Source organism: Streptomyces sp. NPDC021224 (genome assembly GCF_044332905.1).
Classification (GTDB): domain Bacteria; phylum Actinomycetota; class Actinomycetes; order Streptomycetales; family Streptomycetaceae; genus Actinacidiphila.
The window spans coordinates 115344-346029 of record NZ_JBIRPW010000001.1; the positions used below are offsets into that span (position 1 = coordinate 115344).

190 protein-coding genes and 4 pseudogenes (2 of these 194 only partly in view) are annotated in these 230686 nt (G+C 74.1%); 80 read left to right on the forward strand and 114 right to left on the reverse strand.

From position 1 onward, the window contains the following. The 5 genes from ACH4PY_RS00470 to ACH4PY_RS00490 all read right to left on the reverse strand — a co-directional run. Window positions 1–1538: the 5' portion of an FMN-binding glutamate synthase family protein gene (locus tag ACH4PY_RS00470; RefSeq protein WP_398173967.1), read on the reverse strand. The gene continues 46 nt to the left of window position 1, outside the view; 1538 of the gene's 1584 nt are visible here — the first part of the coding sequence; it begins with the start codon at window positions 1536–1538; its stop codon lies beyond the left edge, outside the window. 90 nt (window positions 1539–1628) lie between these two features. Next, a complete protein-coding gene (locus tag ACH4PY_RS00475) occupies window positions 1629–2531 on the reverse strand; it encodes a TIGR03619 family F420-dependent LLM class oxidoreductase (protein ID WP_398173970.1) in 903 nt (300 codons plus the stop codon). A 148-nt stretch (window positions 2532–2679) separates the two neighbouring features. Beyond that, on the reverse strand, window positions 2680–2871 hold the full coding sequence (locus tag ACH4PY_RS00480) for a CsbD family protein (RefSeq protein WP_398173973.1): 192 nt from the start codon (window positions 2869–2871) through the stop codon (window positions 2680–2682). 264 nt (window positions 2872–3135) lie between these two features. Then, entirely contained in the window at window positions 3136–3306 is a 171-nt protein-coding gene (locus ACH4PY_RS00485; protein ID WP_398173976.1) for a hydrophobic protein, read from the reverse strand. Between the two features lie 134 nt (window positions 3307–3440). Next, window positions 3441–3938, reverse strand: a complete 498-nt coding sequence (locus tag ACH4PY_RS00490) for a hypothetical protein (protein WP_398173979.1) — start codon at window positions 3936–3938, stop codon at window positions 3441–3443. A 90-nt stretch (window positions 3939–4028) separates the two neighbouring features. Between ACH4PY_RS00490 and ACH4PY_RS00495 the strand changes: the two genes are divergently transcribed. Beyond that, window positions 4029–6965, forward strand: a complete 2937-nt coding sequence (locus ACH4PY_RS00495; protein ID WP_398173982.1) for a hypothetical protein — start codon at window positions 4029–4031, stop codon at window positions 6963–6965. Window positions 6966–7116: 151 nt separating this feature from the next. Next, window positions 7117–8169: a hypothetical protein gene (locus ACH4PY_RS00500; protein WP_398173985.1), complete on the forward strand. Its 1053-nt coding sequence runs from the start codon at window positions 7117–7119 to the stop codon at window positions 8167–8169. Window positions 8170–8234: 65 nt separating this feature from the next. On the opposite strand, the gene ACH4PY_RS00505 is transcribed toward ACH4PY_RS00500, so the two are convergent. The 3 genes from ACH4PY_RS00505 to ACH4PY_RS00515 form a co-directional block, all read right to left on the reverse strand. Next, the gene (locus ACH4PY_RS00505; RefSeq protein WP_398173988.1) at window positions 8235–10496 is read right to left on the reverse strand and encodes a LamG domain-containing protein; all 2262 of its coding nucleotides are present in this window, start codon (window positions 10494–10496) and stop codon (window positions 8235–8237) included. Window positions 10497–10606: 110 nt separating this feature from the next. Next, the gene (locus tag ACH4PY_RS00510; protein WP_398173991.1) at window positions 10607–11887 is read right to left on the reverse strand and encodes an MFS transporter; all 1281 of its coding nucleotides are present in this window, start codon (window positions 11885–11887) and stop codon (window positions 10607–10609) included. A gap of 51 nt (window positions 11888–11938) precedes the next feature. Then, window positions 11939–12817 carry an MBL fold metallo-hydrolase gene (locus ACH4PY_RS00515; protein WP_398173994.1) on the reverse strand — a complete coding sequence of 293 codons (879 nt, stop codon included), beginning with the start codon at window positions 12815–12817 and terminating at the stop codon, window positions 11939–11941. A gap of 149 nt (window positions 12818–12966) precedes the next feature. Between ACH4PY_RS00515 and ACH4PY_RS00520 the strand changes: the two genes are divergently transcribed. Both ACH4PY_RS00520 and ACH4PY_RS00525 read left to right on the forward strand, forming a co-directional pair. Continuing rightward, window positions 12967–13395 carry a MarR family winged helix-turn-helix transcriptional regulator gene (locus ACH4PY_RS00520; RefSeq protein WP_398173997.1) on the forward strand — a complete coding sequence of 143 codons (429 nt, stop codon included), beginning with the start codon at window positions 12967–12969 and terminating at the stop codon, window positions 13393–13395. Window positions 13396–13499: 104 nt separating this feature from the next. Beyond that, entirely contained in the window at window positions 13500–14063 is a 564-nt protein-coding gene (locus ACH4PY_RS00525; RefSeq protein WP_398174000.1) for a cysteine hydrolase family protein, read from the forward strand. Window positions 14064–14123: 60 nt separating this feature from the next. On the opposite strand, the gene ACH4PY_RS00530 is transcribed toward ACH4PY_RS00525, so the two are convergent. Together ACH4PY_RS00530 and ACH4PY_RS00535 are read right to left on the reverse strand one after the other, a co-directional pair. Continuing rightward, window positions 14124–15326, reverse strand: coding sequence for a peptidase S8 (locus tag ACH4PY_RS00530; protein WP_398174003.1), 1203 nt, complete (start codon window positions 15324–15326; stop codon window positions 14124–14126). Between the two features lie 174 nt (window positions 15327–15500). Continuing rightward, window positions 15501–16343, reverse strand: a complete 843-nt coding sequence (locus ACH4PY_RS00535) for a Gfo/Idh/MocA family oxidoreductase (RefSeq protein ID WP_398174006.1) — start codon at window positions 16341–16343, stop codon at window positions 15501–15503. 272 nt (window positions 16344–16615) lie between these two features. On the opposite strand from ACH4PY_RS00535, the gene ACH4PY_RS00540 reads away from it, so the two are divergent. Both ACH4PY_RS00540 and ACH4PY_RS00545 read left to right on the forward strand, forming a co-directional pair. After that, entirely contained in the window at window positions 16616–18466 is a 1851-nt protein-coding gene (locus ACH4PY_RS00540; protein ID WP_398174009.1) for an ABC transporter ATP-binding protein, read from the forward strand. 109 nt (window positions 18467–18575) lie between these two features. Next, window positions 18576–20096 carry an FMN-binding glutamate synthase family protein gene (locus tag ACH4PY_RS00545; RefSeq protein WP_398174012.1) on the forward strand — a complete coding sequence of 507 codons (1521 nt, stop codon included), beginning with the start codon at window positions 18576–18578 and terminating at the stop codon, window positions 20094–20096. A gap of 10 nt (window positions 20097–20106) precedes the next feature. Here ACH4PY_RS00545 and ACH4PY_RS00550 read toward each other — a convergent pair whose 3' ends face one another. The 3 genes from ACH4PY_RS00550 to ACH4PY_RS00560 all read right to left on the reverse strand — a co-directional run bounded on the left by ACH4PY_RS00550 (window position 20107) and on the right by ACH4PY_RS00560 (window position 23124). Then, the gene (locus tag ACH4PY_RS00550) at window positions 20107–21498 is read right to left on the reverse strand and encodes a GDSL-type esterase/lipase family protein (protein ID WP_398174015.1); all 1392 of its coding nucleotides are present in this window, start codon (window positions 21496–21498) and stop codon (window positions 20107–20109) included. 253 nt (window positions 21499–21751) lie between these two features. Beyond that, window positions 21752–22870, reverse strand: coding sequence for a response regulator (locus tag ACH4PY_RS00555; protein ID WP_398174018.1), 1119 nt, complete (start codon window positions 22868–22870; stop codon window positions 21752–21754). A gap of 77 nt (window positions 22871–22947) precedes the next feature. Continuing rightward, window positions 22948–23124, reverse strand: coding sequence for a hypothetical protein (locus ACH4PY_RS00560; protein WP_398174021.1), 177 nt, complete (start codon window positions 23122–23124; stop codon window positions 22948–22950). Window positions 23125–23785: 661 nt separating this feature from the next. Between ACH4PY_RS00560 and ACH4PY_RS00565 the strand changes: the two genes are divergently transcribed. Next, window positions 23786–24718: an LAETG motif-containing sortase-dependent surface protein gene (locus ACH4PY_RS00565; RefSeq protein ID WP_398174024.1), complete on the forward strand. Its 933-nt coding sequence runs from the start codon at window positions 23786–23788 to the stop codon at window positions 24716–24718. 210 nt (window positions 24719–24928) lie between these two features. Here ACH4PY_RS00565 and ACH4PY_RS00570 read toward each other — a convergent pair whose 3' ends face one another. The 3 genes from ACH4PY_RS00570 to ACH4PY_RS00580 all read right to left on the reverse strand — a co-directional run bounded on the left by ACH4PY_RS00570 (window position 24929) and on the right by ACH4PY_RS00580 (window position 26935). Continuing rightward, window positions 24929–25921: a CU044_5270 family protein gene (locus tag ACH4PY_RS00570; protein ID WP_398174027.1), complete on the reverse strand. Its 993-nt coding sequence runs from the start codon at window positions 25919–25921 to the stop codon at window positions 24929–24931. Window positions 25922–25980: 59 nt separating this feature from the next. Beyond that, on the reverse strand, window positions 25981–26601 hold the full coding sequence (locus tag ACH4PY_RS00575; RefSeq protein ID WP_398175994.1) for an RNA polymerase sigma factor: 621 nt from the start codon (window positions 26599–26601) through the stop codon (window positions 25981–25983). A 139-nt stretch (window positions 26602–26740) separates the two neighbouring features. Further along, complete coding sequence (locus ACH4PY_RS00580) at window positions 26741–26935, reverse strand: DUF6126 family protein (protein ID WP_398174030.1); 195 nt, start codon at window positions 26933–26935, stop codon at window positions 26741–26743. A gap of 289 nt (window positions 26936–27224) precedes the next feature. Here ACH4PY_RS00580 and ACH4PY_RS00585 point away from each other — a divergent pair, with 289 nt between their 5' ends. Next, the gene (locus ACH4PY_RS00585; protein WP_398174034.1) at window positions 27225–27614 is read left to right on the forward strand and encodes an ArsR/SmtB family transcription factor; all 390 of its coding nucleotides are present in this window, start codon (window positions 27225–27227) and stop codon (window positions 27612–27614) included. Between the two features lie 38 nt (window positions 27615–27652). Then, window positions 27653–28300 (forward strand): dihydrofolate reductase family protein, encoded by a 648-nt coding sequence (locus tag ACH4PY_RS00590; protein ID WP_398174037.1) that lies wholly within the window; start codon window positions 27653–27655, stop codon window positions 28298–28300. Window positions 28301–28391: 91 nt separating this feature from the next. On the opposite strand, the gene ACH4PY_RS00595 is transcribed toward ACH4PY_RS00590, so the two are convergent. Together ACH4PY_RS00595 and ACH4PY_RS00600 are read right to left on the reverse strand one after the other, a co-directional pair. Further along, window positions 28392–29231 carry a hypothetical protein gene (locus ACH4PY_RS00595; RefSeq protein ID WP_398174040.1) on the reverse strand — a complete coding sequence of 280 codons (840 nt, stop codon included), beginning with the start codon at window positions 29229–29231 and terminating at the stop codon, window positions 28392–28394. A gap of 82 nt (window positions 29232–29313) precedes the next feature. After that, the gene (locus tag ACH4PY_RS00600; RefSeq protein WP_398174044.1) at window positions 29314–30927 is read right to left on the reverse strand and encodes an alpha/beta fold hydrolase; all 1614 of its coding nucleotides are present in this window, start codon (window positions 30925–30927) and stop codon (window positions 29314–29316) included. 110 nt (window positions 30928–31037) lie between these two features. Here ACH4PY_RS00600 and ACH4PY_RS00605 point away from each other — a divergent pair, with 110 nt between their 5' ends. Both ACH4PY_RS00605 and ACH4PY_RS00610 read left to right on the forward strand, forming a co-directional pair. Beyond that, a complete protein-coding gene (locus ACH4PY_RS00605) occupies window positions 31038–32000 on the forward strand; it encodes a MerR family transcriptional regulator (protein WP_398174047.1) in 963 nt (320 codons plus the stop codon). 259 nt (window positions 32001–32259) lie between these two features. Next, window positions 32260–32901, forward strand: a complete 642-nt coding sequence (locus tag ACH4PY_RS00610; protein WP_398174050.1) for a GDSL-type esterase/lipase family protein — start codon at window positions 32260–32262, stop codon at window positions 32899–32901. Window positions 32902–33105: 204 nt separating this feature from the next. Here ACH4PY_RS00610 and ACH4PY_RS00615 read toward each other — a convergent pair whose 3' ends face one another. Then, window positions 33106–33921 (reverse strand): ribonuclease activity regulator RraA, encoded by an 816-nt coding sequence (locus ACH4PY_RS00615; protein WP_398174053.1) that lies wholly within the window; start codon window positions 33919–33921, stop codon window positions 33106–33108. Between the two features lie 113 nt (window positions 33922–34034). Here ACH4PY_RS00615 and ACH4PY_RS00620 point away from each other — a divergent pair, with 113 nt between their 5' ends. The 6 genes from ACH4PY_RS00620 (at window position 34035) to ACH4PY_RS00645 (ending at window position 42838) form a co-directional block, all read left to right on the forward strand. Further along, window positions 34035–35357 (forward strand): alpha-L-fucosidase, encoded by a 1323-nt coding sequence (locus ACH4PY_RS00620; RefSeq protein WP_398174056.1) that lies wholly within the window; start codon window positions 34035–34037, stop codon window positions 35355–35357. Window positions 35358–35362: 5 nt separating this feature from the next. Continuing rightward, the gene (locus ACH4PY_RS00625; protein WP_398174059.1) at window positions 35363–37309 is read left to right on the forward strand and encodes a heparinase; all 1947 of its coding nucleotides are present in this window, start codon (window positions 35363–35365) and stop codon (window positions 37307–37309) included. Window positions 37310–37654: 345 nt separating this feature from the next. Then, window positions 37655–38908, forward strand: a complete 1254-nt coding sequence (locus ACH4PY_RS00630) for an ABC transporter substrate-binding protein (protein WP_398175996.1) — start codon at window positions 37655–37657, stop codon at window positions 38906–38908. After that, the gene (locus tag ACH4PY_RS00635) at window positions 38887–39849 is read left to right on the forward strand and encodes a carbohydrate ABC transporter permease (RefSeq protein WP_398174062.1); all 963 of its coding nucleotides are present in this window, start codon (window positions 38887–38889) and stop codon (window positions 39847–39849) included. The genes ACH4PY_RS00630 and ACH4PY_RS00635 overlap by 22 nt, the downstream gene beginning before the upstream one ends. 9 nt (window positions 39850–39858) lie before the next feature. Continuing rightward, the gene (locus ACH4PY_RS00640) at window positions 39859–40770 is read left to right on the forward strand and encodes a carbohydrate ABC transporter permease (RefSeq protein WP_398174065.1); all 912 of its coding nucleotides are present in this window, start codon (window positions 39859–39861) and stop codon (window positions 40768–40770) included. A gap of 61 nt (window positions 40771–40831) precedes the next feature. Then, complete coding sequence (locus ACH4PY_RS00645; protein ID WP_398174068.1) at window positions 40832–42838, forward strand: right-handed parallel beta-helix repeat-containing protein; 2007 nt, start codon at window positions 40832–40834, stop codon at window positions 42836–42838. 72 nt (window positions 42839–42910) lie between these two features. On the opposite strand, the gene ACH4PY_RS00650 is transcribed toward ACH4PY_RS00645, so the two are convergent. Further along, window positions 42911–43624, reverse strand: a complete 714-nt coding sequence (locus ACH4PY_RS00650; protein WP_398174071.1) for a GntR family transcriptional regulator — start codon at window positions 43622–43624, stop codon at window positions 42911–42913. A gap of 99 nt (window positions 43625–43723) precedes the next feature. Further along, the gene (locus ACH4PY_RS00655) at window positions 43724–44548 is read right to left on the reverse strand and encodes an amidohydrolase family protein (RefSeq protein WP_398174074.1); all 825 of its coding nucleotides are present in this window, start codon (window positions 44546–44548) and stop codon (window positions 43724–43726) included. A 188-nt stretch (window positions 44549–44736) separates the two neighbouring features. On the opposite strand from ACH4PY_RS00655, the gene ACH4PY_RS00660 reads away from it, so the two are divergent. From ACH4PY_RS00660 to ACH4PY_RS00670, 3 genes are all read left to right on the forward strand, one after another. After that, entirely contained in the window at window positions 44737–46662 is a 1926-nt protein-coding gene (locus ACH4PY_RS00660) for a hypothetical protein (RefSeq protein ID WP_398174077.1), read from the forward strand. Next, complete coding sequence (locus tag ACH4PY_RS00665; protein WP_398174080.1) at window positions 46659–47621, forward strand: aldo/keto reductase; 963 nt, start codon at window positions 46659–46661, stop codon at window positions 47619–47621. The genes ACH4PY_RS00660 and ACH4PY_RS00665 overlap by 4 nt, the downstream gene beginning before the upstream one ends. 98 nt (window positions 47622–47719) lie before the next feature. Next, on the forward strand, window positions 47720–48520 hold the full coding sequence (locus tag ACH4PY_RS00670) for an IclR family transcriptional regulator (RefSeq protein ID WP_398174083.1): 801 nt from the start codon (window positions 47720–47722) through the stop codon (window positions 48518–48520). A 15-nt stretch (window positions 48521–48535) separates the two neighbouring features. Here the strand turns inward: ACH4PY_RS00670 and ACH4PY_RS00675 are convergent, their stop codons facing one another. The 4 genes from ACH4PY_RS00675 to ACH4PY_RS00690 all read right to left on the reverse strand — a co-directional run bounded on the left by ACH4PY_RS00675 (window position 48536) and on the right by ACH4PY_RS00690 (window position 52019). Beyond that, window positions 48536–49108 carry a Uma2 family endonuclease gene (locus ACH4PY_RS00675; protein ID WP_398174086.1) on the reverse strand — a complete coding sequence of 191 codons (573 nt, stop codon included), beginning with the start codon at window positions 49106–49108 and terminating at the stop codon, window positions 48536–48538. A gap of 69 nt (window positions 49109–49177) precedes the next feature. Further along, window positions 49178–49933, reverse strand: a complete 756-nt coding sequence (locus ACH4PY_RS00680; protein ID WP_398174089.1) for an SDR family NAD(P)-dependent oxidoreductase — start codon at window positions 49931–49933, stop codon at window positions 49178–49180. Beyond that, window positions 49930–50844 (reverse strand): dihydrodipicolinate synthase family protein, encoded by a 915-nt coding sequence (locus ACH4PY_RS00685; RefSeq protein ID WP_398174092.1) that lies wholly within the window; start codon window positions 50842–50844, stop codon window positions 49930–49932. The genes ACH4PY_RS00680 and ACH4PY_RS00685 overlap by 4 nt, the downstream gene beginning before the upstream one ends. Further along, complete coding sequence (locus ACH4PY_RS00690) at window positions 50844–52019, reverse strand: mandelate racemase/muconate lactonizing enzyme family protein (protein ID WP_398174095.1); 1176 nt, start codon at window positions 52017–52019, stop codon at window positions 50844–50846. The genes ACH4PY_RS00685 and ACH4PY_RS00690 overlap by 1 nt, the downstream gene beginning before the upstream one ends. Before the next feature lie 253 nt (window positions 52020–52272). Here ACH4PY_RS00690 and ACH4PY_RS00695 point away from each other — a divergent pair, with 253 nt between their 5' ends. Then, window positions 52273–53010, forward strand: a complete 738-nt coding sequence (locus ACH4PY_RS00695; RefSeq protein WP_398174098.1) for a bifunctional 4-hydroxy-2-oxoglutarate aldolase/2-dehydro-3-deoxy-phosphogluconate aldolase — start codon at window positions 52273–52275, stop codon at window positions 53008–53010. A gap of 38 nt (window positions 53011–53048) precedes the next feature. After that, window positions 53049–53984, forward strand: a complete 936-nt coding sequence (locus ACH4PY_RS00700; RefSeq protein ID WP_398174101.1) for a sugar kinase — start codon at window positions 53049–53051, stop codon at window positions 53982–53984. A gap of 14 nt (window positions 53985–53998) precedes the next feature. Here ACH4PY_RS00700 and ACH4PY_RS00705 read toward each other — a convergent pair whose 3' ends face one another. Both ACH4PY_RS00705 and ACH4PY_RS00710 read right to left on the reverse strand, forming a co-directional pair. Further along, on the reverse strand, window positions 53999–55150 hold the full coding sequence (locus ACH4PY_RS00705; protein WP_398174104.1) for a lactonase family protein: 1152 nt from the start codon (window positions 55148–55150) through the stop codon (window positions 53999–54001). 367 nt (window positions 55151–55517) lie between these two features. Beyond that, window positions 55518–56474, reverse strand: coding sequence for an NADP-dependent oxidoreductase (locus ACH4PY_RS00710; RefSeq protein ID WP_398174107.1), 957 nt, complete (start codon window positions 56472–56474; stop codon window positions 55518–55520). 58 nt (window positions 56475–56532) lie between these two features. On the opposite strand from ACH4PY_RS00710, the gene ACH4PY_RS00715 reads away from it, so the two are divergent. After that, entirely contained in the window at window positions 56533–57144 is a 612-nt protein-coding gene (locus tag ACH4PY_RS00715) for a TetR/AcrR family transcriptional regulator (RefSeq protein WP_398174110.1), read from the forward strand. A gap of 93 nt (window positions 57145–57237) precedes the next feature. On the opposite strand, the gene ACH4PY_RS00720 is transcribed toward ACH4PY_RS00715, so the two are convergent. Further along, window positions 57238–57993 carry an SDR family NAD(P)-dependent oxidoreductase gene (locus ACH4PY_RS00720; protein WP_398174113.1) on the reverse strand — a complete coding sequence of 252 codons (756 nt, stop codon included), beginning with the start codon at window positions 57991–57993 and terminating at the stop codon, window positions 57238–57240. 102 nt (window positions 57994–58095) lie between these two features. Between ACH4PY_RS00720 and ACH4PY_RS00725 the strand changes: the two genes are divergently transcribed. Continuing rightward, the gene (locus ACH4PY_RS00725; RefSeq protein ID WP_398174117.1) at window positions 58096–58521 is read left to right on the forward strand and encodes a winged helix-turn-helix transcriptional regulator; all 426 of its coding nucleotides are present in this window, start codon (window positions 58096–58098) and stop codon (window positions 58519–58521) included. Between the two features lie 10 nt (window positions 58522–58531). Here the strand turns inward: ACH4PY_RS00725 and ACH4PY_RS00730 are convergent, their stop codons facing one another. Both ACH4PY_RS00730 and ACH4PY_RS00735 read right to left on the reverse strand, forming a co-directional pair. Beyond that, complete coding sequence (locus tag ACH4PY_RS00730; protein ID WP_398174120.1) at window positions 58532–60049, reverse strand: serine/threonine-protein kinase; 1518 nt, start codon at window positions 60047–60049, stop codon at window positions 58532–58534. Between the two features lie 147 nt (window positions 60050–60196). Beyond that, window positions 60197–61120 carry an SDR family NAD(P)-dependent oxidoreductase gene (locus ACH4PY_RS00735; protein ID WP_398174123.1) on the reverse strand — a complete coding sequence of 308 codons (924 nt, stop codon included), beginning with the start codon at window positions 61118–61120 and terminating at the stop codon, window positions 60197–60199. A 70-nt stretch (window positions 61121–61190) separates the two neighbouring features. On the opposite strand from ACH4PY_RS00735, the gene ACH4PY_RS00740 reads away from it, so the two are divergent. Then, window positions 61191–62138, forward strand: coding sequence for a LysR family transcriptional regulator (locus tag ACH4PY_RS00740; RefSeq protein WP_398174126.1), 948 nt, complete (start codon window positions 61191–61193; stop codon window positions 62136–62138). A gap of 86 nt (window positions 62139–62224) precedes the next feature. Then, complete coding sequence (locus ACH4PY_RS00745; protein ID WP_398174129.1) at window positions 62225–62689, forward strand: NUDIX domain-containing protein; 465 nt, start codon at window positions 62225–62227, stop codon at window positions 62687–62689. 7 nt (window positions 62690–62696) lie between these two features. On the opposite strand, the gene ACH4PY_RS00750 is transcribed toward ACH4PY_RS00745, so the two are convergent. Continuing rightward, on the reverse strand, window positions 62697–63650 hold the full coding sequence (locus tag ACH4PY_RS00750; RefSeq protein WP_398174132.1) for an alpha/beta hydrolase: 954 nt from the start codon (window positions 63648–63650) through the stop codon (window positions 62697–62699). Window positions 63651–63832: 182 nt separating this feature from the next. Here ACH4PY_RS00750 and ACH4PY_RS00755 point away from each other — a divergent pair, with 182 nt between their 5' ends. Continuing rightward, window positions 63833–64489, forward strand: coding sequence for a TetR/AcrR family transcriptional regulator (locus ACH4PY_RS00755; RefSeq protein ID WP_398174135.1), 657 nt, complete (start codon window positions 63833–63835; stop codon window positions 64487–64489). A 112-nt stretch (window positions 64490–64601) separates the two neighbouring features. Here the strand turns inward: ACH4PY_RS00755 and ACH4PY_RS00760 are convergent, their stop codons facing one another. Together ACH4PY_RS00760 and ACH4PY_RS00765 are read right to left on the reverse strand one after the other, a co-directional pair. Next, window positions 64602–68624, reverse strand: coding sequence for a glycoside hydrolase family 3 C-terminal domain-containing protein (locus ACH4PY_RS00760; protein ID WP_398174138.1), 4023 nt, complete (start codon window positions 68622–68624; stop codon window positions 64602–64604). 231 nt (window positions 68625–68855) lie between these two features. Continuing rightward, entirely contained in the window at window positions 68856–69797 is a 942-nt protein-coding gene (locus tag ACH4PY_RS00765; RefSeq protein ID WP_398175998.1) for an NADP-dependent oxidoreductase, read from the reverse strand. 126 nt (window positions 69798–69923) lie between these two features. Here ACH4PY_RS00765 and ACH4PY_RS00770 point away from each other — a divergent pair, with 126 nt between their 5' ends. Beyond that, a complete protein-coding gene (locus ACH4PY_RS00770; RefSeq protein ID WP_398174141.1) occupies window positions 69924–70337 on the forward strand; it encodes a winged helix-turn-helix transcriptional regulator in 414 nt (137 codons plus the stop codon). Between the two features lie 81 nt (window positions 70338–70418). On the opposite strand, the gene ACH4PY_RS00775 is transcribed toward ACH4PY_RS00770, so the two are convergent. Then, window positions 70419–70904 (reverse strand): hypothetical protein, encoded by a 486-nt coding sequence (locus ACH4PY_RS00775; RefSeq protein WP_398174144.1) that lies wholly within the window; start codon window positions 70902–70904, stop codon window positions 70419–70421. A gap of 337 nt (window positions 70905–71241) precedes the next feature. On the opposite strand from ACH4PY_RS00775, the gene ACH4PY_RS00780 reads away from it, so the two are divergent. From ACH4PY_RS00780 to ACH4PY_RS00805, 6 genes are all read left to right on the forward strand, one after another. Beyond that, window positions 71242–72105, forward strand: a complete 864-nt coding sequence (locus ACH4PY_RS00780; RefSeq protein ID WP_398174147.1) for a sterol desaturase family protein — start codon at window positions 71242–71244, stop codon at window positions 72103–72105. Window positions 72106–72176: 71 nt separating this feature from the next. Next, window positions 72177–81542, forward strand: a complete 9366-nt coding sequence (locus tag ACH4PY_RS00785; protein WP_398174150.1) for an amino acid adenylation domain-containing protein — start codon at window positions 72177–72179, stop codon at window positions 81540–81542. Then, the gene (locus ACH4PY_RS00790; protein WP_398174153.1) at window positions 81535–83178 is read left to right on the forward strand and encodes a phytoene desaturase family protein; all 1644 of its coding nucleotides are present in this window, start codon (window positions 81535–81537) and stop codon (window positions 83176–83178) included. Before ACH4PY_RS00785 ends, ACH4PY_RS00790 begins: the two co-directional genes overlap by 8 nt. A gap of 8 nt (window positions 83179–83186) precedes the next feature. After that, window positions 83187–84824, forward strand: coding sequence for a phytoene desaturase family protein (locus tag ACH4PY_RS00795; RefSeq protein WP_398176000.1), 1638 nt, complete (start codon window positions 83187–83189; stop codon window positions 84822–84824). Between the two features lie 41 nt (window positions 84825–84865). Next, window positions 84866–85918, forward strand: coding sequence for an MDR family NADP-dependent oxidoreductase (locus ACH4PY_RS00800; protein ID WP_398176002.1), 1053 nt, complete (start codon window positions 84866–84868; stop codon window positions 85916–85918). Next, the gene (locus ACH4PY_RS00805) at window positions 85915–86988 is read left to right on the forward strand and encodes a Rieske 2Fe-2S domain-containing protein (protein WP_398174156.1); all 1074 of its coding nucleotides are present in this window, start codon (window positions 85915–85917) and stop codon (window positions 86986–86988) included. The genes ACH4PY_RS00800 and ACH4PY_RS00805 overlap by 4 nt, the downstream gene beginning before the upstream one ends. Window positions 86989–86994: 6 nt before the next feature. Here the strand turns inward: ACH4PY_RS00805 and ACH4PY_RS00810 are convergent, their stop codons facing one another. The 3 genes from ACH4PY_RS00810 to ACH4PY_RS00820 form a co-directional block, all read right to left on the reverse strand. Further along, window positions 86995–87654, reverse strand: a complete 660-nt coding sequence (locus ACH4PY_RS00810; RefSeq protein ID WP_398174159.1) for a hypothetical protein — start codon at window positions 87652–87654, stop codon at window positions 86995–86997. 74 nt (window positions 87655–87728) lie between these two features. Then, the gene (locus ACH4PY_RS00815; protein WP_398174162.1) at window positions 87729–87938 is read right to left on the reverse strand and encodes a DUF397 domain-containing protein; all 210 of its coding nucleotides are present in this window, start codon (window positions 87936–87938) and stop codon (window positions 87729–87731) included. Beyond that, window positions 87935–88762 (reverse strand): Scr1 family TA system antitoxin-like transcriptional regulator, encoded by an 828-nt coding sequence (locus tag ACH4PY_RS00820; RefSeq protein ID WP_398174165.1) that lies wholly within the window; start codon window positions 88760–88762, stop codon window positions 87935–87937. Before ACH4PY_RS00820 ends, ACH4PY_RS00815 begins: the two co-directional genes overlap by 4 nt. A gap of 106 nt (window positions 88763–88868) precedes the next feature. On the opposite strand from ACH4PY_RS00820, the gene ACH4PY_RS00825 reads away from it, so the two are divergent. Both ACH4PY_RS00825 and ACH4PY_RS00830 read left to right on the forward strand, forming a co-directional pair. Next, the gene (locus tag ACH4PY_RS00825) at window positions 88869–89174 is read left to right on the forward strand and encodes a hypothetical protein (RefSeq protein ID WP_398174168.1); all 306 of its coding nucleotides are present in this window, start codon (window positions 88869–88871) and stop codon (window positions 89172–89174) included. After that, window positions 89171–89806, forward strand: coding sequence for an NUDIX domain-containing protein (locus ACH4PY_RS00830; protein ID WP_398174171.1), 636 nt, complete (start codon window positions 89171–89173; stop codon window positions 89804–89806). The genes ACH4PY_RS00825 and ACH4PY_RS00830 overlap by 4 nt, the downstream gene beginning before the upstream one ends. On the opposite strand, the gene ACH4PY_RS00835 is transcribed toward ACH4PY_RS00830, so the two are convergent. Next, the gene (locus ACH4PY_RS00835) at window positions 89784–90587 is read right to left on the reverse strand and encodes a hypothetical protein (RefSeq protein ID WP_398174174.1); all 804 of its coding nucleotides are present in this window, start codon (window positions 90585–90587) and stop codon (window positions 89784–89786) included. The two genes, ACH4PY_RS00830 and ACH4PY_RS00835, sit on opposite strands and share 23 nt — an antisense overlap. A 154-nt stretch (window positions 90588–90741) precedes the next feature. On the opposite strand from ACH4PY_RS00835, the gene ACH4PY_RS00840 reads away from it, so the two are divergent. Beyond that, on the forward strand, window positions 90742–91158 hold the full coding sequence (locus ACH4PY_RS00840; protein WP_398174177.1) for a hypothetical protein: 417 nt from the start codon (window positions 90742–90744) through the stop codon (window positions 91156–91158). Here ACH4PY_RS00840 and ACH4PY_RS00845 read toward each other — a convergent pair. The 22 genes and pseudogenes from ACH4PY_RS00845 to ACH4PY_RS00950 form a co-directional block, all read right to left on the reverse strand. Further along, entirely contained in the window at window positions 91135–91797 is a 663-nt protein-coding gene (locus tag ACH4PY_RS00845; protein WP_398174180.1) for a class I SAM-dependent methyltransferase, read from the reverse strand. The two genes, ACH4PY_RS00840 and ACH4PY_RS00845, sit on opposite strands and share 24 nt — an antisense overlap. A gap of 124 nt (window positions 91798–91921) precedes the next feature. Then, window positions 91922–92548, reverse strand: a complete 627-nt coding sequence (locus ACH4PY_RS00850) for a sugar O-acetyltransferase (protein WP_398174183.1) — start codon at window positions 92546–92548, stop codon at window positions 91922–91924. Between the two features lie 36 nt (window positions 92549–92584). After that, a complete protein-coding gene (locus ACH4PY_RS00855) occupies window positions 92585–94075 on the reverse strand; it encodes an FAD-dependent oxidoreductase (RefSeq protein ID WP_398174186.1) in 1491 nt (496 codons plus the stop codon). Between the two features lie 118 nt (window positions 94076–94193). Beyond that, on the reverse strand, window positions 94194–94568 hold the full coding sequence (gene crcB / locus ACH4PY_RS00860; protein ID WP_398174189.1) for a fluoride efflux transporter CrcB: 375 nt from the start codon (window positions 94566–94568) through the stop codon (window positions 94194–94196). Beyond that, window positions 94565–95119, reverse strand: a complete 555-nt coding sequence (crcB, locus tag ACH4PY_RS00865; RefSeq protein WP_398174192.1) for a fluoride efflux transporter CrcB — start codon at window positions 95117–95119, stop codon at window positions 94565–94567. Before crcB (ACH4PY_RS00865) ends, crcB (ACH4PY_RS00860) begins: the two co-directional genes overlap by 4 nt. Before the next feature lie 223 nt (window positions 95120–95342). Then, window positions 95343–95834: a hypothetical protein gene (locus tag ACH4PY_RS00870; RefSeq protein ID WP_398174195.1), complete on the reverse strand. Its 492-nt coding sequence runs from the start codon at window positions 95832–95834 to the stop codon at window positions 95343–95345. Beyond that, window positions 95818–96324, reverse strand: coding sequence for an RNA polymerase sigma factor (locus ACH4PY_RS00875; RefSeq protein WP_398174198.1), 507 nt, complete (start codon window positions 96322–96324; stop codon window positions 95818–95820). The genes ACH4PY_RS00870 and ACH4PY_RS00875 overlap by 17 nt, the downstream gene beginning before the upstream one ends. Before the next feature lie 31 nt (window positions 96325–96355). After that, window positions 96356–97006, reverse strand: a complete 651-nt coding sequence (locus ACH4PY_RS00880) for a class F sortase (protein ID WP_398176004.1) — start codon at window positions 97004–97006, stop codon at window positions 96356–96358. Further along, window positions 97003–97356, reverse strand: a complete 354-nt coding sequence (locus ACH4PY_RS00885; protein WP_398174201.1) for a sortase-dependent protein — start codon at window positions 97354–97356, stop codon at window positions 97003–97005. The genes ACH4PY_RS00880 and ACH4PY_RS00885 overlap by 4 nt, the downstream gene beginning before the upstream one ends. Before the next feature lie 647 nt (window positions 97357–98003). Further along, the gene (locus ACH4PY_RS00890) at window positions 98004–98996 is read right to left on the reverse strand and encodes an acyltransferase domain-containing protein (protein ID WP_398174204.1); all 993 of its coding nucleotides are present in this window, start codon (window positions 98994–98996) and stop codon (window positions 98004–98006) included. A gap of 11 nt (window positions 98997–99007) precedes the next feature. Next, window positions 99008–99946 carry an AfsA-related hotdog domain-containing protein gene (locus ACH4PY_RS00895; protein ID WP_398174207.1) on the reverse strand — a complete coding sequence of 313 codons (939 nt, stop codon included), beginning with the start codon at window positions 99944–99946 and terminating at the stop codon, window positions 99008–99010. A gap of 47 nt (window positions 99947–99993) precedes the next feature. Further along, a pseudogene (locus ACH4PY_RS00900) lies at window positions 99994–102180 on the reverse strand (beta-ketoacyl synthase N-terminal-like domain-containing protein); the annotation flags it as partial. Between the two features lie 151 nt (window positions 102181–102331). Beyond that, window positions 102332–115582 (reverse strand): annotated as a pseudogene (locus tag ACH4PY_RS00905) (SDR family NAD(P)-dependent oxidoreductase); the annotation flags it as partial. 191 nt (window positions 115583–115773) lie between these two features. Then, the gene (locus ACH4PY_RS00910; RefSeq protein ID WP_398174210.1) at window positions 115774–116220 is read right to left on the reverse strand and encodes an ester cyclase; all 447 of its coding nucleotides are present in this window, start codon (window positions 116218–116220) and stop codon (window positions 115774–115776) included. Next, window positions 116183–117115 (reverse strand): MBL fold metallo-hydrolase, encoded by a 933-nt coding sequence (locus tag ACH4PY_RS00915; protein WP_398174213.1) that lies wholly within the window; start codon window positions 117113–117115, stop codon window positions 116183–116185. Before ACH4PY_RS00915 ends, ACH4PY_RS00910 begins: the two co-directional genes overlap by 38 nt. After that, window positions 117112–117573 carry an ester cyclase gene (locus tag ACH4PY_RS00920; RefSeq protein ID WP_398174216.1) on the reverse strand — a complete coding sequence of 154 codons (462 nt, stop codon included), beginning with the start codon at window positions 117571–117573 and terminating at the stop codon, window positions 117112–117114. The genes ACH4PY_RS00915 and ACH4PY_RS00920 overlap by 4 nt, the downstream gene beginning before the upstream one ends. Continuing rightward, on the reverse strand, window positions 117570–117902 hold the full coding sequence (locus ACH4PY_RS00925; protein ID WP_398174219.1) for an antibiotic biosynthesis monooxygenase family protein: 333 nt from the start codon (window positions 117900–117902) through the stop codon (window positions 117570–117572). The genes ACH4PY_RS00920 and ACH4PY_RS00925 overlap by 4 nt, the downstream gene beginning before the upstream one ends. Beyond that, the gene (locus tag ACH4PY_RS00930) at window positions 117899–118525 is read right to left on the reverse strand and encodes an antibiotic biosynthesis monooxygenase (RefSeq protein ID WP_398174222.1); all 627 of its coding nucleotides are present in this window, start codon (window positions 118523–118525) and stop codon (window positions 117899–117901) included. Before ACH4PY_RS00930 ends, ACH4PY_RS00925 begins: the two co-directional genes overlap by 4 nt. Before the next feature lie 350 nt (window positions 118526–118875). Continuing rightward, the gene (locus ACH4PY_RS00935) at window positions 118876–119496 is read right to left on the reverse strand and encodes a LuxR C-terminal-related transcriptional regulator (protein WP_398174225.1); all 621 of its coding nucleotides are present in this window, start codon (window positions 119494–119496) and stop codon (window positions 118876–118878) included. Between the two features lie 250 nt (window positions 119497–119746). Beyond that, window positions 119747–121003 carry a beta-ketoacyl synthase N-terminal-like domain-containing protein gene (locus ACH4PY_RS00940; protein ID WP_398174228.1) on the reverse strand — a complete coding sequence of 419 codons (1257 nt, stop codon included), beginning with the start codon at window positions 121001–121003 and terminating at the stop codon, window positions 119747–119749. Continuing rightward, window positions 121000–122316: a beta-ketoacyl-[acyl-carrier-protein] synthase family protein gene (locus tag ACH4PY_RS00945; protein ID WP_398174231.1), complete on the reverse strand. Its 1317-nt coding sequence runs from the start codon at window positions 122314–122316 to the stop codon at window positions 121000–121002. The genes ACH4PY_RS00940 and ACH4PY_RS00945 overlap by 4 nt, the downstream gene beginning before the upstream one ends. After that, entirely contained in the window at window positions 122313–122561 is a 249-nt protein-coding gene (locus ACH4PY_RS00950) for an acyl carrier protein (protein ID WP_159011933.1), read from the reverse strand. Before ACH4PY_RS00950 ends, ACH4PY_RS00945 begins: the two co-directional genes overlap by 4 nt. Window positions 122562–122784: 223 nt before the next feature. Between ACH4PY_RS00950 and ACH4PY_RS00955 the strand changes: the two genes are divergently transcribed. From ACH4PY_RS00955 to ACH4PY_RS00980, 6 genes are read left to right on the forward strand one after another with little or no spacing between them, the layout of a single operon-like run. Further along, window positions 122785–123636: an SAM-dependent methyltransferase gene (locus ACH4PY_RS00955; RefSeq protein ID WP_398174235.1), complete on the forward strand. Its 852-nt coding sequence runs from the start codon at window positions 122785–122787 to the stop codon at window positions 123634–123636. Window positions 123637–123696: 60 nt separating this feature from the next. Next, entirely contained in the window at window positions 123697–124398 is a 702-nt protein-coding gene (locus ACH4PY_RS00960) for a class I SAM-dependent methyltransferase (RefSeq protein ID WP_398174238.1), read from the forward strand. Continuing rightward, window positions 124398–125084, forward strand: coding sequence for a sensor histidine kinase (locus tag ACH4PY_RS00965; RefSeq protein ID WP_398174241.1), 687 nt, complete (start codon window positions 124398–124400; stop codon window positions 125082–125084). Before ACH4PY_RS00960 ends, ACH4PY_RS00965 begins: the two co-directional genes overlap by 1 nt. Beyond that, the gene (locus ACH4PY_RS00970; RefSeq protein WP_398174244.1) at window positions 125081–125728 is read left to right on the forward strand and encodes a response regulator; all 648 of its coding nucleotides are present in this window, start codon (window positions 125081–125083) and stop codon (window positions 125726–125728) included. The genes ACH4PY_RS00965 and ACH4PY_RS00970 overlap by 4 nt, the downstream gene beginning before the upstream one ends. Continuing rightward, window positions 125728–126576 (forward strand): class I SAM-dependent methyltransferase, encoded by an 849-nt coding sequence (locus ACH4PY_RS00975; RefSeq protein WP_398174247.1) that lies wholly within the window; start codon window positions 125728–125730, stop codon window positions 126574–126576. The genes ACH4PY_RS00970 and ACH4PY_RS00975 overlap by 1 nt, the downstream gene beginning before the upstream one ends. Then, window positions 126576–127643, forward strand: a complete 1068-nt coding sequence (locus tag ACH4PY_RS00980) for an FAD-dependent monooxygenase (RefSeq protein WP_398174250.1) — start codon at window positions 126576–126578, stop codon at window positions 127641–127643. Before ACH4PY_RS00975 ends, ACH4PY_RS00980 begins: the two co-directional genes overlap by 1 nt. Window positions 127644–127715: 72 nt before the next feature. Here ACH4PY_RS00980 and ACH4PY_RS00985 read toward each other — a convergent pair whose 3' ends face one another. From ACH4PY_RS00985 to ACH4PY_RS00995, 3 genes are all read right to left on the reverse strand, one after another. Continuing rightward, on the reverse strand, window positions 127716–128723 hold the full coding sequence (locus ACH4PY_RS00985; RefSeq protein WP_398174253.1) for a tyrosine-protein phosphatase: 1008 nt from the start codon (window positions 128721–128723) through the stop codon (window positions 127716–127718). 83 nt (window positions 128724–128806) lie between these two features. Then, window positions 128807–129382 carry a PadR family transcriptional regulator gene (locus ACH4PY_RS00990; RefSeq protein WP_398174256.1) on the reverse strand — a complete coding sequence of 192 codons (576 nt, stop codon included), beginning with the start codon at window positions 129380–129382 and terminating at the stop codon, window positions 128807–128809. Window positions 129383–129663: 281 nt separating this feature from the next. After that, the gene (locus tag ACH4PY_RS00995; RefSeq protein WP_398174259.1) at window positions 129664–131685 is read right to left on the reverse strand and encodes an ATP-binding cassette domain-containing protein; all 2022 of its coding nucleotides are present in this window, start codon (window positions 131683–131685) and stop codon (window positions 129664–129666) included. 356 nt (window positions 131686–132041) lie between these two features. Between ACH4PY_RS00995 and ACH4PY_RS01000 the strand changes: the two genes are divergently transcribed. The 7 genes from ACH4PY_RS01000 to ACH4PY_RS01030 all read left to right on the forward strand — a co-directional run bounded on the left by ACH4PY_RS01000 (window position 132042) and on the right by ACH4PY_RS01030 (window position 137703). Beyond that, window positions 132042–132887: a lysozyme gene (locus tag ACH4PY_RS01000; protein ID WP_398174262.1), complete on the forward strand. Its 846-nt coding sequence runs from the start codon at window positions 132042–132044 to the stop codon at window positions 132885–132887. A 366-nt stretch (window positions 132888–133253) separates the two neighbouring features. Continuing rightward, entirely contained in the window at window positions 133254–134540 is a 1287-nt protein-coding gene (locus ACH4PY_RS01005; RefSeq protein WP_398176006.1) for a phosphatase PAP2 family protein, read from the forward strand. Window positions 134541–134703: 163 nt separating this feature from the next. After that, a complete protein-coding gene (locus tag ACH4PY_RS01010; RefSeq protein ID WP_398174265.1) occupies window positions 134704–134910 on the forward strand; it encodes a hypothetical protein in 207 nt (68 codons plus the stop codon). Then, window positions 134894–135418, forward strand: a complete 525-nt coding sequence (locus ACH4PY_RS01015; protein WP_398174268.1) for a DUF6879 family protein — start codon at window positions 134894–134896, stop codon at window positions 135416–135418. Before ACH4PY_RS01010 ends, ACH4PY_RS01015 begins: the two co-directional genes overlap by 17 nt. Then, window positions 135408–136250 carry a helix-turn-helix domain-containing protein gene (locus ACH4PY_RS01020; protein ID WP_398174271.1) on the forward strand — a complete coding sequence of 281 codons (843 nt, stop codon included), beginning with the start codon at window positions 135408–135410 and terminating at the stop codon, window positions 136248–136250. The genes ACH4PY_RS01015 and ACH4PY_RS01020 overlap by 11 nt, the downstream gene beginning before the upstream one ends. A 71-nt stretch (window positions 136251–136321) precedes the next feature. Continuing rightward, complete coding sequence (locus ACH4PY_RS01025; RefSeq protein WP_398174274.1) at window positions 136322–136786, forward strand: hypothetical protein; 465 nt, start codon at window positions 136322–136324, stop codon at window positions 136784–136786. 68 nt (window positions 136787–136854) lie between these two features. Beyond that, window positions 136855–137703 carry a phosphotransferase gene (locus ACH4PY_RS01030; RefSeq protein WP_398174277.1) on the forward strand — a complete coding sequence of 283 codons (849 nt, stop codon included), beginning with the start codon at window positions 136855–136857 and terminating at the stop codon, window positions 137701–137703. 273 nt (window positions 137704–137976) lie between these two features. Here the strand turns inward: ACH4PY_RS01030 and ACH4PY_RS01035 are convergent, their stop codons facing one another. The 8 genes from ACH4PY_RS01035 to ACH4PY_RS01070 all read right to left on the reverse strand — a co-directional run bounded on the left by ACH4PY_RS01035 (window position 137977) and on the right by ACH4PY_RS01070 (window position 143649). Continuing rightward, window positions 137977–138240: a hypothetical protein gene (locus tag ACH4PY_RS01035; protein WP_398174280.1), complete on the reverse strand. Its 264-nt coding sequence runs from the start codon at window positions 138238–138240 to the stop codon at window positions 137977–137979. A 304-nt stretch (window positions 138241–138544) separates the two neighbouring features. After that, window positions 138545–139219, reverse strand: a complete 675-nt coding sequence (locus ACH4PY_RS01040; protein WP_398174283.1) for a flavin reductase family protein — start codon at window positions 139217–139219, stop codon at window positions 138545–138547. A gap of 309 nt (window positions 139220–139528) precedes the next feature. Further along, on the reverse strand, window positions 139529–140002 hold the full coding sequence (locus tag ACH4PY_RS01045) for a hypothetical protein (RefSeq protein WP_398174286.1): 474 nt from the start codon (window positions 140000–140002) through the stop codon (window positions 139529–139531). 128 nt (window positions 140003–140130) lie between these two features. Beyond that, window positions 140131–140490, reverse strand: a complete 360-nt coding sequence (locus ACH4PY_RS01050; protein ID WP_398174289.1) for a RidA family protein — start codon at window positions 140488–140490, stop codon at window positions 140131–140133. 228 nt (window positions 140491–140718) lie between these two features. Beyond that, the gene (locus ACH4PY_RS01055; protein WP_398174292.1) at window positions 140719–140976 is read right to left on the reverse strand and encodes a DUF397 domain-containing protein; all 258 of its coding nucleotides are present in this window, start codon (window positions 140974–140976) and stop codon (window positions 140719–140721) included. Next, window positions 140973–141812: a Scr1 family TA system antitoxin-like transcriptional regulator gene (locus ACH4PY_RS01060; protein WP_398174295.1), complete on the reverse strand. Its 840-nt coding sequence runs from the start codon at window positions 141810–141812 to the stop codon at window positions 140973–140975. The genes ACH4PY_RS01055 and ACH4PY_RS01060 overlap by 4 nt, the downstream gene beginning before the upstream one ends. 236 nt (window positions 141813–142048) lie before the next feature. Beyond that, window positions 142049–142630, reverse strand: coding sequence for an HD family hydrolase (locus ACH4PY_RS01065; RefSeq protein ID WP_398174298.1), 582 nt, complete (start codon window positions 142628–142630; stop codon window positions 142049–142051). A gap of 20 nt (window positions 142631–142650) precedes the next feature. Beyond that, window positions 142651–143649 carry an XRE family transcriptional regulator gene (locus ACH4PY_RS01070; RefSeq protein WP_398174301.1) on the reverse strand — a complete coding sequence of 333 codons (999 nt, stop codon included), beginning with the start codon at window positions 143647–143649 and terminating at the stop codon, window positions 142651–142653. Between the two features lie 217 nt (window positions 143650–143866). Between ACH4PY_RS01070 and tgmA the strand changes: the two genes are divergently transcribed. The 3 genes and pseudogenes from tgmA to tgmC all read left to right on the forward strand — a co-directional run bounded on the left by tgmA (window position 143867) and on the right by tgmC (window position 146254). Beyond that, a complete protein-coding gene (gene tgmA / locus ACH4PY_RS01075) occupies window positions 143867–144121 on the forward strand; it encodes a putative ATP-grasp-modified RiPP (protein WP_398174304.1) in 255 nt (84 codons plus the stop codon). 3 nt (window positions 144122–144124) lie between these two features. Beyond that, window positions 144125–145079: pseudogene (tgmB, locus tag ACH4PY_RS01080) on the forward strand (ATP-grasp ribosomal peptide maturase). Continuing rightward, a complete protein-coding gene (gene tgmC / locus ACH4PY_RS01085) occupies window positions 145076–146254 on the forward strand; it encodes an ATP-grasp peptide maturase system methyltransferase (RefSeq protein WP_398174307.1) in 1179 nt (392 codons plus the stop codon). The pseudogene tgmB and the gene tgmC overlap by 4 nt, the downstream one beginning before the upstream one ends. Window positions 146255–146337: 83 nt before the next feature. Here tgmC and ACH4PY_RS01090 read toward each other — a convergent pair whose 3' ends face one another. Next, complete coding sequence (locus ACH4PY_RS01090) at window positions 146338–147678, reverse strand: cation:proton antiporter (protein WP_398174310.1); 1341 nt, start codon at window positions 147676–147678, stop codon at window positions 146338–146340. 457 nt (window positions 147679–148135) lie between these two features. On the opposite strand from ACH4PY_RS01090, the gene ACH4PY_RS01095 reads away from it, so the two are divergent. Further along, window positions 148136–148819 carry a pentapeptide repeat-containing protein gene (locus tag ACH4PY_RS01095; protein ID WP_398174313.1) on the forward strand — a complete coding sequence of 228 codons (684 nt, stop codon included), beginning with the start codon at window positions 148136–148138 and terminating at the stop codon, window positions 148817–148819. Window positions 148820–148832: 13 nt separating this feature from the next. Here ACH4PY_RS01095 and ACH4PY_RS01100 read toward each other — a convergent pair whose 3' ends face one another. After that, a complete protein-coding gene (locus ACH4PY_RS01100) occupies window positions 148833–149549 on the reverse strand; it encodes a DUF6215 domain-containing protein (RefSeq protein ID WP_398174316.1) in 717 nt (238 codons plus the stop codon). A gap of 145 nt (window positions 149550–149694) precedes the next feature. Between ACH4PY_RS01100 and ACH4PY_RS01105 the strand changes: the two genes are divergently transcribed. Next, window positions 149695–150351 (forward strand): phosphotransferase, encoded by a 657-nt coding sequence (locus ACH4PY_RS01105; RefSeq protein ID WP_398174319.1) that lies wholly within the window; start codon window positions 149695–149697, stop codon window positions 150349–150351. Window positions 150352–150388: 37 nt separating this feature from the next. On the opposite strand, the gene ACH4PY_RS01110 is transcribed toward ACH4PY_RS01105, so the two are convergent. From ACH4PY_RS01110 to ACH4PY_RS01120, 3 genes are all read right to left on the reverse strand, one after another. Next, on the reverse strand, window positions 150389–151432 hold the full coding sequence (locus ACH4PY_RS01110) for a hypothetical protein (RefSeq protein ID WP_398174322.1): 1044 nt from the start codon (window positions 151430–151432) through the stop codon (window positions 150389–150391). A gap of 148 nt (window positions 151433–151580) precedes the next feature. Continuing rightward, complete coding sequence (locus ACH4PY_RS01115) at window positions 151581–152291, reverse strand: class F sortase (protein WP_398174325.1); 711 nt, start codon at window positions 152289–152291, stop codon at window positions 151581–151583. Between the two features lie 231 nt (window positions 152292–152522). Next, on the reverse strand, window positions 152523–153542 hold the full coding sequence (locus ACH4PY_RS01120) for a hypothetical protein (RefSeq protein WP_398174328.1): 1020 nt from the start codon (window positions 153540–153542) through the stop codon (window positions 152523–152525). Window positions 153543–153955: 413 nt separating this feature from the next. Between ACH4PY_RS01120 and ACH4PY_RS01125 the strand changes: the two genes are divergently transcribed. The 3 genes and pseudogenes from ACH4PY_RS01125 (at window position 153956) to ACH4PY_RS01135 (ending at window position 157139) form a co-directional block, all read left to right on the forward strand. Continuing rightward, window positions 153956–155635, forward strand: a complete 1680-nt coding sequence (locus ACH4PY_RS01125; protein WP_398174331.1) for an esterase-like activity of phytase family protein — start codon at window positions 153956–153958, stop codon at window positions 155633–155635. A gap of 699 nt (window positions 155636–156334) precedes the next feature. After that, window positions 156335–156385, forward strand: a pseudogene (locus ACH4PY_RS01130) (hypothetical protein); the annotation flags it as partial. An 82-nt stretch (window positions 156386–156467) separates the two neighbouring features. Beyond that, window positions 156468–157139: a substrate-binding domain-containing protein gene (locus tag ACH4PY_RS01135; RefSeq protein WP_398174334.1), complete on the forward strand. Its 672-nt coding sequence runs from the start codon at window positions 156468–156470 to the stop codon at window positions 157137–157139. Window positions 157140–157152: 13 nt separating this feature from the next. On the opposite strand, the gene ACH4PY_RS01140 is transcribed toward ACH4PY_RS01135, so the two are convergent. The 11 genes from ACH4PY_RS01140 to ACH4PY_RS01190 form a co-directional block, all read right to left on the reverse strand. Next, complete coding sequence (locus tag ACH4PY_RS01140; RefSeq protein WP_398174337.1) at window positions 157153–157938, reverse strand: DUF6928 family protein; 786 nt, start codon at window positions 157936–157938, stop codon at window positions 157153–157155. Window positions 157939–158100: 162 nt separating this feature from the next. After that, entirely contained in the window at window positions 158101–159666 is a 1566-nt protein-coding gene (locus ACH4PY_RS01145; RefSeq protein WP_398174340.1) for a Na+/H+ antiporter, read from the reverse strand. A 361-nt stretch (window positions 159667–160027) separates the two neighbouring features. Beyond that, window positions 160028–160990 carry a bile acid:sodium symporter family protein gene (locus ACH4PY_RS01150; RefSeq protein WP_398176008.1) on the reverse strand — a complete coding sequence of 321 codons (963 nt, stop codon included), beginning with the start codon at window positions 160988–160990 and terminating at the stop codon, window positions 160028–160030. A gap of 316 nt (window positions 160991–161306) precedes the next feature. Further along, on the reverse strand, window positions 161307–161747 hold the full coding sequence (locus ACH4PY_RS01155; RefSeq protein ID WP_398174343.1) for a hypothetical protein: 441 nt from the start codon (window positions 161745–161747) through the stop codon (window positions 161307–161309). 14 nt (window positions 161748–161761) lie between these two features. Then, the gene (locus ACH4PY_RS01160) at window positions 161762–162655 is read right to left on the reverse strand and encodes an oxaloacetate decarboxylase (RefSeq protein ID WP_398174346.1); all 894 of its coding nucleotides are present in this window, start codon (window positions 162653–162655) and stop codon (window positions 161762–161764) included. 220 nt (window positions 162656–162875) lie between these two features. Continuing rightward, a complete protein-coding gene (locus tag ACH4PY_RS01165; protein ID WP_398174349.1) occupies window positions 162876–163931 on the reverse strand; it encodes a serine hydrolase domain-containing protein in 1056 nt (351 codons plus the stop codon). Next, the gene (locus tag ACH4PY_RS01170) at window positions 163928–164857 is read right to left on the reverse strand and encodes a DUF6895 family protein (protein WP_398174352.1); all 930 of its coding nucleotides are present in this window, start codon (window positions 164855–164857) and stop codon (window positions 163928–163930) included. The genes ACH4PY_RS01165 and ACH4PY_RS01170 overlap by 4 nt, the downstream gene beginning before the upstream one ends. Then, window positions 164854–165786 carry a DUF6895 family protein gene (locus ACH4PY_RS01175; RefSeq protein ID WP_398174356.1) on the reverse strand — a complete coding sequence of 311 codons (933 nt, stop codon included), beginning with the start codon at window positions 165784–165786 and terminating at the stop codon, window positions 164854–164856. Before ACH4PY_RS01175 ends, ACH4PY_RS01170 begins: the two co-directional genes overlap by 4 nt. Then, complete coding sequence (locus ACH4PY_RS01180) at window positions 165783–166496, reverse strand: hypothetical protein (protein ID WP_398174359.1); 714 nt, start codon at window positions 166494–166496, stop codon at window positions 165783–165785. Before ACH4PY_RS01180 ends, ACH4PY_RS01175 begins: the two co-directional genes overlap by 4 nt. Before the next feature lie 16 nt (window positions 166497–166512). Continuing rightward, a complete protein-coding gene (locus ACH4PY_RS01185) occupies window positions 166513–166701 on the reverse strand; it encodes a hypothetical protein (protein ID WP_398174362.1) in 189 nt (62 codons plus the stop codon). A 171-nt stretch (window positions 166702–166872) separates the two neighbouring features. Next, window positions 166873–169260 (reverse strand): ATP-binding protein, encoded by a 2388-nt coding sequence (locus ACH4PY_RS01190; RefSeq protein ID WP_398174365.1) that lies wholly within the window; start codon window positions 169258–169260, stop codon window positions 166873–166875. 221 nt (window positions 169261–169481) lie between these two features. Between ACH4PY_RS01190 and ACH4PY_RS01195 the strand changes: the two genes are divergently transcribed. Beyond that, entirely contained in the window at window positions 169482–170741 is a 1260-nt protein-coding gene (locus ACH4PY_RS01195) for a methyltransferase (protein WP_398174368.1), read from the forward strand. 146 nt (window positions 170742–170887) lie between these two features. On the opposite strand, the gene ACH4PY_RS01200 is transcribed toward ACH4PY_RS01195, so the two are convergent. The 4 genes from ACH4PY_RS01200 to ACH4PY_RS01215 all read right to left on the reverse strand — a co-directional run bounded on the left by ACH4PY_RS01200 (window position 170888) and on the right by ACH4PY_RS01215 (window position 175713). Next, window positions 170888–171436, reverse strand: coding sequence for a hypothetical protein (locus ACH4PY_RS01200; protein WP_398174372.1), 549 nt, complete (start codon window positions 171434–171436; stop codon window positions 170888–170890). A 368-nt stretch (window positions 171437–171804) separates the two neighbouring features. Continuing rightward, window positions 171805–173256, reverse strand: a complete 1452-nt coding sequence (locus ACH4PY_RS01205) for a hypothetical protein (RefSeq protein WP_398174375.1) — start codon at window positions 173254–173256, stop codon at window positions 171805–171807. A gap of 55 nt (window positions 173257–173311) precedes the next feature. Beyond that, a complete protein-coding gene (locus ACH4PY_RS01210) occupies window positions 173312–174262 on the reverse strand; it encodes an oxygenase MpaB family protein (protein ID WP_398174378.1) in 951 nt (316 codons plus the stop codon). A 35-nt stretch (window positions 174263–174297) separates the two neighbouring features. Next, on the reverse strand, window positions 174298–175713 hold the full coding sequence (locus tag ACH4PY_RS01215; RefSeq protein ID WP_398174381.1) for an FAD-dependent oxidoreductase: 1416 nt from the start codon (window positions 175711–175713) through the stop codon (window positions 174298–174300). Window positions 175714–176103: 390 nt separating this feature from the next. Here ACH4PY_RS01215 and ACH4PY_RS01220 point away from each other — a divergent pair, with 390 nt between their 5' ends. Beyond that, window positions 176104–177288 (forward strand): alpha/beta fold hydrolase, encoded by a 1185-nt coding sequence (locus tag ACH4PY_RS01220; protein ID WP_398174384.1) that lies wholly within the window; start codon window positions 176104–176106, stop codon window positions 177286–177288. Here the strand turns inward: ACH4PY_RS01220 and ACH4PY_RS01225 are convergent. Further along, window positions 177243–177926, reverse strand: a complete 684-nt coding sequence (locus ACH4PY_RS01225; RefSeq protein WP_398174387.1) for a lysophospholipid acyltransferase family protein — start codon at window positions 177924–177926, stop codon at window positions 177243–177245. The genes ACH4PY_RS01220 and ACH4PY_RS01225 overlap by 46 nt on opposite strands. Window positions 177927–178108: 182 nt before the next feature. On the opposite strand from ACH4PY_RS01225, the gene ACH4PY_RS01230 reads away from it, so the two are divergent. The 3 genes from ACH4PY_RS01230 to ACH4PY_RS01240 all read left to right on the forward strand — a co-directional run bounded on the left by ACH4PY_RS01230 (window position 178109) and on the right by ACH4PY_RS01240 (window position 183130). After that, window positions 178109–179368, forward strand: a complete 1260-nt coding sequence (locus ACH4PY_RS01230; protein WP_398174390.1) for a beta-ketoacyl-[acyl-carrier-protein] synthase family protein — start codon at window positions 178109–178111, stop codon at window positions 179366–179368. A 547-nt stretch (window positions 179369–179915) separates the two neighbouring features. Next, window positions 179916–182144, forward strand: a complete 2229-nt coding sequence (locus ACH4PY_RS01235; RefSeq protein WP_398174393.1) for an MMPL family transporter — start codon at window positions 179916–179918, stop codon at window positions 182142–182144. A gap of 47 nt (window positions 182145–182191) precedes the next feature. Beyond that, window positions 182192–183130: an acyl-ACP desaturase gene (locus tag ACH4PY_RS01240; protein WP_398174396.1), complete on the forward strand. Its 939-nt coding sequence runs from the start codon at window positions 182192–182194 to the stop codon at window positions 183128–183130. A gap of 24 nt (window positions 183131–183154) precedes the next feature. Here ACH4PY_RS01240 and ACH4PY_RS01245 read toward each other — a convergent pair whose 3' ends face one another. Beyond that, the gene (locus ACH4PY_RS01245; RefSeq protein WP_398174399.1) at window positions 183155–185623 is read right to left on the reverse strand and encodes a beta-L-arabinofuranosidase domain-containing protein; all 2469 of its coding nucleotides are present in this window, start codon (window positions 185621–185623) and stop codon (window positions 183155–183157) included. Window positions 185624–185895: 272 nt separating this feature from the next. Between ACH4PY_RS01245 and ACH4PY_RS01250 the strand changes: the two genes are divergently transcribed. The 3 genes from ACH4PY_RS01250 to ACH4PY_RS01260 all read left to right on the forward strand — a co-directional run bounded on the left by ACH4PY_RS01250 (window position 185896) and on the right by ACH4PY_RS01260 (window position 189804). Beyond that, on the forward strand, window positions 185896–186459 hold the full coding sequence (locus tag ACH4PY_RS01250; RefSeq protein ID WP_398174402.1) for a TetR/AcrR family transcriptional regulator: 564 nt from the start codon (window positions 185896–185898) through the stop codon (window positions 186457–186459). Beyond that, window positions 186456–187010, forward strand: a complete 555-nt coding sequence (locus ACH4PY_RS01255; protein WP_398174405.1) for a hypothetical protein — start codon at window positions 186456–186458, stop codon at window positions 187008–187010. The genes ACH4PY_RS01250 and ACH4PY_RS01255 overlap by 4 nt, the downstream gene beginning before the upstream one ends. 880 nt (window positions 187011–187890) lie before the next feature. After that, window positions 187891–189804 carry a serine/threonine-protein kinase gene (locus ACH4PY_RS01260; protein WP_398174408.1) on the forward strand — a complete coding sequence of 638 codons (1914 nt, stop codon included), beginning with the start codon at window positions 187891–187893 and terminating at the stop codon, window positions 189802–189804. On the opposite strand, the gene ACH4PY_RS01265 is transcribed toward ACH4PY_RS01260, so the two are convergent. Then, entirely contained in the window at window positions 189805–191340 is a 1536-nt protein-coding gene (locus tag ACH4PY_RS01265) for an isocitrate lyase/phosphoenolpyruvate mutase family protein (RefSeq protein WP_398174411.1), read from the reverse strand. It lies immediately after the preceding gene. Between the two features lie 621 nt (window positions 191341–191961). On the opposite strand from ACH4PY_RS01265, the gene ACH4PY_RS01270 reads away from it, so the two are divergent. Beyond that, a complete protein-coding gene (locus ACH4PY_RS01270) occupies window positions 191962–192582 on the forward strand; it encodes a DUF998 domain-containing protein (RefSeq protein ID WP_398174415.1) in 621 nt (206 codons plus the stop codon). A gap of 130 nt (window positions 192583–192712) precedes the next feature. On the opposite strand, the gene ACH4PY_RS01275 is transcribed toward ACH4PY_RS01270, so the two are convergent. The 3 genes from ACH4PY_RS01275 to ACH4PY_RS01285 all read right to left on the reverse strand — a co-directional run bounded on the left by ACH4PY_RS01275 (window position 192713) and on the right by ACH4PY_RS01285 (window position 195251). After that, a complete protein-coding gene (locus ACH4PY_RS01275; protein ID WP_398174418.1) occupies window positions 192713–193384 on the reverse strand; it encodes a hypothetical protein in 672 nt (223 codons plus the stop codon). Between the two features lie 35 nt (window positions 193385–193419). Then, window positions 193420–193641, reverse strand: a complete 222-nt coding sequence (locus tag ACH4PY_RS01280) for a DUF4287 domain-containing protein (protein WP_398174421.1) — start codon at window positions 193639–193641, stop codon at window positions 193420–193422. 95 nt (window positions 193642–193736) lie between these two features. Next, window positions 193737–195251, reverse strand: a complete 1515-nt coding sequence (locus ACH4PY_RS01285) for a hypothetical protein (RefSeq protein ID WP_398174424.1) — start codon at window positions 195249–195251, stop codon at window positions 193737–193739. 257 nt (window positions 195252–195508) lie between these two features. On the opposite strand from ACH4PY_RS01285, the gene ACH4PY_RS01290 reads away from it, so the two are divergent. Together ACH4PY_RS01290 and ACH4PY_RS01295 are read left to right on the forward strand one after the other, a co-directional pair. Beyond that, window positions 195509–196528 carry an ATP-binding cassette domain-containing protein gene (locus ACH4PY_RS01290; protein WP_398174427.1) on the forward strand — a complete coding sequence of 340 codons (1020 nt, stop codon included), beginning with the start codon at window positions 195509–195511 and terminating at the stop codon, window positions 196526–196528. Beyond that, window positions 196525–197319 (forward strand): ABC transporter permease, encoded by a 795-nt coding sequence (locus ACH4PY_RS01295; RefSeq protein ID WP_398174430.1) that lies wholly within the window; start codon window positions 196525–196527, stop codon window positions 197317–197319. Before ACH4PY_RS01290 ends, ACH4PY_RS01295 begins: the two co-directional genes overlap by 4 nt. Here ACH4PY_RS01295 and ACH4PY_RS01300 read toward each other — a convergent pair. After that, window positions 197255–200446, reverse strand: a complete 3192-nt coding sequence (locus ACH4PY_RS01300; RefSeq protein ID WP_398174433.1) for an ATP-binding protein — start codon at window positions 200444–200446, stop codon at window positions 197255–197257. The two genes, ACH4PY_RS01295 and ACH4PY_RS01300, sit on opposite strands and share 65 nt — an antisense overlap. A 797-nt stretch (window positions 200447–201243) precedes the next feature. After that, entirely contained in the window at window positions 201244–202188 is a 945-nt protein-coding gene (gene bla, locus ACH4PY_RS01305) for a class A beta-lactamase (protein ID WP_398174436.1), read from the reverse strand. A gap of 160 nt (window positions 202189–202348) precedes the next feature. Here bla and ACH4PY_RS01310 point away from each other — a divergent pair, with 160 nt between their 5' ends. Beyond that, window positions 202349–203014: a nitroreductase gene (locus tag ACH4PY_RS01310; RefSeq protein WP_398176010.1), complete on the forward strand. Its 666-nt coding sequence runs from the start codon at window positions 202349–202351 to the stop codon at window positions 203012–203014. A 36-nt stretch (window positions 203015–203050) separates the two neighbouring features. Here the strand turns inward: ACH4PY_RS01310 and ACH4PY_RS01315 are convergent, their stop codons facing one another. The 3 genes from ACH4PY_RS01315 to ACH4PY_RS01325 form a co-directional block, all read right to left on the reverse strand. Beyond that, window positions 203051–203575 (reverse strand): pyridoxamine 5'-phosphate oxidase family protein, encoded by a 525-nt coding sequence (locus ACH4PY_RS01315; RefSeq protein ID WP_398174439.1) that lies wholly within the window; start codon window positions 203573–203575, stop codon window positions 203051–203053. 82 nt (window positions 203576–203657) lie between these two features. Next, on the reverse strand, window positions 203658–204098 hold the full coding sequence (locus tag ACH4PY_RS01320) for a hypothetical protein (protein ID WP_398174442.1): 441 nt from the start codon (window positions 204096–204098) through the stop codon (window positions 203658–203660). 83 nt (window positions 204099–204181) lie between these two features. Then, window positions 204182–205117 carry an NAD-dependent epimerase/dehydratase family protein gene (locus ACH4PY_RS01325; RefSeq protein ID WP_398174445.1) on the reverse strand — a complete coding sequence of 312 codons (936 nt, stop codon included), beginning with the start codon at window positions 205115–205117 and terminating at the stop codon, window positions 204182–204184. A 155-nt stretch (window positions 205118–205272) separates the two neighbouring features. Here ACH4PY_RS01325 and ACH4PY_RS01330 point away from each other — a divergent pair, with 155 nt between their 5' ends. Then, a complete protein-coding gene (locus tag ACH4PY_RS01330; protein ID WP_398174448.1) occupies window positions 205273–206199 on the forward strand; it encodes an AraC family transcriptional regulator in 927 nt (308 codons plus the stop codon). A gap of 7 nt (window positions 206200–206206) precedes the next feature. Here the strand turns inward: ACH4PY_RS01330 and ACH4PY_RS01335 are convergent, their stop codons facing one another. Continuing rightward, window positions 206207–206644 carry a glutaredoxin domain-containing protein gene (locus ACH4PY_RS01335; protein ID WP_398174451.1) on the reverse strand — a complete coding sequence of 146 codons (438 nt, stop codon included), beginning with the start codon at window positions 206642–206644 and terminating at the stop codon, window positions 206207–206209. Window positions 206645–206733: 89 nt separating this feature from the next. Between ACH4PY_RS01335 and ACH4PY_RS01340 the strand changes: the two genes are divergently transcribed. After that, the gene (locus ACH4PY_RS01340) at window positions 206734–207348 is read left to right on the forward strand and encodes a histidine phosphatase family protein (RefSeq protein ID WP_398174454.1); all 615 of its coding nucleotides are present in this window, start codon (window positions 206734–206736) and stop codon (window positions 207346–207348) included. Between the two features lie 103 nt (window positions 207349–207451). Here the strand turns inward: ACH4PY_RS01340 and ACH4PY_RS01345 are convergent, their stop codons facing one another. Next, window positions 207452–209161: a cellulose binding domain-containing protein gene (locus tag ACH4PY_RS01345; RefSeq protein ID WP_398174457.1), complete on the reverse strand. Its 1710-nt coding sequence runs from the start codon at window positions 209159–209161 to the stop codon at window positions 207452–207454. A 485-nt stretch (window positions 209162–209646) separates the two neighbouring features. On the opposite strand from ACH4PY_RS01345, the gene ACH4PY_RS01350 reads away from it, so the two are divergent. After that, window positions 209647–210228, forward strand: coding sequence for a DUF4396 domain-containing protein (locus ACH4PY_RS01350; RefSeq protein ID WP_398174460.1), 582 nt, complete (start codon window positions 209647–209649; stop codon window positions 210226–210228). A 30-nt stretch (window positions 210229–210258) separates the two neighbouring features. Here the strand turns inward: ACH4PY_RS01350 and ACH4PY_RS01355 are convergent, their stop codons facing one another. The 6 genes from ACH4PY_RS01355 to ACH4PY_RS01380 form a co-directional block, all read right to left on the reverse strand. Continuing rightward, window positions 210259–211173: a hypothetical protein gene (locus tag ACH4PY_RS01355; protein ID WP_398174463.1), complete on the reverse strand. Its 915-nt coding sequence runs from the start codon at window positions 211171–211173 to the stop codon at window positions 210259–210261. Between the two features lie 103 nt (window positions 211174–211276). Further along, complete coding sequence (locus ACH4PY_RS01360) at window positions 211277–211831, reverse strand: Uma2 family endonuclease (protein WP_398174466.1); 555 nt, start codon at window positions 211829–211831, stop codon at window positions 211277–211279. Window positions 211832–211891: 60 nt separating this feature from the next. After that, a complete protein-coding gene (locus ACH4PY_RS01365) occupies window positions 211892–212839 on the reverse strand; it encodes a DUF4232 domain-containing protein (RefSeq protein ID WP_398174469.1) in 948 nt (315 codons plus the stop codon). Window positions 212840–212942: 103 nt separating this feature from the next. Beyond that, a complete protein-coding gene (locus ACH4PY_RS01370; protein ID WP_398174472.1) occupies window positions 212943–213605 on the reverse strand; it encodes a hypothetical protein in 663 nt (220 codons plus the stop codon). Window positions 213606–213816: 211 nt separating this feature from the next. Then, window positions 213817–214209: a nuclear transport factor 2 family protein gene (locus tag ACH4PY_RS01375; RefSeq protein ID WP_398174475.1), complete on the reverse strand. Its 393-nt coding sequence runs from the start codon at window positions 214207–214209 to the stop codon at window positions 213817–213819. A 114-nt stretch (window positions 214210–214323) separates the two neighbouring features. Further along, window positions 214324–217473 carry a glycoside hydrolase family 2 TIM barrel-domain containing protein gene (locus tag ACH4PY_RS01380; protein ID WP_398174478.1) on the reverse strand — a complete coding sequence of 1050 codons (3150 nt, stop codon included), beginning with the start codon at window positions 217471–217473 and terminating at the stop codon, window positions 214324–214326. A gap of 336 nt (window positions 217474–217809) precedes the next feature. Between ACH4PY_RS01380 and ACH4PY_RS01385 the strand changes: the two genes are divergently transcribed. Then, window positions 217810–218838, forward strand: a complete 1029-nt coding sequence (locus tag ACH4PY_RS01385; RefSeq protein WP_398174481.1) for an alcohol dehydrogenase — start codon at window positions 217810–217812, stop codon at window positions 218836–218838. A gap of 133 nt (window positions 218839–218971) precedes the next feature. On the opposite strand, the gene ACH4PY_RS01390 is transcribed toward ACH4PY_RS01385, so the two are convergent. Next, entirely contained in the window at window positions 218972–219379 is a 408-nt protein-coding gene (locus ACH4PY_RS01390) for a hypothetical protein (protein WP_398174484.1), read from the reverse strand. Window positions 219380–219590: 211 nt separating this feature from the next. Between ACH4PY_RS01390 and ACH4PY_RS01395 the strand changes: the two genes are divergently transcribed. Next, a complete protein-coding gene (locus ACH4PY_RS01395) occupies window positions 219591–219749 on the forward strand; it encodes a hypothetical protein (protein WP_398174487.1) in 159 nt (52 codons plus the stop codon). Here the strand turns inward: ACH4PY_RS01395 and ACH4PY_RS01400 are convergent. Both ACH4PY_RS01400 and ACH4PY_RS01405 read right to left on the reverse strand, forming a co-directional pair. After that, window positions 219733–220383, reverse strand: coding sequence for an NAD(P)-dependent oxidoreductase (locus ACH4PY_RS01400; RefSeq protein ID WP_398174490.1), 651 nt, complete (start codon window positions 220381–220383; stop codon window positions 219733–219735). The genes ACH4PY_RS01395 and ACH4PY_RS01400 overlap by 17 nt on opposite strands. A gap of 240 nt (window positions 220384–220623) precedes the next feature. Continuing rightward, the gene (locus tag ACH4PY_RS01405) at window positions 220624–221298 is read right to left on the reverse strand and encodes a hypothetical protein (RefSeq protein WP_398174493.1); all 675 of its coding nucleotides are present in this window, start codon (window positions 221296–221298) and stop codon (window positions 220624–220626) included. Between the two features lie 292 nt (window positions 221299–221590). Between ACH4PY_RS01405 and ACH4PY_RS01410 the strand changes: the two genes are divergently transcribed. Both ACH4PY_RS01410 and ACH4PY_RS01415 read left to right on the forward strand, forming a co-directional pair. Further along, the gene (locus tag ACH4PY_RS01410) at window positions 221591–223702 is read left to right on the forward strand and encodes a restriction endonuclease (protein ID WP_398174496.1); all 2112 of its coding nucleotides are present in this window, start codon (window positions 221591–221593) and stop codon (window positions 223700–223702) included. 160 nt (window positions 223703–223862) lie between these two features. Continuing rightward, window positions 223863–227348 carry a phosphodiester glycosidase family protein gene (locus ACH4PY_RS01415; RefSeq protein ID WP_398174499.1) on the forward strand — a complete coding sequence of 1162 codons (3486 nt, stop codon included), beginning with the start codon at window positions 223863–223865 and terminating at the stop codon, window positions 227346–227348. A 60-nt stretch (window positions 227349–227408) separates the two neighbouring features. Here the strand turns inward: ACH4PY_RS01415 and ACH4PY_RS01420 are convergent, their stop codons facing one another. Further along, window positions 227409–227822, reverse strand: coding sequence for an ASCH domain-containing protein (locus ACH4PY_RS01420; protein WP_398174502.1), 414 nt, complete (start codon window positions 227820–227822; stop codon window positions 227409–227411). A gap of 212 nt (window positions 227823–228034) precedes the next feature. Here ACH4PY_RS01420 and ACH4PY_RS01425 point away from each other — a divergent pair, with 212 nt between their 5' ends. The 3 genes from ACH4PY_RS01425 to hemC form a co-directional block, all read left to right on the forward strand. Further along, complete coding sequence (locus ACH4PY_RS01425; RefSeq protein WP_398174505.1) at window positions 228035–229009, forward strand: alpha/beta fold hydrolase; 975 nt, start codon at window positions 228035–228037, stop codon at window positions 229007–229009. Between the two features lie 22 nt (window positions 229010–229031). Continuing rightward, window positions 229032–229595 carry a DUF1707 domain-containing protein gene (locus ACH4PY_RS01430; RefSeq protein WP_398174508.1) on the forward strand — a complete coding sequence of 188 codons (564 nt, stop codon included), beginning with the start codon at window positions 229032–229034 and terminating at the stop codon, window positions 229593–229595. Between the two features lie 215 nt (window positions 229596–229810). Next, a protein-coding gene (gene hemC, locus ACH4PY_RS01435) for a hydroxymethylbilane synthase (protein WP_398174511.1) crosses the window boundary here: on the forward strand, window positions 229811–230686 show its 5' portion. 60 nt of this gene lie beyond the right edge of the window; 876 of the gene's 936 nt are visible here — the first part of the coding sequence; its start codon is at window positions 229811–229813; its stop codon lies off the right edge, out of view.

Here is a 230686-nt window from a genome sequence, read left to right on the forward strand (position 1 = left end):
CACGAGGCGGGCGGCTCGGCCCGCAACTGGCCCGGCGACAGCCACTCGTACAGTTCGTCGTAGGAGCGGACCGTGTACGGGTCGATCCGCCGCCGCAGCATGTGCGGGCGCAACTGCGCCGGGTCGGTGACGCCCATGGACGCCATGATCTGGAGGGCGCTGGCCACCGTCGCCTCCTGGAGCCGCTGCACCCGGGCGGACTTGTCGCCGACGTCGAGGGCTCGGGCGCGGCGCGGATCCTGGGTGGTGACACCCGTCGGGCACGTGTTGGTGTGGCACCGCTGCGCCTGGATGCAGCCGACGGCGAACATCATGGCGCGCGCGGCGTTCCCGTAGTCCGCGCCCTGGACCATGCGCTTGACGAGGTCGCTGCCGGTGGCGATCTTGCCGCTCGCGCCGATCCGGACGCGGTCGCGCAGGCCCGCGCCGACGAGGGCGTTGTGCACGGTGATCAGGCCCTCGGTGAGGGGCGTGCCGACATGGTCGGCGAACTCCAGCGGCGCCGCGCCCGTACCGCCCTCGGCGCCGTCGACGATGATGAAGTCGGGTGTGGTGTCCTCCTCGATCATCGCCTTGCACACCGCCAGGAACTGGCTGCGCGAGCCGACGCACAGCTTGAAGCCGGCCGGCTTCCCGCCCGCCAGCTCCCGCATCCGGGCGATGAAGCGCACCAGTTCGCGGGGTGTGCCGAACACCCGGTGGTAGGGCGGCGACACGACGGTCCGCCCCTGCGGGACGTCCCGTACGCGGGCGATCTCCGCGTTCACCTTCGGGCCGGGCAGCACGCCGCCGATACCGGGCTTGGCGCCCTGCGACAGCTTCAGCGAGACGCATTTGACGCTGTCGTGCGCGGCCTTGTCCGCGAACTCGCCGGGGTCGAAGTCCCCGTCACGGGTACGGCAGCCGAAGTAGCCGGTGCCGATCTCCCAGACGATGTCGCCGCCGTGCCGCAGGTGGTACTCCGACAGGCCGCCCTCCCCGGTGTCGTGCGCGAAACCGCCACCCGCGGCGCCCTTGTTCAGGGCCAGCACCGCCTGCGCGGACAGCGAGCCGAAGCTCATCGCGGACACGTTGAGCAGCGCCATGTCGTACGGCTGGGTGCACTCCGCGCCGCCGATGCGCACCCGTGGCGGCGTGTCGGGCACCGGCCGCGGCGCCATCGACGGCACGAGGAACTCGTGGCCCGGGCGGTAGACGTCGCGTTCGGTGCCGTAGGGCTCCTCGGCGTCGGTGCCCTTGGCTCGCTCGTAGACGATGCTCCGGGTGTCGCGGTCGAACGGCCGGCCGTCGAAGTTGCGCTCCACGAAGTACTGCTGAAGCTCCGGACGGATCTTCTCCAGCAGGAAGCGGGCGTGGCCGATCACCGGGTAGTTGCGCAGCACCGAGTGGCGCCGTTGGAGCAGGTCGTACGTGCCCAGCAGCCCGAGGAGGGCGAGCGGCACCGCGGCCGCCCACCACCAGGCCGAGGTGCCCAGGGCCGCGACGACCGCCGTCGCAGCCAGGAGAAGGGTCAGGATCACCGCACCGAATCTCGTCACCTCAGGCGCCTATCCGCGGAACGCGCCCGCACGCCCGCCCGCTGCGTCAAGCTCTGGTCATGGCCGGGGGCGCAGACGTGGCCGTGGCCGTCAGCTCTCGTGGAAGCCGTCGAGGATCTCGGACGCGCGCCGGAGCGCCTGGTCCACGCTCTCGTCGCTGTAGGTCGTGTCGACCATCACGTGGTCGATGCCGGTCCCCTCCCGCACGCTCTTGATGGCCGTGGACACCTCGTCCGAGGACGTGCCGGCGGCGATGTTGACGCGCAGGATGCTGTCGACGGCCGCGGGGGCGCGCCCCGCCTCGCGTGCCGCTGCGTCGACCACGGCCCGCTGACGGTTGAGGCCGTCGATGTCGAGCCAGCTCGGGACGACGCAGAAGGGCAGCCATCCGTCGGCGCGTTCGCCGACGCGCCGCAGCGCACGCTCCGAACTGCCGCCCAGGTAGAGGGGCGGGCGGGGCGCGCGGGCGGGCTTGAGCGGCGCATGGTGCAGGGGGACGGACAGCAGGGTTCCCTCGTAGGCGGCGGGGTCCTTCGTCCAGATCGCTTCGAGGGCGTCGAGGAGTTCGTCCAGCCGGGCACCGCGCCGGGTGAAGTCCAGCCCGGCGGCCTCGTACTCCTCCGGTGACCAGCCCACGCCGAAGCCCGGCAGCAGGCGGCCGCCGCTGATCAGGTCGACCGTCGTCAGCGAACGGGCCAGCTGGACCGGAGGGTAGAGCGGAGCCACCAGCACATGTGTGCCGAGGGCGACTTGGCGGGTGGCGCTCGCCGCCACGCCCAGCAGCACGAAGGGGTCGGCCGCCGGGTTCAGCTCCGCGGGAATGGTGTTGCCCCGGCCTCCGTAGCCGATCCGCGGATGGACCGCGGCGAGGTTGCGGTCGCCCACCCACAGGCTGGCGCCGCCCCTCGACTCGATCTCCCGCGCGAACTGCGCCACCCGCGCGACCTCGAAGGCCTGCCGGTGGAACTGCGGCAGTGCGAATCCGATCTTCACCGTGTCCTCCGCCTCCCCGTCTCCCGCACGTCGCGCCCGGGCGGCGGTCCCGCCGCCCGAGGGTGCGGGGCCCGGGACCGTACGGTCCCGGGCCCCGCGGCCACACGGCCCCACGGCCACCTGGCCGCACGGCCCCACGGTGCCGCAGTCAGTGCTTGCGGTGGAAGACGTCCTTCACGGCGTCCTTGATCTTCTCCACGCCCTCACGCGCGTCACCCTTGGCCTGGTCGCCACGGCCTTCGGCTTCCAGGCTCTCGTTGCCGACCGCCCTGCCGACGGTTTCCTTGACCTCACCCTTGGCCTGGTCGGTCCTGGCTTCGAACTTGTCGCCGGCGTCCATCGAAGGCTCCTTGACTCGATTCGATTCTCCGGCCGTTTCGGGGGCCGACCGTGCGGAAAAGCGGCCGGATTCCGCGGAAACAGCTGGTGATTCCGGTCGCCGGGAGGAAACCTCCCGGCAGTGAACTCCTGTCCCGGAAATGCCCCGTCATCCCTCTTCGGCCGGACCGGTTTCGGTACACCGGACGGGCTCGGGTACGCACGCGGGCGGGCGCCACCCGTCATCGGATGGCGCCCGCGCCCGTAGTGCGACCTGCGGCTTCGCCTACCAGCGGTACCAGCGGTTCCGGCCTCCGCCGGAGTGCGTGCCCCGCATGACAAAACCGAGCGCCCACACGACGAGGACGACCACCGCGACCCACCACAGAAGATGCAGGGCGAATCCCCCACCGAACAGAAGAAGTGCCAGCAGAAGAACAACGAGCAACGGTCCCATGATTATCAACCTCCAAGGGACCGGCTTCCCCGCTTTGCACATGCCATGCATCGCCCCGCACGAATCCGTTCCGGAAAGGGGTGTCCGGGTGCCGGGCCCCTCCGGTCGCGGGTTCGCGGGTCACCGCCCGCCGGTCACCAGGTGGGGACGAAGCCGCCGTCGATCGTGAGGTCGCTGCCGGTGATGTTCCGTGCCTGGTCCTGCGGCCTGCCGAGGTCGGCCGTGAGCGTCCGCTCCCAGTCCGCGTCCGTCACGGCCAGGAAGCCGTCGGTCCGCCAGGCCGACACCCCGGCCGGCGCCGGTGACCACGGCCCGCTGACCGGCCACGCCGTGGTCGAAGGCGGGCCCGGTCGTCGCGACGCCCCGAGGTCCTGCCGCCGCGGCCAGGCCAGCGTTTCGTCCGCGACCTCGCACCGGCCGCCGTCGGTCGTCAGCGAGTGCCCGCGCCCGGGGAAGGACGGGAAGTCGGTGACGGCCTCGGAGTGCCGGTAGTGCTTGAGCGTGGCGAGGGTGACGGCCTCGGGGACGGTCCACCGCTCGTACAGCGCGTCCGACTCCTCCTCGGGACCCGCCCGCTCGGACCGTGGAAAGACCCGGGTCCCGCAGGCCGGGGAGCGTACAGAAGACGTCAAGCTTCGCCCATGAAAAGGGTGCTCGAGGGGGGTGGGCGCAAGAGTGGGCGTGGGCGCCGACCGGCGGCCGAGGAGGTTCGGGGGGACGTCATGGGGGATTTCTCGGGTATCGACCCGGCCGCGCTGAAGAAGATGATCGCCTCCTTCGACGGCGACCGGACGCATTTACGGGACCGCGTCTCGTACTGGAAGGGGCAGTTCGCCCAGTGGGGGATGGACACCCAGCCGTTCGGCGAACTGCTGGGCATCTGCGGGTGGCTGGACGACGAGTCGCCCAAGCTCAAGCGGCGGGAGAACCTGGCGGCCGCGATGGACGCCGGGGCAGGGCCGGGGACGCACATGGTGCAGATCCCCGAACCGGTCGCCGAGACGTCCGCGCAGGCCCAGGCGGACGGCAAGAAGCTGGCCCTGGAGTTCAACGCGAACCACGGCGGCGACAGCAAGGCGGGCGACCAGTACCACGCCCTCGCCCAGGAGTTGCTGGCGCACCAGGACGACCCGGACTTCTGCTCGGCCTTCTACGCCAACCTCACCCCGTCCGAGGCCTCGACGCTCCCCTCGCTGCTCGCCGCGACCAACAGCAGCACCGCGGGCAGCGACCTGGTGGTCTTCAGCCACGCGCTCGCCACCGCGACCGACGCCACCTACCCCGCGCCGGGCTTCGACAAGGTCGTCTCGTACTACACCGAGCCCCAGCCGAACGCCCCCGACGGCGCCGCCTGGAACCGGGCCGCGATGCTCCAGTACGGCACCTTCCCGTCGGACTTCCTGGCCAAGGCGACCAAGGCCAACGGCCTCGACCGCTTCGCCGAGAACCCGCAGCGGCCGCCGCTCGGCGACTCCTTCACCGCCCAGGCCCTCGGACTGCCGCAGGACACCGTGACCCTCGACCTCCAGGCGCTGGGCTCCAACGAGGACGCCACCCAGCAGGCCTTCGCGACCATGGGCCAGGGCCCCGGCAAGACCGACCTGAACGGCAACCTCAAAACCCTCGCCGGCTACGCCGCCGACCGGCACGACCCGCGGCTGACCGCCGCCTTCCAGACCACCCTCAACGCCGGTGCGGGCAACCGCTCCACGCAGGGCCCCTACGGCTCGTACTACGCCCCCGTCCTGCACACCGGCGCCGAGACCACCTTCGCCACCGCCGCGATGAGCGCCCTCACCGGCGCCCACGCCAAGCAGAGCGACTACCAGGACTTCATCACCACCACCTTCACCACCTTCGGCGCCCCCGCCGGCGCCACCCCGCAGCAGACCGGCGACCAGGCCGCCTCGCTGCTGCGGCTCGCCGAGAGCGCCGACCCCTCGTGGCCCGCCACCCGCCCCGCCATCGCCTCCGTCGCCGACCAGGCCGAGGCGGGCAAGAACGACACCGGCTTCATGCAGGGCTACTACGGCAACGGCGGCGCCGACCTCGAAGCGCAGCTCGCCCTGGAGCTGCACGCCATGGACGGCACCCACGGCGGCACCGTCCTCAGCCCCGACTCCACCAGGATCCTCGGCAAGTTCGGCGACAACCTCGCGGCGGCGACCACCCTCAACGCCAAGGGCGACCTCCCGCAGTTCGGCGCCACCGCCTTCACCTCCCCCCAGGACATGTGGGCGGCGAGCATGCTCCTCAAGTACGGCCCGCCCGGCAGCCAGTGGGACCACACGTTCCTGACGTCCATGGGCGACGCCGCCCTGCACTGGCGGGCCGCGCAGAAGGACAACCTGCGGCCGGGCTTCTCCTCGGGGGACATGAGCCTCGGCCTCGTCGACAGCTGGGTCGACCCGAAGGACCCCTGGTACGGGGAACTCGGCCTGAGCGAGCACAACGCCAACCAGAACATCGACCAGCAGACGGCCATCGCGCAGGGCATCGCCGCCAACGACCCCAGCCTCGCGGTGCTGTCCAGGCTCTCGGACAACCAGCAGGCCAGCCGCGACCTGCTCGCCGGCCCGGACGCGAAGGAGAACCGGTTCGTCGCCGAGCAGCTCGTCAACAGCAACTGGACGACGCCCGGCATCGGCGACGACTCGATGTTCCCCAGCCGGGTCATCCTGCAGGCCACCCAGCGCGGCAGCGGCGACAAGGCCGTCGACACGGCCGCCGCGACAGCCGCGTCGAACGTCTTCCAGGCGGGTGCCAACGAGTACGCGCACGGCAAGAAGCCGCTGCCGAAGACGCTCGGGGTCGCCCTCGCCGACGTCGCCGGCGCCTATGTGCCGGATTTCGCGGACTCGGCCCCCAACGGCTCGACGACGACCGACCCGGGGTTCAACGTCTTCGTCAACCACGACGGGCAGCCGGAGATCGAGACCGACCCGTCGGCGATGAACCAGCTCTTCCACAGCTTCATGAACGACAACCCCGAGGCGGCGGGCAGCTTCAAGGCGGCCGTCCACGCCAACATGACCAACGTCGTGCGCATCTACCACGGCGCCGGGCCCGACGCCATCGACGACCCCCGGGCCAGGGCCTATCTGACGAACCTCGGCTGGCTCGACGGCGCCATCGACAACACCACGAGCGACCTGAAGTACAAGCCGGCGCAGAAGGCCGACGAGCAGGCCAACCACGACGCCATGTACGCGTGGATCGCGGGCGGCGTGATGAGCCCGTTCATCGCCGCACCGGACGGGGCGGGGGCCCTGGTGACGGGCGTCTACAAGGGCCTCAGCGTGGTCAACGGCGGTGGCAGCGCCTGGCTCTCGTACCAGTTCTCGACCACTCACGCCTCGGACGTCGCGGACGCGACGCAGAAACGGGACCTCGCCGAGGACAAGTACCTGTCGGTGCCCGTGGTCAACGGGCTGCTGGCGTCCGGGCAGATCAAGGAGAAGCCGGAAGGCTACTCCTGGTACCACGACGGCAAGGTGACCCTGCGGACCAGCGAGGACTGGACCCAGTTCGACATGTGGACCAAGAGCAAACTCACCGACCAGCAGCGCTCCCTCCTGCGGAACCTCACGTCCGATTCGAGCGCGGGCTACGACGACGGGACCATGTGGCGGACGCCGAGCACGGCCGCCGTCGAATGACACCGGACCGCGGGACGCCGTCGGCGACGCCCGGAGGCGAGCAGAGGCGAAGGGCTGGTCGGACATGACCGCAGGACATGGACCCGGAGGCGGGCGAGGACGCGGGCGAGGACGCGGACGCGGGCACCGGCGCGGGTGGGCGGCCTGCTGCGTGCTGCTCGCGCTGGCCGCGCCGGCCGCGTGCGGCGGCCACGGGGCCCCGGCCGCCCCGAAGGCCGGGCAGGCCGCCGCCTTCGGCGACTTCACCGGCGGCGCCCCGGCGCAGCGGGCGCTGCGCGAGGGCGTCGGCGGACCCGTGGGCTTCGCGACCGGACCCGACGGCTCCGGCTACGTACTCGAACACCCCACGCTGGCGCGGGTGACGACCGCGGGGAAGGTCTCGGAGATCGCCGCCGCCGCGGCCGACTTCGAGGGAGCCGAGCCCGCAGGCGTCGCCGTGGGTCCGGACGGCTCGGTGTACTGGGGCCACGACGGCGCGATCAAGCGCTACGACGACCGGCGCGGAACGGTGGTCGTGGCGGGACGCGGCGGCGCCGGGCGCGCGGACGGCGCGCCCACCGACGCCGCCGAGCCCGCCGCCACCGCGCGGCTGACGCAGCAGGCGGGACCGGTCGGGGTGACCCGCGCGGGCGCGGTGGTGATCGCGGACGGCCGGACGCTGTGGTCGCTGTCCGGGGGCCGGCTGACCCGGCTCTTCCAGCGCCCGGCCGCCGCCGCAGGACGGCAGGTCACCCTCTCCGCCGCCGGGGCGGCGGTGGCGCCGGACGGCACGGTGTACCTGCTGCCCCCCAGCGGCAGCACGGGCTTCGACCTGGCCCACGTCCAGGTGGTGTCGCCGTCGGGCAGCGCGACGACGCTGAGACTCCCGGCGACACTGCCCGGCGTGACGGGCCCCTTGGCCACCCTGTCCCCCGCGTGGACGGCGTCCGACACCACGGGAGGCGTCTACGTGCACGCGCTGCGCGTGACCCCCGGCTCACCGGTCGGCGACTACGTCCTCCACCTGCACGGTGGAAAGGCCGAACTGATCGCCTCCGGCGCGACCGAGGAGGACTCCGGCCCCACGGGCTGCAAGGCCACGACGCCGACCGACGCCACGCACTTCCCCTGCCCGCTCCCCACGGCGATCGGCTACCACGACGGCACCCTCGTCCTGACGGGCGAACGCGCCTACGCCGTGCGGATCACGGTGAGCACGAGCTGACGGGGCGGCCCGCCGCGGGTGACGGGCGGCCCGGTGCTCCGGGCCGCCCGTGCCGGTGCGGTCGGTCAGCCTGCGGTCACGGTGCCGAGCTGGGGTCCGATCACGGCGCCCGCCCACATGCTCAGCGAGGTGACGCGGCCCGGGAAGCAGTCGGTCCACCCGCCGTCGGCCCAGGCCCTGCCGACCGTCAGCTCACCGGCTCCGGAGGCGGGGGTGAAGGGGGCGGTCCCCTCCTCGGTCGAGCCGAGGAAGAGCGTGGCGGTGCCGCTCTGCGCGTCGACGACACCGGTCACCCGGACGGGGTCGTTCGCGGTCCCGGGCAGCCACTCCGTGATGTCCGCGGCAACCACACCGGTGAACGTCCCGTCGGCGGCGAAGCGCCCGAAGGTCCACTGGGTGACGGGCACGGGGAGATAGCCGTCGGAGTCCGGGTCGGGGATCTCGTCGTACCCGACGAGGGTGTACGCGATGCCCCACGCCGAGCCGTCCGCCGCGCGCCTCCCGACGACCTGGCCCGTCCACCCGGCGGGCTTGCCGCTGATCACCGACATGTCGGGCTGGACCACCGCGCTGACGGTGAAGGACCCGTTCTCGTCGACGACGGGGCCGGGCGTGGTGGCCGCGTCGTCGACGCCGTCGAGGACGAGCGCGGTGCCGTCCAGCTGGGCGCCGTTCTCGGTGGTGAGGGTGCGTCCGTAGCCGGTCGTGGTGTCGGTCAGGGCTGTGCCGCTCGCGCCGGACGCGTTCCACGCGGCGACCTCCGCGAGGGCGGGCCACCCGTTCTGGTCCGTCAGCTCGGCTTCCGGCGCCGCGTCGCCGGCCGACAGCTTCCGCGGCCAGGCCTGCGCCTCGTCCAGGAAGCCGTCCCAGTAGGCGCCGTAGCTCCCGGGTGCGCCTGCGACCGCGTCCCGGCCGAACTCCAGGTCACCGGAGGCGGCTGCGGCGGACGCCGTGGCGGGGAGGGTGACGGGCGCGCCCTGCTGACGGCCGTCGACGTACAGCGTCAGGGTGTGGGCGGCGGCGTCGTAGGATCCGGCGAGCTGCGTCCACACCCGTTCCGCGCCCGCGGGCGCCTCGGCGTAGGCGACGTGCCGCGAGCCGCCGTCGTTCCAGGCGTAGGAGAACTGCCACGCCTCGTCCCCGGCGTCGTACCGCAGGGCGAAGCCCGACCCGTCGGCGCCGGTCTGGGACAAGGCGGTGCGGTCCTGGGCCAGGTCGGCGGCGAAGACGTGCGCGGACACGGCGAAGGAGGAGGCCGGGTCGAGGACCTGGCCGCCGGTGGCGGCGTAGCCCGTGACGCCGTCCAGGGCGAGGGCGCCGTCGCCCGCGCCGCGGCGGCCCGTCGCCGCCCGGTCCGCGCCCGTCGCGGACAGCGCCGCCGGGTGCCGGTCGCCCGCGCCCGTGGCCGTGTCGGCGGCGGGCGCCGTGGTGTCGCCGGGCGGTGCGTCGTCGAAGTGCCACCGGCCGACCGAGGCGGCGGGCGGCGCGACGTTGTACAGCACCTGGGTCGCCGAGCCCCAGCGGCCCGCCCGGTCCTGCGCCCGTACCGTGAGCACGGCCGTGCCGGACCGCTGCGTCGTGAGCGTCACGGTCGCGGGCGAGCCCTGGACGACGGCCCAGGTGCTGTCGGTGAGCTGGTACTCGTACGCCACCACGCCCGTGTCGCCCGCGCCGGGGGCGAAGGTGAAGGTGCCGGGGACGTCGGGACCGCCGTGCGGAGCGCAGTCGTTGGGCAGGCACTCGGTGTACGGGCCGCCGAAGGTCACCGTCGGCGCGAGCGGGGCCGTCGGGTCGATCGTGAAGTAGCACCAGGCGGTGCGGGGCGAGGCGAGGTACTGGGTGTCGTCACCGGTGTACGACCAGGTGGAGGCGGCCATGCGGTAGAGGGTGCCCACGGACAGCGGTTCCTTGACCGACGTCGTCACCGGTGTGCCGTCCCGCACCGTGCTGGAGGCGGAGGGGGCCGACTCGCTCGCCGCCTCCGTCCACGTCCGCGGGGCCTGGCGTGCCTGGATGTCGAAGTGCCCGCGCAGGTAGTCGGGTCGGGTGCTCCCCGCGGCGACGTGCACCACCGCGGTGAGCTGCGGTGTGGTGTCGCCGAGCAGGGTCGGCGCGGCCCTGTCCGTCGAGCAGGCCGGGGTCGGCGACGACGCGAAGCCCTGCGCGGTCGGCACCGTCGGTTTCGGGACGTCCGGCTTCCCCGCGGCCTGCGCGCTCGCCGCCGTCATCGGCAGCGCCGCGAGCAGCAGGCCCGCGGCCACCGCGGCGGGCCACGCCCTGAACCGCGCTCCGGGTCTGCCGCACGGCCGCACATGTCTGAGCTTCACGATCCCCACCCCCAGGTCTTCGAACCTCTGTGCGGTCGACGCTAACAGCCCGCACCGACGGTCGCAGGGCATCCGCCGCCCCGTACCGCCCCCCCCCGGCCGGGGCGGTGTCAGGGGGGCGGGCGCAGGGACGACGCGGGCACCGTGCGGAGGAAGAGGAAGGGGGTCGCGGCGGTGGCGAGGGCGAATGCCGCGAAGGCGAGGCGCATGCCGCACAGTTCGGCGAGCAGGCCCACCAGGGCCGCGCCCAGGGGCATGGCGCCGAAGGTGAACAGGCGGGCCGCGGCGCCGTAGCGGCCGAGCATCTCGTCCGGGACCAGGTGCTGGGTGAGGGTGCGGGCGTTGACCGACCAGAGGGTGCCGCCCATGCCGCCGAGGAAGGCGCCCGCCGCCACCGCGTGGACGCTGGTGGTCAGGGCGGGGAGGGCCACCATCGCTCCGGTGCCGATGAGGTCGGCGAGCATCGCCCGGCGCGCGCCGAGCACGCGGTTGACCCAGGTCACGGCGACCGCGCCGACCAGGCCCCCGATGCCGAGGGCGCTGAGTACGATGCCGTACCGACGCGGCCCCAGCCGCATGACCTGCTCGGCGTAGAGCGGCATCAGGGCCAGCCAGGCGCCCCATGCGGCGGAGAGCACGGCGACCACCACCGACAGGGTCCGCAGCACCCGTTCGTGCCAGAGGAAGCGCACTCCCTCGGCGATCCGGCTGTTGACGGAGACGGGCGGGGCGGCCGCGGCGCCGGGGGCGGGCCGCTCGGCGCGGAAGCGGCCCACCAGCACCAGCAGGACGAGCGCCGCGGCCGCGTAGGAGGCGCCGACGACGCCGAGCGCGAACGCCGTCCCGGCGGCCAGCAGCAGGCCGCCGACGAAGGGGCCGGCGAACTCCTGGCCCACGGTCTCGGCCCCCACCATCCAGGTGTTCACCCTCTCCCGCCCCGCGGGCGGCACCGCGGCCGGGACCAGCGCGGACGCGGAGGTGGACGCGAGGACGTCGGCGACACCGAGGACCGCGCCGGTCGCACAGAGCAGGCCGAGGCCGAGGCCGCCGGTCGCGGCGGAGACGGTGAGTACGCCCATGGCCGGAAGCCGTGCCCCGTTGGCGGCCCACAGCAGCCGCCGGCGGTCGAAGCGGTCGACGAGCACGCCGACGTGCAGGGCGACGAGCAGCCAGGGCAGCGTGAGGGTCAGGGACACCGCGGTGACCTGGACCGGTGAGCCGGTGAGCCGGGCGGCGAGGACCGGGAGCGCCATCTTCGTCACGCCGTCGGCGAGGTTGGTCGCGGCGGTGAAGCCGACCAGGACCACGGCGTTGCGGCGGCCGGTGCGGGGCGCGGGGCGGGATACGGGCGGCGCAGGCAGCGCGGGTGACGGGAGTGAAGCGATGTCCATGGGTTCGTTCCCCCTTTTCGGTGGAGCCGCCGCTCCGGCGGTACCGCGGTGTCAGGCGGCCGTCGGGCGCCAGGTGAGGTGGTCGCCGTCGGGCACGGCGCGGCCGAACACCGCGTCGGCGAAGTGGATGCCGAAACCGACCGTGCCGGGCTCCGCGAGTTCGGCGACGAGACGGCGGCGGTGGTCGGCCGCACGCACTGGGTCGTGGTCGAAGGCCGAGGACCATTCCGGGTGGGCGACCTGGATCGGCGAGTGCAGCGCGTCGCCGAAGGCGATCAGCCGCCTGCCGCCCGCGCTGACGACGAACTCGGTGTGCCCGAGCGTGTGTCCGGCGGCGACCCGTACCCGGACGCCGGGGAAGATCTCCTGCCCGTCGGTGACGGTGCGCACGCGCGGCGCCGGGCCCGCGGTCTCGGGCGGCTCCGTCTGCGTGCGGTGCGCGGCCCATTCCGGCTCGGACACGAGGTGGTCGGCGTGTGCGAACGCGGGGCGGCCGAGGCCCGGGGCCGGGTGCCAGGCCCAGCCGGTGTGGTCGGGGTGCAGGTGGGTGACGGCCACCGCCTCGATGTCCTCGGGCCTGCGGCCGAGCCGGGCGAGGTGGTCGAGGAGGGCGCCGCCGTGGATCGCGCCGCGGGGTCCGTCCGGGGCGGGCGGCAGCGACCGCGGCCCGAAGCCCGCGTCGATCAGCAGCGCGCGGCCGTCCTTCTCCACCAGCAGGCCGCCGATGCTCGCCACCAGGCTGCCGGAGGCGTCCAGGAGCCCGGGGTGGGCGGCCCATGCCGCGTCGGTGGCGTCGGGGAACATCTCGCGCGGCCTGAGCCGTACCTCCCCGTCCGGTACGTAGGACACCTTCGTGTCGCCCAGCAGCAGCGAGCGCACGCCGGTCGGCCGGGGCGGCTGTTCGGTGGTGGGGTACGCCATGGTCCTCATCGCCTTCCTGCGGGCCGCTCGTGGTCACCGGGCGGGCCGGGGTCGCCGTCGCCGCGCGGTTCGGCGGCGACGGCGCCACAATATGAGTCAAGTTAGAATCATGCAAGCTTGAAATATTCTCACTTGATGGACTTGCTAGGATGGGACCCATGACGACGTCCTCGCAGCCGCACGCCATCGCCGAGCGGGAGTTGTGCGGTCTGCTCAACGGCATGGCGCAGCAGATCGCCCAGCACGTGCGCGAGCGCGCCGTCCCGCTGGGCCTCACGGCCGCCCAGGCGACGGCGCTGCGCGAGATGACGGGGCCGATGACGATGCGCGAGCTCGCCGAGCGCATGAGCTGCGAGCCGTCCAACGCCACCTTCGTCATCGACAAGCTGGAGAAGCAGGGCCTGGTGGAGCGCCGCCCGCACCCCACCGACCGCCGCGCCAAGCTGCTGGTCCTCACCCCCGAGGGCACCGGCCTGCGCGAGCGGCTGCTCGATCTCCTCGTCCAGGACTCGCCGCTCGCCGGACTCAGCCCCGAGCAGCAGCGGACCCTGCAGGGCCTGCTGGAACAGGCGATGGTCCGCCCGTAGGCGGCACGAAACGCCCGCGCGGGCACGCGGGCGCCGGTCCATACTGGGCAACGAATCGCAGGACGCGAGGACTTCGGGGCTTCCCCGGGGGAGGGGTCTCGGACATGGCCGGCAGCGCGCTGCTCGTGATGGACGTCCAGCGGGACGTCGTGGACATCGCCGACGACGGATCGGGGTACCTCGGGCGGCTGCGGCGGGCGATCGAGGGTGCCCGCGCGGCGGGCGTCCCGGTGATCTACGTGGTCATGCGGCTGCCCGCGGACGAACCGCGGGCGAGCGGCCGCAGCAAGGTGATGGCCACCGTGCTGCGGGCCGGGCTGTTCGCCGAGGGGGCCCGCGGTACGGAGATCCACCCCGACGTGGCGCCCGGACCGGACGACGTCGTGGTGGCCAAGCGCCGGGCGAGCGCGTTCTCGGGCAGCGACCTGGATCTGGTGCTGCGGGCCCGCGACATCGACAGCCTCGTCCTGGCCGGCATCGCCACCAGCGCCGTCGTGCTGTCCACCGCGTGCCGCGCCATCGACCTCGACCTCGGCCTCACCGTCCTGTCGGACGCCTGCCTCGACACCGACCCGGAACTGCACCGCGTCCTCACCGGGAACCTCTTCCCGCTGTGGGGCGACGTCCTCACCGTCGAGGAGTGGCTCGGCGCGATCGCACGCCCGTAGCCCCGGCGGCCCGCGGGCCGGGAGGGGGAGAGCCCCTCCCGGCCCGCGGGCCCTGTCGGGTCAGAAGGCGCCGATGCCGTTCGGCGTGCCGAGCCCGGTGGGGCCGTCCCAGCCGGTGCGGGCCTTGCACCACTGCGACGTGGAGCAGCTGCCGTTGCTGCCGGACGTGACGTCGTTCAGCGACGAGGCGTGCGCGTACGGGTAGTTGTTGTCGATCGAGCCGGTGTTGCCGGCCAGCCCGTAGACCGACGCGATGATCGGGGAGGACACGCTGGTGCCCCCGAAGACCATCCAGCCGGAGGAGCCCTGGTAGGCGGTGCTGTCGTAGACCGCGACACCGGTGGAGGGGTTGGCGACCGCGGAGACGTCGGCCTCGGCCCGCTTGGAGCAGCCGGTGGCGAAGGACGCGGCGCCGCTGAGCGCGGTGTTGTACGCGGAGCAGCCGCTGCCGGCGCCGCTCCACGCGGTCTCGCTCCAGCCGCGGCTGTTGGACGCGGTGCTCAGCGAGGTGCCGCCGACGGCAGTGACGTAGTGCGAGGACGCCGGGTAGCTCGCGCCGTAGCCGGAGTCGCCGGAGCTGGCGGTCACCGCGATGCCCGGGTGGTTGTAGTACGAGCCGTAGCTGGCGTCGGAGGCGTCGGAGCCGCCGTAGCTGTTGCTGATCGCGACGACGCCGGCGGTGGCCGCGGCGCGGTTCACCGCGGCGCCGAGGTTGGCGAAGCTGGAGGTCTTCGCCTCGACCAGCAGGATGTGGCAGTTGGGACATATGGCCGAGACCATGTCGATGTCGAGCGAGATCTCCTGCGCCCAGCCGCCGTCCTTGCTCGGGTAGCTGGTGCCGCCGTTCTGGTCGATCTTCTTGAAGCAGCCGTTGGCCGTCGTGCAGGCGGGAAGCCCGAACTGGGCGCGGTAGACGCCGAGATCGGCCTCGGCCGTCGGGTCGTCGTACGCGTCGACGATCGCGACGGTGCGGCCGGAACCCGCCGTCGCCGACGGCAGGTTGTACGCGGACTGGAGGCTCGACGGGCCGAAGCCGGACGGCGTGGCGTCGGGTGCGACGCGCTGCGCGGCGACCATGTCGGTGCGGACGAGGGCCTGGCACGAGGCGTGCCCCGCCACGGCGGTGGCGCAGGAGCGCGCCGTCGCGTGGGCGGAGCCGGATGCCGCGTCCGAGGCCACGGCGGGGCCGAGGACGGTGAGCGGGATCGCCGCCAGGGCCGCGATGCCCGTACGCAGCAGCCGTGCGCGTGAGCGCAGTTGCATAGGACTCTCCTTGGGTAGTGGTCGATCGGGGGTTTCGACCCCGGCGGGCGCCGGCCCGTCGCCGCCGGTTGTTCCTGACGCGTGCATGTCACATCAGCAACAGACCCGAAGTGTGCGGCCAGGTGGCCGTGTTGCGCAAGAGGCTCCCGTGCGGGACGAGCCGCCGGGCCGGATTCAGCCGCGCAGCGCCGCGTCGATCTCCTGGAGCAGGCGCACCGGACGGAGCAGGTCCTCGTACGGCACGGGCGGGCGGCCGGTGCGGGCCATGGCGAGGAAGGCGGTGAGGGCCGGGAGGAGGTAGTCCGCGCCGAGATCCAGGGTGCGCTGCGCGACGCCCTCCCGGGCGACGACCAGGACGTGGAAGGGGACCTGCGCCGTCGCGGTGGGCCGCACCAGGTTGACCACCACGCGGGTGGCGCCCGCCACGGCCGTCGCCGTGACGGTGTCGGCGCAGCGCTCCACCCGGACGTCGCCGAGCGGGCCCGGCGCCAGCCGCAGGGCCACGTCCACCGGGTGGATGCCGTAGAAGAAGACCCCGCCGTACGGGCCTTCGGGATCGGCCGGACCCGAGGCGACGACGACCTGGGCCGCGCCGAGACCCGCCGCCTCGGCCACGAGGGCGTCGGTGGCCGGCAGCAGGCGCAGAGCCGAGTACGAGGTGAGCGGGGCGCCGTACGCGCGGGCGGCCGCGACGATCGCCTCGGCGTCCGCGACCGTGCGGGCCAGCGGCTTGTCCACCAGCACCGGCAGCCCCGCCGCGAGGAACGGCACGGCGTGCTCGCGGTGCAGCCCCCCGTCCCGGTCGGCGACGACCACCGCGTCGACCAGCCCCACCATCTCGCCGGGCCCGCCCACGACGTGCTCCACCGCCCCCCTGGCACGCAGCACTTCGTTGCGCTCCGAGGCCCCACCGCTCAGCGCCACCACCCGGGCGCCCCCGCCCGCGCCCTTGATGTTGAGGAGGTCGACGAACTGGTCGACGTGACTGCTCTCGGTGCCGACGATGCCGATACGCATGGCTTTCCTTACCGTGACCGTGCTCGTACGGACACCTCCCGGCAGTCTGCCAGCAGCCGCGCGGGAGCCGGGGGCCGCCGTGTCCGGATCCTTTCGGCGGGGGGCGCGGCGGGCGGAAAACGCTTGGACTGCGGGGAACGGGACTCGGCAGACTGCCGGTTCGGGCCGTCGGCGGTCCGGCTCTCCGGCGGTCTGCCGGGAGGAACGGCCGCGGCCGGGCAGGTGGGCTGCCGGGGCGGCCGGTCGGCGCAGGACGACGACGCGGGGCGGTCATGGAAACGCCTGACACACGTGAGGACGGCACGCCGGGGCGGGGCTCGGTGCGGCTGGCGCTGCGGTACTACGGGCGGGAGCTGGTGCGGCTGCGGTGGCTGACCGTGCCGGCGATGCTGCTGCCCGCGGTGGGGAACATCGGGATCAACTACGTGGCGCCGCTGGTCGTGGCCGTGCTGGTGGGGAACATCTCCGCCGACGCGGGCGGGGCGGTCGGGCCCGCGGTGCCGTACGTGCTGGCGTTCGCCGGGGTGCTGCTGGCCTCGGAGGGGTGCTGGCGCATCGGGGTGCACTGCCTCAACCGGCTGGACGCGGGCGGCATCGAGCACCTGTACGTCACGGGCATGGACGAGCTGTTCGCGAAGGACGCGGTCTTCTTCCACGACAACTTCGCCGGCGCGCTGACCAAGCGCGTCCTCAGTTTCGCCGCCCGCTTCGAGGAGTTCGCGGACACGCTGACGTTCTCGGTCGTGGGCAGCTTCGTACCGCTGCTGTTCGGCTCGGTCGTGCTGTGGCGGTACGAGCCGCTGCTCGTCGTCGCGCTGCTGTCGCTCATCGTGCTGACGGCGGTGGCCGTGGCGCCGCTCATCCGGCACCGGCAAAGACTCGTCGACGAGCGGGAGGCGGCCATCGCGCGGGTGTCGGGGCATGTCTCCGACGTCCTGATGAACATGGACACCGTCCGGGCGTTCGGCGCCGAGGAGCGCGAGGCGGCCGAGCACCGGTCGCGCGTGGCGTACTCGCGGCGGCTGTCACTGCGCTCGTGGGACTACGGCAACCTGCGCATCGACACGGTCGTCGCGCCGCTGTCGGTGCTCACCAACGCGCTCGGCCTGCTGCTCGCCGTGACGCTCGGCGGCGGGCGGCACGGCGTGGAGGCGGTCGTGGTGGCGTTCACGTACTTCAGCAACGCCACCCGGATCATGTTCGAGTTCAACCAGATCTACCGGCGGCTGGAGAGCTCGATGACGGAGGCCGCGCAGTTCACCGAGCTGCTGCTCGCCGACCCCACCGTGCTCGACCCGGCCGAGCCTGAGCCGCTGGCCAACCGCGGCGCCGCCGTCCGCTTCGAGCACGTGACCTTCACGCACGGCGGGCCCCGCGGGGGCGCGGCGCCGCTGTTCGAGAAGCTCGACCTGGCCGTGCCCGGCGGTGCTCGGGTCGGGCTGGTCGGACGGTCGGGCGGCGGGAAGACGACGCTGGCCCGGCTGCTGCTGCGGATGACGGACATCGACGGCGGGCGGATCACCGTCGGCGGCCAGGACATCAGCCGGATCGGGCAGCGCGACCTGCGCGGCCTGATCTCGTACGTGCCGCAGGACCCGGCGATGTTCCACCGCACGCTGCGCGACAACATCGCCTTCGCGCGGCCGGACGCCACCGACGCGGAGATCCGGCGGGCCGCCGAGGCCGCGCACGTCACGGAGTTCGCCGACGCGCTGCCGGACGGCTTCGGCACGATGGTCGGCGAGCGCGGGGTGAAGCTGTCCGGCGGGCAGCGGCAGCGGGTCGCGCTGGCCCGGGCGATCCTGCGGGACGCCCCGATCCTGCTGCTGGACGAGGCGACCAGCGCGCTGGACTCGGAGAGCGAGATCCTCGTCCAGGAGGCGCTGTGGCGGCTGATGGAGGGCCGCACCGCGCTGGTGGTGGCGCACCGGCTGAGCACGGTGGCCGGCATGGACCGGCTCGTCGTCCTCGACCGCGGCCGGATCGTCGAGCAGGGCACCCACCAGGAGCTGCTGGACCGCGAGGGCGCCTACGCGAAGCTGTGGCACCACCAGTCGGGCGGCTTCCTCGACGACGACGGTCCCGGCCCGCCGAACAGCGCCGCCGCGCCCGTACTGCCGTGACCGCGCCGCCCGCGAGGGCGCCGCGGGGGGCGGGCGGGGCGCGGGGGGCCGTCCTCTAGGGTCGGATCCGGGCCGGCGACGGAGCCGGCCCGCGAGGAGAGGAACGTTCATGCGCGCCCGGACAGCCGGCGCGGCCACCGCAGCAGCACTGGCGCTGGTGGCCGCGCGAGACCTCGTGCAGAAGAAGCACGCCCTGCTGCGGAACTACCCGGTGGTCGGGCACGCGCGGTATCTGCTGGAGCGGCTCGGGCCGGAGCTGCGGCAGTACATCGTGACCTCCAACGAGGAGGAGCGGCCCTTCACGCGCGACCAGCGCACCTGGGTCTACGCCTCGTCGAAGGGCGAGAACAACTACTTCGGCTTCGGCACCGACGCCGACGTCGAGCACATGCAGGGGCACGCCTACCTCAAGCAGCGCACCTTCGCCCCCGGGCTGCCCGCCTCGCAGGACCCGCAGGCGCCGCTGCCCTCGGCCAAGGTGCTGGGCGGGCCGCGCGGGCGGGCGAAGGCCTTCCGCCCGGCGAGCGTGGTGAACATATCGGCGATGAGCTTCGGGTCGCTGTCCGGCGCGGCCGTCACCGCGCTCAACAAGGGCGCCGCGCTCGCGGGCGCGATGCACAACACGGGCGAGGGCGGCCTCTCCCCGTACCACCGCGGCGGCGGTGACCTGGTGCTCCAGATCGGCACCGCCTACTTCGGCTGCCGCGACGCCGAGGGCCGCTTCGACCTCGCCCGGCTCAAGGACGTCGTCGCCTCCGGGCCGGTCCGGGCGATCGAGATCAAGCTCTCGCAGGGCGCGAAGCCGGGGCTGGGCGGGATGCTGCCGGGCGCCAAGGTGACCCCGGAGATCGCGGAGATCCGCGGTATCCCGGTCGGCCGGGACTGCGCCTCGCCCTCCCGGCACAGCGCCTTCGGGGACGTCGACTCGATGCTGGACTTCGTCGAACTGGTCGCCGCCGAGACCGGTCTTCCGGTCGGCATCAAGAGCGCGGTGGGCGAGCGGGACTTCTGGCAGGAGCTGGCCGCGCTCATGGCGCGCGGCGACCGCGGGGTCGACTTCGTGACCGTGGACGGCGGCGAGGGCGGCACCGGCGCGGCGCCGCTGACCTTCACCGACTCGGTGTCGCTGCCCTTCCGGATGGGCTTCTCCCGGGTCTACGGCACCTTCGCCGAGCAGGGTCTGACCGACGAGCTGACCTTCATCGGCTCCGGCAAGCTGGGCCTGCCGGAGAACGCCGCGGTGGCCTTCGCGCTCGGCGCGGACATGGTCAACGTGGCGCGTGAGGCGATGCTGTCGATCGGCTGCATCCAGTCGCAGAAGTGCCACACCGACCGCTGCCCCACCGGTATCGCCACCCAGAACCCGTGGCTGTCGCGCGGTGTGGACCCCGCCTCGAAGGCGGAGCGCGCGGCCGCGTACCTGCGCACCCTGCGCAAGGAGCTGACGAAGATCTCCGGGGCGCTCGGCGTCGCGCACCCGGGCCTCATCTCCGCCACCGACATCGAGATCATGAACGGCGACTACGACGCCCGCACCCTGGCCGGGGTCTACGGCTACAAGGACGGCTGGGGCGAACTGGGCCCGGACCTTGCCGCCGGGATCACCGCGGTGATGCGCGGGCAGGCCTGACCGGCGCCCGTCAGGGGGTCGGGGTCGCGCGCTGGAGCGTGGTCAGGGCCTGCTGGTCGGCGAGTGCGACGGCCAGCTCGCCGGCCGCCGTCGGGTGCAGCGGGGCCTTGTCCGCGGTGCCCTGGACGAAGGGCTGGTCGGTGCACAGCGTGTGGCCGGAGAAGTCCGGTCGCACGCTGGTGAAGTGCAGGGTCTGCGCGCCGCTCTCCAGCACGTCGTTGATGTCGGCCAGGCGGGAGTCCAGGACCTGGATCTTCTGCGCGGTCAGGCCGTCCTTCTCCAGGCACGTGGTGTCGGGCCCGAAGGGGTCGTAGTACGCGTTGATCAACACGTGCGGGTGGTGCGGCAGGGCGGCGAGCTGCTGGAGCAGGTCGAGGTAGTTCTGCGTGAAGGCGGCGAGCCGCTCGGTGAAGTACGCGGTGGAGGCCTTGTCGTCGCACACCGGTGACTTGGCGCACAGCGCGGTCAGCGCGGACCAGTTCATGTCGTTGGCGCCGATGCTGACGATGACGGTGGACGCGCTGGTGGCCCGCTGGGCGACGGCCAGCTGGGGCGGGACGACGACGTCGCCGCGGGTCTGCACGCCGAGGACGCCGTCGGTGACGGTGGCGCCCTGGCAGGCGAGGTTGAGCACGTTCCAGCCGTTGGCGGAGGCGAGGTCGGCGGCGAAGGAGTCGGCGCTGCGGCCGCACGCCTTGTCGGCGGCGCTGGGGTTGTCGACCAGCCGGTTGCCGATGCCCGCCGCCGTGGAGTCGCCGAGCACGACGGCGTTGACGTCCGGCAGCGCGGGGCCCTTGGCCGCGGGCACCGGCTGCGCGGGCGTACGGCCCACCAGGTCGTCCAGCGAGCGGACCTCGCGCAGCACGCGGGGCGTGCCGGACGCCAGCAGGTAGATCCCCACCGCGTTGACCGCGCACACGGACACCACGCCCGCCGCCACCATCGTGAGCATGGTCCGCCGCGACGCCCGCCGGACCCCCGCGACGGCCACCGCGATGACCGCGGCGCACCCGGCGGCGACGAGCGACTCCCACAGGCAGTACCGCAGCCACCCCGAGCCCAGCTCGCGGCTCAGGTCGGGCAGCAGCGTGCCCGCGTCGCCGACCTCCGAGCCCAGGTCGATGTGGGTGAGCTTCAGACGCGGCCGGATCGGCCCGTCGAAGTGCGGCCGGGTGGCGATGGCCTCGCCGAACAGATCCAGCTCCCCCGGCCCCGACATGCTCCGGCCCGGCTGCGCGGCGCCCACCGACACCGTCTGCCCGGCCGCCGACACCGACTGCATGGGGGTGAGCTGGACGGCGAGCCAGATCGACACACCGCTGAGGAGGACGAGCGCGACGACGGCCACCAACGCCCGGCGGGCGCGGCGCAGCCACGTGCGGGCGCGGTCGCTGACTCGCACGCTTGACGTCACCTCCGTCGCGCCACCGACGCGGGTGACTGCCGTTCCGATCCGTGCCCGCGCTCCTGCCCGCGCGCGGGCGTCCCAACCGCCGCGGGGCCCCGGCCGCCGCCGGGGCCGGGCCCGACCGCAAACGGGACGAAGGAGCACGAAGCAGCTCCCATGAGCGTACTCCCCCCATGTCGGTCATGCCCCTGTCACCGCCCGGCTGTCACTGCCCGGCTGTCACCGCCCGGCTGTCACTGTCCGATCGTCACTGCCCGGCGCGTGCCTCCAGGTGCATCTGCACGAAGGCCTCGACCTTGGCCCGGATGATCCACGGGTCGTACGGCTTGACCAGGTAGTCGACCGCGCCCGCGGTGTAGCCGCGGAACATGTGCGAGGGGTCGTGGTCCATCGCCGTGAGGAAGATGATCGGGATGTTGCGGGTACGGGCGCGCCGCTTGATGTGCAGGGCGGTCTCGTAGCCGTCCATGTCCGGCATCTGCACGTCGAGCAGGATGACGGCGAAACCCGTGCCGTCCAGCAGCGCCTTGAGGGCGGCCTGCCCCGAGTCGGCCGTGACGACCTCGTGGCCGAGACCCGCCAGGACCGCCGTCAGCGCGAGCAGGTTGGGCTGCTTGTCGTCGACGGCCAGGATGCGCGCCGGACCGCACAGCGCCGTCCCCGCGGCGGGTTCCGGGCCGGGCGGCTGGAGGGCGGGCAGCGGGCCCTCCGCGATGGCGAGCTGCCGCTCCAGCACCTCGCACCGGGATTCGGCGAGCATCACCCGTAACCGGGTCTCCTCCAGCTCCGCCTCCAGCGCCTTGACCTGGTCCTCCAGCCGGCCGCGCTCGGCGAGCAGGTCACCGGCCCCGGCCGGCGCGTCCGGCGGCACACCGGTGGTGGCGGCCGCGGTGGCGGCGCGCTCGGCCGTCCAGCGGGCCTCCAGCAGGCCGAAGCGCACTTCCAGGTCGGCCAGCCGGTGCTGCCGGTCCAGCAGCGCGTCGCCGATCAGATCCTCCTGGGCGGTGGCGCGGCGCGCCTCGCGGTCGGCGTCGGCCAGCTGCTGCTGGAGCAGGTGCACCCCGTCCGCCGTGGGGGCGGCGGCCTGGAGCGCCCGGCGGTGCAGCTCGCGCACGTGGTCCAGGGCCAGCGGGGTGGCCGCCGCGCCGTGGTCGGCGGCGAGGTCCGCGAAGAGGTCGACGACGAACTCCCACGGCGGCACCCGGGTGCCGCCGAGGTAGCGGGAGACCGTCCCGGCGTCCCGGTAGCGCCGGGCCGCGTACCGGCGCACCGACACACCGAGCCCTCCGAAGAGGGTGCGCAGCGCCTGCGCGAACGCCCGGCAGTCGTCGTTCAACTCGTCGGCCAGCGGCCGCAATTCGCCCATCGGGCTGTGTCCTCCGGTCGGTCGGGGCGCTCGCCGGTACGGCCCGCGCCCGGGGTCAAGCATGGGGCTGCCGGAACTCACCCGGACCCGCTTCCGCCGATGAGCCGGTCGAAGAACGGCACCGCCAGCCCGAAGGCCCCGGCCCCGCACAGGACGCACTGCGGAGCCGCGGTCCCGCCCACCGCCGACACCACCGCGGCGCCCAGCCCCGTGAGCAGCGCCAGCGTGAGAACGAGCGCCGCCCTGACGGACAACAACGGAGTACGCACTGCCGACCTCTTCCCGCGACAGCGGGCCGCGCCCCGAGACACCCGCGCCGACCCCCACCGCAACGACCGCCGCGCCGACCGGCCCGACCCCCCAAGCCTGTCCCCCCGCAACACCGTTGCCGCCCGCAACACCTCCCCCGGCACCACTCGGGCAACACCCCGCGGGACGCCCGGCCGACGGGATCGCGACCGAGCGCGCGTACCAGGGATCGGCTCGCGGCCGCGGACGTCGATCCCGCGTGACGGCCTGATGCCGCGCTCGCGCGCTGCTCGACGGGGGCGCGGCGGACCCGGATCCGTATGTGGTGGCAGCCGCCGCGGGCAATCCCGTGCTGGTGGGGGAGGTGGCGGGCGGGCCGGGCGGGGCTTGCTGACGGTCTGTGTATTACGGGTGAATGAGGCGGTGCCCAGGTCATTCACGGCGTAAACATCCACAGCGTGCACAGTGGACTTTTGCGACTGTACAGAAAGCGGGTTTGCGGGGCATAATCGGCCGCCTGAGCCAACTGGCTACAGATCAGAAGACTTTCGGCGGCGAGACGCCTCGCAGGCCATCGGGTTCGTCTCCCGCCGTTTTGGTGTCGAGCAGCGGCCCCTGTCTGCCTGCACCTGGCTGCCCGACCAGCATTCAGGGAGCATCCTCACAGTGCATGCGATATCCAGACGAGCCGTTGCCGCTGTCGCCGGGGCGACGATCGCCCTGACGGTCGGCGGGATCGGTACCGCCTCCGCCAACGGCGGCCACAACGGCGGCGGCAACAACGGCGGGAACAACGGCGGCGGGCACAGCAACTGCGCCCCGCTCGGCGTGACGTACAAGGTGGACGGCGGCCGCTGGACGACGGCCGGGCGGATCGACGGGGACACCGCCCCGGGGAAGATCACCGTCAAGCTGACGTCCACCCCGGGCAAGAACTGCTCCTACACGGTGTCGCTGGCCTCCTACAGCGCTGAGGGCCCGGCCTGGGAGAACTCCGGCCACCAGGACTTCCTCGGCTGGGACACCGCCACCCTGGACAGCAAGCACGACTCCGCGACGCTCGACATCAGCGGGCACGTCCCGGACTGCTTCGGCCAGGTCGACCTCTACGGCAACGGCACCCAGTACGACGGCGGTACGGGTGAGGGCCACGGTGCCCTGCCGCACTTCCCGGACTCGGCCACCCCGACCGACCTGATCACGGCGTGGAACGGCGGGCACAAGTGCGAGACGTCGCCGTCGCCGTCCCCGAGCGAGACCACGGACTCCCCGAGCCCGTCGCCGAGCGAGACCACCGACTCGCCGAGCCCCTCGCCGAGCGAGACCACGGACAGCCCGAGCCCGTCGCCGAGCGTGAGTGACACCTCCTCGCCCTCCCCGACCGCGACCGGCCCGACCAGCACCGCCGCGCCGACCGGCACCCCCTCGGTGCCCCCGGCCACCGGCAGCAGCAACGGCACCGGCACCGGCAACCTCGCCGAGACCGGCAGCAACAGCTCCCAGAACACCGCCCTCATCGGCGGAGCCGCCGCCCTCCTCGTCGTCGGCGGAGCAGCGGTCTACTTCACCCGCCGCCGCCGCACCGGCAACCACAGCTGACACGCGGCTGATCACAGCTGATCACGGCTGACTCAGCGCGAACCGACGGCCGCCCGGCCCGGGACACCCCGGACCGGGCGGCCGTCGCCGTACCCGGTCCGGTGCGCGGCGGCTGCTTCCCCGAGCGGCAACGGGCTCCCGTCGACCGTCCACGCCTTCAACCGCACCGGCGCCCGCCCGCCGCGGACCCTCTCCCACCGACCCCCCGGGTCACGGGCGGCGGCCGATGCTGTCGACCACGCCCACCTCCACCTGGGCCGTCATCTCTGTGTACTTGTCGCCGTCCACCCACTCCCCCTTCACGCGCTTGGGGGTGGTGCCGGTCTGGCGCAGGCCCAGGTAGTCGTACGTCGTGCGGTCGAAGACGACGCTGAAGGACGTACCGGGGTAGGAGACGGCGATGCCGTGGCGGCCGAGCGCGTCCACCCCGTCGTCGTCGATCCTGATCTTCGGGAGTTTCGCGAGCACCTCGAAGGTGGCCGCCTGGAGGCCCGGGGGCATGACGCGCGGGCCCTTGATGAGCAGGCAGGCCTGCGTGTAGACCTCCCGGCCGGGGTCGAGGGCGGCCTGCGCGCCGCCGTTCACCGCCGTGACCGCCGAGTTGTCCTGGTCGCCGCCGAGCCACGTGAACAGCGTGGCGGGGTCGGTCGGCCACTTCTGCAGCGCCGCGTACTGGGTGGGCGGGGTGACCACCTGGTTCTTCTCCAGCGGCGGGTCGTTGTGGACGGTGCCCAGCTCCTGGCGCCGGGAGGGCCGGGAGCCGTCCACCGAGAGCCAGCTCTCGTCGGTCCAGGCGCGGGTCTTCCCGCCGCCGACGGGTGTGTGGGTGGTGCGCGTCCTGACGTAGAAGTACTGGTCGTCGCGCGGGATCGGCAGCGGGGCGCCCGCGAGGGTGCGGCCCGCGGCCTGGTGCAGCACCTGCGCGGCGCTGACGTTCGCCATCCGGGAGGTGCCGGGCGAGCCGGGCGACGACCCGCCGCCGGACGTGACGACGGCGGTGCCCGCCACCGCGGCGGCCACGGTCGCCGCGACCGCGAGGCGGAAGGCCGTCCGCCGGGTCGTCGCGCGCAGGAAGGCGCCGGCACCGGCGCGGCTCTCGCCCTCGACGGCCTCCTGCAGCCGCTCGCGGGCGGCCGCGCGGGCGGCCGCGGTCAGCGGGGGCGGGTCGGCGGCCAGTTCCTGCAGGGCACGGAGATCGTCCACGATGGAACTCCTCGTCGTCTTCTGGCGGTCGGGGGGCGTCGGCCGTCGCCGTCCGGCGGTCATCGGCCGTCGCCCTCGCGCACGGTTGTCGGGTCCGACCCGCCCAGGGCGTCGCGCAGCCTGGTGCGCGCCCGGTGCAGCCGTGAGCGCACGGTGCCCACCGGTATGCCGAGCGCGTCGGCGGCCTCCGCGTAGTCGAGGTCGCCCCAGGCGACGACCAGGAGCACGTCCCGGTAGCGCGCGGGCAGCTTCGCCAGCGCGCCCGCGAGCGCGGCCCGGGTGCTCTGCGCGGCGACCCGGGCGGCCACCCGTTCGGCGAGCGGCTCGGCGTCGCCGGTCCGCTCGTCGGGTACGGTCCCGGCGGCCCGCGCCATCGCGCGCAGCCGGCGCACCTCGCCGCGCCGGTGGGCGCCGACGAGGTTGGTGGCGATGCCGTACAGCCACGGGCGGGCGTGCGGCTTCGACACGTCGTAGCGGCGGCGGCGCTGGAAGGCGACGACGAAGGCGTCGGCCACCAGGTCGTCGGCGGCCTCGGTACCGATGCGGCGGGCCGCGTACCGGTGGATGTCGGCGGCGTAGCGGTCGAACAGCACGGCGAAGGCCTCGGGTTCGGTCCAGGAGCTCTCGATGACCGTCGCGTCGGACACGGGCTGCTCGTCCGGTGCCGGGACGCGGCGCAGGTCGCCGGTCCACGGGGTGGCCGTCACTTCTCGCCTCGGACAGAACTCATGGGCTTCCCTCGGACGTCGGGCAGGGTCACCTGCTGTCCGCCGATGCCCGCGTTCGGGTTCCGGCGTCCGCCGGGTGGAGAGGCCGAGGCTACTTGTGGGAGTGCGCGCCCACGTAGAAGAGCAGCCACAGGAAGGCCGCGAAGGCGTGCCCGGCGATCACGTACACGAAGACCCGCAGGGCGACACCGCGGGCCTTGTACCGCTCGCTGCCCGCGCCGGGGTCCCGCGGCAGCGGGCTCTCCCCGGGGGCCGGCGGGGGCGCGGGGGACGGTGCGTCGGGCATGGCGGGCTTCCGTTCGGGGCGCTGCGGCGTGTCCGGATACGACCAATGCATCATCTGAGCAATTGACGAATTACGCAACTGCGCAGGTGGCGTGCCTGCTGACCGGCCCGTGGGGTCACCGGGCACCCCCGCCGGGGCGCGGGCGTGAGAAATTACCCGCACGGGAAAGCCCTGCGGCCGCCGGTCCCCCGCGGGACGCGAGGATGGCGGCGTGCCGACGGAAAATGGTGACGGGAGTGCTGACGGAAGCTGTGCGCATGCGACGACTGGCGGGCAGGGGGGCGGTGCGGTGAGCACGCCGCTCTACCAGCTCAAGGCGGAGTTCTTCAAAACCCTCGGGCACCCGGTGCGCATCCGGGTGCTGGAACTGCTGAGCGAGCGGGAGCACTCGGTGGCGGAGATGCTGCCCGAGGTCGGCATCGAGCCGTCCCACCTCTCCCAGCAGCTCGCGGTGCTGCGGCGGGCGAACCTCGTCGTCACCCGCAAGGAGGGCTCGAACGTCCACTACTCGCTCACCAGCCCGCATGTCGCGGAGCTGCTGCGGGTGGCCCGGACGATCCTGTCCGGCGTCCTGGCCGGACAGGCCGAGCTGCTCGCCGACCTGCGGGCGGCCGGGCCCGAGGGCGGTCCGCGGGCGGCGACCGATGAGTTCCGGGGACGGCCCCGGTCTACCCCCTGAACCGGAGATCCACGAAACCACCGTCAGGGGAGCACGCCATGGGCCGCGTCCAGATCGAACTGTTCACCACCCTCGACCTCGTCGCGCAGGCGCCCGGCGGTCCCGAGGAGGACCTCTCCGGGCGGTTCGCGTACGGCGGCTGGCAGGCGCCGCTGATCGACGAGGAGATGGGGGCGCAGATCGGCGCCGCCTACGAGGGGACGGACGCGCTGCTGCTCGGGCGGCGCACGTACGACATCTTCGCCGCCTACTGGCCGCACCAGGAGGACGGACCGGACGCCGGTTTCGCCGCGCTCTTCAACAGCATCCCGAAGTACGTGGCCTCGCGCGGCACGCCCGACCTGTCGTGGGAGGGGTCCACGCAGCTCGGCCCCGACCTGCCCGCCGCGGTGCGGGAGATCCGCGAGCGGCACGAGCACGTCACCGTCGTCGGCAGTGTGGACCTGGTGCAGACGCTGCTGCGGGAGAAGCTCTTCGACCGCCTCGACCTGTGGGTGCACCCGCTCGTGCTCGGCGCGGGCAAGAAGGTCTTCGACGCGGGCACCGTGCCCACCAACCTCACGCTCCTCGAAGCGCCCGCCACGAGCCCCAAGGGCACGGTCTTCCTCCAGTACGGGGTCGGCGAGGGTGTGCCGCGCACCGGGGACATGTCCAAGCCCGACCTCGGTCTCGGCGAGGACGCCTGAGGTCCTGGCCCTGGCCCTGGCCCTGGCCCTGACCCCGGCCCTGACCCCGGCTCCGGCTCCGGCTCCGGCCCCGCGGAGCCTCCCGGCCGCGTCAGGCGCCGCGGGCCGCCCGGTACGCCAGCCCCTGCCGGAGGGCGTCGCGCACACCGCCCGGGAGGTGCCGGCCCCAGGGCGGCACGCCTGCCTCGCCGCGCAGCAGCGCCCAGCAGGCGAGGGCGTAGCCGTATTCGGCGGGGCCCAGATAGCCCATCTGGTGCATCTCGAAGCGGCGGGCGGTCAGCATCCGGTCGGTGAGGTCGCCGACCGCGGTGACGGAAAAGCCGGCGGCGCGGTCGTAGTCCTCGGCGGCGCGGGCCGTCAGCACGCCCATGCCGAGGTGGACGGTCACCAGGTCGGTGAGCCGCTCCTCCTCGGCGGAGGCCAGCCGCAGCGCGGCGACGCGCCCCTCGCCGATCAGCCGGGCGTGCGCCAGCTCGTGCGCGACGAGCCCGGCGAAGGAGTCCGGCCGGTCGGCGACCCGGGTGTCCAGCTCGATCACCGCCCGGCCCAGCACCTTGCGGTACTGCCCGACCCGATGGCGCCGGTGCTGCTCGCGCTCCGGGGACTCCACCAGCAGGACGTGGATGCCGGAGACGTCCGCGCCCATCACCGCGCCGACCAGCCGCACCAGTTCCTCGGCCTCCTCCTGCGTGCCGGTGAAGCCCGCGGGCGCGAACCCCGGCGCGGCGACCTCGCGGCGCGGCACCGCGGGCCCGAACTCCCCCTCGCACCAGTCCAGCCAGCGCTCGGTCCAGGCCCGCTGCCGCTCCGGCACCGGGCAGGTACCGGGCGGCTGCGTCCGTACCCACGGCTTCGGCCCGTCCGGGCTGATCCCGCGCGGCCGCCGGTCCTCCCCACGCAGCCACCGCTCCAGCGGACCCCGCTCCCCCACGGCCCCACCCCCGTACGTCCCCCCGTTTCGCGGGAGGACGCACGGGGGCGGCGCGGCAGTTGCACGCCGGAGAGCGCGGCGGTCAGGCGAGGTGGGTGAGGCGCGTGAGGCGGGCGAGGACGGCCCGGGTGGCAGCGCGTACCGCGGCGCGGGCCTCGCCGGAGTGGTCGGGGGTCTCGAAACCGTGCACGGCGGACGGGACGTCGATCAGGTGGACGTCCGCCCCGGCGGCGCGGGCCGCGGCGCGGAAGTCCTCGACCGTCGCGGCGAACTCGGGGCGCTCACGGCCCACCCGGGTGAGCACGACGGGCAGCCGGCCCGCCGCCCGTACGGCCTCGGCGGGCCGGAAGCGCGGGGCGGGCAGGCCCCAGGCGGGGGGCGGGGCGAGCAGCGGGTAGGTCAGCGCGACGCAGCGCAGCCACGGCGGCGGGGCGGCGAGCCACTCCGCCGACAGCAGACCGCCGACGGAGAAGAACCACAGCGCCACCCGGTCGGCGTCCACCCGGGGGTGGGCGCGTACCGCCTCGACCGCCTCCGCGACGTCACCGGCCGCACGCGCGAAGTCCCCCAGCCCGTGCAGCCGGTGGTCCACGACGGCGCCGACCGCGCCCCCGCCCGCGAGGAGCCGGGCGTAGCCGACGAAGCCCGGCCACTCCCGCGGGGTCGGCTCCGCGCCCTGCGGGACGGGGCCGCCGTGCACGAGGACCACCGCGGGGTGCGGCCCGTCGCCGTCCGGCAGGTGCAGATCCACCCGGCCGTGCCGCGCGCGCGGCCGCTCGGCCACGTCCAGCAGGAACGGCCGCAGATGGGAGGGGCGTTCGGCCGTCTCCGCCCGCCGCGGGACGACACCCTCGCCCGCGGCCGCGCGCAGCAGCACCTCGGCGGTGGCGTCCGGGTCGGCGAGCATCGGCCAGTGACCGGTGGGCATCTCCAGGTAGCTCAGGTGCGGCGCGGCCAGGTACGCGAACCGGGGGCCGCCGAGCGCGAGCGCCCCCTCGACCATCGCGAGGCTCGACCCGTTCCCCGCGCACAGCACGCCGGTCACCGGCACGGTGCCGGTCGCCCCGGCGTTGCCGCCCAGCCGCAGCGGCCGCGCGAGCGTGCCCCACGGCTGCGCGACCGCCCGCCGGTGCAGCTCCTCCCGCTGCTCCGCCCCGACCCCGGCCGGACTCCCGAGCGCACTCCACGCCGCCACGGACGGGGGCGGCGGTACGGGGGCGGCCTCCTCCGCGGGTCCGGTCGCCGCTGCTCCGTCCGCCGCGCCCGGCCCGGCGCCGGCCTCCGCCGGTGTGCCCTCCGCCGACTGCGCGATCCGGCGCAGCAGCCGGTCGCGCAGGCCCTGGTCGGGGACGAGGGCCGCCGGGGGGTCGCCGTCCTGGGGCATCGGGGTGTCGAGGAGGACGACACGGGTGACGCGGGCGGGGAGGCGGTCCGCCGCGGCGATCACCGGGTGGACGCCGTAGCCGTGGCCGACCAGCACGACGTGTTCGGCGTCCGCCGCCTCCACCGCGCGCAGCACGTCCGCGACATGGGTGTCGAGGTCGGCGTCCTGCCCTGTCCCGTTCCCGTCCATGCCGGTCAGCGTCAGCGGCAGCGCCCACGCGCCCGCCTCCCGCAGCCGTCGTGCCACGTCCTGCCAGATCCAGCCGCCGGTGTGCAGTCCCGGCACCAGGACGAACGCGGTCGTCGCCGCCATCGCCGTCTCCTCCCGCCTCGGGTACGCCTCGCGCGTACGTCGTCCGGCCCCGCGGTCGGCCGCCGGGCCCGCCGGTACCGTAGGAACTCCCCCTGAGGGAGGTTCAAGCGATGGCGGCCGGGCAGTTGTGGACCATCGGCGAGCTGGCGGCGCGGGCCGGTGTCACCGTCAAGGCGGTGCGGTTCTACTCGGACGGCGGGCTGCTGCCCGAAGCGGCGCGCAGCGCGGGCGGGCACCGGCGCTACGGGCCGGACGCCTTGGAGCGGCTGCGCACGATCCGCTCGCTGCGGGCGCTGGGCATGGGCGTGCCGGAGGTCGCCCGCGTGCTGCGCGACGAGGGAGAGGACGGCGGCGGGGACGGCGGCGCGATACGGACCGGAGGCGCGCTGGAGGACGCGGTCGCCGGGCGGCTGCGTGACCTGGGCCCGCGGCTGGCCGCGCTGCGCTGGCAGGAGACCGCGCTGCGGCTGCTGCACGACTGCGGGCCCGAGGAGCGGGCCGAACGGCTGCGGCTGCTGGGCGCGGTGTGCGCGAGCGCGGCGCCGCCCAGCACCGCGGCGATGGCCCGCTTCTGGCGGCGCTGGCTGCCGCCGCGGATGCCGGCCCGTACCGTCGCGCGCGTCCTCGACCTGTCCGTGCCGCAGCCGCCGGACGACCCGACGCCCGAGCAGGCGCTGGCCTTCGCGCGACTGCACGCCTTCGTGTCCGGCGACTGCTCGGGCCGCAGCGGCAGCGGCCAGCCCGCCGCGCACCGCGCGGACGCGGGGCACCGGCCCGCCGTCCTCTACCAGGGCCTCGACGAGGCCTACGCGCTGGCGGCCCCGCACCTGCGCGCCGGGCGGGCACCGTACGCGGGTGAGGCGCTGGACTGCTTCGTCGCCGCGTACGCGACCTCGCAACAGGTGCCGGACACGTCCGCCTTCCGGCGCCGGCTCGGCGCCGTCCTCGCCTCCGACCCGCGGATCGACCACTACTGGGAGCTGGTCGCCCGCATCACCGGCCCGGACCGGCCCACCCCGGGGGCCGCCCACGCCTGGCTCACCACCGCGCTCTCCCGACGGCCCGCACCGTAATACCGGCACGCCGAAATCAGCCCCGGTCGGAAATGGCCCGCGGCATTCCGAGAGGTCTCGAACTCGCTTTCCGGGGAAGGGAATTACTGTTCGCCCGACCGTGGCCGGTGTAGCATCAATCCGGCCTCCCGTGCATTCCGCGCCGGGCGGGGGAATTCGGTGCAGGACACGGCGCCGCCGTATCCGTACCACCCCTGACCTGCCTGGAAGGCGCAGCGGGCGGGCCCGTTCGGTGTGAGAGACCTCCCGAGGAGAGACGATGTCCGTAACGCTTGGCAATTCCGTCCGCGTGCTGTTCCAGGGCGACAGCATCACGGACGCGGGCCGGGACCGCGACGACGATTCCAGCCTGGGCAACGGCTATGTGAGCCTGATCGCCGAAAGCCTGGCGGCTGCGAATCCCGCCCGCCGCGTCCTCAACCGGGGGATCGCCGGAAACCGCGTCGCCGACCTGCGGGCCCGCTGGCAGCAGGACACCCTCGACCTCGCGCCCGACCTGCTGTCCGTCATGGTCGGCATCAACGACACCTGGCGCCGCTACGACGCGGGCGACGTCACGACGGTCGAGGAGTACGCGCAGGACTACCGCGTCATCCTCGGCCAGGCCCGGGACGCCGGTGCCCGGCTGGTGCTCGTCGAACCCTTCCTCGTACCGGTCGACGACACGCAGTGGGCGTGGCGCGAGGACCTGGACCCGCGGATCCACGCCGTGCGCCGCCTCGCCGCCGACTTCGACGCGGCGCTGCTCGCGGCCGACGGGCTGCTCAACCAGGCGGCGCGGGAAGCCGGGAGCGCCGCCGCGATCGCCCGGGACGGCGTGCACCTGACGCCCGCGGGGCACGCGTGCCTGGCCGCGGCCTGGCTGGAGCTGGTCGGCGCGCCCGCCGCCGTCACCCCCTGAGATCGCCGGGCCCGCCGACCTCACCCCTGAGGTCCGCCCGGCCCGCTGCGCGTCCCCGCCCCGGCGCCGTGCTGCGCCGCCGGGGCAGGACGCGGCCGGACGGGCCGGGGAGCCGACGCCCCGGCCCGTCCGAGGGCGCCCACCGGCAGGCACCCCGTCCTGAAGGGGGCGGCGCGCGGACCTCCGCGAGCCGCCCCGTGCGGCTCAGCCCGCCGCCTGCTCCTGCGCCGCCAGGTACTCCGCCATCCCGGCGCCGGTGAGCGGGTAGTAGTCGGACAGCCGCCCGCCCTCGTCGAGCCGGCGGCGCGCGAAGGCCTCGCGGTCCTGGTGGGCCAGCGAGTCCTCGCTCAGCGGGACGGCCTGGTCCTGGGGGACGACCACGGCGCCGTCCTCGTCGGCGACGATCAGATCCCCCGGCGTGACGAGGACACCGCCGACGCCCACCGGCACGTTGAACGCCGACGGGAACAGCTCCGTCTGCGAGGCGTAGTGCGGGGTCACACCCGTGCACCACACGGGCACGCCGAGCGCGCGGATGCGCGCCGCGTCCCGCACCCGGCCGTCGACGACGATGCCCGCGCCGCCGCGCAGCTTGAAGTAGCGCACCAGCATGTCGCCGAGGCAGCCGGTGAAGTGGCTGCCGAACGCGGACACGACCAGCACGTCACCGGGGCGGATGGACTCCAGCACACCCCACAGCGCGGTCTTGCGCTCGGCGTCCTCCTGCGCGGCGCCGGAGAAGACGTCCTCGCGCTGCGGCAGGAACTGGAGCGTCACCGCGCCGCCGACGACCGAGACGTCCGGCTCGCGGTGCAGCGGCACGGGGCCGTCGATGAACGTCCGGGTGATGCCCGTCTGGTGCAGCTTGGCGCAGGCGGTCGCGGCGCTCACCCCCTGAAGCGCCGTCAGCATGCGCTCGGTCGGCCGGACGTAGGAAGCGGTGTGGACCGGCGCCCGCATCGACTCGTACGTGTGCATGTCCCCCGCCGCCGGCGCTCCCTGATCCCCTGTCGGGCTCATCCGCCACGCCTTTCCGCGCACACCTCGGCACGCAACCATCAGTGACATTATCGCCTATCGATGGTAGATAACAGCCGACCGGCAACAGCTGTCAACCACGGCAGGAGACTTCAGTGCCCACGGCGCCCACCGAACGCACGGAACCCACGGCACCCATCGAGTGGTTCAGGGCCGCACGCTTTGGGCTGTTCGTCCACTTCGGCCTCTACAGCCTCGCGGCGCGGCACGAGTGGGTGCGCAGCCGGGAGGCCATGTCCGCGCAGGACTACGACCGCTACCTGGAGCGCTTCGACCCCGACCTCTTCGACGCGCGCGAACTCGCACGGGCCGCGCGCGCGGCCGGGATGCGCTACGCCGTCCTGACCACCAAGCACCACGACGGCTTCTGCCTCTTCGACTCCGCGCTCACCGACTACACCTCCGTCAAGGCCGCCGGACGCGACCTGGTGGCCGAATTCGCCGACGCCATGCGCGCGGAGGGCCTGCGGGTCGGCCTCTACTACTCACTGCTCGACTGGCACCACCCCGACTTCCCCGTCGACCGCCACCACCCGCTGCGCGGCACCGACGCCGAACGCGAGCCCCGCGACCTGGCCCGCTACCGCGCCTATCTGCACGCACAGGTACGCGAACTGCTCACCGGCTACGGGCGCATCGACGACCTCTTCTTCGACTTCAGCTACCCCGGCATGGGCCCGGAGCAGTGGGGCGCCGACGAACTGCTGCGGACCGTGCGCGAACTGCAGCCGGACATCGTCGTCAACGACCGGCTCGGCGTCCCCGGCGACTACGTGACGCCCGAGCAGTACCAGCCGGACGAGCCGCTGGAGCGCGACGGCGTGCCGGTGATGTGGGAGGCCTGCCACACCCTCAACGGCTCCTGGGGCTACGACCGCGACAACCACGACTACAAGGACCCCGGCCTGCTGGTGCGGATGCTCGTCCAGTCGGTGGCCTGCGGCGGGAACATGCTGCTCAACGTCGGCCCGACCGGGCGCGGCGCGCTCGACCCGCGGGCCCGCGCGACGCTCGCGGCGATCGGCGGGTGGACGGCGCCGCACGCCCGCTCCGTGCACGGCGCCGGGCCGAGCGCCCACCGCGCCCCCGCCAACGCCCTCTACACGCAGGCCGGAAACAGGCTCTACCTGCACCTGCTCGCCTGGCCGCTCAAGCACATCCACCTGCCCGGCCTCGCCGGGAAGGTGCGCTACGCGCAGTTCCTGCACGACGGATCCGAGATCCGCTTCCGGCAGCTCGACGGCACCCAGCACGAGCACAACAACCTCGCGCCCCCCGGCCGCAGCGCCGGCACCCTCACCCTGACGGTGCCGGTCGCCCGCCCCGACGTGCTGCTCCCGGTGATCGAACTGTTCCTCGACGAGCCCGCGGGCGCATCCGCCGCCGAGCCCGCGGGTGAGCCCGCCGGGGAGGCCTGACCGCCGTGGCCGGTCCCCTGACCGCGCGTCTGGCCCCCGCCCTGGACGCGCTCACGACGCTGCCGCCGGGCACCCGGCGCGGTGTCCCCGACGTCACCGCGCGGGACGTGTGGGACGCGGTGCCCGAACCCATACGCACCGACGTCCTCGACCGCGCCGCCGCCGAACTCACCCGCCCCGCACCCCCGCTGCTCGCCTCCGACTGGGCCAGGACCTTCCGCGACGGCGAACGCGGCAGCCACGAGGGGCGGGTGCGCGCCCTGCGCGAGCGCGTCACGCTGCTGGTGCTGGCCGCCGTGCTCACCGGCGAGGTCGCCGCCGCGGACGAACCCGGCGGCTGCCCGCACCTGGACGCCGCCGCCGACGGGCTGGTCGCCCTCGCCGAGGCCAGCACCTGGTGCTGGGCCCCGCACGACCGCCACACCGCCGGGCGCGGCGACCTGCTGCCCGACCCGGACGACCCCTTCCTCGACCTGGGCGCCGCCGAGGCGGCCTCGCTCTTCGCGTGGGCCGACCGCGCGCTCGGCCCGCACCTGGACGTACGGGTGCCGGGCCTGCGCCGCAGGCTGCGCCGCGAGGTGGAGCTGCGGGTGCTCACCCCGTACGAGCGGGTCCGCGACTGGCACTGGATCGGCGCGGACGGCACCGCCAACAACTGGAACCCGTGGATCACCAGCGCCGTCGTCACCTGCGCGCTGCTGCTGTGCGACGGCAGCGACAGGGAGGACCAGGGCGAGCGGCGGGCCCGGCTGGTCGTCCGGGCCGTGCGCGACCTCGACCACTACCTCGCCGTGCTGCCCGACGACGGCGGCATCGACGAGGGCATCGCCTACTGGTTCGCCGGGGCGGGCCGCGTGCTGGAACTGCTGGACCTGCTCGCCGACGCCGGGGGCCCCGCGCTCGACGCCCGCGACCTGCCCGTGCTCGCCGAACTGCTGCGCTACCCGCAGCGCATGCACCTGGGCGGCGACACCTACGTCAACGTCGGTGACGCGCCCGCCCGGCTGGGCGGCGGGCGGCCCTGGCAGGTGGTCTTCCGCTGGGCCGGGCTGCTCGGGCAGCCCGAGACCGCCGCGCACGCGGTGGCCGCGGCCCGCGCGGCGGGCGGGATCGCGGACGCCGGGGGCCTCGGCCGCTCGCTGGCCGCGCTCGCGGACGCAGCGTGGTGCCGGGCCGTCACCGCGCCCCCGCCGGTTCCGTTGGAAACGCCGTGGCTGGCCCGGGAGAGCTGGCTGCCGCGGCTGCAGATCCTGGTGGCGCGCGAGGCGGCGGGCAGCGCGGCGGGTCTGACGCTCGCGGTGAAGGCCGGGCACAACGGCGAGCACCACAACCACCTGGACGTCGGCTCGTATTGGGTCGCGGTGGACGGCCGCCCGCTCGTCGTCGACGCCGGGCGGCCCGCGTACACCGCGCGGACCTTCGGCCCCGACCGGTACGCCGCCTGGCCCTTCCGCAGCGACTGGCACAACGTGCCCGAGCCCGGCGCCGGGCAGCAGCCGGGCGCCGCGCACGGGGCCCGCGCGGTGGAGGTGACGCTCGGCGGGCGGGTCGGCGCGCTGCGCGCCGACCTCGCGGGCGCCTACCCGCCGGGGGCGGTGGCCCGCTGGGAGCGGGAGGTGCGGCTGGAGCGCGCGGGCGGGGCGGGGGACGCGGCCGCGGTGGTCGTCGAGGACCGCTGGGCGGGGCGGCGCGGCGGGCCGGTGCTGCTGCGTCATGTGCTGGCCGGGCACGTCACGTCGGGGCCGGGGTGGGCGGCGGTGACGGTGCCGGGCGGGGCGGGGCTGCGGGCGGAGTGGGACCCGCGGACCGCGCGGGCGGTGGTCGAGGTGCGCGAGCTGGACGACGCGCTGCTGCGGGAGAGCTGGGGCGGGCGGCTGACCCGGCTGACGCTGGAGGCCGTGGAGCCCGCCGACTCCGGCCGCGTCGCGGTGCGTTGGAAGCGCGCGCACTGAACGCAAGGGCTTGGCGCACGGCTCTTGAACATGCGCGGCAGCACACCTAGCATCATTAATCGATAGACGATAATTCTTGGAGGTGAACGGTACGTGACACCCGTGGGACAGCGCACCGTCACCCCGCGGCCCACCACGGCCCGGTTAGCGCAGGCGGTCCTCCCCCCGTCGCGGTGACCCCGCACCACTCGCCACCGCCCCGCAGCAGCGCGGGGCGGTGGCTCCACGGGAGCCGTACAGCAAGCGGTTTCCACAGCTGGCTCGACCTTCGAGCACACCGAACCCATGCAGTCGGGTCGACCTCGGCCGTCTGTGTTCACGACTACGCAACGGAGCGTGTCCCGAATGAGAAAGACCTGGCGCCGCACCTGCGCTCTTGCCGCGGCCCCCCTGGTAATGGCAACGGCCGCGGCGTGCGGCGGCGACGACTCCGGGAGTTCCGCCGGGGGCGGCAGCACGACCCTGCGCGTCATCGTCAACATCACGCCGAACCTGACCGAGCAGTACTGGAACACCCTCTTCGACCGGTACGAGAAGGCCCACCCGGGTACGACGGTCAAGCTGGAGCTGACCGGCACGATCTCCGCGAACGCCAAGCTCACCCAGGACCTGGCCGCGGGCGACCCGCCGGACGTCGCGCAGCAGATCACCCCCACCGCGGACACCGTGGACCTCTTCACCGACCTCACCGACCAGGCGTGGACGGCCAAGACGCCGCTCGCCGACCAGTACGCGATCGACGGCAAGCGCTATCTGGTGGGTGTCGGCGAGCAGATCCAGTCGCTCGTCTTCTACGACAAGGCCGCCTTCACCAAGGCCGGGCTCGACGCCTCGGCCATCACGACGATGGCGCAGTTCACCGACGCCATGGGCAAGCTCAAGGACGCGGGCTACACCCCGCTCCAGACGGCCGGCCAGTGGGTGACCGGCGGTCAGTTCTCGATGATGGCCGACGCCGGCGTGATGACCGCCGACCCGGACTGGACGATCAAGCGCAAGGACGGCAAGGTCTCCTTCGCCGACAGCGGCTACGCGGCCTACCTGCAGCACTACAAGGACTGGATCGACAAGGGCTACCTGAAGAAGAGCGCGCTCGGCCTGACGTACGCGGACGGCCAGACGGACTTCCTCAACGGCAAGTCGGCGATGTACATCATGGGTTCCTTCTTCGTGCCCTCCGCCGACCAGGCCAAGAAGAGCGACGGCATCGGCGTCTTCTCGATGCCGACCGACGGCGCCTACCCGTCCGGCCAGTTCGGCAACATCGCCGACCCGTACGTCGTCGTCAACCGCTCCAAGCACAAGGCCGCGGCCATCGACTTCGTGAAGTGGCTGGTCACCGACCCCGAGGCGGTCAAGAGCCAGCTCGCCGCCGACGGCAACCTGCGGCAGGGCTTCAGCTACCCGATGTCGAGCCTGGGCACGCAGGTCCAGCAGATCCTCGACAAGGCCCCCTCGGTGATCGTCAAGGCCGGTCCGCGGCAGCCGATCGCCGGCTACAGCGACCAGCTCAACACGACGGTCCAGTCGCTGTACTCGGGCACGTCCGCCAAGAGCGCGGCGTCCGGATTGGACAAGTGGTGGAACTCGCAGAGCTGACACGGCGGGGGCCGCGCTCCGGCGCGGCCCCCGGCCCGGCGGCCCGGCCCGCGCCGAGCCGGCGGGCGATCCGGATCCGCGAGGCCGCGGTCTCGCTGGCCATGATGGGCCCGGCCCTGATCCTGTACACGGTGCTGACCGTCGTTCCCGTCGGTGTCGCCGTCTACCTGAGCCTCACGGACTGGAACGGCTTCTCGTCGGTCCACTTCATCGGCCTGGACAACTACCGGCACCTGTTCGACGACCCCAGCTCGACCGACTCGTGGTACGTGACGGCCCTCATCGCCGTCCTCGGCACGGTCTTCGAGGTCGGGCTCGGCCTGGTGTACGCGCTGATCCTCAAGGGGCGTTCGCGCGGCAACTCCTTCTTCCGGGCCGTCGCCTACTTCCCGCACGTCATCAGCGCGCTGGTGCTCGGCTACCTGTGGGCGGCGATCCTCGGCACCAACGGCGCGATCAACAACACCCTCGCGAAGTTCGGCGTCGAGCCGATCGGCTTCCTCTTCGACGAGAACATGGCGCTCTACTCGCTGATCGCCGTCATCGTGTGGGCCGGGTTCGGCTTCAACGTGGTGCTGTTCGTCGCCGCCCTGCAGACGGTGCCCGCCGAGCTGCTGGAGGCCGCCGCGATCGACGGCGCCAGCAGGCGGCAGACCAACCTCAAGGTCGTCATCCCGATGATCGCGCCGGTGGTGACCATCGCGACGGTGCTGAACCTCGTCGGGCTGATCCGCGCCTACGACATCATCGTGAGCCTCACCGGCGGCGGTCCCGCCGGATCCACGCAGACCTTCTCGTACCTCATCCTGGCCCGCTCCTTCGAGGGCACCAAGGTCGGCTACGCCACCGCGCAGGCGGTGTTCCTGATGGTCGTGTCCGCCGTCCTGGCACTCGCGGTGACCGCACTGCGCAACCGCCAGGACCAAGCAGCGACGAGTTAGGAGGCGGTGATGGCCGTACTCGCGGCGGAGCCGCAGAAGAAGACCAGGAAACCGGCCGCCGGGAGCGGCGGCCCCGCGCCCGGGAAGCGGCGCGAGTCGGGCGGGCCGGTGCGCTGGCTGCTGCTCGGCGTGCTGTTCGTGGTGATGGTCGTACCGATGTACCTGCTGCTGGTCAACAGCTTCAAGTCGCAGGAGGACATCTCGAACAACCCGTTCTCGCTGGTGCCCGGGCGGCTGACGTTCGCGCACCTGTCGGCGGCGATCCACAGCCCGCAGTACAACGTCATCGGCGGCTACGGCTTCACGTTCTTCCTCGTCGTGGCCGTGGACGTGCTGTGCATCGCCTTCGCCGGACCGGCGGCGTACGTGATCGCGCGCGGCATGAAGCGACGCAACCAGCTGGTGATGCTGTACTTCCTCGCGGGCACCTTCATCCCCGGCGCGGCGGTGATCATCCCGGTGATCTACGTGCTGCGCGACCTCGGGCTCGCGAACACCGTGACCGGCCTGGTCGCGCACGACGTGGCCTCGACCCTGCCGGTGAGCATCTTCCTGTTCGTCGGCTTCATCCGCACGATCCCGGTCGACATCGACCACGCGGCGACCATCGACGGAGCGGGCCGCTACCGCACGTTCTGGACGATCATCTTCCCGCTGATGCGCCCCGCGGTCGTGACCGTGCTGATCCTCAACTCGATCGGCATCTGGAACGACTTCATCAGCCCGCAGATCCTGCTCAGCCCGTCCTCCGGGCACTACACGGTGACGACGGCGATCTACGCCGGCATCAGCCAGTACTCCACCGACCTCACGAAGGTCTTCCCGAACCTGCTGCTGGCCGTGGCGCCCGTCGTCATCTTCTTCATCTACATGCAGCGCCACATCATCAGCGGTCTCACCGTCGGCGCGGTCAAGGGATGACCCCGCGCCGGCGGTTCTCATTTCCCCTGGTCAGGAAAGAGGGAACGTGAAAATGCCCCGCATGTCGAACAGACCGCAGGTGCGCAGGCCGAGGGGGCTGCTGACCGCGGCCACCGCCGCGGTCGCGGTCCTGTCCCTTGTCGCGGCCGCGCCCGCGAGCGCCGCGTGCGGCAAGAAGCACGGGCGCCAGGCGGAGGGCGCGACGACGTACTACGTGTCGCCCACCGGCAAGGACACCTTCGACGGTCTCAGCACCGGCAAGCCCTTCCAGCACATACAGAAGTGCGCGGACGTCATGGTCGCGGGCGACACCTGCGAGATCATGTCGGGCACCTACCCCGAGACGGTCGTCCCGGCGCACTCGGGCAGCTCGGGCCTGCCCATCACCTACCGGGCGGCCCCCGGGGCGCAGGTGACGGTCAGCGGGACCTCGCCCGTCACGGGCTGGTCGCAGGTGACGGGCGCGGACGTGACGGCGATCGGCGCGAGCGACCCGTACGCGGTGGACTCGCTCTTCAGCGACGCGGTGGCCGCCGGCCATGTGTGGAGCACCAGCGTGGACCTGGGCAGCGACCCGGGCACGGTGCAGGTCTTCACCGACAAGGCCATGGACATCGAGGCGCAGTGGCCCTACCCGGGCCTGGACCTGCTGAACCCGGCGATCGAGCACGCCGGTGCGGGCAGCGCCGACGCGGTGATCGCCGACGCCTCGCTGACCCGGCCCGCGGGCTACTGGGACGGCGCCCGCGCGCTGACCGGCTACTGGTACGTGTCGGCCACGACGACGGTCGCCTCCTCGGCGCCCGGTTCGGTGACGCTGGCGGTGGCCCCGCCGTGCGTGCACAAGGTCGTGCCCACCGACACCCGCTACGCGCTGTCCGGCAAGATCGGCGAACTCGCCAACCCCGGTGAGTGGTTCTACGACCCGGCCGCGCACAAGCTGTACGTCTACAGCACCGACAGCCCGGCGCAGCACACGGTCGAGGCCAAGCAGCGGCAGCTGGCGTTCGACCTGACGAACACCTCCTGGACCTCGGTCGTCGGGCTCGACCTCTTCGCCTCGACGATCACCATGGGCTCGTCCAGCACCCACAACACCCTGGACACGCTCACCGGCACCTACCTGTCGCACTACAGCGACATCACGCGCGGCGCCACCGACTGCGGCTCCAGCGTGACGCGCGGGGTCTCCGACACCGGCATCGTGGTCAACGGGACGTACAACACCGTCGTCAACAGCGACCTGTCGCTGAGCGCGGGCAACGGCATCGCGCTGGCCGGGCAGAACAACACGGCCACCGACAACATCATCCACGATGTGGATTACCTGGGCACGTACGCGGCGGGCATCGCCGTCATGGGCAACTCCCAGACGGTCATGAACAACACGATCTACCGCGTCGGCCGCAGCGGCATCAACCTCCAGTGGGGGACGACCACGGGCCTGACGGCGGGCCCGGACAAGATCGCGTACAACGACATCTCGCAGTACGCGCGCCTGAGCCTGGACACCGCGGGCATCTACACCTGCTGCAGCGCGGACATGATGGGCTCCTCCGTCGACCACAACCTGCTGCACGACGGCACGCCGACACCGGGGGTCACGCCCTTCGCGGTGGCGGGTGTCTACGCCGACAACGGGCAGAGCGACCTGGTCATCGCGAACAACGTGGGCTGGAACAACCTCCAGGGCACGGTCATGCTCAACGGCCTGGGGACGGGCTCGCACAACAACGGTGTCTACAACAACACCGGCGGGCTGACGCTCTTCTACGTCAAGGGCGCCGACCAGTCGACGGGCACGAAGATCTACAACAACATCGGCCAGATCGTGGGCGCGGACGGGGCCACCGACGGCGGCCTGGTGATGTCCGACAACCTGGACCCGGCCGTGGACCCGCTGTTCGTGGACGCCGCCCACCACGACTACCGGCTGACCGCCGCCTCGCCCGCCCGCAACGCGGCGATCCCGCTCGCGGGCGTCAACGACGGCTCGACGGACACGGTGCCGAGCCTGGGCGCCTACCAGTACGGGGCACCGCAGTGGACGGCCGGCGCCCGCCGGTGATCCATGGGGGCTGAACCGCGTGTACCCGGGCCGGATCTCCGGCCCGGGTACACGGTGCGTGCGGCGCCCGCGTCAGCCGCGCTTGTTCTTCGCCGCGCGGGCGTCGGGCACCGGGCCGCGGCCCGCGGCGTGGTCGGCGAAGGCGTCGGCGGCCTGCTCGGCGTCACCGGAGCGCAGCAGGCTCACCAGGCGGCCGTGCTCGTCGGCCATCGCGTGCCAGTCGCCCTGGAAGAGCGGGTCGGAGATGGCCCGCAGGGTGCGCAGGGAGGGCTCGATGACCTCCCACATGCGCTCCAGGAACGGGTTGCCGGCGCTCTGGCTGATGAGCGTGTGGAATTCGATGTCGGCGTCCCGGAAGCGGCTGACGTCGTTGGTGGCGACGGCGTCGTGCATGTGCGCGACCAGGTGGTCGAGCATCTCCAGCTGCTCCTCGGTGATGTGCTCGGTGGCGAGCCGGGCGGCGAGCCGCTCCAGCGGTTCGCGGACCTGGCGGGCGTACTCGGCGTCCTGGGAGGAGATCTCGACGACGAAGTGGCCGCGCCGCGGGATGTGCATGAGCAGGCCCTCACGGGCGAGCTGCTTGACCGCTTCGCGCACGGGGGCCTGGCTGACGCCCAGTCGGCGGGCGATCTCCGACTCGACCACCCGGTCGTTGGGACCGAGCTCACCGTCGACGATCGATTGGCGGAGGAGCCCGTAGACCTGGTCCGAGATCAGGGTCTTGCGGAACCGGTCCTTGTTGGTGGCCAGCGTGGAGACGAACTCGGCCGACGGGTTGGTTGCCATGACTCCCAATCCTGCTGTGTGGGGTGGTTCCGCTCCATGGTACGCACTTTTATCGTCTATCGATAGCTGACCGACTCCTTTCGGACATCGCCGGCCCGCTCAGCGGCCCCGCAACCGGTAGACGCGCACGGCCGTGCCGGACGTGACCTGCCGCCGCTGCGCCGCCGGGAGGTGGTCGGCCCCGCGGGCCGCGACCGCCAGCGCGCGGGCGCGGGAGCCGCGCGGCAGGCAGATCGGCCAGTCCGAGCCGAGCAGGCAGCGGTCCGGCCCGAAGGCGTCCAGCACCTCCCGTACCAGCGCCGCGACCCGGTCGTCCGGGACGCCGTGCTGCTGGGTGAGCAGACCGGAGATTTTCATGTTCACGTTCGGCAGTGTGGCGGCAGATTCCATGTCGGCGCGCCAGTTCCCGAGGTTTTCCCCGAGGTTCGGCGGGTTGCCGAGGTGGTCGACGACGACGGTGAGACCGGGGTGGCGGGCGGCGGTGTCGGCCGCGGCCCGCAAGGCGCCACGGTACAGGTTGAGTTCGAGCGCGGTGCCGGTCCGCGCGAGCACGGGGATCAGCGCGCGGGCCGCCTCGGGGGTGTCCGCCCAGGTCGCGCCGCCCAGCCGCATGCCGTTGGGCGCGGTGTCGCCGAAGGCGTCCAGCAGCGCGGCGAAGGGGCCGGGGCCCGCGTCCCCGTGGACGTGGAGGTTGCCGACGTATCCGGCGACGACATCGGGTCTTTGCCGCCGCAGCTCACGCAGGGCCGCGGTCTCCCCCGCGTCGCCCCGGGATGCCTCGACCAGGACGGTGCCGGTCACGCCCGTGCCCTCGCCCGCGGCCGCGAGGTCGTCGGCGGTGAAGGCGCGGTGGTGCGGGGAGTCCGGCCGTATCCAGGGGAAACCCGTACGCGGATCCCACAGGTGGGCATGGCAGTCGATCACGGCGGACTCCCCTTCTCCCGGCCGCCCCGCGCGCTTTCCGGGGTGCGGGCGGCTCTTGACACGGCTGTCGGCGCACTGAAGGCTAGCAATCGATTATCAATGGGCGATGAAGAAGGGTCGGGTGTGTTCCCGATGCTCGGGGTGGAACGAATCGACGACAGACCCGCGGCGGCGAGCGGGGCCGCCCGGTGACGGCCGCCGGACCCGCACCCGCCGGGACCGCCGGGACCGCTGAACCCGCGGCGGCGCTGACCGCCACCCGCCGCTTCACCGAGGCGCCGCGGTGGGCCGCGCTGGAGCGCGAGCTGTTCGCCCGCCAGGACGCGGCCTGGCGGACCTTCGCCGACCGCTACACCGAGGGCGACGGCCGCCTGGTCTTCCGCGACTCCCTCGGCCAGGGCCTGGACGACCGCGACGGCGTGGACGACTTCTACGAGCCGTTCTTCAACTGGCCCACCCTCTACCTGCTCGGCGGCAGCACCGACCTGCTCGCCGCCGCCCGCCGCCACTGGCGCGGGGTGACCGCCCAGCTCACCGAGATGGGCCTGGTCGTGGACGGCCTGGAGCGCGGCTACGACTGGTTCCACCAGGGCGAGGGCATGCTGCTCTTCTACGGCCTGTGCCTGGCCGACCCCGGCGACCCCGAACTGCGGCGGCTCGCCGCCCGCTTCGCCGACGTCTACCTGCCCGGCGGCCCCAACTACGACCCCGCGCACCGCGTCCTCACCGCCCCCCACAACGGCTCGGGCGGCCCCCGCCCCGGCTTCAGCGACCACGACACGTACTTCCCGTGGAGCCTGGCCCTGCGCCCCTACGGCCTCCCGCTCGACTGGGGCACCGGCGTCAGCTCCTTCGACGAGCTGGCCGCCGACCCGGCGAAGGCGCGGGCCTACGGCCAGGTCATGTGGCAGCGGATGGGCCGCGGCGACACCCTGGTCAACCTCGCCTCCACCACGCTGGCCACCAACGCGTGGCTGCTCGGCGGCGAGCAGCGGTACGCCGACTGGGTCGCGGAGTACACCGGCGCCTGGCAGGAGCGGCTCGCGGGCCGCGAGGTGCTGCCCGACAACGCCGGGCTCGGCGGCGGGGTCGGCGAGTACCTGGAGGGCCGCTGGTACGGCGGCCACTACGGCTGGTCCTGGCCGCACGGGCTGTCGTCGGTGGCGTCGGCCGCGCTCGTCGGCGCCGTCAACGCGAGCCTGGTGACCGGCGACCGGGGCTTCCTGGACCTGGCCCGCAACCCGCTGGACGCCGTCCTCGCGCACGCCGAGCAGCGCACCGCCGACGAGATGGGGACCCTCGGCAAGCGGTGGCGCCCGCACCTGGCCACGATCCCGGGGCAGCGCACGCTCATGGTGCCGCAGCGGCACAACGACTCCGGCTGGTTCGACTTCACCGTCATGCCGACGCAACTGCCCCTGTCCCTGTGGCACTTCAGCCGGGAGGCGGCCGACGCCGAGCGCGTCGAGCGGCTGCGCGCGGGCTCGCGCTGGGACTGGACGGACGTGCACACCCAGCGCACCAAGGACGAGTGCGGCCACGAGGAGCCCTGGCACGAGTTCCTGCACGGCCGCAACGACGGCTTCCCCGAGCGCATGCTCACCAGCGCCCTGGACGTCTGCGCCGAGCGCCTCGCGGCGATCGAGGCCGACGACACCGACCCGGCCACCGGCCCCGACGCGCTCGGCATCCACCACTGGCAGAACCTCAACCCGGTCGTCACCGAGGCGCTGCTCCAGCTCACCACCGGCTCCCCGCAGGTCCTCTACAACGGCGGCCTGGCGCAGCTGCACGTCCGCTACCACGACGCCGAGGCGCGGCGGCCCGGACTGCCCGCGGACGTCGCGGCGCTGGTCAGCGACATCCGCCCCGAGCACACCGTGGTGGAGCTGGTGAACCTCGGCGGCGAACCGCGCACGGTCGTCGTCCAGGCGGGCTCGTTCGCCGAGCACGTCCTGCACACCGTCAGCGCCGACGACGGCGCCCCGCGGCCGGTCGAGGGCCGCTGGTGCACGGTCGCCCTGCCCGGCGGCACGCGCGTGCGGCTGACCCTGACGATGACGCTGCGCGGCGCCGAACCCGCCCGCACCACCCCCTGGGAGGCCGCCCGATGACCCTCGCCCTGCACGGCCGGACCCCGTCCCGGCTGTCCTTCGACCTCCCCCCGGTGGGGCTCGGCACCGCGCCGCTCGGCGGGCTCTTCACCGAGGTCACCGAGCAGGACGCGGCCGCGACGCTGCGGGCCGCGGCCCGCGAGGGCGTCCGCTACTTCGACACCGCGCCGCGCTACGGCCACGGCCAGGCCGAGGAGCGGCTCGGCCGCCTGCTGGAACCCGCCGGGGTGGCCGACGCGGTGATCTCGACGAAGACCGGGTGGCTGCTGCGGCCCCGGGCGGACGGCTCCGGCACCGACGTCGTCACCGACTGGACCGAGCGCGGCATCCGCGCGTCGCTGGAATCCAGCCTGGAGCGGCTCGGCCGCTCGTCCGTCGACATCCTCTACCTGCACGACGCCGACGAGTACGCCGAGGAAGTGCGGGCCACGGCCTACGACGCGGTGCGGCGGCTGCGGGACGAGGGCCTGGTCAAGGCGATCGGCTTCGGCATGAACCACAGCGCGCCGCTGGCCGCGTACGTCGCGGCGTACGAGGTGGACGTCGTGCTGATCGCGGGCCGCTTCTCGCTGCTGGACCACGACGCGATGACGAGGCTGCTGCCGCTGTGCGCGGAGCGCGGCACGGCCGTGGTGGTGGGCGGGGTCTTCAACACCGGGCTGCTGGCCGACCCGTCGGACGGCGCGATGTTCCACTACCGCCCCGTCCCGGCGGGGGAGCTGGCGCGGGCCCGGCGGTGCCAGGAGCTGTGCGCGCAGTACGAGGTGCCGCTCACGGCGGCGGCGGCGCAGTTCCCGTTCCTGCACCCGGCCGTCACGTCCGTGGTGCTCGGCTGCCGGTCGGCGCAGGAGGTGACGGCGAACGCGGAGGCGCTGCGCCGCCCGGTCCCGGCCGAGCTGTGGCGGCGGCTCGCGGCGGAGGGCTTCGTCCCGGAGGAGCTGCTGGGGGCGGTCGGCTGAGCCGGCCCCCGGGATGCGCTACCGTCTACCAGGATGTGCAAGAGCCTTGCACATCCTGGATGACGGATAGGGCGGCCCCCGGGCCGGACGGGAGAAGCATGGCAGCCGAATCCGGCGCGGGCACGCAGGCCGTCGAGCGCGCCCTGTCCCTGCTCACGTGCTTCACCGACGAGCACAGCGAGCTGCGCGTCAGCGAACTGTGCGCGCACACGGGCCTCGGGCAGTCCACCGTCTCCCGGATGATGTCGACGCTCGACCGCCTCGGCTTCGTCGTCCCCGACGCCCGCACCGGCCTCTACCGCCTCGGCCCGGCGGCCGTCACCCTCGGCTCGGTGGCGCTAAACAGCTCCCCCCTCTTCCGCGCCGCCCGCCCCGTCGCCCAGAGCCTCGCCCACGCGACCGGCCTCGGCGTCAACCTCGCCGAATTCCGCGACGACCGGCTCTTCTACCTCTGCAACTTCGAGGGCCCGCGCTCCGCCAAGTCCTTCACCATGGCCGGCCGCGCCGCCCCGCTGCACGCCACCGGCATGGGCAAGGCCGTCCTCGCCGCCCAGCCCGCCGAATACCTCTACGCCTACTTCTCCGCGGGCCTCGGCCACGCCTACACCCCGCACACCCTCACCACCCCCGCCGCCATGGAACCGGCCCTCGCCGAGATCCGCAGCCGCGGCTACGCCACCGAGGTCGAGGAACTCGCCTTCGGCCGCGCGTGCGTCGCCGCCCCCCTCCGCACCCGCGGCGGCACGGTGGTCGCCGCCCTCTCCCTGAGCGGCCCCCTCTCCGACCTCGACCTCCCCACCCGCGAGCAGGAACTGGCCCTCACGGTGATCGAGGCCGCCGACGAACTCTCCGCCTCCCTCGGCTACACCGTCCCGGTGATGGCCCAGCCACGGAGATGACCGGCCCCGGCGCCCTCAGGGCACGAGGCCGCCGAGGTCGATGTCGACCGTGAACGGGACCGCGAGCTTCAGCCGCTCGCGGTGGATACCGGTGGCCACGTAGGCGCCGGTCATGACGTCGAGTTCGTAGGTGTGGACAACCGGCAGCCCGCCCTCGTCCTCGATGCGCCAGAAGTGCGGAATCCTGGCCTGCGCGTACTTGAAGGGCTTGAGCGACCTGTCCCGGTCCGCCGACTCCTCCGACACGACCTCGACGACCAGAGCCACGTCCTGCGGCGCGTACCGGGTCCGGTCGGGATCGTACGGCGCGGCGGCCACCAGGATGTCCGGCTCGGGACGGCTCTTCCTGTCGAGCCGGACGGTCATCTCCCGCTCGGCCTCGAACCCGGCGGGAGCCCCCTGGCGCAGGGCGAAGGTCAGGTTCTCCACGAGCCGGGAGCGCCAGGAGCGCTGCGGCGACATCATGAAGATCAGTGCTCCGTCGATGAGTTCGGTGTGCCGCGGCGCCTGCGGGAGGTGGTCGAGGTCGTCCGCCTCCCAGCCGCTGGGCCTGGGCGGGATCATCCAGTCGGGCAGGTCGGCGGTCACGGCTTCCTCCGGGCACCTCACCGGTGCGGTCAGGGGCCTCGAACCCGGGTCACGGACGCGGGGTGCGGGTCATGCCAGCGTAGTTGATGCCGCCCCCGGATCCGGCTCGTCGTCGTAGAGCCTCGCCCGCAGGTCGGGGCGGAGGAAGGCGGCGGGGGAGGCGATGGACAGGCCGCCGTCGACGGGGAGGACGGTGCCGGTGACGAAGGGGGCCGAGGCGAGGAAGAGGACGGCTCCGGCGACGTCGGCGGGGGTGCCGACGCGGCCGAGGGGGTAGCCCTCGGTGACCTGCGGGAGGTCGGCGTTGCCGATCATGCCGGGGGCGACGGCGTTGGCCCGGATGCCGCGCGGGCCGTAGTCGAGGGCGAGCTGCCGGATCAGGCCCTCCACGCCGGACTTGGCCGCGGAGTAGCCGGGCAGCCACGGGGCCGCGAGGGTGGCGTTGACGGAGCTGACGGCCACGATGCTGCCGCCGCGGGGCAGCGCCGGGAGGGCGGCGCGGGCCGGGAAGTAGGCGGTGTGCAGGGTGTTGGTGATCGCGCGGTGCCAGTCGTCGGGGGTCGCCCGGTGGGCCGGGGCGGGGGCCATCACGGCGGCCGCGAGGACCAGGACGTCGATGCCGCCGAGCCGCTCCACCGTACGGGCGACGGCCTCGTCCGCGCCCGCCGCCGTACTCGCGTCGAGCGCGAGGTCGGCGGTCAGGGCGCGGTGGGCGGCGCCGCCCGCGGAGACGCCCATGACGCGGTCGCCCGCGTCGGCGAAGGCCTCGGTGATCGCGTGGCCGATCGGTGAGGTGCTGCCGATCAGCAGGACGGCGCGGCTCATGCCGGGACCTTCGCGCCGAGCGGCAGCTCGGTGAGGATCTCGTCCAGCGCCTTCGCCGTCAGCGGGTCCAGCTCCTGCGCGGGCAGCCGGACGGCGCCGGACGCGATGACACCGCGCCTGCGCAGCACCTCCTTGTGCACCGCCCACGCCTGCCCCGGCCGCATGCCGATCTGGACGAGCGGCAGCAGCCGCCCGAACGCCTCCCGGGCCTGCGCCCGGCGCCCCGCCGCGAGGTCGTCCAGCACGCCCCGCAGCAGGTCGGCGAACTCGCACGCGGGCATCGTGCCGACCGCCCCGTTGTCGTACTCCTCGACGACGGCCACCGCGTTCTGCCCGCCGAGCACCGCGAAGGAGGCGGGGACGGCGGCGGTCACCGCCGCGACCTTCAGCGGGGTCGGCGGCGCCTCCACCTTGACGGACGTGATGCCGGGGGCCTGCGCCGCGAGCGTCGCGACCGCCGCCGGGTCGATGGCGACGCCGGTCGCGCCGGGCGCGTCCTGGATCATGACGGTCGCCTCGCTGCACGCCGCGACCTCGGCGTAGAAGTCGATCGTCTGCTGCCGGTTCGGCTTGGCCAGGAACGGCGGCAGCACCATGAGCTGGTCGGCGCCGCCCGCCGCCGCCTGCCGGGCCTGCTCGACGGCCAGCACGGTGCTGGTGCCGTTGACACCCGCGACGACGGGGAGGTCCGCGCCCGCGACGTCCCGCACCGCGCGCAGGATCGCGGCGCGCTCGTCGGCCGTCAGCGCGAAGCCCTCGCCGGCCATGCCGAAGACGGCGACGCCGTCCACGCCGCAGCCGAGCTGGAATTCCACCAGGGAGCGCAGCGACGGGACGTCGAGGCGGCCGTCGTCGGTGAAGGGCGTGGCGAGGATGGGGATCAGGCCGGTGGGTGCGGTGTTGCGGGACATCAGCTCTCCTTGGCGAGGGCGGCGAGGGCTTCTACGGTGTCGCGGTCGATCTCGATGCCCAGGCCCGGGCCCTCGGGCAGCGTGAAGCCGTCCGGCCCGGCGGCCAGCGGCGTACGCAGGACGCGCTGGGCGACGGGCACGGTCGTGGGCTGGAACTCGAAGAAGGGGCTGTCCCGGACCGCCGCCGACACGTGCAGGCCCGCCGCCATCGCCACGCCGAGCCCCACCGAGTGGTGGCAGGCCACCGGCACGTGGTGGGCGTCGGCGAGCGCCGCGATCGTCATGGCCTCGGTGACGCCGGTACGGGCGACGTCCGGCTGCGCCAGGCCCAGGGCGCGGCGGGCCAGCCAATCGCGGAACTCGTAGCGGTTGCGCATGGCCTCGCCCGCCGCGACCGGCGTGGTGATGCGCGAGGCCAGGTCGCGGTGCCCCTCGGTGTCCTCGGGGGCGAGCGGCGCCTCGAGGAACAGCGCCCGGCGGCGGTCGAGTTCGCGCCCCAGCTCCAGCGCCTCGGCCAGCCCGTACGCCCAGTGCGCGTCCAGCGCGATCCGCACGCCGGGCGCGGCCGCGGCCACCGCGTCGTACGTCGCGAGGTCCGCCGCCACACCCTTACCGGCCGCGAGCTTGACCATCGTCGCGCCCTTGGCGGCCCACTCGGCGGCGAGCCGCGCGCGGCCCTCGTCGGTCGGCTCGGGCAGGCCGGAGACGTACACCGGGATGTGCGTGCGGTACGCGCCGCCGAGCAGCTGGGCGACGGGCAGGCCCGCGATCCGCCCGGCCAGGTCCCACAGCGCGGTGTCGAGGGCGGCGAGCGCGTCGGCCTGATGCCCCACCAGGTGGCCGCGCTCGCGCATGAGGTCGCGCATGCCGTCCCACAGCGGGCGTACGGCACGCGGGTCGCGGCCCAGCAGCCAGGGGCCGAGCATGCGGTCGACGATGGCCGCGACCACCTCGGGCCCGACCGGCGCCAGGGCCTCGCCCCAGCCCTCCGCACCGTCGTCGGTGACGACGCGGACGAGCAGGGTCTCCATGCGGGCGGAGTAGAGGCTGCGCCAGGGGGGACGGACGAAGTAGCCGTCCTCGGGGCGGGGGGCGGTGCCGTCGTCGAGCTTGCCGAGGTAGGCCGACTCGGCCGACTGCTTGATGACGTAGGTCGTCACCTGGGTGATCCGCACGCGCGCTCTCTTCTCGGTTGGTCGGGTTGATCGGGCTTCTCGGGCCGGTCGGCTGCCTTGGGCGGGGAGTTCGGGTCCGGGGCTCCAGACTCCGGACCCGGGGCCCCGGGCCCCGGGCCGCAGGATCAGTCATTCGCATCATGAGATGCCGTTTGCGCATTCTGCAAGCACCATCCACACTAGCGGATGCCCCTCGCGCGGCTCTCCGGACCCTCCGGCCCGGCGCCCCCGCCCCTCACCACGGAGGATTTCCGTGAACGTGCTGGAAGAACTGACCCGGCGCAGGCTGCTCGCCATCGTCCGCGCCGACGGCCCCGAGCACGCGCTCGCCTGCGTCCACGCGCTGATCGGCGCCGGGGTCACCGCACTTGAGGTCTCGCTGACGACGCCGGGCGCGCTCGTCGCGGTTGCCCGGGCCCGCGCGGAGTTCCCCGCCCCGGTGCTGGTGGGAGCCGGGACCGTGCGTACGGCCGCGGACGCGGAAGCCGCCGCCGAGGCGGGCGCGGACTTCGTCGTCACCCCGGCGCTCACCCCCGGCGCCCGGCGCGCCGTCGCGCTCGGGGTGCCGCTGCTGTGCGGGGCGCTCACCCCCACGGAGGTCGCCGGCGCGCTCGACCTCGGCGCGACCGCGGTCAAGGTCTTCCCCGCCGACGTCCACGGCCCCGGCTACCTGCGGGCCCTGCGCGCCCCCCTGCCGGACGTGCCGCTCGTCGCGGTGGGCGGCATCGGCGCACGGAGCGCGGCGGCGTACCTGGCGGCGGGCGCGCTCGCGGTGGGCGTCGGCTCGCCGCTGCTGGGCGACGCGGGTACGGGGGGTTCGCTCGGCGCGCTGGCCGCGCGGGCGGCGGAGTTGCTGGCGGCGGTGGCCCCGCCGGGGCGCGAGCACGAGCGGGTGCCCGCACCCGTGCCCGTGCCCGCACCCGCACCCGTTTCCGTGCCGGCAGTTGGCGACCGCCACGCGCCGGTGTCGCACGACCGGCCCACCCCGTAACGTCCCCTCCCCACCGCCTTCGGCAGGAGCAGCCCCCCATGACCGACGTCCTGACGATCGGCGAGACGATGGCCGCGCTCCGCACCCCCGGCCCGCTGCGGCTCGGCGGTGCGGCGCAGCTGTCGGTCGCGGGGTCGGAGAGCAACGTGGCGATCGGCCTGGCGCGCCTCGGCCACGACGTCGCGTGGGCCGGGGTGGTGGGCGACGACGAGCCCGGCGCCCTCGTCCGCAGAACGCTGCGCGCGGAGGGCGTGGGCACGCGCTTCGTCCGCACCGACCCGGACCGCTTCACCGGCTTCATCGCGTTCGACAGCCCCGCCCACGACATCACCCGGGTCAGTTACCACCGCACCGGGTCGGCCGGGTCGGCCCTCACCCCGGCCGAGTGCGAGGCCGCGCTCGCCGCCGCCTCCCCCGTGCTGCTGCACCTCACCGGGATCACCCCCGCCCTGTCCCGTACCGCCCGCGCGGCCACCCTCGCCGCGGCGCGGTCCGCCCACGCGGCGGGCGTCCGTGTGACGTTCGACGTCAACCACCGCGCCCGCCTGTGGTCCCGTGCGGAGGCCGCCCCGGTGCTGCGCGAGCTGCTCCCGTTCGTCCACACCGTCTTCGCGTCCGAGGACGAACTCCCCCTCCTCACCCCGGCGGAGGACCCGGTGCCCGACCTCCTCGCCCGCGGTGTCGCCGAGGTCGTGGTGACGGCGGGCGCGGACGGCGCCCACGCCCACACCCCCGAGGGCAGCCACTTCCGCCCCGCCCACCCCGTCACGGTGGTGGACAGCATCGGCGCGGGCGACGCCTTCGTCTCCGGCTACCTCTCCGCCGCCCTCGACGCCCTCCCCCCGAAGGACCGCCTGGCCCGCGCCACGACCTCCGGCGCCTTCTGCGTCGGCGGCCGCGGCGACTGGGAATCCCTCCCCTCCCGGGAGGACCTGGCCCTGCTGGACCGGGGGGCGGGGCACGCGGTGCGGTAGTCCGGGCCACGGTGTCAGAGAGCCACGATGCCCTCGCCGCCGACCGCGTCGGGCACGGTCACCGAACCCAGCGGGGCAAGGCTGCCGTCCCGCCCGACCCGGAAAGCGTCGACCCCGCCGGTGGCGCCCGTCTGGACGTAGAGGAAGCGCTCGTCGGGTGTGACGGCCGAGTCGGTGGTGCCCGCGCCGGTCGCGGTGGTGCCGAGCGGTGCGAGGCCGGCGAGGCCGGTGCGGCGGAAACCGGAGAGGGTGCCGCTGCCCGCGTTGGAGGCGTAGAAACGGTCACCCGCGCGGACGATCCAGCAGGTGGCCATCTGGCCGGTCCGCGCACCGCCGAGCGGGACGGCGTGTCCGTCGTGGCGGATCGCGAAGGTCAGTACGGAGTTGCTGCCGGCGTCCGTGACGACCAGCAACCCCCGCTCGTCGAAGGTGAAGCCGAACGGCACCGCCCCGTCCATCGCGGTGACGGCGGGCCCGCCGACGAGGGCCCCGGAGCGACGTACCCGGAAGACCTCGATGCTGCTCCCGCCCGCCTTCGTCGTGACGACCAGCCGGGAGCCGTCCGGGGTGAACGACACCTGCCCGGGGGTGTGCGTGAACTCCGGCGCCGCCGCGGTGTCGAGCCCGAGTTCCCGGTGCCCGCCCACGACGGGCTCCAGCGTCCCGCCGCCGGTGATCCGGTAGCCCTGGACGGAACCGCCGTCACGGGCGTTGAGCACGTAGACCGTGTCCCGACGGACGGTGACACTGACGGGGAAGTCCCCGCCGGACGGCACGACCTGCTCCCGCTCCAGCCACTCACCGTGCACCGAGAAGACGGTGACGGTGTCGCTTCCGGCGTTCACCGCGAACAGCAGCCGGTGGACGCGGTCGTAGGCGAGCGACCCCTGCGAGGCGAGGTGATCGACGACCGAGCCGCCGAGCACGCCGCCCCTGCCGCCGGTGGCGAAGGTGCCCCGCCGGTGGAGCGAACCGTCCGGGGCCCGCCGGTAGGCGACCACCGCGTTGGCGTCGGGGGCGTCGGTCTGCACGAAGACGGCGCCGCCGGAATCCCCCGGCCACGAGGCGGGCGTCACCGCGGCGGCAGTGACGGCGGACGGGAGCAGGGCCGCCGCGGCGAGGGCCAGAGCGGCTGCCGCGGTACGGACGGGTGGGCGCAGCTTCATCGTTCTCCTCCGGGCTACGGGCGCCGGGCCCCGCCCGCCACCACCGGCGGCCCCGTCCCGCCACCAGGATCGGTTGCCCCCGCCCCGGCCCCCGCGCCCGACGGGCCCCCTGTCGCCCGTTGGCAGGAGCCCTACTGCCCCGATGGCCCCGTCCGCACGGGCGGATCCGTGTCGCCGGGCGGCCCCGTCAGCCCCGTGTCGCGGAGGATCCGGTCGACCGTCGCGCTCAGCGCGCTGCCGGCGCCGACGACGGTCTCGACACCGGACGGCAGCAGGCCGTGCTCGACGTACCACTCGCGCTCCCGGTGGTCACGCGGGGCACGTTGCGGGCACCACGCCCGCGCCGGGAGGGCGCCGGGGACGACGTCTAGAGGTCGATGACGATCTTGCCCTTCACATGCCGGCCTGCCTGGAGTTCGGCCGCCGCGCGGATCTGCTCGATCGGGAAGGTCGCCGCGATGGGGACCCGGATGCGGCCCGCCGCGGCCAGGCGGGCGATCTCCTCCAGGGCGCCGGGCGCCGCGTCCGCGCCGTTGGCCGGCCGCACACCGTCGACCTGCGCGGCGATGGTGCGGATACGGTCGTCCGGGACGCCGAGTTCCCTGGCGGCGTGCACCGTCTCCGTCCCGTACAGGTCGATGGCGGCGGTGACGCCGCCGGGCGCGAGGGCCCGCACCCGGTCGGCCAGGCCGTCGCCGTACGTCACCGGCTCGGCTCCGAGGGCGCGCAGGTGGTCGGCCGACGCCGCCGACCCCGTTCCGATCACGCGCGCTCCCGCGATCCGGGCCAGCTGGACGGCGAACACCCCGACCCCGCCCGCCGCGCCGCCGATCAGCACGGTGCTGTCCGGGCCGAGGTCGACGGCCGCGAGGGCGGCGGCCGCCGTACGGCCGCCGATCGAGAGGGTGGCGGCGGTGCGGTCGTCGACGCCGTCGGGGGTGTGATGGGCTTCGTTCGCCGCGGCTCCCCCGGTCGTGTCGATCACGACGAAGTCGGCGACCGCGCAGGACAGGGCGCCGCCGAACACCCGGTCACCGGGCGCGAAGTCGCTCACGCCGGCACCGGCCTGGTCGACCACTCCCGCGTAGTCGGTCCCGAACCCGGTCGGCAGGCTGAGGCCGAACCGGGCGGCGGTGTCCGCGTCGGCGGTGATGATCCAGTCCATCGGGTTCAGACCGGCCGCCGTGACCCGCACCCGGATCTGCCCCGGCCCGGCCTGCGGAGCGGGAACCTCGCGGACGTCCAGGACCTCGGGGCCGCCGAACGCGTCGAGCCGGACCGCCCTGCTGCCGCCCGCGGGCGAGGAATTGCTCTGCGCCGTCATGTGCGTCTGTCTCCTTCGGGCCGAGGGAACGCATGGAAACGGACTACGCTCCGTTTCCATGGACGACCGTAACACAAACGGAGCGCGATCCGTTTCTGCCGGAGAGGGCAATCGCGTGACACGCGCCGACGCGGCCCGCAACCGCGACCAGCTGCTCGCGGTGGCCACCCGCGTGTTCATATCGGCTGACGCCGAACCCTCGATGCGCGCGATCGCCCGCGAGGCCGGGGTCGGGATCGCCACCCTCTACCGGCACTTCCCGACCCGCGAATCGCTGGTCGACGCGGTCTACCAGGACCAGGTCGTACGGCTCACGACCGGCGCCCACGAACTGCTCACCCGGCTCCCCCCGGCCGAGGCGATGCGCCGCTGGGCGGACCTCTTCGGCGACTGGATCGCCACCAAGAGCGGCATGCTCGACACGCTGCTCGCGATGGTCGAATCCGGCGAGATCTCCCACGCCCGGACCCGCACCGAACTCCTGACGGCCATCACCACGATCCTCGAAGCGGGCCGCGCGACGGGCGACCTCCGCACCGACGTCACCGCCGAGGACATCGCCGCGTCCCTCATCGGCATCTTCACCGTGGCCCCGCGCCCCACCCGCGCCCCCCAGGCCGCCCGCCTCCTGGACCTCCTGCTGGACGGCCTCACCCCGCGCCCCACGTGAGCGGCCCCGACCGTGACCCGTGGAGTCCTTCGAACGCGCCCGCCCGCACGGTGGCCGCGGGCAGGTGAGGGGGCGTCCGCGAAGCGGGAGCGCTCAGCGCAGGCCGCCCGAGGCGAGGATGACGTCGCCGGTGATCCAGCGGGCGTCGTCGGAGGTCAGGAAGGTGACGAGGGGGGCGTAGTCGGCGGGGAGGCCGGTGCGGCCGAGGGGGGTGGCGGCGATGGAGGCGGTTTCCTGGGCGGAGCCGGGGAAGCCGAGTGCGCGGGCGCCCTCGGTGTCGGTCGGGCCGGGGGCTATCGCGTTGACGCGGATGCCGCGCGGGCCCAGTTCCTTGGCGGCGGTGACGGTGAAGGCGTTCACGGCGGCCTTGGAGGCGATGTAGAGGGCGCCGTAGGGCGGCAGGGTGAGGGTCCCGGCGGTCGAGATGTTGACGACGGAGGCGCCGTCGAGGTCGTCCTGCGCGGCCAGGGCCTGGGTGGTGAGGACGGTGCCCAGCAGGTTGGTGTCGAGTTCGCGGCGGAACTGCTCCTCGGTGACGTCCGCGAGGGGGCCGAACGTCGCCACGCCCGCGTTGTTGACCAGGATGCTGACGGGCCGCCCGTAGGCCTCGCGCGCCCGCGCGAACAGCCACCGTACGTCGGGCCCCGAGGCGACGTCCGCCTGGACGGCGAGGGCCTGGCCGCCCCCGGCGGTGATGTCGGCGGCGACGCGCTCGGCGCCTTCCGCGTCCTCCCGGTAGTTGACGACGACCGACGCGCCGCTCCCGGCCAGCGCCCGCGCCATAGCGGCACCCAGGCCCTTCGACGCGCCCGTGACGATCGCCGTACGTCCGCTGTTGCTGCTGCTCACCGTGGCTCCTCCGACGGGAAGTGCGGGGGCGTTCCCCGCACCACTCACCGTAGGAAACCCACTCACCCAAGGGAAGTACGTACCTTTTTGTAAGCTGCTCCCATGACCGAAACGCCTGCCGCCACGCTCCAGGACGACGCCACCGCGACGGCCACCCGGCTGCTCGCCCATGACACCTTCGACGCCAAGTGCCTGCTCCGGCCGGTCATGGACCAGACCACCAGCCGCTGGGCGACGCTCATCATCTCCGCGCTCATCACCGGGCCGCACCGCTTCGCGCAGCTGCACACCCGGGTCGGTGGCATCAGCCAGAAGATGCTCGCCCAGAACCTCAAGGCGCTGGTCCGCACCGGGCTGGTGCACCGCGAGGTCGCCCCGACCACGCCGCCCCAGGTGACGTACAGCCTCACCGCGCTGGGGACGAGCCTGGCCGGGCCGCTCACCGAGCTGATCGGCTGGTACGGGCGGCACGGCGACGAACTCCTCGCCGCCCAGGCGGACTACGACCGGGGGCAGCGGGGCGCCTGAACCGCCGCCGTCAGGACGCGCTGTCCTTGCAGGCGGTGCTCAGGTCGTCCATGTCGGAGGTCATCTCGTTCTTGGCGGCGTCGAAGCTGCCGTTGCCCGAGTCGCGCAGGCTGGCGCCCATCGTCGTGGCGTCGGCGGCGAGGGCGCTGATGGCGGTCTCCACGTCCGGGTCGTCCGCGTCGGAGGCGGTGCCGTCCAGGTGGGTCGCCAGGTCGTCGTAGGTGGCCACGGCCGAGTCGACGTTGTCGTCGGTGACGGGGTTGGGGATCAGGTCGAGGTGGGCCTGGAGGGTGTCGATCGCCGTGTGGCAGGCGGGGTCCGGGGTCGGGTCGGGCTCCTCGGTGTCGGTGTCCTCCCCGGCCGGGTCGTCGGTGGCCGGGTCGTCGGTGGCCGGGTCCGAGCCGCCCGACACGTCGCCGACCAGCGGGTCGTAGGTGGTGGAGGAGGACGTCGAGGGCGTGTCGTCGCCCGACGCGTGGTCCTTCTTGGCGGCGTCGACGAGCTTGGGCCCGAAGACGAGCGCGAGGACCACCAAGAGGGCCAGGCCCACCCAGATCCCGCTGCGGTCGGCGGCCTTCTGCCGGGACGGCCCGGGACCGGACGACGACCCGGGACCGGACGACGGCCCGGCGCCCCCGCCGGAGGTCCCCGACGCCCCGCTCCCGCCCGCCATCACCTTCGTCCGCGCCGTCCCGCCCGCCGCCTTCGGCGGGGCGTCGAGGAGTGCGAGCGCCTGCTCGGCGGTGGGCCGCGCGTCGGGGTCCTTCTCCAGCAGCGCGGTGATGAGGGGTTCCAGCGCGCCCGCGCGCCGGGGCGGTTCCGGCTGCTCGATCAGGACGGCGGTGAGCGTCGCGGTCTGGCTGTCCCGGCGGAAGGGGGAGACGCCCTCGACGGCCTGGTAGAGCGTGGCGCCCAGCGAGAACAGGTCGCTGACCGGGCGGTCGTCGATGCCGTTGGCGCGTTCGGGGGCGACGTATTCGAGGGAGCCGACGAAGCCGCCGGTGGTGGTGAGCGAGGTGTCACTGGCGTGGATCGCGATGCCGAAGTCGGTGAGGAGGTAGTCGCCGTTCTCGGCCACCATCACGTTGGCGGGCTTCACGTCCCGGTGGACGACCTCCTCGCGGTGTGCGGCCAGCAGGGCCGCGAGCAGGTTGCGGGCGGCGCGGGTGGCCTCGGCCTCGGAGAGCGGGCCGTGCTCCGCCAGGTGTTCCAGCAGCGAGTGCCCGCTGACCAGGCGCATGATCATCCAGGGCTTGTCGTCGTCGAAGACGACGTCGTGCACGGCGACGATGTTGGGGTGGTCGCGCAGCCTGGCGGCGTTGCGCGGCTCGCGCTCGGCGCGGGCGAGGCGGTCGGCGTGCTCCTTGGGCGAGGTCGCCGGGGGCAGGTACAGCTCCTTGACGGCGACGTCGAGGCCGAGGTGCAGGTCGCGCGCCCGCCACACGATCCCGAACCCGCCCCGGGCGAGCGCCTCGTCGAGCCGGAAGCGGCCCCCGACCACCGTGCCGGGCTGCGTCTCCTGTGCCATGACCCGCCCCACCCCACCCGTCCCGTACGACGCCTGACGCTGCGTCATTACCGTACTGAACGGCGCCGGTGGCCGCCCGGCCCGCGGGGCGGGCTGTGACGGGACTGTTTCCGCACCGGAACACCCGTCACGTACCGGCGGGCGCGGTCACGGGCGGACGATCGCGTCCTGTTCCAGCAGCGGGGCGCCCGCGTGCCAGTCCAGCGGCTTGCCGAAGCGGACCAGTTCGCCGTAGTGCGCCGGGTCGACACCCTCGGCGAGGACGAGGGCGAGGACGGCCTCGGCGGCGGCCGCCGGGGTCTGGGCGTGGCTGTAGTCGGTGAACCACGGGCGCGAGGTCGCGGTGTCGACCATGCCGGGGCACACCGAGGCGACCAGCGTGCCGGTGGCGAGGTCGCGTTCGCGCCGCTCGGCGGCGACCGCCCGGACGGCGGCGACCTGGGCGACCTTCGAGGGGACGTTCAGCCAGACGGGCCAGCCGGCCTCGCGCGCGGTGCCGTCGTGGATCGCGGTGCGCCAGGACTCCACGGCGTATTCGACCTGCTCCAGGGTCGCGCCGTCGAAGAGGTGGTGCAGCCGCGGGTCGAGGTGGCCGAGGGTGCCCAGGCTGCTGGCGACCACGAGCAGCCGGCCGCCGGGGCGCAGGACGGCGCCGAAGGAGCGCAGGACCGCGTGCGTGGCGGTGTTGGAGACGTCGATGACCTCGTCCGCCCGCTCGGCCTGCGAGTCCTCGGGCAGCATGCGGGTGACCGCGTTGGAGAGGACGACGTCCACGCCGCCGTGCTCGGCCCGCAGTTCCTCGGCGAGGCGGGCGATGGCGTCGGCGTCGCTGACGTCCAGGACCCGGCCCTCGACGCGGGCACGGCTGGCGGGCAGTGCGCCGACCTCGCGGGCCGCGGTCTCGACGCGGGTGCGGTCGCGACCGGTGAGGAGGACGAGGTCGCCGGGCGCCCACCCGGCCGCGAGCCCTTCGGCGAGGGCGCGGCCGAGTCCCTGGTTGGCGCCCGTGACGAGGGCGACGCGCGAGGTGCTGGGTGAGGTGCCGTGCGGGGTGTTCTCAGGAGTGCTCATGCCTCCACGCTAGGAACCCCGTCGCCATGCGTCCAACGAGACTTCGGCACGGCTAGTATGCGTGATCGTCATGGACTTCAGGGATGTCTCACTCACCGCGCTACGCGTCCTGCGGGCCGTCGCCGAGCAGGGCACCTTCACCGCGGCCGCGGCCTCGCTCGGCTACACCCAGTCGGCGGTCTCCCGGCAGATCGCCGCGATCGAGCGGGCCGCGGGCGCCGAGCTGCTGGAGCGGCGGCGCGACGGCGTACGGCTCACCGCCGCCGGGCGGGTCGTGCTGCGCCGGGCCACGACCGTCCTGGACGAGATCGACGCGGCGGCCCGCGAGCTGTCCGGGCTGGACGAACGGGCCGGGACCGTACGGCTGGGCTGGTACCCGAGCGCGGGCGCCGTGCTCGTGCCGCGCGCGCTCGCCGCGCTGCGCCGCACCGACCCCGGGCTGCGCGTCGTCGGCCGGGAGGGCGCCAGCACCCCCGCGCTGGTCCGCGCGCTGCGGGCGGGCAGCCTCGACCTCGCGGTGCTCGCCTCGGCCCCGCCCTTCCGGCCGCCGGACGCGGAATCGCCGCCGCTGGTGCTGCGCACGCTCGCCGAGCGGGCGCTGTGCCTGGCCGTGCCCGCCGTCCACCCGCTGGCCCGCGGCGACTTCGTCGACGTCGCCGATCTGCGCGGGCAGCGCTGGATCGCCGGGTCGTCCGCGGGCGAGGACCACCTGATGGGCGTGTGGCCCGGCCTGGACGAGCGGCCCGACATCGCCCATGTGGCCCGCGACTGGCTCGCCAAACTGCACCTCGTCGCGGCGGGCTGCGGCCTGACCACGGCGCCGGCCGCGTTCGCCGCCGCCGCGCCCCCCGGTGTGCGGATCCTGCCGGTCCGCGGCGGCCCGCAGGAGCAGCGCCGGGTGCTGCTGGCCCGCCTGCCGCACCCGCCGCCGAGCGCCGCGGTCGCCCGGGTGGGCGCCGCGCTGCGGGCCGCGGCCGTCGAGGACGCGGACCGCCCGCCGCCGGGCGCCGCGGGCTGACGGCGGGGCGGCCCCGCCCGGACGCGCCGGTACGGCCCCGCCCCGTACACCGCCCGTACATCGCCCCGGGCGGTCACACTGGCTCCATGGCCGACATCAGACGCAGCGCCGGGCTGCTCCTCTTCCGCCGCACCCCCGGCGGGGTGGAGGTGCTGCTCGGGCACATGGGCGGACCGTTCTGGGCGCGCAGGGACGCCGGGGCGTGGAGCGTGCCGAAGGGTGAGTACGGCGCGGGCGAGCAGCCCTGGGACGCCGCCCGGCGGGAGTTCCGGGAGGAGTTGGGGCTGCCCGCCCCGGAGGGTGAGCCGCTGCCGCTGGGCGAGGTGGTGCAGTCGGGTGGCAAGCACGTGACGGTGTGGGCGGTGGAGGGCGACCTCGACCCGGCCGACGTGGTGCCCGGCACCTTCACGATGGAGTGGCCGCGCGGCTCGGGCCGTACCGCGGAGTTTCCCGAGCTGGACCGGGTCGCGTGGTTCGCGCTGGACGCGGCCCGGGAGCTGGTCGTCACGGCCCAGGCGGCCTTCCTGGACCGGCTGGCGGAGCGGATCTGAGGGGCGTTCAGGCCGCGAGCGCGGTGCGGAGGTAGCCGGTGATCTCGGCGCGGGCGGTGTACGCCTGGGGGAAGGTGGCGGGGAGCGTCAGGAAGGCGTGGAGTGCGCCGGGGTGTTCGTTGAGGCGGGCGGGGGTGCCGGCGGCGCGCAGGCGGGTGGCGTAGGCGCGACCGTGGTCGGCGAGCGGGTCGTCGGTGGGGATGACCAGGAGCGCCGGGGGGAGGCCGCCGAGGTCGGCGGTGTGGAGCGGGGAGAGGGTGCGCGGGTCCGCGCCCCGCGGGGTGGCGAGGCGGCGGACGAGGCGCAGCAGGTCGGTGGTCAGGGTCGGGGTGCGGGCGTGCTCGGTGGCCGAGGGGTGGTCGAGCATCGTCGCGCTGACGTCCAGGGCGGGGTTGACCAGTACCTGGGCGGCGAGCGGCAGTCCGGCGTCGCGGGCGCGCAGCGCCACCAGGGCGCTGACGAGGCCGCCGTAGCTCTCGCCGAAGACGGCGGTGCGGGCGGGATCGACGCCCCACCAGGACGCGTCGCCGAGGATGTGCCGCAGGACGTCCCAGGCGTCGTCGACGGCGTGCGCGAGCGGGGTGTCGGACGCGAGCAGGCGGTGTTCGACGGAGACGACGAGCGCGGGCAGCCGGGCCGCCAGGTGGCTGCCGGTCCAGTCGCACTGGACGGCGGTGCCGACGAACCCGCCGCCGTGGACGTGCAGGATCAGCGGCAGCGGGCCGGGCGCCGGGGCGGCCGGGCGGTGGACGCGTACGGGCAGGCCGCGGCCGGGCAGCGTGACGTCCTGCCAGCCGGTCAGCGCGCCGGGGTCCGGCTCGCCGGTCGTCGCGCGTGCGGCGGGCGCGGCGCGGAAGCGGTTCTCGGCGGCGGCGTAGTCGCGCAGTTCGGCGTCGGTGACCGTGGTCCAGTCCGGCTCGGCCGGGCGTGACAGGGCGGTGCCGGTGGTGGTCTCGCTCATGGTCGGGTCCCTCTCCCTCGTCCGGAGCGCCGGGCGGCACGCGGGATCGCGGAACTCACGGCCTCGCCGCAGCCTGGCGCAACAGCAGCGCCCTCATTATGCACGCACCGCGTGCAACGCCAAGTGCAATGACAGGTGCAACGGCGGACGCACGCTCGCGCGCATGCGTTACGCTGGCCGTCATGACGACAGGCAGACGGCGCTGGTCCACCGACGAGATCCTGGACGCGGCCGCCGAGCTGCTGCGCGGCGGCGACGCCGAGTCGTTCAGCGTCCGCAAGCTCGCCGCGACGCTCGGCACCGACTCCTCCAGCCTCTACCGGCACTTCCGCAGCAAGACCGAGCTGCTGCGGGCGGTCGCCGACCGGGTCCTGCTGGCCGCGATGGACGGCTACCGGCCCGAGGGCGACTGGCGCGCGCGGATCACCGCCGTGGCGCTGCGGCTGCGGGCGGCGTTCGGCGGCCAGGTGCAGCTCGCGGCGGTCTGGGGGCGCTACGCCTCCAGCGGCGAGGGCGCCCGGCTGGTGATGGAGGAGGTGCTGTCCGCGCTGGACGAGGCGGGCCTGCCCGAGGCCGCGGTGCCGGGGCACTACCACCGGCTGGTGGTGCTGGTGGCCGCCCTCGTCTCGTCCGAGGCGGGGATCGGCGGCCTGACCCAGGTCGAGTACGACCAGGGCGTGGAGCTGTTCCGGGTCGCCGTGCTGGGCGCCGACCCGGCCCGCTTCCCGGCGCTGGCCCGGTACGCCCGCGACCTCAGCCCGCTGGGGGCGGACCGCGAGGCCGCGTTCGAGGACATCCTCGCCGCGCATCTGGCGGGCGTCGCCGCCGACCTCCCCTGACGGCGAAGGCCCGAGGCCACCCGGTACGGAACCAGGTGGCCTCGGGTCGTGCGCGGACCGGCTCACGGCCAGGTCATGCGGTCAGGTCATGCGGTCGGGTCACGCGGTCAGATCATGTGGTCGCGGGCATCAGCTGCGCCATGTCGAACCCGGCGACGTCCTTGCTCGATCCGATGCCGTCGCCCCACTGCATGTAGCCCTTGCGGACGCCGTTGTCCTTGTCGTTGACGTCCAGCACGAAGGAGAAGACGGTGTTCGCGACCGGGGTGACGGACGCGAGGTCGCTCCACGGGACGGCGATCCGGTAGAGGGTGGTGTGCGCGGTGTCGTCCCGCGTGATGTGGACGCTCGCGTTTGTGACCTGGCCGCTGCCCTCGGTCGGGGCGATCCAGCGGTAGAGCTGCTCGCCCGCCGACGTGAGCGCGGCGCCGTACTCGTAGTGGCCGTTGACGGACGCGGTGCTCGGGGCGGACGCGCCGCCCGGGGCGCCGGAGGTGGCCGCGAACTGGAGGCTGTCGCCCTGCCAGATGTCGGGGCCGGTGGCGGGCTGGGAGAGGACGTCGTCGGTGAGGTTCGCCGTGAGGTAGAGGTTGGCGTCGTCCCAGTTCAGGTACACCTTGCCGGACAGGTCGGAGGCGCCCCCGTACGGTTGCGAGCCGTCCAGGCTGGACCACGCGGCGGTCTTGCCGAGGTCCACGGCGGGACCGTCCTGGACGTCGGCGAGGGTCCAGTCCTTGCCGAGGCTCTTGCGGACGACCGGCAGGAAGGAGACGTGGCCGGAGAAGTTCTCCGAGGACAGGTCGCCGGAGATCGCCGCGGTCACCGTGAAGGGGTAGGTGGTGCCGAGGTCGATGCCCGTGACGGGCACCTCCACGGTCGCCGACTCCCCGGGCGCGATCGTGGCGCTGACCGCCTGCGTGCCGGTCGTGCCGCCGAGCTTCCAGTGGACGCCGGTCACGGCGGTCGCGGTGTCGGACGGGTTGTGCAGGACGACCTGGAGCTTCCCGGCCGCCGGGTCCGTCCCCGTCACGACCGGGGTGACCTGCTCGGGTGTGGCGCCCGAGGTCACCGTCAGCGGGCTGACGGCGGCCTGGCTGTACGCGCCCGCGCCGCCGCGGAAGGAGGCGCTCGCGGCCAGTTCCGCCTTGGTGCCGGGGCTCGCGGACGCCGGGACGGTCACGCTCCAGGTGGCGGTGACCTTCTGGCCGGGGGCGACCTGCTTCACCGTGACGGGCGAGGTGGCCTTCGCCGTCCAGCCGTCGGGCGCGGTCAGGGCCAGCGTGAGGTCACGTACGGCCTTTCCGCTGGTGTTGGTGTAGGAGGCGGTGGCGGTCACGGCGGTGTCGGGCTTGACGATGTCCGCGGCCTGGAGGGTGAACGGGTTCTGGACCACGATCGGGGCGGTGCCCGTCACGCCGTCCACCGTCACCTCGACGGAGGCGGCGCCGGGCGCGTGCATGGTGACCACGCCGTCCCGGCTGACGGTGGCGACCTGCGGATCGGTGGTGCGGTAGGTGACGTGCGCGCGGCCGAGGTCGGCGAACGACTGGTCGTTGTTGGCCGCCTCGACGATGTGGTCCGCGGCGGCGTGCCGCTGCTCCAGCGCGGGGTCGGTGTCGGGGGCGATCCACGGGTTGGTCCTGGTGAGGTCCAGGGTGTCGCCGGCGGAGAAGACGACCTGGCCGGGCTGGACGGTGACCGACCGCACCCGCGGGGTGACGGCGCCGCGCACCGTGACGGTGCCCGAGCCCGCGACGGTCGCGGAGTCGGGGCCGACGCGGAAGGCCCAGGTGCCGTTGTCCACGACCTGCTTGAGGGAGTCCTGGTCCCAGCGGCTGAGGTCGGCGGCCTTGACCGAGAGGCTCACGTGCTCGGTCTTCCCGGGCGCGAGGACCTTGGTCTTCTTGAAGCCCGCGAGCTGCTGCCTGGGCAACTCCGTGCCGGGGACGGTGAACTGCCGGGCGGCGTACAGCTGCGCGACCGTGGCGCCCGCGGCCGTACCGGTGTTGGTGACGTCGAAGGTGACCTTCACCGTGCCGTCGGCGGTGGTGGCGGAGGGGCCGACCTTGACGTGGGAGTAGCGGAAGTCGGCGTAGGACAGGCCGTATCCGAAGGGGTAGGTCGGCTTGCCGGTGAAGTACATGTAGGTGCGGCCGAGTCCGCCGGTCTCGGACGGGGTGAGGCCGTAGCTGTCCATCGACGGGAGCTGGTCGTCGCCGGAGAACCAGGTGAAGTCCAGGTGGCCGGACGGGTTCTGCTGCCCGAGGAGGACCTGCGCGAGCGCGGTGCCCTGGCTCTCGCCGTTGTAGCCGGAGAAGAGGACCGCCGGGAAGTCCTTCCGCGCGGCGCTGATGTCGTACGGGCCGTCGGCCTGCATTACCACCGCGGTGCGCGGGTTGCCGAGCGCCGCGGTCTGGTCGATCAGGCTGTTCTGGTTGCCGGGCAGGGCGAGCGCGGCGCGGTCGGTGCCCTCGTCGGCGACGCCCATGTCGGAGCCGACCATGACGACGACCAGGTCCGCCGTCCTCGCCGCGGCCTGGGTGGCGGCCGAGCACGCGGCGGGCGTGGTGGCGCCGGTGGAGACACCGCACGCGTCGTAGGTCACCGTGGCGCCGGGGTGGGCGGCCTTGACCGCGTCCGTGATGCCCTGCGCGGGGCTGACGGTGTGCGAGGGGCGGCCCGAGTAGCCGCCCAGCGTGGTGGTGCCGGCGAGCCCGCCGAGGATCACGACGCTGTTCAGCTTCTTCGCGTCCACCGGCAGCAGGGCCTTCGAGGTGCCCTTGACCTTGTCGTTCTGCAGCAGCACCAGGTCCTGCGCGGCGACCTTGGCGGCGAGCGCGTGGTGCGCGGGCGACTCGATCTGGTCCTTGGTGATCTTCGTGTACGCGACCTTGTTCGCCGGGTCGAACTCGCCGGTCTGCATGCGGACGGTGAAGAGCTGGGTCAGCGCGCCGTCGATGACGCCGGTCGAGAGCAGGCCCAGGTCGAGGGACGCGTCGATGTTGGCGGTGGTCAGCTCGCCGCCCGCGCAGTTGAGCTGGGTGCCCGCGCGCAGCGCGAAGGCCTGGCCGCCCGCGGCCGCCGGTATCTCCTTGCCGGTCGCGGTCTCGGTCCACGTGGTGCCGTTGGTCGTCCAGCCCGGGGGCGCCCAGTTGTGCGCGCCCGACGAGTAGACGTCGCCGATAGCGCCGCAGTCGGAGGTGGTGTAGCCGCCGAACCCGTAGGTGGCCTGGAGGAGTTCGTTGACGGTGTACGTGCTCGCGGGCGCGGGCGTGCCGTTGATGGCGTTGTACGCCGTCATGACGCCCGAGACGTGCGCCTTCTGGACCAGGCTCGCGAACTGCTTGGTGTAGTAGTCGCGGATGTTGGCGTCGGTGGTGTTCGCGCTCTGGGTGTGCCGGTTGTTCTCGTCGTTGTTGAGCGCGTAGTGCTTGGCGGTGGCGGCGACCTTCAGGTACGGGGTCATCTGCTTGCCGTCGATCGTCTGGCCCTGGTAGCCGTTGACGAACGCGCCCGCCATGGTGGAGGCGAGGTAGGTGTCCTCGCCGAAGGACTCGTTGGTGCGTCCCCAGCGCGGGTCGCGGTCCATGTTGACCGTGGGCGCCCAGAAGGTCAGGTCGCCGTAGTCGTCGATGTCCGGGCCGATGTTGTTCTGGCCCTTGCCGAACAGGGACTTGTCGAGGGTGCCGCGCACCTCGTCGGAGATCGCCGTCGTCTCCTGGTAGGTCAGCTCCGGGTCCCAGGACATGGTGGCCGCGAAGTTCACCGGGAAGCTGGTCGCCGTGACGTCCAGCTCGCCCTGGCTGCCGGCCTCGGTGTCGGCGCCGAGCCGGTTGATGCCGTGCTGGCCCTCGCTCCAGTACGTGTACTGCTGGACCCCCAGCCGCGGGATGGCGGGCGCGTTGTTGGTCTGGAGCTGCTTGACCTTCTCCGGCAGCGTCATCCGCGAGACCAGGTCGGCCGCGCGCTGGGCGAAGGTGTAGTGGGTGTCCAGATAGACCGGGGTCGTCGCGGTCGCCCGCGCCGCCCCCTGGGGGCTCGCCTGCGCCACGGCCGGCAGCCCCGCCACGACGGTCGCCGCGAGCGCGGCGGCCACCGTACGGCCGGCCCGTCCTCTGAGTTTTCGGGAGCGCACTGTTGTCTCCTTCACGTCACGCGCCCCACCGGGCGCAGGTCACGCCCAGACACATTCGGCTTGCAATGAGCAGAAGTCAAGGCTTCGTTCAGGGCGCGCGAAGATCCCATGAACTGTCAGATAAGTGCCCTGACAAGGGGATTAGCTCTCCACGCGGCGCCACCGTGACGACCCGGTCCGCCGCCGTGCGCGCAGCCTTTTGCCTAATACCGGCGAAAGTCGCCGTCGCGGTCACACGCTGATCGCGAGCTTTCCCCGCACGCCGCCCGCCGCCAGCAGGGCGTGCGCCTCGGAGAGCCTTTCCAGCGGGAAGGCCTGTTGCACATGCACCGCCAGCCGCCCCGCGTCCACCAGCGCCGCCAGCTCCTCCAGCCCCGCCGCGTCCGGCTCCACCCCGACGGCCGCGAACCGCACCCCGGCCTCCGCCGCCAGCCCCGGCAGCGTCGTGCTGAGCCGCTCCACCGCGCTGACCAGGATCCCGCCCGGCCGCAGCACCCCGAACGAGCGCTCGGCGTTGCCCCCGCCCAGCGTCTCCAGCACCACGTCCACCGGCTCGTCCCGCAGCACCCGCGCGTAGTCCTCGGAGCGGTAGTCGATCAGCCGGTCGGCGCCCAGACCGCGCAGGAAGGCGTGCTTGCCCGCGCTCGCGGTACCGACGACCTGCGCGCCCAGGTGCTTGGCGATCTGCACGGCGACATGCCCGAGCCCGCCGCCCGCACCGTGCACCAGCACCCGCTGCCCGGCCCTGACCCGCGCGATCTCGGTCAGCGCGTGCCACGCCGTGAGTCCCACCAGGGGCAGCGCCGCGGCCTCCTCGTGGCTGATCCGCGCGGGCTTGCGCGCGAGCTGGCGCGCGGGCGCCACGACGTACTCGGCGTTGGCGCCCGCGGCGGCCGGGAAGTACGGCATCCCGAAGACCTCGTCGCCGACGGCGAAGCGGTGCACCCCCGGATCGGCCTCCTCGACGACCCCGGAGACGTCCCAGCCGAGCACGAACGGCGGCTCGCCGAGCAGCGGGAAGGCCCCGGAGCGGACGAACAGCTCCACCGGGTTGACGCTCGTCGCCCTGACCCTGACCAGCACCTGCGTGGGTCCGGGCACGGGCCGCGGGGCGTTCTCGGTGAGTTCCAGCACCTCGGGGCCGCCGAAGGACTTCTGGGTGATCGCACGCATCGTCATGCACTCCTGCCGGGAGGTCTCGTGGACGTCCCCGCGGGGACTCCCCGGGGGACGCCACCCATCCTCGGGAGAGCCGGTACCCGTTGAACAGAAGGCACTTGAAAGGTATATAGGTACCTCATGGGTACTACCGACGGCCTGCGCTTCCACGGCGGCGCGGACGCCTACCTCGCCGCCTGCCCCTCCCGGCAGATCCTCGACGTCCTCGCCAACAAGTGGACGATGCTGGTCATGGGCGCCCTGTCCGGCGGCCCGCTGCGCTTCGGCGAGCTGCGCCGCAGACTGGACGGCATCACACAGAAGATGCTCACCCAGACCCTGCGCACCCTGGAGCGCGACGGCCTGGTCACCCGCACCGTCTTCCCGACGATCCCGCCGCGCGTCGACTACGCGGCGACCCCGCTCGGCGAGAGCGTCACCGCGCTGCTGCACGCGATCCGCGCCTGGTCCGAGGACAACATCGACGCCGTCCTGGACGCGCGCGACACGTACGACGCCCGCGCCGCCGAGGAGGTCCGGCCGCTTCCGGCCTGACCGGGCGCGTGGACGTGCGCACGCGGAAGCCGCCGTCCCCCCGGGGGAGGCGGCGGCTTCGCGGAACGGGGCGGGGCGGGGTCAGCCGGCGGCGGCCGGGACGAACTGGGCCGTGTAGACGCCGTCGCGGACGGTGGTGATGTGCACGGCGCCGGTGAGGCCGTCGTACTCGCCGGTGCCGCCGGTGACGATGCCGTCGACCGAGGCCGGGGCCTGACCGTCGCTGACCAGGCCGCCGACCTGGAAGCCGATCGCGCCGCTGCCGGAGATGCTGACCATGCCGGTGCAGTAGATGACGTCGCCGTCCTCACCCGTGACGTCGTTGCAGCTGAGCACCGCGCCGCCGATCGTGTTGCCGTCGGCGTCGCGCACGGCGCCGTGCTCGCCGAAGGACCCGTTGGCGGTGTTGCCGGCGGGCATGTCCTGGCTGAAGTCGAGGGTGACCGTCTGGGCGGCCTCCGCCGGGGTCACCGCAGAAGCGGCGGTCGCCAGGCAGGGGGCGGCGGCGAGGGCGAGAGCTGCCGCGGAGCCGGCGACGGCCCGCTTGAGCAGGACACTACGAAGCATACGTTCCTCCTTGGGGTGTTCCGGGCGGATTCGCCCAGTGCGCCCCTAGCTGACCACACCGCCGGGAAGCGGCCCCGCCGCCGGTCGCGGCGCGGGACGAATTCCCCGGTTCGGCGGGCAAATCCGGCGCCGTTCAGTCGAATTCGCCGCACATCTGCAGTCATCCGATTACGCCGGACGTGCCACGACGATTTCGCATGTACCCCTGGCACATGCTTATGCTCGATTTATCTTCGGCCCGGCCCCGTCACACGGCCGCGTTTCCCCTGGAGGATCGGCATTGAGTCCTGCGCGCCCATTGCATCGTCCCGGAGAATTCGGCGGTCGGGTTTTCGGATTGTCGGCCGCACTGCGGTGGGCCGCCTATCCGCTGCTCCTGCTCGCGGTGGTCTCGGCCGCCGCCGGATCCCTGGCCGAGCACTGGAACGACGGTGACGTCCTGGCGTTCGCGCAGGTCGTCGCCATCGGCTACCTGTGGACGCTGGAACGGCTCATCCCGTACCGGACCGACTGGCACCCCGGCGGGCGGGAAATCCGCTGCTACGGACTCTACTTCGTCCTGACGATGACCGGCGGCGCACTCGGCCAGCTGCTGGCGGCCTCGATGGTGGCACGGCTGGCGACACCACGGCCGGTGCTGCCGCTGGGCGTCGAAATTCCGCTCGCGCTGCTCACCGGGTCGCTGGCGAAATACCTTTTCCACCGCTGGTCGCACCGCAACCGGTGGCTGTGGCGGCTGCACGGCGTCCACCACGCGCTGGACAAGGTGAACGTCACGAACAACGGCGTCAACCACCTGCTCGACGTTCTGCTGGGGCAGGTCGCCGTGCAACTGGCGCTCACCGCGGTCGGGTTCTCCCGGCAGTCCGTGCTGTGCGCGACGCTGTTCGTCCTCGCCCAGGGGTATTTCGTGCACGCCAACATCGACGTCCGCCTCGGCTGGCTGAACCACCTGTTCGCGAGCCCCGAACAGCACCGGCTGCACCACAGCACCGTGCTGGACGAGGCCGGGCACTTCGGTGCGGACCTCGCGATCTGGGACCACGCGTTCGGCAGCTTCACCTGGCGGCCCGGACGCGTCCCCACCGGGGTCGGCCTCCAGGACCCGGCCTCCTTCCCGCCCCCCGGCGACGTCCTCGCCAGCCTGCTGCACCCCTGGCGCCCGGCCGCCGCCAGGACCGGCCCCGGTCCCACCGCCTGACCGGGCCCCGCGCAGGCCCCCCTCCCCCGCCCCGCACCGCGCCGGGGCGCCATGACCGCACGGACAGGACCATGACGGACTCGCCCCACTCCCGCAGCCTTCCGCAGGACCGCGACGCCCACGGCACCCCGGAGCGCATCGCGATCATCGGCATCGGCTGCCGCTTCCCCGGCGGCGTCCGCGACCACCGCGGGTTCTGGCGTGCCCTCGTCGAGGGCCGGGACTGCGTCACACCGACCCCCGCCGACCGCTACGACACCGCCACCCTGGGCAGCCGCGACCCGGCCAAGCCCGGACGGCTGACCGGCGGACGCGGCGGCTACATCGACGGGGTGGCCGAGTTCGACCCGGAGTTCTTCGGCATCAGCCCGCGCGAGGCCGCACACATGGACCCGCAGCAGCGCAAGCTGCTGGAGGTGGCGTGGGAGGCGCTGGAGGACGGCGGGCAGCGCCCCGCCCTGCTGGCGGGGCGCGAGGTCGGCGTCTACGTCGGGGCGTTCACGCTGGACTACAAGATCCTGCAGTTCGCCGACCTGGGCTTCGAGAGCCTGTCCGCGCACACCGCGACCGGCACGATGATGACGATGGTGTCGAACCGCGTCTCGCACTGCTTCGACTTCCGCGGCCCCAGCGTCTCCGTCGACACCGCGTGCAGTTCCTCGCTCGTCGCGCTGCACCTGGCCCGGCAGAGCCTGCTGCGCGGCGAGACCGACCTCGCGCTCGCGGGCGGCACGCTGCTGCACCTGGCGCCGCAGTACACGATCGCCGAGACCAAGGGCGGTTTCCTTTCCCCCGGCGGCCGTTCGCGCGCCTTCGACGCCGCGGCGGACGGCTATGTGCGCGCCGAGGGTGTCGGCGTCGTGGCGCTCAAGCGGCTCTCGGACGCGCTGCGCGACGGCGACCCGGTGCACGCCGTGGTCATCGGCAGCGGGGTGAACCAGGACGGCCGCACCGACGGCATCACCGTGCCCAACCCCGACGCCCAGACCACGCTGATCCGCCGGGTGTGCGCGGAGGCGGGCATCGCGCCGGGCGACCTGCAGTACGTGGAGGCGCACGGCACGTCCACGCCGGTCGGCGACCCGATCGAGGCCGCGGCGCTCGGGCGGGTGCTGGGCGAAGGGCGGGCGCCGGGCGCGCGGGCGTACGTCGGCTCGGTCAAGACCAACATCGGGCACACGGAGGCGGCCGCGGGCGTCGCCGGGCTCGTCAAGACCGTGCTGGCGCTCAAGCACCGCCGTATCCCGCCGCACATCAACCTGGAGCGGCCCACGCCCGCCGTCGACTGGGACGCGCTGCCCTTCGAGGTGCCGACCCGCGCCGTGGACTGGCCGGAGCACGAGGGCCCGGCGCGGGCGGGCGTCAACTCCTTCGGTTTCGGCGGCACGAACGCGCACGTGCTGCTGGAGGAGGCGCCGCCTCAGCCCGTCCCGGCCGAGGCCCCCGCGCGCCTGCCCGCGTACACCGTGCTGCCGCTGAGCGCGCGCTCCCCCGAGCTGCTGGCGCAGCGGGCCGCGGCGATCCGCGCGGAGCTGAACGGGCCGTCCACCGTGGCGCTTTGCGACCTCGGGCACACCCTCGCGGTGCGCCGCGAGCACCACGAGCACCGGCTCGCGGTCGTCCACGACCCGGCCTCGCGCGCGTCGCTGGACGAGGCGCTGGCGGCGTACGAGCACGGCGAACCGCACCCGCGGGTGGTCACCGGGCGGCGGCTCCCGCCCGGCGGGCGGCGGCTGGCGTGGGTCTTCACCGGGATGGGCCCGCAGTGGTGGGGCATGGGGCGCGGCCTGCTGGCCGCCGAGCCCGTCTACCGCGCGGCCGTCGAGGAGTGCGACGCCGAGATCCGCCGCCAGGCCGGGTGGTCGCTGCTGGAGGAGCTGGGGCGCGGCGAGGACACCTCGCGGATGGCGCAGACCTGGCTCGCGCAGGCCGCCAACTTCGCGGTGCAGGTGGGTCTTTCGGCGCTGTGGCGCAGCCGCGGGATCCGCCCGGACGCGGTCGTCGGGCACTCGACGGGCGAGATCGCCGCCTTCCACGAGGCCGGGGTGTACGACCTGGCGGACGCCGTCACGGTGGTACTGCACCGCGGGCGGCTCCAGCAGCGCCTCGCGGGCACGGGCACGATGCTCGCGGCGGGCCTGACCGAGGCGGAGGCGGCGCGGCGGGCCGGGCGGACCGGCGGGCTGGTGTCGCTGGCCGCCGTCAACGGGCCCGGGGACGTCACCTTCTCCGGGGAGCGCGAGGCGCTCGGCCGCCTCGCGGCGGAGCTGGAGCGCGAGCAGGTCTTCGCCCGCTTCCTGCCCGTCGAAGTGCCCTACCACAGCGCGCAGATGGAGCCGATCCGCGACGAGCTGCTGGCGGCGCTGGCGGGCCTGGAGCCGCGTACGGCCCGGCTGCCGCTGTACCTGACCGCCACCGGGGGGCGCGCGGAGGGGCCGGAGCTGGACGCCTCCTACTGGTGGCGCAACGTCCGCGAACCCGTGCGCTTCCGCGCCGCCGTCGATCTGCTCGCGGACGACGGCCACGGGATCTTCCTGGAGGTCGGCCCGCACCCCGTGCTGGGCCACGCGATCCGCGAGTGCCTGGGCGACCGCGGGGCCGAGGGCCGGGTGCTGCCGTCGATCCGGCGGCGGGAGGACGAGCCGGAGGTCCTCACCCGCTCGCTCGCCGCCCTGCACACGCTGGGCGTCGAGCCGGACTGGGCGGCGCTGCACCCGGGCGGGCGGCCGGTGCCGCTGCCGGGCTACCCGTGGAAGCGGGACGTGTACTGGACCGAGCCCGCACCCGTGGCGCAGGTGCGGCTCGGCCGGGTCGACCACCCGCTGCTGGGCCGCCGCACCACGAGCGCGCAGCCCGCGTGGGAGGCCCGCCTCGACGTCGAGCACCTGCCCTACCTCGCCGACCACCGCATCCAGGAGGCGGCGGTCTTCCCCGCCGCCGGGTATCTGGAGATGGCGACGCAGGCGGTACGGGCACTGACCGGCTCGCCGCGCGCGGTGCTGGCCGACGTCGAACTGCCCCGGGCGCTGTTCCTGTCCGACGACCGGCCCTCCCCCGTCCAGCTGCACTTCGACCCGGAGACGGCCGCCTTCACGATCGCCTCGGCCGCGTCCTCCGGCGAGCGCACGGTCCACGCGACCGGCACCGTCCGCGCGGCCCGCCCCCGTACCGCCGTGCCCGCCCCCGACGTGGACGCGATCCGCGCGCGGGCCGGGCGGCGGCTGGACCGGGCGGCCTGCTACCGGGAGCTGGGCGCTCTCGGGTACGGCTACGGGCCCGCCTTCCAGCGGGTCGCGGAGGTGTGGATCGGGCCCGGCGAGGCGCTGGCCAGGATCGTGCCGGACGAGCGGCCCCCGGCGGACGCGGCCGCGAGCCACGCCCACCCCACGCTGCTGGACGCCTGCTTCCACGCGCTGCTCGCCCCGCAGCTCCTCGACGGCCCCCCGGCGGGCCCGGCCGCGAGCGGCATCCGGCTGCCGCTGTCGCTGCGCGAGGTGAGCCTCGACGCGCTCGGCGGCGCCCCGTTCTGGGCGCACGCGACCGTGACGGGCGAGGACGGCGGCGAACTCACCGGTGATCTGGTCCTCCTCGCCGACGACGGCGCCCCGCTCGGCCACGTCACCGGCTTCCGCGCCGCGGGCACGGAGCAGGCCGCGACCTCGGTGGGCCTGTCCTCCATCGACGGCTGGCTCGCCGAACCCGTCTGGCACGAGGCCCCGTTGGCCGACGAGCCGTCCCCGGCGCACACCGGTCCCGTACCGCTGCCGCGCACCGCGGAGTCCCCCGCGCCGGGCGCCGCCGAACTGCCCGACCGGCTCGTGGTCTTCGCCGACGCGACCGGCCTCGGCGTCGAGATCGCCGACCGGGTACGGGAGAACGGCGGGCGCTGCCACCTCGTCCACCCGGGCGAGCGCTACCGGCACGGCACCGGCGGCTCCACCCTGCGGCCGGACTCCGCCGACGACCTCCGCCAGCTCTTCGCCGACCTCGACGACTCCTACCGCACCGTCGTGCACCTGTGGAACCTGGACCGGCCCGCCCTCGACACCGTCGCGCGCGCCGAGCTCGCGGTGTGCGCGACCCTCGGCGGCTACTCGCTCGTCGCCCTCGCCCAGGTGCTGCCCGAGGCACGGCCCGCCGGGCGGCTGCACATCGTGACCCGCGGCGCCCAGGCCGTCCTGCCCGGCGAGGAGGTCGAGCCGCTGGGCGCCCCCGCGTGGGGCATCGGCCGGGTGCTGTGGCAGCAGGAACTCGTCGCCCAGCGCGGCACACTGCTCGACCTCGACCGCACCGTGGACCACCCGGCGGAGGCCACCGCGGTGCTGCGGGAGATCACCGCGGGCGGCGCCGAGGAGATCGCGCTGCGCGGCGGCCGGCGGCTGGCCTGCGTGCTGGCCCGGCCCGCCGCTCTCACCCGGCCGCTGCCGCTGCGGCTGCGCGCGGACGGCAGCTACCTGGTCACGGGCGCGTTCGGGGCCCTCGGCATGCTGCTGTGCCGCACGCTGGTCCGGCGCGGCGCCCGCCGCCTGGTCCTCGCGGGCCGCACCCCCGTGCCCGCCCGCGAGGAGTGGGCCGGGCTCGACCCGAGCAGCCCCGCGGGCCGCCGGGCCGCCTTCCTGCGCGAGCTGGAGGCGCTGGGCGCGCACGCCGAGACGGCGCCCCTGGACGTCACGGACGAGGCGGCGCTCACCGCGTGGCTCGACGACCGGCGCCGCCGCCAACTGCCGCCCGTACGCGGGGTCTTCCACCTCGCCGGACAGGTGCGGGACGCGCTCGTCGGCGAGCTGGACCGGGACGTCTTCGACACCGCCTACGAACCGAAGGTCGCGGGCGCGTTCCTGCTGCACCGGCTGCTGCGCGACGAACCGCTCGACCACTTCGTCCTCTTCGCCTCCATCGCCTCGCTGCTGACCACCGCGGGCCAGGCCAACTACGCGGCGGGCAACGCCTTCCTGGACGCGCTGGCCCACCACCGGCACGCCCGCGGGCTGCCCGCGCTCAGCATCGACTGGGGCCCGTGGGCGACGGGCATGATCGAGGAGTTGGGCCTGGTCGAGCACTACCGCGCCGCGCGCGGCATGAGTTCGCTGCCGCCCGCCGCGGGGATGGCCGTGCTGGAGCGCGTCATCGGCCAGGGCCGGCCGCAGCTGCTGGTCGCCACCGTCGTCGACTGGCAGGTCTTCCAGTCCTGGTACGACGTGCCGCCCGCGCTGGTCGCGGGCCTGGTCGCCGCCGCGGCCGAGGAGGCGCCCGCCGCCGACCCGGGCGGCTTCCCCGCGGCCTTCCGGGCGGCCGGGGCGCGCGAGCGGCGCGAGCTGGTGGCCGCGCGCTTCACCGAGATCGTCGCCGGTGTGCTGCGCGTGAAGCCCGAACGCGTGGACCTCGCGGCCGGGCTGAACGCGCTCGGCCTGGACTCGCTGCTCGCGATGGAGCTGCGGGCCCGCTTCCAGGCCGAGCTGGGCGTCGCGCTCCCGGTGGTGGCGCTGCTCAGCGGCGACCCGGCGGGCGAGCTGGCCGAGCGGCTGCACGCGGGCCTGCTGGAGCTGGCCTGCGACGACGGGGCCGCGGCCGGGGCGGCGGTGGAGGTGCACACCGACCCCGCGCGCTACCCGCTCACGTACAACCAGAAGGCGCTGTGGTTCCTCAAGCACCTCAACCCGGACGCCTTCGCCTACAACATCGGCGGCGCGGTGGAGGTCACCGCGGCGCTGGACCCCGCGCTGATGTTCGCGGCCTTCGGGGTGCTGCTGGAGCGGCACCCGTGCCTGCGGGCCAACGTCACGCTCGACGGCGGCACCCCGGTGCAGGTCGTCTCGCCCGACGTCCGCGCCGACACCGCGCTGTTCGACGTCGAGGGCCGGCCGTGGGAGGACGTCCGGCAGCTCATCGTCGCCGAGTACCGCAAGCCGTACGACCTGGAGCGCGACCCGCTGGTGCGCTTCCGGCTCTTCCGCCGGGGGCCCGACCGCTGGGTGCTCATGAAGGCCGTGCACCACATCGTCTCCGACGCGATCTCCACCTTCACCTTCATCGAGGAGCTGTTCACGGCGTACGAGGCGCTGCGGCACGGGCGCCCGGTCCAGCTGCCCGCCCCCACGGGGCAGTACCTGGACTTCGTCAACCACCAGAACCGCTTCCTGGCCGGGCCCGAGGCCCGCGGGATGCTGGACTACTGGCGCGGCGCCCTGCCGTCCGCGATCCCGGTCCTGGCGCTGCCCACCGACCGGCCCCGGCCGCCGGTCATGACGCACAACGGAGCCTCCGAGTTCTTCCGGCTGGACGCCGGGCTGACCGCGGGCGTGCACGCGCTGGCCCGCGCGCACAACGCGACCCCGTTCATGGTGCTGCTGAGCGCCTACTACCTGCTGCTGCACCGCTGGTCGGGCCAGGACGACCTGATCGTGGGCAGCCCGGTGTCCGGGCGCACCCGCGAGGAGGACGCCTCGGTCTACGGCTACTTCGTCAACCCGCTGCCCCTGCACGTGAGCCTCGACGGCGACCCCACGGTGGCCGAACTGCTGGGCCGGGTACGGGAGACGGTGCTCGGCGGGCTGGACAACCAGGAATACCCGTTCGTGCTGCTGGTGGAGGAACTGGGCCTCCAGCACGACCCGAGCCGCTCCGCGGTCTTCCAGGCGATGTTCATCCTGCTGACCCACAAGGTCGCCGCCGAGCGCTACGGCTACCGCCTGGAGTACATCGAACTCCCGGAGGAGGAAGGCCAGTTCGACGTCACGCTGTCGGCGTACGAGGACCGCACGGACGGCTGCTTCCACTGCGTGTTCAAGTACAACACCGACCTGTTCGACGCGGACACCGTGCGCCGCCTCGCCGACCACTACCGGGCGCTGCTCGCCGGGCTCACCGCCTCGGCCGCCGACCGGCCGGTGAGCGGTATCCCGATGCTGGGCGAGGACGAGAGCACGCGGATCCTCGACCGGTGGAGCGGCGCGGACCGCCCGGCGGGAGACGCGCCTCCGGTCACCGAGCTGTTCGCGAAGGCCGCGGCCGCGCACCCGCGCTCCGTCGCGGTCACCGCCCCCACCGGGTACGGCCCGGCGCGGCGGCTGACCTACCGCGAACTCGACCTGATGTCGGCCCGGATGGCGGGGCGGCTGGCCGAACTGGGTGTGGGACCCGGCGCGGTGGTGGCGGTGTGCCTGGACAAGTCCCACGAGCTGGTCGCGAGCCTGCTCGCGGTGCTGCGGGCGGGCGCCGCCTACCTGCCGCTCGACCCGGACCACCCGGCCGAACGCCTCGCCGGCCTCGCCGCCGACGTCGGCGCCGCTCTGGTCGTCGCCGACAAGCCGGGACGGTTCGCCGCCCGGGTCGTGACGCCGGAGGACCTGGCGTCGGGCACGGTTCCCGCGGCCGACGCGGCGGTGGACCCGGCCGATACGGCCTACGTCATCCACACCTCGGGCTCCACCGGCCGCCCCAAGGCGGTGCGGGTGAGCCACCGCAGCCTCGCCGCCGCGTACGCCGGGTGGCGCGACGCCTACCGGCTCACCGGCGGGGAGGTGCACCTGCAGATGGCCGGGGTGCCCTTCGACGTCTTCACCGGGGACCTGGTGCGGGCGCTGTGCTCGGGCGGCACGCTCGTGCTCGCCGGGCGCGAACTGGTCCTCGACACCGCGCGGCTGCACCGCACGATGCGCGAGGAGGGCGTGGACTGCGCCGAGTTCGTGCCCGCGGTGGCCCGCGGCCTGGTCGCGTACTGCGAACACGAGGGCCTGCGGCTGGACTTCATGCGGCTGCTGGTCGTCGGCTCGGACACCTGGAAGGCGGGCGAGCACCGGCGGCTGCGCGCGCTGTGCGGCCCGGACACCCGGCTGGTCAACTCCTACGGGCTGACCGAGACCACGATCGACAGCACCTTTTTCGACGGCCCCGGCGACGGCCTGGAGCCCGGCCGCACCCTGCCGGTCGGGCGGCCCTTCCCCGGCAGCGAGGTCTACATCCTCGACCGGCACGGCCAGCCCGTCCCGCCCGGGGTCCCCGGCGAGCTGTGGATCGGCGGCACGGGTGTCGCCGACGGCTACGTGGGCGACCCCGCACGTACCGCCGAGCGCTTCACCACCCGTACGGTCGGCGGCGCCGCGCGGCGCCTGTACCGCACCGGCGACCTCGGCCGCTGGGACGCCTCCGGGGTGATCCACCTGCTGGGGCGGGCCGACAAGCAGGTCAAGCTGCGCGGCCACCGCATCGAGCCCGGCGAGATCGAGGCGCACCTGGTGGCCGTGCCCGAGGTCGCCCAGGCCTGCGCGGTGGTGCGCCCCGGCCCGGCGGGCGAGGACGCGCTGTGCGCCTACTGCGTCCCGGCGCAGGGCGCGGAGCCGGACCCGCGGGCGCTGCGCCGCCGCCTCGCCGAGCGGCTGCCGACCTACCTGGTGCCCGCGCACGTCACGCTGCTGCCCGCGCTGCCGCTCACCGCGAACGGCAAGGTCGACACCGCCGCCCTGCCCGCGCCCGCCCCGCATCCGGAGGCCGACCGGCACGACCCGCCGGTCACCCCGTACGAGGTGCGCACCGCCGAGCACTGGAAGAGTGTGCTGGGCCTGGAACGGGTGGGCCTGGAGGACGACTTCTTCGAACGGGGCGGCAGCTCGATCAAGCTCATCGAGCTGATCCACCACCTGCGGACCGACTTCGCGGTGAGCGTGCCCGTCGGGCTGCTCTTCCGCAGCAGCACGCTGCACGGCATGGCGCGTACCGTCGAGGACGTCGCCACCGGGCGGATCGCGGGCACCCTGCCGTACCTGGCCTTCAACGAGGGCGCGGACCCCACCGTCTTCTGCTTCCCGCCCGCGGGCGGCCACGGCCTGGTCTACCGGCACTTCGCCGAGCAACTGCCGCAGCACCGGGTCGTCGCCTTCAACCACATCCCCGGCGACGACAAACCCGCCCGCTACGCCGACCTCGTCCAGCAGCACGCGGACGGGAGCCCGTTCACCCTCCTCGGCTACTCCCTCGGCGGCAACCTCGCCTTCGAGACGGCCAAGGAGCTGGAGCGGCGCGGCCTGCGCGTCGGCGCCGTCGTCATCCTCGACTCCTACCGCATCCCCGAGCCCTACACCGTCGGCCCCGAGCACCTGGCCTCCTTCGAGAGCGAGCTGGCCGAGCACCTGCACCGGCACACCGGCTCGGCGATCGTGGCCCGCGAGACGATGGAACAGGCCCGGGACTACCTGGAGTTCTGCGCCCGCACCGCCAACCCGGGCACGGTCGCGGCGCCGCTGACCGTCATCGGCAGCCAGGACGCGCTGCCCGGCCACGCCCCCGGCCGCCCCCGCTCCTGGCACGGCGCCTCCACCGCCCGCACCGACGTCCTCCAGGGCTCCGGGCGGCACGCCGAGATGCTGGACGGCGAGCACCTGCGGCGCAACGCCGAACTCGCCCTCGCCGCCCTCGCACGGGGCGGTGACGGCCGTGGCTGAGCGCCCCCCGAAGGTCATCGTCGTCGGCGCCGGCATGGCCGGGCTCGCGGCGGGCTGCTACGCGCAGATGAGCGGCATGGACAGCCGCATCTTCGAAAAGCACGTGCTGCCCGGCGGCTGCTGCACCTCCTGGGCGCGGCAGGGCTATCTCTTCGACTACTGCATCGACTGGCTCATCGGTACCGCCCCGGGCAACGACGCCCACCGGGTGTGGCGCGAACTCGGCGCCCTGGACGGCAAGTCGGTCACCGACTTCGAGATCTTCAACCGGGTCGTCGACGAGAGCGGCCGCGAGGTCCGCTTCTACAACGACCCGGACCGGCTGGAAGCCCATCTGCTGGAGCTGTCCCCCGCCGACGCCAAGCACATCCGACGCTTCTGCGCCGACCTGCGGCGCTTCACCACGATCGACCTCTACCCCTTCCTGACCCCGCCGCCGCTGCGCAGCGCGCGCGAGAAGCTGGAGCTGCTGCGGAAGGTGCTGCCCGCCTTCCGGCTGTTCTGGCGCACGGGCGCGACGCAGATGGACGCCTTCTGCGCCCGCCTCCAGGACCCGCTGCTGCGGCGGGCCTTCCCGTACGTCTTCTTCCAGGACCACGAGGTCTTCCCGCTGCTGCCGTACCTGTTCAACATGGCCGCCGCGCACCGCGGCAACTGCGGCTTCCCGCAGGGCGGTTCGCTGGGCCTGGCGCGGTCGGTGGAGAAGCGCTACCTGGGGCTCGGCGGGCGCGTCGACTACCGCTCGGCGGTGACACGCGTGCTGGTCGAGGGCGACCGGGCGGTGGGCGTGGAACTCAGGAACGGCAGGCGGGAGTTCGCCGACCACGTCATCGCCGCGTGCGACGGCCGGACGGTGCTGCGCACGCTGCTGGAGGGGCGCTGGTCCAGCCCCGTCACCCGGGCCCTGTTCGACGAGGCCCTGCACCGCCCGGACACCCTCTACCCGGGCGTCGTCTCCGCCTTCGTCGGCCTCACCGGCGACCTGCCGCCCGGCACCCCGCACAGCACCACCTACCTGCTGTCGCCCGAGGACAGCGCGCGGCTGCCCGCCGTACGACAGAACAGCCTGGTGGTGCAGGCCCGTTCGCAGTACGCCGACGGCTTCGCACCGCCGGGACGCTCGGTCGTGCACTGCACCTACTTCAGCGACTTCGGGTACTGGCAGGAGCTGCGCACCGCCGACCGCAAGCTCTACCGGGCGCGCAAGCGCGAAGTGGCCGACTTCCTGCGGGACTTCCTGGAGCGCACCCACCCGGGCACGGCCGGGCGCACCGAGATCGTCGACGTCGCCACACCCGTGACGCTGCGCCGCTACACCGGCAACCACGAGGGCAGCATCCTGGCCTGGAAGTCCTTCACCGACACCGAGAAGCTCACCGACCGGCTCGTCGGCCGGGACCGGATGCGGCTGCCGGGCCTCACGGGCTTCTCCATGACCGGCCAGTGGGTCGCGGGCGGCGGCCTCATCCGCGCCGCCTCCGCGGGCCGCTTCGCGATCCGCTACCTGTGCGACGAGCTGAAGCTGCCCTTCCACGCCTGGCCCAGCGACGACACCACACCCTGGCACCCCTCGCAGTGGGGCGAACTGCCCCAGCTCGACACGGAAGCCACCTACTCGGGAGCGGCCCGCGCATGAGGCAGACGATGATCGTGGTCGGCGGCGGCCTCGGCGGCCTGTCCACCGGCTGCTACGCCCAGATGAACGGCTACCGCAGCACGATCCTGGAGATGCACGAGATCCCCGGCGGCTGCTGCACCGCCTGGGACCGCGGCGCCTTCACCTTCGACCCCACCGCGAGCTGGCTGCTCGGCTCCGGGCCCGGCAACGAGATGCATCGCATCTGGCTCGAACTCGGCGCGCTCCAGGGCAAGTCGATGCGCACCTTCGAGACCTTCAACACCGTGCGGGCGCGCGACGGGCGCGCGGTGCGCTTCTACTCCGACCCCGACCGCCTCCAGGCCCACCTGCTGGAGATCTCCCCGCAGGACGCCCGCCTGATCAAGCGCTTCTGCGCAGGGGTGCGGGCCTTCCGCACCGCCCTGGTCAAGTACCCGTTCCTGACGCCCGTGCCGCTCATGGACCGCGCCGACCGGCTGCGCATGCTCGCGGGCTTCCTGCCGTACGTCAACGTGATGCGGCGCGCGATGGGCACGCCCATGACGGACTTCGCCGACCGCTTCCGCTCCCCGCTGCTGCGCGACGCGTTCAACCACATCCTCTACGAGAAGCACCCGAGCTTCCCGCTGCTGCCCTTCTGGTTCCAGCTCGCCAGCCACGCCAACGGCTCCGCCGGGGTGCCGGAGGGCGGCTCGCTGGGCCTGGCCCGCTCCGTCGAACGGCGCTACCTCGGGCTGGGCGGCACGATCGAGTACAACGCCAAGGTCACCGAGATCCTGGTGGAGGACGACCGGGCCGTGGGCGTGCGGCTCAGCGACGGCAGCGAGCGCTACGCGGACATCGTCGTCGCCGCGTGCGACGGCCGCACCGCGCTGCTGGACCTGCTCAAGGGCCGCTACCTGGACGAGGGTTACCGGCGCCTGTACACCCGCACGATCGACGAGCCCGGCATGATCTTCCCCGGCTACGTCACCGTCTTCCTGGGCCTGCGCCGCCCGTTCCCCGACGGCGACCCCTGCACCACGTACCTGCTCGGCGAGGAGCAGGCCGCGCGGCTGACCGGCATCCGGCACCCGAGCATCAACGTGCAGTTCCGCAGCCGCCACTACCCCGAGCTGTCGCCGCCCGGCACCGCGGTCGTCTACGCCAGCTACTTCTGCGACATCGCGCCCTGGCGGGAGCTGAGCACCGGCCCCGAGCAGGCGAGCCGGGTGCGCCGCGGGGTCGAGACGCACACTCTCGCGGTCGGCCGCGGCCGCGCCTACCAGCAGGCCAAGCGGCGGGCGCGGGACACGGTCCTGGAGGTGCTGGAGGCGCACTACCCCGGGATCGGGGAGACCGTCGCCGTCAAGGACGTCTCCACCCCCCTCACCCAGGTCCGCTACACCGGCAACTACGACGGCACGGTGCTGGGCTGGCAGCCCTTCCTGCCCAGCGGCGACGCCGTCGAGGCGCAGGTCCGCCGGCACGGGCCGGGCCTGCCGGGCCTGGCGAACTTCTACCTCTCCGGCGTCTGGGCCACCACCGGCGGGCTCATCCGCGCGGCCGCCGCCGGACGGCACGTCCTGCACTACGTCTGCCGCGACGACGGCAGAACCTTCCGCGCCGAGGTCGACGGCAGCGCGCCGCCGCCCACCCACATCCTCGAAGGAGTCACCCTGTGAGCACCGCCCCCGCCGTGGACCCCGGGCAGGCCGTCCGGACCGTGACGGTCGACAAGTGGATCGTCGCCGAGCACGTCGAGGGCGTGCCGGACGTGGACCGCGTGTACCGCAAGGTGACGGAGCAGGTCGACGTCCGCCTCGCCGACGACGAGATGCTGCTGCGCACCCGCTACGTCTCCGTCGACCCCTACCTGCACGGCATCGCGCTGGACACCCCGATCGGCGACCACATGGGCGCCGACTCCGTCATGGAGGTCGTCGCGGCCGGCCCGCGCGCCCGCTTCGCCCCCGGCGAGCTGGTGCAGGGCTTCGGCGGCTGGCGCACCCACCTGGTGAGCGACGGCGCCGCCTGGCAGTGGGGCGGCACCTTCCCGATGGTCTTCCCCGACTTCCGCCGCCTCGACCCCGCCGACTACGACGAGGCGCTGCCGCTGTCCGCCGCGCTCGGCGTGCTCGGCGGCTCCGGCATGACCGCGTGGGGCACGATGACCAAGTTCTTCGACGTCCGCCCCGGCGACACCGTCGTCGTCAGCGGCGCCTCCGGCCAGGTCGGCTCGCTCGTCGGCCAGTTGGCCAAACGCGCCGGGGCCCGCGTCGTCGGCTCGACCGGCACCCCGGAGAAGGCCGCGTACCTCGCCGGGCTCGGCTTCGACGAGGTGCTCGGCTACCGGCACGGCGACGACCCGCAAGCGCTCGCCGCCGCCCTCGCGCAGGCCGCGCCCGACGGCGTCGACAAGTACTTCGACAACCTCGGCGGGGACTTCACCGACACCGTCTTCGGCATGCTCAACGTCGGCGCCCAGGTGGCCGTGAGCTGGCAGTGGTCCAGCCAGGTCGGCCAGGAGTGGACGGGCCCGCGGCTGCTCAACCAGATCATGTTCCCGCGCGCCACCGTCCGCGGCATCTTCGCGCCCGAATGGTTCACCCCCGACAACTGGACCGCCTTGCACGCCGAGTTGGGCGGCGCGATCCGCCGCGGCGAGATCGCCTACCGGCAGACCGTGCACCGCGGCTTCGACGCGATCCCCGCCGCCTACCGCAGCCTGTACGCCGACCGGGCCGCCTCCCGCGGGAAGGTCCTGGTGGAACTGTGACCCCCGTCTCCGGGCACTTCACCCAGGGCCCTTCCCCCGCCTCCTCGCTGGCACCGCAACTCCCGTACCCCGACGGCTGGTTCGGCGTCGCCTTCAGCGCCGAACTGACCCCCGGCACCGTCCTGACCCGGCCGCTCCAGGGCGAGGACGTCGTCCTCTACCGGCTGCGCGACGGACGCCTGCGGGCCGTCCGCCCGCACTGCCCGCACCTGGGCGCGCACCTGGGCCGCGGCACCGTCGAGGGCGACGACCTGGTCTGCCCCTTCCACCGCTTCGCGTTCGGCCCCGACGGCACCTGCGTGCGCACCTCGTACGGCACCCCGCCGCCCGCGGCCACCGTCACGCACTACCCCGTACGCGAGGTCAACGACACCGTCTTCGTCTGGCGGCACCACGACGGCCGGCCCCCCTTCTGGGACCTCCCCGACTGGCACATGCTCGGCGACCTCCCCTCGCACTGCGACACCTGGGAGATGCCCGGCCACGCCCAGGACGCCATCGAGAACGCGGTGGACTTCGGCCACTTCACCGCACTGCACCGGTGGAGCGCCTCCGAACAGGCCGTCCCCGTCGTCTTCGACGACCGCACCTTCCGCCTCACCCTGCGCACCCGCGAACGCGTCCCGCTCTTCGGCGAGGTCACCCTGGAGGTGGACGTCGAGGCGTGCGGCCTCAGCCGCCTGCACGTGTGCACCCGGATGCCCCGGCTGGGCCTGCGCACCTGCGCCATGATCGCCCCCACGATGATCGCGCCCAGCCGCTTCCAGCTCCGCCAGACCATCCGCATCGCCGCCGCCGAACCCGCCCGGCTGCCCGCACCCCTCGCCCGCTGGGTCAGCCGCACCGCGGCCCGGGTGCTGCGCGGCCCCGCGATCCGCACGAACGCGGCCTTCGTCGCCGAGGACTTCCCGATCTGGGACTCCAAGCGCTACGTCTCCCCGCCGCGCCTCGCCCAGGGAGACGGCCCGATCGGCCCCTTCCGCCGCTGGACCCGCCAGTTCTACCCCCCGGACACGGCAGCCGTCCCCGCACCCGCGCCCGTTCCCGCCGAGAGCGAGGTGACGGCGTAGCTCCCGTCAGGCGGCGGCGGGGGTCCGGCGGCGCTGCTTCTTCGCCGCCACCTCCGCGTCGGTGCGGCGCCGCAGCCCGGCGTACAGCATCAGCGCGCCGGTGGCCACGAAGAGCCCGGCGGTGGTCGCCAGGCCCGTGGTGTCGAGGTCACGGGTGTCGGTGGCCTCGATCCACGGCTTGAGGTTGCCGATCGGGTCCTTGAACAGCACGACGTGCTGGCCGCGGGTGAACTGCGCGTAGCAGTTCTCGGTGTTCCCCAGGTCCCGGACCTTCCCGGCGGTGTCCAGGACCCGGCACACGTCCCGCCCGTGCCCGTCGTGCTCCTTCGCGGTGTCGACCACGACGGCGTCGGCCTTCGTCCCGTACTGCTTGAGGTACGTGTCGTGCGCGACGGGCCCCGCGAACAGCCCCAGCGCGAAGACCCCGATGAACACGAACGTCCCCGCCCCCGCGCGATTCCACCCCGCCCCCGCACAGACCCCCGCCACCGTCCCGGTGAGCAGCAGCCCGACCACGGCGAACCACACCGTGAGATACAGCCCGCCCAGCGCGAACACGACAGCGACGACGGGCACGGCCACGGCCCACAGCACGGAACTGACTCCGACGGGCATCCCCCGCGAAATGGTCGCCCTGTCACCCTTGACCGCTTGCTCGGTCGCCACGTCGGTCCTCCCCAGCCAGTCACCCGTCCGGCCACTGTACGGGGCCGCCTCCGGCGGGGGTCGGGCACGCGGCCTCAGACGGTGCCGAACTCGCCGCGCTTGACACCCTCGACGAAGGCGGCGAACGCGTCCGCCGGGACGCTCAGGGCCGGGCCGGACGGATCCTTCGAGTCGCGGACGGCGACGATGCCGGTGGAGCGTGCGGTGTTCGTGGCGACCTCGACGCACTGGCCGCCGTTGCTGCTGTGGGAGGACGTGAACCAGTGGAGGGTGTCGGTCGTCACGAGGTGTCCTTTCGGAGCAGTTCGATCATGGCTACGGAAGCCGCCTGGGACAGCGCCTCGGCCTGAAGCTGATGGTAGGCGGTCACCGTGGGCAGCACGAACGTGCTTTCCCGCACCAGGTGGCCGCGCTCGGCCGACTCCGTGTAGGCGACCTGGGACCTGTCGGCAAGCGTGAGGACGGTGACCGGCAGGTCGAAGGAACGGCGTTCGGCGAGGGCGAAGGGGGCCACCTGGAAAACGGTGGAGGGCTGCTCCGCGAAGTCGACGAGCTGATCGAACTGCCGGGCCAGGACCTTGGGGCCGCCTACCGGGCGCAAGAGGCAGCTCTCGTCGAGGATCGCGAAGATCAGTGGCGGCGGCGTGCGTCGCACCGCGGCCTGGCGCTCCGCGAGCAACGCCATGCGCTCGTCCGCCTGCCTCTCGGTGATGGCCCCGCGCCGGACCGCGCCGGCGTTGATGGCAGCGGCGTATTCCTGGGTCTGGAGCAGACCCGGTACGAGTCCCAGCTCGAAGAGCCTGATCTCCGCCGCGCACATCTCGCGCTGCACATACTCGGGAAAGCCTTCCAGGATCGCCGTGTTGTGCACGGCCTCGCATTGGTGCTCCAGCAACTTCCCCGAGCCGAGCGCCTTGTCAGCACTCCTCGCAAACCGAAGAGTTGGGGATCGGCGATCAGTTTCCACCGCAGATACATGCGTGCCCGAGTAGCCCATGCGATCTGCGAGCTCGTCCTGAGTCCAGCCGTTTTCTTCACGCAGCCTGCGCAAACGATCGCCGAACGCCGCCCCCGGCGACTTCGCCGGTTCCAGCTCTTTCCGGTTCACCTGAGCCTCCTCAATTCCCCGCTCAAAAAGCGCAAGTTGAAGACAGGCTCACTGTAGGTCAGCCTGAAGCCGCTTGGTAGTGGCAGCACTACGGAGAGGAACGGCCATGCCCGAGTGCACCCCCGCCGGCCAGGCGGAGAAGCCCGAGATTCCCCAGGTCGGCGCGCTGATGGCGGACGGCGACGGCAAGCTCTGCGAATTCCGCGGCGAGACGTACGGGTTCTGGTACCTGCGGCCCCTGCTGGGCGGCAGGGAGTGGACCGTGCGGCCCGGCGGGGTCGTCCCCGCGAGCGAGGAGCAGCGGCGGGACGCCGAGGGGATCCGGGCGCGGCAGGCCCTGCGGATCGCGGTGCTGCGCGCCAACGCACGGAGCAGGGACGTACGCCAGACGGCGGGAGGAGAACCGCAATGACGCGACTGACGGCCGCGGAGATCAGGGAGCGGCGGGACGAGGTGGTCCGGAAGAAGGGGATGGTCCTCACGGCGTACCGCGAGGGGCGGTCGATGAGCCGTCTCGCGGACGACTGGGAGGTCAGCACGCGCTGGCTCGTCGAGCAGTTCGCGCTGTGGGGGGAGCCGCTGCGGCCGCAGCGCGGCGGCGGGCTGCGGCTCATCGCGCGCGTGCTGGTGCAGGGGGACGACGGGCCCGGCGTGGTCCTCGTCCCGGTGGCGGGGGCGGCGACCGGGGCGCAGGGGTGGCGGCTGCCCGGCGGCTTCGTGCCGCCCGGCGGGCGGATCGCCGACACCGCGGCACGGGAGCTGCTGCGGGCGGCGGGCCTCGCCCGTACGCTCACGCACGCGGTCGCCCTGGGCGAGATCGACGGCGGGGAGTGCCACGTCGTGTGCGCCGCCGCGGCGCTGACCGCGGAGGAGGCCGCGGCTCTCGCCGTGCCGGGCGGCGGAGCCGTGCTCGTACCCCTCGACGTCCTGGACTACTACGTCTCGCCGCGGGAGGCGTGCCTCGTCCGTGCGGCCGTGGACGCCGTGGAGCGGGGTGACGAGCTGCCGCTCGTGACCGCGCTCAGACGTGACAGTGGACGTTGACCAGCAGGGCGTCGGCGGGCAGGTTCAGCAGGTAGGCGTCGGCGTGGGCCTGGCCCGGCGGGACGGTGGGGGTGTGGGGGCAGGTGGTGGGGGTGGGGCACGGGCCGTGGATGCCGGGGGCGCCGTCCTCGTGCCACCAGCCGTCGAGGGTGAGGACGTTGCGGGTGTTCAGGGCGTCGGAGAGGGCGCGGGCGAGGAATTTCTCCAGGGGCAGAGGTCCGATGTCGGCGACCGGGTCGCTGGTGCGGAGGAAGTCCCACCGGTAGCGCTCGGTGGGGAGCGTCTCCAGGTATTCCTCGAAGGTCCGCAGGAGGGGCTGGGCGTGGTAGTCGGCGGCGGCCTGTTCGCGGGAGTAGCCGGGCTCGGTGCGGCGGCGGATGCGGAAGGCTTCGAGCGGCTGGGGCTCGGGGAGTTCGCGGGCCAGGGTCTGCCACTGCTGCCATGCCGCCTCGGCCAGTTTCTCCGCCTCCTCGCGGGACGCGGAGAAGTCGAGGAGGCCGCGGGGGCCGCCCGCGCACCAGCCGGGTTCGTTGGGGGTGGGTTCGGCGCCGGGCCGCCACCAGCGGCCGGGTATCTCGTGGATCAGCCGGGGGTCCTCTTCGTGGCCGGGGAGGACGTTGAAGCCGCCGCCGTGGACGGTGCCGCCGCTGATGTACCAGGAGTCCCAGATGTCCCGGTCGTCGCCGGTGGTGCAGTCGATCTCGAAGGGCGCCATTGCCCGCGCCACGGCCTCCTCCACGTCGTCGGCGGCGCTCGCGGGCAGACTTACGGTGATGCTCATCCCGGCCATGAGGGCATCACACCATTCCGCGAGCCGTTCGCGCTGGCGGATGCGCAGAACCGTCCGCCCCCGCCGGAAGCGGAACGGTATCCGCCGGGTCAAGACCTGGGCCGTCCGGGTTGACGGGCACGCGCGGGTCCCTACATTGGGCGTCATGGGGGCCAATACGGACGTATCGCGTCGGCTGAACGCCGTCGGTGTGCTGGTCGCGGTCTACGCCGCGGGGATGGTCGGGACGCTCGTGGCGCTGGGGATCCTCGCCGCGGCCGCGCCCGGGCAGGCGACGCAGGAGGCGTGGGGGCACGCGGTGATCGTCACCGTGCTGGCGTTCCTGCTCCTGCTGCGGCTGCGGTCGGCGCGGGCGGGGAGCGTGCGGGCGGTGCGGGCCCTCGGGGTCGTCGCCGGGGTGCTGCTGGTCGCCAACGTGGTGGAGGCCTCGCTGCCGGGGACCTTCCCGGGGTGGATGCGGGTGGAGATGGCCGTCGTCGCGCTGCTGATGGCCGCGCTGCTGGGCGTCATGTGGCGGCAGGGCGTCCTCGGCGCGGGATCAGAAGTCGCCGCCGACGTCTGAGCCGCCGGACCGCTGATCCGTCTCCGGGCGGCGCAGCGTCAGGGCCTGGAAGCGGCGGTTGCCGCCGACGTCGCGGGGGCGGAAGTCCACGACCTCGAAGCCCGCGGTGGCGAAGCCGAGCAACTGGCCGTCCGTGCGGAGGGAGAAGAAGCGCGGCGGCACGTGCTCGTCACCGTCGAGCGGGCCCTCGGCGCCCTGGGCGCCGCCGTAGACGCCGAGGAAGAACAGGCCGCCGGGGCGCAGCGCGTCCCGGATGCCGGCGAGGGCGGCGGGCAGGTCGCGGTTGGGGACGTGCAGCAGGCAGTTCATCGTGTAGACCGCGTCGAACGAGGCGGCCGGGACGTCCAGGTGCAGCAGGTCGGTGACGCGGGCCTCGACGCCCTTGGCCCGGCAGAGGCCGACCATGGCGGGCGAGAGGTCGGCGGCGAGGACGGCGAAGCCCTCGTCCCGGAACCAGGCGCTGTCCTGCCCGGACCCCGCGCCGATCTCCAGCACGCGGGCGCCCGGCGCGAGCCGGTCCCGGAACGCCTGCCGCTCGGCCAGTTTCCACGGTTCCTTGGTGAGCCCGTCGCGCCAGGCCGCGCGCGCGTCGTACGCCTCCCGCAGCGGGCCGGTCACGTCGTCGTATCGCACGCTCATGCGCCCATTATCGGCGGGCGGGGGCGGCCCGGGGTCCACCGGTCGGTGGACGGGAAGTTCCACCGGGCGATGCCGATGTCCACCGGGGCCCCGCGGCCACCGCCGACGAGACGGCGCGGGACCGTCACCCGGCGGCCGGGGCGCCGTTGACCGATTCCGCGCTGCGGGTCGTGAGGTCGGCGTCGGTGATCTCGCGCAGCACCCGGCAGGGGGTGCCGACCGCGACGGTCATCGGCGGGATGTCGCGGCTGACGACGCTGCCCGCGCCGATGACCGAGCCGTAGCCGATGCGGACGCCCGGCAGGACGACGGCGTTGCTGCCGATCCACACCTTGTCCTCGATCACGATGGGCTCGGAGAAGCGGCCGAAGTCCGCCCGGCGGGCGGGGTGCACGGGGTGGCCGGTCGTCGTCAGGGTCACGCTCGGGGCGATCATGACGTCGTTGCCGATGCGGATCTCGACGTCGTCCACGCACGTGAGGTTCACGTTGCCGAAGAAGTCGTCGCCTATGTGCACGTTGCTGCCGAAGGCCGCGTGGAAGGGCGCGAGCAGCACCGTACGTTCGCCGACCGAGCCGAGGATCGCGGTGAGCAGTTCGCGGCGGCGCGCCTCGTCGGAGGGCGGGGTGTGGTTGTAGGCGAAGATCTCGTCCGCGCGGCGCCGGTTCGCCTGGAAGGACGCCTCCGACTCGGTGTAGACGAGCCCCTTCGCGATCTTGGCCAGGACGTCCTCTGCACGGGCTTGCGTCATGGCGTACCGCTCCTCCCTCGGGTCCTGCCGAGGAGCCTACGGGGAAGGCGCGGGACGCGGGGCCCGGCGGGGACGGCCGGCCGCCCGTACGGCCACCCGCGGGGCGAGCAGCGACTCGGGGCGGCGGTCGAGCGCGAGGACGCCGAAGAACGCGGACGCCACCAGCGGATCGGTGTTGGAGGCGGCCACCACCCGTGCCATGTAAGCGTTCTGGAGCCGCCCGAGCGGGCCGGGGGCCGGGCCGTCGGTGTCCGGGTAGCGGCAGTCCTCGCCCGTCGCGATCGACCACGCCCCGCGCACGCAGCGCGCCACCGACCGCTGCACCTCCCGGGTACGGGCGGCGAACGCGGCGCCGCCCGCGCCCTCGGCGTACTCCGCGACCACCCGGGCCTGAAGCGCGGCCACCGACATGCCGTGGCCGTAGACCGGGTTGAAGCGGCACAGCGCGTCGCCGACCACCAGGAGATTGGCCGGGAGGTCGGCCGAACGCTCGAAGCGCGTCCACTCGTTGGCCGTCGCGCGGAAGGCGACCGGGGCGGACAGCGGCTCGGCGTGCGTGAGGGCCTCGGCCAGCTCCGGGGAGCGCAGCGAGGCGGCGAAGTCGAGCCAGGCCTCCTCCTCGACGGGCGGCCGGTGCTCGCCCTGCCCGATGAGGGTGACGAGCCAGCGGTCGCCGTCGATGGGCACGATGACGCCGCTGCGCGGCACCTCCTCGTTGCCCTGCACGTACATGGCCTTCCAGTCGCGGACCGCCCCGGGGGACGCCGGGCGACGGTAATAGCGGGAGGCGTAGCCGAGGTGCGCGTCGATCCGGTCGGTCGGGGGCGCCGGGCAGCCGAGCGGGGTCAGCCACTCCGCGACGCGCGCGCCGCGGCCGGTGGCGACGACGACGAGCCCGGCGGTCAGCGCGAACTGCCGCCCTCCGGGGCCTCGTTCGCGCAGCGTCACCCCCGCGGCCGTCCGCCCGTCGGGCCCGGCGACCAGGCCCGTGGCCTCGTGGCGGTCCAGGACGGTGACCGCGCCGTCCGCCAGGACGCGGCGCCGTACGACCGACTCCAGCACCTCGCGGGAGACGGACAGATAGCGGGCGCCGCGCACGCCCGTGAACCAGTCGGCGGACGACAGCCAGCGGGTCTCCTCGGGCGCGTGCACCATCTCCCCGCCCGCCGCCTCCAGTTCGGCGACGACACCGGGGAGCAGCGCGTCCAGCTCGGTCAGCCCGCCGTTCCACAGGACGTGGACGTGCCGCGACTGCGGGACGCCGGCCCGGAACGCGGGTTCGTCGGCGGGCAGTTCGTCCCGTTCGACGAGCGTGACGCGGGCGAAGCCGCGCGCGAGGGCGCGGGCGGTGAGCAGCCCGGACAGCCCGGCGCCCACGACCACGGCGTGGTCGTCGTCCGCGGTGGGCTGCGGGGCGGGCCCGGTCGCTGCTGTCGCATCCTGCGCCTCTGCTGCGTCCGCCGTCGCTTCGTCCGCCGCTGCTTCGTCCGCCGTCGCTTCGTCCGCCGCTGCTTCGTCTGCCGCCACCCGCGGGTCTCCTCTGCTACGGCGACGGCTCGCTCCGGCGCCTCGCCGTATCGTCCCGCGCACCGAGCGTGAGCGGCAGGGCGCACGGGGGCGCGGCGGGGCGCCCAGGGGGGTGGTGTTACGCCCAGAGGGCCTGGGCCAGGGCGGCGCCCATGAAGGCCGCGCCGAGGCCCGCGGCGACGCTGGCCACCGCGTTGGCGGCGGCCAGGAAGCGGGCGCCGTCGTGCGTGAGCCGCAGCGTCTCGTAGGAGAACGTCGAATACGTGGTGAGCGCCCCGCACAGTCCCGTACCGACGAGCAGCTGCACGGAATGCGACGCGGCGCCGTAGCTCACCGCGCCGGTCAGCACGCCCAGGACGAGGCAGCCGAAGACGTTGACGGCGAAGGTGCCCCACGGGAAGACGGTGTCGTGCCGGGCCTGCACGGCACGGTCGGTCAGATAGCGCAGCGGGGCACCCACCACCGCGCCCGCCACCACGAGCAGCCAGTTCACCGCGTCCTCCTCGCCATGAGCCCGCGGGTCGCCGCGGCCGCCAGCCACACCGTGAAGAGCGCGGCGAACAGCGTCGAGACCATGTATGCCAGCGCGGTACGGGCCTGGCCGTGCTGGACGAGCTGCTGGACGTCCACGGCGTAGGTGGAGAAGGTCGTGAAACCGCCGAGCACACCCGTGCCGAAGAAAGGGCGTACGAGGCGGTGGGCCGTCCACACCTCGGTGATCAGCACCATGAACACGCCGATGACGGCGCAGCCGACGGCGTTGACCGTCAGCGTCGTCCACGGGAAGTCACCGGCGGCCGTGGGCCACAGCAGCCCCGCCCCGTAGCGGGCCGAGGCGCCGATCGCACCGCCCGCGGCGACGACGGCGACGACGGACGCCTGACCGCTGCCTCTGCCCGGTGGGCGCGGGGGCACGGGGGTGTCCGGGCTCCGCGGCTCCCCCGCCGGTCCGGGCACGGACTCGGGTACGGGGAGGGATTCCGGCGCGGGGCGGGGGTCCGGTCCGGGCTCGTGCGCGGTGGTCTGCTCGCGGGGGGCGGTCATCGCGGATCACGTCTCCTACTCGTGCGGCGCCCGGGCGTGCGGGCGCGCGTCGTCACAAGTAGGGACTGTTGGCGGCGTACGTGCCGCGGTTCGGGTACGGCGAGCCCCACCGCCGCGCGGCAGCCGTACAAGCCCGCCGCTCCCGGCCAGTTTACCGGGCCGGGGGGCGGGATCACCTGCCGGGGCTGGTCGGGCTTGCGGCGGCTCGTGCCGGGCGCGGGTCTCAGCGGCGGGTCCGGGACGCGGGGGACCCGCCTGTGGACGGGGTGATCCGGCGGGCGGTGCCCGGGTCCGGGTCCGTGAGGCCCCGGTGGCTCTGCGGCGTCTGGTCGGAGACGGCACCGACGCCGGACGAGTCGCGCGCCGGGGACGCCGTCGGGCGCGGGCGCGAGGGATCCGGCTGCGGGGTGGGCGTCGTCCGGGCGGGGCGCGTGGGCGTCGGGCCCGGCGCCGAGGTCGAGGTGGCCGCGGGCGGGGCGAGCGGCACAGTGGGGGCGCCCTGGTCCGGGGCGGGCCAGAGCGTGGCGGCCGCGCCGATGACCGCGGCCGTCACACCGCCCGCCGCCGCGGCCCGTGCCCAGCGGCGCCGCGCGGCACGGCGCCGGATACGGCGGAAGGCACCGGGCGGCGGGGCCAGTTCCGCCGGGCCCTCGCGCAGCAGCGCGGCCAGCTCGGCGTCGTAGGGCTCCTCCCACGGCTCAACGGGTGTGATCAAGGCGTTCTCCCAGTCCGGCGCGCAGATACTCCCGGGCGGCGTGCAGGTCCGCCCGGATCGTGCCTTCCTTGCGCTTCGTCAGCAGGGCGATCTCCCGGACCGGAAGGTCGGCGTAGTAGTACAGCAGGACGGCGGTACGCAGCCGCTCCGGCAGCGACTGCACGAGCAGCCGCACCGGGACGGCCGAATCCGCCCCCGCCTGCGCGCGCCGCTGCCCGTCCAGCGCGGCCTCCGTCCCCGCCCGCCGCACGGCCTTGCGCTCGCGCTCCAGTCTGCGCCAGTGGTCGCGGACGAGATTGGCCGCGGTCACGTAGAGGAAGCCGCGCGGCTCCGTCACCGACGACCAGTGCGCCCACAGGCGCGCGAACGCCTCGGACGCGATCTCGTGGGCGGTGCCGTCGTCGTCGACGAGACGGCGGCACCACCCGGCGAGACCCGGATACAGATCGGCGAACAGCTCGGCGGCTGCCCGGTCCTTGGACGGGGTCAACGTGCTCCAGGGTCAGGGACGGTCGGCGCGGTCACGCTGCGCCGGCTCCGTCGAAGGACGCGAAAACGACCACGTTGTCGCGGTATCCACTCCCCGTCCGCGGGCCGCCGCACGTTATCAGCCGCAGCTCCGGGCGGGCCGTGTCGCCGTAGACGTCCCCGGTGGGGAAACGGTCCTTGGCGACCGTGCGCACCGCGTACACGGTGAAGACGGCGTTCGCGCCGTCCGCCCGCCGCACGGTCACCCGCGCGCCCGGCTTCAGCTCCGAGAGCCGCAGGAACACGCCGTCGCCGAACGCCCCCACCGTCACGTGCCCGAGGATCACCGCGGGACCGAGCTGCCCGGGGGTGGGCGAACCCCGGTACCACCCGGCGGGCGCGTGCGCCGCCACGGGCGGCACCTCGACCGTGCCGTCGGCCTGGAGGCCGAGCCCGGTGAGGGGCGTGTCCACACCGATGGAGGGGATCGTGAGGTGGGTGGGGGTGGAGCGGGGGAGCTGCGCCGCTGCTTTTGGGGCTGCCGTGGGGGGTGCCGTGGTTCCGGCCGGGCGGGCCGCCGCGGTGGGGTTCGCGGCGGGGTTCGCGCCGGGTTCCGTGCCTGGCTCCGTGCCGTTGGCGCAGCCTGCGAGCAGCAGGGCCGCGAGCAGCAGGGCGGCTGCCGGCCGTACCGCGGACAAGGTCAGGCCCGGGCCGCGGACCGGCGGCGGACGACGAACGCGCCCGCGCCCGCGCACGCGATCAGCGCGGCGCCGGCGATCTCCGCGGTCGTCGTCGCGGTCGTCTGCGCGGACGAGGTGGTGGCGACGGGCGGCACGCCGGTGTCCGCGGCGCCCCGCGGAACGGCGTCCACCTGGCCCTCGTCGCCCGGGGCCTGCGAGGGAACCCGGGCCGGGGCCGCGGTGGGCTGGGCGACCGTGCCGGTCGACGGCCGCGGGGTGGGCTTCGCCCCGGTGTCGGCCGAAGCCGTGCCCATCCCGGCGAGAGCGAGCGCCGCGGCGCAACCGAGGGCGGCGAGGACGGACCGTGCACGCATGAGGTGTCTCCTGTCGGTTCGGCCCGGCACCCCCGGGGTGGGGGGCGGGCTGCTGCTTCCTGGCCGGAAGCGAACGGAGAGACGTGGGGGGTGGGGGGGCTGCTGTAAAGAGCTGGCAAAGTCCTTCGCTTTGGGGTCGGCGGGGGGCGCCCCGGGGTGCCTCTCGCGGTTCGCCGCGCGACCTTCTGCCGGTGGGTGGTTGCTCGCGCCGCTCTCCCCCAGAACTTCGCCTGGGAGGTACCCCCACGCGCCCCTGTCGCGGCGCCGCCGTCGCTGGGTCGGGGGCCGCCACGGGGCACCTCCTCGGAATGCGCCTTCACCCTCCTACGTAGGAGCTGAGCCCCTCCCAGCGCATTCCTGCGGGGGCACCCCGCACCGTCCCCCTCCAGCCCGGTTCAGCGGCTGCCCGCCAGTGGGGGTGATGTGGGAGGGGTGCGGGCACCCGTTTTCCACGGCGCTGGGCGCCGGTGCGTGAGACAGCACCCGTTTTTCCACGGCGCCGGGCGCCCGTGCGTGGGGCAGCACCCGTTTTTCAGGGGCGCGGGGAACTGCGCGCTCAGCCCCCCACCGGCGCAAAGGCGAACTGCCACCGCAAGTGGCAACCACCCACGGGCGCGCGGGGGCACCCCCTTGCGCATACGTAAAGCTCACGTGCACAGCGTGAGGGCGGTGGAGAGGGTGGATTCGAAGGTGGGGGGTGCGGGGTGGTGGGGGGTGGGGGGGAGGAGGGGGAGGACGGTGTGGGGGCCGGATTGGATGGTGGGGGCGAGGCGGAGGGGGGCGGCGCAGCTGCCTCGGGGGCCTGCTTCGAGGAAGACGCGGGGTGGGGTGGGGGTGAGGAGGGGGGCGAGGGCGGGCCAGAAGAGGACGGGGCGGGCCATCTGGGCGGCCCAGAAGGAGGGGGTCGCCGCTTGCGCGGGGGTCACCTCGCGGGTGGTGGAGGTGGAGCGGATGGGGATGCGGGGCGCGGACAGGCGCAGGGTGGCGAGCTGGGCCGCGAAGTGCTGGGCGGCGTCCTCGCACAGGGGGCTGTGGAAGGGCTGGCGGGCGCGGACGGGGCGGCAGGCCACCACGGCGGTGGTGAGCGCCTTCTCGGCGAGGCGGAGTTCGGCGGTGGCTCCGGAGAGCACCGTCTGGTAGGGGCTGTTGATCGCGGCGATCGCGATGCCCTGGGCGGCGAGGTCGGCGCCGAGGACGTCACGGATGCGGTCCTCCCCGGCGGCGACGGCGAGCATGCCGCCGGGTTCCGTCGTGGCCATCGCGGCGGTGCGGGCGGCCATGACGCGGCCGCCGTCGGTGATGCTGAAGACCCCGGCGACGGCGGCGGCGGCGAGTTCGCCGACGCTGTGGCCGACGAGGACGGTGGGGCGCAGGCCGCGGGCGAGGACGGCCGTGCCGAGTGCGGCTCCGACGGCGAAGAGCAGGGGTTGTGCGCGGCGGCAGTCGTCGAAGTCGGGGCCGGGCTGCTCGGCGAGCCAGTCGGCGCGCAGCGCGGGGCCGTCCTCGCCGGCGGCGGCGAAGAACGTGTCCATGGCGGCGGTGAAGACGGGCTCGGCGCCGTACAGGTCGGCGCCCATGCGGGGTTGTTGCGCGCCCTGGCCGGGGAAAAGGAGCACGGCCTCGTGCGGGGTGGGTGACATGGTTCGCCGTCTCAACGGGGCTGTGTGAGCTGGAGTGTGCCGCTCGCGACGCGGACGCCGCCCTGGTCGATGCCGACGGCGGCGGTGATCGCGCCGGGTTCGCCGGTCACGGAGACCACACATTCGGCGGGGACGTCGATCTCGACGAAGATGCCGAAGTCGAGTTCGGCGCCGGTGAGTACGGCCTCGCCGTCGCGCAGGCCCGCTTCGGCGGCGGTGTGCAGGGCCGCTTGGCGCATGCCCTCGATGAGCAGCGACGCGGGGATGTGGTCGTAGTCGCGGTCGAAGAAGGAGGGGTGGGTGCGGTCGACGAGCAGGGGGAAGCGGCCGGGGCGGTCGGGGGACGCGGGGGCGATGACGACGTTGGCGGGGTCGCGGCGGCCGACCGCCTCGGGCGGGAAGGGCTTGGCGTCGGGGGCGGCGGGTACGCCGGAGGCGTCGGCGAAGCGGCGGGTGCGCTGGTAGGCGCGGATCTCGCGGTAGGACTCGCGGGGGAAGAGGACGCTGTCGAAGGAGAGCGTCATGACGGGGGCGCCGGCGACGGCGAAGGTGCCCGCGATGTCGTAGGCGGAGTCGCGGGGCGTGACGCGTACGGTCACGACGCCCTGGAGGGGGGTGCCGCCGTCGGCGCGGAAGAATGCCAACTCCGGTACGTCCAGGGTGAGGTGCTGGACGGCGGAGGGGGTGCCGCGCAGGACGTCGAGGTAGCCGTGCCGGACGACGACGAAGGCCTGGCGGAAGGCCTCGATGATCGCGACGGGGTCGTGCCAGGGCGCGGCCTGGTCCGACCACAGCGGGTGGCCGGGTGCGACGCGTACGGCGATCGCGTACTCCTCCGGCCCGACTTGGGTGTGGTCGGTGACGAACACCTCGATCGGGGAGCGGCGGTTGACGGTCGCGGGCGGGACGAAGGTGTCGAAGCTCAGGGCGGCGGCGGGGTCGTGGGGCATCGGAACCTCCGGGAGCGGGGCGCTCAGTGCGCGTCGAGGAAGCGGGCCAGGGTGCGGATGGTCGGGTGGTCGAAGATGTCGCCCAGGCTGATCCGCGCGTCGGTCAGGGCCTGGAGGCGGCCGCGCAGCTCCACCGCGGAGAGGGAGGTGAGCCCGTGGGCGGTGATGTCGTCGTCGAGGCCGAGGGTGTTGTGCTCGCCGAGGACGTCGCCGAGCGCGGCCCGTAGCGTCTCGACGCTGTCGCCGGGCCGGGGCGGGGGCGGGGGCGGCGAAGTGGGCTGCGACCGGGCCGTGGTGGGCGCGGGCCAGTGGCGCTGCCGGGCGAAGGGGTACGGGGGCAGGGTGATCCGGCGGGCGCCCGTACCGGCGAAGAGCGGGGCCCAGTCGACGGTGCCGCCCGCGGCGAAGCGTTCGGCCTGCTCGCGCAGGGGGGTGCCGCCGACGACCGTGCCGGGTTCGGGCGAGGCGGCCAACGTGCGCAAGGAGGCGAGGAGTTCGGTGGCGTCGGTGCCGAGGACGACGGCCCGGTGGGTGAAGCGGGCGCGGTGCAGGAGGGTGAAGCCGACGTCCACCGGGTCGGCGTCGGCGCCGTCGAGGGCGGCGAGCAGCCGCCGGGCGTGCGCGGCGAGGGCCTGTGGGGTCTTCGCCGAGAGCACCCACGGCACGGCGGGCGGCGCCTGGCGCGTCGTCTCCGGTGCGGGCGGGGCCTGTTCGAGGATGACGTGGGCGTTGGTGCCGGAGATGCCGAAGGCCGAGACCGCCGCGCGGCGCGGGCGGCCCGTGACCGGCCAGCCCTGCGCGCCGGACGCGAGACGTACCGCGCCGGCCGTCCAGTCGACGTGCGGGCTGGGGGCGTCCACGTGCAAGGTGGCGGGCACGACGCCGTACCGCAGCGCGGCGACCGTCTTGACGACGCCCGCGACACCCGCGGCGGCCTGCGTGTGGCCGATGTTGGACTTGACCGAGCCGAGCACGAGCGGCCGGTCGGCGGGCCGGTCCTGCCCGTAGGTCGCGAGCAGCGCCTGCGCCTCGATGGGGTCGCCGAGGGCGGTGCCGGTGCCGTGCGCCTCGACCACGTCGATGTCCCCGGGCGCCAGGCCCGCGTCGGCGAGGGCGGCGCGGATCACCCTTTGCTGGGCAGGGCCGTTGGGGGCGGTGAGGCCGTTGGAGGCGCCGTCCTGGTTGACGGCGCTGCCGCGGACGAGGGCGAGGACGCGGTGGCCGTGGCGGCGGGCGTCCGCGAGGCGTTCCAGGACGAGGACGCCGACGCCCTCCGCCCACGCGGTGCCGTCCGCCGCGGCCGCGAAGGACTTGCAGCGGCCGTCGGCGGCCAGGCCGTGCTGCCGGGCCATGTCCACGAAGCCGCGCGGGGTGGCCATGACGGTGGCGCCGCCCGCGAGGACGAGATCGGTCTCGCCCGCGCGCAGCGACCGGCACGCCAGGTGGACGGCGACGAGCGAGGACGAGCAGGCCGTGTCGAGGGTGAGGGCAGGGCCTTCGAGGCCGAGCGCGTACGCCACCCGGCCGGAGACCAGGCTGCCCGCCGTGCCCGTCAACCGGTAGCCGCCGGTGCCGACTTCGACGAGGTCCTGGCCGTACTCCTGGGCCATGTGGCCGACGAGGACGCCGGTCGCGGTGCCCGCGAGGCTGTGCGGGTCGATGCCTGAGTCCTCCAGGGCCTCCCACGCGACTTCGAGCAGCAGCCGCTGCTGCGGGTCCATCGCGACCGCCTCGGCGCGGCTGATGCCGAAGAAGGCCGCGTCGAAGTCCGCGGCCCCGGGCAGGAATCCGCCCGCGCGGACGTACGTCGTGCCGGGGCGGTCCGGGTCGGGGTGGTAGAGGGCGTCGAGGTCCCAGCCGCGGTCGTCCGGGAAGCCGGAGATCGCGTCGCGGCCGTTCACGACGACGTCCCACAGCCCGGCGGCCGAGTCGGCGCCGGGGAAGCGGCAGCCGATGCCGACGATCGCGATCCGGTCGTCACCGTCACCGTCACCGACACCGCGGGCCTGGCCGCGCAGCCACTCGATCTCCTTGAGCGATTCGCGCAGCGCCCTGACGAGCCGGGCCTCGGTGTACTCGCTCATCGCGGGTCTCCCCACCCGGAGTCGTAGGGGAGGTAGGGGTCGAACCACTCGTCGAACCAGTCGTCCGGCCAGTCGAGCGGCTCGAACGTCTCGTCCTGGACGGGCAGTTGCGGGACGAAGGCGGCGCCCATCGACACCAGGATGTGCCACAGGGCGAAGGCCCAGTCCCGGCGGTAGAGGGCGGGATCGACGCGGGGCCGGTCCGCTCCTCGCGCGGGCGTGCGGCGGGCGGCGGCGGCCTTGCGCGGGCCGGAGGCCCACGGGTCGGGCGTGCCCGCGGCCCCGGGCGTACGGCGGCCGCTCATCGCGCACCGCCCTCGCCGAGCGCGTCGGCGATGAGGGCTTCGACGTCCATGGTCTCGATCAACTCCCTACGGCTCGGGTGGGCGTGCGGCTGCGCTGCCGGATCGGCGATCGGGTCGGCGGCCGGATCTGCGGCCGGATCTGCGGTGGGGTGTGCGTGGGGTGCGGGTCCGGGCTCCGGCGCGACGAGGATGCGGTGGAGGTGGTCGGTGAGGGCCGCGGGCGTCGGGTGGTCGAAGACCGCGGTCGCGGAGAGCGGCGTGCCCGTCAACGGGATGAGGGCGTTGCGGAGTTCGACGGCTTGCAGCGAATCGACGCCCAGGTCACGGAAGTTGCGGTCCAGGTCGAGCGGCTGGCCCTCGGCGTGGCCGAGGACGGCGGCGAGCCTGCGGCCGACCAGTTCCAGCAGCCGCTGCCGGCCGTCGTCGGGGGCGAGCGCGGCGAGTTCGCGGCGGAGGCGGGCCGCGCCGTCGCCCCCGTCCCCTGCGCGGGGAGCGGCGGGCGCGGTGAGGGCCACAGCGGTGACCTGGGCGTGCGGCGCGGTCAGAGCCGCGTCGAACATCGCGAGCCCGGCGGCCTCGGAGATCGGCGCGAGGCCGCGGGCGCGCAGCCGGGCGAGGTCGGCGTCGCCCAAGTGCGCGGTCATGCCGCCGTGTTCACCCGCCCACAGCCCCCACGCGACGGACACCGCGGGCAGCCCCGCGGCCCGGCGCCGTGCGGCCAGACCGTCGAGGAAGGCGTTCGCGGCCGCGTAGTTGGCCTGGCCGGGCGCACCGAGCGTGCCGGCGACGGAGGAGAAGAGCACGAAGGCGGTCAGGCCCGGGAGGTCGCGGGTCGCCTCGTGCAGATGCCATGCGGCGTCCGCCTTGGCGGCGAGCACCGCGGCCAGCCGCTGCGGGGTGAGCGATCCGAGCACGCCGTCGTCCACCACGCCCGCCGCGTGCACGACACCCGTCAGGCCGGGCGTGACGAGCGCGGCCACCTCTGCCGGGTCGGACAGGTCACAGGCCACGATCTCCACCTCGGCGCCCATGTGGCCCAGTTCCGCGCGGAGTTCCGCCGCGCCGGGCGCCGCGGGGCCGCGCCGCCCGGCCAGCACCAGCCGCCGGACGCCGTACGCCGTGACCAGGTGCCGCGCGAAGAGCGCGCCCAGGCGGCCGGTGCCGCCGGTCACGAGGACGGTCGAGGCGGGGCCGAAAGGGGGCTCCGGCGCGGGCGCAGCCGTGGGCTCCGCCGGGTCGGTGGGAAGCGCGGTGAGGCGCGGCACGAAGGCCGTACCGGCGCGGATCGCCACCTCGGCCTCGTCGAGGGCGAGTACGGCACGGGGATCGACGTCCCCGGTGACGTCGGTGTCGAGGAGGACGAACCGGCCCGGCTGCTCCGCCTGCGCGGCCCGCACCATCCCCCACACCGCAGCCCCGGCCGGATCCGCGACCCCGCCCCCGTCCACCGCGACGGCCCCCCGCGTGACGACCACGATCCGCCGCCCCTCGGGCGCGGTGAGCGCGGCCAGCACACCGCGGGTGAGGGCGTGCAGCGAGCTGACGGGGTCCGCGCCGGGCGCGGACACGGCCCGGACGACGGCGAGGTCACGGCCGAAGGGGGTGAGGGTGACCGCCGCCGGGGCGGCCTGCACGCCGTGCCGCGGTGCGGCGACGAGGGCGGCGCCGAAGCCGGAGATCCGCGCGGGGGCGGGGGCGGGCGCGGCTGCCCTGCCGCGTACGGGGTGGGTCTCCCCGCCGGCGGGCCCCGGCGTCCGCACCGCCCCCGCGCCGAAGCCGGACGCCCGCGCCGGGGCCGGGGTCGCCCCTGCCGGGACGGTGCGGGGGCCGCCGGGACGGACCGCGGGGAGCGTCGCCACGAGTGCCGCGCCGAAGCCCGACGCGAGGGCGGGGGCGGGGGCGGGGGCGGGCCCGGTCAGCAGGCCGGGTACGGGCGGCAGCGGCTCCCACGCCAGTGCGCGCAGCAGCGGCGCGGCCGGTGCCGGTGCCGCCGGGCGCAGCCGTACCGCGGCGGCCGTCAGGACGGGGCGGCCCTCGGAGTCGTACGCCGTGAGGGCCAGGGCGTCGGGCCCGGACGGGGTCAGGCGGACCCGGAGCGCGGCGGCCCCCGGGCGGTGCAGGGTCACCCGCTCCCACGCGAAGGGGACGTCCGTGCCGCCCCGCGCCGTGCCGGCGAGCCAGGCGTGCAGGGCGGCGTCCAGCAGCGCGGGGTGGAGGCCGTAGCCCGCGGTGTCGAGGTCCGGTGCGGTGCCGGTGCCGGACGCGGTCCCGGTTCGGGGCGCGATGCCGGTGCCGCTTTCCGCCCCCGTGCGGGTCGCGGCTCCGGTGCCGGTACCCGTCGCGGTCGCGGTCCCGGTTCGGGGCGCGGTGCCGGTGGCCGCTCCGGTGCCTGCCCCGGTCCCGGTTCCGATCTCCGCGAGGACGTCGTCGCCGTCCCGCCACAGCGCGCGCACGCCGCGGAAGGCCGGGCCGTAGCCGTAGCCCTGCTCGGCGAGGCGCTCGTACGCCGCCTCGGGGTCGATCGCCGCGGCGCCCGGGGGCGGCCAGGCGGCCAGGGGCGGCGGCGCGGTGTCCGGAGTGCCGAGCGCGGCCCGCGCGTGGACGGTCCAGGGGGCGCCCGGCGACTCCTCGCGGGCGGAGAGCACGACCTCGCCGGACGGGCGGGCCACCGCCTGGAGCGTCACCCGTCCTTGCGCCGGGAGGACCAGCGGGGTCTGCGCGAGCAGCTCCCGCAGGGCGGGCGGGGCGCCCACGGCGGTGGCCGCGTGCAGGGCGAGTTCGGCGAACAGGGCGGCGGGGGCCAGGACTTCGCCGCCCACCGCGTGGTCGCCGAGCCAGCCGGGCGCGGTGCGGGACACCGTGCCGGTGAGGACGGCGGTGCCGTCCGCGGGCAGATCCATACGGGCGGTCAGCACGGGGTGCCCGGCCGCGGTGAACCCCGGCCCGGAGGGGGACGCGGGCTCGGCCCGCAGCCAGTAGCGCCGCCGGTCGAAGGCATAGGTGGGCAGCTCGGGCAGCGGCCCGGCGGGCGGCGCGCCCAGCACGGCCCGCCAGTCCACCGGCAGCCCGAGCCCGGTGAGTTCGCCGAGCGCGGGCAGCAGCGTGGCGAGTTCGGGCAGGTCGCGGCGCAGCAGCGAGACGCCCGTCACGGGGGTCGGGGCGCTCTGCGCGGTGAGCGTGGTGAGCGCCCGGCCGGGCCCGATCTCGACGAAGGTGCGTGCGCCGGTTTCCGCGAGCGCGGTGACGCACGGCAGGAACCGTACGGCGCCGCGTGCGTGCCGCATCCAGTAGTCGGCGGACCGCAGGTCGCCCTCCCGCGCGGGGCCGCCCGTGACGTTCGACATCAGGGGGATCGTCGGCGGGTGGTACGTGATGTCCGCTGCGACGGCGGCGTACTCGCCGAGCCGGCCGTCGAGTTCGGCGGAGTGGAAGGCGTGCCGGTTGCGCAGCTTGATGGAGCGCCTGCCGCGCTCCCGCCACACGGCGACGACCCGCTCCACGGCCTCCGGGGTGCCCGAGACGACCGTGGCGGTCGGCGCGTTGAGCGCCGCGATCGACACGCCGGGCTCCAGCGTGGGCTCGATCTCGTCGGCGCCCGCCTGGATCTGCACCATCACACCGGGCGGCAGCGCCGCCATCGACCGCCCCCGCGCGGTGATCAGCCGCGCGGCGTCCGGCAGCGTCAGGATGCCCGCGACGTGCGCGGCCGCCAACTCGCCGAAGGAGTGGCCGAGGAGGTAGTCCGGGCGCAGCCCGAAGGACTCGACGAGCCGGAAGAGCGCGACCTCGACGGCGAAGAGCGCGGGCTGGGTGAATTCCGTCCGGTCCTGGAGCATGCCCGCCTCGGGCGTGCCCTTCGCGGCGAACAGCAGCTCGGTGAGGGGGCGTTCGAGGTTGGCGTCGAGAGCCGCCACGACCTCGTCCAACGCGGCGGCGAACACCGGGAACTCCGCGTGCAGGCTCGCCCCCATCCCGGCGTACTGGCTGCCGTGCCCCGGGAAGAGGAAGACCAGCGGTCCACTGGCGCGCTGCCGCTCGGACGGCCCGCTCTCAGCGAACGCGGCCAGCTTGAGGAGGAGTTCCTCGCGGTCGGCACCCGTGAGGACGGCCCGGTACGGGAGGCGCGCCCGGGTCGCGACGAGCGAGGCGGCCACGCCCGCGGGGTCGAGCCCCTCGCGCTCCCCCACGTGTTCCAGCAGCCGCGCCGCCTGCCCGCGCAGGGCCCGCTCACTGCGGGCGGACAGCACCCACGGAACGACCGGCCACCCGGCCCGCTGGGCTCCCACCCCGGGAGCCTCAACGGCGGGAGGCGGCACGTCACCGCTGGCCGCGGAGGCTCCAGGCTGCTGCCCGGACTCGGCCTGCACGGGCGCCAGCCCGGCGGCACCACCCGCCGAGGGCTCCGCCGCCGCAGGCGCCTGGGCGCGCGCCGACGGGTGCGAGGTGCCGACGCCGGCCGCCGAGGAGTCTCCCCGCTCGGAACCGGCACCCGGCGCCGCGGATGCCGCCTCACGCGGCACGCCGGCGGCGCCGCCCGCCGTGGGCACAGCCCCGGAAGCCGCCGGGATCGTCCCGGCGCCCAGCGGCACCGCCTCGGCCCCCGGCGGGATCGCCTCCGCCCCCGCCGGGGCCTGTTCCAGAATCACGTGGGCGTTCGTGCCGGAGATGCCGAAGGCGGAGACGGCGGCGCGGCGGGGGTGGGGGGTCGGGGGCCAGGGGGTGCGGGTTGTGGTGAGGGTCACCGCGCCCGTGGACCAGTCGACGGCGGAGGTCGGGGGGTCGGCGTGCAGGGTGGGGGGGAGGACGCCGTGGCGCAGGGCCGCGATCATCTTGATGACGCCTGCCATGCCTGCCGCGGCCTGCGTGTGGCCGAGGTTGGACTTCACCGAGCCGAGGTGCAGCGGCCGGTGGGCAGGGCGGTCCTGGCCGTACGTCGCGAGGAGCGCTTCCGCCTCGATCGGGTCGCCGAGCACGGTGCCGGTGCCGTGCGCCTCGACGGCGTCCACGTCGGCTGCCGCGAGGCCCGCGTCGGCGAGGGCGGCGCGGATGACGCGTTGCTGGGAGGGGCCGTTGGGGGCGGTCAGGCCGTTGGACGCGCCGTCCTGGTTGACCGCGCTGCCGCGCAGGACGGCCAGCACGCGGTGGCCGGACTCCCGTGCGCGGGAGGCGCGTTCGAGGACGAGGACGCCCGCGCCCTCGCTCCATCCGGTGCCGTCCGCGGCTTCGCCGAAGGATTTGCAGCGGCCGTCCGCGCCGAGGCCGCCCTGCTTGGCGAAGTCCAGGAAGACGCGGGGGGTGGCCATCACGGTCGCCGCCCCGGCGAGCGCGAGATCGCACTCCCCCGTCGCGAGCGAGCGGGCCGCGAGGTGCAGCGCGACCAGCGACGACGAGCACGCCGTGTCCACGGTGACGGCGGGTCCCTCCAGGCCGAGCGCGTACGCGACCCGGCCGGAGGCGACGCTGCCCTGGCTGCCGATGAGGCGGTAGCCCTCGACGCCCGCGGCCGCGTCGTCCGCGCCCGCGCCGTACTCCTGGGCCATGATCCCGGCGAAGACGCCGGTGCGGCTGCCCGCGAGGGTGTCCGGTGCGATGCCCGCGCGTTCGACGGCCTCCCAGCTCACTTCCAGCAGCAGGCGCTGCTGCGGGTCCATCGCGGCGGCCTCGTGGGCGTTGATGCCGAAGAAGTCGGCGTCGAAGGCGCTCGCGTCGGCGAGGAAGCCGCCCTGCGTGGCGGGGAGTTGTGCGGTGTCCCAGCCGCGGTCGGCGGGGAGGGGGCCGATGACGTCGCGGCCGGCGGCGACGGCCTCCCACAGCTGTTCCGGTGAGTCGATGCCGCCGGGGAAGCGGCAGCTCATGCCGACGACGACGATGGGGTCGGCGTCGGCGTCGGCGTCCGCGTGCCTGACCGGCGCGGGCCCGGGCGCGGGCGCGGAGCGCCCGGTGGTGCGGTCGCGCAGGTAGTCCGCGAGCGCGGACGGCGTGGGGTGGTCGAAGACCACCCCTGCGGGCAGCGGGATGCCGGTGGCGGCCTTGAGCCGGTTGCGCAGCTCGACGGAGAGCAGCGAATCGAACCCGAGGTCGCGGAAGTTGCGGTCCGGGTCGATCTGCCCGGCCCCGCCGTCCCGGCCGAGCAGCCGGGCCGCCTCGGTGCGGGTGAGGGCGAGCAGGTCGGTGGCGGGCCCGGCGGGCGGGGCCGCGGAGGCGGTACGGAGGGGCGCGATGTCCCGCAGGACGGCGGGGAGTTCGCCTCCCGCGGCGGATTCCTGGAGGGCGGTCCGGTCGGCGACGAGACCGGCGACGTAGGGGCGGTGCTGTGCGAGCGCGGCGTCGAAGAGCGACAGGCCTGCCTCGACGGGGAGTTCGACGAGCCCGCGGCGGCGGAGCCGGGCGATGTCCGCGTCCCGCAGTTGCTCGGTCATCCCGGCGGCCCGGTCCCACGGCCCCCACCCGATCGCGAGCGTGGGCAGTCCGCTGCTGTGCCGGAGGGCGGCGAGGGCGTCCAGGAAGGCGTTGGCGGCGGCGTAGTTGGCCTGGCCGGGGCCGCCGGTGAGGCCGAGCACGGAGGAGAAGAGGACGAGGGCCGCGCCGGTGCGGGCGGTGGCCTCGTGCAGGTGCCAGGCGGCGTCCGCCTTGGGGCGCAGCACGGCGTCCAGCCGCGCGGGCGTCATGGCGTCGAGTACGCCGTCGTCCAGCACGCCCGCGGTGTGCACGACCGTCCCGATGTCAGGTGTCACGACGGCGGCGACGGCGTCGGCGTCCGTGACGTCGCACCGCACGATGCGGACCGTCGCGCCCATCTCGTCGAGTTCGGCGGCGAGTTCGACCGCTCCGGGCGCCTCCGCACCGCGCCGGGACGCGAGGACGAGCCGCCGCACACCGTGCCGCTGCACGAGATGCCGGGCGAGCGCGGACCCGAGTCCGCCGGTCCCCCCGGTGATGAGGACGGCTCGACCGAGGGCGGGGCGGGCCGCGTCGGTGGTTGCCGCGGCAGGCTCGCGTACGGGTGCCAGGCGCGGCACGCGCAGCGTCCCCGCCCGGACGGCCACTTCCGGTTCGCCCGTGGCCAGCAGGGATGCGACGTCCAGGTCGGCGGAGGTTTCGGCGGAGACCAGGACGATACGGCCGGGGGCCTCCGCCTGGGCCGCGCGGACCAGACCGTGGACGGCGGCGGAAGCCGGGTCGGCGGACCGGGCCGTGGTGCGGGTGGTGACCAGCAGGGTGCAGGCGGCCGTGCGCGCGTCGGCGAGCCAGTCCTGGAGGGCGGCGAGGACGCGGTGGGTGGCGGTGTGCGCGGCGGCGACGACGCCGGGACCGGGGGCGTACGGCTCGGGCGTGGCGTCGAGGACCACCACGTCCGGGAGGGGCGCCGCGCGGTCCACGTCCTCCCACGCGGCGACCGCCACCGGCACGGCGCTCGGCCGCTCCCGCTCCGGCCAGGTCAGTTCCAGCAGGCGGTGCGCGGCGCGGCGCCCGGCGCGCGTGACGGCGGACCGCTGCTCGGGCGTGAGGCGGCGCAGGACGAGGGAGCCGGCGGTGAGGACGGGGTGCCCGGCGGGGTCGTACGCCGCGAGCGCGATCTCGTCCGGGTCCGCGCCCGGCGTGACGACGACCCGCAGCGCGCTCGCGCCCGACGCGTGCAGCCGCACACCGCCCCACGAGAAGGGCAGCGCGAGGCCCTCGTCCGCGACGGTCAGCAGCACGGCGTGCAGCGCGGCGTCCAGCAACGCGGGGTGCAGCCCGAAACGGTCGGCGTCGGTCCCGTCGGGCAGCGCGACCTCGGCGAGGACCTGCTCGCCGTGCCGCCACAGCCCGCGCAGGCCGCGGAAGACGGGCCCGTAGCCGTAGCCGCGGGCGGCGAGCCGCTCGTACGCGTCCGCGAGGTCGAGAGGCTCCGCCCCGGCGGGCGGCCAGGCGGCGGGGGGCGGCGGGGGCTCCGACGCGGCGCCCTCGGCGGTCAGTTCACCGTGCGCGTGCGTCACCCAGCCGCGGTCGTCAGCGTCCTCCGCGCGGGAGTGCACCGTCAGCGTGCCGTCGTCCTCCGCCGTCACGCGGACGGCGACCGCGCCCTCGGCCGGGAGGACGAGCGGGGCCTGCACCACCAGGTCGGCGACGCCCGGACGGCCGGTCTGCGCGGCGGCGCGCAGCGCCAGGTCGAGGAAGGCGGTCGCCGGGAGGAGGGGGGCGCCGGACACCGCGTGGTCGGCGAGCCAGGAGTGCGTGGCCAGGGCGATCCGTCCGGTCAGCAACACCGCACCGGAGGCCGGGACTTCGGCGACGGCGGCGACCAACGGGTGGTCGGCCGGGGTCAGTCCGAGGCCGACCGCGTCGAGGGGCGGGCGCGGTTCCAGCCAGTACCGCTTGTGCGTGAAGGCGTACGTCGGGAGGGGGACGCGGCGGGCCGCCGGCCCGAACACCGGCTCCCACGCCACCGCGCCGCCGCGCACGTACCGTTCGGCGGCGGAGGCCAGGAAGCGCGCGGGGCCGCCCTCGCCGCGGCGCAGCGAACCGGTCACCGTGACCGTGCGGGAGGCCTGTTCGGCGGTCTGCTCGATGTGCATCGCCAGCGACAGGTGCGGCGAGCACTCCACGAAGTGCGTGAAGCCGTCGGCGAGCAGCGCCTCGACGGCGGCCTGGAAGGCCACCGGTTCGCGGCAGTTGCGGTACCAGTACGCGGCCGTCAGCTCCTCGCCCGCCGCGACCGCGCCCGTCACCGACGAATACAGCGGTATCGCACCGGAGTTCGGACGTACGAAGTCCAGCAGCTCGGCGAAGCGCGGCTCCAGCGGGGCGACGAGCGGCGAGTGCGAGGCGATCGAGGCGACCGCCCGCGCGGGCACACCCGCGGCCCGCAGCTCCGCGACGAACGCCTCCAGCGTGTCCTCGGGCCCGGCGACGGTCGTGCCGTTCGGGCCGTTGACGCCCGCGATCGTGAGCCCGGGAGCGAGCCGCCGGGCGACCTCGGCCGCCGGGGCGCCGACCGAGGCGATGGCCCCGGTGAGCCCCTCGGCGAGCAGCCGCGAGCGGGTCACGACGAGCCGCCCCGCGTCCTCCAGCGTCAGCGCGCCGGCGACGTACGCGGCGGCGATCTCCCCCTGCGACGACCCGACGACGGCGTCCGGCAGCACACCGAGCGAGCGCCACAGCTCGGCCAGCGACACCATCACGGCGAACAGCGCGGGCGGTACGACGTCGGCTCGTTCCAGCCACCCGCCGTCCGCGCCGTCCCGGACGGTGTCCAGCAGCGACCAGTCCACGAGCGGGTCGATCACGGCCGCGCACCGCGCCATGTGCGCGGCGAAGACCGGTGCGGAGTCGAGGAGTTCGGCCGCCATCGCGAGCCACTGCCCGCCCTGCCCGGGAAAGACGAAGGCGGTCCTGCCCGGCTCCTCGTCCGCCTCCCCGCGGACGACGTTCCCGGCCGGGAGCCCGGCGGCGAGCGCGCCGAGCCCCGCGGCCAGCTCGGCGGAGCTGCCCCCGACGACGACCGCGCGGTGCGCGAAGCGCGAGCGCGTGGCGAGGAGGGAGCGCCCGATGTCGGCGGCGCCGCCCCCCACGTCGGACGCGGTGCCGGTGCCACCTGCGGCACCGGGCGCCCCGGCGGCAGCCCCGGTGTCCGCCGCGGCCGACGCCCGGTCGCCGTCCCCCGCGCCCTCGGCGGACGCGCCCCACGCCCCCGCGGCCCCGGCCTCACCGGGCGACACGTGGGCCAGCAGTCGGGACGCCTGGGCCCGCAGGGCCTGCGGGGTCTTCGCCGAGAGGACCCACGGGAGTGCGGGCCACGGGGATGCCCCCGCCTCTCCGCCCGGCTGCAACGCAGCCGCCGCGGGGGCCTGTTCGAGGATGACGTGGGCGTTCGTGCCGGAGATGCCGAAGGAGGAGACCGCGGCGCGGCGGGGGCGGGCGGTGGCGGGCCAGGGTTCGGTGCGGGTGGCGAGGCGGACCGCGCCGGAGGACCAGTCGATGTGGGGGCTGGGGGCGTCGACGTGCAGGGTGGGCGGCACCACGCCCTCCCGCAGCGCCGCGACCATCTTGATCACGCCCGCCAGGCCCGCGGCGGCCTGCGCGTGGCCGATGTTGGACTTCAGGGAGCCGAGCAGCAGCGCCCTGCCGCGCGGGCGGTCCCTGCCGTACGTGGCGAGCAGGGCGTGCGCCTCGATGGGGTCGCCGAGGGCGGTGCCCGTGCCGTGGGCCTCGACGACATCGACGTCCGCCGGGGACAGTTCGGCGTCTGCCAGGGCGGCGCGGATGACGCGTTGCTGGGAGGGGCCGTTGGGGGCGGTCAGCCCGTTGGAGGCGCCGTCCTGGTTCATCGCTGTGCCGCGGACGAGGGCGAGCACCGGGTGGCCGTTGCGCCGTGCGTCGGCCAGGCGTTCCAGGACGACGACGCCGACGCCCTCGGCCCAGGCCGTGCCGTCCGCGGCGGCCGCGAAGGACTTGCAGCGGGCGTCCGGCGACAGGCCGCGCTGGCGGGCGAATTCGAGGAAGACCCGGGGGGTGGACATCACCGTCGCGCCGCCCGCGAGGACGAGGTCGGTCTCGCCCGCGCGCAGCGACCGGCACGCCAGGTGCAGGGCGACGAGCGAGGACGAGCACGCGGTGTCGAGGGTCACCGCGGGGCCCTCCAGCCCGAGCGCGTACGCGAGCCGGCCGGAGGCGACGGCCGACAGGCCGCCGGTGATGCGGTAGCCCTCGACGGATTCGGCGGAGTCCCAGCCGTACATCCCGACGAAGGCGCCGGTACGGGTCCCGGCGAGCGCGTACGGGTCCAGGCCCGCGTTCTCCAGCGCCTCCCACGTGACTTCGAGCAGCAGCCGCTGCTGCGGGTCCATCGCGAGGGCCTCGCTCGGGCTGATCCCGAAGAAGCCCGCGTCGAACCCGGCGACGTCGTCGAGGAAACCGCCCTCGCGGACGTACGTGGTCCCGGTACGGTCCGGGTCCGGGTCGTACAGCCGCGCCAGGTCCCAGCCGCGGTCGGTGGGGAAGCCCGAGATGACGTCCCGGCCGCCCGCGGCGACCTCCCACAGGTCGGCGGCGGACGTGATCCCGCCCGGGTAGCGGCATCCGATCCCGACGATGGCGACGGCGTCGCCGTCCTCCGCCCCGGGCGCGGGGCCGTCCCCGGCGGAGGCGGCGCGAACGCCCGGCGCCGAACCGCCCTCCGGCGTACGGTCGTCGGTCCGCTCGCCGCCCGCGCCGTCCGCTGCCTCCTCCGCCGCCGTCTCCGCCAGGCGTGCCGCGAGCGCGGCGGGCGTCGGGTGGTCGAAGGGCTCCGTCGCGTCCACCTGGCGGCCGAGCACGTCGGTGAGCCGCTCGGTGAGTTCGACGAGGGCGAGCGAGCCAAAGCCGAGGTCCTTGAAACTCCGGTCGCGCGGCACCGCGTTGGCGTCCGCGTGCCCCAACTGCGCGGCGACCTCGGCCCGTACGACGCCGAGCAGGCCGTCGCCGACCGCGGGCGCCAGGTCACGCCGGGACGGATCGGAGCCGTCCGCCGTGGGCCCGGCGGCGGACGAAGGCCCACCACCGGCGCCCGGCGACCGCACCGGGTGAGGTTCCGCGCCGTCCGCCGTGGGCCCCGAGGCGTCGCGGGCCCCCTCCCCCGCCGACCCGGCGGACGGCACCCCGTACGCCCCGCGCTCGAACGCGTACGTCGGCAGCTCCACCGCTCGCGCGCCCGTGTCCGCGAAGACGGCGGCCCAGTCCGTGTCCTCACCGGCGACGAAGGCAGCGGCGGCGTACGGACCGTCGCCGTACACCCCGGCCGGGTCCTGCGACGCGGCCAACCGCTCCAGCCCCGCCGCCAGTTCCGCGGTGTCACGGCCGAGCACCACCGCCCGGACGGGGAAGAGCGTGCGGGTGGTGGCGAGGGAGTGGCCGGTGTCCAGGGGGGCGTGCGTCTGGGCGTGGGCGAGCAGGCGGCGGGCCTGGGCGCGCAGGGCGCCCGGGGTCTTGGCCGAGAGCACCCACGGAATCACCTCGGGGCGCGCGGTGGGGCGTGAGGCGGGGCGCGCGGGGGCCGGCTGCGGCGGCGCCTCGGTGAGGACGACGTGGCAGTTCGTGCCGCCGAGGCCGAAGGAGCTGACACCCGCGAGGGCGGGGCCGCCGGACGGCCAGGGGCGGGGGGCGGCGTTGACGCGCAGGTTGAGGCCGTCGAGGTCGATCGCGGGGTTGGGCTCGGTGAAGTGCAGGCTCGCGGGCAGTTCGCGGTGCTGGAGGCTGAGGACGGTCTTGAGCAGGCCCGCGACGCCGGCGGCGGTGTCGAGGTGGCCGATGTTGGTCTTGACCGAGCCGACGAGCAGCGGCGCGGTGCGGGTCGGGGCGGTGCCGAGGGCGCCGCCGAGGGCGGTGGCCTCGACGGGGTCGCCCACCGCGGTCCCGGTGCCGTGGAGTTCGACGTAGTGGACGGCGCCGGGGTCGATCCCGGCCTGCCGGTAGGCGCGGGTGAGGAGTTCCTGCTGGGCGGCCGCGCTGGGGGCCGTAAGTCCGTTGGTGCGGCCGTCGTTGTTGACGGCGCTGCCCGCGACGACGGCGGCGATGCGGTCGCCGTCCGCGAGCGCGTCGGCGAGGCGCTTGAGGACGACGAGGCCGCCGCCCTCGCCGCGGACGAAGCCGTTGGCGCGGCGGTCGAAGACGTGGCAGCGGGCGTCGGGCGACAGCACGCCCATCTCGGCGAGGCCCACGTGGGCGTCGGGCGCGAGCATGAGCGCGGCGCCGCCCGCGATCGCGAGGTCGCACTCGCCGCTGCGCAGCGACTGCACCGCCAGGTGCACGGCGACGAGCGACGAGGACTGCCCGGTGTCGACGGTGAGGCTGGGTCCGTGCAGACCGAGCGCGTACGAGAGCCGGTTGGCGATCATGCTGCGCTGGCGGCCGGTGAAGGTGTAGTGGTCGGGCGCGGTGGGGGGCGCGGCCTCGGCCGGTGCGGACACGAACACCCCGGTGTGCGTGCCGGCGAGGCGTTCGGCGGTGAGTCCGGCGCGCTCCAGCGCCTCCCAGCCCAGCTCCAGGACGAGCCGCTGGTGCGGGTCCATGGCCGCGGCCTCGCGCGGGAAGATCCCGAAGAAGCCCGGGTCGAAGGCGTGGACGGCCGGAACCGGAGGGGCGCCCGCCTCCCCCGGGACGTCGTCGAGGAACGCGCCCCGCCGGGTGGCCGTACGCCCCGGTGGCGGGTCGGTGACCGCGTCGCCGCCCGAGCGCAGCAGCCGCCACAGCCCGGCCGGATCGTCCGCCCGGGGCAGCCGTGCGGCCAGTCCGATGATCGCGAACCCGTCAGTCATGATGCATCTCCTCGACGAAGTCCCGGAGGGGGACGCGGGGGCCGGTCGGAAACCGGGACCGGTCGGGAGCCCGAGCCGGTCAGGAGCCCGAGCCGGTCGGGCAGCCGCAGCGGCCCGGAGTCCGACACGGCCCGGAGTCCGACGCGGCCCGGGGCCCGGACGGGTCAGGCGCCGGCGTTCTCCCGGCGGAAGGCGGAGGTGTCCGGCGGGGCGATCTGGCCCAGCTGGATCATCAGGACGTGCAGGTCGTTGCAGGCCCAGTGGTCGCTGACCCTGCCGTCGCGGACCTTCGCGATGTGGATCTCGTTCCAGCTGATGACCCGGCCGGTCGGCTCGGCGCCGAAGACCAGCCCCTTGTGGGTGCCGGTGAGCTTGACGTGCTGGATGACGTACTCGCCGTCCTCGAAGTCGCGGATGATCTCGGCCTTGAGGTCGGGGAAGCCCTGCCGCTCGATCTTGATGACGGACTTCACACCCTCGCGGCTGGTGTCCATTCCGGGAGGCGCGTTGTGGTTGACGAAGTCCTCGGTCATCAGCTCGTCCAGGACCTCGGTGTCGCCCTTCGAGAACGCCTCAGTGAGAATGCGGCGAATGTTGACCTTGTCGGACACGGTGTTCTCCTTCGAATGGCTTGCCGGTCATCTCGGCAAGGGCTACCTGGATGTTCACGAGGGTTCGTTCGGGTTCGAGCCAGCCCGCCGCGGGGCCCGGGTCGAAGGACGACCAGACCTCCTCCGCGGGCAGTTCTGCGGCGTGTGCCAGCCGCGCGGCGGCCAGCACCCGGTCGAAGTAGTCGGCGAGGTCGTGCAGGACGCCGATCCCGGCGGGGCTGCCGTGCCCGGGGACGACGGCGGCGGGTTCCAGCGCGACGAGCCGGTCCAGGGCCGTACGCCAGCGGCTCACGCGGCCGTGCACCGCGAGCGGGGTGACCCCGGAGAAGCACAGGTCACCGCTGACCAGGACCTTCTGCGCGGGCAGCCACACCGCGAGGTCGGCCGCCGAGTGGGTGTCGGTGAACTCCAGCACCTTCGCCCCCGAGGGCAGGGCGCGTTCGATGCCGTCGGGCGGTACGGGCTCGGCGGCGACGCTGTCCCAGTCGGCGAGCCGGGTCGCGAAACCGGGCATGACCTTCGCGAGCAGCGCGGGCAGGCCGCGTTCGCCGATCATCTTGCGCATGCCGGCCACCGTGCGCGGATGGGCGACGATCGGCACGTCGTCGAAGAGCAGGTTGCCGCCGATGTGGTCGGTGTGGATGTGGGTGTTGACGACGAGCCCGGCGCGGCGGCCGCGGCGCTCCAGCGCGGCGGGGATGGCGGCGGCCATCTCCGGCAGCAGCATGGTGTCGACGACGGTGACGGGCTCGCCGAGCAGCAGCACGCTGTTGGACTGGCCCGCGCCGCCGTCACCGTTGACGAGGGCGACCACGCCGTCGGCGACCTCGACCTCCCGGACCTGCGGGATGGCCTCCAGCGAGGCCCCCGGTGTCCCGGCCGGCACCGCGGTCACGCCTTCCAGGACGCGCCGGACCCGCCGCTCTTCCCGGCCTCACCGGCCCCACCGGCCTTGGCCGCGTGCAGCTGCTGGATCTGCTGGATCAGTCCGGTGCGGTCGAGCATCGCGTGCCAGGACACGATGCGGCCCGCGTCGGCGCGGATGATCTCCATGACGTTCCAGGTCAGCCGGGTGTCGGTGCCCTTGGGGATGCCGGTGAGGGTCAGCTCGACGGCGAGCGCGGTGCCGTCGCCGGACTCCACGAGGCTGTCGACCTTGTGCTCCAGCTCCTCGTAGAGGCCGCGCTGCTGGGCGAACATGTCGCCGAGCCGCTTGGCGCCCTTGGTCTCCTGGCTGGCGGTGCGGATCTCCACCTCGCCGTCGCACAGCTCGTACAGCAGGAAGCCGTTGACCTCCTCGACCGCCCGGTAGACGGCCTCCCACAGCTCGCGGGCGGTTTTCATGGTCGTCATTTCCCTTCGCCGGACATGATCCAGTCGACCTGGTAGACGTGGACGTCCACGTTGTCGGCGTACTTGTGCAGCTCGGTGATGAGGGCGCGGCCGGCCTCGCTGCGGATGTGCTCCTGGAAGGCTGCCAGGGTGCTCCACTGGGCGTAGTTGGTGACGCGGGTGCCGTCCACGGAGCAGTGCAGGTTCGCGGAGACGAAGCCGGGCATGTGCCGGACGATGTCCTCGGTCTCCCGGCGGATCGCGGCGGACAGCTCCTGCTGCTTGTCCGGCGTGCAGTGGAAGACGTTGATGTACGTCATGAGCCGGTCCTCGGCGGAGATGGTGCTCACGGCCGCACCCCCGCCCCCGTCGTGCCCAGCGTCTCGGCGACGACGGTGTAGCTGTGGAACTCCGGGTCGGAGTAGCAGGCGCGCATCGGCCGGACCAGCTCCTTGTGCTCCTCGGACTTCTCCCAGGCGAAGAAGTCGGCCAGCGACGTCCACTCGCTCACGATGAGCCAGCGCGACGGGTCGTCCGGCGCCTGGCAGATCTGGTCGCGCAGGTGGCCCCGGGTCGCGGCGACGCTGAAGCGGACCTTCTCGTAGGCGGCGAGGAAGTCCTCGCGGCGGTCCTCGGCGACCTTCATGCCGAACAGCACGCGGGCGGTGCCCGCGGCGGCGTCGTCCGTCCCGGACTCCTCCGCGCCCAGCACCTCGGTGTCGATGTGGGCGAGCGACGGGTCCGGGGCGAGCGGGCCGATGTGGTAGACGGTCAGCGACTCGGTGCTGCCGACGTTCCGCAGCCGGTGCCGCTTCCCGATGGGGACGTAGATTCCCTCGCCGGGGCCGACGGCCCATTTCTCGCCCTCGACCTCCAGCTGGAGATCGCCGGTGATGTTGTAGAGGAACTCCTCGCCGTAGGGGTGGAAATGCTCCACCACATGCTCGCCGGGACGGAGGATCGCAGTTCCCATGTAACCGGACCTGCTTCCCACCGAACCCGGGTGGAGCACCATGCGCAACTGGCCGCCGCGCGCCCGATAGGGCTCTATTTCCTCGGCGCGGATCCGGCCTACCCGTGAATCACTCATGAGGAAATCGTCGCCGTCGGGCCGCGCTTTCCGCATCGGAATTCTGCCGCGAAGATCCTGCGGGAATTCCGCCGTACGGTTGCGGGAAACCCGCGACCGTACGGCGGCGGACACGGGTCCGCCCCGGCGGCCGGCGCACGGGGCACCGGCCGCCGGGGCGGCCCGGGTGGGACGGGGTGGAGCGGTGGGACGGTGGAGACGTTGGTGCGGTGGTGGGACGGCCGGCGGGCCGGTCAGGACACCGCCGCGTGCGCCCGGAATCCGTGCGTGCAGGCGTACACCGCCAGTTGCGTACGGTCGCGCAGGTCCAGCGCGCGCAGCAGCGAGGAGATGTGCGTCTTCACGGTGGGTCTGCCCAGCTGGAGCTGGTCGGCGATCTCGACGTTGGTCAGTCCGTGGCCGATCAGGCCGAGGATCTGCCGCTGCCGCGGGGTGAGTTTGACGGTTTCGCCCGGTCCTGCCGGGGTCTCGTTGGGGACGTTGTAGCGCAGGGTGCTGACCAGTTCACCGGCCACCTGCGGGTCGAGGGCGACGCCGCCGCGGTCGACGGCGCGTATCGCGTCGACCAGGACCTGCACGGGGGTGTCCTTGTGCAGGAAGCCCTGGGCGCCGCCCAGCAGGACCTTGATCGCGGTGCCCGCGTCCAGGCTCGCGGACAGGGCGAGGACCTTGACGCCCAGCCCGTCGGTCTGGCTGACCAGTTGCCGGGCGAGCAGGTCCTCGGTGTCGAAGCCGTCCAGGTCCATCAGCAGGACGCGTGGCCGATGCTCGCGCAACAGCCTGGGATTGTAACTCTCGGTGTCGAATTCGACCACGACGTCGATGCCCGGGATACCGCACAGGACCGCCATCATTCCTGCCCGGTACACGCCAGGACCACCACAAACTGCCACAGGCAACAAATCGTCTAAACCACGTACAATGTCCATCGAGACCCCCGCAGAGTGATAAACCATCTGTGGATTTGTGGGACAGACAGCTCTGCCATCCGCAGGTGGCTCCCCTTCGGCGCGTGCACGTAATCAGCGTGGCCGGTCTGCTCCGTACCAAAGCACACCTGCACCGAATATCGGTACCGTCCGTCCCGGGTCCGACGGTGTCGGCTCAACTCCCCCCGGTGGCAGGGGAGTCCGCGCCGCGCGGCGGGATGCCGCGCAGTACCACCGCGCTGTTGAAGCCGCCCTGGCCGCGCGCGGTGACCAGCACCGTGCGCAGCGGGCGTTCGCGCGGTGCGCGGACGAGGTCGAGGCCGTACGCCGGGTCCGGGTCGTCGAGGTTGCCGACCGGCGGGATAACCCCGGCCCGCATCGCCAGCAGCGCGGTGGCGACGTTGAGCGCGGAGCCGCCCGCGAGCAGCCGCCCTGCCAGGCCCTGCGGGGCGGTGACGGGGACGCCGTGCGGGCCGAACACCGCGCACAGCGCGTGCGCCTCGGCGGCGTCGGCGTCCGGGCGGCCCGCCCCGTCGGCGAGCACCATGTCGATGTCGGACGGGACCGATCCGGCGCGCGCGAGGGCGAGTTCGATCGCGCGGGCGTACTGCCGGCCGTCCGGCGCGGTGTCCCGGTAGTGGTGGGCGTCGTGGGTGGCGGCGTATCCGGCGAGGGTGCCGTATCCGGCCGGGCCGGACCTGGCCCGTACCGCCTCTTCGTCCTCGACCAGCAGCACCGCGCCGCCCTCGCCGGGGACATGGCCGCCCGCGGCGCGGTCGAAGGGCTTGTAACCGGCCCTGGGGTCGGTCGCGGTGGACATCTTGCCGCCCGCCATCTGGGCGGTCAGCGCGTACGGGGCGAGCGGCGCCTCGGTGCCCCCCGCGAGCACGGCGCCGGTGCCGCGGCGGATGGCGCGGTCCGCCCAGCCGAGGCTGTCGATGCCGGACGCGGCGTCCGCGACCAGCACCCCGCAGGGGCCCTTGGTGCCGTGGTGGATGGCGAGTTGGCCGGTGCTGGCGGCGTAGAACCAGGCGATGGACTGGTAGACGCCGACCGCCTTGCGGCCCCGGCTCCACAGCGCCTGGATCTCGCGCTGCCCGAACTCGTTGCCGCCCGAACCGCTGCCGAGGATGACGGAGGTGGCGTACGGGTCGTGCGCGGCCGGGTCGTAGCCCGCGTCGGCGAGGGCCATCCCGGTCGCGGCGAAGGCGAGCCACGTCCAGCGGTCGGTCTGGATCGCCAGGCGTCCCGGTACGTACGCGTCCACGTCGAAGTCGCTGATCTGGCCCGCGAGTCGGGTGGCGTAGCCGCTCGCGTCGAAGGATTCGAGCGGGCGCACGGCCAGTTCGCCCGCGAGCGTCGCGCGCCAGTGCGCGTCCGCTCCGACGCCGGTCGGCGCCACCACGCCGAGCCCGGTGATCACGGCGGTCATCGGGGCACCGCCGTGAGGACGATGGCCGACTGGAAGCCGCCGAAGCCGCTGCCGACCGACAGCGCCGCGTCCACCCGGTGGTCGCGCGCGGTGTTGGGCACGTAGTCGAGGTCGCACTGCGGGTCGGCCTCGGCGTAGTTGGCGGTGGGCGGCACGACGTCGTGCTCGATCGCCAGCGCGGTCGCGGCCACCTCGATGGAGCCGATCGCGCCGAGCGAGTGCCCGACCATGGACTTGATGGAGCTGACCGGCACCCGGTAGGCGTGCGCGCCCAGGCTCGCCTTGAAGGCGGCGGTCTCGTGCCGGTCGTTCTGCTTGGTGCCCGAACCGTGTGCGTTGACGTAGTCCAGCGCGGTGGGGTCGAGCCGGGCCTGGTACAGCGCGCTGCGGATGGCGACGGCCATCTCGGCGCCGTCCGGGCGCAGTCCGGTCATGTGGAAGGCGTTGCAGCGGTTGGCGTAGCCGCGGATCTCGGCGTAGATGTGGGCGTCCCGCCGCCGGGCGTGCGTGTACTCCTCCAGGACGAGCACCGCGGAGCCCTCGCCCATCACGAAGCCGTCGCGCGTGGCGTCGAAGGGGCGGGAGGCGTGCTCGGGGTCGTCGTTGCGGGTGCTGGTGGCGCCGATCGCGTCGAAGCAGGCGATGGAGATGGGGGTGATGGGCGCGTCGCTCGCGCCCGCGAGGACGATGTCGGCCATGTCGTCCTGGATGAGCTGGTAGGCCTGGCCGAGCGCGTCGATGCCCGAGGTGCAGCCGGTGGAGATCACCGAGGCCGGGCCGTGCGCCCCGAAGCGGAAGGCGACCTCGGCCGCGAGGGTGCTGGGGACCCACGCCTGGTAGAGGAAGTCGGAGGCGAACCGCGGGTCGACGAGCCAGTTGCGGCCGCCGTCGCTGGCCACCACGTACTCGTCCTCCAGGCGGGTGCTCGCGCCGACCGCGCTGCCCAGGCACACCGCCATCCGGTCGTGATCGACGCCGCCGGGTCCGGCGGCGTCCAGTTCCAGGCCGGAGTCGGCGACCGCCTCGTCGGCGGCGACCAGCGCGAACTGCACGGAGCGGTCGTTGCGGAAGACCTCCTGCCGGGTCAGACCGGCGGCCAGCGGGTCGAAGTCGACCTCCGCCGCCAGTTGGGAGCGGAACTGCGCGGGGTTGAACAGCGAGATCCGCCGGGTGGCGGTACGCCCGTCGGTGAGCATCTGCCAGAAGGCCTTGCGGGTGGCCCCGCCGGGGGCGACCACCCCGATTCCGGTCACCACGATCCGCCGTCCCCCGGCCGCTGACGTGCCGGCGGGGCCGCTCAGCGGGCCGCTCATCGTGCCCGCTCGCTCAGTCCCTCGTTGACCAGCGCCACCAGCTCGCCGAAGGTCGCGTGGGCGTGCTCGTCCTCCAGCGCGATCCCGTAGCGGTCCTCGATCTCCGCCCTGACCTGGAGCTGCGCCAGCGAGTCGAGATCGACGTCGCTGAGCGTGGCGCCGGGGTCTGCGGTCACCGCGGAGCGGGGCAGTCCGGTTTTGACGACCAGGATCTCCATCAGCTCGTTAATTGTGAATGTCGGCACAGCGAATCCCCTTTCACATTTCCAGCAACGAACCCGGCGACTCAGGTTACGCAATATCCAGCCGGAATATCTTCAGCCCAGAGAACTAAATCGGCTCATACCCGCGAACGAGGCGCGCCCATCCTCGGGGACGAAGCCTTGCCGACCGGGGGAATTATTGACGCAATTTCCGGGCCGGTGCTTCACTGGCGTCAATTGATTTCCCGATTGCGAGGAGACGGTAATGGACTCGTCAGCAGCGGCCTCCGTATCCACGGCGCCGGCCGGCGCCGGGGTCACCTCGGTCGCGGTCGCGATGGCCCGCGCGCTGGAATCCGCCCGCCCCGACCGGATGTTCCACGACCCCTACGCGCAGGGGTTCGTGGACGCGGCCAAGGACGTGCTGGAGCCGGACGAGTGGCCTTCGCTGGAGGCGTGGGTCGACCTGTTCTACTCCCGCGGGGTCGTCCGCACCCGCTTCATCGACGACTACGTGTGCGAGGCGGTGGCCGCCGGCTGCCGCCAGGTCGTCATCCTCGGCGCCGGGCTCGACGCGCGCGCCTTCCGGCTGCCGGTGCCGGACGCCGACGTGTACGAGGTCGACACCCCGTCCGTCTTCGGCTTCAAGGACGCGGTGCTCGCCGCCGCGGGCGCGAAGCCGACCGCCCGCTCCCGCACCGCCGTGCACGCCGACCTGCGCGAGGACTTCGCCGCCCGGCTCGCCGGGCAGGCCTTCGACCCCGCCCGGCCGACCGCGTGGGTCGCCGAGGGCGTGCTGCCGTACCTCACCGGCGAGCAGGCGCGGAAGGTCGTCGGGGACGTCGGGCGGCTGTCCGCGCCGGGCAGCAGGCTGGTCTTCGAGCACTCCGACAAGGCCGGCCCCGACCCGCGGGCGAAGAACGCCGCCCTCAGCACGCCGGGCGCGGACCGGATCAGCGCGATGGTCCGCGGCGGCCTCGGCCCGGAGGGGCGGGACTGGGTCGCGGGGCAGGGCTGGAGCCTGCACGTGACCGACCGCGGCGAGCTGGGCGCGCGCTACGGGCGGCCCGACGGGCGGCTGCCGGGCGGCCAGTTCGTCACCGCGACCCGCGTCTGACACGTCCGGGCAGAGGACGCCGCACAGGATGCCGACGAGGACGCCGAGGGATTGACTGCCATGGAATCGAACCACGCGCAGACCGAACTTTCCGAACCGACGCAGGAGCGCATTCGGGCGGGGGCCGAGTCCTATCGGCGTCCCATGCTCGCCGCGTACGACCTCTTCGTGCTCGGCATGATGAGCCGCTTCATGTGGCGCTGCCCGCGCGGCAGAATGCTGGCACACTACAACCGCCACACCGGGGCCGCGCATCTCGATATCGGGCCGGGCACCGGATGGTTCATGGACAAATGCAGATTTCCGGTGGATTCCCCGTCGATCACCCTGCTCGACCTCAACGAGGTGGTCCTCACCACGGCCGCGCACCGCATCCGGCGCTACCGGCCCGAGGTCCGCACCGGTGACGCGTTCCACCCGTTCGACACCCTGGGCGGCGCGCGCTACGACTCGGTCGGCATGAACTTCCTGCTGCACTGCCTGCCGGGCACGATGGCGCAGAAGGCGGTGGTCTTCGACCACGTCACGCCCCATCTGCGGCCCGGCGCCCGGGTGTTCGGCGCCACCGTGCTGGGCCTGGGCCCGCACCACAGCAAGCGCTCCGGCAAGCTGCTGGCCAAGCTCAACCGCAGCGAGGTCTTCAGCAACCTCGACGACCGGATGGACGACCTCACCGAGCAGCTCGGCGCGCGCTTCACCGACGTCGAGACGGTCCGCTCCGGGACGGTCTGCCTGTTCGCCGCGCGCCACCCGGGGGCGTGATGGGCGCCGAACCGTCCGTCCCCGCCCAGGTGTTGCACGACGGTGTGCTCCAGGGCCTGGCCGTGGCCCGGATCCGGCTGGGCCGGGCGCTCGCCGCGCCCGGCCCGCTCCCCCGCGACGTCGGCGAGGCCCTGCGCGAGCTGCTGGACGGCGAGATCGCGGGCCTGCGGCGGCTCGTCGCGGACGCCCAGCACACGGACGACCGGCACGCGGACGCGCCCGGGTCCGCGGACCTCACGGACGCGCCCGACGCCCCGCCCCACGAGGACCTGCCCACCGCGCTCGCCGCGACCGCCGCGCACCTGGAGTCAACCACCGGCGTGCGGATCCGCGTCGACAACCACACCACCGCGTCCGGCAGTTGGGCAGGCAACGACCTGGTCGCGTACCGGATCGTGCGGGAGGCCCTGCACAACACCGCCCGGCACAGCGGCGCCGCGCACGCGTGGGTGTCGCTGGCGTCCTCGCGCAGCCGCCTGGTGTGCGTCGTCTCGGACGACGGCCACGGCTTCCAGCCCGCCCAAGAAGCCGCCTCGCGGGGCCACTTCGGGCTCGGCGCGAGCTATGCGCGGGCGCGGGCCGCGGGCGGCTACCTGGCCGTGCGGTCCGGCGGCGACGGCACCTCCCTGACGCTCTCGCTGCCCAGGGAGCCGCGCCCCGCCCCCGACGGGAGGTCCCGGCGATGAACCGCCCCGGGCCCGCCCCGAGCATCCTCATCTGCGACGACCACCCGGTCGTCCGGTACGGCATCCGCACCCTGCTGGACGGCGAGCGCTACCGCATCGCGGGCGAGGCCGCCGACCTGCCCGGCACCGTCGCGCAGGTCCGCCGGCACCGCCCCGACGTGCTGCTGCTCGACCTGAACTTCCCCGGCACCCTCAGCCTCCCCGTGCTGCCGACCGTACGGGCGCTGTCCCCGGCCACCCGGGTGCTCGTCCTGACCATGCGCAACGACCTGGACTGCGCGCGCGACGCGCTCGCCGCCGGGGCCCACGGCTTCCTCACCAAGGACGCCGCCGCCGAGGAGCTGGTCGCCGCCGTCGACGCGCTCGCGGCCGGCGGCCGTTACCTCCAACCCGCCCTCGGCGCCGCCCTGCTGGACCGCCCCGGGGGCTGCGACGGGCCGCTCAGCCGCCGCGAACGCGAGGTGCTGGGCCTGATCGCCGATGGCCTCACCCACCCGCAGATCGCCGACGAACTGGGCCTGTCCGTCCGCACCGTCGAGGCCCAGCGGGCCTCGATCAAGGTCAAGCTCGGCGTCAGCCGCCGGGCCGAACTGATCAGCCACGCACGGCGGTTGCGGCTGACCACGACAGGAGGAGAGCGCTGATGCCCACCGGCCGCCCCAGCCGCACCGCGATGAGTTCGGCGCACGCCCGCGCCGCGCACCAGACGGCGGACTCCGCGCGGGTCTTCGCCGACCCGCTGGCGGCGCGCATCCTGCCCGCCGCCACCGGGCCGGGCAGACCCGCCGCGGGTGTGCCGCACGGCATGCCCGCCGAGGTACGGCTGTTCATGGCGCTGCGCCACCGGGTCGCGGAGGACGCGCTGCTGGCCGCGACCCGCACCCGGCAGGTGGTCATCCTCGGGGCGGGCCTGGACACCTTCGCGTACCGCAACCGCAATCCCGCGCTGCGGGTCTTCGAGGTCGATCTGCCCGCCACGCAGGCGTGGAAGCGCGAGCGGCTGGCCGCGGCGGGCATCGACGTGCCCGACACGGTCGTCTTCTGCCCCGCCGACTTCGCCGAGCAGACCGCCGAATCGGCGCTGCTGTCCGCCGGGTTCGACCGGACGTCACCGGCGTTCTTCCTGCTGCTCGGGGTGGCGCCGTACCTGGAGCGGGAGGCGCTGCTGGAGACCGCGCGCTTCGTCGCGGGCCTGCCCGCGCCCGCCGAGCTGGTCTTCGACTACAACCAGCCCGCCGCCGCGCTGCCCGCGCACCGCAGGCCCGCGCTCGCCGCGCAGGCCGAGGCGATGGCGCGGATGGGCGAGCCGTGGCGGTCCTTCTTCACCCCGCCGGAGATCGCCGCGGAGCTGGCCGACGCGGGCTTCGGCAGCATCGTCGACGTCGGCTGGCGGGACTGCGTGACGCGCTACGACCTCGATCCGGCGCTGCCCGACCTGTTCGGCGGCCGCATCGTGCACGCCCGTACCCCCCACGACGAGAGGAGCCAGTGATGCACGCCCTGGTCATCGGCGGCGGGGTGGCCGGTCCGGCCACCGCTGTCGCGCTGCGTGCGATCGGCGCGGAGGTCACCGTCTGCGAGGCCCGCCCGGCCGAGGACAAGGACGCCGGGCTGTGGGTCATGGTCGCCCCCAACGGCCTGGCCGCCCTGGACGTGCTGGGCCTGAAGGAGGCCGTGCTGCGCGAGTCGCTCGCGGGCGCCGCGGGCCCCTCCGGCTTCGCACCGATCCGCCGGGCAGGCCTCTACCGGGTGCTGCGGGAGGCCGCGGTGGCGGCCGGCGCCCGGATCGTGCACGACCGCAAGCTGGTCGGCGCGGACACCTTCGCGGACGGCGTGGTCGCGCGCTTCGCCGAGGGCCCCGCGCTCTCCGGCGATCTGCTCGTCGGCTGCGACGGCATCCACTCGCGCACCCGGACCCTCATCGACCCGGACGCGCCCGGCACCCGCTACGTCCCCCTGCTCAACCTCGGCGGTTTCGCCTCCGGCGTGGACGCCCCGGGCGATCCGGCCCAGCTCCAGTTCGTCCCCACCCGCAAGGGCTTCTTCGGCTACACCGTCTCCGGCAGCCGCGAGGTGTGGTGGTTCGCGAACCTGCCGTGGGGCGCCGAGCCGTCCCGCGCCGAACTGGCCGCGATGGACCGCGCCGCCCTCACCGCCCGCCTCCTGGACACCTTCGCCGCCGCCCCGCCCTTCGTCGCCGACGTCATCCGCGCGACCTACACCGACCTGTACGCGCTCGCCACCCACGACCTGCCCACCGTCCCCGTCTGGCACCGCGACCGCCTGGTGCTGCTCGGCGACGCCGCCCACGCCACGACGCCCACCTCCGGCCAGGGCTCGTCCATGGCCCTGGAGGACGCCGTGGTCCTCGCCCAGTGCCTGCGCGACCTGCCGTGGGGCCAGGCCCCCGCGCGCTACGAGGAGTTGCGGCGCGGCCGTGTCGAGGCCGTCGTCGCGCTCGGCGCCCGCGCGTCGGCCGCCAAGCTCGACGCCGGCCTGCCCGACAACTCCCTGGACTGGGTGCTGGACCACCGCATCGACTGGCCCTCCCGCGTCTGAGCGGGCCGGACACACCGAAGGGGCGCGGCGCACCTGCCGCGCCCCTTCGGCGTCCGCGTCGCACCCACCGCCTCACACCACCAGCCGCTCGCGCAGCGCGGCCAGCGTCCCGGCGGTCACCCCGCAGCGGTCGGTCAGATAGCCCGCGACCGAGCCGTGGCGGTCGCGCAGCGCGGCCAGCGTGTGCTCCATCGCGGAGCGCGGGGCGCCGAAGACGGTGTGGTAGCGGGATTCGTCGAGGCCGAGGCGGCGCAGCCGCGGCAGCATCGCGGTCAGCCGCCGCTCGCTGTAGTGGCGGCGGCTGAGCGTGTAGTCGTCCAGCACCGCGGCCGTCGGGACGCCGAGGGCCGACAGCAGGAGGGCGGCCGCCATGCCGGTGCGGTCCTTGCCCGCGGTGCAGTGCACGAGGGCGGGGGCGCCGTCCGGGGCGGCGAGGCCGGTGAGGACACGGCCGAAGGTCGCGGCGTCCTGGTCGGCCATGTCGAGGTAGACGCGGTGCAGGAAGTCGTCGGGCAGGGCGTCGAGCCGTCCGGCCCGGAAGAGGTCGCCGAGCAGCGAGGTGCGGGACGCGTCGCCGCCGATGTCGTACGGCTCGTGCCGGACGGCCGCCGGGAGCGCCGAGGGGGCCTTGGCGCGCTCCTCGGGGGTGCGCAGGTCGTAGGCCACCCGCAGGCCGAGGGGGGTGAGGGCGGCGAGGTCGGCGGGGGTGAGGCGGTCGGGGGCGTCGGCCCGGAAGACCAGGCCCCAGCGGGTGCGGCCGCCGTCCAGCGTGGGATAGCCGCCGAGGTCGCGGAAGTTGGTCGCGCCCTCCAGCGGCAGGACGCGTTCGGCGCCGAGCACGGCGGGCCCGCCGCCCTCGGGGCCGACGCGTACGTAGTGGCGCCCGGGGCCGAGGCCGTCGAGGGCGACCCGGCGGGCGGCGCCGTCCGCGACGCGGGCGACGGGCGGGCCGCTGCCGGCCGCCTCGGGCGTCGCCCCGACCGCGACCTCCACGGCGCCCGGTCCCGCCGCCTCCCACGTCACGTCGAGCCCGCCCGTGGCGCCGCGCACCACGTCGACCGCCAACACGACCGTTCCCATGTGCTCCTCCGCTCGTCGGTGCGTTTCGCCGGTGCGTCTCGCCGGTGCGTTCGTCGTGCGGTGTGCGGTGGTGCGGTTCGGGGCTACGTACGGCCTTCCGGCCAGGGCAGGTCGCCCGCCTCGATCGCGGCGGCGGTGCGGTCCAGCCAGGCCAGCTCGGCGACCCGCAGCGCCTGGGCGTAGTCGGCCTCCAGCGTCACGACCCGCGGCAGGTCCGCGGTGTCGGCGGCGAGCTGGGCGGCGACGCGGTCGTGCTCGGCCCGGATCGCGCCGCGCCGCTCGCGCAGCAGGGCGGCGGCGGTCGCGGGGTCGAGGTCGAGGACGTGCGCGAGGCCGGTGACGAAGACGGGGAAGTCCTGCGCGGGTGTGCGCAGGTAGTCCCGCACCAGGGCGTCGGCGACGGCGACGCCCTCGTCGGTGATCGCGTACACCGTCCGCTCCGGCCGCGCGCCTGCCCGCTCCGACGTCACGCTCGTGACGAGCCCGGCCTCGGCGAGCCGCCGGATGGCGTCGTAGAGCGACCCGCCGCGCATCTTCACGACCTGGTCCACATGCCGCTCGCGCACGAGTGCCTGGATCTCGTACGGATGCCGCGGCCGCTCCCTGAGCAGGCTCAGCACCGCGAGCGTGAGCGGACTGCGCACCGCGCGCGCCGCCATCGCGCCCCCCCTCTCCCCGGTGACCGATGTCGATTACCCGACTTCGACTATACCCTTCGCGCCCCCGCCCGCGCTGCCCCTCGTCCGGAATGCCGCCCGCGCGCACGTGTGCGACGGTGAGGAAGGAGAGCGGGAGGAGGGCGGTGCGATGAGGGCACTGGAGACGATCGGATTCTCGCTGGCGGTGATCGCCATCTGCGTCGGCACGCTGCTCGTGCTCATCGGCGGCACGAAGTACCAGCACAGCGACCGCAAGGACTGAGCCCGGGGTCGCCCCGGGGTCACCGTGCGGTCGGCGTGGGCTCGGTCTCGCGGTCGTTCTGGAGTATCCACAGGTCGTGGAAAAGTCCGGGACGGTCGCGCAGCTCGGCGAAGGTGCCGTACTGGACGAGGCGGCCGCGGTCGAGGACGGCGATCTTGTCGGCGACGGTGACGTTGGTCAGCCGGTGCGTGACGAGGACGACCGCGCGGTCGGCGGCCAGGGTGCGCAGGCCGGTGAAGATCCGGTGCTCGGCGCGCGGGTCGAGGGCGGCGGTGGGCTCGTCGAGGACGAGCAGGCCCGCGTCCCGGTGGAAGGCGCGGGCCAGCGCCACCCGCTGCCACTGCCCGCCGGACAGCTCCTGGCCGCCCCACCACTCGCGGGCCAGCAGGGTGTCGAGGCCCGAGCGCAGCGAGTCCATGACGTCGTCGGCGCCGGAGGCCAGCGCCGCGGCGCGCACGGCGTCGTCCGCGGCGGGGAGGGGCTGGCCGAGGGTGATGTTCTCGCGGGCCGTCAGCGGCCACCGCGCGTACTCCTGCGGGACGACCGCGACCCGCCGCCAGGCCGCCTGCGCGTCGAGCGTGCGGGTGTCGGCGCCGTCCCACGTCACGCTGCCCGCGCCGGGCAGGTAGAGCGCGGCCAGCAGCTTGCTCAGCGTGGTCTTGCCCGAGCCGTTCTCGCCGACCAGCGCGAGGACCTCGCCGCGCCGCACCTCCAGGGTGATCCCGTCCAGGGCGGGCCGATCGGCGTGCGGGTAGGTGTAGCCGAGGGCGTCGGTACGGACGACGGCGGGGCCGTGCGGGACGGTGTCGCCGCGGGCGACGCGGTGGCCGCCGGCCTCGTCCAGGAAGTCCGACCAGTCGTCGAGGTACATGCCGGTACGGAAGATGATCGCCCCGTAGCCGACGACCCCGCGCAGCCCCGACCCCACCGAGCGCAGCGCGAACGTCGCCGTCCCGGCCGCCGCGACCGACACCCGTCCCGTCGCGATGAGCCACAGCAGCGTCGCCCACACCGCACCCGAGGCCGCACCGCCCGCCAGGCTCCCGGCGAACGCCATCTTCGCCGCCCGCCACGCCGCCCGGTCGGTCGCCGCGTCCACCCGCGCCCCGGCCGCGCGGTACTTGCCCAGCAGGAAGCCCGCCATCGTGCCCGAGCGGATCTGGTCGGCGTTCTGCTTGTCGACCAGGTACCAGCGCAGGATGCCCAGCAGCCGCCGGTCCTTCATCGTGTCCAGCGACGTCAGGTACGTCAGCCGGGCCGCCCGCACGCCCGCGACCGCCTGCGGGGCCGAGGCGAGCACCAGCAGCGGCAGCAGCACCGGGTGGACGGTCGTCAGCACCGCGGCCGCCGCGACCAGCGACGCCGCGGCCGCCAGCACGCTCTGCGACTGGTTGAGCATCTCCTGCGAGACCTCCACCCCGCGGTCGGCCGCGTCCCAGCGGTCGTTGTAGCCGGGGTGGTCGTACGCCGCCAGCTCCGCGTGCGTCGCCGCGTCCAGCAGCCGCAGCTCCGCCTCACGGGAGATCCGCGGCGCCAGCCGGGTGGACAGCGCGGTGACCGCGATGGCCAGCACCGCGCGCAGCCCCGCCGCCGAGGCCAGCAGGACGAGCGAGGGCGCGGCCTGGTGCAGGCGGGCGGCGACATGGCCCGACGCGATGACGGCGGTGATCGTGCCCGTCATCGCCAGCAGGCCCAGCGCCTCCAGCACCCCGGACACCACCTGGCACACCAGCAGCGCGACGACCGCGGCGCGGTCCACCTGCCACGCCATGCCCAGCGCGCGGGCGATCAGCTGCGGCAGGCGGCGGGCCATCGCCCCGAGCGTGATCGACTTCCCGGCCTCCAGCCGCCGGTCGGCGGGAAGGTCCAGCCGCAACTCCTCGGTGACGGCCTTCGCCCCGCCGGGCGCCCCGGCCGCCGCCCCCTCGGCCCGGGAAGCCCCCTCGACCCGGGGCGCCCCCTCGGCCGGCCCGGGCGCCCCCGCCGCATCCCCGACACCGGCCGCACCCTGCTTCGGTAAGCCCGACGTCCGCTTCGTCATGACCCGCCCCTTGTGTTCGGCCGCGGGCACGGCAGCCGCGATCCGGCCCACCAGTGTGCTCCCGCCGCCCGCCCCGGCAGGGCCCCCGCCGCAAACCCCGTCCGGCGCGCGGACGCATGCCCCCCGCATATGGCGTACGCCGGTACGTCCCGGAGGGGCGCGGGGACCGCCCTGTGCGGAGGGCGACCCCTTGCCGAGCGCTCCGCGCGGCACCCGCACGCCGCCGCCCCGCGCCCGGCGCGTGGAAGTTTTTTTTCATGCGCCTTGTGCGGGACGAAAGTTACCTTCACTCTTGGCTTGGACGATGCCGTCCCCACACCCCCCACCCGGAACTCCCTTCCTGTCCGGAGGAATCCATGATTTGGCATGCCCCTGTCAGTTCCCGCGGGTTCGCCGCCTGCGCGGTCCTGGCCTGTGCCGCCCTCGGTGCCACCGCAATACCGGCCGCGGCCGCCCCCTCGCACACCGCCAAGAACCCGATCACCCACCCCGAGCTGGACTGGGCCGGGTCGCAGACCGCCAAGCACCAGTCCGCCTCCGCGGACACGAGCCACCTCACCCTCACCCCGAACGTCGCGGGCACGCCCGGCCTCGACGTCAGCGGCTACCAGGGCAACGTCAACTGGGCCTCGGTCGCGGCGAACGGGGCGCGCTTCGCGTACGTCAAGGCGACGGAGTCCACGTCGTACACGAACCCGTACTTCACCCAGCAGTACAACGGTTCGTACAACGCGGGCCTCATCCGCGGCTCGTACCACTTCGCGACCCCGAACACGTCCTCGGGCGCCACGCAGGCGGACTACTTCGTCGCCCACGGCGGCGGCTGGTCGAAGGACGGCAAGACGCTGCCCGGCATGCTCGACATCGAGTGGAATCCGTACGGCGCGAGCTGCTACGGCCTGTCGGCGGCCGGAATGGTCAACTGGATCCTGTCCTTCAGCAACGAATACCACGCGAAGACCAGCCGCTGGCCGGTGATCTACACGGCGACGAGCTGGTGGAGCCAGTGCACCGGCAACACGGGCGACTTCTCCTCCACCAACCCGCTGGCGCTGGCCAATTACAACGGCAGCCCCGGCACCATGCCGTACAAGTGGCCCTACCAGACGATCTGGCAGTACGCCGACAGCGGCGTCTTCCCGGGCGACCAGGACGCCTTCAACGGCGACTTCAGCCGGGTGCAGGCACTGGCCAACGGCTGACCCCGCCCCGGCGGCAGCACGCCGCCGGAGCAGACCGGAGCCCCCGTCCGCTACGCGCGTAGCGGACGGGGGCTCCGTCGTGCCCGGGCAGCGGCACCCGCTCGTCGTGTTCCGTTAACATGTTCGAGCCCATGACGATTCTCCTTCGCCGCCCGTTCACCGGAAAGCACCGCATTACGGCATGAAAAACGCGATATCCCGTCCCACCATGACAAACAGGCCAGTCCGTTGACGCAGATACCCTCGCGAATACGGGCCCGAATACCCCGGCAGACCCGGTCACCCCGGCACCCGGACCGTTCCACCGAAGCGACCCCCGCCGCGAACTCCACGCACGCGGTGCAGGCGGCCGCGCCGGTGAAACCGATCCGGGTGCCGGGATGGCTGTGGGGCGTGGCCGGGGTGGTGACCGCGCTCTTCATGGCCGGGATGGAGATCGCCGCCCGGCACTACGACCTGCCGGGGCCGGTCACCAACCAGGTGCGCGAGGTCGTCTTCGCGCCGAAGTCCGGCTTCCTGCTCTACGCGAGCATGGCGCTGATGATGGTCGTGCTCACCTGGCGGGAGCGGGCGGTCGCGCTCGGCGCGGCGGTCGGCATCGACGCCGTCCTCCTGCTGGTGCGCTGGGCGGTGGGCGCGAAGCCGGCGTTCGGCAACGGGGCGCTGTGGGTGATCATCGGCGTCGTCGTGATCGCGCTGACCCGGCGCACCGGGCGGGAACGCGAGCTGCTGCTCAAGGGCGTCGGGCTGGGACTGCTGCTGGTGACCGGCCGCAAGGTCGGCGACACGTGGCTGCTCATCACGTCGAAGGCCCGCCCGTCGGTGCTCGACCCGTACGCCGAGACCGCCGACCGCGCGCTCGGCAACCCGTCGTGGCTGGTCGGCCGGATGGTGCACGCCACCGGGCCGGTCGGCGAGCACCTGCTGGACTACGTCTACATCCAGCTCGCGGTCGCCGCGGTCGCCGTCGCCTTCTACCAGCTGCGGCACGTCGCGACCGACCGCCGCTTCCCGCGCCACCACCTGGTGCGCACCTTCCTGGTCATCGGCCTGCTCGGACCGGGCATCTACATGCTCTTCCCGACCGTCGGCCCGGTCTTCGCGTACGGCGGCGACGGCGGCCACTGGGCCCTCGCCAACCTGTGGCCGCACACCCCGCCCGCGCTCACCACCCCGCACCCGATGCCCTTCGACGAGGTCACCCCGCGCAACTGCATGCCCAGCCTGCACACCGCGTGGGCCACCGCGATCTTCATCCACTCCCGCCGCGGCCCCCGCGCCCTGCGCTGGGCCGGCGCCTTCTGGCTCGTCGCGACCCTGCTGGCCACCCTCGGCTTCGGCTACCACTACGGCGTGGACCTCGTCGCGGGCGCCGTCTTCTCCCTCACGATCGAGGCCGCCCTGCGCACCCTCGACCGCGGCCTCGACCCCCGCGGCCTCGCCCTCGTCGCCTACGGCACGACCGTCTTCACCGCCCTGCTGCTCGCCTACCGCTACCTCCCGATGCAGATGGCCCACCACGCCTGGCTCTTCGGCCCCCTGCTGATCCTGGCGCTGCTCTCGGTGATCACCGCCTACATCCGCACCACCCGCCCCTGGACCCCCTCCCCGACCCCCCACCCCCACCCGGAGCCGACCCCCGTCCTGGTCTGACCGTGCCGCCTCCCGGCCCGCACGGGGCGGGGCCACGGCCGTGGGGGGCGCGTTTATGCGATGACGCCAATATTGGCGTCGCCGCATGGACGCCCCGGATACTCCGCCCGTAACGTCGGTGCGAACCGGCCCGCAGGCGGCCGGCCCAAGGGGGTTCGCGGTCATGGCTCGTGAAGAACTGACCCTGCTCACCGGCAACGGCAACGGCACATGCGGAAAGGACGACTGCCCGAACGTCTACCGGACGGCATCGGGATCGTTCGTGATCCAGGGCGAGGTGTCGCACGCCTTCGCGGCACCCGACGGGGAAGCCCTCGTGGAAATTCCGGAGGAGACCTTGAGGGAGGCCGTTCGTGCTCTTGGCTGGTGAGGAATGGGCGGCCCGGTTCCAGGGATTCCGGCGGGAGGCCTGGCGCCTGGAGACCCTTCCGCAATACCTCATGCCGCAGGAGGAAGAGGAGTTCGCGGCGTTCCGCGCCGGGGCCCGCATCGACCCCCGGGCAGTCTCGAACGAGTACACGGACCGGCTCCGCCGACAGGTCGCAGAAGGACGCTCGCAAGGGCGCGTCCACATCCTCAGCCGACCGCTCTCGCCGTACCTGCGCTTCGAGTTCTCCCAGTACTACGCGCCCCATGCGCTGGCCGGTGAAGAGATTCGCATTCTGGACGTGACGGACCGGGCGAATCCCCTGGACGGCGTCCAGGACTTCTGGATCTTCGACGGCACGGAAGTGGTGCTGATGAACTACGCGCCGGACGGGCGCCAGATCAACCGCGAGGTCCACGACGGCGACCCGGCGCCCTTCGCCGAGTACCAGCGCATCGCGGTGGCCGCGTCGGTGCCGTTCGAGGAGTACGTGAAGGGCTTTGACGCTTGATCCCGGGACCCTGGGACAGTCCAGGTCCGACTTGGCAGGAGCGTTGAGAAACCAGCGCAGGCGAGCCGGGAAGACACAGACCTGGCTCGCCCGTCGTTGCGCCATGTCACAGACCAAGGTCAGCAACATCGAGAGCGGAAAACTCACGCCTTCCCTTGTCGATGTCGAACTCGTCCTGGAAGCCCTGGGTACTCGGGAGGACACGAGGGCCGAGATCATCACCCTCGCGAGGACTGCCAACACGGAATGGCAGGACCACTGGTCCTCGCGTCGGCGCGGCTTGGACAAGAAGCAGAACGAACTGGCCGGGCTGGAGAGCGCCTCGACCGAATTCCGGTTTTTCCTGCTGTCGATGATCACCGGACTGCTCGCCACACCCGACTATGTGCGCGCCAGCATCGCCGATGTCCCGGGCGACCAGTCGAAGACCATCGCCAGGAAGCTGGAACGGCAGCAGGTGCTCTACGATCCGACCAAGTCGTTCACTTTTCTCCTCACCGAGCAAGCGGTCAGGTGGCCCCTCATCCCACCTACGGCAATGGCTCTGCAACTGGACCGGCTCGCATCGGTCTCCCGCTTCCCGAATGTGCGCCTGGGAGTGATCCCGCTGGGCGGGCATATCCCGGAAAGGCCGCTCAACACTTTCACGGTTTACGATCGAAGACTCGCCACGGTGGAGACCGGAACGGGCGCGTTGATACTGCGGGACCGCAGAGACGTAGAGGCATACCTCAAGGATTTCGAATCATACGAGCGGTACGCGGCCTTCGGGGACGAGTGCCGAGAGTTTCTGACCAACTGGTCCATGATCTTTACCCGACAACACCAATAGCTCTGGTTCCGCAAGGGCAATCCTCCCTAGCGTTCCCCTCGTCGCACCCGCCAGTGGGGAAGGGAATCCGTATGACCGACACGACCGCCCATCTCGTCGACCCGCGCGAACTCCTGTCGCCGGGGGACCGCGAGCGGATCATCAAAACCGTCCGCGCACAGCATCCGGGGATCACCGAGGAGCGTGCGGCCACCGGGGTCGGACAGATGGCCGCGTTTCTCGCGGCATGCGCCGGGTCGGACCGGCCGCTCAGCCCGTCGCCCGAGGTGGACGACTACTGGCACGCGTGGCTGATGCACACCGAGGCGTACATGGCCTGGTGCACCGACCGCTTCGGCACGATGGTCCACCACAAGCCGGGTTACCTCGATCCGGTGGAACACGGCGGCGGCAAGGTGCTGCGTCAGCGCGCCGTCGACACCATCACGGACCTCGGCTTTCTGGTGGACCCCGACTTCTGGCCCGAGATCGAACTGGCGGAGTGCTCGCAGTGCCACGCCAACTGCTCCGACAGCCCCCTGACGCCTGAGGGCTGACCTCCGCGGCGGGCCGGTGCGCCGGGATACGGCGTATCGGCCCGCACCGAGCAAGGAAGACGGCAACCGTGACCCGCACCCCTTGGACGGACCTTCCCGCAGACGCCCGCCGGGCCGTGGAGCACACCATCGGCCCTGTCCGTTCCGCCGTCACCCCGCGGGCCGGCGTCATGTCGGCGTGCGTCACCCGCCTCGTCACCGACGCAGGCGCGTACTTCGCCAAGGGCACGCCCGCCGACGCGCCGGACGCCTGGACGTACCGCCATGAGTTCCGTGTGGTCGGCCACGTACACGCGGCGCCGCTTCCCCTCTGGGAGGCCGAAGGGGGCGGATGGCGCTTCTACGGCTACAGCATCCTGCCGGGGCGGCACGCCGACTTCGCCGAGGGCTCGCCGGACCTCGGCCCCGTCGTGGAGGCGCTCGCCCGGCTCTCGGCCATGCCGTGGCCGACGGAGATCAGCAAACGTCCCCTGCGAGAGCGCCTGGCGCCGTTCACGCCCGAGGGCGCAGGATCGGCGCTCGCGGGGTCGGCGCTCACGCACAGCGATCTCGGCGAGCGGAACATCCTTGTCGACGGCCGTACGGTGGGCCTGGTCGACTGGGCCCTGTCCTGCCCCGGACCGGGGTGGGCCGACGCCGCGCTGTGGGTTCCCCGGTTGATCGCGGCAGGACACGGCTTCCGCTCCGCGCACGCCCTCGCCCTGGCTGTCCCCGCCTATGCGGAAGCCGACCCCGACGCCCTCGCCGTCTTCGCCCGCACCGTCCGGTCCTTCTGGGAGCATCGCGCCACGGTGGACCCGCTGCCGCACCGCGCCGCCCTGGTCGCCGCCGCCCGGGAATGGGAGCGGGCCGCGGGCAGGCAGGAGCCGCCCCCGGCACCGCCGAGGCCGTACCGCTCCGGCCTGGGCTCACCGTGAGTGTGCGCGCCACGACAGCGGGGGTGGGGCGGGCGGGCGCCGGGGCCGCGGGGCTCGCGCCTTTGTCGCCGCTGAACCCGGCCCCCGGGCTCAGCGCAGCGTGCGCCAGATCAAGCACACCATTCCCGAGCCGGAGGACCGCGGGCCGATCGCACACGGCGCGGCAGCAAGGGCGGCCGGCCCGTCGGCCTCGGCAGCGAGATCTACGAGCGCCGCGACGAGGTCGAGCGCGGCGGCCCGTCCATGGCTACGGCCGTGATCCGGCCGCACCCTTCAGAAGCCTGAGAGTTCCCCGTGGTCCGGGCTTCGGCGGAGCGGGAGCATCTGGCTGAGGACGATGAGGAGGAGCCCGGCGAAGAGGACGGCGTTGCCGCTGAAGAAGCGGACCTCCCACGAAACGCCCGGCAGGACCCGAAAGTAGAAGAGGCTCTGCAGAAGGGCGGACGCGCCCGCGAGCAGGGCGCCGAGGCCGTGGAGCTGGGGCCTGGTGACGTGGCGGCGCGCCGTGGGCAGGATCCACCCTGTCCGGAGCGTCACGGCTCCCAACGCGATCGCCAGCAGCCCCAAGACCGCGCCCGTTCCTGCTACCCATGCCATGGTGCCGCCCCGCTCCGACCGTTGGGAGGCCGGGAACGCGAGTCACGTCCGGCCCGAAGACGCCATATTGTTGCTGGATCTCGCGGTGACCGACCATGCCGACGTCAGGCAGTCTTCGCGCTTCCCCACTGCCGTCTGTGCGCTGACTGGTCAAGATCCGCCGGACAGGTCTCGGCCCTGTCCCGGTCCCGCCGTCCGGGAAGCAGGCGGGGGCTGATCAGCGCAGTCGTCCGACGACGACTCGTCACGAGCTGCGCAGCGGGTGGGCACCGGATACCTGCTCGGACAACCTCGACCGGAGTTCGTGCGGCATGTTCCAGCCCCCGGCGAGCCTCGACGGGTGAACGTTGCGGCCCCCGCCGAAGAACTCGCAGAACTTCATGATCAGCGGGTCCCAGCCGAGCGGGTCCACGTAGTGCGTCCCCGGGATGACCAGGTCCTCCTCGACATGGGCGCGGAGGACCTCGACCTCGAAGGCGGTGGCATGCGGTTCGGGACCGCCGAAGGGACGGGCCGAGACGACCCTGCATTCCAGCTGGACCGGGCACTCCGCGACCCTGGGGGCCCGGACCAGGTCCGATGCCTGTTCGGTCAGCCGCGCGACCGAGAACTTGTCCGGCTCATACCGGTAGCCCTGCCTCTTCTTGTAGTCCGGCACGGCCGGTTTCCCGGTGGTGAGCGCGATCCGGTCGACGGCATCGACCATCGCCGACGAGGGAAGGTTGAGCACGCACTCGCCCTCCCGCAGCAGGTTGGCGGTGGTCTGGGCGTTGTTGCCGAGGCCGAGCATGCAGGACTGGTCCAGCCACCACGCGGAGGACATCGGCATCAGGTTCGCCGTGCCGTCCTCGTTGCGTGAGCTGATCAGCACCACCGGCGTTCCGAAGTACAGGACCTTGAGACCGGGGACGACATGCATGTGCTGCGCCTTTCGCGAAGTGCCGGACGGACGAGCCCGCGCTCAGGAACGCGAGCCATCGCCGACTCTCCCGTGGGCGGACCCACCGAGGCTGGCGGTATTACGACGTCGCGCCACCGCCGGCCCGCTGGTCACACCCGGTCAGGGGGCAACAGCCCGCCGGCCCTTCGTGGCAGGATCTGGGCGTGACGACGTCGTTCCTGACCGTTGGCCTGCCCGGAGCCGGAAAGACCACGAGGGCTCGCCGGCTGGCCACCGAGCACAACGCGCTGCGGCTGAACGGTGGCCGTCGCTCGCGTGACAGCGCGGTCAGCCGGTCACGGCGGCTGCCGTCCCGTACGTCACCTCGACCGAGACGGCCCGGCTGCAGACGTAGGAGTTGGGGCTGGCGGTGATGTCGCCCACGCAGACCCGGACCCAGTATCCGTCGGACGCGTCGGCGTAGTACCAGGCTGTGGAGCTGACGCCGCCGGTGTGCACATCGCCGATCCTGGACCACGTCTCCGCGTTGTCGGTCGATCGCTGGAACCAGCCCTGGCAGGAATAACCCCGGTTGTCGACGGTCGGAACGTCGAAGATGGCTCGAGCGTATCCCTTCAGGGCGGCAAGATCGGCGCCCCCGTGGATGTTCCCTCTGCACCCGTAGTAGTCCAGGCTCGTGTTGGGGATCAGGCCGCCTTCGGTGACCGTGGTCGCGCCTGCGCTCGTGGCCGCTGTGAGCGTCAGACCAACCGCCGCGGTCGTGAGTGCCAGCGCGCGCGGTACAGCCCTGCGGAACGTCATGAGTGTCCCCTTCTGCGCCACGGACGCCCACGACGAGCGCCCTGCAAGAACAGACACGGCGCGGCAACGGAATTCATCGCTGGGGCGGTGGCGTGATCGCCGTGCCCGTGCGTGCCCGCGGGACCGGCTCACGCCTCGGTCGATGTCACGGCCCACGCGTCGATCTCGACGCGGAAGGCGGGATGGACCAGTCCGACCACCTGGACGAGCGAGCAGGCAGGGGGACGCGCCGGGTCCTGGTGCTCGTCCCGTACTCGCCGGAAGGCCGCCAGGTCCTGGAGATCGGTCAGGTAGACGGTCAGTTTGACCACGTGTTCAAGGTCGGAACCGGCCGCCTGCAGGGCGTTGGCCAGGTTCGCGTACACCTGACGCACCTGGGCCTCGGCGTCCCCCTCGCCCACCAGCCGGCCTTCACCGTCCACCGGGACCTGGCCGGACACGGCGACGACTCTTCCGGCACACGCCACCGCGTGGCTGTAGCCGTTCACCGGTGGACTTCCCTCAGGCCGCACAAAGTGCTGCATCACGACTCCACTTCGCTGCGAAAAGACCTTCACGATCAAGGATTCCCTTTCCGCGGTCAACCCTTCGACGAGTTCGCGCAGCACCCGGACCGTGCCGTCGAGGGCTTCGGCCGCTTTCCGCCGCCCCTACGCGTCGGCCCCCGCTTCCCGGAACGGGAGGCGGGGGCCGAGAGCCGGACGGCGGGCGTGTCCCTACGCGCTCACGACGTCCTGCGCGGCAGCGAACGCGGCGAACGCCGCCCACGCGGCGGGGCTGAACGTGAGGGCGGGGCCCTCGGGGTCCTTCGAGTCCCGTACGTGGATCGCACCGGGGTGGGCGGCGACCTCGACGCAGTTGCCGCCGTCGTTGCTGCTGTGGCTCGACTTCCGCCAGTCGTAGGCGATTTCCACGCAGTCGCCGCCCTGACTGCCGCTGTAGCTGGACTTGAACCACTTCAGGGACTCGGTCATCGCTCTCCTAGCAACTGCTCCAACAGGCCCTTCGTTTCCTCGGGGTTGAGAGCCTGCGAACGCAGCATCGCATATTTCCGCGCCAGGATGCTCACCTCGTCGGGGTCATGGATGAGCACGCTCCCGCGTTGCGTTTCGGCGTAAGAGAGGTGTTCGTGATCGGACGTCTCCAGGAGGACGAAGGGGCCGTCGAGCCCCGCGTGAGTCGCCCTCCCGAGGGGCAGCACCTGGATGGTGATGCCCGGCACGTCCGCGCACGCCAGGAGGTGCCGGAGCTGGCCGCGGTAGACCTCCTCACCACCGATCCGGTCCCGCAGAATCGCCTCGGACAGGATGAAGCTGCTCGCGGGCGGGACCTTCCGCTGGAGGACCTCCTGCCGCGCCAGGCGGGCGGCGACGCGCAGTTCGATGTCCTCGTCGCTCACCGTCGGAATGTCGTCCCGGAAGACCGCCCGCATGTACTGCTCGGTCTGGAGCAGGCCTGGTACCACCTGGTTCTGAAACGACGAAATGGCGATGGCGCCCCGCTCCGCGTCGAAGAACAACTCCGCCCACACGGGAACAACGCCCTCCGGGCTCGGCAGATGCAGGACGCCCGTCTCCAGCGCACCTGCCGTGTTCAGCAGCTCGTCGAGTTGCCTGGCCAGGGCGAGGGTCATCGGACGGCGCCCCTGCTCGATGGACTCCAGCGTGCTCTGGCTGATCACAGCCGTCTTGGCCAACTGGGGCTGCGTGTAGCCCCGCGCGGCGCGGATCTGCGCTAATTGCGCGCCCAGAGATTCGAAGGGAGTCGGGTTCTTCTTCCTCGGCCCTCGCCGAAACCGTGGGTTCGCCATGACTCTGGATTACCCCACCGCGACCCTCCGTGTCTGCCCAACGAACTCGTACAAACGCGATGTACGGATAAGGAATTCGCGTGCGCTCCCGAATACGCCTCCCAAGCGCCCCCGGCGTGCGCGTCAACGCAGCGCGCCGGTGCCCCGGCGGCGCTCCGCGCGGCACACCGCTGCAAGGAGGCCGAGTCCGTCCGTTGCCCGCCCTGGAGGGAGACGCGCACGGGCCCGCTCGTCCTTCAGCGGAGGTACGTCTGCTGCCATTCGATCGAGGTCATGGTGAGCGCGGCCTCTGCGAGGGACTGGGCGGAGGCCGTCTTGAGCGCGGCGATGCTGCTGTCGATCCAGGGCTGGACGTTCGCGCAGCCCTGTTCGCGGTATTCGACGGCTTGGAGGAGGCACTCGAGCTTGTCGGCATCGTGCGCGCAGATGACTTCGAGGGAGTCTCCGTTCTCGTATTCCTCCACGATCTGCTGAGCGCCGGCCTTCACCGCCGGGTGAGCGGCCGATACCTGGTCGGCGGTGACCTTCTCGTTGCTTGCGGCTTCGAGGTAGCGGCGGCCGATGTGCGGGATGTCGCTGACGCGGGTTTCCTGGGTGTCGTGCCACAGGCCGAGGAGGGCCGCTTTCGCCGGGTCGGCGCCCTCCATCATGGCCAGCACGGAACCGATGAGTCCGACCCTGAAGCTGTGCTCGGCGATGGTCTCGGGGTCTTTCACCCCCGCAATCCACCAGCCGGACCGCTTGGCGCGCTTGAGCATCCCCATCTCCAGCAGGAAGCCTGTGGTGCCCTTTGCCTGCTCCTGCTCCGTGTCCGCCATGAAATGCGCCCTCCGATGTGTCATGTCCGGGTCTCGCGTAGAACGTAATGCACCGCACTGAGTTCCCGCCTTGACCGTGGGGAGATCCCGTTCTGGTCAAGGAGCCGGGCGGTATGTGCGGCCAGCTTGTCCGAGAGGACAGGGTCTGCCAGGGGTAGCCAGCGGTTGACGGTCAGCAGGGCCCACAGAGAGTGCGCATAGAGGTCCGTGTACGCGGGAGCCTGATGGAGACCGGCCGCGAGGCCGCGGAGGAGACGTACCGGTTCCCAGTTGGCCGGACGGTGCCGCATGAATCCGTCGTCCGGCTGCGGCTCTTGGATCGAACCGAACCAGTAGGCCCAGTAGTTGAGGTTCGCGATCTCGGCGGAGTCGTCGCCGGCCAAACTCCGCTCGATGAAGTCCAGCAGGGGTTGACGGTCGCCGAGTCGCATAAGTGCGGCGGCCGTTGAGCGTGCGGTGGCCCATTGCGGGGTCCAGCCGCGAGCGGAGATCGGGGCGTGGCGGCTGTGCATCGCGTGCATCATCCACGATGTCGCCTCAGGGCCGCGGTCATAGGAGCAGAGGTAGAGGGTCTGGCGGTGAAGCAATAGCCCGTCGCCTCGGGCACCCAGCGCGGATTCGGCGGTCTCCCGGAGGTGCGTGAAGAACTCGCTGCGGTCACGCGCGGGCAGGAGTGGGGCTTTGGCGACGGGACCGCGGCGCCCCGCCGTCGCTCTGCGGGCCAAGGCGGGCGGAACGGTCCCGTTCAGGGCCCAGGCGATCATGTGGGCGGTGTCGCGGGTGTGCACCCATCCGGCGAGGGGGTGGCGCGCGTTGTTCTGCGGGTGAAGCGTGGAGGTGATGACGCGGTCCGCGTCCATCGCTGGGTCGAGAAGGTGGAGAACCCGCGGGTCTGCGCCCAGCGCGAGTAACCGACGCCGGACGTCGAGGAGCGCCCCCGCCTTCACGTTGGCGAGCGGCCGTCGCCCGGTCTCCCAGCCCTGCCAGGTGGCGAGGTCGACTCCCATCGCCTCGGCCATACCCGCCTGTGTGCGGACGGTCGTACTCTCCCTGGCGACACGCAGGACGAACCCGGCGACCGTGCCCGCGGGCGCGCGGTCGCGGGCAACTCCCTTCGTCGGCATGCCGCCCCCTGTGCCGTCGGTAGTCCAACCCGTACCCACAGTAAGTCCCGATGCCTCCGCCGCAGCCGTAGCTTGTGGTCGGACAACGACCACCGTCATCGAGGAGGCCAGGATGGCCACCGCAGTTGAGCCCCCTGCACGCCCCTGGGGAGCCGATCGGCTCGCCCCGTACCCGGCCGTCACCCACCGCCCCCACGCGTCGGTCACAGTCGACCCGGCCACTCAGCTCGGCGTCTTCACCGACCGCGTCGGCACGGTGATCGAGATGGGCAAGCACGGCACGAGCAAGGGCACCGAGACGAACACGACCACGAACGCGGACTCCGCACCCGACCAGGGGCACGACCAGGACTCAGAGCAGGACTGACCGGTGACCGACAGGAGGCCGGTGCTGGTGGCCACCGAGGCGGACGACGTCACCGCCGACATGGTGATCACCGAGCTGAACCGGCGCAACGTGCCGGTGGCCAGGTTCAACCCCGCCGACATAGGGGCTGACCTCACGGTCTCCGCCCGGTTCGGGAGCTGCCGGGCCCCCGTGGCCGGTCAGCTCCGCACTCCGTCGCGGACGGTGGAACTGGCTCAGGTCCGGTCGGTGGCGTCGCCCGGTGTGGCCGGCTTTCGACCACCTCGGCTCGGACGACGCGCGGTTCGCGGCGGCCCAGACCCGCTACGGGCTCGGCGGCACCCTCTATGCCCTGGACGGGCCGCTGTGGGTCAACCACCCGCTGCGGAACGCCGCCGCCGACTACAAGCCGGCCCAGCTCGCGGTAGCCCGGCGCCTGGGACTGGAAGTGCCGCCGACTCTGGTGACGAACGACCCGGATGAGGCCCGGTCCTTCGTCAGCAACCACGATCAGGTGATCTTCAAGACACTCCGGTGGACGCCGTACCGGCGTGACGGTGTGCCCCTCACCGGGTGGGCCGACCCGGTCGCCGCGACGGAGATCGACGAGCGTGTGGCTTTGGTGCCGCACCTGTTCCAGGCCAGGGTGGACAAAGCGGCAGACCTTCGCGTGCTCGTCGTCGGCCGCGAGGTGTTCGCCGTGCGGATCGAGTCCGGGATGCTTGACTGGCGCAAGAACTACCCGGCCCTGTCCTACCGGGTGGTGGACCTGCCCCGTCGGGTCGAGAAGGCGCTCGTGGCCTATCTGCACCACTACGACCTGGTCTCGGGGAGCTTCGACTTCGCCGTGGACAGGGTCGGTGATCTGTGGTGGCTGGAACTGAACCCGAACGGACAGTGGGGGTGGCTGGAGGACTGCACCGGCCTCGCGATGTCCGCCGCATTCGCCGAACTGCTGACGCGAGGAGTCGACTCATGACCGACAGCGCCCATGAGCGGCGCGCCCTCGCCCGCCGCCTGACGCAGACAGGGATCCTCCGCAGCCCCCGCTGGCGGGAGGCGGTGGAGGGCGTACCTCGTGAGGCGTTCCTGCACCCCGGTGTGTTCCTGCCCACCGACGGTGGGGAGTGGCGGCCGGTCACCGCCGTCGGAACCGGCCCGGCCGAGTGGGTACGGATCGCCTACCGCGACGAATCCCTGACCACCCAGCTCGACGGACACCTCACCGCCGACCAGGTCAGCGGCCCGGTGACCGGTTCGCCGACCTCCTCGTCCACCACTCCGGTCACCGTCGTGGACATGCTGGAGAAGCTGGAAGTGGAGGACGGCCACCGAGTGCTGGAGATCGGCACGGGAAGCGGCTATTCCTCCGCCCTGATGTGCTTTCGCCTCGGGGAGGACAACGTCACCACGGTCGAGGTGGACCCGGCCGTCTCGGCTCGGGCCGACGAAGCCCTGGAGTCCTCGGGATACTCGACCTGGACCGTCACCGGGGCCGGACTGCTCGGCCACCCCCGCCGAGCCCCGTACGACCGCGTCATCGCCACCTGCGCCGTACGCCGTATCCCCTACGCCTGGATCAGGCAGACCAGGGCGGGCGGCATCGTCCTCGCCACGGTCGGCGGGTCGTGGCACTACGGCACAGGTCTGGCCAAGGTCACCGTCGCCGAGGACGGCACCGCCGAGGGAAGGATCATCGGCCGCAGCTCCTTCATGCAGGCCCGGTCCCAGGCGGAAGTGCCCATCGGCGGTGACCTGTCGGCCCGCTCCGCCTACGCCGACAGCGAGCGCGGGACCAGGGTGTCCCCGCTGCTGCTGGAGGACTGGATGCCCGCGTTCCTCGCCCAGCTCGCCGCTCCGGGTGCGCGCTTCACACGTGCCACGTCGCAGAAGGGCGACCGGCTGCTGCACCTCTTCGACCCGGACCGCGAGTCCTTCGCCTCGTTCACGGAGAACACGGGGAACGGCAGCGGCTGGACGGTCCGCCAGGGCGGCCCCGCGGCGCTGTGGGACGCGATCGAGCAGTCCCTCACCGCATGGCAGGACGCGGACCACCCCGACATCACCGAGGTGCGGCTCCGCGTCACGAGGGAGGCCCACACGTACTGGGTCGACGGTCACCCCGCGCTGCGCTGGCAGCACGTCCTCGTCTGACCGGGGCGGACGCGGACACCGGCGCAGGCGCGCCGGTACGGGGGTCGGGACCCTCGTACCGGCGCGCGGGGAAGGGACGGAGGTCAGCCGCGGGGGCCTGGCTCGGCGGTCTCGGAGACCGGCTTCGCCGGGGACGCGGGCGGCGGGACCTCGACGCTCGCGCTCGCCAGGTCGCTCGCTCGCGGGAGGAGGGGGCCCGCGAGGGCGGTGGTGACGAGGGCCATGATCACCATCATCGTGAACATCTGGCCGTCGAGGACGTGGAGTTGGACGGCGACGTTGAGGATGATCAGCTCGGTCAGGCCGCGGGTGTTCATCAGCAGGCCGAGTGCGCGCGACTCCGTCCAGGACAGGCCGAAGACGCGGGCCGGGCCGATGGCGCCGAGGAGTTTGCCGACGCAGGCGACGGTGACGATGGCGAGCAGTTCGACGTACTGGCGGCCGCCGAGGCCGTTGATGTCGACGCCGAGGCCCGTGACGATGAAGAAGACCGGCAGCAGCACCGTGCTGACGTTCTCCAGCGGCTTGCGCAGGTGCTCGGCCAGTTCGCGGGCGGGCTCGCGCGGCATGACGAAGCCGAAGAGGAACGCGCCGAAGATCGCGTGGATGCCGATCCAGGTGGTGGCGTAGGCGGAGAGGAAGGCGCCCGCGGAGAGCATCACCATCAGCTCGCGCCATTTGCGGCGGGCGGCGAAGAAGCTCACCAGGCGGGCCATGCCGGGCTTGACGACGAGGAACATCAGGGCGACGTAGAGGGCGCTCAGCGACAGGACCTGGGCGAGGTCACGCGAGCTGCCCGAGGTCACCAGCGCGGAGACGTACGCGAGCATGCACCAGGCGAGGATGTCGTCCACGGCGGCGCTCGCGAGCGCCAGGGTGCCGACGCGGGTGTGGCCGAGGTTGCGGTCGGTGATGATGCGGGCGAGCACCGGGAAGGCCGTCACGGACATCGCGGCGCCCATGAAGGTGGAGAAGGTCGTGAAGGAGATGTGGTGCCCGGCCACCGTCTTGTGGTGCGGGTAGAGGAAGACGGCGACGAGCACGCCGAGCCCGAAGGCACACGCGATCGACGACATCGACACGGCGGCGGCGAGCCCGCGGTGCGGGCGCAGAATGCGCTTCTCGAACTCCCACCCCACCATGAACATGAACAGGGCGAGACCCACGTTCGACACCGCGGAAAGCATCGGTCTCGATTCGACGGGGAAGAGTTTGTGCGTGAGATCGCCGGGGAACTGCCCGAGAACACTGGGCCCGAGCACGATACCGGCGAGCACCTCGGCCATGACCACCGGCTGGCGAAAGCGCGGGGCGATACTGCCCAGGGCGAGTCCGACCAGCAGCACGAAGGCGATACCGGCCATCATGATGGCGATCTGTAAATCGGCGTGCGGGGCGAGCGAATGCAGCGCAATGGTCGTCATGTGAGCGGATCTCCTCGGGAGGCCGCCGTACCGCGCGGGCCGCACGGATCCGGCGGGAGCGGTCACAGCGGTCGTAGTGGTCAACGGGCGGTGCGGTGGAGCCGGTTGAGCACACGCAAGAGACGGACGCGGCGACGCGCCGACACACGCCGGGCCGAAATGTGACGCGACGGAGACGGAAGGGGGGCGACTGCCTCCGGACGTCTCCGGAGGCAGCGAGTGTAATTTGCCGGGGGCACGGCCGTCTACGATTATCGGACGACGGCGGATTCCCGCCAGAGCGGAGACCGCAGGCCGGAACGGGTGCGTGTGAGCGGTTATCCCGCGATTCATGAATTCCTCACACGGAGGTGTGAATTCATCACATCAAACCGATGAATCCACCCGGTTGCACGCAGCGTACGGTGCACCCGTCCGCGGACCGTCCGCGCCAGGCCGACCCCCCGAGGAGCGCGTCATGGACAGCCGCCGTTTCGGCGACATCGTCGTCACCCCGCCGAACCTGGACTCCCCCGGTTCCCGCCTGAGCACCGTCTCCTTCCTCGACACCTCCCGCGGCACGATCGAGGACTTCCAGTACGTCGGCGAGCGACTGCGCGATCTCGATCTGACCTCGACACGCCTTCTCTGCGGCCGCCTGGCCGGCGTCGAAGCCGACCGCGGGCAACTGGAGGACACCCAGCTCCACTCGGTCGAACTCACCGGCTGCACGGTCACGGCGCTGCGGTGCACCGGCAGCAGGTTCAGCCGGGTGGTCTTCCGCGACTGCACCTTCACGGGTGCCACCTTCGAGGACTGCACGTTCGACAACGTGCTCTTCGACGGCTGCCGCCTCGACTACGCCACCTTCGCCGGGGTCCGCGCGATCGGGCCGCTCGTGTTCACCGCGTGCTCCCTCGTCGAAGCCGAGCTGACCGGCAGCGACCTCGCCGAGGAGACCGCCCTCGACCGCTGCACCCTGCGCAGGACCATCTTCGGCGCGGGCGACTACCGCGGGACGGACCTGCGGGGCAGCGACCTGACCACGTTGGTGGGCGTCGGCAACCTCACCGGCGCGGTCGTCAGCTCCGGCCAGGAGCACCAGCTCGCGCAGGCGTTTCTGGCCGCCATGGACCTCATCGTCTCGGACGAAGGACGGTGAACGGCCCGGTGCGTCACGTCGTCGGGGTCCAGCCGGGGAGGGTGGGGAGGAGGGTTTCGGCCACGTGGAGGAGGGTGGAGTCGTCCGGGGGGAGGGTGCCGTCGGTGTGCCAGAGGGTGATCTCGAAGGACGTGCCGGAGCCCTTCGGGTCCATCGCCACCGACAGGACGGTGGCCGGGGCGCCGGTCGCGTTGCTGCCGACGGCGCCGCTGGAGCGGGGCAGCAGGCTGATCTTCATGGCGTGGTCGGCGTAGGAGAACGCGGGGTGGCCGAGGACGGTGCGCTGGTGCGCGTCGGCGCCGAAGATCTTCACCTCCTGGGCCATCGGGAGGTTGCGGTAGGTCGCGGCCAGGTTGACCGTCCACGTCGGGAACGAGACCTGGGCGTACGGGCCGGACAGGCCGCCGCCGTCGGTGGGCGGGGTGCTGCCGCTGGTCGTGGTGGACCGCGCCTTCTCCCCCGGGATGCCCAGCAGGTCGTCCAGGTCGGGGACGAACAGCAGCTCGCACAGCTGCGCCCCGGACAGGTACGGGGACTTCTTCCCCGCCGCGGGCTTGCTGCACGTCGCGGCCGGGGCACCGGACGCGCTCTCCTTGTCGGAGCGGGTGTGCTGGTAGAAGAGCAGCGCGCCGCCCAGGCCCCCGATCAGCGCCACCGCCGTGACGACCTGGCCCCACGCACCCGCGCTCTTCCGCCCCGCGCGGCCGTCGTTCTCGTTACCCTCGGACATGTCCCCCCACCTGCGCCGATCCGCGACATGCGGCACCGGGAACGTAACTCGTGGCCTGCGGGCGCACAAGCGGGATCCGTATCCCCGGCCAGGAAAACGGGACGGGAGTTACCGGCGGGGCACCGGAGTTGGCAGACTCCTCGTCATGGACCTGATCGCGACGGGCCGCGAGGCGGACGTGTACGCCGTGAGCGAGGGGTGGGTGCTGCGCCGTTTCCGCGACGCGGGCCGCTCCTCCACGCAGGAGGCGCGGACCCTGCGGTGGCTGACCGCCGCGGGCTACCCCGTACCCGCCGTGCACGCCACGGACGGGACCGACCTCGTCATGGAGCGGCTGCACGGCCCCACCATGTCCGAGGCGCTGCACCGGCAGCCGTGGCGGGCCACGGAGTTCGGGGAGGTGCTCGGGCGGCTGCACCGCGAACTCCACGAGCTGCGCGCGCCCGACTGGCTGCCGCCGATGGACGGGGGCGGGGACGGGGACGCCCGGATCCTGCACCTCGACCTGCACCCGGAGAACGTGCTGCTCACCGCGGACGGCCCGCGTGTCATCGACTGGTCCAACGCGCGGGCCGGGGCGCCCGAGGTGGACGTCGCCATGACGTCGGTCATCCTGCGCTGCCTCGAACTCCCCCTGGCCGCACGGCTCGTGCTGCGCGCCCTGCTGCGCGCGACGAACCGCGCCGCCGGTGCCGACGTCCACGCCGGTATGCCCGCCGCGACCCGCCACCGCCTCGCCGACCCGACCCTCAGCCCTGCGGAGATCCGCCTCGTGGAGGAGCTGCGGCAGCGCTACGGGTGAGGGTGCGGCGGGAGCCGAGCGCGAGCGCCTTACGCGCTCAGGCCCGCCCGTCCCCGTCCCCCTCCTCGTCGTCCTCGTCGCCGTCCTCCGCCGCGTACGGGTGGACGAAGCCGTCGGCGGACAGCGGGGTGAACCAGTCGGCGACGGGGGCCGGGTCCGCGGTGGCGTCCAGGCCCGCGGCGAAGTCACCGAAGGCGGTACGGACTTCGGCGTCCAGCAGGCCGTAGAGGTCCGCGGTCGCCTCCGCCCGGTCCAGCAGCAGCCGCATGAGCAGCCGCTCGGCCGGGCACGCCGGGGGCGCCGGAGGGGCGGGCAGCGGCTGGGCGAGACGGCCCGTCATCGTCACCGCGGTGGTGACCAGGCGGCGGACGAACAGCACGTCGTAGTGGCCGGTGTACTCCGCCGGGAGGTCGTCCAGGACGAGGAAGGGCTCCCCGCGCCCGGCGCACCCCGGACCCGCGGGCTCCAGCCGCCCCAGATCCGCGAACAGCTCGTCGACGAGCAGGTGGACGCCGTAGACGAGGGCGCCCGCGGCGATCTCCGCGGCGCCGCCCGCGGTGTGCGGGAAGGCCCGCAACTGCGGGGCCATCGCGCGCAGCCTGCGCCGCATCGCGTGCGCCTCCGCGCTGCCCAGCCCGTCCGCGCCGCCCGCGCCGCCCGCGCCGACCGCCTGGTGGGTGTGGGCCGCGTACCGGCGGGCCCGCTCCGCGGGGTCGGACGGCGGGGCGTCCGGGCCGTCCGCCGCGTCCAGGCTCTCCTGGGCGATGCCGTCGTGCAGTTGCACCTCGCACCGGGTGACCACCCAGTGCGCGAGCAGCCCGCTGCGGGCGAGCAGCGCCGTCATGACGGCGTGCACGCCGTCCTCCGCGGGCTCCAGCCCCGGGGCGTCCACGACGACTCTGAGCAGCGCGCCGCGCGGGTGCCCGGCGATCACCCGGTCGAGGAGCGTGACGTCGGAGCAGTCGGGGTCCAGCGCGTCGAAATGCCGCTCCAGCAGGCTCACCGCGCCCTCGCACTGCAGCGCGTCCAGGGCGGGTGCACTCGCGGGAATCGCCGCGTCGACCGTCACCGCGTACGTCATGAGGCCGCATCGTTCCCTATGCGCCCGTCCCGGCGGGCCGGAACGTCTCAACTGGTGGACGCCCGTGGGGGACTCTGGTATTGCGCGGCGGCTCCGCCACGGAGGGAGGGATTCCTCCGCGGCGCGCGGCGCTCCCTTTCCGGGAGCATCACGTCGTCGACGTCAGGGTCGCGTAGATGATGATGTTGTCGGGGTGGTGCCCCGACACGAGCGGCCCGCCGCAGGTGATGACGCGCAACTCAGCGCCCGCCGTGTCGCCGTAGACGCGGGCCGTCGGGAAGCGGGTCTTGGAGACCTGCTGGAGCGCGCGGACGGTGAAGACCGCGCTCGTACCGTCCGCACGGGTGACCGTGATCGTCGCACCGGGGTGGATCTTCGCGACGCCGGCGAGGACCGCGGGGCCCTCGACCGTGTCGAAGTGGCCGACGAGCACCGCGGGGCCGCGTTCGCCCGGCGTGACACCGCCGTCGTACCAGCCGATGCGGTCGGCCTGGGCGACGCTCGGCACCTGGAGGGTGCCGTCCGGGGCGAGGCCGAGACGCAGGACGGGGGCGGTGTCGATGCCCGCGGCCGGGATGCGGACGCGCACGGGCAGGGAACGGCCCAGCGGCGCGGGCGGCGCGGTGGCCGCCGCCGAGGCCGGGGGCGAGGCGGAGGACGGGCCCGACGGCGGCGGGGACGGGGGTGTGGACGGCGCCGTGATGTTCGCCCCGCGGTTGTGCGCGGCCGTGTCCGCGCCCCCCGCGTCGAGCCCGCGGGCCAGCGTCCAGCCGCCCACGGCGAGAGCGGCGAGGGCCGCGCAGGCCGTCCACGTCAGGCGGCGGCGCGCGGCGCCCCCGGCGGGGGAAGCGGCGTTCATGGTCGGCTCCTTGCGCAGGTCGGCCCGGTCGCGGGTGCGGGGCGGCGCGGCCCCTCCCGGCGGCAGGGCCGGACGGTGTGCGGCTCCTCCTGCCGGGGACGGGCCGGGGGCAGGCCGGGGGCAAGCCCATCCCGTGGGGGCGGGCCCACCCGTGGAAGCGAGCCCACCCGTGGAAGCGGGCCCACCCGTGGAGGCGGGCCCACCCCGTGGAGGCGGGCCCGCCGGGGCGTGTCAGGCCGTGGGGGACGTGTGGCGGCGGCGGAGGGCGACGTAGGAGAGGCCGGCCGCTCCCGCGAGGGCGAACGCGGAACCCGCGGCGACGAGCGTGACGTTCACGTGACCGCCGCTCCCCGTGGTGCCCGCGGCGACCGAACCGTCCGGCACGACCTTGGTCTGGTGCGTCGCGGTGGGCGTCGCGGACGGGGTGGGCGTCGCGGCGGGGGCGCAGCCCGCCGGAAGCGCGGGGAAGGGCGTGTTGTGCCAGGGGGTCGGGCCGCCCTCGGCACGGTCCTGGAAGACGGGCTTCGCGGTGTCCGCGTCCTTGATGCGGATGCCGTCCGCCTCGTCCGCCGGGTGGGCACGGTCCAGCGTGCTCCACGCCTTGCCCTTCTCGTCCCGCAGCACGGCCTTCGGTCCGTCGGGGCTGTTGACGAGGTCCACCGTCCAGCCGCCGATGTGCGACACCACCTTCTGCGTCACCGTGCAGCCCTGCACGACGGGGCCGCCGATCGGCGTGTCCGGCCCGGTGCCGGAGTCGGAACCGCCGCCGGTGCCGGGGTCCGTGCCGGTGCAGCCCGCCGGGAGCGCGGGGAAGGGCGTGTCGTGCCAGGGGGTCGGGCCGCCCTCGGGGCGGTCCTGGAAGACGGGCTTGGCGGTGTCCGCGTCCTTGATGCGGATGCCGTCCGCCTCGTCCGCCGGGTGGGCGCGGTCGAGGGTGGCGACCGCCTCGCCCTTCTCGTTCTTCAGGACGGCCTTCGGTCCGTCGGGGCTGATGGTCAGCTCGACCGTCCAGCCGCCGAAGGTGGACGGGACGGTCGTGGTGACGACGCACGACGGGTCGGACGTCTTCGGGGAGCCGCTGCCCCCGGCGGAGGTGTCGGCGAAGGCACCGGCCGCGGGCAGCAGGACCGCCCCGGCGAGCGCGGCCGTGACGACGGCGGCGCGCAGCGTGGTGCGGCGGGCGCGACGACGCGAGGACGGGGACGACGGCGAAGGCGAGGGCGAGGACAAGGACGGCGGCAGGACAGACACGGGAATCCCCCCAGGGACACGGGCGCGCGCGAGCGCGAGAAGCAGAAAAAGGTGGTGGTGGTGGTGCGATGCGCGCCGCGCTGGCATCCGTACCGGTCTCCCCTCCGGCCCACGCGCTGGCGATGGCCAAAGCTTTTCAGCCGGTTGACCTGGGCCGAACCCTGAATCGTCACCTCCACGTAACAGCCGTTCACGACCCCGCCACCCGGGCGCACGCCTCCCGCAACCGGCGGGCCGCGGCGTGGTCGGGGCGCCCCCGCCGCGGGCACATCCGCCTCACCGGCCCCCACAGGGAACACGCACGTCACCGCCCCCGCGGGCGGGGCGGGCGGCGCCAAGAACGGTGCTGGTTTCAACCGGGGGTTCACCGGTGGGCGGCGCGGAGTTCACCGGGGACCGCCACCTTCGGGGGCATGACTTCACGATCCCTCCTCACGCGCCGGCGTACGCGCGTCGCCCTGGCGATCGGCGTGGCCGTCGCCGTCGCGGGCGCGGGCACCGCGGCGGCCCAGGGCGCCGGGTGGCTCTCCCCGTCGCACGACTTCCGCGCGAACGCGGACGCGTACTCCACGCACGGCGGCCGCACCCTCACCGGTGACGTGCTGCGCAACGACTCCGGCGCGACCGCGGTCGTCCGGCACACCGCCCCCTCGCACGGCGCGCTGACGATCGGCGCGGACGGCGGCTTCAGCTACCAGCCGCAGGCGGGCTTCAAGGGCACCGACACCTTCACGTACACCACCACCGACGCGGTGGAGCTGTTCGAGGACACGAGCGCGAAGGGCACCCCGCTGGCGCCGCTCGCGCAGGTCAAGGGGCCGAACGGCACCACCACGCAGCTGTCGGGCGAGGGCTACGGCTCGTCGCTGACGCCCGTCCCGCACAAGAACGGCTACTTCTACGGTCTGACCGACCGCGGCCCGAACGCGGACGCCCCCGACGGCAACAAGTCCGAGATGCTGCTGGACTTCACCCCGCAGATCGGCGAGTTCCGGCTCGTCGGCGGCAAGGCGGAGCTGGTCAAGCAGGTCCTGCTCAAGGGCCCGAAGAACCTGGGCGGGGTGAAGTACAGCGGGCTGCCGCCGCACGACACCGCCGAGGTCATCGACGACGTCGCCAAGACCAACGCCAACGGCGGCACCCCCGTCCCCGTCGCGCGCGACGCGTACGGCTACGACTCCGAGGGCCTGGTCGCGCTGCCCGACGGCACCTTCTGGGTGTCGGACGAGTACGGCCCGTACATCACGCACTTCGACCCCAACGGCTACGAGCTGGGCCGCCTCACGCCCTACCGCGACAGCGTGGACAACGCCAAGCACAAGATCCTCGGCTACCTGCCCGCCGAGCTGGCCAACCGCGCCACCAACAAGGGCATGGAGGGCCTGACCGTCAGCCCCGACGGCCGGACCCTCGTCGGCATCATGCAGTCGGCGCTCCAGCAGCCGGACCTCGGCAGCACCAAGGCGAAGAACGTCGCACCGACCCGTATCGTCACGGTCGACCTGCGCACCTTCGCCACCAAGCAGTATCTGTACCTGCTGGACGACCCGGACGAGACGGGCAACGCCAACAGCGAGATCACCGCGCTGTCCGGCACGAAATTCCTGGTCGACGAACGGGACGGCAACTACCAGCCGTTCGCGAAGAAGACGCTCTACACCGTGGACGTCAACGGCGCGACCGACGTCACGGGCCTGACCATCGGCGGCAAGTCGCCGGAGGCCTTCGTCGGCAAGGACGGCACGAACGACGCGCTCGCCGCGCTGACCGCCGCGGGCGTCAACGTCGCCCAGAAGCAGCAGACGCTGGACGTCGGCACGCTGGTCAGCCAGCTCGACCCGACCGGCGGCTTCTTCGCGCACGACAAGGTCGAGGGCGTCGCGACGACGGACGGCGGCCGGACGCTGTACCTGTCGAACGACGACGACTTCGGCATCGACACCATCGCCGTCGATCCGGACGGCACGTGGACGGTCCACCAGAAGGTGCTGCCCTCGACGGGCGCCGAGGACAGCGGCGAGATCCTCAAGGTCGACACGACCAAGCTGCCGGCCGTGCTGAAGACCGTCACCGTCACCATCACCGTGCGCTGAACCGACACGCGCACCGGGCCCGTCTCCCCCGCAGGGGGGCGGGCCCGCGGGTCATGGGCCGGAACGTCACCGGCTGTTCACCCTCCGCGGGTGTCATCTCCCGCGGGCCGCTGCCGAAATGGACCGCCTCGCGGGCAACGGGGCTTTCCGGCAGCGCACTTGGGGGGCTGACCGGTCATGGGTGGGCTGCGGATCGAGAACGACGGCGCCGAGGACATCCGCCCCGGCGACTACACCGACCCCGACCCCGACCGCGGCCTCACCGTGCTCTTCCCCGGCCGCCGGGTGCAGAGCGCGGCCGTCACCCAGCCCGACCCCGGCAGCCTGATCGGCCACTTCCGGATCGCGCCGGGCACCACGGGTGTACGGCACGACGACGACAAGGTCCACCTGCCGCGGGTGCCGCTCAACCCCGGTGAGCACTACAAGCTGCTCATCCGGCTCACCGGCGGCCCGGTCAACTCCCCCGTCACCCTCACCGGCGGCATCGCGGGCGGCAAGGTCAAGCCCAACCGGTCGGTGCCCATGGACGGGAAGCCGCCGTCCTTCCCGCGCCCCGCGCGCTTCGTCACCGTGCTGCTCACGGTGTGCGTCACCGTGCTCGCCGCGATCATCGTCGTCGCCGAGAACTCCCCGCCGCCGATGGACTGCGCCTCCGGCCACCTGACCGTCACCGGTTCCACCGCCTTCGCGCCCGTCATGCGCGCGGTCGCCGCGACGTACGACGACGAGTGCCCCGGCGCTGCCGTCACCGTCGCCGCCGACGGCAGCGAGAAGGGCGTACGGCAACTGTCCGCCGACGGCGCCGACGGCGGCGCCCGACGTCCTCGCGATGTCCGACGGCCCCTCCGCGAGGGGCGGTTCACCCGCGCTCAAGGACAATCTCGTCGCCGTCATCTCCTTCGACGTCATCGTCAACCCGGATGTGCCGGTGCGGAATCTGTCCACCACCGACATCCGGCGGATCTTCGGCGGCCAGGTCACCGACTGGCAGCAACTCGGCGGCCCCCCGCTGCCGGTCCGGCTCGTCAGCCGCAGCGCCGACCCCGGCACCCGCGACATCTTCAGCGCCAAACTCCTGGGCCACCGGGGCGAACCCGCCTACACCTCGCACGACTGCGCCACCAGGAACAACCCCGACGACCTCGTCGTGCGCTGCGAACGCGACACCACCGACGAGGTGGTGACGTCCGTCGCCCAGGTGCCCGGTGCGATCGGCTACGCCGAGGCCGGTGCCGCGCGGGCCGCCCGCGGCGTGCGGGCCGTCACCATCGACGGCGCCTCCCCCGAGCAGCCCCGCTACCCCTTCACCGAGATCGGGCACGCCTACACCTACGGCTACCCCGCGCCCGGCTCGCTCGCCGCGAGCTTCCTCGACTTCACGCTGCACGGGGCGGGCATGTCACTCATGGCACCGGGCGGACACGTGCCCTGCTACTCCCCGGCGGGATACCTGCGGTGCGGGTCCCCGCCCGACAACAGCCCCACCGGCAAGACCGGTTGAGCGCCCCCGGGCCCTACACGCCGTTCGCGAACGGCGGGGCGACCTCCGCGAGCGTGCCGTCCGGCTGGAGACCGTAGAAGCGCGCCGGGGGCATCGACCCGACCAGCCGCCGGATCTCCGCCGCCCGCTCCTCCGGCGTCGGGCCCGCCGGGTCCCGCAGCGCGAATCCGCGCAGCGGCACCACCCCCGGGGTGACGTCCGCGCGGCCGGGAGAGCCCTCCAGGGTGAAGCCGAAGAGGGCGCGCAGCGCGTCGTCGCCGAACTCCAGCGGGTGGAAGGGCAGCGCGTACGGCTCCTCCTCCGCGTCCTCGTCGGGCCACGGCACGATGTCCGCGGGGCGGTCACCGGCCCAGTAGGGGCGCTCGAAGGGCAGCGGCTCACCGATGTCCTCGGTGATCCCGCCCTCCGGGGAGACGCTCAGCGAACGCACGAGCACACCGTCCTCCCACACCGCGAAGGCCAGCCAGTCGACGACACTGTGCATGGCGTGCAGCACCAGCCGCCGCCCCCGGCTCGCCTCGACCAGCCGGGCGGGCAGCTGGGAGGGGAAGTCCAGCATCACGCCCTTGTCGCACACCAGGTCCAGGCCGGGCCAACTCCCGGCGAACGCCGTGCCGTTGGCGGGATAGGTGTCGTCGAGAGTGCCGTCCGGGGCGGGGGTGAGCACCCACCCCGGGTAGAGCCGCCGCATGAGCGCGTACGTCCGCTCCCGGTCCGGCTCCCCCGCCGCCGCCACCTGCCGCAGCGCGTCCGGTACGGCGCCGTCGGCGTACCCGAGCAATCCGGTCTTGGCTCCCACGGTCTCTTCCCCCTGTGCTGTGTGCTCGTGCGGTGTGCTGGTGGTGTGCGCGTGCGGTGTGTGCCGGGCGTGCGCGTCCCGCGTGTTCGGTCCCGGCCCCGCACCGTATCCGGCCGCACTGTCAGTGCCCGAATCCGCCGGTGGGGAGGGGTGATGGGAGCCCTAGACGCCGCCGAGAGCGGCTTCCTCGCGGTCGAGGTCGAGTTGGAGTCGGCGCCGGGTGGTGTCGCTGATGCGGTGGCCGTCGTAGAGGCGGAGCAATTCTTCGCGTTGGACGATGATGGCCTCCTGGCGGAGCTGGCGGTAGGCCTCGTCCGCAGTGTTTCCGTGGCCGTTACCGTCGCCGCCCCCGTCCGTACGCTCCAGGCGGTCGGCGAAGGCGCGCCGGGCGCGCTCCACCGCCGTGCCCGGCACGGCCTCCAGCTCGGCGAGCACATCGACGTGGGCCAGGGCGGCACGGCTCAGCGCCTCCCGCGCGACGGCCTCCTCTCGGGCGGTGTGCTCGGGCTCCAGCGCCAGACCGGAGCGGCCCACCACCCCGGCGAGGGTCAGCCCCTGCACGACGAGGGTGAGGACGACGACGGCCGTGGTGAGCACCAGGACCAGCGGCCGCCCGTCCAGCGGCGTCCCGTCGTCCGCGGTCAGCGGGATCGACAGCGCGGCGGCGAGCGGCATCACCCCGCGCGTCCCGGCCCACGTCACGACCCCGGCGGCCCGCCACGACAACCGCCCCGCCGCCCCGGCCGGCCGCACCCCCCGCGTCAGCGGCAGCGCCCACAGCACCCGTACGGCCAGCAGCACCGCGGCCAGCCCCAGTGCCTGCACCGGCCACCACTGACTGCCCGCGGGAAGATCCTCCACCAGCGCGGGCAGCTCCAGCCCGATGACGCCGAAGACGACACTCTCCAGCAGGAACACCACCACCGCGTAGACCGCGTGCACCTGGAGCCGTATGTGCGCGTCGCTCAGCTTCTGCCCCGTGCGCCCCAGCAGCACCCCCGCGACGACGACCGCGGTCACCCCCGAGGTGTGCGCCGACTCGCCCAGCACATAAGCCGCGTACGGGGTGACCAGCGCGATCACCGTGTCCAGCACCGGATCGGTGGTACGCCGCCGGATCAGCCACACCACCCCGGCGACCGCCCCGCCGACCGCGGCCCCGCCACCGCCCAGCAGCAGGAACTCCCCACCCGCGGCAGGCACGCTCACCGCGCCGCCCACCGCCACCGCCAGGCCCACCGCGACCTTGAACAGCACCAGCGAGGTCGCGTCGTTGAACAGGCTCTCCGCCTGCACCAGCACCTGCACCCGGCCCGGCAGCGCGAGCCGCCGCCCCAGCGCCGTCACCGCCACCGGATCGGTACTGGCCAGCACCGCCCCCAGCACGAACGCCATCTCCGGGGGCAGCCCCGTCACCGCCACGGCCACGAACCCGATCGCCGCCGCCGACGCGAAGACCAGCCCCAGCGCGAGCACCGTCACCGGCCGCCACACCATCCGCAGATCCCGCAGCGACAACTCCTCCGCGGACGCGTACAGCAGCGGTGGCAGCACCACCAGCGCGATGGCCTCCGGCGGCAGATCGAGCGCCGGCACCCCCGGCACGAGCGCCACCCCGACCCCGGCCAGCACCAGCACGGACGGCGCGGGCAACTGCCACCGGCGCGCGAACGTCGCCACCACAGTGCCCAGAACGACCAGCAGAAGAACGACCCCTACAGCGTGCACCTTGCGTACGACCCCATCACGGCGGAGGGCCGACCGCCGCACTTGCGCGACCGCCGCACCCTCGCCGACCAGGCTTCCCGGCACACCGGGGCTCATTTTATCGGAATCTTTACGCCCCCCGACGGGCGGAGCGTCCGCGCCACCGCGCGGGGCCCTCGTTTTTCCGCCGCCGCGCCGGGCTCCCGTTTTTAGGGGCGCGGGGAACTGCGCTCCCCCAGAGCTTCGCCTGGGAGGTGCCCCCAGCCCACCACCGGCCGGTGGTCCGGCACGGACCGAACTGCCCCATCGGGTCGGTGACGACCCGCGCCACGTGGGTGGCTGAGCGCGCAGTTCCCCGCGCCCCTGAAAAACGAGGGCCGCCCTACGCGAGGGCGGGCTGTTCCGGCGCGGCCGGGGAGGGTGCGGGGCGGCGCGACCAGTGGGTCGCGATCACCGCACACACCGCGAGCTGCATCTGATGGAAAAGCATCAGCGGCAGAATCGCCAGCCCGGCCCGCGGGCCGAAAAGCGCCGCGGCCATGGGCAAGCCCGTGGCCAAACTCTTCTTCGAGCCGCAGAAGACGATCGCGATGCGATCCTCCTCCGGGAAGCCGAGGCGCCGCGCGGCGAGCGACGTCGCGCCGAGGGCGACCGCGAGCATCACCGCCTCCAGGAGGAGGAGCGCGGCCAGGCGCGGCAGGGTCACCTGGTGCCAGATGCCCTCGGACACGCCTTTGCTGAAGGCCGTGTAGACGACCAGCAGGATGGACACGCGGTCGAGGCGTCCGAGGACGCGTTTGTGGCGGGTGACGAAGCCGCTCGTCCAGCGGCGCAGCAGCTGCCCCGCGAGGAAGGGTGCGACGAGCTGGAGGCCGAGCGCGGCGAGGCCGTCCGCGGAGAAGCGGACGGTGGAGCCGATGAGCCAGGCCGCGAGCAGCGGGGTGAGCAGCATGCCGAGCAGGCTGCTGTACGTGCCCGCGCAGATCGCCGCGGCGACGTTGCCGCGGGCGGTGGACGTGAAGGCGATCGACGACTGCACGGTGGACGGCACCACGCACAGGAAGAGCAGCCCCGTCGCGAGCTGCGGGCTGAGCAGCGCGGGGGTGGCGGCCGCGCCGACCGCGAGGCCGAGCAGCGGGAAGAGCACGAACGTCGCCGCGACGACGACGGAGTGCAGCCGCCAGCCGCGCAGCCCCTCGACCGCCTCGCGGGCGGAGAGCCTGCTGCCGTAGAGGAAGAAGAGCAGCCCGATCGCGAGGTCCGCCGCGTCCCCGGCGGCGACGGCCGCGCCGCCCTCGGCGGGCAGCACCGCGGCGAGGGCGACCGTACCGGCGAGGGCGGCCATGTACGGATCGGCCACCCGCCGCAGCACGCCGACCCGCCGCCCGCCGGAGGCGCCGGGGCCCCCCGACGTGCCGGAGCCGGAACCCGCCGCCCCCTGCGCGGAGGAGCCGCCACCCCCGAACGTGGCGGAGCCGCCGCCCCCGGGCGTACCGGACGCCGCGGCCCCCGCCCCCCGGTGGGAGGAGCCCCGGCCGCCGGGCGCGCGGGAGGCCGGGGCCCGCCCTGTCGGGCGGGAGTCCGGGCTGTGCGGACCCGCGTGCGGTGAGCCGGAGCCGGGGTCGGGGCTCGGCTTCGGCGGCCGGGGCGGTACGGGCACCTCAGTCGTCTCCTTCCGGTTCCTCCGGTGCGGACGCGGGCTGCGGGCCCGTGCCGTCGGAGGGTTCGTGGGTGACGTCGATGTCGCCGCCGTCCCCGTCGTGGTCGCTGCCGGCCGTGCCCTTGCTGTGCAGCATCGTGTTGAGGGTCCGGTCGACCTCCAGCCAGGAGTCGGCGTTGGAGTTGTCGATGACCAGGAGCCCGTTGTTGTCGCCGTGCGTCTGCTCGGGCTGCTCGGGCTCGTCGTCGTCACGGCAGCAAGGGGGTGCGGCGGGCGCGGGGTTCGTCCCGCCCGCCGCCGTACCCGTCGTCGTACCGCCGCCCTCGGCGGCGAACGCCGGGGTCCATCCGGCGCCCGCCGCCAGCAGGCCCGCCGCCAGCAGGGAGGCGACGCCCGCCCGGCGTGCGGCCGTTCGGCCGGGACCGGCGTGCCTGCCGCTCATCGCGCGCGCCCCGCTCAGACGCCGACGGGCGCGCCGACCGGCGTGCGGTCGTGCGGGACGCCCGAAGTGCCGTGGTGGCGGCTGATGTTGCGCTCCAGCAGCTGGGTGGAGCCGGCGACACCGACCGCGCCCGCGCCGCGTACCTCGGGCAGCCGCCCGTCCGCCTCCTTCAGGCCGGTGAGCGCGTTCTCGATCGCGGTGTGCGCGGCGAACAGGCACGGTGTGCTGTAGATCGCGACGTCCACGCCGAGGTCGGTGAGTTCGGTCAGCGACAGCCGCGGGGACTTGCCGCCGCCGATCTGGTTGAAGAGCAGCGGCTTGTCGCCGATCACCTCGCGGATGCGGTGGATCCACTCGACGCTGCGCACCCCGTCGACGAGCACGACGTCCGCGTCCGTCTCGGCGAGCGCGGCGGCCCGGCGCAGGATGTCGGACTCCTCGGTGGCATCGGTACGGGCGACGACCAGCAGGTCGGTCCGGCTGGCGAGGACCAGCTCCAGCTTCTCCAGGTACTCCTCCAGCGGCAGCGTGAGCTTGCCGTCGGCGTGCCCGCAGCGGCGCGGCCGCTTCTGGTCCTCCAGGATGACGCCGGACGCGCCCGCCCGCTCCAGTCGCTGCACGACGTGGCAGGCGACCTCCGGGTCCACGTAGCCGTCGTCGATGTCCACGAGCAGGTGGTGCGTGGGGAACGCGAGCCGCAGCCGTTCGGCGAAGGCGACCATGTCCGGCCAGGCGATGAAGCCGATGTCGGGGAGGCCGTAGTAGGAGGCGGCGAATCCGAATCCGGAGACGAAGAAACCGTTGTAGTGCTGGGCTGCGATAGAGGCGGAATACATGTCGTAGACCCCGATGAGCGGGGTGGTCCCGGCGGAGGCGATCTCGTTCCGCAGGACGGTTCCGTACTGCACGCGTTCTCCCTGGCTGGCTGTGGTGGTGGCAGGCATCGGGCATGCGGGGACGTGCCGCGCGCACGCACGAGGGCATGCGCAGGGCATGGACGCACGGCATATGCACATGCCGAAAACTTTGCCCAGCTTTGCCGAACTTTGGGACCCGTGCCAAGCTCTGATGGGTTTTGCGGCTCTATCGGGCTATTTCTCGGTGTACCGGGTGGACCGATTCCGATGATCACAACGCCGTGAGGGCGTGCAGCAGCCCGTACGACGCGCCGACGATCGCGGTCAGCCGGTCGTGCCGGGTCGCGAAGCCCGCGACCGCCGTGCGGGTCGCCGGGTGGAAGCCCAGGAAGCACTGCTGGCCGAAGGTCGCGCCCGCGTGGAAGAGCAGCGGGCCGCCGGGCGCCGGGTGCTGGTACCAGGTCAGCGTGTGCACCTCGCCGCGGTGCCGGGGCGTGCGGCGGCGCAGTTGCGGCACCTGCACGTCGCGCAGCGCCCCCGCCCGCGGGTCGAGCAGGGCCTCGGCGTACGTGAGCAGGTCCGCGGGGGTGGCGAGCAGGCCGCCCGCGGGGGCGAAGGCCGCCATGTCGACGGCGGGCACGGGGGTGCGGCCGTTCCCCAGGTACCCGGTGGCCGGGGCCGCCGCGGTGGCCGCGTCCGGGCCGACCCCCGCGCCGGTCAGGCCGAGCGGGCGCAGCACGCGGCGGGCCAGCAACTCGGGGTAGGGGGCGCCGCCCGCGCGCTCCAGGACCGGGCCGAGCAGGGCGATGCCGAGGTTGGAGTAGTGCCAGCGGGTGCCGGGCGCGTGCCGCGGGCGGGTGGCGGCGAGGGCGGCGAGCAGGCGCTCGCGGGTGTACCCGGCGTAGCCGTTGGTCTGCGGGTGCAGGACCGCGGGGGCCAGCAGGTCGCGCGGCACGCGGGGCAGGCCCGAGGTGTGGGTGGCCAGGTGGCGCAGGGTGATGCGGTCGGCGGCGGCGCGGTACGGGCCCGCGCCGCTGTCCGGGAGGTGGGCGGTGAGCGGGTCGTCGAGGGTGAGGGCGCCCGCGCGGGCGAGGTCGGCCAGCAGCAGCACCGTGAACGTCTTGGTGAGCGAGCCGAGCCCGTACGCGAGCTGCTCGCGCCCGCCGCCGCCCGTATCCGTACCGCCCGTCGTGTAGGTGCGGCGGCCCGCGCGGCTGACGGCGAGGACGACGTCGGGAGCGCGGACGCGTGCCACGGCGGCCTGCGCCAGCGGGACTTCGGGGGCCGTGGCGGAGGCGGTGGTGGGCGGCGGGAGGGTCGCCGTCACGCCGCCACGTCCGCGGACAGCGCGCGCGAGGTGGCCATCGCGGACGCGAACGCCGCGACCAGCGTGGGGTGGTGGACCTCGTCGAAGACGGTGGCCGGGTCGCCCTCGGGCAGCGCGCCGCGCACCGGCATGGCGCCGTCGGGGCCCTGCACGGCGGCGTACCGCTCCCACAGCGAGGGGTCCAGCGCGGGGCGCGGCAGGCACGCGTCGACCACCAGCAACTCGCCGACCAGGTCCCAGTGTTCGAGTTCGGCCCAGTCCTCCAGCCACGCGGGCAGGTAGCGCGCGAGGTAGTCGGCGACGGCGGGCGGGATGCCGTCCGGGTCCGCGCCCCAGTCGGTGAGATGGAAGACGGTGTGCGTGATGTGGTAGGCGATGTGCAGCTGTACGGTCCACGGTTCGGGCGTGCGGCCGAGCCAGGTCGCCGCGAGGGCCTGCTCCCGGTCGCCGCTGGGCATCAGCCCGATCTTGCGCTCGGCGTTGAGCACCCCGAGCCGCCGGTTCGGCATCATCTCCAGGGCCTGCCAGCTCACCGTCGTGCGGGCGAGGTTGATGGCCGCCTCCAGGCCGGGGTGGCGGTGGCCCAGCTCGTGCAGGCTCGCGTAGATCTCCAGCGGGACGGGCGACATCGGCTCCTGGCGCTGGAGTTCGGCCAGCAGGTTGCCGCCGTCGAGCAGGTCGCGCCACGCGAAGTCCAGCAGCCGTGTGGAGGCCTCGTGCTGCCGCGAGCCCGCGACGCCCTCGCGCGCGAGCACCCGCATGTTGACCGCCAATTCGCCGACCGGCTTGAGCCGTTCGACGATCCCGCGGCCCGTGGCGCGGTCGTCGTCGGTGAGCCGGAAGTGCTCGCGGTTGGCGTCCAGCCAGGCCAGCGCCCGGTCGCCGACGGCGTGCAGCAGCGCGGGAGATGCGGCGCTCGCGGTCACGGTGTGGCCTCGCTTTCCATGGATGCTCGGGCGAGCGTGGCCGCGAAGACGGCCACGAGGGTGGAGTGGTAGCAGGCGAGGAAGGTCTCGTGCTCCGTCGCGCCCGGCGGCGGCGGGTCGCCGCTCTCCGGCACGGCGCCGTCGGGGGTGCGGGCGGCGGCGAAGCGGGCCCACATCTGCGGGTCCGGCGGGCACCCCGGCAGGCACGCGGCCACCGCCAGGAACTCGCCCGTCAGGTCCCACAGCCGCTCCTCGGACCAGACCTGCGTCCAGGCGGGCAGCCACAGCCGCAGGTACGCCGCGAGGTCCGCGGGCAGCCGCTCGGGCGCCCGGCCCCAGTCGGTGGTGTGGAAGACGTCGTGCGTGATCCCGTACGCGCCCGTGCGGTCCAGCGCCCACGGCTCCGGGCGCAGCCCCAGGCCGGTACGGGCGAGGACGTCGGCGAAGTCGGCGTGCGGCGGCAGGCCGATACGGGACTCCGCGTTGAGCACGCCGAGCGTGCGGGTGTGGTCGTCGCGGGCGACCCGCCACCGGCGCAGCCCCGTCGTCGCGCCGATCAGCTCCTCGGCCCCCGGATGCCGCAGGCCCGCGCCCGCGAAGACCCCGTACAGCTCCACCGGATACGTCGCCGCGGGCTCGCCGTGCACCAGCTCGGCGAACAGCTCGCCGCCGCGCGCCTCCTTCCACGCGAAGGCGAACAGCTCGGCGGCCGCGTCCCGGACGGCGGACAGCGGATGCAGGGCGACGACGACCCGCATCAGCTCGGCCAGCTCCCCGAGCGGCTTGAGGGTGAGGTTGGGATCGGCGTCGGTCGTGACGTCGGCGGGCAGCCGGAAGCACGGGCGCATGGCGTCGAGCCGGCGCAGCGCCCCGACGGCGACGTCGTCGAGGAGGTGGCCGAGCCCGTCGGCCCCCTCCGCCGGGCTCACCGGGGGCCGCCGCCGGGGAAGCGGCGGGCGGCCGTGGTGTGCAGGGCCACCCGGGGGTCGCCACCGCTCATCCGGTGGACGTACACCAGGCCCGCGTCGAGCCCGAGCGAGCCGGGGACGTCCGGGGCGCGCACCAGCCAGCGCCCGATCCCGGAGGCCTGGAGCCAGTCGCGCCGCCGCACCGCCCGCACGAAGCCGCGCGCGAGGTCGTCCGTCCGCGCGGCCAGGCCCGACGCGAGCGCGGGCGCCAGGCTCGGCAGCGAGAGGGCGGCGAGCTGGGCGGCGCGGTGCGCGAGCTTGGGCCACGGGTCGGTGCGCACCCACACGTCGTCCCCGCCGCCCGCCGCGTCGGTCAGCACGTCCGCGGCCGCGGGCAGATAGGCGCGGGACGCCTCGGCGAGCCCGCGGTAGCTCCACCACGACACGTCGGAGGCGTCGGCCCCCGGCGGGTAGGCGGCCAGCGCCTCCCGTACGAGCCGTGCGTCGGGCGCGTCCCCGCCGCCCCGCGCGGGGTCCGGCCCCAGCGCGTAGGGCGCGAGCACATCCGCGCCCAGTACCCGGATCGCGGCGAGCGCCACCCGGTCGTCCTGTGCGAGAAGGGCCGACAGCGCGTAGGAGCCGCCCTCGCCGTCAAGGGCGAGGGCGACTCCGTTGGCGACATCGGCCACCGCAGCGCTCAGGGGAGAGTTCTCCTGCGCCTGCTCGGCCAATGGTCTCCCCTTGCCGTCAGCGGTCGTCCGTCTTCACGGGCCGGGGGGTCGGGGGCGACACGAGCAGCAGTCCTGCGAGGAGCAGGCCGCCGAAGCACTCGCGGCTGTCGCGGTAGATGCCTTCCGGTTCTGCGGAATCCAGCAGTCCTTCGACCTCAGCGGCGAGCGCCGCCGTCTCGACCGGGGCTGTCAGCTCCGTAGCCATGGGACCATCTCCTTCTTTCCGGTTGGATCTCCAGGCTGACATCGCTGGCATATGCCCGCAAATCGGACAGCGGGGCCCAGTGCTCGCACGGGATTCGCCCTGCTGTCCCAGCGGCCCGGAGCCCGGTCCGGGCCGGTCCGATGTGGTCCGAGCCCTTCCGAGCCGGTCCGGTCAGGTCCGGACGACGGAGAAGCACATGATCCCGGACGGGGTCGGGATCAGCGGGGTGCCCGCGTCGGGGTGGTCGGACAGCAGGCGGTCCACGCGGTCGGCCTCGGGCAGGCGCCACTGGACGCGGTAGGACTCGGCGGCCTGCCGCCAGGCGGCGCGGGCGGCGGCGGCGCGGCCCAGATGCGCCTGGGCGTAACCGAGTTGTTCGAGGACGTCGGCCTCGAAGTAGACGTTGCGGCGGGTGCGGTGGATGCGCACCGCGTGCTCGTAGTGCGCCAGGGCGGAGGCCGGGTCGCCGGTGCGCTGGGCGATGAAGCCGAGGTTGACGGAGGCCTCGGCCTCCGCGTCGGTCTGCTCGTGCGCGCGCGCCAGGACGTACGCGGCCTGCGCGTGGGCGTGCGCCTCGCGGTAGGCGCCGACGTGGGTGGCGGCGCGGGCGGCCGCGTTCAGGGACAGCCCGATCCAGACCGGGTCGCCGAGCGTACGGAAGAGGGCGAGCGCCTGCGTGGCGTCGGCCAGCGACTGGCGGCCCTCGCCCGCGTAGTGGTCGGCGGCGGCCAGGTGGAAGTGCGCCTCGGCCAGGCAGAACACGTCTCCGGCCGCCTCCGCCAGCGCCCTGGCCCGCCGCAGGTGCGGCAGGCCCTCCGTGTGCCGGCCCGCCCGCACACTGGCGCCGCCGTAGCCGCAGCGCACCATGTACGCCGCCTCGGGCTGCCCGGCCAGGTGCGGCAGCGCCGCCAGCGCGTCCCGCCACGACACCAGGTCGTCCCGCATCCTGCCGCGCCGGATGCGGTACGTCATCAGGGCCCACGCCGTCTTCCAGACCACCTCGTGACGGCCGCGCGCGACGGCGTCCTCACGCAGCACCGCGAGGTTGACGTACTCGGTGTCGAGCCAGGCCAGCGCCTCCGTGAGCCCCGTGAAACGCATCGGCCCGGCCCCCTCGACCGGCTCGGGCAGCGCGATGGCCGCCCGCTGCGGGTAGAGCCGGCGCTCGGCCCGGAAGAGGGAGTGCAGGTAGAAGTCGTCGAGCCGGGCACACGCCGCCTCCACCTGCGCGCGCGGCTGCGCCCGGCCCCGCTCGGCCGCGTACAGCCGCACCAGGGCGTGCGTGCGGTAGCGGCCCGGGACCGGCTGCGCCACCAGGTGCGCGTCGTCCAGCTCGCGCAGCAGCGCCGCGGTCCGCTGCGGCGGCTGACCCGTCAGACCGGCCGCCGCCTCCGTGCTGACCTCCGCGTACGGCACCGACCCCAGCAGCGCGAACAGCGCCGCCGCCGGTTCGGACAGCGCCCGGTACGACGACTCCAGCGCCGCCCGCAGGCCCACGAGCGAGCCCTCGACCTCCAGCGCGTCCAACCGGGCGCTCTCGTCGCGCAGTTCGGCGGCCAGGTCGGCGAGCGGGAAGCCGTCCCGGGCGCCCCAGCGCGCCGCCGCGATCGTCAGCGCGAGCGGCAGGCCGCCGCAGCGGTCGAGGATCTCCTCGGCCGCCGCGGGCTCCGCGGCCACCCGCTCCAGCCCCAGGCGCCGGCTGAGCAGCTCGCGCGCGTCGTCGGCGGGCAGCGCGTCGAGCCGGATGCGGCGCGCGTCGTGCGTGGTGGCCAGCCCGTCCAGCCGCCGCCGGCTCGTGACCAGCACGGGGGCCGAGCCGCTGCCCGGCAGCAGCGGCACCACCTGCCGGGTGTCGGCCGCGTCGTCCAGCACCACCAGCATCCGCCGCCCGGCGACCATGCTGCGGTAGAGCGCCGCCTGCGCGTCGAGCGCGGGCGGGATCGCCTCCTGCGGCATCCCCAGCGCCTGGAGGAAGCCCTGCAGGGCGGTGGCCGGATCGACGGGCGGGCCGCCGGAGTCGAATCCGCGCAGGTTGACGTAGAGCTGGCCGTCGGGGAAGGCGGCCGCGTGCCGCCGGGCCCACTCCAGGACGAGGCTCGTCTTGCCCATCCCGCCACCGCCGCAGACGGTGGTGACGACGGCGCACTGGCCCTGTGGGGCCGCGTCTTCGGTGTCGCGCGTCAGCAACTGGGCGGAGATCCGCCGCAGTTCCTCGTCCCGGCCGGTGAAGTGCCGGGTGCCGGCCGGAAGCTGGCGGGGCGTGGGCACGTCGGGCGGCGGGCTCTTGACCCGCGGCACCGGCACCGGGGACGGCACCGGGCGGGCGGCCCCGCGCCGCGTACCCGACACCACGTTGCGCCACTGCTCGCGCCACGCGGCCTGATCCCCGCCGCACGCCTCGACATAGGCGAGGGCGACGTCCAGGGTCGGCAGGGCGCTGCCGCCGGCGGCGCGGGCGAGGGTGGACGCGGAGTAGTGTGCCGCGCGGGCCATCGTCCGGTAGGACGGCGCTCCGGCGGACTGCCGCAAGGCACGTAACTGCGCGGCGAATTCGGCCACCGGCCCGGTCCCGGGATCGACGGCTCGTTCGGGGCGTCCCACCAGCCTCCCCCAGACCGCTAGCCCGTCTTTGTCTCGTCTCCCGCGACAATTCTGCCTGACAACTCATGGGACGGACACGCTGGGACGAGAACCCGCCACCCAGGTGTCGCCGACACGACCGGTCCGCGACGCGCGAAACCGCGGGGTGACGACGGGGCTACGTACCGTAGGGAGTTGCGATGTCGGGGAACCCGCCGGGAAGCCGGACCCAGGACCAGAAGGTGTCGGACATCAGCAAGGCGCGCGAGGACCGGGAGGCGCGCGAGGTCCGGCCGGAGGCGGAGGCGGCGCGGGCCCCGCAGTCCTTACCGTCCCCCGAAGCGCACCGGGCGGCGGGGAACCGGCCCGTGCCCGGCGGCCGGAAGATGCCGCCGCCCCGGCTCGTGCGGATCGTCGAACGGCTCCGCGAGAGCGTCTTCCGGCTGCACCAGAAGATGATGCCGCCCCCCGTCACCATGCTGGAGATGATCACCGCGGGGATGGTGAGCCAGGCCCTCCAGGTCGCCGCCACCCTCGGCATCGCCGACGCGCTCGCCGACGGCCCGCACACCCCGAAGGAGATCGCCCGGACGGTCGGCGCCGACCCGGACGGCGTCCACCGGCTGCTGCGGGCGCTGGCGAGCTACGGCGTCTTCCGCGCCGACCGCTCCGGCCGCTACGCGCTGACCCCGCTCGCGAGCACGCTGCGCTCGGACGCGCAGATGTCGCTGCGCTCGATCGCGATGTTCACCAACGTGCCCGAGCAGCGCGAGCACTGGTCCTACCTGCTGGACGCCGTACGCACCGGCGAACCCGTCATGGAGAAGGTCCGCGGTGTCGACGTCTGGACGTTCTTCGAGAAGAACGAGGAACTGGCCGACGTCTTCAACGACGCCATGAGCGACTTCTCGCACTTCACCCTCGCGCCCGTCACCGCCGCCTACGACTTCACCCCCTTCACCTCCGTCGTGGACGTCGGCGGCGGCCAGGGCGCGATGCTCGCCGCGATCCTGGCGCGGGCCCCGCACACCACCGGCACCGTCTTCGACCTGTCCTCGGCGGTCGCGGGCGCGGAGGACACCCTGCGCGAGGCGGGCCTCACCGGCCGCGGCTCCGTCGAGGCCGGCTCCTTCCTGGAGCACGTGCCGGAGGGCGGCGACTGCTACCTGCTCAAGAACGTCCTCCACAACTGGCCCGACGAGGAGGTGGCGCTGATCCTGCGCAACGTGCGCCGCGCCATCGCCCCCGGCGGCCGCCTCCTGGTCATCGAACTCATCATCCCCGAGGGCAACGGCGCCCACCCCGGCAAGCTCTCCGACCTCGACATGCTCCTCCTGGTCGGCGGCCGCGAACGCACCGAGGCCGAATTCCGCACCCTCCTGACCACCGCCGGCTTCCACCTGGCCCGCACGGTCCCGACGGCGTCCCCGCTGTCGATCCTGGAGGCGACACCGGCCTGACCCCCGCCGGGCCGCACGGCCGCGCACGCGGCCTCCGAGGCCGCCCCGACCGACACCCACGGGGGGTGTCGGCCGGCGGCGGAAAGCACGACGGGCCGCCCGCCCCGGGGAGTTGGGGGGCGGACGGCCCGACGTGCGGGAGGGTCTCAGGCGCCGATGCGCGGCAGGCTCGCGAACGGGCCCGGCAGAGCGGTGTTGGTCTGCTGGGCGCGCATGAGCGCGAGCACCGCGCCGGCCGCGGCCAGGATCAGGCTGATCCAGAAGCCGAAGGCGTGGCTGACGACGTCGCCGAAGTCGTCGTGCGCGAAGATCGCGATGATGTAGAGCACGAGGCTGACCACGAAGCCCACGAAGGTGAGCATCCGCGGAGGGGCCGGCAGCGACACGGTCGGCGAGAAGAGGGAGATCGCGAGCACGCCCGCGGAGACCACGCCTATCGCCATCGCGAACCACGCGATGAAGAAGCCGTGACCGAAGGTCCACGCGTTCCAGCTGTGGCTCGCGTGCTGTCCCATGAAGCTGATGGAATAGTGCTCGTAGCTGAAGAACGAGAAGATGAAGAGAAGGGCCCCGACACCGAGAATCGCCCAGTCGAGGCGATTGACGGAGTTGGGGTCGAACGAGCCCCCGGGCCGGCCACCCGCGTTCGGCGGCGGAGCCGGCGGGCCAGGGGGCGGCGGCACCTCGTACGTCATGGCGTGTTGTCTCCCTGCGCGTTTGAACTATTTGTCAGTCGGCGGCTGAGACTAGCGCCTGACGTGCCGCACGTCAGCTCATCGCGCAGCGCTGTGAACGGTGACCCGAATGAGCGTGGAGCTACCGCAGAAACGTCTGGGGCGTGAGTTCCGGTCTCGTATCCACGGGAATGGGGCAGCACTTCCGTATTTGCCCCCCGGTGAATCCGAGCGGACGTTCGGATGGACGCGACGGTACGTCAAGTCACCGTGATCTTGGTGCAATTGGGACGTAAAGCATGCTTGTGGGGTAGGAGGGACTCCGTTTGTCACGGCGGAGTGCGGATTGCCGCCGCGACGTCGCCGCTGCGACAGCGGCATGCGAATCGTTACGAAAGCGTTCCGGTTTCCCCGCGGGTCCACTCCCCCGCCGTCACGGCGGTGAGGGCCCCGTCCCGTACGGAGAGCGTTCCGCCCTCCCGGACGAGGCCGGCCGCGCCCGTGAACGCCTCGGTGCGCAGCCGCAGTCCGGTCGGGTCGGGCCCTTCCAGCGTGGCCATCGGCCACCGCTCCCCGCCGCCCCCGGCAGGCGGGACGGCCAGATGGACCAGCAGCTGACCCCGGTCCTCGCGGCTTTCCCCGGGCGGGTGCCCGGACACGTACGACACCGCGCGCAGCATCCCCCCGGGCGGGATCGGTGCGGGCACGGGCGGTGCCGGGGCGGGGTCCGGCAGCAGGCCGGGCACGTCCGGGCGGTGCGGCACCATCTCCAGCGCCTCCCGGAAGACGGGTACCAGCTCCGGGCCGCCGCGCCGGAACCACTCCTGGAGCAGCTCGCGGTAGGCCGCCTCCCGGCGCCGGAACGAGAAGTGCGTGCCCGCCGCGATCACGTCCGCGCCCGCACCCGCGAAGGTGCGGTGCAGCGCGGCGAGCGGCGGCTCGTGCGCGGCATCGGAGAAGCGCACCCGGCGGACGACGACCATGGCCCAGCGCATGACCGCCGCGGCGGTGTCGGTGTCCCGGGCAACGATGACGTACGGGGGACGGCGGGCCCGCCTGCGGTCCCGCGGCACACGCCGCGGCAGCGTGGCGTCGGCGCGGCGGCCGGAGGGGGACAGGTGCCAGCGGACGTCGTCGATGAAGAGGTCCGCGCCCGCCGCGCGCAGCACCCCGCGTGAGCCGAGCCCGACGCGCCAACCACCCTCCCACGCGCGCACGGAGAGGCTGCGGGCGTCGGTGATGTCGATGTCGATCGTGCCGACGTCCGTGAGGTGGACGGTCAGTTCGGCCTGGGCGCCGGGGACGGCGCCCGGCGCGGGGAAGCGGCGCGCGACGCGTACCCGCAGGCGGGCGTCGAGCCGTTCACCGGCGCGTTCGGCGCCGAAGGCGCGCAGCTCGACCGCGTCCAGGTCGTAGTCGCCGGGCAGGCCGTCGGCCAGAGCGGGGGTGAGCCGGCCCCGGGGAGGGCTCACCCGGCCGTCGTACTCGCGCTCGGGGCCGCCGTCGTAGGGTGCCTGCCGCGGCAGCCCTACCGGGATCGCGAGCCCGGCCGCGGCCGCGCACTCCCGGATCCACGCCTGCCGTTCCGTGCCGAGATCGGCCATCCACCGCAGGGCCGTCCGCGCGTGGAACTCCCGTGTCCAGGGCGTCGCCGACTCGGCGGCGCGGAAGAAGGGCAGGGTGTTGTTGTCCCAGATGTCGGCGGTACCGGCGAGCAGTCCGCGGTTGTAGCGGCGGGCGTCGGCGCACTCGCCGACGATCTCCCACGAGCGGTCGGCCAGCGCCCCGAGCACCGCGAGTGCGGACCCCTCGCGGGAGGCGGCGGGCCCGGGAGCAGTCATGCGGCGATGGTGCCACGGAGTCCGCGGCTCCGCGCCCGCCCCGCTCGCCCTTCGCTCAGCCCACCCCCGCCCGCGCCCCCGCCCGGCGGGCGGAGTAGCGGGCACGCGCCTCGTCCACCGTCAACGTCACGTGCTCAAGCGGCGGTTGGGCCGTGAAGTGCTCGCGCAGGACGTGCCCGCAGGTCGGGGCGATGGACGTGGTGAACGGGACGGCGAGCGAGGGGCGGGCGGTCAGCCGCATCGCCCGGCGCAGCAGCGGACGGCCGAGCCGTACGGCGGCGGTGGTCCGGCGCGGACGGGGGAAGCCGGTGACGCGCCAGAACCACTCCGGCATCGTCGCCAGGGTCAGCGCGGCCGTGACCCGCGACACCGCGCCGAGCCGGGGCCCGACGCTGCGCAGCGGCGGGTGGAGCAGGTAGCGCATGCCGTCGTTGGCGCGCTCCGACGTGCACAACGCGGGCCGCAACCCGGCGTAGTACGCGGCGACTTCGGCGCGCGAGCGGGGCACGTCGGCGGGCGCGCAGGTCTGCAGCCCGGCGGCGGTCGCGCACTCCGCCCAGTACCGGCGGTCCTCGGCGTGGCTCAACCGGCCCGGCCCGTACGCCTCGTAGCACGTCTGCATCGACTCCCACGCGACGATGTGCACCCACAGCTGCGAGGCGGGGCTGTTCGCGCTGTAGCGGCGGCCGGTCACCGGGTCGGTGCCGGTGACGCGGGTGTGCACACGGGTGACGGTCTCGGCGGTGCGCACGGCGGTACGGGCGTCGCCGAGCGCGACGGTGAGCAGGTAGCCGAAGGTCTGGTCGAAGCGGCCGTGCGGGTTGCGGTACATGCCGCCGCTGTCGGCGGCGGCCGCGGCGAGCAGCGGGTCGAGGTGCTCCAGGACGATGGCGCGCTGGAAGCCGACGAGGGAGGTCGGCGCGGCCCACACCTTCCAGCTGACCGACTCCGGCCCGAACAGGCCGTGGTCCAGGGTCCGCAGAGGTGCGCGCTGTACGGGGTGCATGGGGCGCTCCGGGCTCGGGTCGGAAGGGGAGGGGGTCACCGCGCGGCCTCGCCGGGCACCGACCTCGCCGCATCGCCCTCCGCGTCGGCGTAGTGCGTCCAGAACTGGTTGCGGAAGGTCGACTCCGGGTCCAGCTTGGCCTTCCAGCGGAAGAAGTCGTCGACGGCCGGGTACGCGCGGCGCAGTTGCTCCCCCGTGGCGTAGCGGTGGTAGCTGAGGTAGTACGTGCCGCGCACGGCGAGGGCGCAGTCCAGCAGCGCGCGCATCACGTGCACGGTGCGGGCGATGGCGGCCTCGTCGAGCGGCTGGCGGAAGTAGACGACGGCGGCGACACGGTCCTCGGTCGCGTACGACAGGAAGGCGTCGGTGTTGCGGGGCACGAAACGCAGCGTCGTGTTGAGCAGCTGGAACCTTTCGGCACGCAGCACCGTCCGTCCCGCGTCGAGGAATTCGGTGATGCGGTGCGCGGGCAGGAAGAACTCCTGGAGCCAGTAGCCGGACCGTTTCCGCGGGATGCTCAGCGCCTGGATCGACTCCTTGGCGACGTTGTTGCGCCGCACGGTCTCCATCCGCGCCCGGTGCTGCACCTCCCACCCGAAGCGGCGCTCGCGCATCCACGAGCTGTAGGTGCAGCCGAGGAAGAGCCCGCGCTGCTTGAGCAGATCGACGCGGCCGAGCGGCTCGCTGCGCACGGGTTCCCGGCTGCGCCCGCCCGGGGTGAGGCGGTAGTCGACGCACAGCAGTTTCTCCCACAGCTCGGACGGGGTGACGGCGAGCCGCGCGTAATGGAAATGCACGGGGCTTGCCGCCGGTTCCGCGGTGGCGGCGGCGGTGACCTCGCGGAGCGTCCGCGGATATTCGCCGGTCGGCATCACCGCTACGCGCGACTTGCGGTATTCGTGGTTCTCGGTGAGTTCGATCGTGACGTCCAGCAGGACACCGACCAGGCCGAGCCCGCCGAGGACCAGACGGAAGACGTCCGGCTCGCGCTCCCGGTCGGCGGTGACGATCTCGCCGTCGGCGAGCATGACGCGCAGGCTCACCACGGTCGCGGCGAGCACGCCGGTGTCGATGTTGCGGCCGTGCGCGTTGATGCTCACCGAGCCGCCGACGGTGAAGACCCCGTAGCTCTGCGTCACGCGCGGCGACAGGCCCAGCGGGTCGAGCGCCTCGCGCAGCGCGTCCCACGTCACCCCCGCCTGGACGCGCGCGGTGCGGGCCGCGACGTCGATGTCGATGATGCGGTCCAGGGCTCGGGTGTCGATCTGCACGGCCCCGTCGGCGATGTTCAGACCGCCCTGGTTCCAGCCGCCGCCGCGGACGCACACCCCCGTACCGGCCCCGCGGGCGCGGACGAGCACGTCACGCACCTCGCGGGCGTCGCGCGGGCGGGCCAGCCCGGCGGCCTCGGCGGCGTACGTACGGCTGCCGTCGGTGATCAGCGTGCTCATGGTGGCAGGACTCCCGGAACGTGTCGGCGTGATCGGAACGGCCGAAAGGGGCGGCCGAAACGGGGTGGTTGCGGTGTGCGCTGGCAGGTGGTGCGGAACGCGGCGGCCGGAGGCCGCGGCGGCGCGGAGGGCGCGGTGGCGCCGCGGAACGTTCGGCCGCGCTGAATTCGGGCCGCCGTCGCCGCTGTCGAGCACAGTCAACCGCAATTGACCCCGGGCAACCGGGGTATTTCGGGTACGACGTCCCCAATTCACTCAACTGCCGGACGCACCGCCACAATTTGGTCGGTATCGTCCGCCGGGAGCGAGCGGAAAACCACGACCCGGTCCGGTGCGGCGCGGTTCCGGCCCCACCGGGTCTCGACCCGACCAGTAGGACAGGACGATCAGGTGGACGCATTGCGCAGCGCGATCAGCAGGAACGACGGGACGGACGAGCGCACGGCCGGACGGGCGGGCGGCGCGGCCCGCCCCCTCCGGACACCGGCCGCGAGCGCCGACTGCGTCGTGCCCTTCCGGGCGGGCGACGGCACGGCGCTCGGTCTGATCAACGTCCGCGGGCCGCACGCCCCCACCCGCGGCCCCGTCCTGCTCGTGCACGGCGCCGGGGTGCGCGCCGCGACCTTCCGGCCGCCCACCGGGCACACGATCGTCGACGCGCTGCTCGCCGCCGGATTCGACGTGTGGCTGGAGAACTGGCGGGCCAGCGTGGACCGGCCGCCGGCGCCCTGGACGCTCGACGACGCGGCCGCGTACGACCACCCGGCGGCGGTCGCCGCGGTCCTGCGGCACACCGGCGCCGACCGGCTGCCGGTCGTCGCGCACTGCCAGGGCTCCACGAGCTTCGTCATGGCGCTGATCGCCGGGCTGGTGCCGCAGGTCGACACGTTCGTCTCCAGCGCGGTGTCGCTGCACCCCGTCGTACCGCGCGCGGCCGCCCGCAAACTGCGCTGGCTCACCCCGGCCTTCGGCGCCTTCTCCCGCTACGTCGACGCCCAGTGGGGCAACGGCCCGCGCGGACTCGTCCCCCGCCTGACCTGCGCCGCGGCGGGCGCGCTGCACCGCGAGTGCGACAACGGGGTGTGCCGCATGGCCAGTTTCATGTTCGGCGCGGGCCATCCCACGCTGTGGCGGCACGAGAACCTGGACGCGGCCACGCACGAGTGGCTGCGCGACGAGTTCGGCTGGGCGCCCGTCGACTTCTTCCGGCAGATCGACCGCTGCGTTCGCCGCGGCAGCCTCGTCTCCGTCACCGCAAACCCGCTGCTGCCCGCGGACTTCGCCGCCGCCGACCCCCGTACCGACGCCCGCTGCGTCTTCCTGACCGGCGCGGCCAACGCCTGCTTCGACCCGGTGAGCCAGATCCGCAGCCACGAGCACTTCACCGCGCGGCGCCCGCGCGAGGCGCACACCCTGCACCTCCTGGAGGGCTACGGGCACCAGGACGTCTTCATCGGCAAGGACGCCGCCCGCGACGTCTTCCCGCTCGTCGTCGCCGAACTCACCGGCCGGGCACCCGTCCCCGCCCCTCAGGCGGCCGCCCGCGCGCGGGGCGGGGCGAACGTCCCCACGTAGGGCAGCCCGCTCAGCTCCCGGACGGACTCCATCACCGCAGCGGTGAACTCCCGCGCAGTACGCGGCACGGAGCCGTCCGGGACGGGCGGCGGGAGCAGCGGGGCGCCGAAACGGATCCGCACCGCGCCGCGCTCCCACGCCGGAAGGCGGCGGCCGATGGGCTGCACCCGGTCGGTGCCCGTGATGCCGACCGGCACCACCGGCACCCCCGCGGCCATCGCCAGATGCGCCACACCCGTCCGGCCGCGGTAGAGGCGGCCGTCCGGCGAGCGCGTGCCCTCCGGGTAGACGCACACCAGGCCGCCGCCGTGCAGCACCGGAAGCGCCGCCGCCAGCGCCGCCAACGCCTCGCGCCCGCCCGCCCGTTGCACCGGGATGGCGCCCAGCCCGCGCATCAGCAGCCGCATCCCCGCGCCGCTCGCACCCGTCCCGGTGAAGTACTCCTCCTTGGCCCAGAACGTCATCCGCCGCGGCACCGCGGACATCAGGAAGTACTCGTCGCACACCGACAGGTGGTTGGCCGCGACGATCGCGCCTGTGGCGCGCGGGACATGGTGCGCGCCGCTGATGTCGAGATCCCACAGCGCGCGCAGCGGACGGCTGCCCAGCAGCCGGAAGGTGTCGTAGAGGTAGGCCATGGCGCCTCGTCTACCGGGACGCCCGGCCACCGGCCCGCCCGACGCCCGGCGTTCCGGGCGGAATTCACCGCTTTGCCACAGTGCGTCGCCATCGGGCGGGGCCCGCGGCGCGGCTTGACTGAGCTACGGGTTCCCTCGCCGCGGCCGTCCCCGCCGCGGACCGGACACGCCAGGAGGCACAGGTGGAAAAACGTATCCGCGTCGTCGTGACCGGACTCGGTGCGACGACCCCGGTCGGCGGCGACAGCACCGCCTTCTGGCAGTCCCTGCTGGCCGGCACCTCCGGGGTGCGGGCGCTGACCCAGCCCTGGGCCGACGAACTCCCCGTACGCATCGCCGCACCCGCCGCGTGCGAGCCCACGCAGGTGCTGGACCGGGTCGAGGCCCGGCGGCTCGACCGCTCCGCGCAGTTCGCGCTCGTCGCCGCACGCGAGGCCTGGGCCGACGCGGGGCTGGCCGGGGCCGCCGTCGAACCACGGCGGCTCGCCACCGTCGTCAGCTCCGCCGTCGGCGGCTGGCACACCCTGCTGGGCAGTTGGGACGCCATGACCGCGGGCGGCGCCCGCGCGGTACCGCCCCTCACCATCCCCAAACTCATGCCCAACGCGGCAAGTGCGCGCATCAGCATGGAATTCGGCGCGCACGGCGGCAGCCACGCCGCCGTCAGCGCGTGCGCCAGCGGGGCCGACGCGATCGCCTGGGCCTGCGACCTCATCCGCGGCGGCCGCGCCGACGTCGTCCTCGCCGGCGGCTGCGAAGCCGTCGTCCACCCGCTCGCGTTCGCGGCGTTCGCCGCGATGCGGGCGATGTCGCGGCGCAACGCCGAACCCGAGGCCGCGTCCCGGCCGTTCGACGCCGACCGCGACGGATTCGTCCTCGGCGAGGGCGCGGGCGTCCTCGTCCTGGAGTCCGCCGCGCACGCCGCGCGGCGCGGCGCCCGCGCCTACGCGGAGATCGCCGGATACGGCACCTCCGCCGACGCCCACCACCTCGCGCAGCCCGACCCCGCCGGGCGCGGGGTCGCCGAGGCGCTCGCCGCCGCGCTCGGCGACGCGGACGCCTCGCCGTACGACGTCGCGCACGTCGGTGCGCACGCGACGGGCACGCCCGTGGGCGACCTCGCCGAGGCCCGCGCGCTCGCCCGCGTCCTCGGGCCCGCCGCGGTGCGGCATGCCGCGGTCACCGCGACGAAGTCCATGACCGGGCACATGCTCGGGGCGTCCGGCGCCGTCCAGACGATCGCGGCGGTGCTCGCCCTCCACGAGCGTCTGGCACCACCCGTCCTCAACCTCGACGCGGTCGACGCGGAGGTGCTGGCGCTGGGCCTGGACGTCATCCGGGACAAGCCCCGCGAACTCCCCTTCGACGGGCCGCTCACCGCGCTGAGCAACTCGTTCGGGTTCGGGGGGCACAACACGGTGCTTGTGCTGCGCTCGGTGTGAGCGCTCCGTTTCTGCTTGTTGCGGTTCGTCGTGCGACCTTCCCTTTGTGGGGGGCTGAGCGCGCAGTTCTCCCCCAGAGCTTCGCCTGGGGGGTGCCCCCCCCGCGCCCCTTGCGCGGCGCGCCGGTGGGCGGGTCGGGTGCCGCCACGGGGCACCTCCTCGGAATGCGCCTTCACCCTCCTACGTAGGAGCTGAGCCCCTCCCAGCGCATTCCTGCGGGGGCACCCCGCACCGTCCCCCTCCAGCCGGTTCAGCGGCTGGCCGCCGGTGGGGGTGAGTGTCTTTGGGCACGGCTGCGCGGGACAGCACCCGTTTTTCCGGGGCCCTGGGGCACGGGCGCGTGGGAGAGCACCCGTTTTTAGGGGCGCGGGGAACTGCGCGACAAGCCCCCACCGGGCGGACGGCGAACTGCCGCCGCAAGAGGCAGCCCGGGGGGCCCAGTTGGGTGAGGGGGAGGGAGAACGCCGGTGGCGGCGGGACAAAGAGGGGGTCGGGCCGGTAGGAAGCGTCAAGTGCGTACGTTTTGCCACCTCGTGGGTGGAATCCGATGACCGAGCTCCACGCGGCAGCGAGCCGCACCGCGACGCCGCCGGGACGCGTGCGGCCCGGGAAGCCCGAGCCCCGCCGCGTGCGGGCCCGGCGGCCGTGGCTCACGGTCGTGCTGGCCGTGCTGTGCGCGGCCTTCGCGGCGGCGGGGTCGTACGACCTCAAGGACCATCTGTCGTTGGGGGGTTACATCGCGGACAACGCGGAGGCGGGCGCCGCCGATCAGTGGCTGGACGCGCATTTCGGTGCGGGGGAGCCGCAATTGCTGCTGCTGGCGCGGGCGGGGAGCGGGACCGTGGACGCGCCGGGGGCCGCCGCGGAGGGGCGGCGGATCGTGGCGGGGCTGGCGGCGTCGCCGGATGTGACGGCGGTGCACGCGTACTGGAACTCGCCGACGGACGAGCTGCGTTCGGCCGATCGGCGCGAGGCGCTGCTGACCGTGCGGCTGCGCGGTGACGACACGCAGGCCACGTACGCGTCGGAGCGGCTGGTGAAGGAGTTCGCGGGGCGGCACGGGCCGCTGACGCTCACCGCGGCGGGGCCGGGTCCGACGCGGACCGAGATCGTCGCGCAGACGCGGCACGACGTGGAGCGGGCGGAGTTCCTGGGCGGGCCGCTGACGCTGCTGATCCTGGTGGTGGCGCTGGGCTCGCTGGTGGCGGGGCTGCTGCCGGTCGCGGTGGGCGGTGTGGCGGTGGCGGGCGCGCTGCTGGTCCTGCGGGTGTATGCCGCGTTCGCGCCGGTGTCGATCCTGACGGTGAACCTCACGACGTCGCTGGGCTTCGGGCTCGCGGTGGACTACTGCCTGCTGATCGTGAGCCGGTACCGGGAGGAGTGCGGGCCGGGCCGTTCGCGGGAGGAGGCGGTGGCGGCGGCGGTGCGGACGGCGGGCCGCACGGTGGTGTTCTCGGCGCTGACGGTCGCGTCGTGCGCGGCGGCCCTGCTGCTGGTGCCGCTGTACTTCCTGTCCTCGATGGCGGTGGCGGTCATCGCGGTGACGCTGCTGGCGGCGCTGTGCGCGGTCGTGCTGCTGCCCGCGCTGCTGCTGCTGGCGGGGGGCGCGCTGGAGCGCCTGGACCCGTTCGGGCCGCTGCGCCGACGGCTGGCGGCGCGGTGCGGGAGCCCGTGGCACCGTGTCGCGCACACGGTGATGCGGCGCCCGCTGCTGTGGCTCGCGGCGGTGGGTGTGCTGCTGGTCGCGCTCGCGGCGCCCGCGCTGGGGGCGCGGGTGACGATCAGCGACGAGCGGGTACTCGCCCCCGACTCCCCCGTGCAGCAGGCCTCGCACCGGGTGGACGCGGCCTTCGACGCGCGCGTGCTGCGGCCGGTGCGGCTGGTGCTGCCGGGCGGGCCGGGGCGGTCCGACGCGCGCTATCTCGCGGACGTCTCCGAGCTGCCGGGTGTGGTGAGCGTGACGGGTCCCACGGGCGTGCTGGTGCACGGGCGGGTGGTGGACGACGACGTGGCGACCGCGCGCCGCCACACCGCGCCGGGCGGCGCGTACGCGGAGATCGTGACGGCGGGCGCGTACGACTCGGAGCAGGCGCAGCAGTTGGTGCGGACGCTGCGGGCGGAGCGGCCCGACCCGCGGGTGATGGTGGGCGGATTCGCGGCGAGCGTCGCGGACACGAAGGACGCGATCACGTCGCGGCTGCCGTGGGTGCTGGGGATCGTCGGGGCGTGCCTGGCGTTCTTCCTCTTCCTCTTCACCGGCAGCGTGGTGGTGCCGGTGAAGGCGCTCGCGATGTCCGCGCTGAGCCTGGCGGCGACGCTGGGGGTCCTGGTGTGGGTCTTCCAGGACGGCCATCTGCGGGGTGTGCTGGGCGACTTCACGGTGGACGGGCGGCTGGAGATCTCCACGCCGGTGCTCGCGGGCGTCATCGTCTTCGTGCTGACCGTCGACTACGAGGTCTTCCTGCTGTCGCGGGTGCAGGAGGAGTACCGCGCGTCCGGCGACATGCGCGCGGCGGTCGCGCACGGGCTGAGCCGCACCGGGGGTCTGCTGACGTCCGCGGCTCTGGTGCTGTCGGTGCTCATGGCCATGATGGCCGCCTCGCGCATCGAGGTGACCAAGCTCTTCGGCGTGGGTGTCGCGTTCGCGCTGGTGCTGGACGCGGTGGTGATCCGCGCGCTGCTCGTGCCCGCCGTCATGAAGCTGGCCGGGCGCGCCAACTGGTGGGCGCCGAAGGCGCTTTCGCGCGCCCATGCCCGGCTCGGCGTCCGTCCCTGATCCCCGTTCCCGTGTCCCAACGAAGTGAGGCGTTTCCCGTGCCGTCCGTGTCCGACATCGCGCCGCAGCACGTCCGGGTGCTCCACGAGCTGGAGCCGGTCGTCGAGGCGAACCTGCACCGTCATCTGGCGCTGGCGAAGGAGTGGTTCCCGCACGCGTACGTGCCCTGGTCGCAGGGCGCCGACTTCGACGGGCCGCTCGGCGGGCGGGCGTGGGAGCCCGCGGACTCCGCGCTGCCGGGCGCGGCCCGTACCGCGCTGATCGTCAACCTGCTCACCGAGGACAACCTGCCCAGCTACCACCGGCAGATCGCCACGCTGTTCGGCCGGGACGGCGCGTGGGGCACCTGGGTCGGCCGCTGGACGGCGGAGGAGGCCCGGCACGGCACCGCGATCCGGGACTACCTGCTCACCACCCGGGGGGTGGACCCGTGCGCGCTGGAACGTTCCCGCATGGTCCACATGACGCAGGGCTTCAGCTCCCCGCACGAGGACGACCCCGTGCACGCCATCGCCTACGTCGCCCTCCAGGAGCTGGCCACCCGCATCTCGCACCGCAACACCGGCCGGATCAGCGGCGATCCGCGCTGCGAGGCGCTGCTCACGCGCATCGCGGCCGACGAGAACCTGCACATGGTCTTCTACCGCAACCTGCTCGGCGCGCTGCTGGAGACCGCGCCGGAGGCGGCGGTGTGCGGGCTGCGCGACGTCGTCACGGACTTCCGGATGCCGGGCCACGGCATCGACAACTTTGCCCGCCAGGCACGGGAGTTGGCCTACGCAGGGGTCTACGACCTGCGCATCCACCGCGACGAGGTGCTGCTGCCGCTGCTGCGCCACACCGGCGTCCTGCACCTGCCGGGCCTCACCGGCGGCGCCGCCCGCGCCCAGCAGGAGCTGGGCGCGCACCTGGAGCGGCTCGACGCCCTGGCCGCCCGCTTCGAGAGCCGCCGGGCGGCGGTCCTGGCCGCGGCGGCGCCCGCCTGAGGCGCCGCCGCGGGGCCCGGTCCGTCAGAGGAACTGCCACAGGTGGTCGGCCGTCCCGTTGTCGTCGTACTGCACGACATGCGCGCTGTTGGCCGTCGACATCAGGTCCACGCCCATGACCTTGCCGGAGTTCTGGTTGCGGATGCGGAACCAGCCGTCACCGTTGTCCACGAACTGCCACAGGTGGTCGGCCGTCCCGTTGTCGTCGAACTGCACCACATGCGCGCTGTTCGCCGTGGACATCAGATCGACGCCCAACACCTTGCCGGAGTTCTGGTTGCGGATCCGGAACCAGCCGTCACCGTTGTCCACCAGCTGCCACAGGTGGTCGGCGGTCCCGTTGTCGTCGAACTGCACCACATGCGCGCTGTTCGCCGTGGACATCAGGTCCACGCCCATGACCTTGCCCGAGTTCTTGTTGCGGATCCGGCGGTACGGGGCGGGGGCGCTCCACTGCCGGCCGGTCGGCGAGGCGGTGGGGAAGGCGGAGATGCGCAGCCGGGCGGCGCCCATCGGGACGAGTGTGACCGTCTCGACGGCCGCGGTGGAGCGTGCGGGCGAGTCCTGGAGCGGGGTGACGACGTGCTGGGAGTCGGCCTGCCATTCGGCGATCCGGCGGGCGGGCACGGTGACGCGGACCGGGCTGGTCGCCGGGGTGAACGGGTCGGCGGGCAGGGCGCCGCCGCTGCGGCTGAAGCCCGCGCTCCCGGAGTCGAGGGCGAGCCCGTAGTTCCAGGCCGCGGTGGCGTGCACCTCGTACTGCGGGAACTGCGAACTGCCGCCGGTCTGGACGTAGTTCTCGCCCAGGTTGAGGGAGTACGTGAGCGGCCCGTGGTCGACGGCGGTGGCACCGTGGTTGCCGGGCCAGGTCCGTACGGTCGTGGCCTGCGGCAGGGTGAGGACGACCGTGTCGCCGTTGTTCCAGGTGCGGTTGGCCACGGTGAACGCCGGGCCCTTGGGGGCGCTCACGGCCGCGCCCGCGACCGTGAGGCGGGGGCTTGCGCACCAGCCGGGGATCCGCAGGTAGAGCGGGAAGGCCAGCGGGCGGGGGGTGTTGACGGTCAGTGTCACCGTCTCGGCGAACGGGTAGTCGGTGGTCTCGGTGACGGTGACGGACGTGCCGTCGGCGACCTTCGCGGTCACCTTGCTGGGCGCGTACATCACCGCGGCGAGCCCCAGATCCGGGGTCGCGGCCCACAGCTCCTCGGTGAAGTAGGGCCAGCCCATTCCGTAGTTGTGCGGGCAGCAGCGGTAGTTGTCGACGCCCGCCATGTAGGCCTGCATCGCGAAGCCGTTCTGGAACTGCCCCTGCGTCTTCGCGGTGTTGTCGAGATCGACACTGTTGGCGCTGGTGATGTAGTGGATCGCCTTGCCGGAGGGGTCGAGGGCGGCGGGCAGCGAGTTGAAGGCGAGGTCCTCGCAGCGGTCGGCCCACACCGGGTCGCCGGTGATCCGGGTCAGCAGCTGGTGGCTGGCCATGAACTCGACGATCCCGCACGTCTCGAAGCCCTGCCGCGGGTCGCCGAAGCCCGGCCGGGCGTTCTCGTCGCCCGCGAACCCGCCGCCGGGGAACTGCCCGTAGGCCGTCATCACCGAGGTGTAGTTCTGGTACGCGGCCTGCGTGAGGGTGCCGGACGGCGAGCGCAGCGCGTACTGGGCGGGCTCGCGGAAACCCTGGGCGACGTTGACGTTGTGCAGCGTCGGCAGGTTGTTCACCCAGTTCGCGCCGCCCGCGTGGATCTTGTCGGCGAGGTCGAGCAGGAAGGCGTCGCCGGTACGGTTGTAGAGCCAGAAGACGCTGTCCAGGCCGTCGCCCCAGCGCACCGACACCCAGCTCTGGTTGAAGGCGCCGGGCCCCTGGGCGTTCATGTAGCGGAAGAACGCGGTCAGCAGCGGCACGATGCGGCTGTCGCCGCTGTACTCCTGCCAGTTGCGCAGCGCCCAGGTCAGCGGGAGGAAGGGCCAGAAGTCGGGGCCGCCGCCGAGCGAGGTGCGCAGCGACGTCGGGCCGAAGAGGCCGTCGGCCTGGGCCGTCGCGACGATGGCGTCCACCCAGCGGCGCACGGCCGCGAGCGCGGTCGCGTCACCGGTGAGGATCGCCAGGTCGGTGTAGCCGCGCAGCCAGTACGGCACCTCCTCCCAGCCGACCTTCTCCGGGTGCACCCAGCCGGTGCCGTCCATATTCAGGAAGTGCGAGGTCGCGGCGTACTGGCCGCACAGCCCGGCGAGTTGCTGCTGGAGCCGCCCCGCGAGCCAGCCGCCCGCCGTGACGGCCCCGGGCGGCAGCCGCAGGAACGCGGTCGGCGCCAGCGGGGAGCGGCTGGGCGCGTACAGGCCGCCGGGGGCGGGGGCGACGCGGGCCGAGGCACGACCCGGCACCCCTCCCCCGGCGGCGGCTCGGGCGGGCGCCGCGGCCACCAGGGGCAGCGCGGCCCCCGCGGAGGCGGCGGCCGTGGTCGCGGCGGCGAGGAACGTACGGCGGTTCAGGGGCATGGGGGGTGGCCTCCTGTGCTGCTTGCTCTTCCAACGTTGCAAATCCCGCTGTCGCTCAGCATGAGAGCACGGCCTCGCGGCCCTGTCCAGAGGCGGCACACAAGTAGGCTTTTGCCTCTCGCGTTACACAACAATCCCTGCGGTGGGCGGGGATGGAGCCGATACGGAAAGCCGCTGGCCGTCGGCGGTGCGGTGCGGCCTGCGGGGTCTCCAACGTTGTAAACAGTGAGCAGTGGTTGACGCCCAAGGCTAATGTCATTAGCCTCCCGGCTATGGTTGTTAAGAAGTCACTGACACCGGCCGCCGTGGTCGACGTGGCGCTCGGCATCGTGGACGAGCACGGGCCGGACGGCCTCACGCTCGCCGCCGTGGCGCACGGCTGCGGGGTCGCCACACCGTCGCTCTACAAGCACGTGGCGAGCCTCGGCGAACTGAGGACGCTCGTCGGAGCACGGGTGCTGGAGGAGGTGACCGACCTGATCGCGACCACCGTCCTGGGCACCGGCGGCGACGAGGCGGTCACCGGCCTGATGCGCGCCTACCGCGCGTACGCCGCCGCGCACCCGAAGCGGTACGCCGCACTGCCGATGGACCCGCTGCACGACCCGATCCAGGAGGCGGCCGGCACGAAGCTCGTCGGCGTCATGTACGCCACGCTGCGCGGCTACGGGCTCGAAGGCCCGGCGGCCGTGCACGCGACCCGGCGCCTGCGGGTGCTCGTGCACGGCTTCGCGTCCCTCCAGACCGGGGGCGGCTTCGGCCTGCCGGAAGACCTCGACGACACCTACGACCAGCTCATCCAGATGTATCTGGCCAGCCTGAGGAGCACATCATGAGGATCCCGCTGTCCGTCGCGGGCGTGCTGTTCCTGCTCTACCCCGCCCTCCGCCCGTGGAAGGACGAGTCCACCGCCTCGGGCGCGGCCGCCGCGATGGGCTCCACCGCGTGGGTCGTCGCCCACCTGTGCGCGATGATCGGGTTCATCGTGGTGGCGATCGCGCTGCTGTCGGTCGACCGCACGGCGGCGATCGTGTTCTGGATCGGCGCCGGACTGACCCTCCCGTACTACGGCGCAGAGGACTTCGGCCTGCACGCGATGGCCGGCCAGTCGAACGTCCTGCACCTGGCCGAGGACGTGCGCTACAACCCGTTCGCGATGACGGTGTTCGGACTCGGGCTGCTGACCATGGCGGCAGCCGCGATCCTCGTCGCGGTCCGGCTGCGCACGGTGCCGTCGATCCTGTTCGCGGTCGGGTTCGGCCTGTTCCTCCCGCAGTTCTTCGGCCCGCCCGCGCTGCGGATCGCGCACGGCGTGCTGCTCGCCGCCGCCTGCGGGTGGCTGGCCTGGGACGCCAAGCGCGTCCAGCCCGCGCCGGCGGCGGCCTGACGCGAACCCTTCGCCTCGCGCGCCCCTGGCTGCGGCCGGTGGCGCGCGCAGGCCGTACGGGCGCCCGGGTCGCGGCCCTCGCGCTGCTCACCGCCGCGGAGCCCGCGGTCCGGACCGCCGCGGCGACCACGGCGGCGTACTGCCTCCGCCACGAAGCGCCCGGCCACGACAGGGCCGCGCTCGTCCAGACCGTCACGGAAACGGCCGCCGTCTCGCCCGGCCCTGCGGAGCGGGCGGCCGTCGCCCGGCTGCTCGTCCTGCTGGATGAGCCTCCGGACCGGTTCCTGAACGACCCGCACCCCGGAGTCCGCGCCTGCGCGGCCCTGGCACCGGGCCTCGCGCACGACCCGCGCGCCACGAAGGCCCTGGTCACCGCGCTGAAAGACCCCCTGGAAGCCGACCGGTGGTTCGACCGCCACCTGCCCGGCCAGGAAGGGCGGCTCCACTTCGACCTCGCCCTCACCCTCGCCGACCGCGCGCGACCTCGACGAGGTCCTGCCCGCCGCGCTGGGCCTCGCCGCGCTGTCCTCCACCCTTGCCCACCGCGACGTCCTCACCCCGTTCGTCACGCTGGCCCTCCCGGAACCCCTCACCGGGCACACTGTCCTGACACCGGCCCGACGCAGCTTCCTGGCAGCCCTCCTGGCCCACCGGAACGCGCCCTTCGACGAGGCGCTCTGCCGCCGTCTGCTGGACGGATAGGGCGCGCCCGCGGGCGCTTCCGCGTCGTACTGTGACCGGGCCCGGACGTCACTCGCATCGTTTCGTGGCCCAACTGTCCCTATGCTGTGGCCGGTTCAGGAGACGACAGTGGAGGCGGGCCCCGGTGGCGGCGCAGGCCGCCGGGCGGGGGACGCGGAACGGGGAGCGGGGGTTTTCCATGCCCGGCAGGGTGAGCGGCGGACACGGGGACGAGGGCGTGACGGGCGGCGCCGCCGGCGCGGACGGCGCTTCCGGGGCGGACGGCTCCGAGGGCACGGTCAAGCCGCTCGCCGCCGGGGACCCGCGCCGGATCGGCCCCTACCGGGTGCTCGGGGTGCTCGGGTCCGGCGGGATGGGGCGGGTGTTCCTCGCCCGCTCCGAGGGCGGCCGGGCGGTCGCGGTGAAGGTCGTGCACGAGGAGTACGCCGCCGACACCCGCTTCCGGGCCCGTTTCCGCCGGGAGATCGCCGCCGCCCGGAAGGTCGGCGAACGCCACACCGCACCCGTCCTCGACGCCGACCCCGACGCCGACCCCCCGTGGGTGGCCACCGGTTACGTCCCCGGCCTGTCCCTGGAGCAGGTGGTACGCCTGCACGGCCCGCTGCCCGCGTCCACCGTCCACGCGCTCGCCGACGGCATGCTGCGCGCCCTCAAGGACATCCACGCGGCGGGCATCGTGCACCGCGACCTCAAACCGTCCAACGTCATGCTCACCGTCGAGGGCGTGCGCGTCATCGACTTCGGCATCGCGCGCGCCGTGCAGCCCGCCGTCGAATCCCTGCTCACCAGCACGGGCATGGTCATCGGCTCGCCCGGCTTCATGGCACCCGAGCAGATCACCGGCGACGGGGCCCGCCCCGCGAGCGACGTCTTCGCCCTCGGCTGCATGCTCGCCTACGCGGCGAGCGGGCGGCTGCCCTTCGCGCACGGCGCGACCAACCAGCACGCCGTGATGTACCGGATCGTGCAGGCCGAACCCGACCTCGACGCCGTCACGGACGAGCCGTTGCGCGCGCTGATCGCCCGCTGCCTGACCAAGGACCCCGAACACCGCCCCAGCGTGGCGGAGTTGCTGTCCGGCCCGGAACGCCCCGGGCCCGCCGCCGCGTCCGGCGACTGGCTCCCCGCCCCCGTGGTCGTCCGGCTGGCCCGGCTCTCGGCGGGCCTGCTCGCGATCGAGTCGGGGACGGAGCCCGCCGCGGGGAGGAGCCGCGAGACGGTGCAACTGCGCGCGCAGAAGCCGACGGTGGCGGCGACGGCGGTGTCCTCGACGCCCCCGACCCCGGCACCGACCCCGACACCGGCACCGGCTCCGCCCGAGCCCGAACGGCGGGCCCGCAAGCGGTCCTGGCTCATCGCCGTGACCGTGGTGCCCGTCGTGGTCGCGGGCGGTACCACCGCGCTGGTCCTCCTCCCCGGCGACGGCGGCGCCCCCCGCGCCGCCGCCACCGGCACCCCCACCGCGCCCCCGTCCGCCTCCAACTCCCCCTCCCCCGCGGGCGTCTCCCCCTCCGGCACGGTGACCCCCGGCGCCTCGGCGTCCGCCACCTCGCCGGGAACGCCCACCCCGGCCCCCGGCAAGAACGGCAGGAACGGCCAGGACGGAAAGAACGGCGCCCCCGCCACCAACCCCGGAACGGGCCCCACCCGTTCGTCCTCCGGCGGCGCCACCGGCTCCACGTCCGGCTCCGGCGGCTCGTCCGGGGGCACGTCGAGCAAACCCCCCTCGAGCAAGCCGTCGTCGAGCGCCGTCCCGACCGTCTTCCTCGGCACCTGGAACGTCCCCTCCTCGAACAGCTTCGGCAACGACCCGCAGAAACTCGTCATCTCCCGCGCCGCGATCGGCCAGAACGCCGTCCGCTACTCCTGGGACGTCTACGGCATGGGCCACTGCGAGTACACCGCCCGCCTCGACTCCGTCTCCGCGGGCGGCAAGCAGTTCCGCGTCACGTCCGGCACCATCGACACGGCCCACTCCGGCGCGTACTGCAACGACGTGGCCGCCTCCACCTTCGTCTCCGACAGCGCGGGCACCGTCCGCCGCATCTACTCCACGTCCAACCCGAACGGGACCACGTACAACAAGTCCTAGTCAGGGGCCCGCCAGCGCCTGAACCTCTCCGTACGGCACGGGAGTTGCGGCCTGCGGCAGGCCGTCGCGGACGGCGGTCGCCGCCGACAGCGCCGCGGACAGGGCCGTGCGGTACAGAAGGGAACCCAGGCTGATCCGGCGGACGCCGAGACCCGCCAGTTCGGCGACGCCGGGACCGCCCGGGGTGTGGAGGACGTTCAGCGGGACGGTGAGGGTCGCCGTCAGGGCGGCGATGGCCGCGGGATCGGTCAGGCCGGGGACGAACACCCCGTCCGCGCCCGCCTGTTCGTACCGCGCGAGCCGGGTGGCCGTCTCCTCCGCACGGCCGCCGAGCCAGTACGTGTCCGTGCGGGCGTTCACGAACAGTCCCGGCACGGCCTCGCGCACCGCGGCGACCTTGGCCGCGTGCAGCCCGGCCGGGGCGAGGGAGCCGTCGGCGCGGCCGTCCTCCAGGTTCACACCCGCGGCCCCCGCCTCGTACAGCCGCGCCGCCAGCTCCGCCACCTCCCGCGGATCGTCGCTGAAACCCCCCTCCGCGTCGACGCTGAACAGAAAACCGCCCCGCCCCAGGCTGCGCGCCAGCGCCACGGTCTCCTCGGCCGTCGCCCCGGCGCCGTCCGGCAGACCCGCGGCCGCCGCCACCCCCAGACTCGTCGTCCCGACCGCCCGGAAACCGTGCCGTGCGAGCAGGGCCGCCGACGCGTGGTCCCAGGCGTTGGGCAGGAGCAGCGGTGCCGCCTCGTCGTGCAACCGCGCGAACGGCGAGCGCGGACGGCCCAGCAGACCCTCCGCCAGCGCCAGCGCGTGCGCCCGGCCCGGACACGCACGCGGCGGCGCACCGAACGTCAGCGGTACGGGGTGGGTCCGGTGCGCCGCCGCGAGATCGAGCAGGACGGTGTCGCCCGCGGCGACGTCCCGGCCCGCGACCCGCGTCGCCCGCGCCGCCACCCGGCGCATCTCCGTGACCGGCGGGGTCTCGCGCAGCACCCTCGCCAGCGGGGCGGTGCCCGCCGCCGTCACGAGGGCGGCCGTCGCCGCACCCGCCTGCACGAGGACGCCGATGCGGTTGGCCGCCGCCTCCAGGGCCGCGTCGTCCGCCGGGTCCGCCCCGAGCAGCCCCACCAGGCGGGTCACCGCCCCGTCCGCGGCCGCCTCCGCGGCGGCGTCCGCCGCACCGAAGTAGGGCCCCGACACCACGCAGACCGCTTCCGCGACGGCGTCCGGCTCCGCCAGGCCCATCGCCCCGGCGAGCGTCCGGACGACCCGGTGCGCGGTCGGCACGTCGGGGGCGTCCCCCGAGCTCTCCGCTGCGCGGCGCAGAGCCGCCGGGTCCAGCCGCGCGAGCTCCGCCTCCACCAGGGCCCGCCGCCGGCGGTGCGGCTCCCCCGAACTGAACCGCGCGACCGCGGCACGCAGCCACGCCACACTCCTCCCCTGGGGCCCGCCCCCCGCGGCCCCCACCGGAACGAGCGCGGGATCCGCGAGAGCGGCGGTGATCGCTGCGTGGGCTTCCAGCACGTGCGTCGTGGGCGTCATGGGCCGACGCTAGGACCCCCACACTTCGGTGGACGCCGAACCGTCCCCCGCGCCCCCTTGCGCGATGGGGTGCCTGTTGCGGTAGGCGTCGCGATCGTCCGCCCGGTGGGGGCTTGTCGCTCCGTTCTCCCCCAGAGCTTCGCGTGGGGGTACCCCCACGCAGCCCCTAGCTGATTGCCACTTGCGGTGGCAGCTCCCCTTCCCCCCGGTGGGGGCTGAGCGCGCAGTTCTCCGCGCCCCTGAAAAACGGGGACTCTCTCCCGCAGGTGCGCCCCAGAGACGCTCACCCCCACCGGCTGGCAGCCGCTGAACCGGCCTGGAGGGGGACGGTGCGGGGTGCCCCCGCAGGAATGCGCTGGCAGTGGCTCACCGACCAGGTAGGAGGGCGAAGGCGCATTCCGAGGAGGTACCCCGTGGCGGCCCCCGACCCGCCCACCGGCGCGCCGCGAGAAGGGGCGCGTGGGGGCACCTCCCAGGCGAAGCTCTGGGGGAGAACGGAGCGAGCAGCCCCCACAAAGGGAAGGTCGCGCGGCGAACCGAAACGAGCACCTCGCGGAGCGACAGGCCCACCTCCGGCCGAAGGTCACCCCCGCCGCGGGAGGGGCGTTTTACGGTGGTCCGATGGGACATGTGACGTGGTGGGCGGTGCTCTCCTCCGGATCCGCTCCCGTACTTCTGCTGGGCGGTTCGGCGACCGCCGCTGTCGTGGAGGGGCCGGACTACAACCCGGTGAAGCAGACGATCAGCGTCCTCGCGGCGGACAACCAGGAGGCCTACTGGGCGCTGACGGCGACGCTGCTCGCGCTGGGGCTGTGTCATCTGGCGACGGCGTGCGGCCTGCGGGCGGCCGCGCTGGCGGGGCGGTTGGCGCTGGGCGGCGGCGGAGTGTCGGCGATGCTGCTCGCGCTCTTCCCGGCGCCCGCGACCGGCGGGTCGCTGTCGCACGGGTCGGTCGTGACGGTGGGCTTCGCGCTGCTGGCGCTGTGGCCGGTGCTGGCGGCGTGGCGGCGCCCAACGGGCGGTCCGTGGGGGTTGCGGCTGGCGCCGTCGTGGGCGGTGACGGGGCTGATGCTGCTGGGGGCGGCGTGGTTCGTGGTGGAGAACCAGCGGCACGGCCCGGCGGGTGTGGCGGAGCGTGTGGTGACGGCGGCGACGGCGGTGTGGCCGGTGGTGGTGGTCATCTCGTGTCTGCGCCACCGGCCGGGCGCGGGGACGGGCGCGGGCCCGCGGATGCCGGTGTAAGCGGGGCGACGCCGGGAGCGGGAAGGGCGCCCGGAAAAAGTACGTGAGCGTTGAACTACCCGGGCCCCCCGCCCGTACCTCCGCGGGACCCCCCCGCCGAGCCCGGCGGGGGGCCGCCGTCAGGGGAGGGTCACGTGCGCGCGATGCCTGCCGCAGGTGATTCAGGGGGCCGGGTCCGCCGGTTGGGCGTGGCCGTCGCCGCGCTGGTGGCGCTCGGCGCGGGGGCCTCGCCCTCGCGCCGGACGCGGCGGCCGGGACCGACCGGGGTCCTGGCGGACGCCCACAGATCGCACCGCACACCGTGACCGGCGGGGGGCCTCGCCACCGGGAAGGTGCGGCTGTCCGGCGCCGCGGACCCGGACACCGGGCTGATCCACCTGGTCAGCAGCGATCCGGCGGTGCTGAGCGTGCCGGAGTCGGTGCTCGCCACCGTGGGCTCGGACACCACGCCCTTCCCGGTCTCGACCTCGGCCGTCACGGGCGACCGGCTCGTCACCGTCACCGCGACGGCGGACGGCGGCAGCGCGTCCGGCACGGTGACGGTCGTCCCGGCGTCCGCGCCGCCGGTCACCGACAAGGTCACGGTCAAGAGCGCGGAGTGGAAGAAGGGCCTGCTGAGGATCACCGCGACCAGCAGCGACCCGAACGCGATCCTGGGCGTCCACCTGACCGCCTCGGACAGTTTCATGTTCCCGCTCGCGGCCAAGGGCGGCGGCACGTACGAGGCCCAGCACCAGTGGCTGGACAACCCGGGGCCGATCACCGTCCGCAGCAGTCTCGGCGGCTCGGCGACGGCCACCACCTGCCCCTCCCCCTACGGCGGTCAGCGGTCAGCGGTCAGCGGCCGGTGTCCTGCGCCAGGGTCGCGGCCACGAGGGCGTTCGCGTGGCCGTGGCCCAGGCCGTGTTCGGTCTTGAGCCAGCCGACCAGCTCCATGTGCCGGGTCAGCGGGGAGGAGCGGATGAGCTGCTGCCACTCGGCGATCGGGCGGCCGTACTTCTTCTCGATGGAGGGGAAGTAGCTCGCGGGGCCCTTGGCGGCGGGTGCGGTGGTGGTCATGTGCGTCTCCCTGCGGGGCTCGTTCGCGGTCGTTCGCGGTCGCAGGGTAGACGGGGCGGCGGCGCCGGACTCATCGGTCGCCGCCGCCCCGGTTTTCAGCCCGCGGCGGTGTAGAGGGGTGCCTCGGGGGCGGCCTGGGTCAGCACGGTGGAGCCGGTCCAGCTCAGGAAGGAGTCGGCGGGCAGGTAGTCGTCCTGGAGGAAGAACGCGCGGGTGACGGCGGTGACGGTCAGGCTCGCGCCGGTCTCGGTCACCGGGGTGCGCAGGGCGACGATCTCGGCGATGTCGGACTGCGTGGTGCCCGCGGGGAGTTCGACGGTCGTGGCCGCGGTGCCCTCGCGGGTGATCGACCACGTCGGGTCGACGTGGTTCGAGCGGTAGAGCGTCGGGTCGCCCTTGAGGCGTACGCCGACGGACAGGCCGACCGCGCCCGCGTCGGTGGACGGCGTCGCGGTGTGGGCGACGGCGAGGTAGAGGTACGTGCGCTGGTCGCCCAGCTCCGGTGTGGCGGGGCTGGACGGCGACTCGATCTTGCCCTCGCGGGTCATCTCCTGCGCCATGACCGGGTAGAGCCACGGGTTGACGTCCATCATGTGCTCGCGCGGCTGGCCCGCGGGCAGTTCCTGCACGGGCGCGGGCGAGAAGCGCATGGGGTCGTCGACGGTGTCGCACAGGTTGTTGTTGGAGGTGCACGTCTCCAGCCGCGGCCGGTCGCCCTCGTAGGTGCCCGCGAAGACCAGCGTCTGGTGGTTGGCGGCCTGGTAGACCCCGGTGCCGGGCACCGGCTCGCCCTGGGCGTCGACCTCGACGTCGTAGGCCCACTCGATGTCGGTCGTACGGCCCCAGCGGGCCATCAGGGCGGGCGAGTTGGTGCCGCCGTCCTCGTTCGTCCAGATGACGGTGTACTGGAGGACCTTGTGGCCGGGCGTCGTCGCGGGCAGCACCTCGTGATACTCGTACAGCGGCGCGTCGGTGGTGCTGCTCTGGAACGGAGTGCCCAGGTCGGGGAGGTTGCGGCCGTACAGCACGGGGGCGTTGCGCAGGATCAGGCCCATGTCGGTGGTCTCGCCGTAGACCGTGAGGCCGATGCCGCCGAGGACGGCGCGGGTCGCGGCCCGCGGGGAACGGTCGGCGGCGAAGCGGAAGGCCAGCGTGTGGCGGCCGCGGGTGAGGTGGCCGAGGCTGAAGTCGCGGGTGATCGGCTGGTCGGAGGGGATCACGATGTCGGTGGCGTAGCGCCCGTCCACGAAGGCGGACACCACCGCGGACTCCGCTCCCTTCGTGCCCCAGGAGATGCCGGGCGCCCGCGAGGACAGCGTCACGACGGCCTCGCCGCTGCGGTCGGCGGTGACGTGCACCGTGTGCGCGGGGCCGCCGCGCCGCACGGTCACCGACGGCAGGTGGTGCGCGCCGTGCCCGGCGACGGTCGCGGACGAACCGGTCGCGGACGAGCCGGTCCCGGACGAACCGGTCGCGGACGAACCGGTCGCGGACGAGGCGGCGGCGGGCGAGGCGCTCAGCCCGAGGGCGGGCGCGGCGGCCAGCAGCAGGGCCAGGCCCGCGGTACGGGAGCGGGGGTGCGACCTGCGGATGTCCTTCATGTCACGCATGGCAAGAATTCCTCTCGGCCGGTCTTCCGGAGCGCCCCCGACGATCCAGCAGCGGGGCGACGGGCGAGAGACGCCTGTGGCAACTTCGGCTGAACTCGCCCGCTGGGACGGCTGATTCGGGTGGTACGACGCAGCCCCCGTCCCCCGCCCCTTCCCCCGCCCCCCGCGCGCGGCGGTTTCAGCCCGCGCCCCTCCCCCGTCCGCGCTGAAACCGCGCTGCAACCGGCCTGAATGCGGGCCCCCGCAGTCTTTGCGGCATGACGACGACACCGAAGCCCCCGGCGGGCACCGCGCCGGACATCGCGATCGAGGCCCGGGGCCTGCGCAAGGCCTACGGCGACAAGACCGTCCTGGACGGCATCGACCTGAGCGTGCCCGCGGGCACCGTCTTCGCGCTGCTCGGGCCGAACGGCGCGGGCAAGACCACCGCCGTGCAGATCCTGTCCACGCTGATCGGCGCGGACGGCGGCGAGGCCCGCGTCGCCGGGCACGACCTGGTGGCCGCGCCGCAGGCGGTGCGCGCGGCGATCGGGGTGACCGGGCAGTTCTCGGCGGTGGACAACCTGATCACCGGCGAGGAGAACATGCTGCTGATGGCCGACCTGCACCACCTCGGCCGTACCGAACGCCACCGGGTCACCGCGGAACTGCTGGAGCGCTTCGACCTGACCGAGGCCGCGCGCAAGCCCGCCTCGACCTACTCCGGCGGTATGCGGCGGCGCCTCGACATCGCCATGACGCTCGTCGGCGAACCACGGGTGATCTTCCTCGACGAGCCGACGACGGGCCTGGACCCGCGCGCCCGCGACGCGATGTGGCGCATCGTCCGCGAACTCGTCGCGGGCGGTGTGACCGTCTTCCTCACCACCCAGTACCTGGAGGAGGCCGACGAACTCGCCGACCGCATCGCCCTGCTCAACGGCGGCCGGCTCGTCGCGCAGGGCACCGCCGACGAGCTGAAGCGGCTCGTGCCCGGCGGGCACGTGCGGCTGCGTTTCACCGACCCGGCCGCGTACGAGGCCGCCGCCCGCGCGCTCACCGGCTCCTCGCGTGACGACGAGGCGCTCGCGCTGCAGATCCCGAGCGACGGCACGCAGCGCGAACTGCGGGCGATCCTCGACTGGCTGGACGCCGCCGAGGTCGCCGCCGACGAACTGACCGTGCACACCCCGGACCTGGACGACGTCTTCTTCGCCCTGACCGGACCCGGCACCACCGTCCCCACCACCGTCCCCGTCCCCGCCCCCGCCAAGTCCGCCGAGGAGAACGCCCGATGAGCACCCTGTCCCTGGCCGTGCGCGACTCGTCCACGATGGTCCGCCGCAACCTGCTGCACGCCCGCCGCTACCCGTCGATGACCCTCAACCTGCTGCTCACGCCCGTGATGCTGCTGCTGATCTTCGTCTACATCTTCGGCGACGTGATGAGTTCCGGCCTCGGCGGGCACCCCGACCGGGCCCGCTACATCGCCTACGTCGTGCCCGGCATCCTCATGATGACCATCGGCGGTGCCTCGCTCGGTGTCGCGGTGTCGGTGTGCACCGACATGACCGAGGGCATCATCGCCCGCTTCCGCACCATGGCGATCTACCGCGGTTCCGTCCTCGTCGGGCACGTCGTGGGCGGCGTGCTCCAGGTGCTCATCAGCGTCGTCCTGGTCATCGGCGTGGGCTTCGCGATCGGCTTCCGCACCGACGCCTCGCCGCTGGACTGGCTCGCCGCGCTCGGTCTGACGCTGCTGGTGGGCCTCGCGCTGACCTGGCTCGCCGTCGGCATCGGACTGTCCTCGCCCAACCCGGAGGGCGCGAGCAACGTCGGGCTGCCGCTGATGATCCTGCCGCTGCTGGGCAGCGCCTTCGTGCCGGTCGACTCGATGCCCGGGTGGTTCCGCTGGTTCGCGGACTACCAGCCCTTCACGCCCTTCATCGAGTCGCTGCGCAGCCTGCTGCTGGGCACGCCGATCGGGCACAACGGATGGCTCGCGGTCGGCTGGGGCGTCGCCCTCACCGCTCTCGGCGCCTGGTGGTCGACGCGTCTGTTCCAGCGCGACCCGTCCCGCGCGCGGTGACGGCGGCGAGCGCCGCGGCCCGCAACTCCTCCCGCCCCAGGGCGGCGTACTCCGCGACAGCGCCGGAGTACGCCGCCCCGTCGGCGTCCCGGGCCGCCTCCCGCGCCTCCGCCACCGCTGCGGGCGGCTGCAACTCCCCCAGCACGCCCAGCCGTTCGGCCAGCGCCACCCAGCGCGCCGCCGACGCGTCACCACCCACCAGCGCCGCATGCGCGAGCGCCAGCAACACCGTTCCGTAGACCGGCAGTTCGGCCGCAGGAACGGGCGGCCGCCCGTCGTGCGGGGTCAGCATCCGCACCAGCCACGCCCGCAGCCGCGCCACCAGCCCCGCGACCGGCTCCACCCGCCCGCACCGGGCGTGCGCGCTCAGCGCCGCGGCCTGCATCTGCAGGGCCCACGGGTCCAGGTACGGTTCCACGCCGTGCTGCTCGCCCAGGGCCGGGTCCAGCGCTGCCACCGACTCCCGCCACAGCCCGAGGCCCAGCTCCGTCAGCCCCCGCGCCAGTGCGATCCCGGCCTGCGCCGCCAGCGCGCCCGCGTCCGCGACCGCCTCGGCCTCGTCGGGCGCGGTGTCCCGCGCGGCCTGCGGCTCCAGCCACTGCTCGGCCTCGTCCACGGCGCCGCGCTGCAAACACGCGAGCACCAGCGCGCCGCGCACGTTCATGGTGTCGGTACGGTCGCCCACCGCCTGCTGCTGCGCGAGCGTGGCCAGCAGATGCTGGTACGCCTCCTCGCCGTGGCCCATCCGCAGCGACAGCTCGCTGATCCGGGCATGGCACAGCATCCGCAGCAGCGGGTGGTGCAACGGCTCCAGGCACTCCAGCGCCCGTCGCGCGGCGGCCAGCGCGGCCACCGGCCCGTCCTCGTACTCCCACACGTAGCTCGCCACGCACTCGGCGACCCCCGCCAGCAGCGGCTGGTCGTCGCGCGCGCACAGCTCGCGCAGCGCCTCGTAGCCGGGCGCGCGCAGATCCGGGATCACGCACAGCACCCGCGCCAGCGCCCTTACCAGGGAGTCCGGTTCGGCCTGCGGCAGGCGGCGCAGCGTGATCAGCGGGCGCAGGGCGCGCGGGCCCATGCCCATGAACAGCGTCGCCGTGCACACCGCCGCCGCCGCACGCGCCACCTCCACGTACTCCGGCTCGGGGACGTAGTGCGACAGCGGCGGGCCGGTGTCGGCGGCGAGCGCCACCAGGCGGCCGTAGTTGGAGCCCGTCGACCAGATCGCGCCCAGCACCGCGGCCGCCGACGCGATCGACGCGCCGTCCCCGCGGGCCAGCGCGTGCCGCAGCGCCAGTGCCAGGTTGTCCTGTTCGGCCCGCACCCGGTCCCACGAGTCGAACGGGTCGGCGCCGAACAGCACACCGTGCTCGGTACGGCCGAAGTCCCGCGCCCACGCCAGCAGCAGGGACGTCACCTCCGTGTCCTCACCCGCCTCGGCACGCCTGGCCGCACAGAACTCCCGTACCGTCTCCAGCATCCGGAACCGCAGCCCCGCCACGGTGTCGGCCGCCGACAGCAGCGACTGGTCCGCGAGCTGCTCCAGCATGCCGAGGACGTCCGCGTGCGGCGGCAGCACATGCGCGGCCGCGTCCTCCGTGAAACCGCCCGGGAAGACCGACAGCGCGCGCAGCGCCCCCTGCGCGTCCTCCTCCAGCAGATTCCAGCTCCACTCCACGACCGCGTGCAGCGTGCGATGCCGCTCCGGGGTGTCCCGGGCCGCGCCCCGCAGCAGGGCGAAACGATCCGGCAGCCTGTCCCCCAGACGGCGCGCGATCTCCGGCACCGACAGCGCCCGCACCCGCGCCGCCGCCAGCTCCACCGCCAGCGGCAACCCGTCCAACTGCGCGCACAGCTCCGCCACCTGCGCCGCCGGAAGCTCCACCCCCGGACGGGCCGCCCGCGCCCGCTGCGCGAACAGCTCCGCCGCATGCGCCCGGTCCAGCTCCGGCAGCGCGTACACCGCCTCCGACGTCAGCCCCAGCGGCGCCCGGCTCGTCGTCAGCACCCGCAGATCGCGCGACAGCGCGACCAGGGCCCGCACCAGCTCCGCGACCCCCGCCACCACCTGCTCGCAGTTGTCCAGCACCAGCAACGCCGGACCCTGCCCCAGCCCCGCCGCGATCGCTCCCGCCGCACCCTGTCCCCGCGGATCCGCCGCACCCAGCGCCGCCGCCACCTCACCCGCGACATCCGCGTCCGCCGACACACCCGCCAACGGCACGAAACACACCGTCCGCTGGTCCGCCTCCCGCGCGATGACCTGCGCCAACCGCGTCTTCCCCAGCCCGCCGGGACCCGCCACCGTCACCACCCGCGAGACGTGCAGCAACTCCGTCACCGCCGCGACATCCGCCTCCCGCCCCACCAGCTCGTTCGGCTCGTGCGGCACCCCCTTGCGGACCGCGGGCGCCTCCGCCCGCAACAACTCCGCGTGCACCGCCCGCAGACCCGCCCCCGGATCCGCCCCCAACTCGTCCCGCAACCCCCTGCGATACGCGTCGTACCGCGCCAGCGCCACCGCCGGACCCGCCGTCGCCGCCTCCGCCCGCAACAACTCCGCCAACGCCTCCTCGTCCCGCGGCGCCCGTCCCACCACCTCCGCCAGCGGCTCCACGGCCTCCTCCCGCCGCCCCAGCCGCGCCAACGCCAGCGCCCGCCGCCGCCACAACGCCTCGTACGCGGCTGCGCGATCCGCCCGCAGCGCGCCCACCGGATCCTCCCCCCGGTCCCCGCCCCCGTCCCACAACGCCAGCCCCGCCTCCGCGGCCGCCAGCACCCCCGCGCTGTCCTCCCGCCGCGCACACTCCTGCGCCCGCGCCGCACACAGCAGCAGCGCGGACGCATCCACCTGCTCCTCGTCCAACGTCAGCCGATATCCCGTCGGCGTCGTCGCCACCACATCCGCACCGAGCTGCGCCCGCAGCCGCGACACCAGCACCTGCACGGCCTTCGCCGGCCGGTCAGGCAGCTCCTCCTCCCCCCACAACCCCTCCACCAGCCGCCCCGCACTGCACCCCGCCCCCTGATCCCCCGCGAGCAGCGCGAGCAGCCCCCGCAGCCGGGGAGCGGTGATCTCCTTCCCCTGGAAGGCCACGCGGGACAACAACGTCAACTCAATCCTCACAACCCCGCAGACTAGCCCCGCCGGGCAAGCTCCCCGCCCCCCACCGGCGGACATCCGCTTCTCCTGCCCGGGAGGGGGACGCTGCGGGGTGCGGTTGCCCCGCCGGGCGAGCCTTCCTCCGCCCCCACCGGCGGGACGGCCGCCGACGCTCCCCGGGAGGGGGACGGTGCGGGGTGCGGTTGCCCTGCCGGGCGAGCCCTTCTCCGCCCCCACCGGCGGGACGGCCGCCGACGCTCCCCGGGAGGGGGACGGTGCGGGGTGCGGTTGCCCTGCCGGGCGAGCCCTTCTCCGCCCCCACCGGCGGGCAGCCGCTTCTCCTGCCTGGAGGGGGACGGTGCGGGGTGCCCCCGCAGGAATGCGCATCGACTCCGTCGAGGGGGCGGGTGAGGTCGTACGCGCATTCCGAGGAGGTGCCCCGTGGCGGCACCCGACCCACCCACCCGCGTGGGGCGCGATGCCCCGCCGGGCACCCCCAGGGGCGCGGGGAACTGCGCGAGCAACCCACCACCCACGCGCGGGTCGTCACCGACCCAAAGGGGCAGTACGGTCCGTACCGGACCACCGGCCGGTGGGGGCTTGTCGCGCAGTTCCCCGCGCCCCTAAAAACGGATCCCCCACGCGGCACGCGCAGCCCCAAAAACGAGTGCCCAGCGCCGCACTCGCAGCCCGAAGACGGGTGCCCGGCGTGGCACGCGCGCCCCGAAAGACGAAGGCCCCGCGCGGCAGCGCGAAAGGTCAGCCCGCGCGGCAGCGCAAACGAGCCCCCCGGCGGGGGAAGCCCCACCGGGATGGGGACCTCACCGGAGGTGGAGGGAGGTGAGGCCCGCCCCCACCACATCGGCGATCAGCCGATCCGCAGAGGCACTGTCGATGCGCGAGCGAGCCGTGAGGACGGCGACGACGAGCGGCGCCGCCCCCTCCCGCCGGACGACGGCGATGTCGTTGCGCGTGCCGTACCCCCCGCTCCCGGTCTTGTCCGCGGCGGTCCACCCGGCGGGAAGCGCCGCCCGGATGTACGGGCCGCCCGTCGTGTTGCGCGTCATCCAGTCCAGGAGCAGGGCCCGCCGGTCGGCGGGCAGCGCGTTGCCGAGCAGCAGGACGCGCAGGTCGGTGGCGAGGGCGCGGGCCGTGCTGGTGTCGCGGTCGTCGCCGGGGGCGGCCTCGTTGAGGGAGGGCTCGGTGCGGTCCGTCCGCGTCGTGGTGTCGCCGAGGCCGCGTACGGCCCGTTGCAGGCCCGCGGGGCCGCCGAGTTCGCGGAGCAGCAGATTCTCCGCGGTGTTGTCGCTGTAGCGCAGTGCCGCGTCCATGACGTCGCGCAGCGCCATGCCGTCGCGGACGTGCCGCGCGGTGACGGGGGCGTGGTCGAGCACGTCGGAGCGGTCGTACGTGAGGGTGCGGTCGAGGTCGGTGCCGGGCTGCTGGAGCAGCGCCGCCGCGGCGAGCACCTTGAGCGTCGAGCACGCGGCGAAGCGGCGGTCGGGCCGGTAGGTGACGGTGCGGCCGGTGCCGGTGTCGAGGAGGAAGAGGCCGACGCGGGCGCCGTAGCGGTCCTCCAGGGCGCGGAACACCGCGTCGGAGGTGGGCAGCCGCGCGGTCGTGGTGGTGGTGGCCCGCGGCGCCTTGCCCGAGGCGGGCGCGGGTGCGGGACCCACCGGGGCGCCGCCGCTCCCGCATCCGGCGAGCAGGCCGAGGGCCAGGACGGCAGCGGCGGCAGCAGCGGGGCGGCGGGCGGTACGGGCCATGCCCGCCACCCTCACGTCCGGCCCGGCCGGAGTCAAAGACCCGCCGCGCGGTCCGGCGCGCCGCCCGTGCGATGCTGCGGGGCGGGCCGGGGCGGCCCGGCCACGGCGGGGCAGGCACAGAAAAGGGCAAGGCGCAGGACCCGCGGCGATGGGGGAGCGGATGGACGTGTACGAGGCCGTGCGGAGCCGCCGCGCGGTGCGGGCCTTCAGCGACGCGCCCGTACCCGGCGAGGTGCTGAGGCGCGTGCTGGACGCCGCGGCGCACGCACCGTCGAGCGGCAATCTCCAGCCGTGGCAGGTGTACGTCGTGACCGGCGGTCCGCTCGCGGAGCTGAAACGGCGGGCCACCGCCCGTGCGGCGGCCGGGGATCCGGGTGACGCGCGCGAATACCCCATGTATCCGGCGGAGATGGTGACGCCCTACGCGGAGCGCTTCGCCGCGGCGGCGGCCCAGCGCTACGGCGCGCTCGGCATCGCGCGGAACGACCCGGACCGGCCGCGCAAGATCGCCGCCCTCAACACGGGGGCGTTCGGCGCCCCGGCCGTCCTCTTCTGCTACCTCGACCCGGCGATGGGCCCGGGTCAGTGGGCCGACGCGGGGATGTACCTCCAGACGGTGATGCTGCTGCTGCGCGCGGAGGGCCTGCACAGTTGCCCGCAGGTGATGTGGACGATGTACCGCACGACCGTCACCGCCGCCGTCGGCGCCCCCGCGGACCACGTCCTGCTGTGCGGGCTCGCGATCGGGTACGAACCGGCGGGCGCCCCGCCGCTGTTCACGGACCGGGCGCCGCTGCCGGAGACGGTGCGCTTCGTCGGCGACTGACGACCGGTGCCGCAGCCCGCCGCCGGGTCTCGCGCGTCAGGACGAACCGCGCGCGTCGAACTCGGCTGCCGAGCTGCCGCCGGGGAAGCGGGTCACGAAGTCCAGCACGCCGACCCACGTCGGGCGGATCGCGATGCGCGCCATGCGCAGGCCCGGGTGGTCCACGGCGTCCGCCTGGGCGTCGCCCGCCTCGCGCGTTCCCGCGTAACGGTGCAGCGCGAGGCGGTAGTCGGGGACGACCCCGGCCACGTCCGTCACCTCCGCCCGGCCGCGCAGCAGCAGCGCCCGCGGCGGTGTCCCGGCCGCGTCGATCGTGACCGCCACCGCGGGCCTGGCCCGCAACGCGGCGATCTTCCGGGCCGGGTGGAAGGTGGAGAGCACCAGTTCCTCGCCGGTCCAGTGGAAGAGCATCGGGAAGACCCGGGGCGTGCCGTCGGCGGCGACGTACCCGACCCGGGCCAACTCCTTCGACGCGAGCAGGTGTTGGGCGGTCGCACCGTGCAGCAGCCGCACGTCGCCCTGCGGGAGCGTGGCGAACTCGTCGGTCGGGGTTGCGGACATGGGGGCTCCTCGCCTCACGGGCCGCGCCGACCGCGGCCCCTCACCCCTTGCGTCGAACGGACCGCCCGCCGATCGACACACCTCAGGCCCCCGTGAGCCGCAGATGCCACCACGGGCGGCGCTGGTGCCGCCAGCTCCCTCCGGGGTGCGCGGCCGCGAACGGGTCCGGCAGCGTGCGCCGTTCGAACTCCGCGTCCAGCCGTGCCACGATCCGCCCCACCTCCCGCCGGGCGGACGGCGGGAGGGCGTGGAGCAGCTCCTCGACGTCGTCGCGCGCGTCGAGGATGCCGCAGCACGGGCAGTCGGGCAGCGGCGGGTAGAGCACGCGGCCGGGCTGCCGCAGGAACCCCTCGTACGTCGCGAGCGCCCCGCCCAGGAAGCCGGGCCCGAACCTGTCCGCCTCGGCCCGCCGTACGGCGGCCTGCGCGCTTCTCCCCAGACCCCTGACCTGGCTGTACGGCCGGGCGCCTGCCCGGCGTGCGTGCGGTGCGGCGCGTAGCGCGCCGGGCGGCCTACGCGGCATCGCCCTTTCGTGTCGTCATGCCCGCGACGATACCCCGGCCCCGGCTCGGAGGGAGCCGGAGCGGCGGAGGCCGGCGCGACGCCCTACGCGGAAGCCGGTGCCGTACCCGACGCGACGGTCTCGGCGAGGACGTCGTCGAGCGGGGTGGCGGGCCCGAGGCCGAGTTCCCGTACCGTCCTGGTGGCGTCCAGGATGTGCGGCTGCTGGTAGAGGTAGCGCATCTCGGGGATCTCCGCCATGACCGGGTCGGCCCGGCCCAGCCGCCGCAGCTCCTCCTGCGGCATGACGTCCAGCACCGGTGCCGGCGCCCCGGCGATCTCGGCGAGCCGCGCGGTCAGCAGCCGGGCCGGCAGGTCGGAGGTGGACGGCACGTGCCAGGCCCGGCCGAACGCCCCCTCGTGGCGCCCGGCGGCGACGAGTGTGCGGGCCACGTCCCCGGTGTGGCTCCAGCTGTGCGGGGCGTCGAGGTCGCCGGGGTAGGTCACCGGCTGCCCGGCCAGCACCACGGGCACCACCAGCAGGGTGTAGAGCGAGGCGGCGCCCGCCCCGAGGTATTCGGTGGCGCGGACCTCGGTGACGCGGACCCGGCCCGCCTCGTGCGCGGCCAGCGCGTCCGCCCACATCCGCGCGCGGACCCGGCCCTTGACGGTCGTCGCCGCCATGGGCAGATCCTCGGTGAGGGGGCCGTCCACCGCCCCGTAGCCGTACGTGTTGCCGAGCATGACGTACGCCGCACCCGTCCGTTCCGCGGCCGACAGCAACGCCGCGGCCAGCGGCGGCCATTCGGCGGGCCACCGGTCGTACGGCGGCATCGCGCAGTTGAACAGCACGCTCGCGCCCTTCGCCGCCGCCACCAGGGCCTCGACGTCCGTGGCGTCGGCCGCCACCCGTTCGATGTCCGGGTGGTCCGGCCCGGCGCCGCGCCGCGACACCACCCGCACCCGCTCCCCGGATCCGGCCAGCAGGCGCGCCACGGCACTTCCGGTGGGGCCCGCGCCCACCACGACATGCAAGGACAAGGTGATCTCCACGTTCGTCGGTTCGCGGGCGGCGGGTCGGCCGCCCGGAAAATCACCGTACGGACGGTCCTCGGGGACGAACCATGGCTGATGCGCCGGGATCCATGTCCGAGCGTCTGACGCAGCGCGCGACGGCTAGGGCTAAGGTGCCTTCAATGGACGTGCTCAGCGATGTGCTCGCCGCCATGCGCGGCGGCCGGCCCCACGCGGCGCGCACCCTGGCCCGCGCCCCGTGGGGAGTGGGCTTCCCGCCCGGCGACGGAGCGGGCTGCCATGTCATCCTGCGGGGTTCCTGCTGGCTGATGCCCACCGGCGGCGAACCGCAGGCGCTCGGCGTCGGCGACGTCGTCTTCCTCCCGCGCGCGACCGGCTACGCCCTGGCCGACCACCCCGGCAGCCCGGTGGTGGACTTCCGGCCGGGCCCCGGCGACGGCGACGCCCCGCTCGACCAGCTACGCATCGACGGCGCGGGCGCCACGACCACGATGCTGTGCGCCGCCTACTACTTCGACCGCGAACGGACCCATCCGCTGCTCGGCGAGCTGCCCGACATCGTCCGGCTCCCCTCCGAGGTCGGCCGGCACACCTCGCTGCGCGCCACCGTCGAACTCCTCGGCCGCGAACTGGCCACCCCGCAGGCCGGCACCAGCGCGATCCTGACCTCGCTCGTCGACATGCTGCTGCTGTTCGTCCTGCGGGCCTGGCTCGACGAGCAGGCGACGGCCCCCACCACCACCGGCTGGGCGGCGATCCTCAACGACCCCGCCCTGTCGGCGGCCCTGCACGCCGTCCACGCCCACCCCGAACGCCCGTGGACCGTCGAGCGGTTGGCGGCCCTCGCCGGAATGTCCCGGGCCACCTTCGCCCAGCGCTTCGCCGCCCTCGCGGGCCGACCGCCCCTGGCCTACCTCACCTGGTGGCGGATGACGACCGCCGCCAGACTGCTGCGCGAGGGCGACGCGCCCCTGCGCGTCATCGCCGGACAGACCGGCTACACCTCGGAGTTCGCCTTCGCGAAGGCCTTCAGACGCGAATACGGCCAGGCGCCGGGGCAGTACCGCCGCGCCGCCCAGCGGGTTTAGGCGCGCATCACGCCGGACCGGCCAACTGGCCCCGCACCCAGGCCGGGTCGGGATTGGTGTGCGCGCGCCCGCCGACGACGACGGTCGGCACCGTCTCGTTCCCGTCGTTGACCTCCCGCACGGCCGCGGCTCCCGCCGGATCCCGCCAGATGTTCACCCAGTACGCCCGGCGCGCCCGCCAGCCCAACCGGCCGCGCAACCGCAGGCAGTACGCACACCCCGGCCGCCAGTACACGACCGGCCGCCCGTCCTCCGCACTGCGCCGCCCCGCCTCCGCGGCCGTCACCGACCGCGGGAAGACCACCGGCGAGTTCACCACGCCCATCACCAGGAACCCGCCGACGAAGGCGCCCCCGCCCGCGTAGTCCCCCCGGGCGAGCAGCGCCCCGCCCGCACACCCGCCGACGACGAACAGCACGACCGCCAACCCCCACACGCGCATCATGCCCGGCACGCTACTCCCGCCACCGGCCGGTACGGGAACCCCCGGGCCGCACGGAGGCGTCGCTTCCAGAGGGGAGAGAGGTGGACACGATGGGCACCAGGTACCTGTATCTCGTGCGGCACGCGGAGGCGGTGCCCGACGAGACCCGGCTGTCGGAGCGCGGACGGCGCCAAGCCCACCTGCTCGGCGAACGGTTGGCCGGGTATCCGGTGTCCGCCGTCCGGCACGGCCCGCTGACACGCGCGCGGGAGACCGCGGAGGCCGTCGGCGCACACCTGGACGGAGTCCGGCTGCACGCGTGCGAGGTCGCCGGGGACTACGTGCCGTACGTGCCGCGCCGCGACGAACTCCCCACGGAATGCGCCGACTTCCTGCTGAGCTTCCTCGCCGGTGTCACCGACGAGGAGCGCGCCTACGGGGAGCGGCTCGCGAAGGAGGCGATCGGACGCTTCACCGGCCCCACCGAGGGAGAGGCCGACGTCCACGAGGTGGTCGTGACGCACAACTTCCTCGTCGGCTGGCTCGTCCGCCACGCCCTCGACGCCCCCGCCTGGCGCTGGTTGGGCCTCAACCACGGCAACGCGAGCCTGACGGTGCTCCGTTACGCCCCCGGCCGCCCGACCTCACTGCTGGTCCAGAACGACATGACCCACCTGCCCCCGGACCTGCGCTGGACGGGCTTCTCCCCCGGCGTGCGCGTCTAGGGCCGGTCGTCGCGGTGCTGTCGGCCTTCGATGTCCGCCGCGACCCGGACCACGCCGTCCGCCCCGCCGCCGGGGGGAGCCGGGGCGGGGCGGAGGCGCCGGGTCAGCCGGTGGTGCAGCTGACGGTCGGGGTGGGGGCCGTGCCGTTGCCCGTGAAGCCGTACGTGGTGCTCGCGCCCGCGCCGAGGGCGCCGTTGTAGGACGCGTTGGTCACCGTGACCGCGCCGCTCGTACCGGTGTTGGTGCCGTTCCAGACCTGGGTGATCGACGTACCGGAGGGGAGGGTGAAGGCGGTCTTCCAGCCGGAGATCGCCGACGTACCGGTGTTCGTCACCGTCACCTCGGACTGGTAGCCGCCCGCCCACGAGTTCACCGTCTTGTACGTCGCCGAGCAGCCGGAGCCGGTGCCGCCGGTGGTCGAGCCGGTCGTACCGGTGGACGTGCCCGTGCTCGTACCCGTCGAAGTGCCGGTCGAGGTCCCGGTGGACGTGCCGGTCGAGGTCCCGGACGACGTGCCGGACGTCGTACCCGTCGACGTACCCGTGCTCGTGCCCGTCGTCGTACCGCCCGACGCGTCGCCGCTCAGGGTCGGGGTCGTCCACGTACGCCACTGGGACAGGTTCGCGGACTTCAGGGACGAGACGCGGAAGACGGCGGGCGCGCTGCCCGTGCCCAGCAGGAACTTCTGGATGCTCGCCTGAAGGGGTGCCTTCCACTCCGGGCGCACCGCGCAGTGCGTGCCGTCCGCGACGTCCGACCAGTAGGAGATGTTGCTGCCCGCGCCGAGGGCCTTGTAGACCTCCGCGCCGCCGAGCGCGGCCAGGCTGCCGGACTTCGCGCCGAGCCAGTCCACGTGCGGGTTCTCCATGATGAACGCGCCGCGCGGGGCGATCATGCCGACGATCTCGTGGGTGTCGACGGGCAGCGCGTTGGGGTTGGAGGTGTACGAGCCGAACGCGTCGCCGAGCCACGGCTGTTCGGTGTACGCGCTGTCCAGCGGCTGCGCGCCGCTGTCGGACGGGATGCTGCGGAAGACGTCCGTGCCGCCCGACCCGGACTCGATCGGCATCGTCAGCGCGATGCGCTGGTCGAACGCGCCCGCCACGAACGCGCCCTTGCCGTAGCGCGAGCAGCCGGTGACGCCCGTGGCGTCGGCCTTGAGGACGGTGCCGCCGGACTGCTGGATGACGTCGACGATCCGGCTCACGCCCCACGACCAGGCCATCAGCAGGCCCGTGCTGCTGGTGGAGCCGTAGATCGAGTAGAAGGCGCCCTGCTTGCTGCTGCGCGGGGTGCCCTCCTTGCCGACGGCGGTCGGGTCGTAGTTGATGACGGCGGCGCCGGACGCCTTGATCGTCGCGGTGTCGGCGCCCAGGCCGCCGAGCACGATGACCGCGGGGAAGGGGCCGGTGCCGCTCGGCAGGCTCACGCTCGCCGAGAAGCTCGCGCTCTTGCCCTGGTCGGAGACGTTGACGGTGATGCTGGTCGCGGACACCGTGCCGGTGACGCTCGCGGGCTTGCCGGGCTTGGTGCCGTAGACGGTCGCCTCGGCGCGCCGCTTGATCTCCTCGCGGCGGCAGCGCCAGTCGCCGACCGTGCTGACGCGCGTGCCGTCGAAGCGGGTGAAGGGGTCGGGGAGCTGGGAGGTGGACGCCGGGTTGTTCGACCCCACCGCGCAGTCGGCGCCGTCGTCCTCGACGGACGCGGTGAGCGCGGCCGGTGCGGCCGCGGCCGTCTGCGGGGCGGGCGCGGCACCCGCCTGCGGGACGGCGAGCGCGGCACTCGTCAGGCCCGCGACGGCCGCGAACGTCACGACCGCCCACGCTCTGGGCCGGAACCGCCGGAACCGGGAACGGGACAAGCGCATGGGGGACCTCCTGGGCTGGGCGGCGCGCGGCCGCCGGGTGGTGGGGGGAGTGCGCCGCAGGGGCGCTCCAGGAGCGCCGGCATCGGCGCCGAGGCCAGGCCGATCTTGGGAGCGCTCCCATTGTTAGGTACCGCGCGGGAGGCTGACAATATGCCGAACGTGGGGGCTTGAGGTTGTCTGTTTTCGCACATCTACCGGTGGGTACGCGCTCGGAACGGGCGGCCCGAGCGGCGGGAATCGGCCACCGATATCACTTTGACCTGGGGATTCTCTCCAAGGGCGACTTCCGGCCACGTGTCGGCAAGCTTTCCGAATGTTGCGAGCGTCAGAACGCGGCGGACGGGGTGATCCCAGGAGTGCGGAATACCCCTGGGGGGTATACCGTTGACGTCGGCGCACACCTGATCCGCACGCTCGCGAAGGAGCCAGGCATGGACCACTCCGGCCACGGCCACGCAGGACACGACGGCCACCCCGGGCACCCCGTCCATGACGCCCCCGCGGACCACACGGCGCACGACGCCCACGCGGGGCACGGCGGACACGCTGGACACGGCGGGCACGGCGGCGGCTGGAGCCGCACGACGTGGCGTACGGCCGCGCAGGCGACCCTCCACTGCCTCACCGGCTGCGCCATCGGCGAGGTCCTCGGCATGGTGATCGCCACCGCGGCGGGCCTGTCCAACGGCCCCACCGTCGTGATCTCGATCGCCCTCGCCTTCGTCTTCGGCTACGCGCTGACCATGCGCGGCGTCCTGCGCGCGCAGGTGCCCGTGCGGCAGGCGGTGAAGATCGCGCTGGCCGCCGACACCGTCTCGATCGCCGTCATGGAGATCATCGACAACACCGTCATGGTGGGGGTGCCCGGCGCCCTCGCCGCCGGGCTCGGCGACGCCCTGTTCTGGGGCTCACTGGCCTTCTCGCTGGTCGCCGCCTTCCTCCTCACGACGCCCGTGAACCGCTGGATGATCGGCCGCGGCAAGGGCCACGCCGTCGTCCACGCCTTCCACTGACCCGGCCCGCTCCGCCCGGCGGTACGGCGCTCACCCGGCCACGTGCAGGGTGAGCGCCGCCGTGTGCAGCGCGCCCCCCGCCCGGAACTGCAGGAAGAGCCGCCACTCGCCCGGCTCGGGCAGCTCGGCGTGGAAGGCCAGCTCGGGCCCGCCCTTGCCGCCGCCCGCCGGTACGGCGGACTCCGGGTGCAGATGCGCGAGGGCCTGGTCCCCGGCGTGGAAGGCGGTCAGATGCGCGTACGTCCCCAGGTACGGCTCCAGGTCGGTGACCGGCGCCCCGCCCCTGGCCACGGCCACCGTGAGCGGCCCTGCCTTCCCGGCGGTGAGGTCGGCCCGGACGCTGACGGTGTAGCCGTCGGCCTCCGCGCTCGCCGCGGGCCTCGGCAGGGGCGTGGCGTGCACGGTGCCGGGGACGGTGAGCGTACGGCTCAGGACGAGGCCCTGCTCGCCCGCGGACGGCGTGAAGGTCGCGAACAGCCGCCAGGCGCCGGGCGCGAGGGCGGGCAGCGCGGCCGTCCAGGTGCCGTCGGCGGCCATCGCGGGGTGCAGGTGCTGGAAGCCGGTGAGGTCGGAGCGGATCGCGTAGAAGTGCAGCCGCTTCGTCTGCTCGACGGCGAAGCTCGTGACGGCGCGCCCCTCCGGGCCGGTGATGGTGAAGCGGTAGAGCATCGCCATGCCGGGCATGCCCTCGGCGGTGGCCGACGTCATGCGGTAGCCGCCGGAGGCGTCGGAGAGCCCGCCGCCGTCCGCCGTCCCGTCCATGCCGGGCATGCCGGGCATGCCGGCGGGCATCGACGCGGAGGGCATCGCGTGGTGGTGCGTCCCCGGCACGGACGAGCCGCCCCCGGCCCCGGAGCCGCAGGCGCCGAGGCCCACCCCGAGGACGACGACGAGAGCCGCCACCCGCATCGCGCCCGCCCGCTGCCGCCTGCCGCCGTACGCCATCGCCGAAACGCCCCTCGCCGCGAAACCCGATCAACCGCCCGCCACGATACCCCCCGGGGGTTCCGCGACCGACAGGATTCGCCCGTACGGGTGAGGCGGCGGCTCAGTGGTTCTTGGACTCGGACGCCTGACGTGCAAGGAGGTCGAGGTCGAGAACGAAGGTGCGGCCGTCCCCCAGGTCGATGGGGACTTCGCCCGTGCCGTACTTGTGGGTGTGCGCCGCGATGTAGCCCGTGGAGGTCGGCTGGGTATGCAGGACGACCTCCTCGGCGTAGGGGTCGACGACCATGTAGACGGGGATGCCGTAGCGGCCGTACTTGGCGGTGCAGTCGTCGTAGTCCTTGCGCGCCGACGACATCGAGACGACTTCCGAGATCAGCAGGACGTCCTCGAAGCTGAAGCGCTTGCCCTCCCGGCGGGCTCCCTCGCGGAGGATCGCCAGGTCGGGGGCGGAGTATTCGTCAGCGGGAAAGTCGATGTAGACGCCGGAGGGAGTCTTCGCAAAGAGGCCGAGCGACATGATCGTGCTGTACTGCAGCATCTTGATCGTCTCGGAGTGCTCGAAGCTCTGCGGAGCCATGATCACCTTTCCGCCGGCCCCGAACAGAACCGTGTACCCCTCGGGGAACTCGGTGTGCACGATCGCGTCGACGCTCACTGGACGGCTCCTTCCCGTGTGCAGCCAGGATGCGGCGACCGGCTCGGCCCCGGCGCCCGCTCAGCTCTCCCGGGTGCTCGGGCGGGCGGCGGTCGAGGGGGGCGGGGAGTAGGGCTTCGGGTCCTTCGTCCAGGGCTGGACGCCGAGCTTGCCGGTCGTGCCGAGGTCGAGTTCGGGGGTCAGCGTGACCGGGGGTGTGCCGGGGCGGGCGACGACGCGGACGTAGGGGGCCGCCACGGTGGTGCCGTTCGTGACGGTGTTGCGCCAGACCAGGCCGGAGTGGGCGGTCTGGCCCGGGGCGAGGGTGATGCGGCGGGGCGGGGCGTCGAAGTCGGGGAGGACGGTGATGCCGCCGGTGCCGTGCAGGACGGCGACGGTGGCGGGGACCTTCCAGTCCTCGTCCAGGGGGGTGACGGCGGGGTAGCCATCGAGGACGTAGGGCTTGCCGGAGCAGTTGGTGAGGTGCAGGCCGACGACGCGCAGGCCCATCGCCGCGTCGCCGCGGTCGGCGGTCACGCGGACGCCGGAGGCGGGGCAGGGGCCGGACGCGGCGGGGGCCTCGGCCGCGGGGACGTCGCGGACCTGCGCCAGGCGGACCCGGGTGACCTCGGTGGCGGCGTCCGTGCCGAAGCTCGCGCCGTCGACCGTCGCCTGGACCTTCGCGCCCGCGGCGACGTCCGGCACCGTGGCCTGCACGGTGTCCAGCACCTGCCCGGCGGCGTTGCGCAGTTCGACGCCGACCGTGTACGTACGGGCCTGCGGGCCGTCGTTGGCGACCTCGTAGTGCACCTGGAGCGTGCGCGAGGAACCGTGGCACTCCGGTGTGCCGCCGCCCGTCACACCCGTGATCCGCACGCCCCGCCCGGCCGCCGTGTCCTTCACCGGGTCGGGGACCACGCAGAGGGTGGCGGTGCGGGCGCCCGGGGTCGTCGCCTTCTGGGTGCCGCAGCCCGCGAGCAGCAGCAACAGGCCGGCGGCGAGCACGGCCGGGGTCAGGGGGGTTCGCATCGTCCCACCCAACCGGCGCACGGCCCCCAACCCCTGTGGCGGGGCTCACATTTACTGCAACGGTCCTGTCACCGATGCCGCCCGCGCCCCCGGCACCTCCGCCTCACGACCGCCAGGACAGTTCGTCGATCGCCCCGGAGGTGCCGTCCGCCGTGCCCGTGCGGGACGTGCCGGTCGTCGTGGACACGGTGAAGGTGAACCGGAACTGCCCGTCGTTGTCGGCGGGGTCGATCTCCCACTCCTGCACCCGCAGGCACGTCGGCCGTACGGTGCCGTCGAGGGTCACCGCGGCGGCGACGCGGTCGAGTTGGGCGGGGGTCAGCTCGCCGGGGTAGACCTCGCCGACACCGGGGGCGGAGTCGGTGACCGTGCCCGCGCCGGGGTCGCCCTTGGCCGGGCGGGGTGTGTAGAGGAAGGGCTTGCCGGGGCGGGTGACGGCGGTGACGGCCTTGCCCCGCTGGGACTCGGCGTCGGCGAGCAGCGTGCGCACCCGCGTCTCCTCGGCGGTCTCCGCCGGTTCCGTGCAGCCCGCGTCGCCGGGGGCGCTCGCGGACGGGTCGGCCGGGACGGACGAGGTGGCCGCGGCGGAGGGCGCGTCGCGCGCCATCGAGGGCGGCGCGCTTCCCGCCGCGCCGTCACGGGAGGAGCCGGGGGGGCCGGAGGAGTCCGATCCGCAGGCGGCCGCACCGCCCGCGACGAGCAGAACCACGGCCACCGCCCTCGCCGTACGCCGGGCGGCACCGCCCCGCAGCAGTCCGAGCACCATGCGCGTTCCCCCCGTTCCGGCCGCTCACCGCCCCCGGCGCGGAGCCGGTACGGGACCGGCGGGGACAGCGGGGCCCATGTGGCGCCGACAAGCCGTCAGCCTACTCACGCCCCCGCCCGGCGCCAACGATCACGGTCCGCCCCCGACCGCCCTGCACCACAACGGTGTACGCGGCCGGGCCCGCCCGGGGCGAGCCGGTGTGCGGCGGGACTCAACCGCCCTGCGCCACACCCGCGTGCGCGGCCAGCACCCGCCAGCCGTCCGACCCGCGCACCCATGTCCTGGTGTACCGCAGCCGGGCCGCGAAGGGCTCGCCGGCTGCGGTGCCGCGCAGGGCGGCGAGCACGTACGTGACGCCGGTGGTGTCCGCGACGGTGACGGTCAGCTCCTCCTGGTCGAAGGCCTCGACGACGAGGGTGCGGGAGCGGTGGGCGGCCAGGTCGTCGGCCTTGGTGAGGACGCCGCCGTCGGGGCCGGTGTAGCGGGCGCGGTCGTCGAGCAGGGCGTCCAGCGCGTCGGCGTCGCCCGCCAGGACCGCCGTCTGGAGGCGCCGTTCGGCCTCCCGCAGCTCCGTTTCGGGCGCTGCCCCGGTCGTCTCGGTCATCACCGAAGTCCTCCCACCCGTAGAGCCGTTACGGGCACCACGCTAGTCCGCCCGCTGGGTCCGCCCGCGCGCCCGGGCCCCCACGACCCGGGCGCGCGGCGGGGAACGGGGGGCTCAGCCGGTGACGGTCAGCTCGGTGATGCGCTGGGCGCCGTCCGCCGTGTCCGGTGCGGCGGAGGTGAGGTCGAGGCGCAGGCGGGCGGTGTGGACGGGGGTGAAACTCACGGTCGTGGGTTCGCCGGACGCGGTCGCCCAGGTCACGGACGGCGCGGCGACGGGCACGAAGCGGTCGCCGTCCCAGGCGGAGACGGTGACCCGCGCCGGGAGGGAGTGCGTGGCGTCGATCGTGAAGGTGACGGCGACCGAGGCGATGTCGCGCGGCTCGGCCCATGTCACGGACACCCAGTCGGCGGCGCGGGCGCCACTGAAGACGGGGAGCAGGGCGGTCGCGGCCTTGCGGAAGGCGTTGGACCATCCGGTGGCCGGATCGCCGTCGAGCATCGCGGCGGGCAGCGTGGTGGCGGCGCCGGAGTAACTGGCGTCCGCCAGCGGGTAGTCGGGGGAAGCGACGGGGCCGGGGGCGAGCCGGGCGGGCGGGGTCGTCACGACGTCGGCGGCGTGGTCGAGGTGGACGGCGACGGTGCCGGCGCGCAGGCCGGGCGCGCTCGCGGTGACGGTGAGGCGGCCCGCCTTCGTACCGGCGCGGACGATCGCGAGCGCCTTGCCGTGGAAGGCGGTGCGGGTGGTGGCCTGGTAGCGCTCGGCGCTCTCCTGGCGGCCGTTGTCGAGTCCGGCGAGCGAGCCGCCGGTCACGGCGAAGGTCAGCAGGTCCTCGGCGCCGGGCACGACGACGCCCCGGGCGTCGATCACCTCGGCGGTGACGTAGACCAGCGAACGCCCGTCCCCGGGCAGGGACTTGCGGTCGGCGGTGAGCCGTACGGAGTGCGCCGGGCCCGCCGTCCGCAGGACGTCGGTGGCGACGGTACGGCCGCCGCGCCGGGCGACCGCCTTCAACTCGCCCGCTGCGAAGGGCACCTGCCACGTCAGGTGCAGCTTGCCCGCGCTGCCGTTGGGGCTGGTGTAGCTGCCGGGGTAGGGGCCGCCGGTGACCGTGCGGTCGTCGCCGGTCGCCTCGGTCGTCTCCAGGTAGGTGCGCCCGTCCGCCGTCTTCTTGGTGTCGAAGCGCCGCACGCCCAGCGACCGGCCGTCGAGGAACAGCTCGACGGTGTCGGCGTTGGAGTACGCCCACACCTCGACCGTCTCGCCCGCCGCGTGGTCGGTCCAGTCCATCGGCACCAGGTGCACCATCGGTTCGCGCGACCACTGGCTGCGGAAGAGGTGGTACATGTCCTTGGGGAAGCCCGCGGTGTCGACCGCGCCGAAGAAGGACGCCTTGACCGGGAAGACGGAGTAGGGCGTGGGCTCGCCGATGTAGTCCATGCCCGCCCACAGGAACTGCCCGGCGAAGAACCGCCGGTCGCGGTCCTTCTTGAGCCCGTACTCGCCGCTGATCGTCCACGAGGCGAGGTTGTTGTCGTACGAGGACGTGGCGCGTCTGCCCGGCGTGTAGTTCTCGCCGGTGTTGAGGTGGCCGGGCTCCTGGTAGGTGCCGCGGGTCGCGGTCTCGGAGGAGGACTCGGACTCGAAGAGGAACAGGTGCGGGTAGCGGGCGTGCAGGGCGTCCACGGAAGCCGCGGTGTTGTAGTTGAGGCCGAGGCCGTCGAGCTTGGCCAGCATGAGGTCGGCGGCCGAGCCGACCGCGGGCAGGCCACGGTACTTGTCGGAGCCGATGACGACGGGCCGGGTCGGGTCGAGGGAGCGCACGACGTCGATGAGGCGCTGGGCCATGTCGAGCCCGGCGGTGCTGGTGGAGTCGGGGATCTCGTTGCCGATGGACCACATGACGACGGCGGGCGAGTTGCGGGCCGCGCGCACCATCTCCGCGATGTCGGCGGAGCTGTCGGTGTCGAAGAAGCGGTGGTAGTCGTAGGTGTTCTTGCCCGTGTGCCAGCAGTCGAAGGCCTCGACCATCATGATGATGCCCAGTTCCTCGCAGATGTCGATCATCTCCGGCGAGGGCGGGTTGTGCGAGGTGCGGTAGGCGTTGACGCCCATCGACTTCATGAGGGTCATCTGGCGCAGCAGCGCGTCCCGGTTGACCGCGGAGCCCAGCGCGCCCTGGTCGTGGTGCAGGTCGACGCCCTGGATCTTGGCGTAGCTGCCGTTGAGGCTCAGCCCCTGGTCGGGGTCGAGGGTGACGTGCCGGAAGCCGAAGACGGCGGGCAGCGCGTCCACCGCCCGCCCGTCCAGGCGCAGTTCGGCCTCCAGCGTGTAGCGGTGCGGGGTGTCGAAGGACCACAGCCGCGGCGCCCTGACCGCCAACTCCACCTCTGCGATGACCGGTTCGGCGCCGGGCAGGTCGAGCGGGGTGCTCGCGGTCGCCACCGCGCGGCCGTCCGGGTCGCGGACGGTGGCCACGACGGTCGCGGTACGGGCCGCGCCGGACTCGTTGACGGCGGTGACCTCGGCCCGTACCGTCGCGGGCTTCCCGGCGGCGAGCGCCTCGGCGAGACCCGGCGTCGTCACGTACGTGCCCTGGCGGGCGATGTGCACGGGGTCGGTCACGACGAGACGGGCGTGCCGGTAGATGCCGCTGCCGGAGTACCAGCGGCTGCTGGGGAGCTGGTTGCGCACCCGCACGGCGAGCACGTTGGGTGTGCGGCCGTCGGTGTGCAGCAGTCCGGTGACGTCGAAGGCGAAGCCGGTGTAGCCGTACGGGTGGCTGCCCGCGAGCGTGCCGTTGACGTAGACGGAGCTGTCCATGTAAACGCCGTCGAACTCGACGGAGATCCGCCGCCCGGCGAGGTCCTTCGGCAGCGTGAACGTCCTGCGGTACCAGCCGAGCCCGCCGGGCAGGAAGCCGGTGCCGCCCGAGGTGTTGTGCTCGGTCGTCGGCGTCAGCTCGATGCTCCAGTCGTGCGGGACGGCGACCGCCCGCCACCGGGAGTCGTCGTAGCCGGGCTCGGCGGCCCCCGCGTACGCGCCCGCGGGGTCGTCGGCACCGTCCAGGTCGGCGAGCGCGAAGCGCCACCCGTCGGACAGGTCGAGGCTGCGGGAGGCCGGATCGAACGCGGCCGCACGCCCCGGGGCGCCGCTCCCCCGGCCGGGAGTGCTCGCCTGCGCGTGTGCGACGAGCCCGGGAAGCGCCGGAACGGCGGCCCCCGCGGCTCCGGTGACCAGGAACGACCTGCGGTTTACCGGCACTGTGACCACTCCTCGGGCAGGCGTACGGGCAGCGGATGCGGGCATGCCACATCCACCAGAATTGATCAGCACCAAACAGAATCGATCAACCCGCCACGGATTCTTGCAGCCCAGCTCCCGCGCCGGTCAAGAGCCGTGCGCGACCTTCCCTCCCCGGCCGCACGCCCTCGCCCCTCCCCGCCCGGGCGCCCTCCGCCGGGCATCACCGCAGCCTGTGCGTCACCCGTGAACAGCCCGTGAGCCCCGCCGCCCGTGCGCGGGTCGTCGCGCGGGGCCGGGCCGGGCGTGCTCTCATGGGGGGAGGACTGCTCGCCGGGAGAATCCGCGGAGGAACGCATGGCCACCTATCGCGTTGCCCAAGTGCCCGCCGCAGGCGGGGCGTTGGCGATCGCCGAGCGCGAGGCGCCGCCGCCGGGACCGGGGCATGTGCGGATCACCGTCGAGGCGTGCGGGATCTGCCACAGCGACGCCGGGTTCGTGGAGGGCGGGTATCCGGGTCTGTCCTACCCGCTCGTGCCCGGACACGAGATCGCCGGGCGGATCGCGGAACTGGGCGAGGGGGTCGCCGAACGCGGCTTCACCGCCGGGGACCGGGTCGCCGTGGGGTGGTTCGGCGGGTCCTGCGGCCACTGCACGGCCTGCCGCCAGGGCGACTTCATCGTGTGCGAGAACCTCAAGGTGCCCGGCTGGGCGTACGAGGGCGGCTTCGGCGAATCCGTCGTCGCGCCCGCCGACGCGCTCGCCCGGATCCCCGACGGCCTGTCGTCCGCCGACGCGGCCCCGCTGGGGTGCGCGGGCGTGACGACCTTCAACGGGCTGCGGCGCAGCGCCGCCCGCCCCGGCGACCTGGTCGCCGTCCTCGGCATCGGCGGGCTCGGCCACCTCGGTGTGCGGTACGCCGCCGCGATGGGCTTCGAGACGGTCGCCATCGCACGCGGGCCCGAGAAGGCGGAGTTCGCCAAGCAACTGGGCGCCCACCACTACATCGACAGCGCCGCCACCCCCGCCGCGGGCGCCCTGCGGGAGCTGGGCGGCGCGAAGGTGGTGCTGGCCACCGTCGGCAACTCCGAGGCGATCGCCTCCACCGTGGACGGGCTCGGCCCGCGCGGCGAACTGGTCGTCATCGGCGCGACCACCGAGCCGCTCGGTATCGCCCCGCTCCAACTGATCATGCAGGCCAGGGTCGTTCGCGGCCACCCGTCCGGCACCTCGCAGGACGTCGAGGACACGATGGCGTTCAGCGCGCTGCACGGCATCACCCCGATGATCGAGACGGCCCCGCTGGCCGACGCCGACGCCGCCTACCGCCGGATGCTCTCGGGCAAGGCCCGCTTCCGCATGGTGCTGCTCCCGCACGAGGGCTGATCCGCCCGCCCCGCCCGTCCGGGTACGGACGCGAACCCGCCGCCGGGATCCGGCGACGGGTTCGCGGGCGGTGCGCGCGGGTCCGCTCGCGCGGGCGGCGGCGGACGGCGGCCGGGCTGCGCCCCCGGCACCGTCAGGCGGCGTCGAGCGCGGCGGTGATCTTGCGGGTCATGTCCGCCATGACCGGGGCCAACGCGCCCTTCTGGGCGAGCGAGGCGGCCTCGACCGCGGTGAGGACGGTGCCGCGGAAGCCGGCCGCCTCCTGCGCGTCCTGCTTCTTCAGCAGGCTCATGGTCGCGGTCAGCGCGGGCAGCACGCGGTCGGCCATCTCCGCGACGGACCGGCCGCCGAGGTCGCCGATCTTCGACTTGGCGGCGAGGACGTGGCCGACCTCGCCGGTCGCCGAGGCGAGCGCGATCGAACCGTGGGTGGCGGCCTTGTGCGGCTTGCCGGTCGCGCCCGCGGCGGCCATGAGGCTGACGGCGCCGTAGGCGGCGGTGCGGAGGGTCTGCTCGTCCTGGGCGGAGAGGGTGAGTGCCATGGTGGTCTGCTCCTTCGGCCGGGGCCGGGGCCCCCTTGCGGGCCCCGCGCTTCCTCGTGGAACAGAGCTTCCGCCGGGCGGGTTTCACACCGGTCGCACGGCGCTTTCAGCACCGGGCGGGCGGTGAAACCCGCCGGAACCGGCGGGTGGTGCGGCGCTACGGTGCCGGGGACGGCTGCGCGCGGGCGGCGCCGAACTCATCTGCGGGATCGTGCGGTGCGAGCGCGCCTTCCTGCCGGCGTACGTCCGCGACCCGGAGAACACCGTCGTCGGGCGCGCGGAGGAGCCGGGCCCCTCCGCGGCCACGGACGCGGACGCGGGCGCGAGCGCGAGCGCGGACGCGGACGCGGGCCTCAGTAGCCGACGGTGAAGCGCTCCCCGATGTGCCGCGGGTGCTCGACCTCGTCGAGGACGGCGACGGCGTAGTCCTCGGTGGAGATCCGGCTGCGGCCGTCCGCGCCGACGACCAGGTCGTCCAGCGCGATGCGGTACGTGCCGGTACGCTCGCCGGGCTCGATCGTCGCGGCGGGGCTGAGGTTGGTCCAGCGCACGTCGTCGACCGTGCGGAGGTGGTCCAGGGCGTCGCCGTGCGCGTGCATGATCTGGAGCAGGAACTCGGGCAGCCCCTCGGCGTCCCACACCCGCGTGCCGTCCGGTGTGCGCAGCGATCCGGCGCCGCCGACGACGATCGCCCGCGGCGCGTCGGCCCCGAGCGCGCGCAGCCCCGCGACCAGCGACTCGACGCTCGGCTCGATGAGGGCCAGGTGCCCCGGCCCGTCGCCGCCGCCGACCGCGCTGATCACGACGTCCTGCCCGCGGCCCGCCTCGGTGACCGACCCCGGGTCCAGCACGTCCCCGACGACCACGGCGAGGTCGGGGTCCGCGAGCGTGAGCCTCGCCGGGTCGCGGACGACGGCCGTGACCTGGTGGCCGCGCCGCAGCGCCTCCGCCAGGACGCGCGTTCCGATGGTTCCGGTGGCGCCGTACAGCGCGATCTTGGACACGTGGTGCTCCCGCTCCGAGGTGGTCGTTCAGCCGTTCCCGCCACCTCACCACACCCGCGGCCCGCCGTTCGCCGCCCCCGCCGACGCGACCCGATCGGCGCACACCGCCCGCGGGTTACTCGCAGACGGCCGCGGCACGGCGGGCCGCCCGCCGGGACCACGCGCCCGACGGGATCCGCGCGGGATCCGCGGGCCGGGTCACGGTCAGGGTCCGGTCCCGCAACCGGGTGCCGGACCGGGTCAGCCGGTGGCCCCGGCCAGGCGCCGCATGATCGCCATCAGCTCGTCGGGCGGAACGATGCTCGACATGCGGCTCGCCGGGTCGAAGTGCGTGATCGACGTCAGGGTGCCCGCGCGCCACCAGAACACCCGGGGGGACAGCCGTCCGGGCCCGTCCTCGTAGGCGCCCTGGCCGAACTGCGCCAGGGAGTTGACGGCCTCCGCGACGTGCCGGTCGGCGAGCGGGTGGAAGACCAGGTTGTGCCGGTTCGGGACGACCAGCAGCACGCCCTCCGCCGGGAGCGCGGGGCCGCCCGCGGCCCGTACCGCCTCCTCGAACACGAGCACCTTGCTGGCCGCGAACACCGACTCCGGGTGGCCGAGCAGGTGCAGGACGGCGCCGCCGGGCAGGTCGACGGTGTCGTAGTCGACGGGCGAGGCCAGCAGGTTGGCGCGGGCGGCGGCGACCAGGGTGTCCCACGGGACGCGGGCCACGTCGCTGTCGTCGAGGACGCGGACGGTGTCGGGGGTGTCGAGGGCAATGCCGGCCAGCAGGTCGGTGGCCAGCGGGCGCAGGTAGCCGAACTGCCCGCGCGCCTCCTGGGGTATCGACTCCTCGGCGACCAGCCGCAGATACACGTCGCGCAGGGGGCCCTGGGCGGTGGCGTGGTCGGCGGGGGCTTGCGGGTGGCTCATGCGCGGTTCCTCGGATCGTGCGGCCGCGGCCGGTCGCCGGGCACGTCGGACGGAAGCTCCGTCCGCCGGTCGCGGCCGGATCTGTTGCCCCATCAGATCACGGGGGTACGACAGCGCGGCATGCAGCCGGGTACAGGTCGGGTGCGGGCCGGGTGCGGCGCCGCAGGGGCATGGGCAGGGGCGTGGGCAGTCGGCGCGGGGCACCCCTAGAATCGGACAAACGTGCCGCCGGCCCGGGGGCGAGCCCGTGGGGGGCCGCGGGCGGGCGGGGTTCGGGGAGGGCAGTCACCGTATGAGTCGTCGCTCCGCCAGTGGTCCGCTGGCCGCGTGGGCCGAGGCGCAGCGGCGCCAGCAGCGCCAGCAGGAGGCCCAGGTGCGCGCCCAGGCGCAGGCCCAGCGGCAGCGGGCGCAGCAGCAGCGGGCGTACGAGCGGGAGGTGGCCCGGCGGGACCGGGAGCGGCAGGCGGCCTACCGGCAGGGCCAGGAGGCCGAGGCGCAGCGGCTGACCGACGAACTCGACCAGCGGGTGGCCGCGCTGGAGGGTCTGCTCGCGGCGGGGTGCCGGGCGCCCGCCTTCGGGACGGGGGGCCTGGCGCGCTCCGAGCGGTTGCAGCCGTTCGACCCGGGTCCGCTCGGGCGGCCCGTGCCGATGCCCGACCCGGCGCGCTACCGCCCGCCGCAGAACGCCGCGTGGGGCCGGGGCGCCCGGCGCCGCGCGGAGGACGAGGCGCAGGCGCGCTACGCGCACGACCTGCGCGCGGCCCAGCACGCGGAGCAGCAGCGGCAGACCCAACTCGCCGCCTACCGGCGGCAGTACGACGAGTGGGCGGCCACCGCGCTGGCCGCGATACGCCGCCACAACACCGAAGTGGCCGCCTCCGTGGCCGCGTTGCGCGGCGGCGACCCGCAGGCCGTCGTCGAGTTCTTCTCCGCCGCCCTCTACGCCTCCACCGCCTGGCCGGAGGATCTGCCGCGCTCGGTGAGCGCCGCGTACGACCCGGCGCAGCGGCAGCTCGTGCTGACGTGGCAGCTCCCGGCGTACGACGTGGTGCCGGAGACGAAGTCGGTGCGCTACATGCCGACCGCCGACCGGCTCAAGGAGACGCCCCGCCCGGCGACCCAGCGCCGCGCGCTCTACCGCGACCTGCTCGCGCAGTGCGTGCTGCTCGCACTGCGCGACCTGTTCGCGGCGGACGAGCCGGGCGCCCTGGAGTCGGTGGCGCTCACCGGTTACGTGGACGGCCACGACCCGGTGACCGGCCGCCGTTCGCAGCTCCAGCTCGCGTCCGTCACCGCCACCCGCGGCGACTTCGAGCGACTGGACCTCGCGCGGGTCAGCGCCGCGGACTGCCTGGTGGAGGCGCTGGGCGGCCAACTGTCCGCGCGACCGGACCAGTTGGCGGCGATACGTCCGGGCAGGCTGCCGGAGGACGTGGGCGGCGCGGCGGGCGGCTCCGCGGTCGTGACGCACGGCGGGGACAACGAGCCCGACCTCTTCACGATGGATCCGCTCGTCTTCGAACAGCTCGTCGCCGAGCTGTTCCGGGCGATGGGCATGCAGGCCGTCACGACCGTGCGCTCCGGCGACGGCGGGGTGGACGTGGACGCCCTCGACCCGGCGCCGATCACCGGCGGTTCGATCGTGGTGCAGGTCAAGCGCTACCGGCACACCGTCCCGCCCACCGCCGTCCGCGACCTGTTCGGCACCGTGCAGCACGCGGGCGCCAACAAGGGCGTGCTGGTGACGACGTCGCGTTTCGGCCCGACCGCGCACACCTTCGCGCACGGCAAGCCGCTCGAACTCGTCTCCGGCGAACAGCTGGTGGAGCTGCTGCACGCGCACGGCCTGCGCGGCCGCCTCGGCCCGTCGCCGACGGCCGCCCCCGTACCGCCGCAGGACGACGACGAACCCGCCGACGACCACAACGTGCTGGCCCTGAGCTGGACCGGGGACGTGCCGCTGGACGTGTGCGCGCTGGTGTGCGCGGGCACCACCGCGCTCAGCGACGAGCACTTCGTCTTCTACAACAACCCCCGCACGCCCGACGGCACGGTCCGCGCGATCCCCGCGCCGCCGCCCGACCGGGCCGCGCTGCGGGTCGCCTTCGACGCGCTGCCCGCCCGCGCCGACCGGCTCGTGCTGGCCGCCGCGCTCGACCCGACCGCGGTGACCGCGCACACCGACCTGACCGCCTTCACGTCCGCGACGCTGCGGCTGCTGGACGCCGCCCGCGCCGACCTCGGCTCGCTCGCGGTGTCGGAGGGCCGCCCCGGCGAGACCGCGCTCGTCCTCGGCTCCTTCCGCCGCCGCGCGTCCGGCGACTGGGACTTCGTGCCCGGCGGCAAGGGCTACCCGGGCGGTCTGGAGGCCCTCATCCACGACTACGGCATCGACACGGAGTAGTCCCGGCGCCGCACGCCCCGCACGCCTCTGACGTGCACACACGTCCCGCCATGCGGAATGACGGAACCGTGGCGCCGTCAGGTGTTCACCTCGACGTCCGTTCCCGGGCAAGTACGACCGCCTAGCGTCAGCAGCCATGGACACGGATGCGAGCAGGGACATGAGGACGGAATCGGGCGCCGCGGCGGCGGCAGGCGGCCAGGTCACGCGGCGCGGGCTGATCGCCGGGGCGGTGGCGGCGGGCCTCGTCGCGGGCGGGGTCGCCGCCGGCGCGGCCCCCGCGTACGCGGCGGGCGGCGGCGACGCGCAGGGGCACGGGCACGACGGGCCCGGGGGCGACGGACCGGGGCAGCCCGCGCGCTTCAAGGCGCCGGTGTACGACCTGGCCGTGGACGGCGAGTCGGTCGTCGCGGGCCGGGTGGACCGGCCGGTCGCCCCGGGCATCGTGCTGACGTCCTTCGACCTGTTCGGGCGGACGGGCTGGATGCGCGCCCATGTGCTGAACGCCGACCTGGGCACCGCGTCGGTGTCCGTCGACCTGGTCGCCGCCGAGGTCAGCCACGCGCGGCCGCTCGCGGGCGCGGCGGACGGGCAGCACGCGGTGGCCGCCGTCAACGGCGACTACTTCGACATCACCGAGACCTACGCGGCCGAGGGCCCGGAGATCAAGGGCGGTCAGCTGCGCAAGGGCACGAGCACCGCGCAGACGGTCATGGCGATCGGCGCCGACCGTGTCGCGCGGCTCGCGGACCTCATGATCACCGGTACGGTCACGGTCGCGGGCACCGCGCGCCCGCTCGCCGCGCTCAACTCGCCCACCGTCCCGGCGAACGCGGTGTCGGTCTACACCCCGCTGTGGGGACCGGCCGACCGCACGCTGCTCCAGGACCCGGGCCCGTACACCGAAGTCGTCGTCAGCGGCGGCGTGGTGAGCGCAGTGAACGCGCAGCTGACGTCAACGGCCGTACCTGCCGACGGCTTTGTCGTACTGGGCCGCGGCACGGCGGCCGCGCAGCTCGCCTCGGTGCGCCAGGGCGACCCGGTGAGCGTGGACTTCGCGCCGAAGAGCGACGCGCCCGGCGTGCCGGCCGTGGCGCTGGGCAGCGGCGCGGTGCTGGTCGAGGCGGGCACGGCGGTGGACTTCCCGCCGAGCACCGGCAACGACGCGCCCAAGCCGCGTACCGCGGTGGGCTGGCCGCAGGGCGGGCACCGGCTGCTGCTGGTCGCCGTGGACGGCTCGGCGAACTTCTCCGCGGGGCTGAGCTTCGACGACATGGCCGTGCTGATGGCGCGGCTCGGCGCGTACGAGGCCTTCATGCTGGACGGCGGCGGCTCCACCGAGATCGTCGCGCGGCGCCCCGGCGACAGCGGTGTGAGCGTCGTCAACACGCCCTCGGACGGCGGCGAGCGGCCCGTGCCGAACGGCGTCGGCCTCTTCTCCCGGCCGGGCTCGGGCCAGTTGCGCGGCCTGGACGTGCGCCCGCGGGCCGACCGCGTGGTGCCGGGCCTGACGGTGGACGTCGCCGTGGCCGGTTACGACGAGGCGTGGGGCCCGGCGGGCACCGGCGGCCACAAGGTCGGCTGGTCGGCGACGCCCGGCTCGCTCGGCTCCGTCAGCGACGGCGTCTTCCGTGCCCGCCGCTCCGGTGCCGGTGTGCTGCGCGCCCACGCGGGCGCGGCCGACGGCGAGGCCGGGCTGCGCGTGCTGGGCGAGCTGCACCGGCTGGCCTTCACGCAGCGCGCGGTCACGATCGACCCGGGCGCGACCGCGACCGTGGCGCTGACCGGCTACGACGCGGACGGCTTCGACGCGCCGGTCGCACCGCGCGACGTCGCGCTCGACTACGACAAGGCCGTCCTCACGGTCACCGCGACCGCCACCGGCCTGACCGTCACCGGCGCCGCGGACGGCGGCGGCACGACGGCGACGCTCACCGCGACCGTGCAGGGTGTCACCGCCAGGCTCCCGGTCACCGTCGGCCTGGTGGACGTCTCGCTCGGCGAGTTCGAGGCCGCCGGGCAGTGGACGGCGCTGGCCGCGCGGGGTACGGCGTCGGTCGCGGTGGTCGCCGCCGACGACCGCCCCGGGGCCGCGGCCGGGAACCACGCGCTCCAGCTGACGTACGACTTCACCGGGCAGTCCAGCACGTCGGCCGCCTACGCGGTGGCCACGCCCGGACCGCTCACGCTGCCGCCGGGCACCAAGAAGCTCGCGCTGTGGGTCAACGGCGACGGCAAGGGCCACTGGCTGCGGGCGATGCTCTCCTCGCAGGGCACCACCAACGTGCCCTTCACCTTCGCCACCGTCGTCGACTGGACGGGCTGGCGGCGGGTCGTCGGCGACCTCCCCGCGGGCTTCTCCGACCCCGTCACGCTCTCCCGCCTCTACATCGCCGAGACCGCGCAGACCAACAAGAACGCAGGCGTGCTGCTCTTCGACGGTCTCGCCGCACAGGTCGGGCAGGAGCCGGACGCGTCCGAGCCGCCGCAGCCCGACCCGTACGTCGTCGAGCAGGGCGAACTGCCCGACCGGCGCTGGACGTTCGCGGTGCTCTCCGACCTGCACATCAGCGCCGCCGCCGGGCCGGACTCCTTCTCCGGGCGGCAGGCCGTCGAGGCGCTCGGCCAACTCGTCGCGAGCAAGCCGGACTTCGTGCTGATCAACGGCGACTTCGTCGACAACAACACGCAGGCCGACTTCGACCTCGCGCTCGGCCTGCTGCGCGACCACGTCCCCGCCGGCCTTCCGGTCTACTGGACGCCGGGCAACCACGAGGCGGGCCTGTCGGCGACCGGCGGTCTGGACACCTTCCTGTCCGCGACCGGCCGTCCCAACAAGCAGGTGCTGGACCACAAGGGTGTGCGCTTCATCCTGCTGGACTCGCACACCGGCGACATGCGCACCTCCGACTGGTCCCAGGTGCCGCTGCTCCAGGCCGAGTTGGCGAAGGCGGCGAAGGACGGCTCGGTCACCGGCGTCGTGGTGTCCTTCCACCACCCGCTCAGCGACCCCTCCGGCGCGGGCGCCTCGCAGCTGTCCGACCAGCTGGAGGCGGGCCTGCTCCAGCGGTGGCTGGCGGACTTCCGCGAGCAGTCCGGCAAGCCCGTCGCGCTGTTCACCGGCCACGCGCACACCGCGTCCGTCACGCGCGCGGACGGCGTCCTCGACATCACCACCCCGGCCGTCGGCAAGACCCCCTACAGCTCGCCCGACCAGGGCGGCTTCTTCGGCTGGATGCACGTCGCCGTCGATCCGCGCCCGGCGCGCATCAGGGCCGGGGAACCCAGCCCCGACACCCGCGAGTGGCTGGTGGCCGAATCCCGTCCGCTCATCGACGGCATCGAACTCGCCGCCCCGGCGCGGCTCGCGCGCGGCGCCTCGGCGGACGTCACCGCCACCGGTATCACCAGCGAGTTCGGTCTGCGCTTCCCGCTGCGCTTCCCGGCGAGCGTGACCTGGTCCGGCAGCCGCGGCCTGGCCGTGGCCCGCACGTCCGCCGAGGCCGCGGCCGCGCGCCGCCGCCACGGCACGCTCGCCGTCCTCGACCTCGCCGCGGGCACGCTCACCGCGGTCGGCAGAGGCGAGGTCACGCTGACGGTGGCCGCGGGCGGGCTGACGTCCTCGGCGAAGGTGACACTGGGCTGAGCCGGGCCCGTCCGCCCCGCGCCCCGGCAGGCGGCGCGGGGCGGACGGGACCTGGAGCCGCTATTCCGGGACGACCCGGAAGCGCTCGGCCACCACGAGCGTGCCCCCGTCGACGACCGGGGTGCGGCCCAGGAAGTCGCGGACGCCCTCGCTCGTGAAGAAGTCCACGTGCGCGTCCCGCCACTGCGCCGCGTCGGCGTAACCGCGCCCCTCGGCGTGCGCGAAGTCGTCCCCGACCTCCGCCATCGGCAGCACGGTCACCTCCACCAGCTCGATCGTGACGGCGTGGGCGCCGTCGGAGTCGACGACGGAATAGCGCTGCCCGACCGCCGGCAGCGCCTCGCCCGCGTGCTCGTAGATCTCCTTCAGGCCGGTGAGGGCCGTCTTCTCGCCGCTGCGGATCGCGGCCACACCGCGGTCGCGCTCCGGTCCGGGGAAGGCGAGTTCGAGCACCGGCAGTTCGTGATCGCTCATACGGCGAGCGTACGAAGGGGCGTCCGGCGGTCACAAGGCGATTCCGCGCGGGGCGTAAGACACGGAGCAGGTCCGTAGGACACCACGGCCGTCACCTGCTGCGGGCTGCGGGCGGCGGTGTTGCCGGATCGGCAAATGATCTTGGTGGGCCGGGTACCGGTGCGGATGATCAGGGACGGAGCCCGTCCCCTCGCCCCTTCCGGAGGAGCGCCATGCCGCAGCAGTTCACCCACCGGCTCGTCCCGTCGCCCGCGGGGCGGACACACGTGGTGGAGCACGGGGAGGGGCCGCTCGTGCTGCTCGTCCACGGCTTCCCCGAGTCCTGGTACTCCTGGCGGGCCCAGCTGCCCGCGCTCGCGGCGGCCGGATTCCACGCGGCGGCCGTGGACGTCCGCGGCTACGGGCGCTCCTCGCGGCCCGCGGAGCCGGAGGCGTACCGCATGACGGAGCTGGCCGCCGACGCGGCCGCCGTCGTCCACGCGCTCGGCGACGGACCCGCGGTGATCGTCGGGCACGACTGGGGCGCGAACATCGCCGCGAACGCCGCGCTGCTGCACCCGGACGTCTTCCGCGCGGTGGGGCTGCTGAGCGTGCCGTACGCGCCGCGCGGCGGACCGCGGCCGTCCGGGATCTTCGCCTCGATGGGCGGCGACGAGGAGTTCTACGTCTCCTACTTCCAGCAGCCCGGCCGCGCCGAGGCCGAGATCGAACCCGACGTCCGCGGCTGGCTCGCGGGCTTCTACGCGGCGATGTCCGCCGACACGATGCCCGAACCCGGCGCCCCCGACCCGCACTTCGTCCGCCCCGGCGGCACCCTGCGCGAGCGCTTCCCGCACGACCGCACCCCCGCCTGGCTCGGCGAGACCGAACTCGACTTCTACGCGGGCGAGTTCGAGCGGACCGGGCTCACCGGGGCGCTCCACCGCTACCGCAACCTGGACCGCGACTGGGAGGACCTCGCGGCCTTCGACGGCGCCCCGGTGCGGCAGCCGTCCCTCTTCGTCGGCGGCGCCCTCGACGCCTCCACGGCATGGATGTCGCAGGCGATCGACGCCTTCCCCGCGACGCTGCCCGGCCTGGTCTCCCACCACATCCTCGACGGCTGCGGCCACTGGATCCAGCAGGAGCGCCCCACCGAGGTCAACGCCCTGCTGACCGGCTGGCTCACCGGCCTCCCGCCCGCCTGAACACTGCCCCTATCGTGGGACGGTGACCACCCCGCCCGCGCAGCCGCCCCAGCCGCCTCAGCCGCCCCTCACCGACGACGCCCGCGAAGCCGCCGTCCGGCGGCTGCGCGAGGCGTACGCGGCCGAGCACCTCACGCACGAGGAGATGGACGAACGCCTCGGCCGGGCCCTCACCGCCCGCACCGAGGCGGACCTCGCGGCCGCCGTCGACTCCCTCCCGGCCGAGCCCCCGGGCCCCGAGGAGACCGCCGTCACCATCAGCGCCGCCACCGGCCGTATCCGGCGCGGCGGCGCGTGGCAGCTCCCCCGCAGGCTGAAGGTCGAATCCGCCTTCGGCAAGGTCCGGCTCGACCTGTCCCGCGCGGTGTTCCCGCACCCCGTCCTCGACCTCGAACTCGCCCTCGGCACGGGCAGCGCGCGCATCACCGTGCCGCGCGACGCGATCGTCGAGGTCGGCGACCTCACGACCACCTGGAAGGACCTGCGCTACCGGCCCCGCCCCACCACCTCCGCCACGGCGCCGACCATCCGGGTGTCCGGCGTCGTCGGCTTCGGCCGCATCAAGATCCGCCACGCCCGCCGCTGACCCCGCTCCCGCGGGTGACCCGCCACGCCCGCCGCCGAGTTCGCCTCCGCGGGTGACCCGCCACGCCCGCCGCGGAGTTCGCCTCCGCGGGTGACCCGCCGCCCGGGGGCGTCCCCCGCGTGCCGACCCGCTGTCTGCATCAGCACGCGGCGGCCCCGCCTAGGCTGGCGGAGGACCGGCCGGTGTGCGGTCCGGACGGAGCGGAGGTGGTCGCGATGGCCCGGTACCTCGTCGGCTCGCGGGCGAGCAATCTCGCGCGGGCACAGGTGCGGCAGTACCTCGCGCCGCTGCGGGAGCGCTTCCCGGAGGCGGAGTTCACCCACCGGGTGATCCTGGAGGGCGGCGACCGCGACCGCCGCTCGGGCCTCGCGGACGTCTCCGCGGGCAGCGGCGGCTCGGCGTTCAGCAGCGCGCAGGAGGCGGCGCTCGCCCGCGGCGAGGTGGACGTGGTCGTCCACTCGCTCAAGGACCTGCCCACGGCCGTACCCGAAGGCCTCACGCTGCTGCCGCCGCCGGGCCGGGAGGACGTGCGCGACGCGCTGTGCGGGGCGACGCTCGCCGGACTGCGGAAGGGGGCGCGGGTCGGTACGGGCGCGGCCCGGCGGGCCTCGCAGCTGCGGGCGGTACGGCCGGACGTCGAGATCGTCCCGATCCGCGGCAACGTGCCGCCGCGGCTGCGCAAGATCGAGTCGGAGGGCCTGGACGCGGTCGTCCTCGCCGCGGCGGGCCTGCGCCGCCTGGGCCTGGACGACGCGATCGGCGAACTGCTGCCGCTCGACCTCTTCCCGCCGAGCCCCGGCCAGGGCGCCCTCGGCATCCAGGTCCGCACCGACGAGGCCTCCGTGCCGCTGCGCGCCCTGCTCGCCACCACGGCCGACCCCGCCGCCGACGCCGCCGTACGGGCCGAACGCGCGCTGCTCGCGGAACTGCACGGCGGGTGCAGCGTCCCCGTCGGCGCCTACGCCCGGCTCCTCCCGGACGGCACCCTCAGCCTGCTGGGCCAGGTCGGCTCCCTGGACGGCACGACCCAGCTCACGGCCTCCCTCGCCGACGCCGCCCACTCCCCCGAGGCCCTCGGCCGCGCCGTGGCC

Coding starts and splice junctions, on each gene's coding strand:
- ACH4PY_RS00665 (WP_398174080.1), top strand. CDS start 46,659: ATGACCCTCGCCCTGCACGGCCGGACCCCGTCCCGGCTGTCCTTCGAC.
- ACH4PY_RS00775 (WP_398174144.1), bottom strand. CDS start 70,904: ATGCTTCGTAGTGTCCTGCTCAAGCGGGCCGTCGCCGGCTCCGCGGCA.
- ACH4PY_RS01385 (WP_398174481.1), top strand. CDS start 217,810: ATGGCCACCTATCGCGTTGCCCAAGTGCCCGCCGCAGGCGGGGCGTTG.
- ACH4PY_RS01270 (WP_398174415.1), top strand. CDS start 191,962: ATGGGACATGTGACGTGGTGGGCGGTGCTCTCCTCCGGATCCGCTCCC.
- ACH4PY_RS00700 (WP_398174101.1), top strand. CDS start 53,049: ATGACCGACGTCCTGACGATCGGCGAGACGATGGCCGCGCTCCGCACC.
- ACH4PY_RS01215 (WP_398174381.1), bottom strand. CDS start 175,713: ATGAGCACGCTGATCACCGACGGCAGCCGTACGTACGCCGCCGAGGCC.
- ACH4PY_RS00940 (WP_398174228.1), bottom strand. CDS start 121,003: ATGACCGCCGTGATCACCGGGCTCGGCGTGGTGGCGCCGACCGGCGTC.
- ACH4PY_RS00835 (WP_398174174.1), bottom strand. CDS start 90,587: ATGAGCATCACCGTAAGTCTGCCCGCGAGCGCCGCCGACGACGTGGAG.
- ACH4PY_RS01235 (WP_398174393.1), top strand. CDS start 179,916: ATGACCGAGCTCCACGCGGCAGCGAGCCGCACCGCGACGCCGCCGGGA.
- ACH4PY_RS00850 (WP_398174183.1), bottom strand. CDS start 92,548: ATGACGCAAGCCCGTGCAGAGGACGTCCTGGCCAAGATCGCGAAGGGG.
- ACH4PY_RS01055 (WP_398174292.1), bottom strand. CDS start 140,976: ATGACCGAGTCCCTGAAGTGGTTCAAGTCCAGCTACAGCGGCAGTCAG.
- ACH4PY_RS00895 (WP_398174207.1), bottom strand. CDS start 99,946: ATGCCCCACGACCCCGCCGCCGCCCTGAGCTTCGACACCTTCGTCCCG.
- ACH4PY_RS01410 (WP_398174496.1), top strand. CDS start 221,591: ATGAGTCGTCGCTCCGCCAGTGGTCCGCTGGCCGCGTGGGCCGAGGCG.
- ACH4PY_RS01105 (WP_398174319.1), top strand. CDS start 149,695: ATGGACCTGATCGCGACGGGCCGCGAGGCGGACGTGTACGCCGTGAGC.
- ACH4PY_RS01245 (WP_398174399.1), bottom strand. CDS start 185,623: ATGCCCCTGAACCGCCGTACGTTCCTCGCCGCCGCGACCACGGCCGCC.
- ACH4PY_RS01280 (WP_398174421.1), bottom strand. CDS start 193,641: ATGACCACCACCGCACCCGCCGCCAAGGGCCCCGCGAGCTACTTCCCC.
- ACH4PY_RS00885 (WP_398174201.1), bottom strand. CDS start 97,356: ATGCGTGCACGGTCCGTCCTCGCCGCCCTCGGTTGCGCCGCGGCGCTC.
- ACH4PY_RS01320 (WP_398174442.1), bottom strand. CDS start 204,098: ATGCCGCGTAGGCCGCCCGGCGCGCTACGCGCCGCACCGCACGCACGC.
- ACH4PY_RS01370 (WP_398174472.1), bottom strand. CDS start 213,605: ATGGTGCTCGGACTGCTGCGGGGCGGTGCCGCCCGGCGTACGGCGAGG.
- ACH4PY_RS00825 (WP_398174168.1), top strand. CDS start 88,869: ATGCCCGAGTGCACCCCCGCCGGCCAGGCGGAGAAGCCCGAGATTCCC.
- ACH4PY_RS00840 (WP_398174177.1), top strand. CDS start 90,742: ATGGGGGCCAATACGGACGTATCGCGTCGGCTGAACGCCGTCGGTGTG.
- ACH4PY_RS00480 (WP_398173973.1), bottom strand. CDS start 2,871: ATGGACGCCGGCGACAAGTTCGAAGCCAGGACCGACCAGGCCAAGGGT.
- ACH4PY_RS01290 (WP_398174427.1), top strand. CDS start 195,509: ATGACGACGACACCGAAGCCCCCGGCGGGCACCGCGCCGGACATCGCG.
- ACH4PY_RS00705 (WP_398174104.1), bottom strand. CDS start 55,150: ATGAAGCTGCGCCCACCCGTCCGTACCGCGGCAGCCGCTCTGGCCCTC.
- ACH4PY_RS00830 (WP_398174171.1), top strand. CDS start 89,171: ATGACGCGACTGACGGCCGCGGAGATCAGGGAGCGGCGGGACGAGGTG.
- ACH4PY_RS01125 (WP_398174331.1), top strand. CDS start 153,956: ATGACTTCACGATCCCTCCTCACGCGCCGGCGTACGCGCGTCGCCCTG.
- ACH4PY_RS01210 (WP_398174378.1), bottom strand. CDS start 174,262: ATGCACCCCGTACAGCGCGCACCTCTGCGGACCCTGGACCACGGCCTG.
- ACH4PY_RS00765 (WP_398175998.1), bottom strand. CDS start 69,797: ATGCGTGCGATCACCCAGAAGTCCTTCGGCGGCCCCGAGGTGCTGGAA.
- ACH4PY_RS00485 (WP_398173976.1), bottom strand. CDS start 3,306: ATGGGACCGTTGCTCGTTGTTCTTCTGCTGGCACTTCTTCTGTTCGGT.
- ACH4PY_RS00750 (WP_398174132.1), bottom strand. CDS start 63,650: ATGAGCGAGACCACCACCGGCACCGCCCTGTCACGCCCGGCCGAGCCG.
- ACH4PY_RS00615 (WP_398174053.1), bottom strand. CDS start 33,921: ATGAGCCCGACAGGGGATCAGGGAGCGCCGGCGGCGGGGGACATGCAC.
- ACH4PY_RS01415 (WP_398174499.1), top strand. CDS start 223,863: ATGAGGACGGAATCGGGCGCCGCGGCGGCGGCAGGCGGCCAGGTCACG.
- ACH4PY_RS01425 (WP_398174505.1), top strand. CDS start 228,035: ATGCCGCAGCAGTTCACCCACCGGCTCGTCCCGTCGCCCGCGGGGCGG.
- ACH4PY_RS01185 (WP_398174362.1), bottom strand. CDS start 166,701: ATGGCTACGGAGCTGACAGCCCCGGTCGAGACGGCGGCGCTCGCCGCT.
- crcB (WP_398174192.1), bottom strand. CDS start 95,119: ATGACCGCCCCCCGCGAGCAGACCACCGCGCACGAGCCCGGACCGGAC.
- ACH4PY_RS00995 (WP_398174259.1), bottom strand. CDS start 131,685: ATGACGAAGCGGACGTCGGGCTTACCGAAGCAGGGTGCGGCCGGTGTC.
- ACH4PY_RS00610 (WP_398174050.1), top strand. CDS start 32,260: ATGTCCGTAACGCTTGGCAATTCCGTCCGCGTGCTGTTCCAGGGCGAC.
- ACH4PY_RS00630 (WP_398175996.1), top strand. CDS start 37,655: ATGAGAAAGACCTGGCGCCGCACCTGCGCTCTTGCCGCGGCCCCCCTG.
- ACH4PY_RS00640 (WP_398174065.1), top strand. CDS start 39,859: ATGGCCGTACTCGCGGCGGAGCCGCAGAAGAAGACCAGGAAACCGGCC.
- ACH4PY_RS01205 (WP_398174375.1), bottom strand. CDS start 173,256: ATGACTGCTCCCGGGCCCGCCGCCTCCCGCGAGGGGTCCGCACTCGCG.
- ACH4PY_RS00495 (WP_398173982.1), top strand. CDS start 4,029: ATGGGGGATTTCTCGGGTATCGACCCGGCCGCGCTGAAGAAGATGATC.
- ACH4PY_RS01010 (WP_398174265.1), top strand. CDS start 134,704: ATGGCTCGTGAAGAACTGACCCTGCTCACCGGCAACGGCAACGGCACA.
- ACH4PY_RS01045 (WP_398174286.1), bottom strand. CDS start 140,002: ATGACGTTCCGCAGGGCTGTACCGCGCGCGCTGGCACTCACGACCGCG.
- ACH4PY_RS01110 (WP_398174322.1), bottom strand. CDS start 151,432: ATGACGTACGCGGTGACGGTCGACGCGGCGATTCCCGCGAGTGCACCC.
- ACH4PY_RS00935 (WP_398174225.1), bottom strand. CDS start 119,496: ATGATGGCGGTCCTGTGCGGTATCCCGGGCATCGACGTCGTGGTCGAA.
- ACH4PY_RS01250 (WP_398174402.1), top strand. CDS start 185,896: ATGGTTGTTAAGAAGTCACTGACACCGGCCGCCGTGGTCGACGTGGCG.
- bla (WP_398174436.1), bottom strand. CDS start 202,188: ATGGCCCGTACCGCCCGCCGCCCCGCTGCTGCCGCCGCTGCCGTCCTG.
- ACH4PY_RS01310 (WP_398176010.1), top strand. CDS start 202,349: ATGGACGTGTACGAGGCCGTGCGGAGCCGCCGCGCGGTGCGGGCCTTC.
- ACH4PY_RS01070 (WP_398174301.1), bottom strand. CDS start 143,649: ATGGCCGAGGCGATGGGAGTCGACCTCGCCACCTGGCAGGGCTGGGAG.
- ACH4PY_RS01260 (WP_398174408.1), top strand. CDS start 187,891: ATGCCCGGCAGGGTGAGCGGCGGACACGGGGACGAGGGCGTGACGGGC.
- ACH4PY_RS01095 (WP_398174313.1), top strand. CDS start 148,136: ATGGACAGCCGCCGTTTCGGCGACATCGTCGTCACCCCGCCGAACCTG.
- ACH4PY_RS00745 (WP_398174129.1), top strand. CDS start 62,225: ATGGCCGACATCAGACGCAGCGCCGGGCTGCTCCTCTTCCGCCGCACC.
- ACH4PY_RS00645 (WP_398174068.1), top strand. CDS start 40,832: ATGTCGAACAGACCGCAGGTGCGCAGGCCGAGGGGGCTGCTGACCGCG.
- ACH4PY_RS00960 (WP_398174238.1), top strand. CDS start 123,697: ATGGAATCGAACCACGCGCAGACCGAACTTTCCGAACCGACGCAGGAG.
- ACH4PY_RS01040 (WP_398174283.1), bottom strand. CDS start 139,219: ATGCATGTCGTCCCCGGTCTCAAGGTCCTGTACTTCGGAACGCCGGTG.
- ACH4PY_RS00515 (WP_398173994.1), bottom strand. CDS start 12,817: ATGAGGACCATGGCGTACCCCACCACCGAACAGCCGCCCCGGCCGACC.
- ACH4PY_RS00535 (WP_398174006.1), bottom strand. CDS start 16,343: ATGCGTATCGGCATCGTCGGCACCGAGAGCAGTCACGTCGACCAGTTC.
- ACH4PY_RS00755 (WP_398174135.1), top strand. CDS start 63,833: ATGACGACAGGCAGACGGCGCTGGTCCACCGACGAGATCCTGGACGCG.
- ACH4PY_RS00985 (WP_398174253.1), bottom strand. CDS start 128,723: ATGGGAACGGTCGTGTTGGCGGTCGACGTGGTGCGCGGCGCCACGGGC.
- ACH4PY_RS00525 (WP_398174000.1), top strand. CDS start 13,500: ATGGCCGGCAGCGCGCTGCTCGTGATGGACGTCCAGCGGGACGTCGTG.
- ACH4PY_RS00735 (WP_398174123.1), bottom strand. CDS start 61,120: ATGAGCACTCCTGAGAACACCCCGCACGGCACCTCACCCAGCACCTCG.
- ACH4PY_RS01405 (WP_398174493.1), bottom strand. CDS start 221,298: ATGAGCCACCCGCAAGCCCCCGCCGACCACGCCACCGCCCAGGGCCCC.
- ACH4PY_RS01155 (WP_398174343.1), bottom strand. CDS start 161,747: ATGAGCGGCAGGCACGCCGGTCCCGGCCGAACGGCCGCACGCCGGGCG.
- ACH4PY_RS00555 (WP_398174018.1), bottom strand. CDS start 22,870: ATGGGCGAATTGCGGCCGCTGGCCGACGAGTTGAACGACGACTGCCGG.
- ACH4PY_RS00930 (WP_398174222.1), bottom strand. CDS start 118,525: ATGGGAACTGCGATCCTCCGTCCCGGCGAGCATGTGGTGGAGCATTTC.
- ACH4PY_RS01000 (WP_398174262.1), top strand. CDS start 132,042: ATGATTTGGCATGCCCCTGTCAGTTCCCGCGGGTTCGCCGCCTGCGCG.
- ACH4PY_RS01195 (WP_398174368.1), top strand. CDS start 169,482: ATGTCGGGGAACCCGCCGGGAAGCCGGACCCAGGACCAGAAGGTGTCG.
- ACH4PY_RS01060 (WP_398174295.1), bottom strand. CDS start 141,812: ATGGCGAACCCACGGTTTCGGCGAGGGCCGAGGAAGAAGAACCCGACT.
- tgmC (WP_398174307.1), top strand. CDS start 145,076: ATGACCGACAGCGCCCATGAGCGGCGCGCCCTCGCCCGCCGCCTGACG.
- ACH4PY_RS00730 (WP_398174120.1), bottom strand. CDS start 60,049: ATGGCACAGGAGACGCAGCCCGGCACGGTGGTCGGGGGCCGCTTCCGG.
- ACH4PY_RS00600 (WP_398174044.1), bottom strand. CDS start 30,927: ATGGCGGCGACGACCGCGTTCGTCCTGGTGCCGGGACTGCACACCGGC.
- ACH4PY_RS00990 (WP_398174256.1), bottom strand. CDS start 129,382: ATGGCGGCGCGCGCGGTGCGCAGTCCGCTCACGCTCGCGGTGCTGAGC.
- ACH4PY_RS00545 (WP_398174012.1), top strand. CDS start 18,576: ATGCGCGCCCGGACAGCCGGCGCGGCCACCGCAGCAGCACTGGCGCTG.
- ACH4PY_RS01335 (WP_398174451.1), bottom strand. CDS start 206,644: ATGATGCGCGTGTGGGGGTTGGCGGTCGTGCTGTTCGTCGTCGGCGGG.
- ACH4PY_RS01350 (WP_398174460.1), top strand. CDS start 209,647: ATGGACCACTCCGGCCACGGCCACGCAGGACACGACGGCCACCCCGGG.
- ACH4PY_RS00685 (WP_398174092.1), bottom strand. CDS start 50,844: ATGTCCCGCAACACCGCACCCACCGGCCTGATCCCCATCCTCGCCACG.
- ACH4PY_RS01100 (WP_398174316.1), bottom strand. CDS start 149,549: ATGTCCGAGGGTAACGAGAACGACGGCCGCGCGGGGCGGAAGAGCGCG.
- ACH4PY_RS00980 (WP_398174250.1), top strand. CDS start 126,576: ATGCACGCCCTGGTCATCGGCGGCGGGGTGGCCGGTCCGGCCACCGCT.
- ACH4PY_RS01315 (WP_398174439.1), bottom strand. CDS start 203,575: ATGTCCGCAACCCCGACCGACGAGTTCGCCACGCTCCCGCAGGGCGAC.
- tgmA (WP_398174304.1), top strand. CDS start 143,867: ATGGCCACCGCAGTTGAGCCCCCTGCACGCCCCTGGGGAGCCGATCGG.
- ACH4PY_RS00795 (WP_398176000.1), top strand. CDS start 83,187: ATGATCGTGGTCGGCGGCGGCCTCGGCGGCCTGTCCACCGGCTGCTAC.
- ACH4PY_RS01115 (WP_398174325.1), bottom strand. CDS start 152,291: ATGAACGCCGCTTCCCCCGCCGGGGGCGCCGCGCGCCGCCGCCTGACG.
- ACH4PY_RS01255 (WP_398174405.1), top strand. CDS start 186,456: ATGAGGATCCCGCTGTCCGTCGCGGGCGTGCTGTTCCTGCTCTACCCC.
- ACH4PY_RS00740 (WP_398174126.1), top strand. CDS start 61,191: ATGGACTTCAGGGATGTCTCACTCACCGCGCTACGCGTCCTGCGGGCC.
- ACH4PY_RS00540 (WP_398174009.1), top strand. CDS start 16,616: ATGGAAACGCCTGACACACGTGAGGACGGCACGCCGGGGCGGGGCTCG.
- ACH4PY_RS01285 (WP_398174424.1), bottom strand. CDS start 195,251: ATGCGTGACATGAAGGACATCCGCAGGTCGCACCCCCGCTCCCGTACC.
- ACH4PY_RS00975 (WP_398174247.1), top strand. CDS start 125,728: ATGCCCACCGGCCGCCCCAGCCGCACCGCGATGAGTTCGGCGCACGCC.
- ACH4PY_RS01365 (WP_398174469.1), bottom strand. CDS start 212,839: ATGCGAACCCCCCTGACCCCGGCCGTGCTCGCCGCCGGCCTGTTGCTG.
- ACH4PY_RS00715 (WP_398174110.1), top strand. CDS start 56,533: ATGGACGACCGTAACACAAACGGAGCGCGATCCGTTTCTGCCGGAGAG.
- ACH4PY_RS01420 (WP_398174502.1), bottom strand. CDS start 227,822: ATGAGCGATCACGAACTGCCGGTGCTCGAACTCGCCTTCCCCGGACCG.
- ACH4PY_RS01150 (WP_398176008.1), bottom strand. CDS start 160,990: ATGGCCGCCCTCGCCGGTACGGTCGCCCTCGCCGCGGTGCTGCCCGCC.
- ACH4PY_RS01090 (WP_398174310.1), bottom strand. CDS start 147,678: ATGACGACCATTGCGCTGCATTCGCTCGCCCCGCACGCCGATTTACAG.
- ACH4PY_RS00530 (WP_398174003.1), bottom strand. CDS start 15,326: ATGCAACTGCGCTCACGCGCACGGCTGCTGCGTACGGGCATCGCGGCC.
- ACH4PY_RS00890 (WP_398174204.1), bottom strand. CDS start 98,996: ATGTCACCCACCCCGCACGAGGCCGTGCTCCTTTTCCCCGGCCAGGGC.
- ACH4PY_RS01225 (WP_398174387.1), bottom strand. CDS start 177,926: ATGGCCTACCTCTACGACACCTTCCGGCTGCTGGGCAGCCGTCCGCTG.
- ACH4PY_RS00955 (WP_398174235.1), top strand. CDS start 122,785: ATGGACTCGTCAGCAGCGGCCTCCGTATCCACGGCGCCGGCCGGCGCC.
- ACH4PY_RS00580 (WP_398174030.1), bottom strand. CDS start 26,935: ATGCCCGACGCACCGTCCCCCGCGCCCCCGCCGGCCCCCGGGGAGAGC.
- ACH4PY_RS00590 (WP_398174037.1), top strand. CDS start 27,653: ATGGGCCGCGTCCAGATCGAACTGTTCACCACCCTCGACCTCGTCGCG.
- ACH4PY_RS01265 (WP_398174411.1), bottom strand. CDS start 191,340: ATGACGCCCACGACGCACGTGCTGGAAGCCCACGCAGCGATCACCGCC.
- ACH4PY_RS00965 (WP_398174241.1), top strand. CDS start 124,398: ATGGGCGCCGAACCGTCCGTCCCCGCCCAGGTGTTGCACGACGGTGTG.
- ACH4PY_RS00920 (WP_398174216.1), bottom strand. CDS start 117,573: ATGACGACCATGAAAACCGCCCGCGAGCTGTGGGAGGCCGTCTACCGG.
- ACH4PY_RS01355 (WP_398174463.1), bottom strand. CDS start 211,173: ATGGCGTACGGCGGCAGGCGGCAGCGGGCGGGCGCGATGCGGGTGGCG.
- ACH4PY_RS00520 (WP_398173997.1), top strand. CDS start 12,967: ATGACGACGTCCTCGCAGCCGCACGCCATCGCCGAGCGGGAGTTGTGC.
- ACH4PY_RS00785 (WP_398174150.1), top strand. CDS start 72,177: ATGACGGACTCGCCCCACTCCCGCAGCCTTCCGCAGGACCGCGACGCC.
- ACH4PY_RS01025 (WP_398174274.1), top strand. CDS start 136,322: ATGACCGACACGACCGCCCATCTCGTCGACCCGCGCGAACTCCTGTCG.
- ACH4PY_RS01135 (WP_398174334.1), top strand. CDS start 156,468: ATGTCCGACGGCCCCTCCGCGAGGGGCGGTTCACCCGCGCTCAAGGAC.
- ACH4PY_RS01375 (WP_398174475.1), bottom strand. CDS start 214,209: ATGACCGAGACGACCGGGGCAGCGCCCGAAACGGAGCTGCGGGAGGCC.
- ACH4PY_RS01330 (WP_398174448.1), top strand. CDS start 205,273: ATGGACGTGCTCAGCGATGTGCTCGCCGCCATGCGCGGCGGCCGGCCC.
- ACH4PY_RS00650 (WP_398174071.1), bottom strand. CDS start 43,624: ATGGCAACCAACCCGTCGGCCGAGTTCGTCTCCACGCTGGCCACCAAC.
- ACH4PY_RS00970 (WP_398174244.1), top strand. CDS start 125,081: ATGAACCGCCCCGGGCCCGCCCCGAGCATCCTCATCTGCGACGACCAC.
- ACH4PY_RS00605 (WP_398174047.1), top strand. CDS start 31,038: ATGGCGGCCGGGCAGTTGTGGACCATCGGCGAGCTGGCGGCGCGGGCC.
- ACH4PY_RS01200 (WP_398174372.1), bottom strand. CDS start 171,436: ATGACGTACGAGGTGCCGCCGCCCCCTGGCCCGCCGGCTCCGCCGCCG.
- ACH4PY_RS00770 (WP_398174141.1), top strand. CDS start 69,924: ATGGGTACTACCGACGGCCTGCGCTTCCACGGCGGCGCGGACGCCTAC.
- ACH4PY_RS00725 (WP_398174117.1), top strand. CDS start 58,096: ATGACCGAAACGCCTGCCGCCACGCTCCAGGACGACGCCACCGCGACG.
- ACH4PY_RS01065 (WP_398174298.1), bottom strand. CDS start 142,630: ATGGCGGACACGGAGCAGGAGCAGGCAAAGGGCACCACAGGCTTCCTG.
- ACH4PY_RS00710 (WP_398174107.1), bottom strand. CDS start 56,474: ATGACGGCGCAGAGCAATTCCTCGCCCGCGGGCGGCAGCAGGGCGGTC.
- ACH4PY_RS01340 (WP_398174454.1), top strand. CDS start 206,734: ATGGGCACCAGGTACCTGTATCTCGTGCGGCACGCGGAGGCGGTGCCC.
- ACH4PY_RS01295 (WP_398174430.1), top strand. CDS start 196,525: ATGAGCACCCTGTCCCTGGCCGTGCGCGACTCGTCCACGATGGTCCGC.
- ACH4PY_RS00670 (WP_398174083.1), top strand. CDS start 47,720: ATGGCAGCCGAATCCGGCGCGGGCACGCAGGCCGTCGAGCGCGCCCTG.
- ACH4PY_RS00945 (WP_398174231.1), bottom strand. CDS start 122,316: ATGAGCGGCCCGCTGAGCGGCCCCGCCGGCACGTCAGCGGCCGGGGGA.
- ACH4PY_RS00845 (WP_398174180.1), bottom strand. CDS start 91,797: ATGAGCGTGCGATACGACGACGTGACCGGCCCGCTGCGGGAGGCGTAC.
- ACH4PY_RS00510 (WP_398173991.1), bottom strand. CDS start 11,887: ATGGACATCGCTTCACTCCCGTCACCCGCGCTGCCTGCGCCGCCCGTA.
- ACH4PY_RS00680 (WP_398174089.1), bottom strand. CDS start 49,933: ATGAGCCGCGCCGTCCTGCTGATCGGCAGCACCTCACCGATCGGCCAC.
- ACH4PY_RS01390 (WP_398174484.1), bottom strand. CDS start 219,379: ATGGCACTCACCCTCTCCGCCCAGGACGAGCAGACCCTCCGCACCGCC.